The organism is Pseudomonas sp. C9-3, from assembly GCF_032392015.1.
Taxonomy (GTDB): Bacteria; Pseudomonadota; Gammaproteobacteria; order Pseudomonadales; family Pseudomonadaceae; genus Pseudomonas; species Pseudomonas nitroreducens.
The window spans coordinates 688757-916784 of the sequence record NZ_CP135919.1 but is presented as its reverse complement, the minus strand read 5'-3'; the positions used below and the strand labels follow the sequence as shown (position 1 = coordinate 916784).

Here is a 228028-nt window from a genome sequence, read left to right as displayed (position 1 = left end):
GATTGGTCGCGCCGGATCGAGAATCACCGCCGCGGTAACCACGGGACCGCACAGCGGACCACGGCCTACCTCATCGATACCGGCAACCAGCTCTTCGACAAGGGTGAAGTCCAGGCCCATCTGCATCAGCGTTTCTCCATCAGGGCGAGCACCGCCTCGGCGGCCTGCGCTGACGCATCCTGGCGCAGGGCGCGATGGATGGCGTCGAAGGGTTCGGTCTGCACGCTGCCGTCATCGAGCAGCGGCATCAAGGTTGCGGCCAGAGCCTCGGGCGTCGCCGCATCCTGGATCAGTTCCGGCACCAACAGTCGGCCGGCCAGCAGGTTCGGCAGCGAGATGTACGGGCTCTTCACCAGGCGCTTGAGAATGCGGTAGGTCATGGGCGCCACCTTGTAGGCAACGACCATCGGCCGCTTGTACAGCAGCGCTTCCAGCGTGGCAGTACCAGAGGCGATCAACACAGCATCGCAGGCGGCGAGGGCCTCGTGGGAAGCGCCGTCGAGCAACTGCACCGGCAAGTCGCGGCCGACGAGCATCTCTTCGATCTGCAGGCGACGCTCGGGACTGGCACAGGGCAGCACGAAACGCAGGCCAGGGCGATCCTGGAGCAGGCGCTGGGCAGTATCGAGGAACAGCGCACCGAGCTTGCCGACCTCCCCTCCGCGGCTGCCAGGCAGGAGTGCCACGACGCTGGCGTCCTGCGGCAGGCCAAGGCGCCCGCGCGCACCGGCACGATCAGCCTCCAGCGGGATGGTATTGGCCAGCGGATGGCCGACAAAGCGCACCGGCACCGCATGCTCTTCGTAGAAACGCGCCTCGAAGGGGAAGAGTGCCAGCATCAGGTCGCAGGCTTGCTTGATCTTCAGCACGCGCTTCTGCCGCCAGGCCCAGACCGACGGGCTGACGTAGTGCACCGTGCGGATGCCCGCCTGGCGCAGCTTCAATTCGATGTTCAGGTTGAAGTCCGGCGCATCGATGCCGATGAACACATCCGGCTTCGCCGCGATCAGCATCTGCACCAGGTCCTTGCGCCGGCGCAGCAGTTCGCGCAGGCGTCCGAGTACCTCGAACAGACCCATGACAGAGAGGCGTTCCATGGGGAAGTGCGACTCCAGCCCTTCGGCCTCCATGCGCGGGCCACCGACACCGATGAACTCGATGTCGGGGTGGCGCTGTCTGAGCGCCTGCATGAGACCGGAGCCGAGGATATCGCCGGACGCCTCGCCCGCGACCAGGGCGACGCGCAGCTTGCGTGCGGTGCTTTGCATGGTCAGCGAGTGATGCCGCGGGTGGAGCTCTGGATGGAATCGCGGAACACCGCGACTTCCGGGAACTGCGCGGAGGCTTCAGCCAGCTCGGCCAGCGCCTCGTCTACCGTCAGGCCCTGGCGGTAGACCACCTTGTAGGCCCGGCGCAGCGCCTGGATCGACTCGGCGCTGAAACCACGACGGCGCAGGCCCTCGAAGTTCATGCTGCGGGCCTCGGCGGGGTTGCCGAAGACCGTGACATAGGCCGGGACGTCCTTACCGATGGTGGTTCCCATGCCCGAGAAGGCGTGGGCGCCGATACGGCAGAACTGATGCACCAGGGTATAACCGGAGAGGATTGCCCAGTCATCCACGTGAACATGACCCGCCAGCGCGGTGTTGTTCACCAGGATGCAATGGTTGCCGATCACACTGTCATGGCCGACATGGACGTAGGCCATGAACAGGTTGTGGTCGCCAATGGTGGTTTCGGAGCGGTCCTGGATAGTGCCGCGATGGATGGTGACACCCTCGCGGATCACGTTATGGTCGCCGATCACCAGGCGAGTCGGTTCGCCCTTGTACTTCAGGTCGGGGGTATCTTCACCCACGCTGGAGAACTGGAAAATCCGATTGTGCTTACCGATCTTCGTGGGGCCTTTGACCACCACGTGAGGACCGATCACCGTACCTTCGCCGATCTCCACATCCGGCCCGACCATGGACCAGGGGCCCACTTCTACGTCGTCAGCCAGCTTTGCGCGCGGGTCGATGATGGCGCGAGGATCGATCAAACTCATAGTTTGCGTTCCGCACAGATGATTTCAGCCGAGCATACCGGCTTGCCGTCCACGGTGGCATTGCAGTCGAACTTCCAGATGCCGCGCTTGACGCTGAGGAACTGGGCATTGAGCTGCAATTGATCGCCCGGCAGCACTGGCTGGCGGAAGCGCAGCTTGTCGGAGCCGACGAAGTAGTACAGGGTGCCATCGGCCGGCTTCACGTCGAGCATCTTGAAGCCGAGGATGCCGGCGGCCTGGGCCATGGCCTCGATGATCAGCACGCCCGGCATGATCGGATGCTGCGGGAAGTGGCCATTGAAGAACGGCTCGTTGATGCTGACATTCTTGTAGGCGCGAATGCGCTTGCCTTCGATGTCCAGCTCGACCACCCGATCCACCAGCAGGAAGGGGTAGCGATGAGGCAGGTATTCGCGAATCTCGTTGATGTCCATCATGTTCAGGGGAGCCTGTTCAGAAAAGGGAAACGCCAAAAAATGCGTGGATCACGCATCTGATGGAGCGTCTCCGCTTGGGGTCACGGCGGCCAGGCGCTTTTCCAGCTGCTGCAGACGACGGGCCATGTCATCCAGCTGACGAATGCGCGCGGCACTCTTCTTCCATTCAGCCGCAGGCTGCATGGCGGTACCGGAGGAGTAGGAGCCCGGCTCGGTGATCGAGCGGGTCACCATGGTCATCCCGGTGACGAAGACGTTGTCGCAGATCTCGATATGGCCAACGAGGCCGACACCGCCGGCGAGCATGCAGTGCTTGCCGATCTTGGCGCTGCCGGAAATCCCGCAGCAGCCGGCCATGGCAGTGTGATCGCCGATCTGCACGTTGTGGGCGATCATGATCTGGTTGTCCAGCTTCACGCCGTTGCCCACGATGGTGTCGGATAGAGCACCACGATCGATGGTGGTATTGGCGCCGATCTCGACGTCATCACCCAGGGTGACGCCGCCGATCTGCGCGATCTTCTGCCAGACGCCCTGGTGGTTGGCAAAGCCGAAGCCCTCACCACCCAACACCGCACCCGACTGGATAACCACACGCTTGCCGATGCGCACGTCGTGGTAGAGGGTTACGCGGGGCGCCAGCCAACCGCCCTCGCCGATCACGCTGCGCGCGCCGACGAAGCAATGGGCACCGATGGTCACGTTGGCGCCGATCTGCGCGCCTGCCTCGACCACGGCATACGGACCGACACTGGCGGAGGCGTCGACCTGCGCACCCTCATCGACCACGGCAGTGGGATGAATGCCAACCGCCGCCTTGGGCTTGCGGTCGAACTGGTGGGACAGACCGGCATACGCCAGGTAGGGGTTGGCAACGACCAGTGCATTACCGGTGAAGCCTTCGGCATCGGCCGCCGTCAGCAGGACGGCTCCGGCCTGGCTATCAGGAAGGAACTTGCGGTACTGCGGATTGGCCAGGAAGCTGAGTTGGTCAGCCCCTGCCTCTTGCAAGGTAGCCAACCCGCGAACAACCAAGGCGGGATCGCCGCGCAACTCGGCATCGAGCTGCGCGGCCAGTTCGGCGAGGGTAAAGGACAGCTCGGTCATCATCAGCGCAGTTGGTTCATGCGCTCGATGACTTGGCGGGTGATGTCGTACTGCGGCTTCACGTCGACCACGGCACCACGCTCGACCACGAGGTCAAAACCACCCTTCTTGATGGTTTCCTCAACGGCCTGGTCCAGCTTCGGCTTGAGCTTCTTCAGCATGTCGCGGTCGGCGACAGCCTTGGCTTCGTTCAGCTCCTTGGATTGGAACTGGAAGTCACGGGCCTTCTGCTTGAAGTCGTTCTCGGCCTTGTCACGCTCGGAGGCGGACATTTTGCTGCCACCGTTGACCAGTTTGTCCTGCAGGGACTTGGCATCGGTTTCCAAGGCCTTGAGCTTGGTCAGCTGGGGGCCGAACTTCTTCTCGGCGTCGACGGCGTACTGCTTGGCCGAATCGGACTCGAGGAGTGCCATCTGATAGTTGAGCACCGCGATCTTCATGTCGGCGAACGCGGGGCTCGCTGCCAGGGCGGCGGTGATCAGGACGAACTGGGTCAACTTACGCACAATGCACTCCTGCACAAAGCATGGTTGTCATTACAACGATACGGCCAATTAGAAGGTCTGTCCCAGGGAGAACTGGAAGATCTGGGTTTCGGCGTTGTCCGGCTTCTTGATCGGAGTCGCCAGGCTGAAGCTCAGCGGCCCCAGAGCAGTGATCCAGGTCAGGCCCACACCGGCAGACATCGCCATGTCCTGGAACTTGACGCCGTCGCAGCCTTGAGTGGTCGAAATAGGACAATCGGTGTCGAATACGTTACCTATGTCGTAGAACAGCACGGTACGCAGTTGGCGCTGATCCTTCACGAAGGGCAACGGGAACAGCAGTTCGGCGCCACCGGTGATCAGGATGTTACCACCGAAGGCTTCCGGATCCTGATCCGGGTCGGTGTAGCGGCCTTGGTCATCCGGTCCATCACCGTTGTTACGAGCTTTACTGGGCGTACTACGCGGACCAAGGGAGCTGTCCTTGAAGCCACGTACCGAGTTGAAGCCACCGGCGTAGTAGTTCTCGTAGAACGGCAGGCGATCGGTATCGCCGTAGGCGCCGCCATAACCGAGCTCGGTGTGGAAGCGCATGGTGTAGTTTTCAGTCAGCGGCGCGAAGATCTGGCCACGGTAGTCGAGCTTGTAGAACGACAGGTCGCTGCCCGGAATGGTGGTTTCCAGCACCAGGCTCTGCGAGTGACCGCGGTTCGCCAGCACACCCTTGTTCAGGGTCGATTCGGACCAGCCGATGGACGCCTTGAAGTTGGTGAAGCTGTCGCCTTCCTTCTCGATGAAGTCGAAGATCTCGTCGACGGTATAGGCGCCGGTATCGATGTCGTCGCGCTGAACGGTCAGGCCGTAGGTCAGGCGCGAAGTCTCGCTGATCGGGTAGCCGATGCTAACGCCGGCACCCAGGCTGTTCACCGAGTAGCTGGAAACGTCTACGTCGAGCTGATCGTAATCGGTCTTGCGGTAGAAGGCGTTGTAGCCAAGGCTCACGCCGTCGACGGTCCAGTAGGGGTCGACGAAGCCGAAGTTGTAGCGGGTCTGGTAGTCGGATTTGGTCAAGCCGATGCTGACCTTGTTACCGGTACCCAGGAAGTTGTTCTGGCTGATCGAGCCGCCAAGGATCAGGCCGGCGCTCTGGGCGAAGCCCACGCTGGCGGTAATCGAGCCGGACGGCTGCTCTTCCACGCTGTAGTTGACATCGACCTGGTCGTCGGTGCCCGGTACCGCCGGGGTCTCGACGTTGACTTCCTTGAAGTAGCCCAGGCGCTCCAGGCGCTGCTTGGACTGATCAATCAGGTAGGTCGAGGCCCAGCCGCCTTCCATCTGGCGCATTTCGCGACGGAGAACTTCGTCCTCGGTCTTGGTGTTGCCACGGAAGTTGATGCGGTTGACATAGGCGCGCTTGCCCGGGTCGACCACGTAGGTGATCGACACGGTCTTGTTCTCGTCGTTCGGCTCGGGTACGCCGTTAACGTTGGCGAAGGTGTAGCCCTCGTTACCCAGGCGACGGGTGATGAGGTCGGAAGTGGTGGTCATCACCTTGCGGGAGAACACCTGGCCCTTCTTCACCAGCAGCAGCTTCTTCACTTCCTCTTCCGGTACCTTCAGGTCGCCGGAGAGCTTCACGTCGCTGACGGTGTACTTCTCGCCTTCATTGACGTTGACGGTGATGTAGACGTGCTTCTTGTCCGGGGTGATGGACACCTGGGTAGAGGCGATATCCATGTGGATGTAGCCGCGGTCCAGGTAGTAGGAACGCAGGCGCTCCAGGTCACCGGAGAGCTTCTCGCGGGAGTACTTGTCGTCATTCTTGAAGAAGGACAGCCAGTTGGTGGTCTTCAGCTCGAACAGGTCGGTCAGGTCCTCTTCGGAGAAGACGGTGTTGCCCACCACGTTGACATGGGCGATGGCCGCCACGGTGCCTTCGTTGATGTTGATCTTCAGCGCGACACGGTTGCGCGGCTGCGGCACCACTTCGGTCTCGATCTCGGCGGAGTAGCGGCCCTGGGCTACGTACTGGCGTTGCAGTTCGTTACGCACGCCTTCGAGGGTGGCGCGCTGGAAGATTTCGCCTTCGGAGAGGCCGGATTGCTTCAGGCCCTTCATCAGGTCTTCGGTGGTGATCGCCTTGTTGCCCTCGATCTCGATGCTGGAGATGGACGGGCGCTCGACCACGTTGACGATCAGCACATTGCCATCACGGCTGAGCTGGATGTCCTGGAAGAAACCGGTCTTGAACAGCGAGCGGGTCGCTTCGACCAGGCGGCGATCATCGATCTGCTCGCCGACGTTCAGCGGCAATGCGGCGAACACGCTGCCGGCAGACACGCGCTGGAGGCCGTTGACCCGGATATCGGAAACAGTGAAGGACTCGGCGTGAACCTGGGCGATCATCAGCGCGGAAAGGGCCGCGGGAAGCAGAAAGCGTTTCATGGAGTCCTTTTATTCCAACTGACAAATAGAGAATCTGCCGCAAAAGGCGGCAGATCCGAAAATCCAATGGCGGTTACAGTCGACTCAGATCGTTGACCAGGGCCAACAACATGACCCCGACTACCAGGCTGATGCCAATCTGCATCCCCCAAGCCTGGACCCGCTCCGACAATGGGCGACCTCGCACCCACTCGACCATGTAGAACAGCAGATGCCCGCCATCGAGGACAGGAATCGGCAACAGGTTGAGAACCCCCAAGCTGATGCTCAGATAGGCGAGGAAATGCAGAAAATCCCCTACGCCGGACTGGGCTGAAGCGCCCGCCACTTTAGCAATGGTTATCGGCCCGCTCAAGTTTTTTACCGAGAGCTGCCCGAGCACCATTTTCTTTAGAGAATCCAGAGTTAGCAGGCTCATGGACCAGGTTCGGGAGAGCGCCTGCCCCACCGCGGCCACCGGCCCGTAACTCACTTCGCGGAGCATTTCCGGCGGCCACTGACCACCGGCGACACCCGCGCCCAGGTAGCCGGTGCGGGCCTTGCCCTCGCCTTTGGCCGCCAGGGTCAGGGCAAGCTCCTGGTTCCGGCCGGCGCGCTCGACCTCCAGGGTCACCTTGCCCTCCGGCATGGCGCGTACACGCGAGACCACTTCTTGCCAATCCGTGACCTGCTGGCCATCAAGAGTGACGATCCGGTCACCGATCTGCAGGCCGGCTGCCTTGGCAGGGCCCTTTTCGTCCAGCTCGGCAATCAGCGGCGCGACAGAGGGTCGCCAGGGCTGGATCCCGAGCCCACCGATGGGATCGGGACTGTCTTCGTTCTTCAGCCAGGAACTGATGCGCACCTGGTGCACCGCGGGAACACTCGAGCCCTTCTCCAGCACCGTGACGCTCAGCTCGCCCGTTTCACCGAGGCGACGCACCAGCTGCAGGTTGACGCTGCTCCAGCCATCGACGGCCTCGCCGTCCACGGCAACGACTTCCTGGCCGGACGCCAGGCCAGCGACGGCCGCCGGGCTATCCGCCACTACAGAGCCGATGACCGGCTTGATCTGCTGGCTGCCGAGCATGGCCAACACCCAGAAGAACAGGATGGCGAGTAGGAAGTTGGCCACCGGGCCCGCCGCCACGATGGCGATGCGCTGGAACACGGTCTTGCGGTTGAAGGCATGGTCGAGCAGCTCGACGGGAACATCACCCTCGCGCTCGTCCAGCATCTTCACGTACCCGCCCAGGGGAATGGCGGCAACAACAAACTCGGTGCCGTGCCGATCATGCCAGCGCACCAGCGGCGTGCCAAAGCCCACGGAGAAGCGCAGGACCTTGACCCCGCAGCGGCGGGCGACCCAGAAGTGTCCGAATTCGTGGAAGGTGACCAACACGCCCAGGGCGACAATCAGTCCCACCACCATATAAAGGGCGCTCATCGCTACCTCCTCGGGCTCAATGCCCGCGCTCCTGCAACCACGCCTGCGCCGCACCGCGTGCGCGTCGGTCAGCCACCAGCACCGCATCGAGCGATTCGACCGGTGTGTGCGCCTCGCGGTTCAGCACTTCATCGATGATAACCGGGATATCCGTGAAGCGGATGCGCCGCTCGAGGAACGCCGCAACGGCCACTTCGTTTGCCGCATTGAGCATCGCCGGCACACTGCCGCCAGCCTCGGCGGCCTGGCGCGCCAGGCGCAGGCAGGGAAAGCGCTGTTCATCGGGCGCACTGAAGTCCAGGCGAGCGATGGAGAACAGATCCAGCGGCGAAACCCCGGAATCGATCCGCTGCGGCCAGGCCAGCGCATGGGCGATGGGGGTGCGCATGTCCGGGTTGCCCAGCTGGGCCAGCACCGAGCCGTCAACGTAGTCCACTAGCGAATGAATCACGCTCTGCGGATGGATCACCACCTCGACCTTCGACGGCGCTGCGTCGAACAGCCAGCAGGCCTCGATCAGCTCCAGGCCCTTGTTCATCATGCTGGCCGAGTCGACGGAAATCTTCCGCCCCATCGACCAGTTCGGATGGGCGCAGGCCTGCTCCGGGGAAACATCGAGCAATTGCTCCAGCGGCGTCTCCCGGAACGGACCGCCCGAGGCGGTCAGCAGGATACGGCGAACGCCGACCTGCCCCAGTCCGCGAGCGTAATCCGCCGGCATGCACTGGAAGATCGCATTGTGTTCGCTGTCGATGGGCAGGAGCACCGCACCACTGGCACGCACGGCGTCCATGAACAGGGCGCCGGACATCACCAACGCCTCCTTGTTGGCCAGCAATACCCGCTTGCCCGCCTCGACGGCGGCCAGAGTGGGCTTGAGGCCGGCAGCACCGACGATAGCGGCCATCACCGCATCCACTTCAGGATGCGCGGAAACCTCGCAAAGCCCAGCCTCTCCCACCAGCACGCGAGCCTGCAGGCCGGCGGAATTCAGGCGATCCTGAAGGGCCTGCGCCTGCTCCTTCTCCGGCACCACGACAAAGCGCGGCCGATGGCGCACACACAGGGCTTCGAGCTCTGCCAGACGGGAAAAGCCGCTGAGAGCGAATACGCGATAAAGATCAGGATGACGCCCGATGACGTCGAGGGTACTGAGACCGATCGAGCCCGTCGCCCCCAGCACGGTAATCCACTGCGGATGACTCACGGAGCCCCCCAGCCCACGGCCCACAACAGCGCGGTGAACACCGGAATCGCGGCGGTCAGGCTGTCGATACGGTCCAACACGCCGCCATGGCCCGGCAGCAGGTTGCTACTGTCCTTGAGGCCTGACTGGCGCTTGAACATGCTCTCGGTGAGGTCGCCGATGACCGACAGGGCTACCACGATGGCCGCACACGGCAGCGCCAGCAGCAGCTCACGGACAGTCCAATCCCGGTAGATGGCGACGACGACGGTGATCGCCAGGCAAAGCGCCATGCCACCGAAGAAGCCTTCCCAGCTCTTGCCCGGACTGACGCGCGGAGCGAGCTTGCGCTTGCCGAAGGCCTTGCCGGAGAAGTAGGCACCGATGTCGGCGGCCCAGACCAGCACCATCACCGCAACGATCAGCCAGTTGGACAGCGGCCACTGCTTGAGCAGCACTAGGCCCTGCCAGGCCGGCAGCAGGATCAGCAGGCCAATCAGCAGGCGACGCCAGCGGCCGCCCCAGCTTGATGCGCTGTCCGGGTAAGTCAGCACCATCACGATCGCCAGCACCCACCAGAGCAGCGCCAGGACCAGCACGGCGCCTGCCAGTTGCGGCAGCCAGGCCAGCACCAGCATCAACCCGGCAACCACCGCGGCGTAGCCGACGCGGGCGGACTGCTCGTTGTAACCCGCCAGGCGCGCCCATTCCCAGGCTCCCAGACTGACTACCAGGCCAATGAACAGCGAGAACGCCGCACCGTCGAGCAGGAAGAAACCACCCAGCGCGATCGGCAACAGGATCAGCGCCGTGATGATTCGTTGTTTCAACATGAGGGAGGTGCCTCGGCCTCGACCTGCTCACTGGTCTTGCCGAAGCGGCGCTGACGAGAGGCGAAGTCCTGCAACGCAGCCTGCATGGCTTCGTGCTTGAAGTCGGGCCAGTAGAGATCGGAGAAATACAGCTCGGCGTAAGCCAGCTGCCAGAGAAGGAAGTTGCTGATGCGGTGCTCGCCGCCCGTACGGATGCACAGGTCGGGCAACGGCTGGTCGCCGGTGGTCAGGCAACCCTGGATCAATTCCGGGGAAATATCGTCCGGTACCAGATGACCCGCCTGCACTTCGCGAGCGAGGCGCTGGGCGGCCTGGGTGATGTCCCACTGGCCACCATAGTTGGCCGCCACTTGCAGCAACATGCTGGCGCCATTGGCCGTCAGCGCCTCGGCCTCGCGCATCGCCGCCTGCAACTCAGGGGCGAAGCGACTGCGATCGCCGATGATGCGCAGGCGGATGCCATTGGCGCTGAGCTTGCGAACCTCGCGGCGCAGGGCCATGAGGAACAGCTCCATCAGCGCGCCGACCTCTTCGGCCGGGCGCTGCCAGTTCTCGCTGGAGAAGGCGAACAACGTCAACACTTCGACGCCAGCCTCGGCGCAGGTCTTGATCACCGCACGGACGGCATCCACGCCGGCCTTGTGCCCGGCCACGCCAGGCATCAGGCGCTTCTTCGCCCAGCGATTGTTGCCGTCCATGATGATCGCCACGTGCCGAGGCACGGGCGTCACCTGCTTGGTCTTTTCCATGACGAGAGCCCGGCCGTCAGACGGCCATCAGATCCGCTTCCTTGGCCTCGAGGGCCTTTTCGATCTCGGCGACGAACTTGTCGGTGATCTTCTGCACGTCGTCACCGGCGCGGCGCTCTTCGTCCTCGCTGATTTCCTTCTCTTTCTGCAGGTCTTTCAGTTGGGCCAGCGCATCGCGACGAATGTTGCGCACGGAGACGCGAGCCTGCTCGGCCTCGGCACGGGCCTGCTTGGTGAAGCCCTTGCGGGTTTCCTCGGTCAGGGCCGGCATCGGGACGCGAATGGTGGTGCCGGCAGTGGCCGGGTTCAGGCCCAGGTCGGAGGTCATGATGGCCTTCTCGACAGCCTGGATCATGCTCTTGTCGAAGACGCTGAGAGCCAGGGTGCGGGAGTCTTCCACGGTGACGTTGGCCACCTGGCGCAGCGGCGTGTCGGAACCGTAGTAGGACACCATCACGCTATCCAGGATACTCGGGTGCGCACGGCCGGTACGAATCTTGGCGAAGGCATGACCCAGGGCTTCCAGGGTTTTGCCCATACGATCCTGTGCTTCCTTCTTGATCTCGTTGATCATCTCAATCCTCCTCGATCAGGGTGCCTTCAGCACCACCTACAACAATATTCAGCAGCGCGCCGGGCTTGTTCATGTTGAACACGCGCAGCGGCATTTTCTGGTCCCGGCACAGGCAGATGGCGGTGAGGTCCATCACACCCAGCTTGCGATCGAGCACTTCATCGTACGTCAGACGTTCGAACTTCTCGGCATTCGGGTCCTTGAACGGGTCGGCAGTGTACACGCCGTCCACCTTGGTCGCCTTGAGTACTACGTCAGCATCTATTTCGATGGCGCGCAGGCAGGCGGCAGAGTCGGTGGTGAAGAACGGGTTGCCGGTACCGGCGGAGAAGATCACCACTTCGCCACTCTTGAGGTGGCGCATGGCCTTGCGACGATCGTAGTGATCGGTCACGCCGACCATGGAAATAGCGGACATGACGATGGCGGTGATATTGGAACGCTCCAGGGCGTCACGCATGGCCAGGCCGTTCATCACGGTGGCGAGCATGCCCATGTGGTCGCCGGTGACGCGGTCCATGCCCGCCGCGGACAGAGCCGCGCCGCGGAAGAGGTTGCCGCCACCGATCACCAGACCGACCTGCACGCCGATACCGACGAGCTGGCCGATCTCCAGCGCCATGCGGTCCAGCACCTTGGGATCGATGCCGAACTCCTCGGAGCCCATCAGGGCTTCGCCGCTCAATTTTAGAAGAATGCGTTTATAGCGAGGTTGACGAGCGCTCAGCTGCTGAGCCATGACCTTTTTCTCCTGCGGCGATTGAATGCTGTGCGCCTTGTGGGCGCCTTGCGGAAAGCTTGGACCAGCCAGCCTTACGGCGCCTTTAAACCCGCCTGGCGGGCCTGCGCCGTGGAAGCCAGCCCTTTTGGCTTCCCCAGTTTGGCAAAGAGGCCGCGCGCGTTAGCGGGCAGCCTCTTGCGGGGCGACAGTCGTGAGACTGTCTATTACTGCTTGGAAGCGGCTACTTGAGCAGCAACCTCGGCAGCAAAGTCGGCTTCGACTTTCTCGATGCCTTCGCCTACTTCGAAGCGAACGAAGGAAACGATTTCAGCACCGGCTTTCTTGGCCAGGTCACCGACCTTGACTTCCGGATCCTTGACGAACGCCTGCTCGACCAGGCTGGCTTCGGCCAGGAACTTCGAGATACGGCCCTTGACCATGTTCTCGACGATGTTTTCCGGCTTGCCGGCGATCTTGTCGGCGTTCAGAGCGAGGAAGATTTCCTTCTCTTTGGCAACAGCTTCTTCGGAAACCTGCGACGGATCGAGGAACTGCGGGTTGCTGGCAGCGACGTGCATGGCGATATCGCGAGCCAGTTCAGCGTTGCCACCCTTCAGAGTGACCAGAACGCCGATGCGGTGGCCGTGCAGGTAAGCACCCACCACGTCACCTTCTACGCGAGCCAGACGACGGATGTTGACGTTCTCGCCGCACTTGGCAACCAGGGCTTCACGGGCCGGCTCTTGCTCGGCGATCAGCGGGGCAGCGTCGGTCAGTTTCTGAGCAACGGCCTTTTCCAGGCTGGCAGCCACGAAGTTCTTGAAGTCGTCCTGCAGGGCCAGGAAGTCGGTCTGCGAGTTGACTTCGATGATGGTGGCGGACTTGGCATCGTCAGCCACTTTGGCGGCGATGGCACCTTCGGCGGCGATGTTGCCAGCCTTTTTGGCAGCCTTGATGGCGCCGGAAGCGCGCATATCGTCGATGGCTTTTTCGATGTCGCCTTCAGCGGCTACCAGTGCCTTTTTGCACTCCATCATGCCCTGGCCGGTACGCTCACGCAGTTCCTTGACCAGTGCTGCAGTAATTTCTGCCATTTCGAAATCCTCTTGAGTTGCTCTCAAAACCAGATCGCCCGGATACCCGGGCGGAATGTTCGGGGTGGCAAAAAGGGGGCCTAGCCCCCTTCCTGCTCACCGTAGGACGTCTGGACGTCCTGGAATCAGCCTTCGGCGGATTCGGCCGGTGCTTCTTCGACGAACTCGTCAGCAGTCACGCCACCGGCGTTCTTGCCACGCAGTACGGCTTCGGCCATGGAGCCCAGGTACAGCTGTACGGCGCGGATGGCGTCGTCGTTACCCGGGATAACATAGTCAACGCCTTCCGGGCTGCTGTTGGTATCGACGACGCCAATGACCGGGATACCCAGCTTGTTGGCTTCGGTGATAGCAATGCGCTCGTGGTCAACGTCGATAACGAACAGAGCGTCCGGCAGGCCGCCCATGTCCTTGATGCCGCCCAGGCTGCGATCCAGTTTTTCCAGATCACGGCTGCGCATCAGGGCTTCTTTCTTGGTCAGCTTGGCGAAAGTACCGTCCTGGGACTGAACTTCCAGCTCGCGCAGACGCTTGATCGACTGACGGATGGTCTTGTAGTTGGTGAGCATGCCGCCCAGCCAACGGTGGTCGACGTACGGCATGCCGCAACGGGCAGCTTCTTCACGAACGATCTTGCCAGCGGAACGCTTGGTGCCGACGAACAGGATCTTGTTCTTGCCCTGGGCCAGGCGCTCAACGAAGGTCAGGGCCTCGTTGAACATCGGCAGGGTTTTTTCGAGGTTGATGATGTGGATCTTGTTGCGCGCGCCGAAAATGAACTTGCCCATTTTCGGGTTCCAGTAACGGGTCTGGTGGCCGAAGTGCACACCGGCCTTCAGCATATCGCGCATATTGACTTGGGACATGATAGTTCCTCGATAAGTCGGGTTAGGCCTCCATGCATCCCAACGGCCAACCCTTCGACTGTGTCGCAGGGCACCCAGGCCATCGTGTCGATGCATGTGTGGGTTAATGCCCCGGAATGGCCGTAGCCTCCGGAGCGGGGCGCTTTATACCACAACCTCGCCCAGAACAAAACCCGGGAGGACGCCCGGCACCTCCCCCACCGCCTCGTTCGAGCAGCTCCGTCGGCCGCCCGCGCTTAATAGAAGAGCACCAAATCTGATAGACTTGCGTATTCCTCTTATTTACCCGCGCGTACGCAGCGCCTGATAGAGAAGTCGCATGACCGTCACCATCAAGACGCCCGAAGACATCGAGAAAATGCGCGTCGCCGGCCGCCTGGCCGCCGAAGTGCTGGAAATGATCGGCGAACACGTCAAGCCCGGCGTCACCACCGATGAGCTGGACCGTCTCTGCCACGACTACATCGTCAACGTGCAGAAGGCCATTCCCGCGCCGCTGAACTACAAGGGCTTCCCCAAGTCGATCTGCACCTCGATCAACCACGTGGTGTGCCACGGCATTCCCAACGAGAAGCCGCTCAAGGAAGGCGACATCGTCAACATCGATGTCACCGTCATCAAGGACGGCTACCACGGCGACACCAGCAAGATGTTCTCGGTGGGCAAGACCCCGGAATGGGCTGACCGCCTCTGCCAGATCACCCAGGAATGCCTGTACAAGGGCATTGCGCTGGTCAAACCGGGTGCACGCCTGGGCGACATCGGCGAAGTGATCCAGAAATATGCCGAGAAGAACGGCTTCTCCGTGGTGCGCGAGTATTGCGGCCACGGCATCGGCAAGGTGTTCCATGAGGAGCCGCAGGTGCTGCACTACGGCCGCGCCGGCACCGGCCTGGAACTCAAGGAAGGCATGATCTTCACCATCGAACCGATGATCAACCAGGGCCGCCCGGAAACCCGCCTGCTGGGCGACGGCTGGACCGCCATCACCAAGGACCGCAAGCTGTCCGCGCAGTGGGAGCACACCGTGCTGGTCACCGCCGACGGCTACGAGATCCTGACCCTGCGCAACGACGAAAGCTTCCCGCGCACGCCGGCCTGACCGGAAGCGGTTTGCAATCTCGCCGACGGCTGGGTAGAACATAGAAATCCCGGCCCGGCACAGCTGCCGGGCCTGGCGCCAAGCGCCCAGGCCCGACCGCCCTCTTGCCCCTGCCCTCCCCTAAGCCATTGATCAGGAAGGCCGCCATGCCGCAGGTGGATCCCGAGTTGTTCGACCGTGGGCAGTTCCAGGCGGAACTGGCCCTCAAATCCAGCCCCATCGCCGCCTTCAAGAAGGCCATTCGTCAGGCCAACGACGTGCTGGATAGCCGCTTCAACGGCGGCCGCGATATTCGCCGGCTGATCGAGGACCGCGCCTGGTTCGTCGACCAGATCCTGCAGCAGGCCTGGAATCGCTTCGACTGGGGCGACGACGCCGACATCGCGCTGGTCGCCGTGGGCGGCTATGGCCGCGGCGAGTTGCACCCGCACTCGGACATCGACCTGCTGATCCTGCTGGACAGCGAAGACCAAGAAATCTTCCGCGAGCCCATCGAAGGCTTCCTCACCCTGCTCTGGGACATCGGCCTGGAAGTCGGCCAGAGCGTGCGCTCGGTGGCCGAGTGCGCCGAGGAAGCGCGCGCCGACCTCACCGTGGTCACCAACCTGATGGAGTGCCGGACCATTTCCGGCCCGGACAGCCTGCGCCAGCGCATGCTCGAAGCCACCAGCGCGAAGCAGATGTGGCCCAGCGGCCAGTTCTACCTGGCCAAGCGCAAGGAACAGATTCACCGCCACACCAAATACAACGACACCGAATACAACCTCGAACCCAACGTGAAGGGCTCGCCCGGCGGCCTGCGCGACATCCAGACGCTGCTCTGGGTCGCCCGCCGGCATTTCGGCAGCCTCAACCTGCACGCCCTGGTGCGCGAGGGGTTCCTGGTCGAGAGCGAATGCGCGGTGCTGGCCTCCAGCCAGGAATTCCTCTGGAAGGTCCGCTACGCCCTGCACATGCTCGCCGGCCGCGCCGAGGACCGGCTGCTGTTCGACCATCAGCGGCGCATTGCCGGGATGCTCGGCTATGAAGGCAACGACGCCAAGCTGGCCGTCGAGCGCTTCATGCAGAAGTACTACCGCGTGGTGATGGCGGTGTCCGAGCTGAACGACCTGATCATGCAGCACTTCGAGGAAGTGATACTGCGGGCCGGCGAGAACGGCCAGATCCTGCCGCTCAACAGCCGCTTCCAGCTGCGCGACGGCTACCTGGAAGTCACCCACGCCAACGTCTTCAAGCGCACCCCGTTCGCCCTGCTGGAAATCTTCGTGCTGCTCGCCCAGCACCCCGAGATCAAGGGCGTGCGCGCCGATACGATCCGCCTGCTGCGCGACAGCCGCCACCTGATCGACGACGACTTCCGCCACGACATCCGCAACACCAGCCTGTTCATCGAGCTGTTCAAGTGCAAGGAAGGCATCCATCGCAACCTGCGGCGGATGAACCGCTACGGCATCCTCGGCCGCTACCTGCCGGAGTTCGGCCTGATCGTCGGGCAGATGCAGCACGACCTGTTCCACATCTATACGGTGGATGCGCACACCCTCAACCTGATCAAGCACCTGCGCAAGCTGCGTCGCCCGGACATGGCGGAGAAGTACCCGCTGGCCAGCAAGATCATGGAGCGCCTGCCCAAGCCCGAGCTGATCTACATCGCCGGCCTCTACCATGACATCGCCAAGGGCCGTGGCGGCGACCACTCGGAACTGGGCGCGGTCGACGCTGAGCACTTCTGCCAGCGCCACCAGTTGCCGCCGTGGGACACCAACCTGGTGTCCTGGCTGGTGCAGAACCACCTGATCATGTCGACCACGGCCCAGCGCAAGGACCTGTCCGACCCGCAGGTGATCTACGATTTCGCCCAGCTGATGGGCAACCAGACCTACCTGGACTACCTCTACGTGCTCACCGTGGCCGACATCAACGCCACCAACCCGACCCTGTGGAACTCCTGGCGCGCCAGCCTGCTGCGCCAGCTCTACACCGAGACCAAGCGCGCCCTGCGCCGCGGCCTGGAGAACCCGGTCGACCGCGAGGAACAGATTCGCCAGACGCAGAGCGCGGCCATCGACATCCTGGTGCGCGGCGGTATCGACCAGGACGACGCCGAGCAGCTCTGGAGCCAGCTGGGCGACGACTACTTCCTGCGCCATACCGCGGCCGACGTCGCCTGGCATACCGAGGCGATCCTCCAGCACCCGGACGACGGCACGCCGCTGGTGCTGATCAAGGAGACCGCCCAGCGCGAATTCGAGGGTGGCACGCAGATCTTCATCTATGCCGGCGACCAGCATGACTTCTTCGCCGTGACCGTGGCCGCGATGGACCAGCTCAACCTGAACATTCAGGACGCGAGGATCATCACCTCGACCAGCCTGTTCACCCTCGACACCTACATAGTGCTCGACGCAGATGGCGGCTCGATCGGCAACAATCCCTCCCGAGTCGAAGAAATTCGCGAGGGGTTGGTCAATGCATTGAAGGATCCGGACGAGTACCCGACCATCATCCAGCGCCGCGTCCCACGCCAGCTCAAGCACTTCGCCTTCAACCCGCAGGTGACCATTTCCACCGACGCGGCGCGTCAGGTCAGCGTGCTCGAAGTGATAGCGCCGGACCGCCCCGGCCTGCTCGCGCGAATCGGCGGGCTGTTCCTGGACTTCGACCTGTCGGTGCAGAACGCCAAGATCGCCACCCTGGGCGAACGCGTGGAAGACGTGTTCTTCGTCACCGATGCGCACAACCAGCCACTCTCCGACCCCGAGCTGTGCAAGCGCATCCAGACCGCCCTGGTCGATATCCTTTCCGACGGCGGCCAGCAGAGCATGCCGGTACGCATCAGCATTTAGTCAGACTTTAGAAAGAAAGAGCCTTGCCCATGAATCCTGCCCTCGACTCGCTCCAGCCCTACCCCTTCGAGAAGCTCCGCGCCCTGCTGGCCGGCGCCCAGCCGCCGGCGGAGCTGAAGCCGATCGCGCTGTCCATCGGCGAACCCAAGCACCGCTCGCCGGAGTTCGTCGCCAAGGCCCTGGCCGATAGCCTCGACCAGTTGGCCGTCTATCCGACCACCCTGGGCATCCCCGCCCTGCGCGAAGCCATTGCCGCCTGGTGCGAGCGCCGCTTCAAGGTACCGGCCGGCTGGCTGGACGCTGCGCGCCACGTGCTGCCGGTGAACGGCACCCGCGAAGCGCTGTTCGCCTTCACCCAGACCGTGGTCGACCGCAACGCCAAGGGCCTGGTGATCAGCCCGAACCCGTTCTACCAGATCTACGAAGGCGCGGCCCTGCTGGCCGGCGCCGAGCCGCACTACCTGCCGTGCCTGGAAGACAACGGCTTCAATCCGGACTTCGACGCCGTGCCGGCCGATATCTGGGCGCGCTGCCAGATCCTCTTCCTCTGCTCGCCGGGCAACCCCACCGGTGCGCTGGTGCCGCTGGAAACCCTGAAGAAGCTGATCGCCCTGGCCGACGAGCACGACTTCGTGATCGCCGCCGACGAGTGCTACAGCGAGCTGTACTTTGACGAGCAGAACCCACCGGCCGGCCTGCTGACCGCCTGCGCCGAACTGGGTCGCAACGACTTCAAGCGCTGCGTGGTGTTCCACAGCCTGTCCAAGCGCTCCAATCTGCCGGGCCTGCGCTCGGGCTTCGTCGCCGGCGATGCCGAGGTGCTGAAGAAATTCCTCCTGTACCGCACCTACCACGGCTGCGCCATGCCGGTTCAGACCCAACTGGCCAGCGTCGCAGCCTGGAAGGACGAGGACCACGTGCGCGCCAACCGCGACCTGTACCGCGAGAAGTTTGACGCCGTGCTGGACATCCTCGGCGGCGTGCTCGACGTGCAGCGCCCGGACGGCAGCTTCTACCTGTGGGCGAAAACGCCGGTAGCCGACACCGAGTTCTGCCGCGGCCTGTTCGACCAACAGCACGTCACCGTGGTGCCGGGTTCGTATCTGTCGCGCGAAGTGAACGGCGAGAATCCTGGCGCCAACCGCGTGCGCATGGCGCTGGTGGCTCCGCTGGCCGAGTGCGTGGAAGCAGCCGAGCGGATCAAGCAGTACGTACAGAGCCTCTGAGGCTGTACACCCTGTAGGACCGAGAGGACGCCTAGTCCTCTCGGTCCTACAAGAACACCACTACACCCAGCGCCCCGCCTTGCTGGTCACCCAGGCTTCCTGGCTGTCCAGCTCGCCCAGCACCTCGCGCATGGTCTCGTCATCGATTTCATGCTCACGCCGCATGCGGTAAAGCTCCAGGCGCTGCGCGCGCAGCGCCTTGATGCGCAGCGCCTGATCGGCCAGTTCCAGGCTGCGAGCGCGCTCGCGGGCCTCCTGGGAGTCCGGCGCCGGGTCCAGTTCGTGGCGATACTCGGCCATCAGTCGCGCCTTCACCTCAGTCAGGCGCGCCGCTTCGTCGGCATCCGCGCCGTCGCGAGTGGGCATTTCCTCGCCTTCCAGCATGTGGATGGCCGCCGCCGCGGTCTTGCGCCACACCGACTGTACTTCGCGCTCGCGCTGGTCATTGCTGGCTGCCGGCAATCCGCGCAGAAGGATCGGCAGGCCAATAGTGGCGGCGATCAGCGACACCAGGATCACCCCGGTGGCAATGAAGATGATCAGGTCGCGCTGCGGGAAGGCCGAACCATCGAGCAACAGCAGCGGTACCGAGAGCACACCGGCCAGCGTCACCGCCCCACGCACGCCGCCCAGCGCCGAGATTGCCGACAACCGCAGCACCGGCTCGCCCGAACGACCGCCCAGCTCTATCCCCCACCACTGCTCGAAGCGCACCGACACCTTCCAGTAGCACCAGACCCAGCCGAAACGCAGCAGGATCAGCACGGTGAACACCGCCAGCACGTAGAACAGCAGCAGCGACGAGCGCCACATCACGTCATCGGCATGGTGGGAGACCGATTTCAGGATGTCCGGCAACTGCAAGCCCAACAGCAGGAACACCACGCCGTTGAAGGCGAACTCGAGCATCGACCAGACGCTGCGGTTGAGCAGGCGCGTGTTGGTCTGCCGCGGCAGCAGGTCGGCCCAGCTCTGCATCATGCCGGCCGCCACCGCCGCCAGGATGCCGGAAACCCCCAGCTCCTCGGCGATCATGTAGCAGGCGAAGGGCAACAGCAGCATCAGTACCACGTGGGTCGCCGGATCATCCCAGCCGCGACGGATCATCCAGGCGCGAATGCGCCCCAGCAGCCAGCTGATGAACACCCCGCAGGCCAGCCCGCCAACCGCCACCAGCAGGAAGCTCAGGCTGGCATCCATCAGCGAGAAGGTACCGGTCATGGCAGCAGCGATGGCGAACTTGAAGGCGACCAGGCCGGAGGCGTCGTTCATCAACGCCTCGCCCTGCAACACGTGCATCAGGCGCCTGGGAAGGCGGTCCTGGGCGATGGCCGAGACCGCCAGCGCATCGGTCGGCGACAGCACCGCCGCCAGGGCGAAGGCGGCAGCCCAGGGTATCTCGGGAATCAGCAGGTGGATGAAGACGCCACCGCCGAGCACGGTGAACAGCACCAGGGCGAAGGCCAGGGTGAGGATCGGCCAGCGCATCTTCCAGAATTCGCCCTTGGGCATGCGCCAGCCATCGGCGAACAGCAGCGGCGGGATGAACAGGAACATGAACAGCTCGGGATCGAGCGCCACGTGCAGCCCCAGGCTCGGCCAGGCGAGCATGGCGCCGGCAACGATCTGGATCAGCGGCAGGGGCAGCGGGATCAGTTGAGCGGCGAGCCGGGTTCCCCCCACGACCAGCAGCAGGATCAACACGGTGTAAACGGTTTGCATCGTCGAACTCCAACACAGCCATCCATTGAAACACCCATCGCGGCGCAGATCAGCCACGCTTCGGGCAAAAAACTGTTGCAACACGCCGGCCTCCCGGCGGCGTCCCGCAAGGCGCTGGGAAATGGCATAATCCCGCGCCTGAAAAAGCATCGAAAAGGAGTAGCGCCCCGTGAGCGAGCGGACGCTGTATGGAATCAAAGCCTGCGACACCATGAAGAAGGCCCGTACCTGGCTGGAAGAACATGGCGTCGACTACGCCTTCCACGACTACAAGACTAGCGGAATAGACCGCGCGCACCTGGAGCAATGGTGCAACGAGCATGGCTGGGAGACTGTCCTGAACCGTGCCGGCACCACGTTCCGCAAGCTCGACGGCGCGCAGAAGGCCGATATCGACCAGGCCAAGGCCATCGAACTGATGGTGGCGCAGCCGTCGATGATCAAGCGCCCGGTGCTGGACCTGGGTGATCGCACCCTGGTCGGCTTCAAGCCCGATCTCTACGCCGCCGCCCTGGCCTGAGTCGCAGGACGATGAGCATCGCCTGGGCCCTGTTCCTCCCCGCCTGCTTCGCCCTGAACCTGGCGCCGGGACCGAACAACCTGCTGTCGCTGAACAATGCCGCGCGCTTCGGCCTGCTGCGCGCCACCCTAGCCGGTGGCGGACGGCTGGTCGCCTTCGCCGGCATGCTGGCCCTGGCCGCCTCCGGCCTGGCGCTGGTACTGCAGGCCTCGGCCTGGCTGTTCCTGGCGATCAAGCTGGTGGGCGCCGGTTACCTGCTGTGGCTGGCCGTGCAACTCTGGCGCGCGCCGACAGCGAGCCTGTCCGTCGATGGCGCCCCGGCTACCGCCACCAGCCTGTGGCGCCTGGCCCGCCAGGAGTTCTGGGTGGCCGCCGGCAACCCCAAGGCGATCCTCATCTTCACCGCTTTCCTGCCGCAGTTCGTCGATCCGCGTCAGGCCGTGGGCGCCCAGTTCGCCCAACTCGGCGCTGCCTTCCTGCTGCTGGAATGGCTGGCCATCGCCCTTTACGGGCTCGCCGGGGTCCGCCTCGGCAAGCTGCTCGCCGGCGCACGCGCACGGCGCCTGTTCAACCGTGGTTGTGCCGCGCTGCTGGGCAGCGCCGGGCTGGGCCTGCTGCTCAGCCGCCGTCCGGCCTGACCGAATTCATTCTTCGAGAATCTCTTTCAAGGAATCCCCCTCATGTCGAAATCCCTGTTCAGCATCGCTTTCGGTGTCGGCACCCAGAACCGCCAGGGCAACTGGCTGGAAGTCTTCTACGCGCAGCCGCTGCTCAACCCCAGCGCCGAACTGGTCGCAGCCATCAGCCCGCTGCTGAACTATGAAGGCGGCAACCAGGCGATTGCCTTCACCGCCCACCAGGCCTACCAGCTGGCCGACGCCGTCGAGACCGTTGACGCCGCCCAGGCCGCGCTGCTCAACCGCCTGGCCGAAAGCCAGAAGCCGCTGGTTGCCACCCTGCTGGCCGAAGACGCCGCCCCCAGCTCCACCCCGGAGGCGTACCTGAAGCTGCACCTGCTGTCCCATCGCCTGGTCAAGCCGCACGGCCTGAATCTGACCGGCATCTTCCCGCTGCTGCCGAACGTGGCCTGGACCAACCAGGGCGCCGTCGACCTGGCCGAACTGGCCGAGCTGCAACTGGAAGCGCGCCTGAAGGGCAAACTGCTGGAAGTCTTCTCCGTCGACAAGTTCCCGAAGATGACCGACTACGTGGTCCCGGCCGGCGTACGCATCGCCGACACCGCCCGCGTTCGCCTGGGCGCCTACATCGGTGAAGGCACCACCGTGATGCACGAAGGCTTCGTCAACTTCAACGCCGGCACCCAGGGCCCGGGCATGATCGAAGGCCGCGTCTCCGCTGGCGTGTTCGTCGGCAAGGGCTCGGACCTGGGCGGCGGCTGCTCCACCATGGGCACCCTGTCCGGCGGCGGCAACATCGTCATCAGCGTCGGCGAAGGCTGCCTGATCGGCGCCAACGCCGGCATCGGCATCCCGCTGGGCGACCGCAACATCGTCGAAGCCGGCCTGTACGTCACCGCTGGCACCAAGATCGCCGTACTGGACGACCAGAACGCCCTGGTGAAAGTGGTCAAGGGCCGCGACCTGGCCGGCCAGGCCGACCTGTTGTTCCGCCGCAACTCCCAGACCGGCGCTGTCGAGTGCAAGACCAACAAGACCGCGATCGAGCTGAACGAAGCGCTGCACGCGCACAACTAAGCTGGGCGCCCCGCTGATGCGGGGTAAGCACTAAGCTTGGAGAAGCGGGGGCTGCGGCCCCCGTTTTACTTTTTCCGCAACCGGCCGCACGCCCATGTCCATTCCCTCGCCCTGGCGCTCCGACTTCCCGGCCCTCGCCGCCTTCGAGGCCGAAGGCCAGACCTACCTCGACAGCGCCGCCACCGCGCAGAAGCCGTGCGCCATGATCGATGCACTCGCCGGCTACTACGCCAGTGGCGCCGCCAACGTACACCGCGCCCAGCACCTGCCCGGCGAGCGCGCCACCCGCGCCTTCGAAGCGACCCGCGGCCTGGCCGCCAACTGGCTCAATGGCGGCAGCCCGGCGCAGATCATCTTCACCCGTGGCGCCACCGAAGCCCTGAACCTGCTGGCCTACGGACTGGAGGCGGACTTCCACAGTGGTGACGAGATCGTCGTCAGCGCCCTGGAGCACCACGCCAACCTGCTGCCCTGGCAGCAACTGGCCAAGCGTCGCGGCTTGAAACTGGTGATCCTGCCGCTGGACAGTGACGGCCGCATCGACCTGAACCGCGCCGCCAGCCTGATCGGCCCGCGCACGCGCCTGCTTGCCGTCAGCCAGCTGTCCAACGTGCTTGGCACCTGGCAACCGCTGCCGGAGCTGTTGCAGATGGCTCGGCAGCACGGCGCGTTGGCCGTGGTGGACGGCGCCCAGGGCGTTGTCCACGGCCGGCACAACCTGTCGGCACTCGGCTGTGATTTCTATGTCTGCTCCAGCCACAAACTTTACGGCCCGGAAGGCCTCGGCCTGCTCTGGGGCCGCCCGGAGTCGCTGGAGCGACTGGCGCACTGGCAATTCGGCGGCGAGATGGTGCGCGTCGCGGACTACTTCGATGCACAGTTCCACAGCGCCCCGATGGGCTTCGAGGCCGGCACCCCGCCCATAGGCCCGGTGATCGCCCTTGGCGCCACGCTGCAGTGGCTGGCCGCCCAGGACAGCGCCGAAGTCAGCGCCCACGAGGATTTCCTCCACGCCCGCCTGCTCGCCGGCCTGCGCGCCCGTGATGGCGTGCGCGTGCTGGGGGAACCGGAAGTGGCGCTGGCCAGTTTCGTGGTCGAGGGCGTGCATGTGGCCGACCTCGGCCATCTACTCACCGAACAGGGCATTGCCGTGCGCGCCGGGCACCACTGCGCCATGCCGCTGATGAAGACCCTCGACGTGGCCGGTGCCCTGCGGGTCTCCCTTGGCCTCTACAACGACAGTGCCGACCTGGAGCGTTTCTTCACCGCGCTGGACAGCGCCCTGGAGTTGCTGCGATGAGCCTGCCCGCCGCGGCCGCCGAGGCACTGCAGGCCTTCACCGCCTTGCAGGGCTGGGAGCAACGGGCACGCCTGCTGATGCAATGGGGCGAACGCCTGGAGCCGTTGAGCGAAACCGAGCGCAGTGACGAGCACCGCGTGCAGGGCTGCGAGAGCAATGTCTGGCTGCTGGCTGACTCGCGGGATGGCCGCTGGCATTTCCGCGCCTACAGCGATGCGCGCCTGCTGCGCGGGTTGCTGGCGTTGCTGCTGGTACGGGTGGAAGGCTTGCCGGTGGACGAGCTGTCTGCCATCGACCTGCCCGACTGGTTCAATCAGCTGGGCCTGGGCCGGCAACTCTCGCCGTCGCGCAGTAACGGACTCAACGCAGTCCTGAAGCGCATGCAGGAGCTGGTCAGCGACTGAGCACCTGTTTTTCGTAGGAGCGAGCTTGCTCGCGACCCTACCCGACACCGAGGCATCCAGCCGAAGCGTTCGCGAGCAAGGGCTAGGCGCCCCTCGGTCCTACAAAAGCGCCTAGCCTGCGGAACGCTCCGAAGGCCGCCGCGCCCCGGCGACGATCTTGTCCACCGCCCGCGCCGCCGCGACCATGCCGAAGGTCGCCGTGACCATCATCACCGCGCCGAAACCGCCGGCGCAGTCCAGCTTCACGCCCTCGCCGACAAAACTCTTCGACTGGCACACCGTGCCGTCCGGCTTTGGATAGCGCAGCTGCTCGGTGGAAAACACGCACTGCACGCTGTAGTGCCGGCCCGGCGTGCGCGAGAAGTTGTAGTCGCGGCGCAGCATGGAACGGACCTTGGCGGCCAGCGGGTCGTTGAACGTCTTGTTCAGGTCGGCGACCTGGATCTGCGTCGGATCGACCTGCCCGCCCGCGCCACCGGTGGTGATGATCTGCAGCTTGCGGCGCTTGCACCAGGCGATCAGCGCTGCCTTGGCGGCGACGCTGTCGATGCAGTCGATCACGCAATCCAGCTCCGGGGTGATGTAGTCCGCCATGGTTTCACGGGTAACGAAATCGGCTACAGCGTGTACGACGATGCCGGGATTGATTGCCTTCAGGCGCTCGGCCATGACCTCGACCTTGGGCTTGCCCACGGCGCCGTCCAGCGCATGCACCTGGCGATTGGTGTTGGTGACGCAGACGTCATCGAGATCGAACAGGGAAATCTCACCCACGCCGCTGCGCGCCAGGGCCTCGGCCGCCCAGGAGCCCACGCCGCCGATCCCGACCACCGCCACATGGCTGGCCGCCAGACGCTCCAGGCCCTCACGGCCGTAAAGCCGCGCGATTCCGCCGAAACGCTGTTCATCCAGTTGCATCGCCCACACCTCATCTCGAAACGGCCGGCATTCTATAACGACCGGTCACCTATAACGACCGGCCTTGGCAGGCTTGCAACAAAGCCGGATTGCCGCAGTCTCAGCCACGCGCCTGCCACACATTCTAAACTGTCGGAAAATGCCCACGCTCGCCGTCTCGGCGGACGGTGCCGGCAACCTGTACAGCCCCCGGAGTGCGGGGTAGGATGCGCCCCGACCGAAGAGTCTCCCGCGGAGACTGTCCCGGCCCCTCCCCGTTCCACCCTTTGGAACCCGATCGCACCATGTCTTCACGCAAGTTCGGCCTCAACCTGGTGGTTTTCGTCGCCCTCGCGGCACTCTTCACCGGCTTCTGGGCTCTCTACAACCGCCCGGTCAGCGTTCCCGACTGGCCGGAAAGCATTTCCGGATTCTCCTTCTCGCCCTTCCGCCTGAACCAGAATCCGCAGAAGGACCAGTTCCCCAGCGACGATGAGATCCGCTCGGACCTGGAACTGGTCTCCAAGAACACCGACAACATCCGCACCTACTCGGTGAAGGGCTCACTGGCCGACATCCCGCGCCTGGCGGAAGAGCTCGGCATGCGTGTCAGCCTCGGTATCTGGATCGGCCCGGACGAGGCCGAGAACGAGGCCGAAATCGAGCGCGGCATCGAGATCGCCAACAACTCGCGCAGTGTCGTGCGGGTCATCGTCGGCAACGAGGCGCTGTTCCGCCGCGAGGTCACCGTCGAGCAACTCACCGCCTACCTGGACCGAGTTCGCAAGGCGGTGAAGGTACCGGTGACGACTGCCGAGCAATGGCACATCTACGAGAAATACCCGGAGATGGCCAAGCACGTCGACCTGATCGCCGCCCACGTGCTGCCGTACTGGGAATACACGCCGATGGACAACGCCGTGCCGTTCGTCCTCGAGCGCGCCAAGGAGCTGCGCGCCAAGTTCCCGCGCAAGCCGCTGCTGCTGGCCGAAGTCGGCTGGCCGAGCAACGGCCGCATGCGCGGCGGCGCCGACGCCACCCAGGCGGACCAGGCCATCTACCTGCGCACGCTGACCAATGCGCTGAACAAGCGGGGCTACAACTACTTCGTCGTCGAGGCCTTCGACCAGCCCTGGAAAGTCGGCGACGAAGGCTCGGTGGGTGCCTACTGGGGCGTGTATAACGCCCAGCGCCAGCCCAAGTTCAACTTCACCGGGCCGGTGGTGAACATCCCGCAATGGCGTGCTCTGGCGGTCGCCTCGGTGGTGATGGCGCTGCTTGCCCTGACCCTGCTGATGATCGACGGCAGCGCCCTGCGCCAGCGCGGGCGGACCTTCCTCACTGTGGTCGCCTTTGCTGGCGGCTCGGTGCTAGTGTGGATCGCCTACGACTACAGCCAGCAATACAGCACCTGGTTCAGCCTGACCGTCGGCGGCCTGCTGGGCATCGGCGCGCTGGGCGTGTTCATCGTCCTGCTCACCGAGGCCCACGAACTGGCCGAGACTGTGTGGGTGCGCAAGCGCCGCCGGCCGTTCGACCCGGTGCTGACCGATACCGGCTATCGCCCCAAGGTCTCGGTGCACGTGCCCTGCTACAACGAACCGCCGGAGATGATGAAGAAGACCCTGGATGCGCTTTCCAGGCTCGACTATCCGGACTTCGAAGTCCTGATCATCGACAACAACACCAAGGACCCGGCGGTCTGGGAACCGGTGCGCGACTACTGCGAAGTCCTCGGCCCGCGCTTCCGCTTCTTCCACGTCGCGCCCCTGGCCGGCTTCAAGGGCGGCGCGCTGAACTACATCCTGCCGCACACCGCACCGGACGTCGAAGTGGTGGCGGTGATCGACGCCGACTACTGCGTCGAGCCGAACTGGCTCAAGCAGATGGTGCCGCATTTCAGTGATCCGAAGATCGCCGTGGTGCAGTCCCCGCAGGACTACCACGACGGCGAGGAAAACGTCTTCAAGAAGCTCTGCTACGCCGAGTACAAGGGCTTCTTCCACATCGGCATGGTCACTCGCAACGATCGCGATGCGATCATCCAGCACGGCACCATGACCATGATCCGCCGGACCGTGATGGACGAACTCAAGTGGGCCGACTGGACCATCTGCGAGGACGCCGAACTGGGCCTGCGGGTGTTCGAGAAAGGCTATTCGGCCGCCTACTCGCACCAGAGCTTCGGCAAGGGCGTGATGCCCGACACCTTCATCGACTACAAGAAGCAGCGCTTCCGCTGGGCCTATGGCGCGATCCAGATCATGAAGGGCCACGCCCGCGCCCTGTTCCAGGGCAAGGACAGCAAGCTGACCCTCGGCCAGCGCTACCACTTCATCGCCGGCTGGCTGCCGTGGATCGCCGACGGCATGAACATCTTCTTCACTGTCGGCGCGCTGCTCTGGTCCTCGGCGATGATCATCGTGCCCAAGCGGGTCGATCCGCCGCTGCTGATCTTCGCCATCCCGCCGCTGGCGCTGTTCTTCTTCAAGTTCGGCAAGATCATGTTCCTCTACCGCCGCGCCGTGGGCGTGGACCTGCTGCGCTCGTTCCAGGCGGCGGTGGCGGGCCTCGCGCTGTCGCACACCATCGCCAAGGCGGTGCTCTACGGGGCGTTCACCAAGACCATCCCGTTCTTCCGCACACCGAAGATGGCCTCCAACCACGGCCTGCTGGTGGCATTGGCAGAGGCGCGCGAGGAGGTCTTCATCATGCTGCTGCTGTGGGGCGCCGCACTGGGCATCGTGCTGGTGCAGGGCGTACCGAGCCGCGACATGATGTTCTGGGTGGCCATGCTGCTGGTGCAGTCGCTGCCCTACCTCGCCGCACTGGTAATGGCGCTGCTGTCCGCCGCGCCCAAGGCCCAGGAGGCGCCCGCAGCGGACGTCGCGCCGGCCAGCTGATGCAAGGCCCGTAGGAGCGAGCTTGCTCGCGAACAAGCCTGGCGCCTCGGCAGCAGGCAAAAGCGTTCGCGAGCAAGCTCGCTCCTACAAGATGAGCCGTACCGCTGATCCACTCCCGAGAACGCCGGCCAAACGCCGGCGTTTTTGCTTTAAGATGGGCGCCTTTTTCCGTTCCACCCCCAGGATGCCCTCAATGTCCCTCTCGCCGACACTGGCCCTCGCCTGCGAGCTGATTCGCCGTCCCTCCGTCACACCGGTCGATGCCGACTGCCAGCAGCTGATGATGCAACGCCTGGACGCCTGCGGTTTCGCCCTGGAGCCCATGCGCATCGAGGATGTGGATAACTTCTGGGCCCTGCGCCAGGGCCGCGACGGCGCCAATGGCCCGGTGCTGTGCTTCGCCGGCCACACCGACGTAGTGCCCACCGGCCCCGAGCAGGCCTGGCAGCACCAGCCGTTCGACGCCCTGATCGACGCCGACGGCATGCTCTGCGGCCGCGGCGCGGCGGACATGAAAGGCAGCCTGGCGTCGATGATCATCGCCACCGAGCGCTTCGTCGCCGACCACCCCGACCACCGCGGCAGCATCGCCTACCTGATCACCAGCGACGAGGAAGGCCCCGCCCATCACGGCACCAAGGCCGTGGTCGAGCGCCTCAAGGCCCGCAACGAGCGCCTGGACTGGTGCATCGTCGGCGAGCCGTCGAGCACCACCCTGGTGGGCGACATCGTCAAGAACGGTCGCCGCGGCTCCCTCGGCGCCACCCTGAGCGTGCGCGGCAAGCAGGGCCACGTGGCCTACCCGCACCTGGCAAAGAACCCGATCCACCTCGCCGCCCCGGCCCTCGCCGAACTCGCCGCCGAGCACTGGGACAACGGCAACGACTACTTCCCGCCGACCAGTTTCCAGATCTCCAACATCAACGGCGGCACCGGCGCGACCAACGTGATCCCGGGCGACCTGAAGGTGATCTTCAACTTCCGCTTCTCCACCGAATCCACCGTGGAAGGCCTGCAGCAGCGCGTCGCGGCGATCCTCGACAAGCACGGCCTGGAGTGGCACATCGACTGGGCGCTGTCCGGCCTGCCCTTCCTCACCCAGCCGGGTGAGCTGCTCGATGGCGTGGCGGCGGCGATCCGCGCGGTCACCGGCCGCGAGACCACGCCGTCGACCTCCGGCGGCACCTCTGATGGCCGCTTCATCGCCACCATGGGCACCCAGGTGGTCGAACTCGGCCCTGTCAACGCCACCATTCACCAGGTGGACGAACGTGTACTGGCCAGCGACCTCGATGTGCTGACCGAAATCTATTACCAGACCCTGGTGCGACTGCTGGCATGACTGGACCGAACAAAGGCTTTTGCCTGGGCGCCATCCAGCCCGACACCCCGCCGCCCGCGCCAGCTGCCGAGCGCCGCTATTCCTTGCGCGTGTACCAGATTGCCCAGCGCCGCCGCTCGCTGCCTACCGTGCTGCGCAACGACCTGCCCCAGCCGCTGGGACCGGGGAAGAAGTGATGCTGATCTGTCCGCTGTGCCGCGAGGCACTCACCGAAGTCGACAACGGCGTGGCCTGCCCCGCCGGGCACCGCTTCGACCGCGCACGCCAGGGCTACCTGAACCTGCTGCCGGTACAGCACAAGAAGAGCCTCGATCCAGGCGATAACGCCGCCATGGTCGAGGCGCGCCGCTATTTCCTCGGCGCCGGGCACTATGCGCCGCTGGCCAGGCGCCTGGCCGAACTGGCTGCCGAGCGTGCTCCAGGGCGCTGGCTGGATATCGGTTGCGGCGAGGGTTACTACACCGCACAGCTGGGCGAAGCCCTGCCGCAGGCCGACGGCTATGCGCTGGATATCTCCCGCGAGGCCGTCAAACGCGCCTGCAAGCGCGCCCTGCAACTGACCTGGATGGTCGCCAGCATGGCCCGCGTGCCGCTGGCCGATGCTTCCTGCCAGTTGCTGGCCAGCGTGTTCAGCCCAATCGACTGGAGGGAAGCCACACGCCTGCTGACTTCCGGAGGCGGCGTGCTGCGCCTGGGCCCGGCACGCGACCACCTGCTGGAACTGCGCGAACGCCTGTACGACGAAGTGCGCGAATACGTCGAAGACAAGCACCTCGCCGATCTACCTGAAGAACTGAAGCTGGCGCACACCGAACAACTGAGCTTCAAGCTGCCGCTGGAAACCCGCGAAGCCCGCGAGCACCTGCTGGCGATGACGCCCCACGGCTGGCGGGTCAACGCCGAGCGGCGGGAACGCATCCTCGCCGAGCCCTTCGAGGTGACGGTCGCGGTACGCTACGATTGGCTGCAACGCCAAGAACCCTGACGAGGACGCCATGCGCCAACCGGATATCGAGATCTACATCAAGGATGCCGACCAGGCCGCCGTCAGCGCCTGGCTGGAAAAAGCACTTGGCCCTTGCAGCGAATGGCGCAAACAGGGCGAAACCCTCAAGTGCACCGCCGGTGGCATCCCTGCGACCTGGCTGCCGAAAGCCGTCGGCAAGTGGAACAGCCTGTTCCTGGACAGTGACCGTACGCCATGGGACGACGACGCCGCCTGCGCCCGCGATGCCTGCGCCGCGCTGGACGTGGAAGTGCGCTGCGCACCGGGCAGCTGGAGCGAGGATCAGGGCGAGGAAGACGCGGACCGCTGGCTGAAAGTGACCGCCGCGGGCGTCGAGGAAATCACCTGGCGCACGGGCTGAACCCTGGCTTGCACAAGGCGTTAAAAACAAAGGCCCGTCCAATGGACGGGCCTTTGCTTTTTCGGGGGCTCAGACCTTGGCGACGTCTTCCGCCTGGAGGCCTTTCTGACCCTGGATCACCGAGAACTCCACTTTCTGGCCTTCGACCAGGGAGCGGTGACCATCGCCACGAATGGCACGGTAGTGAACGAAAACGTCCGGACCGCTATCGCGTTGAATGAATCCATAACCTTTGGCGTCATTGAACCACTTGACGGTTCCGACCTCACGATCAGCCATTACCACACTCTCCAACTTGCCTATTATTTTTGGATGGCCCCCGGGAATGAGGACTTCGGCAGTCGCCGGCTGAACGCTTTCCTTATCATCCAACCCGCACCGAATGGCACGTAGGAAGGTAATTCGAATAACGCCGACGGGCGACAGCGCTCCCGAGTATATAAATCAAAAGTTACAGCTGAAAAGCACTTTTTCATCCCCTCCGCGCCCCTATGACCAAACAGGACAAAGTGCCATTTTTCGGGGCCTGCAGAGCCATTTTGGTGCTCGTTACCACGCGTAACGAAAGTGTTTCGAACGTGGACCTTTTCGCACTTTCACGCATTTGCGGCGGGTAGTTTCGTTCCCGCTCGTCCGCTTGAGCGAGCTTCCGAAAAATCTTTCAGACAACGAATCAGGCGGCTTTCCAGTTGCCTCTGCGACGATATGCCCGACTATTCCGCTGCTGAATAGGCGTTCCGTTCTTCATCCAGGTCGATGGGAGATATCCCGGATAATTCCGCTTCCCACAGCAAACTGCGGACAGGCTGTGCACCATCGCGGTTCTTTTATCTCGACAACCCACCGCCGCAATTCAGGGACTGACCTGATAACCCCGGCCCTGCATACAACCGCCATAGGCGCTGGCACTAGCCGAACTCTGGGTGCGCCGATCCTGCCGACGCTCCTGGCGCTGCCGCATGCCACCGACAGCCGCACCGGCAGCCGCCACTTCGCCGGCACGGTTCTGCCGGTACTGCTGTTTGGCATCATCGCTGGCGCGGTCGTAGAGTTCGTCGTGCTGCTGCCCGCGCACTTCTGCGCCGACGGCTCCGGCCGCCGCGCCCTTCGCCGCGCCGCGAACCCGTCCGCCGACATGCGGATCGGAACTGGAACTGCTGGCCGCCGCCGCGTTGCAATCGGCCATATCCTGCTGCATCTGCTGGCTGCTCTGCCCTTTGAGCGGAACCACTGTCTGGGCCTGGGCAGGCAGCGCGGCGCAAAACGCCAGCAGGCATCCCAAGGTAAGCGCACGCATCGCGGAACCTCCCTAGAAGTACATCCCTCAAAAGGCAGGATAGCCGCTACCCACGGGGCATCCGTGCAACTCCGACCAAGCGCTCGCGGCTTTGCTGGCGGGGGCCTAATCCGGCAAACTAGCCGGTCTGAGCAATCGCTCGTTTTATCTCTGCCAGCCATAGGGCCTGTATGCCTCGTTACCCGTTCCGCCGCTTCGGTTTCGGTGCCCTGCGCCGCCTGCTTTACCTCTGGGTGCGCTCGGAAACCATCAACCAGTCGTCCTTCAGCCTGAAGATCGACCGCAGCAAACCGGTCCTCTACGTCCTGCAACAGCCTTCGGTGAGCGACCTCGCCGTGGTGGATACCGAATGCCGCAAGGCCGGCCTGCCGCGCCCGGTCATGCCGGTGGCAGTGGGTGAATCCATCGAACCCGCCGCCTTCTTCTACCTGACCCCCGAGCCCGACTGGCTGGGTCGCCAGGACAAACGCGGCGCCCCGCCAGCGCTGGTGCGCATGCTCGGCGCCATCGGCCAGAACGGCATCGACGATGCACAGATCGTCCCGGTCAGCGTGTTCTGGGGCCAATCGCCGGACAGCGAAAAGAGCGCCTGGAAGCTGCTGTTCGCCGACAACTGGGCCGTCACCGGTCGACTGCGCAAGCTGGCGCGCATCCTCATCCTCGGCCGCAAGACCCGCGTGCAGTTCTCCGCCCCCATCCATCTGCGCGAGCTGGTGGAGCAGAACAAGGGCCACGAACGCACCCTGCGCATGGTCCAGCGCATCCTGCGCGTGCACTTCCGCAACCAGAAGACCGCAGTGATCGGCCCGGACCTCTCCCACCGCCGTACCCTGGTCAAGGGCCTGTTGCGCGCGCCGCTGGTGCGCCAGGCGATCCAGGAGGAATGCGAAACCCAGAAGATTTCCCAGGAGAAGGCCGAAGCCTCTGCCCTGCGCTACGCCAACGAGATCGCCGCCGACGTCTCCTACCCGGTAATCCGCTTCCTCGAAGTGACCCTGACCTGGTTCTGGAATAAGCTCTACGAGGGTGTGAAGGTCAACCACATCGAGCGCGTCCAGGAAGTCGCCCAGGGCCACGAGATCGTCTACGTGCCCTGCCACCGCAGCCACATCGACTACCTGCTGCTGTCCTACCTGCTGTTCCGCAACGGCCTGACCCCGCCGCACATTGCCGCCGGCATCAACCTCAACATGCCGGTGGTGGGCTCGATCCTGCGTCGCGGCGGTGCGTTCTTCATGCGCCGCAGCTTCAAGGGCAACCAGCTCTATACCGCGGTCTTCAACGAGTACCTGCACACCCTGTTTAGCCGTGGGTTCTCCACCGAGTACTTCGTCGAAGGCGGCCGCTCCCGCACCGGGCGCATGCTGCATCCGCGCACAGGGATGCTGGCGATCACCCTGCGCAGCTTCCTGCGCGACTCGCGCCGGCCCATCGTCTTCGTCCCCGTGTACATCGGCTACGAGCGCGTGCTCGAAGGCCGCACCTACTTGGGTGAACTGCGTGGCGCGGCGAAGAAGAAGGAGTCGATCTTCGACATCTTCAAGGTGATCGGCGCGCTCAAGCAGCGCTTCGGCCAGGTGTGGGTGAACTTCGGCGAACCGATCCACCTCGACGACTTCCTCGACCAGCAGCAACCCGATTGGCGCGAGCAGGAACTGGGCCCGGAATACCGCCCGGCCTGGCTCTCGGAAACCACCAACCACCTGGCCCGCGACGTCGCCCGCCATCTCAACGATGCTGCCGCGATCAACCCGGTAAACCTGGTGGCGCTGGCGCTCCTCTCCACTACCCGCCTAGCCCTGGACGAAACCGCCCTGGCGCGAGTGATCGACCTCTACCTCGACCTGCTGCGCAAGGTGCCTTACTCGCCTAGCGCCACACTGCCCGAGGGCGACGGCCAGCAGTTGATCGAGTACGTGAAGAGCATGAACCTGCTCAGCGAGCAGAAGGACGCCCTGGGTCGCATCTGCTATCTCGACGAGCAGAACGCGGTACTGATGACCTACTACCGCAACAACGTCCTGCACATCTTTGCCCTGCCGGCGCTGATCGCCAGCTTCTTCCAGAACAGCGGCCGAATCAGCCGGGAACAGCTCCTGCGCTACACCCGCGCGCTGTACCCGTACCTGCAGGCCGAGCTGTTCATCCGTTGGAGCCTGGATGAGCTGGACGCGGTGGTCGACCAGTGGCTGCAGGCCATGGTCGCCAGCGAGCTGCTCAAACAGGAGAATGACACCTTCATCCGCCCGGCCCCCAGCTCGCGCCAGTATGTGCTGCTGACCCTGCTGGCCCGCGCCATCGCCCAGACCCTGCAGCGCTTCTACATGTCCATTTCGCTGGTGCTGAACGCCGGGCAGAAGCAGCTCACCGCCGAGGAACTGGAAAACCTCTGCACAGTGATGGCCCAGCGCCTGTCGGTCCTCCACGGCCTCAATGCCCCGGAGTTCTTCGACAAGAGCCTGTTCCGCCACTTCATCCAGACCCTGCTGGACGAAGGCGTGCTGCGCAAGGACGAGAACGGCAAGCTGAGCTACCACGAACTGCTCGGCGAACTGGCCGAAGGCGCCGCCAAGCGTGTGCTGCCGGCGGAGATTCGCCTGTCCATCCGCCAGGTCGCCCTGGAGCGCCCGCCCCAGGAAGAAACCGCGCCCACCGAGCAGCCGCCCGCCAGCCAGAGCTGAGCCCTGCAGCCCCTCTGACGGCGGCTTGACGCCCCTGCACCACGACCGATAGATTTCTGACGATTATCGGTCGCGGTCAGGGACGCTCCACGTGTTCAACAGGATTCTGATCGTCTGCATCGGCAACATCTGCCGAAGCCCCATCGCCGAACACCTGCTGCGCGAATCCCTGCAGGGCACCGACATCGCCGTGGCCTCCGCCGGGCTCAGCGCGCTGGTCGGCCACCCCATCGACAACACCGCCCTCGCCATCCTCCGCCGCCACGGCCACCACCCCCAACCTCACCGTGCCCGCCAACTCGACGCCGAGATGATCCATGAGGCCAATCTCATCCTGGTCATGGAGCAATCGCAGATCGACAGCGTGATTCGCCTGGCGCCTGAGGCCCGCGGCAAAACCTTTCTATTGGGCAAATGGCAGACCGATCAGGAGATCCCGGACCCTTACCGCAAAGGCCCTGAAGCCTTCGAACGTGCGTATTCGCTGATCGAGTTGGCGGTCACCCCGTGGATCGGCCGCGTGCTATTTCGCCGGTAATTTGGCGCTCTATTCGACTTCCGATAAAAGCGTCAGAAATCCTTACATTGCACTGTTGAAAAAGGCTACGCTCTAGCCCAGCAAGACCATATTCAGCTGTTTGGTCTCCCAGTTACGACGAGTAATTTTCCAGGGGCCTACATCGCTTTATGAAGATCCTGCACATCACCGAGTCCTTCGGCGGCGGCGTCACCTCGGCCATCAACTCCTACATCCTCAACTCCCAGCAGCATGAGCACTACCTGCTGGCCTCGGTGCGCAAGGGCGATACCACCGGTGAAGAAAGTCAGGGCCTGTTCAAGCACATGGAACTGGTGCCGCGCCGACTTGCCAGCCTGGCGCGGGTGAAGCCCTACATCGATCGCATACAGCCGGACGTCATCCACCTGCACAGCACCTACGCCGGCGCGCTGATCCGCGCATTGCCGTTCATCCCGGCGCAGAAGATCGTCTACACCCCGCACGGTTTCGCCTTCCTGCGTGGCGATCATCCCATGATGCTGAAGGCCTACCGCGCCATCGAGTCGCTGCTGGCAAGGCGCACCGCAGTGATAGCCGGCTGCGGCATGGATGAGCAACGCATTGCCGGGGAACTGATCGAACCGGGGCATACCCTGGGGCTGGTCAATGTCTGCGACGAACTGCCGGAGGTACCGACAGTTCGCAGCCTCACCAGCAAGCCGGTGGTCGGCATGGTCGGGCGTATCAGCCGGCAGAAGGGCCATGACTACTTCCGCGCCGTGGCCGAAAGTTGCCGGGACGTCGCCCACTTCAAATGGATTGGCGGAGGCGACGCCCAGGTCATGGCGGAGATGGTTCAGGCCGGCATCGAAGTGACCGGGTGGCGTCAGCGCGACGAAGTCATCGCCCATATGAAGGGGCTCGACCTCTACTTCCACACCGCCGCCTGGGATGGCTTTCCCATCTCGGTACTGGAGGCGGCGAAGCTCGATCTCCCTATCGCGTTGCGACGCATCGGTCCGTTCGTTGCCGAAGGTTTGGCCACCGCACATGATCTAACAGAGGCAAAACGGCAAGTCATGGGCTTCACCCAACGCGACCCGGCCGTTCTGGCACAGCTATCGCGCAACAGCCAATGCATCCAGCGCCAGCACTCTGGCGAGCAACTGCAATCATCGCTGGAAAACCTGTACTCCCGCTTCAACCCAGCGCACGCCGTCGACCGTCTTGCTACTGGCTGAGTCCCGGCCCTGCAACTGCCCGGGCAAGCGTAAGTTTGCCCGGGCAGCCCCCCCGCGAAACGCCCCTCAATAACGCCCCGTAGAACCCTCGCCTGACGCCCGCAACCGTCCACCGTCTGGCCGGATAGTATTATTTCGCCACACTCAAAGCTTGTGGGATTTCATCCCGGAGACGGCACAGCATCCATCTCCACCACAGCCGGAATATTCCGAAACCCACCAATCGGCCGGAAAGCGCATTGAATCACCCTGCCACGCGGCTTAATTTCGCCAGCCTTAGGCATCCACCACCAAGGCGGAATTCAGCGTGTTCAATCAGGTGCTCATCGTTTGCGTCGGCAACATCTGCCGCAGCCCCACTGCAGAGCACCTGCTGCGCCAAGCTCTTCCTGGTCGCAACATACAGGTTGGTTCGGCCGGCCTAGCAGCGCTGGTCAACCAGCCGATCGAGCAACACGCCCTCGCAACACTCTCGCAGCATGGCCAACAACCCGCGTTGCATCGCGCCCGCCAACTGACCCCGAAGATTCTTAAGGACGCCGATCTGGTTCTGGTCATGGAGCGCAACCACCTGCGCGACATCAACCAGCTATCTCCGCAGTCCCGAGGCAAGACCTTCCTGCTCGGCAAATGGCAGCGCGACCGGGAAATTCCAGATCCGTACAGACAAGGTGAAGCTGCCTTCGAGCATGCCTATGCCTTGATCGATGAGGCAGTCGCCACATGGTCCCGATATCTCCGCACCACTCGATAAGCGTTCATCGCGAAGTACCCTTCATGCAGCAAGCGCAATCCTTTACGCCACAAGCGTCCGCCGACGACGACGAAATCGACCTGCTCCGGCTGTTCGGCGTCCTGATTGATCACAAATGGATGATCACGGGCATCACTGCCGGATTTTTGCTGGCAGGCATTGCCTATGCCGTGCTCGCTACCCCTGTCTACCGCGCCTCGGCGACCATTCAGGTGGAGCAGAAATCGCCAGGAATTCCTGGATTGACCGAGATGAGCGATCTCCTCGGCGGCTCGCAATCCCAGGCTGTGACCGAGATCCAGCTACTGACCTCGCGTAGCGTGATCGGCAAGGCCGTGGACAATCTGCACCTGGACATTGATGCCAGCCCGTCGTTGTTTCCGCTGATCGGCAGCTTTTTCCAGCGCCGCTACCAGCCTGACAATCCCGGCGACATTGCCCCGGCCCCGTTGGGAATGAGCCGCTTTGCCTGGGGTGGCGAGTTGCTGGAAGTCTTCCAGTTGGACGTCCCCGATAGCCTGCTCGAAAAGAATCTGACGCTGGTTACCGAAGAGGCTGGAGGTTTCCAGCTGCTTGATGACGACGGCAACGTGCTAATCGAAGGTTCCGTCGGCCAGGCCTATGACGAACGAGGCATCAAGCTACAGATCAAAACCCTGCACGCCAATGCCGGGACTCGCTTCCACGTCACCAAACACCGTCGGCTGAGCACCATTCTCGACTACCAGGACGCGCTCAAGGTGGCCGAGACCGGCAAGGATTCCGGCATCATCGATCTGACGCTGGACGACAATGACGCGTCCAGGGCACTCGCCGTACTGAACGAGATCAGCCAGCAGTACGTTCGACAAAACGTCCAGCGCGCATCCGCCGAGGCGGCTTCCAGTCTGGAGTTCCTGCGCGGGCAACTGCCCGAGGTCCGTCACGATCTGGAAACTGCCGAGAACGCATTGAGCAGCTACCAGACCAAGGCCAAGTCGGCCGACATCAGCCTTGAAACCAAGGCGCTTCTAGACCAGAGCGTCGCCCTGGACACCAGCATTTCCGAGCTGAAGCTGCAGCAGGCCGAGATGGACCGCAAGTTCACCCGCCAGCATCCTGCCTATCAGGCGCTGGCCAGGCAGATCGGTGAGCTCACTGCCAAGCAGAACGGCCTTGCCAAGCGCGTCGAGGGCCTACCGGAAACACAGCAAGACCTGTTGCGCCTGACCCGGGACGTCGAGGTCAGCACTACCATCTATACGCAGCTGCTGAACAAGAGCCAGGAGCTGGATGTTGTGCGTGCGGGCTCCGTCGGCAATGTGCGTGTCATCGACACTGCTGATGTCGACGTCACCAAACCAGTGAAACCCAAAAAGCCGCTGATCGTCGCCATCGCCACCCTGCTCGGCCTGTTCTTCGCCATCGCTCTGGTACTGCTGCGCAAAGCGCTGAATCGGGGCATTGAAACCGCAGACGCCATCGAGCAACTGGGACTGCCGGTCTACGCCTCAGTCCCCTTTAGTGCTCTGCACAAAGCCGATGAAGATCAACTAGGGGAAGGTAAGAAAGACGGCCGTGCGGTTGCTCCGTTGCTTGCAACGAGCCATCCCACGGACCTCGCCATTGAGTCGCTGCGCAGCCTGCGCACCAGCCTCCACTTCGCCATGCTGGAGTCGGGTGACAATCGGCTGATGATCTCTGGCCCGAGCCCCGATGTCGGAAAATCCTTTGTCAGTTCAAACCTTGCCGCCGTAATCGCCCAGACCGGCCAACGCGTACTCCTGATAGACGTGGATATGCGCAAGGGCTACCTGCACAAGACGCTCGGCGTTAACGACAAGGTCGGCCTGTCGGATCTGCTCATCCAGCGCTGCAGCTTCCAGCAGGCGGTGCAACGGACCAAGGTGGAAAACCTCCACTTCATCTCCCGTGGGGAGATTCCACCGAACCCTTCCGAATTGCTGATGCATCCGAACTTCACCAGCTTGCTGGAGACAGCCAGCAGCGAGTTCGACCTGGTCATCCTGGATACCCCTCCCCTACTGGCCGTTACCGATGCCGCCATCGTCGGGCACCAGGCAGGCACCAGCCTGATCGTCACCCGCTTCGGCCGCAATGCCCCGCGTGAGATCGAACTGACCATCCGCCGATTTGCGCAAAACGGCATCCAGCTCAAGGGCGCCATCTTCAACGGCGTCGAACGCCGTGCGGCTGATTACTACGGTAATGGGGCCTACAGCAATTATCAGTATGAGTACCTCTCGGATAAGTCCTGAAGCTTTCCCGAAAGCGATACCCCTGATCAGGGGAGTGAAATATGCAAGTTACAAATGAAAAACGCTGGTACCTGGTGCAGTGCAAACCCAAGCAGGACTTTCGTGCACTCAAGCATTTGCAACGCCAAGGTTACGAGTGCCTGCTACCGAAACGCCAGATTGAACGACTACGCAACGGCCAGTGGAATCACCAGGAAGAGCCCCTGTTCCCCGGCTACCTATTCATTGAACTGGATACATTGCAAGACAATTGGATGCCAATTCGCTCAACAAGAGGCGTTAGTCAGATCGTCCGATTCGGATCCAACCCTCTGCCAGTTCCCAGTCACGTCATTGATAGCCTGCGACTTCAGAAAAATCCAGAAGAGCATGAATTCAAGCCAGGAGAAAGAGTCATGGTTGACTGGTCAGGAACCCAGGGTATGGAAGCGATCTTCCTGGCAAAAGATGGTACTGAGAGAGTATTGCTTCTACTCAAATTGCTGCAGCGGGAAGTTCAAGTCAGCGTTTCAACCCACAGCTTGGTCAAGGCTGGCTAGTGGCAGAACCCTTGACTAATACGTGATATCGACGCTTCACCTGTTCCCGCACAGATAGACAATCAAAATATCCCTGCGTCTCAGGAGTTAAACGAAAAATCCTGGGGCGGTAGCGTGCCTGGATAATCCAAATGCCGAAAATCGCTCTTTCCAGGTTAAGCAATATCGTCCTTCGCGGTATGACCTTAGCAAGCAAATTCCTCCTGATTTTCTTTCTCGCCCGTTATCTACCTGCCAGTGAACTTGGCTTATACGGACTCCTAACAGCCACGATTGCTTATGCGTTGTACCTTGTCGGCCTGGATTTTTATATCTATACGACCCGAGAAATTACAAAAATTGGCGGATGGCACTTCGGCGGCTTGCTGAAGAACCAGATAACCATGACGGGCGCCCTATACGCAGTATCTCTTCCACTGCTATTCCTAATATTTATCACAAAGCTGCTCCCATGGGAAGTATCTATCTGGTTCTTTGTACTCCTTGTTCTGGAGCATATAAATCAGGAGATTGGCAGGCTATTAATAGCCCTCTCGCAACAACATGCGGCCAGTCTCAATCTCTTTCTTCGTAGCGGATCCTGGCCGTTGGCAGCCATCCTGCTTATGAGCTTATATCCAGGTTTAAAAAGCCTCGAATATGTACTGCTACTCTGGGTAATTGGAGATCTTCTGGCAATAACGCTCAGCATCCTCAAACTGCGGAAACTTGAAATAATCGGATGGCATGAGAAGGTCGATTGGAAATGGATCCTCACAGGGATAAAGATCGCCATCCCATTTCTGGCTGCCACTCTAGCTATTCGAGGGATTTTTACGTTCGATCGTTACTGGATCAAAGAGCTTTCAAACATTGAAATTGTCGGCGCCTACGTTTTATTCATGGGCCTAAGCAACGCGGTAATTTCTTTTCTCGACGCCGGAGTTTTCTCCTTCATATATCCGACCCTCATAAAATCCCACAACGAAAGAAACTCTATTCTATTCCGCAGCCAAGCTCGGAGCCTTTTCATTCAAACCGCTTTATTTCTATGCATCCTGACAATCGGGGCAGTTACACTCATCACCCCAGCACTTAGCTTTATTGGAAAACCAATTTACTCTGAAAATAGTAACTTGTTCTACTGGTCATTATTCAGTGTGACTTTATATTCACTTGGCATGATCCCTCATTACTGCCTTTACGCCCAAGGGAAGGACCGAGCGATAATTCTAAGTCACTTTCTTGGCTTGGCAGTGTTCCTTTTTAGCACCTGGATGCTTTCCTCAGCTATCTCCTACATGGCGATCCCAATCAGCCTTTGCATAGCCTTCCTGGTGATTCTGGCCACGAAAGCGCTGGCATTTTTCTTACTCACGCCTCCCGACTGCAACCCATTTATTTCTCCTCAAAACTAGGTGATACCAATGCTTACTAACAAGACCATCCTAATTACTGGCGGTACTGGTTCATTCGGAAACACCTTCGTCCCGATGACGCTGGCTAAATACTCACCAAAAAAAATAATCATCTTCTCGCGCGATGAAATGAAACAGTGGGAGATGGCAAAAAAATTCCAAGGAGACAATCGCGTCCGCTTCTTCATCGGCGATGTTCGTGACAAAGAACGCCTCTACCGCGCGCTCGATGGAGTGGATTATGTCGTCCATGCAGCAGCGACAAAGATCGTCCCCACTGCTGAATACAACCCGTTCGAGTGCATCAAGACCAACGTAATGGGCGCCATGAACCTTATCGATGTCTGCATCGACAAGGGCGTAAAACGCGTTGTCGCGCTCTCGACAGACAAGGCCAGCAGCCCCATCAACCTCTACGGTGCCACCAAGCTTGCCTCGGACAAACTTTTCGTCGCCGGTAATTCGTACTCCGGTGGGCATGACACTCGCTTCTCCGTCGTTCGTTACGGCAACGTCATGGGTTCCCGAGGTTCGGTGATCCCCTTTTTCATGAGCATCAAGGACAAGGGAGTCCTTCCGATCACCGATGAACGCATGACTCGCTTCATGATTTCCCTCGAGGAAGGCGTTGAGCTTGTCTGGCATGCGTTCGATGACATGGAAGGCGGCGAAATCTATGTGAAAAAGATCCCTTCTATGAAAGTGACCGATCTGGCTCGCGTGGTCTCGCCGCAATCGCGTCAGGAAACTGTGGGAATTCGCCCGGGTGAGAAATTGCACGAGCAAATGATCAGCGCCGAAGACGCTCTTTACACCTACGAGTATCCCGAGCACTTCAAGATCCTGCCGACCATCAACAATTGGGCAACCTGCGCAAAGCGCATCAAGGATGGCGTCAAGGTTCCCGAAGGTTTCGTTTACGCCAGCGATAACAATGCCGAGTGGATGAGTGATGACGCGCTCAGTACCTGGATCGATCGTAACTTCGACAAGATCGGGAGCATCTGATGATCCCTTATGGCCGCCAGGAGATTCTCCAGACTGATATCGACGCCGTGCTGGAGGTCCTGGGTTCAGACTTCCTTACGCAAGGTCCGATGGTTCCTCGCTTCGAGCAACACGTCGCTGGGCATGTTGGTGCGCGCCATGCTCTTGCGGTCAATAGCGCCACCTCGGCCTTGCACATTGCTTGCCTTGCGTTAGGCCTGGGAGCAGGAGACACGCTCTGGACTACGCCGGTCACCTTCGTTGCTTCCGCAAACTGCGCCCTCTACTGCGGAGCAGAAGTCGATTTCGTCGATATCGACCCCAAGACGTACAACCTCTGCCCCCAAGCACTGGCGAGCAAGCTGGAGCGAGCCGAGGCCAGCGGCAAGCTGCCCAAAGTGCTGGTCGCGGTACACCTGTGCGGCCAACCCTGCGACATGGCGGCTATCCATGGGTTGGCGCAACGCTATGGATTCAAAGTCATCGAAGATGCCTCCCACGCCATTGGCGGTAAATATCGCGGTGAATTCATCGGCAACGGCCGCTACAGCGACATTACGGTCTTCAGCTTCCACCCCGTGAAGATCATCACCACAGCGGAAGGTGGTATGGCTTTGACCAATGACGCCCACCTCGCGCAACGAATGTCGCTGCTACGCAGCCACGGTATAACCCGCGAGCCCTCGCAAATGACCCATGAGCCGGATGGCCCCTGGTACTACCAGCAAATAGAACTGGGCTTCAACTACCGCATGACAGAGCTGCAGGCAGCGCTGGGAATAAGCCAGATGCAGCGGCTGGATGCCTATGTAGCTCGCCGTCATCTGCTTGCGCTGCGCTACGACAAGTTGCTCGCTTCAATTCCGGTCACAACACCCTGGCAGCACCCGGAGAGCTACTCAGGTTTGCACCTGTACGTTATCCGCCTTCAACTGGATAAAAGTGCACGCAGCCATCTCGAGGTATTCCAGCAGCTGCGCGCGGCCGGTATCGGTGTGAACCTGCACTACATTCCCGTTCATACACAACCGTACTACCAAAGCCTCGGATTCAAGAAAGGTGACTATCCGCACGCCGAGCAGTATTACCAGGAAGCGATCAGCCTGCCCATGTACCAATCGCTCAGCGACGAACATCAGGATCAGGTCGTCACAGCACTGGGCCAGGCTATCAGCGCATGAAGCTGGCAGTCATTCCTGCACGAGGGGGCAGCAAAAGAATTCCGCGCAAGAACATCAAGCTGTTCTGCGGAAAGCCGATGATCGCCTGGACCATCGAGGCAGCGCTGCAAAGCCGCTGCTTCGATGAAATAGTCGTATCTACAGACGATCCAGAGATCGCGGAGGTTGCCCGGCAAGCGGGGGCAGAAGTGCCTTTTCAGCGCCCTCAATCGCTATCGGATGATCACACCGGAACCATCCCTGTCATTCAGCACGCCATCGATTGGTACCTGGAACGCGATCAGGCAATCAGCCAAGTCTGCTGCATCTATGCAACAGCCCCTTTTATACAGCCAGGCGATCTGCGTGCCGGCCAGGCAAAGCTGGCGACCCAGCAAGCCGGCTATGTCTTCGCCGCAACAAGTTTTCCATTCCCCATTCAGCGAGCATTCAGCCTGAATGAGAACGGCCAAATCACCATGTTCCATCCGGAGCACTTCAATACACGCTCCCAGGATCTGGAGGATGCCTACCACGACGCTGGCCAGTTCTATTGGGGTACCCCGGAAGCCTGGCTCACTGGGAATCCGATTTTCGGCAGCGCCTCAAGTACGGTGATCCTTCCAAGGCATAGGGTTCAGGACATAGACACGCTGGAAGACTGGCAGCGGGCCGAATGGATGTTAAAGGCAATGCAGGCGGAAGCAGGCCCGGCCGAATGAATATCGTCTTCCGTGTTGACGCCTCCTTGAGGATCGGCACCGGCCATGTCATGCGCTGCCTCACACTTGCCGATGCGCTAAAAGCGAATGGAGCGCAGTGCCACTTCATATCCCGAGAGCATCCAGGGAACCTGAACGCGCTGATACAGCAGCGGGAGCACACACTAGGCACTCTTCCTTATTCTCCAACTGAATACAGCGAAGAGGAAAACGCCCCGCCCCACGCAAGCTGGCTTGAAACTTCCTGGGAGGAAGACGCAATCCAAACGGCAGAACAGTTAGTCGGAGCGCGGGCAGACTGGTTGATACTGGACCATTACGCGCTGGATTACCGGTGGGAAAAAATGCTCGCCGAGACGACGCGCCACATAATGGTTATCGACGACCTTGCCGATCGATTGCATACCTGTGACCTGCTCCTCGACCAAAATCTTGGAAGAAGCGCCGATGATTACGCACGCAGAGTTCCTGCTGACTGTCGATTACTGCTGGGACCACAGTTTGCCTTGCTGCGCCCTGAGTTTGCCCAACTCAGGGACAGAAGCCTCCAACGCCGCCAAAAAGCCCGAGCTCGCAGTCTGCTGATCAGTATGGGAGGCGGGGATACACCGAACGCCACAACGAGAATCATGCACAGTTTGCGCGGCGTGCTGGATAGCCAATGGACCTTGCAAGTCGTAATGGGGGCCAATGCTCTCAGAACAGCAGAAGTAGATGCCGTGGCTCGGAGCATGCCCTGCCCGACTAGCGTACTGGTGAACACTCCCCATATGGCAAAGCTGATGGTCGAGGCCGACATCGCAATCGGAGCAGCTGGCTCAACCTCCTGGGAACGGTGCTGTCTCGGCCTCCCCTCCATCATGCTGGTAATGGCAGACAATCAAGAGCGTATCGCCACGCAGCTTCAGCAGGTTGGCGCAGCAACTCTCATCCAGTCGATAGACAGTATCGAAACGCAACTTCCCCTCGCCCTGCAAAGCCTCTGCGCCCCGTCGCAATTGCACCTAATGGCATTGGCTGCCGCAGACGTCACCGATGGCATGGGAACAGAGCGAGTAATTGAGCTTCTGACCCAGCATCCAGGAGTGTCCCTTTGAGCAGGCTTAGAAAGCTAACGGAAGCTGATCTGCCTTTACTGCTCAGTTGGCGTAATGACCCAACGATCAGCAGGTACATGTTCAACAAGAAGCCCATTTCGCTGGAAGAACACCGCCAGTGGTACCTCCGCGTAGCTCATAACGAGGCTTACACCCTGTTGATCTTTGAGCAAGACGGCGTGGCGCTGGGACATATGAACTTCACGCAAAATACCGACACCGCTATCGCGGAATGGGGCTTCTATATCTCCCCCAATGCAGCCAAAGGAGTCGGTTCTACGATGGGTGCTTGCGCGATCGAGCTCGCATTTGAAGAACTGCATTTTCACAAAATCAGTGCACAAGTACTGAACTACAACGATCGATCCCTGCACATGCACCATAAGCTCGGCTTCAAGCAGGAAGGCGTGCTGCGCTCCCATCACTTTGATGGCGAGAACTACCACGACATCCATTGCTTCGGCCTACTCGCTGATGAGTGGCACAACTGAATCTGGAACTTAGCCATGACGACATTACCTAGTATATCTATTGCAGGGCGGCGTATTGCCGAAGACTGCCCTCCTTACATTATTGCCGAGCTCTCCGCTAATCATAACGGTCGTCTGGAGACGGCACTTCGGATAATAGAAGAAGCACACAAGGCTGGTGCAGACGCCATCAAACTTCAGACCTATACAGCAGACACCATCACGCTGAACTGCGACTCGGAAGAGTTCCAGATTCATGGCGGCCTATGGGATGGGAAAACACTCTATCAACTCTACCAAGAAGCACAGATGCCCTGGGAATGGCACAAGCCACTCTTCGAGCACGCCCACAAGGTAGGTATAACCATATTCAGCTCTCCCTTTGACAACACCGCCGTCGACCTTCTCGAAAGTCTTAATGCCCCTGCTTACAAGATCGCCTCTTTTGAAGCAGTGGACTTGCCTCTCATCAAATACGTAGCCAGCACAGGTAAGCCCATGATCATCTCGACGGGGATGGCTGATGTCGATGAGATTGGGGAGGCGATTGAAGCGGCGCGGGAAGGGGGCTGCAGGGAACTCGCTATCTTGCGTTGCGTGAGTGGTTATCCAGCGTCCGCAGAAGAATATAACCTACATACTATTACCGATATGAAAAGATCATTCGGAGTAGTCACGGGATTATCAGACCATACATTGGAAAGCATTACAGCCATTACTAGCGTTGCCTTGGGAGCATCAATTATCGAAAAGCATTTCACTTTGAATAGAAAAGGCGGCGGGGCAGACGATAGTTTTTCCATTGAGCCTAGCGAACTAGAAGCACTTTGCCAAAATACAAAGTTAGCATGGTCGACTTTAGGGAAAGTTGATTACGGAAAGAAATCCAGCGAACTTGGAAACTCAAAATTCAGAAGATCACTATATTTCACAAAAGAAATATCCAAAAATGAAATCATAGGAAGCGATGCTGTAAAGAGCATTAGACCAGGGTTTGGGGTATCGCCAAAGCATTTATCTAAAGTTATCGGAAACCGCGCCACTGTAGACATACAGCCAAACACACCAGTAAAGAGCGAATATCTTAAAAGCCCAATCCATTAACAATGATATATATAATCTGCACATCCGGCTTCCATAAAGAGATAGCAAAAACAATCAAAAACTCCCACACAAGTGCGGAGATACTATATTTACCAAAGGAGGCAAGCGCAATCAGAAAACTCTCAAGATCAATAACTACAATTTCAAAAGTCATAAGATGCGCCTTAACTAGAGAATCTCACGCAATCGTCCCGCACCCATTAAATTTATGGTTCTCACTATTCATACTAGCTGCAAGAAAAAGATCATTCTATGACGATGGAATTGCTTATTACTACAAATCAAAACTACCCAACACCCTGCAAACAAAGCTATACAAATCTATAACAAACATCAGAGACGTTAGAATAGGAAACGAAACAAACAAAACCTATCCAGACATTTTGAAAAACAGCAAATACGAAAATTTTTATTGCCTATTCCCAGAGCTAATAGAGAAAGCAAAAAATAAAAAAAGAATTATAATCAATGAAAACAAAACAAACAAACAGAATAAAACATCCGGCATAATCATATACATCGACTCAACCAAGGAAACAATAAATAAACTAGACGAAAAATTCATACTAAAACACTTAGAAAAAATATCTCAATCAGCCCATGGAGATTTTATTTTTTTCAAACCTCACCCAAGTCAGACATCAGAGATTTCAGAGACACTAAGAACAAAATCCTGGGCCAAAGAAATAAATAGCAACTTAGAGAAATTTATTCAAGACCAGAATGTATCATCAATATACTCGGCATACTCATCTGCAACCATCACAACAAAACTAACCTCACCACATACAAACTTATATTGCTACACCAGCCTAGAACTGGACATGCATCTCAAAGAAATAAAATCACTATTTCAAACCATAAATGTCAACTTTATTAATACCAAATAAACTTAAGCCAGCGATAGCAGCAATATTATCCTCATGGCTCACGCTTACCATATGCATAGCATCTCCATTAATAGATAAAAACCCAAAATACATAAGTATTGAGTTTTTATGCTTTGCAACTACGTCATTCTTAATATTCTACTGCTCTTTTTTTACTGGCGCGATGTTCGGACCTTGGAAAAAAATCACTATTTCGTATAAATCAGCACTTTTCATATCTATTTCTGCAGCAGCAACATCTATAGCATTTAGATATATTGATCGGTTCTATTTTCGCCCCGTATCAAATTACTTCGACATATCCAGCGTAAGAGATTCGAGAGTTGACGGATCAAACTTATTTTCGATCACATCAGTCATTCTTCTGCCAATTTCAATCGCGATTTTCTTAAAACTTAGAGACTCCCCAAAAGGGATAAGTAAATTCTATAGAGCGGTCTTTATATTAATCTTCTTCATGGCAACAATGGACGTCATATCCACTGGATCTAGAGGAATACTCCTATGCCTATTAATATTCTTGTTCTACAAAAGAATAACACTAAAAACCTTAGCCATAACAATACCACTATTAATCATATCATCAGGACTATTCTTTTTAATTAGATACAGCGCAATTTCGGCAACTGACGACATCCAATCAACTTTAGACTTTGTCAGCAAAAATGGTTATGCTGAATTTGTTCCAATATCTGAAGGTTTTTCAAGCGACATACTCTCCTCCCAAGGAGGACAGTTTTTTTTTCCAATAATTCAAGTCAACCAGTATTTTGCACACGGCCTATTTGAGTTTGCCTACCAATATAATTTTGGACCGGAATACCAGCTTGACCCATCACGTATAGTTCCTCAACTATCCAAGATAGCATCCTTCACATCAGTACTTATAAGGCCGAATCTCTACTACACCACTCCAGGAACTTTTTACATAGCTTTTGGAAAATTCTCATTAATCGCCTTAATCATTTCAGGATTAATATTAGGAACTATCTACAGGCGAGCACTTAAAGAATCCACTGGAGCAAAAGGAGTTGTTCTATTTAGTCTTTTCCTAACCCCATTCGTAAACAACATTGCAGGTTTTGATTTGCAGTTCTACCTTGCAGCCATATACATAGCCTCTAGTATAAAGGTAAAAAACTCATATCACTCTATGACCCACACCATATAAAAACATCAACAAACCGCCAACGCACTACCCTCTCTGCCAAATTAAAGAAAAATCAAAATCCCTATGCCAATAGTAAAAATAGCCCACATTATAGAGTCAACTGCAACTGGGACTCTCTCCATGGCTTCGCTACTAGCTAACGAACAGTCAAATAGTGGGAATACTGTAGATGTAATTTACTCTATCCGCCCTGAAACTCCGCCAAATCTAAGAGATTTCTTTAAAAAAAAAAATCTCTTTAAAAAACATTCAAATGTCCGGCAAAAAAAGCATTTCCAGCATACTTGAAGTCCGAAAACACTTAATCAAGAACAAGCCAAACAAAATATTCCTCCACTCCTCATTTGCCGGATTCATAGGCCGGATAGCAACTATCCTTCTACCTTTCAAGTGCAAAATATTCTATATACCGCACTGCATATCGTTCATGAGGAGAGATATAGGAATAGTTAAACGTTCCATCTTTATAGCCCTTGAAATAATTGGAAGCATCAAGAACTGTGAATACATAGCATGCTCTGAAAGTGAAAAAAAATATATCACCAGAATTATTCCTTTTCGCAAATGTCACATCATTGAAAACGCAATCAATACAACAGAAATAAAACCTATAACAAGGAATGACGAAACGTCTATAATCAAAGAAGTCATTACTGTGGGACAAATTCGAACACAAAAATCTCCGGAATTATTCAGCCGCATCGCAAAAATAGTCAATTCCAAATCCAAAGACATTAAATTCAGATGGATTGGAGATGGCGACCCCACACTCAAGAAAAATCTCGAGGATGCTGGAGTAAGTGTTTCTGGATGGCAGCCAAAAGAAATTGTCATCCAAGACCTAAAGAGCTCCGGAATTTATTTATCTACTGCTCTATGGGAAGGGATGCCTGTATCCCTCATTGAGGCAATGGCTACTGGCTTGCCAATAGTAGCATCAACTTGCCCTGGAAATATCGACATAATAACTCACAAGAAAAACGGCTGGCTTTATAATTCAGCATCAGAAGCTGCCGATCAAATACTTGAAATAATTAACTCCCCTCAAAACTCCATCCAAATTTCGAAACGAGCTCAAATCGAATCTCGTTCTAGATTCAGCGTAGATCGCTACCTAAGAGAAATTGAAGCGATAACCAAATAGGGATAATAAATTATGTTTGCTGTAATTTTCGGAGGATCCGGCTTCATTGGTGTTTTTTTCGCCAAGCACCTGCTCTCCACAGGAAGTTTTGAAAAGGTCTATTTGTTCGACAGGGAACAGGTTTCCGAAAAATCATTTTCTCACCGAAAGGAAATAGTTCGAGAAGACAGCCGGATCATCGAGATTCGTGGTGATGTCCGCCAATCCATCGATTGGACTCCGCCGGAAACTATTTCTCTCATCGCGAATTTTGCCGCCATACATCGCGAACCTGGACATGAAGACTTCGAGTACTACGAGACTAATCTGCTTGGAGCCCAGCACGTGTGCTCCTGGGCCGAGCGGGTAGGCTGCAACGAAATCATCTTTACCAGCTCAATTTCACCCTATGGCCCCAGTGAGGAACAAAAGGACGAGCGCTCCCTGCCAGTGCCGGTGACAGCCTATGGCGGATCAAAGTTGGTAGCCGAGAAAATGCATCAGACTTGGCTGGCAACAGACAAGAATAACAGACATCTGGTGATTGTCCGCCCTGGCGTAGTGTTCGGCCCGGGCGAAGGTGGAAATGTCTCGCGCCTAATCAAAGCCGTGATGCACCGCTATTTCTTCTACATGGGTAATCGCGATACACGGAAGGCCGGAATCTATGTGAAAGAGTTATGCGCAGCCATTTGGTGGATGTTGGAGCGGCAAAAGGCGCATGGCGAGCACTTCTCCCTTTTCAATATGTCGATGAATCCCGGCCCGTCGATCCAGGAATATGTCGATACAGTCTGCCAGGTGGCGGGGGTTACACGCCGTGTGCCGGGTATTCCCTTCACTCTTTTGCTGTGCATGGCCCATGGCATTGATCTGATTGCGCGACCAATGGGCCTGCGCCATCCCTTCAGCCCGGTGCGTATTCGCAAACTGGTGCGATCCAACAACATCCATCCTGGCTGCTTGGTCGAAATGGAATATCCCTACCAGTACGACCTGAAATCTGCATTTTCGGACTGGAAAGCCGTAGCTCCAGACGAATGGCATTGATTAAAAAGGTCACTCCAGCTCCAGAGAGAACTTATAGATGAATCGCATGGATCGCGGAATTCTCCGCCCCCATCAAGCCACTATCTCCGTGCTGCAAAAATTGCTTGACCTGGGTGTAATCTGCCTCGGCATGGGTGTGGTTATCGCCGCTGATAGAGTGCATTGGGATTACTCGGCAGTCATCGCGACACTGTTTGCCTTGGTGATCTTCTACCTGCTCGGTGACTTTGGACAGCTCTATATCTCATGGCGTGGTGAACGAACTCGCGAAGAGTTGCGTAAGGTCGGTAGTATCTGGGCGATTAGTTTTACTGGGGTCGCCGTTACCGACTACCTTAGCCCAGAAATAACCGTACTCAGTGGTACAGGGCAGATTCAGTGGTTCTCCCTGGTACTTGCTGGATTGTGCGGTTATCGCGTACTTTTGCGATCGGGTTTGCATGCCCTGCGCGGAAGAGGCTTTAATGCGCGCTCCGTTGCCATTGCCGGCGCAGGAGTGTTGGGGCAGCGCCTTGCAACTAACATTGCTAGCGCCCCTTGGATGGGGCTGGAACTGACTGGATTCTTCGATGACACGTTTCATGCCCCGATTAGCTTGGGCAATGGCGATATAAAACTGCCTATTTCTGGCACGTTGGATTACCTAGTCGAACAGGCTCGCGCGGGCAAATTGGATCGCGTCTACATCACGCTCCCCATGCGCAGCGAAACGCGAATCCGATGGCTGGTGGAGCAACTGAGCGATACCACCGTATCCGTCTATATCGTTCCCGATGTTTTCGTTTTCGACTTGCTTCATGCTCGTTCGCAGAATATCGACGGCATCCCCACCATCAGTATCTTCGACAGTCCCATGGTAGGCGCGAGTGCTCTAGTCAAGCGCCTCGAAGATATCGTCCTCTCGTCGCTGATCCTCTGTCTGATTGCCATCCCCATGCTATTCATATCGGCGGCCATAAAGTTCACCTCCTCCGGCCCGGTATTTTTTCGCCAGAAGCGCTACGGCATTGACGGCCGCTCCATTGAAGTGTGGAAGTTTCGCAGCATGCGGGTAATGGAGGACGGCGAGAAAGTCACCCAGGCAACCCGCAACGATAGCCGCATAACCCCGTTAGGAGCCTTCCTGCGGCGGACCTCTCTGGATGAGCTGCCACAATTTATCAACGTGTTCTTGGGCGATATGTCCATCGTCGGGCCTCGCCCGCATGCCATCGCGCATAACGAGGAATATCGTGGGCAAATCAGTAGCTACATGCTGCGCCACAAAGTAAAGCCGGGCATCACCGGCTGGGCCCAGGTAAATGGCTGGAGAGGCGAAACGGATACGCTGGAAAAGATGCAGAAGCGTGTCGAGTTCGATCTGGCTTACATCAACAACTGGTCGCTCTGGTGGGATCTGAAGATCGTCTTCCTGACGCTGTTCAAGGGCTTCGTCCACAAGAACGCCTACTGATTGTCGCCTTTTTCACTTCAAGAATTTACTGCCTCTCCCCACCAGCCAATTCCTACATCCACTATCCATCCCCGTTGCTAACCTGCGCAGCCTTTCGGCCAGCACCTTGCGCTTTGGAATACCTGCGCAGAAACAGTCCGCGCCCTCCCGTTCACCTCCTTTGTGTAGCCACCCCATGATTCGTCCCTTGTCCCTTGCTGTCCTGTCTGCCCTCGCGCTTCAGGGATGCATGTTCTCCCCCGGCCAGAATCTGGATACCGCAAGACTGATGCAGGAGGACTCGGCTGAGTCCAGCCGCGTCCAGTTGGTGCAGATCACGCCCAAACTGCTCACGGTTGCAACCGCCACCCAGCAAGAGGACGCCGTTCCCGAGAAGCTCGCCAGCTTCCGGCCGGAAAGTTACCGGATCGGTGCCGGTGACCTTCTGTACATCACGGTATGGGACCATCCCGAACTGACTTCGCCCGCCGGGCAGCAGCAGCAAACCGATGCCAACGGTCGCCTGGTACGGCCAGACGGCACGCTCTTCTATCCCTACGTAGGCACCCTGCGAGTTTCGGGCAGGACGATCGAGGACGTGCGCAAGACCATTACCAACGCCTTGGCTGCCTATGTCGAAGCACCGCAGGTGGACATTGCCGTTCTGCGCTTTGCCAGCCAGCGAGTGATACTCAATGGCGCGTTCATCAAAGCAGGCCCGCAGGCGATCACCACCACTCCGCTGGCGCTGATGGAAGCCATTGGCGCCGCCGAACTGGATACCGCCAATGCCGACCTTTCCGGTCTGACGCTGCAGCGCGACAACCAGGTCTTCCATCTGAACCTGGATGCGCTGAACACTGCTAAAGGCGCGGACCTGTACAACCTGTACCTGAAGGACGGCGACCGCATCTACCTGCCCTATAACGACCGCAAGAAGGTCTATCTGATGGGTGAAGTCAACGCGCCGCGCGCACTGACCTTCAAGACCCGCGAGATGAACCTGGCCGATGCACTGGGCAGCGTTGGCGGCCTGAACCAGACCACAGCCAATGGCAAGGCCGTGTATGTCATTCGCGGTGTCGAGGATCTGGAGACGCAACGCGCCACGGTCTTCCAACTCGACGCGAACTCGCCTACCGCCTTCATCCTCGCCCAACAATTCCAGTTGCAACCGCAGGATGTCGTCTATGTCGGCCCGGCCGGTGTGACTCGCTGGAACCGCCTGATCAGCCAATTGCTGCCGTCCGCCGGCATTCTCGGCACCGGCTCGACCATTCAACGCAACCTCAACAACAACTGAGCACTCCATGAATGCCTATCGCTTGCTCGCGTTGGTGGTGCTCGCCTGCGCCTTGTCCGCCTGCAATCCACTGATGCAGGCCTCGCTGAGCACTCTGAGCGCCAGCTTCAGCAGCCCCGCTCCGCTTGAGCTGACACGCGCTCAAGTCAATTCTCTCCCCTACTACCAGATCGAGATCACCACCCAGTACGGCTCGGCGGTGATGGCGCTGGTACGCACACAAGGCGACCTGCAGTATTGGCAGGCTTCGTCGCGCCAGTTGCTGCTCCTGCAGGATGGCGTGGTGGTGCGCACACTGGGTTTCCCGGACGACTTGCTGGGAACGCGCCTCGCGCCGGGCTCACCCTTCGTCAAAGGGCTACAACATCTCGCCGAAGGCCAGGCAAGCCAGCGCTGGATCGATCTCGGGCCCGGTTACCTGCTGGATGTTCCACTCACGGGCAGGCTGCGTCGCGTCGGCCTCGAAACCGTACACATCCTCGATCAGGACCACCGGCTACTGCGAATTGATGAGCGCCTGAGCGCGCCGATCAAGGGCATGGCAGCCACCAACAGCTATTGGGTCGACCCGAACGACGGCTTCATCCTGCAAAGCCGCCAGCAGGTCACTCCCAGCCTCAACGTCACCATTACCCAGTTGCGCCCGCTCCGGAGCCAGCCATGAAGATCATTCGGCTTGCCCTGCTCGCGGCCAGCTTCGCTGCCTGCACAACCGCCCATGCGGCAACACGGATCGAGGTACTTGGCGAGTTGCCCTCCCCGGGAGTCCGGGAAATCGATGAAGGCCTTCGTCTAGGTGTGCTGCTGCAACAACTTCAGGTCAATCCCCAGAGCTATTGGCTAGGCGCGTCCTGGCAACGTCAAAGCCTGATGCAGGAGCAACGCCGGCTGAAGGCTGGCGTCCTGTTCGACCTGAGCCAGGTGCAACACCTTGCACGGCTGCAGGACAAGCCCGGTCTGGCGAACACCGCCCGGCGGCTCAGCGAGCAGGTGATAGCCCTGCCCGTCACCGGTCGACGGACCTACCACCTCGATCCGCTGCAAGTAGAGCTCAACGCCGAACACTCGCCAAAGCTCCAGGGCGGCGATCGCCTGATCCTCCCGCCACGGCCGGCCACCGTGCGGATCATCGGCGCAGTCTCGAACGACTGCGAACTGCCCTTCGTACCGCTGCAACCTGCCTATCGCTATGTGCCGCAGTGCTCCGTACTCGATGACGCGGACCCGGATTACCTCTATCAGATCCAGCCTGACGGCCAGGTTACCCGGCTTGGGATTGCCCTATGGAACCGCGAGGAGCAAGCGGCACCTCCTGCGCCCGGTGCCGTGCTACTGGTGCCGCTGGATGCCCAGGAGGTCAAGGACAGCGCACCAGATTTGAACCGCGAACTGGCCGACTTCCTGGCCACCCAACCCCTGCCGGCGGAAACACCATGAAGCCTCGCCACAGTCTCTGTCTGCTGCTGGCCAGTGCCAGCCTAGCGGCCGCCGACCCACGCTACACCCAGAACGATTTTGGCGGCGTCGGCCTGCTGCAGACCCCAACCGCGCGCATGGCGCCTGCGGGGGAAATCAGCATCAACGCCAATCGCACCGATCCCTACTCGCGCTATAGCTTCTCGCTGCAGCCCTTCGACTGGTTGGAGGGTACCTTCCGCTATACCTCGATCAGCAACCGCAAGTATGGGCCTGATGATCTGAGCGGCAACCAGAGCTACAAGGACAAGGCCTTTGACGTCAAATTCCGCCTGTTGCAGGAATCGCGCTGGGTACCCGAAATTGCGCTGGGCGGTCGCGATATCGGCGGTACCGGGCTGTTCTCAAGCGAGTATTTTGTTGGCAACAAGCGCGTGGGCGACCTCGATTTCAGCCTTGGTCTGGCCTGGGGCTACATCGGCAATCGGGGCGAGCTGGACAACCCGCTCGGCTGGGTCGACGACAGGTTCAATACACGCCCCCAAACGGAAGGCACCGGCGAGCTAAGCTCCAACAGCTACTTCCGTGGCCACCCGTCTCCCTTCGGCGGTATCAACTGGCAAACACCGTGGGAGCCGTTGTCGATCAAGCTCGAGTATGACGGCAACGATTATCAGCATGAGCCGCAGAACAACAACCAGAAGCAGAACTCGCCGTTCAACATCGGCATTGTGTTCAAGGCCAGCGACTCCATCGACCTGCATGCAGCCTTCGAGCGCGGCAATACCGCCATGTTCGGCATCACCCTGCACACCAACTTCGCCAGCCGCACGGCGCCCGCAAAGGTCAACGACCCGGCTCCGGAACCACTGCAGCAGAAAGCGACCGAGCGCCAGCCCGATGCTGTGGACTGGGCAGAGGTTTCCCGGCGCGTAGAAGAGAACGCCGGGTACAAGGTAAACCGCGTCACCCACAAGGACAGCGAAGTCGTGCTCTACGGCGAACAGACCCGCTATCTGTACCCGCCCGAAGCCGTCGGGCGCACTGCGCGCATTCTCGACAACAGCACCGGTGACGATGTCCAGTGGTTCACTATTGTCGATACACGCTACGGCCAGCCTGTAGTAGAAACCAGCGTGCCGCGCCGGGTATTCCGCGACGTCGCAAACCAGGAACGGCCACTGGAAGACCTCCGCCGCACAACTGAGCAGAGCGCGCCGTTACCGCAACAGGAAGAACTGGTTTATCAGCAGAAGCCCGCCCCGTTCAGCTACAACCTAGGCCTGGGCTACAACCAGAGCATCGGTGGCCCCGATAATTTCCTGCTGTACCAGTTCACCGCCGATCTCGACAGCGAGTATCGATTCACTCCGAGCCTGTGGTGGAACGGACTGCTCAGCGCCAATCTGATCAACAACTACGACGACTTCACCTACGACGCGCCGAGCAACCTGCCACGGGTACGCACCGACATCCGTCAGTACATGACTACCTCCAGTGTCATGTTGCCCACCTTCCAGCTGAACAAGACCGCACGACTGGACCAGGACCTCTACGGCATGGTTTATGGCGGTTACCTGGAAAGCATGTACGCCGGCATTGGTGGCGAACTGCTCTATCGCCCGATGAACGAAGCCTGGGCCGTAGGTGCCAATCTGGACCTGGTCCGCCAACGCGATTTTGATCAGCACTTCGGCCTGCGCGATTACCAGACTGCGACGGGCTTCGTCACGCTCTACTGGCAAACCGGCTTCGAAGACATCCTCGCCCAGGTCAGCGCTGGTCGTTACCTGGCTCGCGACTGGGGCAGCACGCTCGATCTCTCTCGGCAGTTCCGCAACGGCGTGCGTTTTGGCGCCTGGGTTACCCTCACCACGGCCAGCAAGGATGCCTACGGCGAAGGCAGTTTCGACAAGGGTCTCTACGTCTCGATCCCCTTCGACGAGCTGATGAGCAGCTCGACCATGCGCCGAGCCAATCTTTCCTGGGACCCGCTGACCCGCGACGGTGGCGCTCGCCTCAACCATTATTACTCGCTCTACGACCTCACCGAAGGGCGTGACCCAGTGATGTTCCAGAACTTGTTCGGACGCATCGTGAAATAACTCGAAGCTCTCCCGGATCATGGCGCGGAAACCAAAGTCACCCACAATGGTCTGACGCGCCCTGGATCCAAGGAGAGTTCCCTTATGAAAACCCTACCTCTGCTACTGATGACCGGCCTGCTCGCCGCGTGCAGCTCCACTCCTTCCGGAGACAAGGCGTCGCTGGACGGCGAAGTCTTCTACCTGCAGCGCATTGCTCTACCGCCGACAGCCCAGGTGACTGTCAGCCTGCAGGACGTTTCCCTGGCCGACGCGCCCGCCACCGAACTGGCCCGGCAGCAACTGGAATCCGGTCGCCAGATGCCACTGCCGTTCCACCTCGACTACGACCGTAGTCAGGTCAAGCCGGGCCACAGTTACGCCGTCAGTGCTCGCATCGAGGACAACGGCCGTCTGCTCTTCATTACGACCGAGCGCCACAGCGTCAAACTCGACGGTAACGACCCGCAACCACTGAGAGTCCGCGTCGACCCCGTGCGCTGATTCACCGCGCCGCCGGGTTTTCCCCGGCGGCCTTCCTCCGTTAATCTCCCCCCTCCATTCTCCACCACGGGGCCGCCCCGGCCGCCGTGTTTCGCTCAAGGAAGTATCGATGCTGCGATTCCCCGTTCTGCTGGCCGGCGCCCTGCTGTCCGTCAATGCCTTCGCCCTGTCCCTTTCCGACCTCAGCCAGAGCGACGCCACCGGCGGCCTGAAGGATGCGCTGACTCAGGGTGCGCAGGTGGCCGTGAAGCAACTCAGCCAGCCCGGCGGCTTCAGCAACGACCCGGCCGTGCGCATCGAGCTGCCCGGCAAACTGGGCAAGGCCGCCAAGACCATGAAGCAGTTCGGCATGGGCGCCCAGGTCGACCAGCTCGAAGCGAGCATGAACAAGGCCGCCGAAGCCGCCATGCCGCAGGCCCAGGCGCTGCTGGTGGATGCAGTGAAGAAGATGAGCGTGACCGATGCCAAGGGCATTCTGCAGGGTGGCGAGCACTCGGCGACGGACTACCTGAACCGCAGCAGCCGCGAGCAACTGCGCGCGAAGTTCCTGCCGATCATCAAGCAGGCCACCGACCAGGTGGGCGTAGCCAAGCAGTACAACGCTTTCGCCAGCCAGGCCGCCGCCTTCGGCGTGGTCGATGCGAAGAGTGCGAACATCGAGAACTACGTGACCGAGGAAGCACTGGACGGCCTGTTCAAGCTCATCGCCGAGCAGGAGAAGACCATTCGCCAGAACCCGACGGCCGCCGCTACTGGCCTGGCGAAGAAAGTATTTGGAGTGCTCTGAGCAGACGTGTGCCGCGGGCGCCAAGAGCGTTCGCGAGCAAGGACTGGGCGTCCCCCTCGCTCCTACAGGTAAGTGAAAGCCCGGCCAATGCCGGGCTTTTTCATGCCTACAGATTGGTGTCACGCGAGCCACCCTGCAGGAGCGCACCCTGGGCGCAAACTGCGGGCATAGACCACTCCTGCAGGTGCTGCGAGCGATGGGTATCGCTGCGCTCCACGCCATCCTACGAGAAGCTGCCGCGCTCCAGTAAGCGGCCAGCGTCGCCGAGGCGTAGCCATACGCTGCCTTGCCACTCAAGTACGGTCAGCGGGTAGCCCTGTACCTCGCGCACAGCCTGACGAGGACCATAGCCCGTTGGCAGTTGGGCATCGCGCAGGGTCGGCACGACTTCGTTGCTCAGCCACTGGCGCAGGTTGCGGTTTTCCGGGTGGTAGAAGTAGACCAGCAGCAGTGTGTAGAGGCCGCTTTCGCTGACCAACAGTTCGTCCTCGCTGCCACCGAGCAGGTGCTCCCAGCGGTACTGGTCGGGATCGAGCTTGCGGGTGGTTCGGCCGCTTACGTCGGAGTTGGTCAGGCGGGCCAGGTCGCGGGTGGAGAACCAGGCCTGGCGGTCGATCATCAGGCCACGCAGGGTGCGGTCGAAGCGCTGAAAGGTTTGGAAGCTCAGGCCTTTGTCAGCTGGGAACAGCTTGGAAGGGTTCATGCGGTCTCTCCTCATACAGCGAAAGAGCCGCCCCCGGGAAAAGGGAGGCGGACCGTGCAAGGGTGGAAAACCGGGTGCTACAGCTATAGACCGGTCGGGCCGAAGCCCGCCTCACACGGTCCGCCATAGACAGCCAGAGTTGGCCCGGCCTACGAAAGGCCGGGCCATCCCTGCTATGGCGATAGCTGGAGCACTACAGGTTTCCACACCTGACCACGGCTGTTCCGTGGCGGAGAGAACGCTAAGCAGCAGGCTTGTAGGACCGCAACGCCATTGATGAGTCAGGCGGTTCCTGAACGATGACCAAGCACCTTACGGAACGATCCGTGTCTGGGAATCGGCTTCAGGAAAAGGTCATGAGGGTGACAGGTAGAAAGGTTCGCGTATGTCGGACGATTCGTTTCGAGCAGCCAGACGGCGGATAACGCTGCGCGTTATTCGCCCTACGCCGAGGTTCGATGAGTGGAGTCTGTCTGTAGGAACGAGGGGGGACGCCCAGTCCTTGCTCGCGAACCCGTTCAACGCCGGAGTCGCTGGGAAGCCAGTTCGCGAGCAAGCTCGCTCCTACAGAAAGCCGAAGCACCGTAGGGCGGACAACGCTGGCGCGTTATCCGCCCTGCACGCAGTTACTCACACTGCCCCATGCCTTCGTCAGGCTTCCTTCTTCACCCTGAACCACGCCGCATACAGCGCCGGCAGGAACAGCAGCGTCAGCGCCGTGGCGACGATCAGGCCACCCATGATCGCCACCGCCATCGGGCCGAAGAACACACTGCGCGACAGCGGGATCATTGCCAGCACCGCCGCCAGGGCGGTCAGCACGATGGGGCGGAAACGCCGCACCGTGGCTTCGATGATGGCGTGCCAGGTATCCATGCCATGGGCGCGATCCTGCTCGATCTGGTCCACGAGGATCACCGAGTTGCGCATGATCATCCCCGCCAGGGCGATGGTGCCGAGCATGGCGACGAAGCCGAAGGGCTTCTGGAACACCAGCAGGAACAGGGTTACGCCGATCAGGCCCAGCGGCGCGGTGAGGAACACCATGATCATCCGCGAGAAGCTGCGCAGCTGGATCATCAGCAGGCTGAGAACCACCACGATGAACAGCGGTACGCCGGCGTTCACCGAATCCTGGCCCTTGGCCGAGTCTTCCACGGTGCCCCCGACCTGCAGCAAATAGCCGTCCGGCAATTCGGCACGGATCGGGTCAAGCGTCGGTGAGATCTGCTTCACCAGCGTCGCCGGCAACGAGTCGTCGTAGATGTCGGCGCGCACGGTCACAGTCGGCAGGCGGTTGCGCCGCCAGATGATGCCTTCTTCGAAGCCGTATTCCAGCGTCGCCACTTGCGACAGTGCCACGCTGCGGCCGCTGCTGGTCTGCATCGACAGGCTGGGCAGCTGCGAGAGGTCATGCCGGCCGCGCTCGTCGCCGCGCAGGAGGATCTCGATCAGCTCGTTGTCCTCGCGGTAGTAGCTGACGGTGGAACCGGTCAGCGAGCTCTGCAGGAACTGCGAGATATCCGAGGTGCTCACGCCCAGGGCGCGGGCGCGCTCCTGGTCGATGTCGAGGAAGATCGCCTTGCTTGGCTCCTCCCAGTCCAGGTGCACGTTCACCACATGAGGGTTCTCGCGCATCTTGTCGGCGACCTTGCGCGCCAGCTCGCGGACTTCCGGGATGTGCTCGCCGGAGACGCGGAACTGCACCGGGTAGCCCACCGGAGGACCGTTCTCCAGGCGGCTGATGCGCGTGCGCAGAGTCGGGAAGTCCTCGTTCATGTGCTTGATCAGCCACTGGCGGATTTCCTCGCGCGACTCCAGGCTCTTCGCCAGGACCACGAACTGCGCAAAGCTCGCCGCCGGCAGTTGCTGGTCCAGCGGCAGGTAGAAGCGCGGCGAACCGGTGCCGACATAGGCCACGTAGTTGTCGATGCCCGAATGCTCGGCGAGCATTTTCTCCAGGCGATTGACCTGCTCGGTGGTGGCGGTGAGCGAATCGCCCTCGGCCAGTTTCAGGTCCACCAGCAATTCCAGGCGTGCCGACGGCGGGAAGAACTGCTGCGGCACCAGGCGGAACAGCATGATCGAGCCGATGAAGGCGGCCACGGTCAGCAGGATCACCGTCTTGCGGTAGCGCACGCACCATTCCACCACGCGGCGGAAGCGCTGGTAGAAGGGTGTCGAATACGGGTCGTGACCCTTGTCACTGCCACCGTGTTTTTCCGCGTGGCGCTTGGCGAGATCGGGCAGCAACTTCTCGCCCAGGTAGGGCACGAAGACCACGGCGGCGATCCACGACACCAGCAGCGCGATGGTCACCACCTGGAACAGCGAGCGGGTGTACTCGCCGGTGCCCGATTGCGCGGTGGCGATCGGCAGGAAACCGGCAGCGGTCACCAGCGTGCCGGTGAGCATCGGGAAGGCCGTACTGGTCCAGGCGTAACTCGCCGCCTTGAGCCGGTCGTAGCCCTGCTCCATCTTCACCGCCATCATCTCCACGGCGATGATCGCGTCGTCCACCAGCAGGCCCAGCGCCAGCACCAGCGCGCCGAGGGAAATCTTGTGCAGGCCGATGCCGAAGTAGTACATGCAGGCGAAGGTCATCGCCAGCACCAGCGGGATCGATAGCGCCACCACCAGGCCGGTGCGCAGGCCGAGGGAGAAGAAGCTTACCAGCAGCACGATGATCAGCGCCTCAGCCAGCACGCGGACGAACTCGCCGACGCCTTCGCGCACCGCTGCCGGCTGGTCGGACACCTTGCGCAGCTCCATGCCTGCCGGCAGCGTCTGCTGCAGGCGTTCGAATTCCGAGTCGAGCTTCTTGCCCAGCACCAGGATGTCGCCGCCGTCCTTCATGGCCACGGCGATGCCAATGGCATCCTCGCCCATGAAGCGCATACGCGGCGCGGGCGGGTCGTTGAAACCGCGGTGCACCTCGGCCACATCGCCGATGCGGAAGGTGCGGTCGCCGACGCGGATCGGGAAGGAGCGGATGTCCTCCACCGAATCGAAGCGCCCGGACACGCGCAGTTGCACCCGGTCAGTGGCCGTCTCGAAGAAGCCGGTGGCAGTCACCGCGTTCTGTTCTTCCAGCGCCTTCTGCACCGCCGCCAGCGGCAGGCCGAGGGTGGCGAGCTTGGTGTTGGACAGGTCGATCCAGATCTTCTCGTCCTGCAGGCCGACCAGTTCGACCTTGCCGACGTCCTTGATGCGCTGCAGTTGCAGCTGCAGGCGGTCGGCATAGTCCTTGAGCACCGCGTAGTCGAAGCCCTTGCCCGACAGCGCGTAGATATTGCCGAAGGTGGTGCCGAACTCATCGTTGAAGAACGGCCCCTGGATGCCCTGCGGCAGGGTGTAGCGGATGTCGCTGACCTTCTTGCGGATCTGGTACCAGAGCTCGGGAATGTCGCGGGAGTGGAAATCCTCGCGGGCGACGAAGGTCACCTGGGATTCACCGGGCCGCGAGAAGGAGATGATGCGGTCGAAGTCGCCGGTCTCCATCAGCTTCTTCTCGATGCGCTCGGTGACCTGGCGCGAGACTTCCTCGGCGGTCGCGCCAGGCCAGTTGGTCTTCACCACCATGGCCTTGAAGGTGAATGGCGGGTCTTCGCTCTGCCCGAGCTTGGTGTAGGACAGCGCACCGACTATGCCCAGCAGCAGCATGAGGTACAGGACGATGGAGCGGTTCTGCAGCGCCCAGGCGGAAAGGTTGAATTGCATCGGGCGTTACTCCTTCGCCACCAGCTTGATCGACCGGTTCTCCCGGTCGACAGGCCGTACCTCCTGCCCTTCACGCAGCACCTGGACACCGGCTGCCACCACCCAGTCGCCATCCTTCAAACCTTCGAGCACCGGCACACGGTCTTCGGCGTAGGGACCGACGCGCACCGGGCGACGGTGCAGGGTGGAAGTCTTCGGATCGACCACCCAGACAAATGGCTGGCCTGCCTCCGAGGTCAGCGCGGCCAGTGGCACCGCCAGCGGCACGGCGCCCTCGGCATGGACGTAGACGCGGGCGCTCTGGCCCAGTTCGGCGGGCACTTTCGGATCGTCGAAGGCAACGCGCGCTGCAAAGGTGCGCGATTGCGGATCGGCCGCCGGCGACAGTTCGCGAATCTTGCCGCTGAAGCGCTTGTCACGCTGCGACCAGAGCTCGACGCTCACTGCTTCACCAACGCGGAAGCGCTCGAAGGCATGTTCGGGGAAGCTGATCAGTACTTCGCGGTCGCCATCGGCGGCCAGGGTGAAGACAGTCTGCCCGGCGGCGACCACCTGCCCCACCTCCACACGGCGCGTGGCGATCACGCCGTCCTGGGGCGAGCGCAATACCGCGTAGCCAGCCTGGTTGCTGGCCACGTCGTATTCGGCGCGAATCTGCTTCACGCGCGCTTCGCCGGCGCGGTAGGTGTTCTCGATGTTGTCGAACTGCGACTGGCTGACCAGCTGACGCTCCAGCAGGGTCTTGTAGCGCGTGTATTCGGAGCGGACGGTCTGCAGGTTGGCTTCGGCTGCCGCCACCTGCGCACGGGTGGCTTCGAGCTGCAGACGAACGTCTTCAGGATCGAGTTCCGCCAGCGGCTGGTCCTTCTTTACCCGCTCGCCGGTTTCCACCAGGCGCTTGCTGACCTTGCCACCAATGCGGAACGCCAACTCCGGCTCGTGGCGGGCATGGACTTCGCCGGGATAGGCTTCGGTGATGTCACGCGCCGGCAGCGGCTGTACCACAATGGCCGGACGCACAGCGGGCTTGGGAGGCTCGCCATTACCGCAGGCAGAAAGGGAAAGGATGAAGGCAGCAGGCAGCGCGACAGACAGAGCATGGCGGAACATGATGTGTGACCTTTCGCAAAACGCGGTTGGAATTCTTATACTCCCCGGTATAGTAAAAATACAGAACCCATCAGTCCAGTATTAGAAATGTAAAATCATGTCGCCATCGAACTCATCGAACGGCCCGGGTCGCCCCAAGGACCCCGCCAAGCGCCAAGCCATTCTCGAGGCCGCCAAGGAGCTGTTCGTCCGCCATGGCTACGACGGCAGCAGCATGGAGGCCATCGCCGCCGAGGCCGGGGTGTCCAAGCTCACCGTGTACAGCCACTTCACGGACAAGGAGACGCTATTCGTCGAAGCCGTGCAGGCCAAGTGTGCGGAGAACCTGCCAGAGCTGTTTGCAGAGCCATCGGCCGATGCGCCGCTGGAAAGCCTGCTGCTGAACCTGGCGCGCGGCTTCAATCAGTTGATCAACAGCCCCGAGGCCATTGCGCTGAGCCGGCTGATGATTGCCCAGGGCGGGCAGAACCCGCATCTGTCACAGCTGTTCTTCGACGCCGGCCCGCAACGCGTGCTGGACCAGATGGAGCGCCTGCTGGAGCAGGCTCGCCAGCAGGGAAAACTGGCGATGGAGAGCCCGCGCCGGGCCGCCGAGCACTTCCTGATGCTGGTGCAGGGCTGCGTGCACTTCCGCCTGATGATCGGTTGCGTGGAGCCGCCGACCGAGGAGGAGTCCGAGGCTCACGCGCAGGAAGTGGTGGCGCTGTTCCTCAAGGCTTTCAGGCCCTGACTCACGCCGGAGTGCCTAGGGAAGAAGCGAGCTTGCTCGCGAACAGGACTTCCCGGCGAGTTCGGCGTTAGGCGGGGTCGCGAGCAAGCTCGCTCCTACAAGAGCATCAGCCCCCGCAGACTGGCCCGCACCGCCGGTGTAACGGACTTCCCTCACCCCAGCCCCCCGCTCCTGAGGGAGAGGGAGCAGGCCGTACCGGCTGACGCCACCGTTTCATCCTGCATCGATCGGTCCCCTCTCCCTCAGGAGCAGGGCGCGTAGCCAGGGTTAGGGTGAGGGCTGGATCGCACGAGGCATTATCAGCCACGAGCAGACCCGCAAATTGGCCGTCAGCCCTTGAGGCTCTTCAGCGGATAGATGTCATAGCGGCTGGACTTGCCTTCCAGGCTGTAGCTGGGCTTCTGCCCCTCGATGATCGGCGCTTTACGCGGGCGCTTGACCACCACCCGGTGGCTGGCCAGCTTCAGCGCCGCATCCAGCAGCGCCGGCGCGTCCAGGTCATCGCCCACCAGCGGGCGGAACAGGCGCATTTCCTTCTTCACCAGCGCGCTCTTGTCGCGGTGCGGGAACATCGGGTCGAGGTAGATCACCTGCGGCGCCTCGCCTTCCCAGGCGGCCATGCGCTCGATCGCATTGCCCTGCAGCAGGCGCATGCGCGCGACGATGGCGCCCACCTCGAAATCCCCCGCCGCACGGGCCAGGCCGTCTTCCAGTAGTGCGGCGATGATCGGTTGGCGCTCGGTCAGGTGCATCTCGCAGCCCAGGGTCGCCAGCACGAAGGCGTCCTTGCCCAGGCCGGCGGTGGCATCCAGCACATGGGGACGCACGCCCTGCTGGATACCCACGGCCTTGGCGATCATCTGCCCGGCGCCGCCGCCGAACTGGCGGCGGTGAGCAGTGGCGCCTTCGAGGAAGTCCACCCGCACCGGGCCGGGCGAGTCCGGCCCCAGTTGCAGCAATTGCAGGCCGTCATCGCCCAGTTGCAGAGCGAAGTCCGCATCCCCCTCGCCCATCGGCAGCCCGAGCCGCTGCGCCCACTGCTCGGCGGACGCCTGCCAGGCAGGCGCCAGGGCCTGGACGACGATGCGCGGCGGAGTGAGGACGTCGGTCATGGCGGGGCGATCCTGGAAAAAACCGCGATTCTACCGCAGCGCGCAGCCGGCGGGCTCAACGGCAGATCTGCCAGCCGCCCAGGTCGAGGTGGAAATGGTCATGGTGGGCGCGGTTGTAGTCCGGTCCCAGCACGGCGTCGAAGTTGCTGCAGGCGCCGTCGCGCACGGCACGCAGGAAGCGAGCGGCATCGCCCTCCCCCGACCAGTCCCTGGCCACGACGATGCGCCGGCCGTCGGCGAGGCGGAAGGCGGCAATGTCCAGCGCGTTGGCACTCGCGTGCTGGCTGCGGCGGGCATCGGCGCGCCCGTAGATGTTGCGGCAGGCAAAGCTGCCCAGGTGCTCCACGCCAACCACCGGCTGGCCGTAGACGGCCCTTGCAGCCGGTTGCAGCGAGTGCCGCTCGAACAGCGCGAAGCTCACCGCCAGCGGGCAACTGGCGAGGAAGCTGCTGCTCAGCTTTACCTCGGCGGCCTGCACGCGCCAGACGTTCTGCAACGGGCAACCGGCGACCGGCTCGCTGTCGGCCATCGGCTGCGCCTTGAGATCAGAACTCTGCAACGCCAGGCGGCACAGGTCGAGTTCGTCACGCAGTCGCCAGAGCTTGTAGCGGGTCAGCAGGTTGGGCTCATCGCGCACATCCAGCGGTGCCCAAGGATTCCAGCGAGCTGGCACGCTCAGCCACTGCTGCTGCACCGATAACGCGAACCCCGCGCAGGCGAGGACGAAAGCGAGCAGCCACCAGCGCAAGCGTCAGCCCCGGAAGAGTCCGTTGATGCGGTCGAAGGGCATGGCGTTGTGCATCGGCTTGAGGTCGCCCTTGGCCAGCGCTTCGGCGCTACTGAAGAAGGCGCCGTAAGCCGCGCGTGCCAGGGTCGAACCGACGCTGACGCGCTTCACCCCCAACGCTGCCAGCTCCTCCAGGCCAAGTTGCACGGCGGGCGAGCCCACCAGCACGTTGACCGGTCGCGGTGCCACGGCGCTTACCACGGCAGCGATTTCCTCGCGAGTCTTCAGGCCCGGCGCGTAGAGCACGTCGGCACCGGCTTCGGCGAAGGCCACCAAGCGGCGGATGGTGTCGTCCAGGTCGGCACGGCCATGCAGGAAGTTCTCCGCCCGCGCCGCCAGGGTGAACGTGAAAGGCAGGGCCCGGGCCGCCTGCACGGCGGCGGTGATGCGCTCGACCGCCAACTCCAGCGGATAGATGGGTGTGTCCGGGCGGCCGGTGGCGTCTTCGATGGAGCCGCCGACCAGCCCGCAGGCGGCAGCCAGGCGGATAGTCTCGGCGCAATCGTCAGGCGTATCGCCGTAGCCATTCTCCAGATCGGCGGCAACCGGCAATGGCGTCGCCTCGATGATCTGCCGCGCATTGGCCAGGGCTTCGTCGCGACTGACGGCGCCTTCGGCGTCGCGGCGTCCCAGCGCGAAAGCCAGCCCGGCGCTGGTGGTCGCGAGGGCTTCGAACCCCAGATGGGCAAGCATCTTCGCCGAGCCGGCATCCCAGGGGTTGGGCAGGACGAACAGGCCCTCGCGCTGGTGCAGCGCACGGAAGGCTTCGCCGCGTTGTTGTTGATGGGTCATGGCTGTCTCCTTGCCGAACGGGAAGGAGCAGGTTAGCCCCCTCGCCCGCTCGCCGCCATGCACAGTTGGGGTGTCAGAGCAGGCCGAGCTGCTCCACTTCCGGCTTCGGCTCGAACAGCGCCGGCAAACCTGGAAGGCGCTCGCGCAGCAAGGCATGGAAGCGCTGCGCCTGTTCGGCGGCGCGGTGGTTGTCCGGCGTGTGGAGGAAAACGTAGGGCGTCAGGCCCTGCTCGATCCACTCGGCCACCTTGCCGACCCAGGGCGCCAGGTGAACGAGATTGGCGTCCAGGTCCGGCCCACCGATGAAGCGCACCTGCGGGCTGTCGCTGAAGGCCGCCGGGCGCACCGGTACCTTGGGCTTCTTCGACTGTGCGTGCAGCACGTCAGGGTCGTCAGACCGGCAGGCAAACAGCGCCCGCGAGTCCAGGCAGATACGTTCTACACCACGATCCAGCAGCAGCCGGTTGAGCGCCCGCTCCTCCTCGCCCTTGGCAAAGAACGCCGGGTGTCGCACCTCGACGGCAAGGCGACGCTCGGCGAAGGCGTCGAGCCAGGCCGCCAGCTCGCCCAGCCGATCCGGTCCGAAACTGGCCGACACCTGCAGCCACAGCGGCGCGACGCGCTTACCCAACGGCTTCAGCAGATCGAGGAAATCCCGCGTGTTCTCCAACTGGCCGCGCAGGTCGCCCTCGTGGCTGATATCGCGGGGCAGCTTGGCGCAGAAGCGGAACGTCTCCGGCATGGTCTGCGCCCAACGCGCGAGGGTATCGGCGTTGGGGCGGGCGTAGAAAGTGGTGTTGCCTTCCACGGCGTTGAACACCTGGGAGTAGAAGCCCAGGGTATCGGCGGGACGCAGGTCAGCGGGATAGAAGGTGCCGCGCCAGGCAGGCTCGTTCCAGGATGGACATCCGAGGAAATACGGCAGCGACATCGAATCAGGCGTAGAGGTCGAGACCGAGGACTTCCTGGCCTTCGTACTGGCCGGCCATGCTGGCGGTGCTGGTGTAGCTGGCCAGCGCCTGGGCAGCACGGGAGCTCAGCGGGCGCTGGTACTCGATGTCTCGCAGGGTCGCCGGCACGCCGTAGCTGCTGGCGCTGGAGGATTCGACGCGGCGGGTCTGCGGCTGCGAGTCCAGCCCCTGGCTCGCCGAGGTCGGCGCGGGTTGGTCGCGGCGGGCTTCGACGTCACTCTGCACATCCCGATACGGCGTGACCGCAGTGCCCGTCCGGGAACCGCGCTCAGGCGTCTGGGATATGGAAGTGAAACCGTCGATACGCATGTCAGAAACTCGGTGGGAATGCGCTCACTCTAGCGAGCGCTCCAGGCTGCGGTCAATTGGCACAGGTCAGGCTTTCTTGGGTGTCGCCACGTTGTCCCGCAGGTAGACGGGCTGCGCGTGCTCTGCGTCAACCGACTCGCCCCGCGCCCAGGCGAATTCGGCCAGGGTCAGCAGGTCTTCGGCGTGCGGCAACAGGCTGGCATCGCAGGCGGCAACCTTCACCGCCAGGCGCTCCTCGAAGCCCCAGCCGGTGCCGGAGCCGAACCACTCGCCCTGGGCATCGCGCGGCAGCTCGACGCGCTCGGGCGGCAGCACCGCCTCGGCGCCGGCCAGACGCATCTCGCCCTGCTCCACGCGGTAGCAACCCCAGTACACCTCATCCATGCGCGCATCGATGGCAGCGGCAACCTGGGCGGCGCCGTGCTCGCGGTGCGCACGCTGGGCCAATACCGCCAGGTCGGAGATCGGCAGCACCGGCTTCTGCAGGGCGAACGCCAGGCCCTGGACTACGCCGATGGCGATACGCACACCGGTGAAGGCGCCGGGGCCGCGGCCGAAGGCGATGGCGTCGACGGCGGACAGCGCGATGCCGGCCTCGCCGAGGATGTCCTGCACCATGGGCAACAGGCGCTGGGCGTGCAGGCGCGGGATCACCTCATGGCGCACGAACCGGCGGCCGTCATGCAGCAGGGCGACGGAACAGGCTTCGGTCGAGGTATCCAGGGCCAGCAGCGAGGGCATGGTGCTTTCCATTAGTCGATAAAAAACGGGCGGGCATTATAAACGCCAAAGGCCCGCATGTGCGGGCCTTTGGCAGACGCGGGAGCGATCAGCTCAGAGCGGCGAGCACCTTGGTGGTGATCTGCTCTACCGAGCCGACACCCTCGACGCGGGTGTACTTCGGGGTGCCTTGGGCGGCGGCCAGCTTCTGGTAGAAATCGACCAGCGGCTTGGTCTGCGAGTGATAGACCGACAGGCGGTGACGCACGGTGGCTTCCTTGTCGTCTTCGCGCTGGATCAGCTCTTCACCGGTCTCATCGTCCTTGCCGGCAACCTTCGGCGGGTTGTGCTCGACGTGGTAGACGCGGCCGGAAGCGGCATGCACACGGCGGCCGGCGATGCGGCTGACGATTTCTTCGTCTTCAACGGCGATCTCGACGACGTTGTCGATGGTGACGCCCGCTTCCTTCATGGCCTCGGCCTGGGGAATGGTGCGCGGGAAGCCATCGAACAGGAAGCCGTTGGCGCAGTCGGGCTGGGCGATACGTTCCTTGACCAGGTTGATGATCAGGTCATCGGAGACCAGACCACCGGCGTCCATCACGCTCTTGGCCTGCAGGCCCAGTTCGGTGCCGGCCTTGACCGCCGCACGCAGCATGTCGCCGGTGGAGATCTGCGGAATGCCGAACTTCTCAGTGATGAAGCGAGCCTGGGTACCTTTGCCGGCACCGGGCGCCCCGAGCAGAATCACACGCATCGATATGCTCCTTAATACTTGTTAAGCGAAATCACGGATCCGCCTCTTGGGGCCAATCTCATCGTGCTGGAATGGCGCAGACATGCGCCGAAAGGTTGCTCACGATACACAGCGGTCCCCTGCCAGACAAGCCGGCCATGGGGACTGCGCGAGCCGGTCCCGGGCGCTTGATGGCACCTGGAACAGCCATCAAATTAATCTCATTTGCCGGCTCGGCAATCCACCTTTGGTGGGGGGTGATGTGCCCTCAACCGGTATTGCGCAGCCCCGCGGCGATCCCGGCGACCGTCACCAGCATGGCCTGCTCCAGACCGCCGCAGGCATCGCCGGTGCAGCGTCGCGAGCGGGCCAGCAGCTCGGCCTGGAGCAGGTGCAGCGGGTCCAGGTAGGTATTGCGCACACCAATGGATTCGCGCGTCTCGGCGGCGTGAGCGAGCAGCTGGGACTGCCCGGTCAGGCCCAGCACCACGCGCACCGACTGCGACAATAGGTCGCGTAAATGCGCACCTAATGGTCGCAGTTCCGATTGCACCAGGCGCTCGTCGTAGAGTTGGGCAATTTCCCGGTCAGCCTTGGCCAGCACCATCTCCAGCATGTCGATGCGGGTGGTGAAGAACGGCCACTCCTTGCGCATACGGGACAATAGCGCGCCCTCGCCACGCTCGATGGCCTTGAACAACGCGTCTTCCCAACCCAGCCAGGCCGGCAGCATCAGGCGCGTCTGGGTCCAGGCGAAGATCCAGGGGATCGCCCGCAGGCTTTCCACCCCGCCCTCGCGTCGTTTGGCCGGGCGGCTGCCCAGCGGCAGGCGGCCCAGCTCCTGCTCCGGCGTGGCCTCGCGGAAGTAGTCGACGAACTGCGGGTTCTCCCGCACCACCGCACGGTAAGCGAGCACGCCATCGGCGGCCAGGCGATCCATCTCCTCGCGCCAGGCCGGCTCTGGCACCGGCGGCGGCTGCAGGGTGGCTTCCAGCACCGCGGCGAGATAAAGGTTGAGGTTCTGCTCGGCGATATCCGGCAGGCCGAACTTGAAGCGAATCATCTCGCCCTGCTCGGTGGTGCGGAAGCGCCCGGCCACCGAGCCCGGCGGCTGCGAGAGGATCGCCGCGTGGGCCGGGCCGCCGCCACGGCCGACGGTGCCGCCACGGCCATGGAACAGCAGCAGCTCGATACCATGGTTGCGGCAGATGTCCACCAGCGCCTCCTGCGCGCGGTACTGCGCCCAGGCCGCCGCCAGGGTACCGGCATCCTTGGCCGAGTCGGAGTAGCCGATCATCACTTCCTGCGGCCCGGCCAGGCGGGTGCGGTAGCTGTCGAGGCTGAGCAGGCGGTCGATGCAGGGGCCGGCGTTGTCGAGATCATCCAGCGTCTCGAACAGCGGCACGACGCGCATCGGCCGCTCTAGGCCGCATTCCTTGAGCAGCAATTGCACGGCGAGCACGTCGGACGGCTGGCCGGCCATGGAGATGACGTAGGAGCCCAGCGACGCTGCCGGCGCCTGCGCCACCACGCGGCAGGTGGCGAGTACTTCGGCGGTCTCGAGGGAAGGTTCGTAGTTCGCCGGCAGCAGCGGGCGACGGCTGGCGAGCTCTTCCAGGAGGAATTCCTGGCGCACGCTTTCGTCCCACTCGGCGTAGTTGCCCAGCCCGAGGTAGTCGGTGATCTCGCTCATCGCCCTGGCGTGGCGCGTGGAATCCTGGCGCACGTCCAGCCGGGCCAGGAACAGGCCGAAGGTGGCGGCGCGGCGCAGGGTATCGAGCAAGGCGCCATCGGCGATCACGCCCATGCCGCAATCGTGCAGCGAGCGGTGGCAGAGTTGCAGTGGTTCAAGCAGCTCTCGATTGTCTTGCAGCACCTCGCTGCCGGGATCTTCGCCGGTATGGATGGCCCGCTCGGCCCACGCACGGGTGGCACGCAGACGTTCGCGCAGTTGCTTGAGCAACGCGCGGTAGGGCTCGGCAAGCTCACCCACTTCGGCGCGCAGTTCTTCGCTGGCCTGCTGCATGGATAGATCAGCAGCCAGGCTGTCCACGTCGCGCAGGTAGAGATCGGCGGCCATCCAGCGCGCCAGCAGCAGGACCTCGCGGGTGATGGCGGCGGTGACATTGGGGTTGCCGTCGCGGTCGCCGCCCATCCAGGAGGCGAAGCGGATCGGCGCTGACTCCAGCGGCAGGCGTTCGCCGAGGGTTTCCTGCAGGGTGCGATCGACATGCCGGAGGAAGTCCGGCAGCGCGTGCCAGAGGGAGTGTTCGATCACCGCGAAGCCCCATTTCGCCTCGTCCACCGGGGTCGGCCGGGTGCGGCGGATTTCGTCAGTGTGCCAGGCCTCGGCGATCAGGCGCTGGAGTTTCTCCTGCACCGCCTGGCGCTCTTCGGGCAACAGGTCGCTGTGGTCACCAGCGGCCAGTTGGCCGGCGATGGCGTCGTACTTCTGGATCAGCGTGCGGCGCGCCACTTCGGTGGGGTGCGCGGTGAGCACCAGTTCGATCTCCAGCTCCGCCACCTGCCGCGCCAGGCCTTCGGCACCCAGGCCGGACTTGCGCAGGCGCCCCAGCAATTCTGTCAGCACGCGGTTCTCGAAGGGCTCCGGCTCCTTCGGCGTGCGGCGACGAATGCGGTGGTACTGCTCGGCGATGTTGGCCAGGTTGAGGAACTGGTTGAAGGCGCGCGCCACCGGCAGCAGTTCGTCCTCGCCCAGGCCGTCGAGGGCCGCGGTGAGCTGCTTGGCGCCTTCGGCCGAGCCTCGCCGCGCGGCCTTGGCACCAGTGCGGATCAGCTCGATCTTGTCGAGGAAGCCCTGCCCGTACTGGGCGCGGATGGTCTGCCCGAGCAGTTCGCCAAGCAGGTGAACGTCCTCGCGCAGGCGCGCATCGATATCCGGCATCGCGGTCTCCTTGGAGTGAGAGCGCCCATTGGGAAGGGCCACGCTGAGAGTTTCACAGTGCCGCCAGGTGTGGCGGCTGACAAGCGCTCGACGAACGCCCGCAGTCATGCTCGGACAACGTCTAGGCTGAAAGTTATCCCCATCGTCGGGAAAACCTGCGGCGGCCTCACGAGGGCCGACCGCCACGTAACGACCCTAGAGGTGAATATGAAGATCCGCGAGCTGGTACGCCATTGGGAACAGAACGCCAGGGGGCGCATGACCAACCACCAGTACAGCATTCCGCTGGACGTCGAGACCGCCGCGCGTCTGGCCGCGCTGCACGACATGTACCCCAAGCGCAGCGTCGAGGAACTGCTGGGGGAACTGGTCAGCGCGGCGCTGGAGGAGCTGGAGGCGAGCTTCCCCTACGTGCAGGGAAACAAGGTGGTGGCCCAGGACGAACAGGGCGACCCGATCTACGAGGACACCGGCCCAACGCCGCGCTTCCTGGCGCTGTCACGCAAGTACCTGCATGAGCTGACGGAGGCGGAGCACTCCTGAAACCCAGCGCCCTGGAGTTTTCCGGGGTGCTGGATTCTATTTGTTGGAGCGAGCTTGCTCGGGAACAGGCCTGCCGGCAGCTCCAGCGCTGGGCGGGTTCGCGAGGAAGAACTAGGCGTCCCCCTCGCTCCTACATAAAAGCGGTGCCAACTGTCCGTTCCTACGCATGGCCTCGGATCAACAAATTGGCCCAGTAGGGCGCATGCCCCGGGACAGGTTATGCGCCAGCCGGCGCTCAATGGCGGATAACGCTGACGCGTTATCCGCCCTACGAATTCTCGAGCCCGACAATACGATCAATGCCGGCCATGCACGCCTGGCACATGCAAATGCCCCGCCTCGGCGCACGCATCGGGAATCACCGAAGGCTCCGCCGGCTGTTCCAGCTCGCGCAAGATGCCGCAATCCACGCTGCTGCCCTCGCCCTGGCACTGCGCGCGCAGGTCGCGCAATTGCTGGCTGAGCGACTGCAGTTCGGCGATGCGCACCTCGACGTGGTGCAGGTGCTCGTCGATCAGCCGATTGGCGGTACCGCAGTCAGACTCGGGGCGGTCGCGCAGGCCAAGGAGGATGCGGATTTCCTCCTGGGTCATGTCCAGCGAACGGCAATGGCGGATGAACGACAGCCGCTCGACGTGGCTGGCGTCGTACTGGCGGTAGTTGCCCTCGCTGCGCGACGGCGCGGGCAGCAGGCCTTCGCGCTCGTAATAGCGGATGGTTTCCACTGGGCAGCCGGTCAGTTTCGCCAGTTCACCGATCTTCATTTTCGACTCCTCGCCAGCAGGTGCTTGACTCTGTAGTTGCTACAGGGTGTGCAATCAGCAGCAACTCGTCAAACAGGAACGGATGACATGACTGCCAATCGCCAGGGCCCGATCATCCACGGTCCCGCTCCAATCCAGGATCAGCACCGCGAACAGGAAGCCGCCGGCTGCTGCGGCTGCGACAAAGGCGCGCTGCTGCGCGCTCCGGCCGCCGAACCTGCCCCGCACGCTCACGACCATGCCCACGATCACGATCACGATCACGATCACGATCACGATCACGATCACGATCACGATCATCAGCATGAGCGTATCGATCCCGCGCAAGCGGCAAGCGCCGTGGCAGGAGCTGCGGCTGGCGAGCTGCGCTGGACCAGCCTGCGCATCGAGGCCATGGACTGCCCCACCGAGGAACGCCTGCTGCGCGACGCACTGGGCCGCGTGCCGGCGGTGGAGGACCTCGACTTCAACCTGATGCAGCGCCTGCTGCGCGTGCAGCACCGTTTCGACAGCATCGAGCCGCTGCAGAAGCTGGTGGCCTCACTCGGCATGCAGGCCGAGCCCGTGGACGAAAACGCTCCTGCGCCCGCACAACCCGCCCAGCAGAAACCCTGGTGGCCGCTGGCGCTGGCCGGTGTCGCGGCGGCGGGTGCGGAGTTCTTCGAGTGGTTCGCCATCGGCCCGCACTGGCTGGTGGCGGTGCTGGCCATCGCGGCGATCCTTGGCGCCGGCCTGCCGACCTACCGCAAGGGCTGGATCGCCCTGAAGAACCGCAACCTCAACATCAATGCCCTGATGAGCATCGCCGTGACCGGCGCCATGCTGATCGGCCAGTGGCCGGAAGCGGCCATGGTCGCCGTGCTGTTCGCCATCGCCGAGCTGATCGAGGCCAAATCGCTGGACCGCGCACGCAACGCCATTCGCGGCCTCCTGCAACTCGCCCCGGAGCAGGCCACGGTGCTGGTCGACGGCCAGTGGCAGGAGCTGCCGGCCAAGACAGTGACGCTCGATGCCCGCGTGCGGGTGCGCCCGGGCGAGCGCATCGCCCTGGACGGCGAGGTGCTCGACGGCCGCTCCAGCGTCAACCAGGCGCCCATCACCGGTGAAAGCCTGCCGGTGGAAAAACAGGCCGGCGACACCCTGTTCGCCGGCACCATCAACGGTGAAAGCGCGCTCGAATACCGCGTCACCCGTGTCGCCGACGACAGCACCCTGGCACGCATCATCCATGCGGTGGAAGAAGCCCAGGGCTCGCGCGCGCCGACCCAGCGCTTCGTCGACCAGTTTTCGCGCATCTACACCCCGGCGGTATTCCTCATCGCCATCGCCACTGCGCTGCTGCCGCCGCTGTTCTTCGGCGGCGCCTGGCTCGACTGGGTCTACCGCGCATTGGTGCTGCTGGTGATCGCCTGCCCGTGCGCCCTGGTCATCTCTACTCCGGTGACCATCGTCAGTGGCCTGTCGGCGGCGGCTCGCCTGGGTATCCTGATCAAGGGCGGGGTGTTCCTGGAAATGGGTCGTTCGTTGAGCTGGATCGCCCTCGACAAGACCGGCACGCTCACCGAAGGTCGCCCGCGCCAGACCGATTTCACCGCCCTGCGGGAAACCACCGCTGGCGACGTTCGCGCGCTGGCCGCCAGCCTTGCGGCGCGTTCGGACCACCCGGTCTCGCACGCCGTGGCACAGGCTGCCGAGGCGGACGACATTGCGCTGTACAGCGTCGGCGAGCTGACTGCCCTGCCCGGCCGCGGCGTGAAAGGCGAGATAGACGGGCGAACCTACCACCTGGGCAACCACCGCCTGGTGGAGGAGCTGGAGCTGTGCTCGCAGGAACTGGAGGCGCGCCTCGACGCCCTGGAACAACAGGGCAAGACGGTCATCGTGCTGCTCGATAGCGAGGGCCCGCTGGCACTGTTCGCCGTGGCCGACGGCGTCAAGGAGACCAGCCGCGAAGCCATCGCCCAGTTGCACGCGCTGGGCGTGAAGACGCTGATGCTGACCGGCGACAACCCGCACACCGCCAACGCCATCGGCGCCCAGGTGGGCATCGATGAAGCACTGGGCAACCTGCTGCCCGAGGACAAGCTGCGCGAGGTAAAGCAGCGCCAGGAAGGTGGCCAGCGCGTCGGCATGGTCGGCGACGGCATCAACGACGCTCCCGCCCTGGCCCGCGCCGACATCGGTTTTGCCATGGGCGCGGCGGGCACCGATACCGCCATCGAAACAGCCGGCGTCGCGCTGATGGACGATGACCTGCGCAAGCTGCCGTCCTTCATACGCCTGTCGCGCCAGACCCATCGCGTGCTGATACAGAACATCACCCTCGCGCTGGGCATCAAGGCGGTGTTCCTCGCCCTCACCCTGGCCGGCGAAGGAACCCTGTGGATGGCGGTCTTCGCCGACATGGGTGCCAGCCTGCTGGTGGTGTTCAACGGTCTGAGATTGCTGCGTCATCGCGGCTGATCCCAGTGGATCGTCACCAATGCCCGCCAATACGGCGGGCATTTTTTTTGAACCCCCTGACAAAACCCTTAGTCCCCTAATCAGATGCCCACGAAGCCGCAGACCAGCGTGGCAGGCATCCACCGGCACTCGAATCGCCGAGGGAACCCCTTACCAAACGTCAGAGGATTCACCCAATGGAACTGAAATCTCAGAGCGCTCGAACCGTCCCGACCGCCTCCACCTGCGCCTCCCTGCGCCTCAGCCTGCTCGCCCTTGGCAGCGCCGTGCTGCTGGCTGGCTGCGCCGGCAACCCGCCCAGCGAACAGATGGCCGTCACTGAATCGGCGGTGAACGCCGCCGTCAGCTCCGGTGGACCGGAATTCGCCCCGGTCGAAACCAAGAATGCCCAGGACAAACTCGCCCAGGCGCGCATCGCCCTGAACGACAAGGAATACGACCAGGCCAAGCGCCTGGCACAGCAGGCCGAATGGGACGCTCGCGTGGCAGAGCGCAAGTCGCAGGCCGTGAAGGCGCAGAACAACGTCAAGGACGCCCAGCAGGGCGTGATGGAGCTGCGTCAGGAAGGCCTGCAGCAGGCCCAGTGATCCCGCCCCTACGTCCGGTCATATAAGGAATTCCGACATGAACAAGCTCATCGTACTGCCCGCCATCTCGACCCTCGCCCTGGCCCTGGCCGCGTGCTCGACGCCGCCCAACGCCAACCTGGAGAAAGCCCGCAGCGACTTCCAGGCGCTGCAGGCTGAACCCCAGGCCACCCAGCAGGCCGCGCTGGAAACCAAGGACGCCGGTGACTGGCTGGCCAAGACCGACAAGGCCTACCGCGACGGCGCCGACCAGAAGGACGTCGACCAGATGGCCTACCTGACCCAGCAGCGCATTGAGCTGGCCAACCAGACGGTGGCCCTGCGCAACGCCGAGGACCAGATGAAGAACACCTCGGCCCAGCGCGCCCAGGCCCGCCTGGATGCCCGTACCGCACAGCTGAACAAGCTCAAGGGCGAGCTGAACGCCAAGCAGACCTCACGCGGAACCATGGTGTCTTTCGGTGACGTGCTGTTCGATCTCGACCGCGCCGAGCTGAAGTCCGGCGCCATGAGCAATGTGCAGAACCTCGCCGGCTACCTGCAGCAGAACCCGGAACGCAAGGTCATCGTCGAGGGCTACACCGACAGCAGCGGCTCGTCCTCCTACAACCAGGGGCTTTCCGAGCGCCGCGCCGACGCTATTCGCCTGGCCCTGCTGAGCCAGGGAGTCACGCCCGATCGCGTCGTATCCCGCGGTTACGGCAAGGAGTATCCGGTGTCGAGCAACGCGACCCCGGCCGGCCGCGCCATGAACCGTCGCGTCGAGGTCACCATTTCCAATGACGCCAACCCGGTGCAACCGCGCTCGGCGGTGAGCGGCACTTATTGATCCTTCGGGATACAGCGCTCTTGTAGGATGGCGTGGAGCGAAGCGATACCCATCGATCACTGCACCTGCAGCATGGGTATCGCTCCGCTCCACCCATCCTACGACCTGCGTTTCCTGTTGGAGCGGGCCACGCCCGCGCCCATGGGCGTTTATTCAGGCCAGCGCTCAGCCCAACAGGCGCCGGTACAGCTCGGCCATCTCGGCCGAGAAAGGCACCAGCACCAATTCCTTCAGCGAACTTCCTTCACCGCGCAGACGACGCAGTTCGTCCACGGCAACCTGCGCCGCGGCTTCGGCGGGATAACCGTAGATACCTGTACTGATGGCGGGAAAGGCGATGCTGGCGAGGCCGTTGTCTTCGGCCAGTTGCAGGCTGTTGCGGTAGCACTGGGCGAGCAGCTCGGGCTCGCCGTGCTCACCACCGCGCCAGACGGGCCCGACAGTGTGGATGACGAAGCGCGCCGGCAGGCGGAAGCCAGGAGTGATCTTCGCCTGGCCAGTCTTGCAGCCACCCAGCGGGCGGCACGCGTGGACCAGCTCCGGGCCGGCCGCACGGTGAATGGCGCCGTCGACACCTCCACCGCCCAGCAGCGAACTGTTGGCGGCATTGACGATGGCGTCGACGTCGAGTCGAGTGATGTCGCCCTGCCAGACGCGGATTTCGGGGTGGCTCATGATGCTTGCTCCCTGCCTCTGCGACGGCGGGCCCGTCGTCATTTGACCTCTTGCGGGGTCTCTTCACCCATGCAGCGCACGGCGCGCTTGCGGCCATCGACCAGCACACCGGTCAGGCCCTTCTGGGTCATGTCGAACATCACCAGCACGCCATCGATGCACTGCGCCTGCTGGTCGGCCGGGTCCAGGGAGAGCTTGGTGCTGTCCTGGCCGGGAATGCTCTTGAGCATGGTGAACTGGGTCAGTTCCAGCGCGTCCTCGGGCTTGGCGAAGTGCAGGTAGCCGTAATACCAGAGCGTGCCAACCGAGACGAAGATGGTGGCGATGACAGTGAGGATGTAGGAGATCGGATTGCGGTCGTTCATGGGGTGCCTTGTTGTTTCGGGTCCGCCTGCGATTCCTGTGGCTTCGCCGGAGAGGGAGAGTTCGGGACTTCGGCCAACCGGCGCAGGCCGGTGAAGTGCTGCGGATCGTCAAGGAAGCGCAGCATCACTTCGCGCCACACCGGCTCCCCGAAGGTTTCCACGTGATTGCCGCGTGTCAGCTGGAAGACCTTGGGCGGCGGCGCGGCCTTGTAGAGGGTCAGGCCGTTGTCCAGGGGCACAATGGTATCGTCGATGCTGTGGAAGAACAGCACGGGTGCGCCAGAAAGTCGCGGCATGGAGCGGATCGCGCTGTCACCGTCGGGCACCAGCCAGGACAGCGGCACCTGCAGCGGCCAGGTCAGCCAACTGGTGCTCAGGGTGTATTGCGCCACATCGCGGTAACTGGCCGGCACGCCATCGAGCACCACGGCATTCAACTTCTTCTGCCGCTCAGGGTGCATGCTCAGGTAATGCACCGCCATGGCGCCGCCCAGGCTCTGGCCCAGCAGGATCACCGGTTTGCCCTGCACCTCCGGTGCCTTGTCCAGCCAGGCGAAGGCGGCGTCGATGTCCTGGTAGATTGCCGGCAGGCTAGGCTCGCCCTCGGACTTGCCGTAACCGCGGTAATCCAGCATCAGCACCTGGTAGCCCTGCTCCGGCAGCCAGTACGCGCCGCCCAGGTGCCACGCCATGTTGCCGCCATTGCCGTGCAGGTGCAGCACGGTTCCCTTGACCGGCACGCCCGCTTTCGCCGGCAGCCACCAGCCGGCGAGCTTCACGCCATCGGCAGTGGTGAACGTGACGTCGCGGAACTCCAGTTTGGCCCGCGCGGGCGTGATGGCGACGTCATCGCTGGGGTAGAACAGCAGGGAGCTGCAACCGCTGAGGGCTACCAGCACTGCCAGCGCGGCGGCCTTGAAGCATCGGATCATCGGCAAGTCATCCTTGGGAGCTTCCTTCAAATGGATCAGCAATGGCGCGCTAGCAAAGCCCCTCTCTCCCGCCCTCTCCCTTCGGAGCGGGGTGCGTAGCCAGGGTTAGGGAGAGGGCGTGTCCAGCCGCACGCCATGCCGTCCAATCGTTAGAGGATATTGGCGTAGTCCGCCTCGATGCGGTCGAGGCTTAGGTGGTTGAGGAAGTTCGAGAAGCACATCCACGCCGACAGTGCGTTGAGGTCGCGGAACTGCGGCGGCAGGTACTTGGGCGGCACCACCAGGCCCTCGTCCACCAGTTGGCGCAGGGTGCGCATGTCTTCCAGGGTGGCCTTGCCGCAGAACAGCAGCGGGATCTGCTCCAGCTTGCCCTTGCGCACGGCGAGCTGGATGTAGTTGTAGATCAGGATGAAACCCTTGAGGTACGACAGGTCCTTGGTGAACGGCAGGCCCGAAGGCGTCGAACCGCGGAACACCCGACTGGCGTTCTGGTAACTGCTTTCCGCGCTGTAGTTCTGCTCGCGGTAGAAGTTGAACACTTCCAGGAAGTCCGCGCCCTCCTCCGCCATGTGGATAGCACGGGTGCGGTTGGTGAGCTTGCGCAGGCGCGTCGGGTAGGAGGCGAAGGCGATCACTTCCATCAGGATCGCCAGGCCTTCCTGGGTCACGGTGGACGACGGCGGGCCCTTGGCGAGGAAGGTGCAGATCGGCTGGTTGAGGCCGTTGAGCGTGGTGCCGACGTGCACCAGGCCTTCGTGGACTTCCAGCGCGCGCACGTCGCGCTCGTTGAACATCGCGTCGGCGCGCACCTTGATGTAATCGGCGCCAGCCGCCGCATCAGCGACGATGCCATCGGACTCGAAGACCCGAATGGTGTCTTCCTTGCCGTCGAACACCTTGTTCAGGCGCTCCTGCAGCATCCTCACCGCGTCGCTGGCGGTCAGCGTCTTCGGCTCGTCCTTGAGGTCGCCGCGGTCGGCGATGTTGTTCAGGTAGTCCGAGAGCATCAGGCCCAGATCCGCCAGGGTCGGATCACCGGCATGGAAGGCGTCAGACGCCGAGCCGTAGAGTTCCTGGGAGATCAGACCGAAGTCCTGCGTGCCGCGTGCTTCGAGCATGCGGATGACCATGCGGTATTCCTTGCACATGCGCCGCATGATCTGGCCGACCGGGTTGAACTGTCCCAGGTGGCGGGTGATGTCACGCTCGATGTTCTGGAATTCCTGCTTCTTCGCGCTGCTGTCGAAGGACAGCGGTCGACCGTCGTAGTAGGCGCGGTCGACCTTGGGCGCATGCTTGCCGCGGCCCTTGAGGAAGTCGTCGCGGATGCCGTCGTCCCACTTGATGGCGTCGAGCACGCGGATCGGCGTCTGCGCCTCGACGATGCGGTCGGACAGACCGCGGATGATCTGCTGGTATTCGTTGGGCGTGGACTTCTTGCGCCGTGGGGTCATTGCTGTTCTCCCGGGGTCACGCGCGAAAAGCGCAGCGCTTCGACGAACACGTCGGAATTGGCCGGATCGTTCAGGTAGGCGATGACGTCGGCCAGCGGGCTGCTCACCAGCGCACCGGCACCCTGCTCGGTGTCGACCTTCTCGCCCTTGAGCGCGCCTTCCTTCATGTCCTGCAGGATATGGTCGACATCCAGGTTATAGATCACCAGTTCGTCCTTGTCGGTGATCTCGAAGCCGGCCAGGGCGAAGTTGCCGCCCATGCTCTTCGGCAACCCGGCCGAGAGGTACCAGCGACTGCCGTGATGGGCGACGGTGAAGCCGAAGTCCTCGACACTGTCGGTGTTGTCCTTGCTGTCGACGTAGCTGAGCGCACGGTAGAGGTTGGAGCCGGAGCGGGTGACCTCGAGGAACTGCTCCTCGCCGTACTCGTCCACACGCGACCACTGGCCCAGCAGGTGAGCCGGCGCGGGCTCGTTGGCCGGAATCGGGTCCTTGAACGTCACCAGACAGCCACTGAGCAGGCAGATGCTCAACAGCAGCAGTGCACGCCAGACTTTCATCACGCCCTCCTTAGGTCCGGATGCCCTTTCATGCGATACGCGCAGGCGTCCGGAGTTCCGACACGAAAACCCCGCCGGCCGGCGGGGTTGGAATGCAGCAGTTGGCGCTACAGGCCCATCACCAGGTCGAGGTAGCGGCTAAGGATGGCACGCATTTCCTCGATCTGCAGGTGGTCGGCGCCGTCCAGCAGGCCCTGATACTCCATCTGCAGGATGATGGCCGTCAACACCCGGGCATCCTGCTCGGGCTGCTTTGAACCGAGCACTTCGAAGAAATGCACCACGCCCAGGGACAGAATTCGCCGGTGGCGCTGCGCCAGATCGCTGAGGCTGGGGTTGAGCAGCGCCTCCTGGCGGAAGGCCTGTTCGGCCAGCAGATGCTCGCGGCGCTCGTTGAGCTGGACCATCACGTACTGGATCGCCAGCTCGACGATATTCGCGGTCAGTTCGCGGCGCGCCTGCGGGTCGTCCTGGGCGAGACCGGCGGCCATGGCCTGGAGGTCACCCTCGACGCTGCCCCAGAAGGTCGACAGGGCTTCGGCGCTGCGTTCGACGAAGAGCGCGAAGGTATCGGTGATGAGGTCCTGGATGTCCTTGAAGTAGTAGGTGGTGGCCGACAGCGGCACGCCGGCCTCGGCGGCCACGGCACGGTGGCGTACGGCGCGGACGCCATCGCGCACGATGATCCGCAGCGCGGCGTCGAGGATCGCCTGGCGGCGCTGCTCGCTGCCTTGGCGGCTGGCCTTGCGGCCCTGGTATTTGACACTTTCGGCGATGGCGCTGGCGACTTGCGCGGCACTGTCTCGCGGGGACACTGGGGTCACGGGCATTACCTCCGACGGCGCGGCCTGATGGCGCATTGTTCGAGCTTTTCTGTGGGAAAACAATCGCCGCCATGTGGCTGCGACACCGGCGCACGAAGCAGGCCGCGAGGCAGAGCAGGCGGCAGGGAGTCAGGCCTGGGTGTATGACGTGCCACATAGCGCACGAGCCACGGGAATGACCTGCATTTCGTCGGATGGTATACCGCCAGGATCCCAGGCATCTGCAGGAGCAAGCTGGCTCGCGAACGGGCTGCCCGGCAGCACCGACACGCAACGGTTCGCGAGCAGGCTCGCTCCTGCGAATAACAACGGAAACGAAAAAGGCCGCCCGAGGGCGGCCTTTCTTTCCAGTTCCTGCGCTTACGCCTGCGGGCGCATGTGCGGGAACAGGATGACGTCGCGGATCGACGGCGAGTTGGTCAGCAGCATCACCAGGCGGTCGATACCGATACCTTCGCCGGCGGTGGGCGGCATGCCGTATTCCAGCGCGTTGACGAAGTCGGCGTCGTAGTGCATCGCCTCGTCGTCACCAGCGTCCTTCTCCTTCACCTGCAGCATGAAGCGCTCGGCCTGGTCTTCGGCGTCGTTGAGCTCGGAGTAGGCGTTGGCGATCTCGCGGCCACCGATGAACAGTTCGAAGCGATCGGTGACGCTCGGGTCGTTGTCGTTGCGGCGCGCCAGCGGGGAGACTTCGAACGGATACTGGGTGATGAAGTGCGGCTGCTCCAGCTTGTGCTCGACCAGCTCTTCGAAAATCATCACCTGCAGCTTGCCCAGGCCTTCGTGGCCGAGGACCTTGGCGCCGGCCTTCTTGGCGATGGCGCGGGCCTTCTCGAGGTCGGTCAGGTCAGCCGCGGTCAGTTCCGGGTTGTACTTGAGGATGGCATCGAACACGGACAGGCGGGCGAACGGCTCGCCGAAGTGGAAGACCTTGTCGCCGTAGGGCACGTCGGTGCTGCCGAGCACGGCCTGGGCCAGCTCGCGGAACAGCTCTTCGGTCAGGTCCATGTTGTCTTCGTAGTCGGCGTAGGCCTGGTAGAACTCGAGCATGGTGAACTCGGGGTTGTGCCGGGTCGAAACGCCTTCGTTACGGAAGTTGCGGTTGATCTCGAAGACCTTCTCGAAGCCACCGACCACCAGGCGCTTGAGGTACAGCTCCGGGGCGATACGCAGGAACATGGCCATGTCCAGCGCGTTGTGGTGGGTTTCGAAGGGCTTGGCCGCCGCGCCGCCAGGGATGGTCTGCAGCATCGGGGTTTCCACTTCGAGGAAGCCGCGATCGGAGAGGAAGCGACGGATGTGGGCGATGACCTGCGAACGCACGCGGAAGGTGTAGCGGGTTTCCTCGTTGACGATCAGGTCGACGTAGCGCTGGCGGTAGCGCTGCTCGGTGTCGGTCAGGCCGTGGTGCTTGTCCGGCAGCGGGCGCAGGGACTTGGTCAGCAGGCGCACGCTGGTCATCTCGACGTAGAGGTCGCCCTTGCCGGAACGGGCCAGGGTGCCTTCGGCGCCGATGATGTCACCCAGGTCCCAGGTCTTGATCTCGGCCAGGGTTTCTTCCGGCAGGGTCTTGCGGTTCACGTAGGCCTGAAGGCGGCCACTGCTGTCCTGCAGGACGATGAACGAACCACGGTTGAGCATGATGCGACCGGCGACCTTGACCGGGATAGCGGCTGCTTCCAGCTCTTCCTTGGTCTTGTCGGCGTACTGTTTCTGCAGGTCCGCGAAGTAGTCGGCGCGGCGGAAGTCGTTGGGGAAGGCAATGGCCTTGGCCTCACGCACGGCGGCAAGCTTTTCCTTGCGCTGGGCGATCAGCTTGTTTTCTTCCTGTTGCAGTTCGGTCTGGTCGAGTTGTTGGTCGCTCATGGTCGTCTATCTGCCTGGCGTCGGTTCATTCAATTTGGGGAAATTATTGTAGGAGCGAGATTGCTCGCGAAGCTCTTCGGCGGGTTCGCGAGCAAGGGCTAGGCGCCCCCCTCGCTCCTACACAGTACGGATCAGAGGCCCTGTTTCAGGCTGGCCTCGAGATACTCGTTGAGGTCGCCGTCGAGCACCTTGTCGCAATCGCTGCGCTCCACGCCGGTACGCAGGTCCTTGATGCGCGACTGGTCGAGCACGTAGGAACGGATCTGGTGGCCCCAGCCGATATCGGACTTGGTGTCTTCCAGCGCCTGCGAGGCGGCGGTGCGCTTCTGCATCTCCTGCTCGTACAACCGGGCCCGCAGCATCTTCATGGCGGTGTCCTTGTTGGCGTGCTGGGAGCGTTCGTTCTGGCACGCTACCACGGTGTTGGTCGGTACGTGGGTGATACGCACCGCGGAGTCGGTGGTGTTCACGTGCTGACCGCCCGCGCCGGAGGAGCGGTAGGTGTCGATGCGCAGGTCGGCCGGGTTGATCTCGATCTCGATGTTGTCGTCGATTTCCGGCGAGACGAACACCGCGGTGAACGAGGTGTGGCGACGGTTGCCGGAGTCGAACGGGCTCTTGCGCACCAGGCGGTGCACGCCGATCTCGGTGCGCAGCCAGCCGAAGGCGTACTCGCCCTTGATATGCACGGTGGCGCCCTTGATGCCGGCGACTTCGCCCTCGGACAGCTCGACGATCTCGGCATCGAAGCCGTTCTTGTCAGCCCAGCGCAGGTACATGCGCAGCAGCATGTTGGCCCAGTCCTGGGCTTCGGTGCCGCCAGAGCCGGCCTGGATGTCCAGGTAGGCGTTGTTGGGGTCCATCTCGCCGCTGAACATGCGGCGGAACTCGAGCTTCTCGAGGATTTCGCGCAGGCGCTGAACTTCGGCTTCGACGTCGCCGACGGCGCCTTCGTCATTCTCCTCGACCGCCATGTCGAGCAGGTCGCGGGAGTCGGCCAGACCGCCGGTGAGCTCGTCGAGGGTCTCGACGATCTGCGCCAGCATGGCGCGCTCGCGGCCCAGGTTCTGGGCGTATTCGGGCTTGTTCCAGACCGCCGGGTCTTCCAGCTCGCGGTTTACTTCGATCAGACGATCATGTTTCAGATCGTAGTCAAAGATACCCCCGAATCGACTGGGTGCGGTCGGTGAGGTCCTTGATGCTGTTGAGGATCGGTTGGATTTCCATGGCGGGCATCTCTCACGGGTAAAGGGCGTAGAAAAGCCGGCAAGTATACGTGATTTTTCGCCACCTTTTCAGGCTTTGCGACAAAGCACGCCCACCGTTTTCGCGCCCTCCCCGCCCGTTCAGCCGGCGATGGCCACCTGGTTGCGGCCGCCGTGCTTGGCGTTGTAGAGCGCCTGGTCGGCCAGTTCGATGAGCTGGCGGCAGGCCTGCCCGGCTTGGGGGATCAGCGTCGCCACACCGATGCTGATGGTCAGCGACGAGCCCGGCGTGGGCAGTTCGTGGCGGATATTCAGGTCCTGCACCAGGCGCCGCAGCTTTTCCGCCAGCAGGCGTGCACCGCCGGGCGAGGTGTTGGGCAGGACCATGACGAACTCCTCGCCGCCGTAGCGCGCCGGCAGGTCCGAGGGGCGGCTGGCGCTGGCGCGGATCGCCCCGGCCACCTGGCGCAGCGCCTCGTCGCCCTGCACGTGGCCGAAGGTGTCGTTGTAGGCCTTGAAGTGGTCGACATCCATCAACAGGATCGACAGCTGGGTCTGCTCACGCAGGCCGCGGCGCCACTCCATTTCCAGGTATTCGTCGAAGTGCCGGCGGTTGGACAGCCCGGTGAGGCCGTCGGAGTTCATCAGCCGCTGCAGCACCAGGTTGGTTTCCAGCAACTGCTGCTGGCTCTCGCGCAGGGCCCGGTAGGCCTCGTCGCGCTGCAGCAGGGCGAGGTAAGAGCGCGAGTGGTAGCGCACCCGCGCGATCAGCTCGATGGCGTCGGGCAGCTTGACCAGGTAGTCGTTGGCGCCGGCGGTGAACGCCGCGCTCTTCACCGCCGGGTCTTCCTTGGTCGACAGGACGATGATCGGCAGGTCACGCGTAGCCGGATTGGCACGGTACTCGCGCACCAGCGAGAGGCCGTCGGCGCCGGGCATCACCAGGTCCTGGAGGATCACCGTGGGCTTGATCTGGATGGCCAGGGCAATGGCCTGGTGCGGATCGGAGCAGAAATGGAAGTCGATGCTGGGGTCGTCCGCCAGCGCGCGGCGCACGGCTTCGCCGATCATCGGCTGATCGTCCACCAGCAGCACCATCACAGCGGAATCGCCTGGGATGTTCACGGGGTAGTCACTCGTCAAAGGGTTCATCTGATGGGGCTCCGTAGCCTGCACTCAGGCGCAGACTTCAGCGAGTCTTCGGGCGATGTCGCCCAGCGCGCGAATCTCCACGGCGGCACCGATCGCCGCCGCGGCCTTGGGCATACCGTACACGGCGCTGCTGGCCTGGTCCTGGGCCAGCGTCAAGAAACCGCGTTCGCGCATGCGCTTCAATCCCTCGGCGCCGTCCCGGCCCATGCCGGTCAGCAGCACACCGACGGCATCGCCGGACCAGTACTCCACCACGCTGTCGAAAAACACATCGATGGATGGCCGGTAGATGTGGCCGCTGGGTTCGGCGGTGTAGGCCAGTTCGCCGCCCTTGACCAGCCGGATATGGTGATTGGTGCCGGCCAGCAGCACGCAGCCCGGCTGCGGCGGCTCGCCGTTGCGCGCCAGGCGCACGGGAATCGTCGACTGGGTGGAGAGCCACTCCGCCATGCCGGCGGCAAACACCTCGTCGACGTGCTGGACGACCACGATGGCCGCCGGGAAATCCGCCGGCAGCTTCGCGAACAGATCCGCCAGCGCCGCCGGGCCGCCCGCCGAAGAGCCGATGGCGACCAGCTTGCGAGCACCACCGCCCTTGCGCGCCGGCACCGTGCTGGTGGCAGGGCGGCTGTCGCGCGGTGCATTGAGCCAGGCCAGGTTCTGCAGCTTGCGCAGCAGCGGGCGAGCCGCCTCGGCGGGGTCGCCGGCGCCCATGCTCGGGGTATTCACCGCGTCCACCGCGCCATTGCCCATGGCGTCGAACACGCGGCTCATGTTCTGTTCCAGGTCGACCGTGACGACGATGATCGCGCAGGGGCTCTGGGCCATGATCCGGCGCGTGGCCTCGACGCCATCCATCACCGGCATCAGCAGGTCCATGAGGACCACGTCGGGCTTGTGCGCCGCGCACATCTCCAGCGCTTCGGCGCCGTTGGCGGCGACCCAGACGATGCGATGCGCCGGCTCGAAAGCGAGCGCGCGGCGCATCGCCTCCACTGCCAGTGGCATGTCGTTGACTATCCCTATCTTCACCCGTGGGCTCCTCCGATCAGGTCGACCACCGCGTCCAGCAGGGCCTCGTCATGGAAGCTGGCCTTGGCCAGATAATAGTCGGCGCCGGCATCCAGGCCGCGTCGACGGTCTTCTTCGCGGTCCTTGTAGGACACCACCATCACCGGCAGCGATTGCAGGCGGCTATCGCGGCGGATCAGGGTCACCAGCTCGATACCGTCCATGCGCGGCATGTCGATGTCGGTGATGACCAGGTCGAAATGCTCCGAGCGCAGGGCGTTCCAGCCGTCCATGCCGTCCACCGCCACAGCGACATCGTAGCCACGGCCCAGCAGCAGCTTGCGTTCCAGCTCGCGCACGGTGAGCGAGTCGTCCACCACCAGCACGCGCTTGCGCGCCGGGCCGGCGAGGCGCCCGGCAGGATCGATGCGTTCGAGCCGGCCGGTAGCCAGGAGCTTCTCCACCGAGCGCAGCATGTCCTCGACGTCGAGGATCAACACTGGCGTGCCGTCATCCAGCAGCGCACCGGCGGAAACGTCCTGCACCTTGCCCAACCGGGCATCCAGCGGCACCACCACCAGGGTGCGCTCGCCGATGAACTTTTCCACCGCCACGCCGTAGGCGCTTTCCCGATCGCGGATCACCACCACCGGAATCTCGTCCGGCGAGCCTTCGCCATCGGGGCGCTGCAACAGCTGGCTGGCGGAGACCAGGCCGACATGTCGTCCTTCATGCCAGAACTGCTGGCGGCCTTCGAGCTGGACGATCTCGTCCGCCGCCAACCGGCGCATGCGCTCGATATGTGCCAGCGGGAAGGCGTACGCCTCGCCGCCGATGGTGACGACCAAGCTGCGCACCACGGACAGCGTCAGCGGCACTTCCAGGTGGAAACGCGCGCCCTGCCCGCGCACCTGCTCCATGCGGATACCGCCGCGCAGCTGGCGCACCATGTGCTGCACGGCATCCAGGCCGACGCCGCGACCGGACACCTCGGTGACCTGCTCGCGCATGCTGAAGCCAGGCAGGAACAGGAAGCTCAGCAGCTCGTCCTCGGTGAGACGCGCCACGGTTTCCTCGGTGGAGAGCTGGCGGCGGACGATGGCAGTGCGCAGGCGGTCGAGGTCGACGCCGCCGCCGTCATCCTGCAGCTCCAGTACCAGCATGCCGGCGTGGTGGCGGGCCAGCAGCTGGATGCTGCCCTGTTCCGGCTTGCCGACGCGGGCGCGTACCTCGGCGGATTCGATGCCGTGGTCGACGGCGTTGCGCAGCAGGTGAGTCAGCGGCGCTTCGAGCTTTTCCAGCACATCGCGGTCGACCTGGGTAGTCGCGCCCTGCACGTCCAGGCGCACGGCCTTGCCCAGTGAGCGACCGAGGTCACGGACCATCCGCGCCTGCCCGGACAGCACATCGGAGAAGGGACGCATGCGGCAGGACAGTGCGGTGTCGTAGAGCGACTGCGCGCGCTGGCCGGCCTTGAAGCTGAATTCGTCCAGCTCGGCGATCTGCTCGCTGAGCAGTTGCTGGCACTCACCGACCAGGCGGCGCGCGTCGGCCAGATAGGCCTGCGCCTCGGCGTCGAGATTGGCCGTGCTGGCGGCATCGCGGGCGCCATCCAGTACGCGGCTGGCACTGGCCTGGATGCGCTTGAGGCGCTGCAGAGAATCGAGCAGCGGCTTGAGGCGCTGGGACTCCACCAGCGACTTGCTGGAATAGTCGAGCAGTTGGTTCAGGCGTTCGGCGGTGACTCGCAGCACGCGTTCGCCGGCTTCATCGCTGTCGCTGGAGCGGCGACGGGGTGCCGGTTCGGCGGGCGCGGCAGGCAGCGTGGGCGATTCAGTAGCCGCCTCAATGGCGACGGGGGCCGGCTCGACCGGCATGGCAACGGGAGGCGCAGGCGGTGCCGGGGTCTTTCCGGAAAGCAGCGCCTGCAGGCGCTCGACCATGGCCGGTACGCTCTGCTGGGCCTGCTCCGCACGCTCGGGCTGGGCGTCGGCGATGTGCAGGAGGATATCGGTGCCGGCTAGCAGCGCGTCGATATGCCCGGAGGTCAGCAGCAGGCGGCCCTCCTGGGCGCCGACCAGGCAGTCTTCCATCACATGGGCGACCTGCACGCCGGCATCCAGCCCGACGATCCGCGCCGCGCCCTTGAGCGAGTGCGCCGCGCGCATGCAGGCTTCGAGCTGGTCGGCCTGGGTCGGGTTGCGCTCCAGCGCCATCAGGCCCTGCACCAGCACCTGCGTCTGGGCCTCCGCCTCCAGGCGGAACAGCTCCAGCATCGATGCGTCCTTCATCTGGTCCGGGGTCATGCGAGGCTCCGGGTGGCGGCATCGAGCAGGGCTTCCTGGTCGAGCAGGCGGATGCTGCGGTTGCGCCACTGCATCACACCACGGGTGAAGCGGTCATTGGCGGCGTGGCCCTGAGACGCGGCTTCGACGATGGCCTTCTCCTCCAGCTCATGAATGCCTTCCACCTCGTCCACCGGCGAGATGATCGGCCCGCCAACGGCCGCCAGGATCAGCATGCGCGGCACGACGCGGGCATCGTCACGAGTGGCCGTACGGTTGTCGAGGCCGAGCAGTTCACCGAGGGAAATGCACGCCACCAGGGTGCCACGCACATTGGCCACGCCCAGCAGCGCGGGCGAGCGCTGGTGCGGCAGCGAGTGCACGACGCAGGACGGTGCCACCTCGGCCAGGGCGCGGGTGGGCAGACCCAGCCATTCCTCGCCAAGACGGAAGATCAGGTGCGGGCGGCCCTCTTCGATGGCTGCCTCAGTAGTTTCGACGGGCGCCAGCTGCGCTCCCTCGCTGCCCAGCGCGTAGCGGTCCAGCAGGCTGATGGCAGCGGCGGCATGCACCGGGCAGTTGCGGCAATGGATGTGCTCGGCCAGCTTCGGGCAGCTGCGGTCGCCGCGCACGCCGATGCGGTTCCAGCAGTCGTCCACCGTCGGCAGATCGCTGTCGAAGACCGAGCTGCCGATGGATGAAGAGTCGCGTTCAACCATTGCGCTTCACTCCTCGCGCGGCGCGCTCCTGCAGGCGGCGGGCGCCGGCCGTGTCACCCTGGGCCGCAAGCAGCGCGGCCAGGTGTTGCAGGCTTTCCTGGTGGTCGGGTTGCAGGTACAAGGCCTTGCGGTAGAAAGCCTGGGCCTCGCTGCCCTGGCCCTGGGCATCGGCCAGCAGGCCGAGCCAATAGAAAGCTTCGGCGTCCGGGCCCTTCTCGGCCAGCAGCGCCTCGCAGCGCTGGCGCGCTTCGGCGGCGTGGCCGGAGTTGGCCAGCCGGGCGATCTCCGCCAGCGCGTTTGCGGCGGGCACAGTGACCGGCTGCTCGGGTTTGGCGGCCAGGCGCGGGCGCACCGGCGCGGGCTTGGGCGGAGCCGGACGCGGGATCGGCGCCGGCGCGGTCCAGTTCAGCGGCGCCACGCGGGGAGCCGGTTCGGCGCTTTCCAGCGGGAAGGCGAAGGATTGCGGGACGCCCAGCGGGCGCAGGCCGATGCGCGACATCAGGCTGGCTTCGGCCGGGCCGATGAACAGCACGCCATCCGGCCGTGTCAGGCGACACAGCACTTCCACTACCTGCTCCTGGGTCGGCCGGTCGAAATAGATCAGCAGGTTGCGGCAGAACACGTAGTCATAGGGCGCCTCGCCGGCCAGCAGGCCCTGCGCCAGCAGGTTGCCGACACGGAAGCGGACCTTGCGGCGCACCGCCTCGGCGAGCTGGTAATCGTTGCCATCGGCGCTGAAGTGGCGGTCGCGGAACTCCAGGTTGGAGCCGCGGAAGGAGTTGCGTCCATAACGCCCCTCTTCCGCCCGCTCCAGTACCGCGCGGCTGACATCCAGCGCGTCGACCTGGAAGGCAGACGGCGCCAGTCCCGCATCCAGCAGCGCCATGACGATCGAGTACGGCTCCTCGCCAGTCGAACAGGGCAGGCTGAGCACGCGCAGCGGGCGGCTGCCGGCCAGCTCCAGCAAGCGCCGGGACGCGAGATCGGCGAGCGCGCCGAAGGATTCGGGGTAGCGGAAGAACCAGGTCTCCGGGACTATCACCGCTTCGATCAGCGCCTGCACTTCCTCGGCAGAACCCTGCAGGAGCATCCAATAGTGCTCGGCGTTGCCGTTGCTGGCCTTGTTGATGCGCTGGCGCACGGCGCGCTCGATCACGGCGTCGCCCACCGATTCGGCGTCCAGGCCGATACGTTCCTTGAGCAATCGGGCGAAGCGTGGATCGGTCATGCCGGCGCTCCTCCCGAGTCACGCAGCAGGCGCGTGCGGGCTTCGTCGCTGAGCAACTGGTCGACACCGACGCGCTGCAGCAAGCCCTGCTCATCCTCCAGCACGGGGCCGAGATAGCGGGCGCTGCCGTTGTCCAGTGGGTAATCGCGGAAAGCCTCGGGATCACGGCGCAGGGTGTGCGTGGCCTGTTCGAGGATCAGCCCGAGCCGCTGCTCCGGGCCATCGACCGCGGCGCGGTAACGCACCAGCACCAGGCGCGTGCTGGTGCGACGCGGCGCGCTGTAGCCGAAGGCCAACTGGCTCAGGTCGAGCACCGGCAAGAGTTCGCCGCGGTGCGGGAACAGCCCGGCGATCCAGTTTGGCGCTTCCGGCACGCGCTTGAGCGCAGGCACCGGCAGCACCTCGATGACGTCATGGACGTCCAGCGCATAGCGGTCCGCACCCAGGCGGAATTGCAGGTACAGCCTGCCCGCCGCGGCGGCGTCAGACCTTGAAGCGGGAGACGCCATTGCGCAGTCCGTTGGCCACGAGGTTCAGCTCGTCGATGGCGAAGCTCGCCTGGCGCAGGGATTCCACGGTCTGCCCGGTAGCCTCGCCGAGCTGCACCAGCGCCTGGTTGATCTGCTCGGCGCCGGTGGCCTGGGCCTGCATGCCTTCGTTGACCATCTGCACACGCGGCGCCAGCGCCTGCACCTGCTGGATGATCTGCGAGAGCTGCTCGCCGACCTGGCCGACTTCGGAAATGCCGCGACGCACCTCCTCGGAGAACTTGTCCATGCCCATCACACCGGCGGACACGGCGGACTGGATCTCGCGGACCATCTGCTCGATGTCGTAGGTGGCCACGGCGGTCTGGTCGGCCAGGCGGCGCACTTCGGTGGCGACCACGGCGAAGCCACGGCCGTACTCGCCGGCTTTCTCCGCCTCGATGGCGGCGTTGAGCGACAGCAGGTTGGTCTGGTCAGCCACCTTGACGATGGTGGTGACCACCTGGTTGATGTTGCCGGCGCGCTCGTTGAGGATCGCCAGCTTGGCGTTGACCAGTTCGGCGGCGCCCATCACGTGGTGCATGGTCTCTTCCATGCGCGCCAGGCCAAGCTGGCCGGAGCCGGCCAGGGTGGAAGTCTGCTCGGCAGCAGACGACACCTCGGTCATGGTGCGCACCAGGTCGCGGGAGGTGGCGGCAATTTCCCGCGAGGTGGCGCCGATCTCGGTGGTGGTGGCGGCCGTCTCGGTGGCGGTGGCCTGCTGCTGCTTGGAGGTGGCGGCGATCTCGGTCACCGAGGTGGTCACCTGGATGGCCGAGCGCTGCGCCTGGGATACCAGGCCCTTGAGCTCCTCGGCCATGCCGTTGAAGCCGGTTTCGATCACGGCGAATTCGTCGTTGCGCTCCATGGCCAGGCGCGTGGTGAAGTCGCCGCCGCCCATGACCTGCAGGCCTTTCACCACCTGGCGCACCGGCTCGGTGATGGCGCGCATCAGCAGCAGCCCGCACACCGCGGCGGCCAGAATCGCCAGCAGCAGGGAAATGAGCATGATCACCTTGGCGGTGGTCACCTCGGTAACGATGTTCTCCGCGGCGGCATCAGCAATCTCCTTGTTCAGCGAGATCAACTGGTTCAGCGTTTTGCGGCCGTCCTCCCACATCGGCTCCAGGCGATCCAGCAGCAGACGCCGGGCACCCTCGCGGTCCGTGGTGTAGAGCTGCAGCACCTGTCCGAGCAGGGCGTCGTACTCGTTTATCTGCTGCTTGAAGTGCGCGAGCATTTCCTTGTCGCGACTGTCGCTGACCGTCCGTTCATAGAGGGCAACGCGCTCGATCAGGGTGTCATGGTTGGCACGGAACTCCTGCCGGCGCGCCTCGTCGAGCGACTTGCCATCGCTCAGGCCAACCAGTACCTGGGTCAGCAGGATGCTGTCGGTCCAGGCCGAGCGCACCGTGGTCAGGGCATAGGTGCCGGGCATGGCATCTTCGCTGACCCGCTTCGTGCTGGCTTCCACGCGAAGCAGACGGGTGTAGGAAATCACCACCATCAGCAACATGATCGCGATGACGACGGCAAAGCTGGCCAGGATGCGTTGGCGTAGAGTCCAGTTCTTCACAGCGTTCCCCAGAAGATGTGTGGCGTGCCGACGGATGATGGATTCGGGCGAGCAGTCGCGCGAATGTAAATTCCTACTAAATCCTCAGCAAGATAGGACATATAGTATCCGGAGACGCTGGAACCTTATCTCTTTATTCCGAATTTTTAGTACGCCGGTTCTGCCATTCCGACGCCCCATTTCCCTCGGCCAATCCAAGACTCATGCTCAGCCTTGCCCTGGCCGCTCACCTTGGCCTTTTCCTCTCCGCCTTCGGCGCCGCCACCCTGCTGCCGCTGCAATCTGAAGCCGTGCTGGTCGGCCTGCTGCTGGGTGGGCAGTACCCACTGTGGTCGCTGCTGCTCGCCGCCAGCCTTGGCAACGTGCTCGGTTCGCTGGTGAACTGGCTGCTCGGCCGGGGCATCGAGCGCTGGCGCGGGCGGCGCTGGTTCCCGGTGAGCGAGCGGGCGCTGGAAAAGGCCCAGCACCACTACCAGCGCTTCGGCAGCTGGTCGCTGCTGCTGAGCTGGGCGCCGGTGATCGGCGACCCGCTGACGCTGATCGCCGGTGTCATGCGCGAGCCGTTGTGGCGCTTCCTGCTGCTGGTCACGCTGGCCAAGGCCGGGCGCTACGCAGCGCTGGCCTGGCTCACGCTCGTCTGAATGAACCCCTCTCCAAAAGCGGACAGGTTTTTCGTCTGCTAGTCCTGTTTTGCCACTGCTGCGAAAAAATGGCGCCCAGTAATATCACTGCGCCATCACCGCACATGGCAGGCCCACGGGCCCAACACAATGGATGAAGAAAAGGGAAATTCACGATGTTCAGAAGCATGAGTATTGGCCGCCGCGCGTCCCTGGGTTTCGCTGTCATGGGCCTGCTCCTGGTGTTTCTCGGGTTGTTCTCGCTGTACAAGCTGTCGACCCTGCGCGCCGCTTCCGAGGAAATCGACAGCAACTGGCTGCTGAGCATCAACCAGATGAACCAGCTGTCGGGCGACATCGCGCGCATTCGCCTGGAATCCATGCGTCTGCTGGTCAACCACGACAGCACCGCGCGCCAGCACAGCCTGGCGCTGATCGCCGAGGCGCGGCAGGACAAGGACAAGGTGCTCGCCGACTACCGCCAGCTGATTCTCAGCGCCGAAGAGCAGCAGCGCACCGATGAGCTGCGCCAGACGCTGGACGGCTATCTCGGTTTCGTCGACCAGTTGGTGGAAAAGATCCGCCAGAACGACGACGAGGGCGCGCTGCACATCCTCAACGGCAACATCACCCAGCAGGGCGCGGAGCTGAACAAGCGTCTCACCGCACTGATCGACCTCAACCGCAATGGCGCCGCCGCTGCCGCCGACCGTGCCGTAGAGCAGTTCCAGAGCGGCCGGTTGGTGGTTGGCGCAATCCTCCTGCTGAGCGTCGGCCTGACCCTGCTGCTGGCCTGGCAACTCACCCGCAGCATCGTCGTGCCGCTTGGCCAGGCGGTACGCGTAGCCCGGACCATCGCCAGTGGCGACCTCAGCCAACGCTTCACCGTCGAAGGCCGCGATGAGCCGGCGCAGTTGCTCAACGCCCTGGCGGACATGCAGAACAGCCTGCGCGAGACCATTCGCGGCATCGGCAACTCGGCGAGCCAACTGGCTTCGGCCGCCGAGGAAATGCACAGCGTCATGGACGACAGCAGCCGCGCGCTGCAGCAGCAGAGCGACCAGATCGAGATGGCCGCTACCGCTGTCAACCAGATGACCAGCGCCGTGGAGGAAGTGGCCAGCAACGCCGCCTCGACCTCCGCCGCCTCCCGCGAGGCCATCGACGCCGCACGCAGCGGCAGCGAGCGGGTGGACGAAACCTCCAGCGCTATCGGCATCCTGGCTGGTGAAGTGGGCCAGGCTTCGCAGCAGGCCGAAGCCCTGGCGAACCAGGCGCAGGATATCGGCAAGGTGCTGGAAGTGATCCGCAGCGTCGCCGAGCAGACCAACCTGCTGGCGCTCAACGCCGCCATCGAAGCCGCCCGCGCCGGCGAGGCCGGGCGTGGTTTCGCGGTGGTCGCCGACGAGGTCCGCTCGCTGGCCCAGCGCACACAGAGCTCGACCCGCGAGATCGAGGAGCTGGTGTCGGCCATCCAGAACGGCAGCGATCGCACCGTCACCGCCCTGCTCAGCAGTACCGCCCACGCCGAGCGCACCGTCAGCCGCACCGGCGAGGCAGGCGCCTCGTTGCAGGTGATCCTGGAACGCATGTCGCTGATCAACGAACGCAACCTGGTGATCGCCAGCGCCACCGAGGAACAGGCCCAGGTCGCCCGCGAGGTAGACCGCAACCTGCTGACCATCCGCGACCTGGCGACCCAGACCTCGGCCGGCGCCACCCAGACCAGCGCGGCGAGCCAGGAACTGTCGCGCCTGGCCGTGGACCTGAACGGCATGGTGGCGCGCTTCGTGGTCTGACGGCCTGTCACCCTACTCCCGTTTCGCCTTCGAACTAGCGAAACGGGACGGGGTGGCAGGGAATTTTTCCGGCAATTTCCTATCCAATGGCCATCATGGAACGCCACAGGGTGGATAGATGAAACTGTTGAAATTCTCGGCCGTGCTGGCCGCAGCCGCATTGTTGAGCGCCTGCGGGGGTAACGAAGCGAAGGTCTGCGGCTCGGACGACGTGAAGAACCAGCTGGTGAAGGTCTTCCTCTCCGGCGCGCTTTCCGCCCAGTCCGATGCGCTGAGCAAGGCCGAGCTGAAAGACGTGGCGATCATCGACAAGGACCCGGACAGCGGCGTACTGGAATGCGTCGGCACCCTGACCGTACCGGTAGTCGGCCAGGTCGCCTCGGGCACCCTGAAGTACCAGATCGCCCCGGCGGCCAAGTCCGAGCACGACTACCTGCTGCTACTCGCCGACGGTCCGCTGGCCAATGCCTTCGCCAAGCGCATCGAAGGAATGATCCCGCAGCAGTGAGGTTATCCACAGGCAATGAAAAACCGGCCCAGGTGGCCGGTTTTTTATTGGGCGGGCATTTTGTAGGAGCGAGCTTGCTCGCGAACAAACTCCGCTGTGAACGACGGGTTCGCGAGCAAGCTCGCTCCTACAGATATGCGCTGCCCCTGGGGTTACCGCTGGGAATGGATTCCGCCAGGAGAATTTCGCGGTGGCCTACTGCAGGGGACTTTCGGCTCAGAATCCTTCCAGATCGATCAGCTCACCCTCGAAACGCAGCCAGCCGCCCTCTTCATTCGCCTCGCCACCCTGGATCTCGCCGTAATAGGACAACCCGTTATCCAGCGTCACGCAGACGTGGGTCGGCTCTTCCGGGGCATCCAACTGGCCCTTGAAACGCACCTCGATCACGCCCTCTTCGGGAGCACTGAGGGTGATGGTGACGCGGGCGTTATCCACTGCTTCGGCTTCGCGGCCCCAGTGCTCGGCGCTGACGGTAACGGTGGCGATTTCTTGACTCATGCTCGAACTCCAATACGAATGGCCCGCTGCGCAGGCCAAGTCGGCATAGGGTAAGCGACACCGTGTCGCCGCGATACATCTCCGCCATGAACAAGGCCCGCATCGCGCGGGCCTTGTTCACTTCAAGCGCCGGTCAATCGGCGTGGATGTCGTTGTCCTTCGTCTCGCGCAGGAACAGCAGCGAGCACACCAGACTCATCGCCGTCACCAGCACCGGGTACCACAGCCCGTAGAAGATGTTGCCGGTATACACCACCAGGGCGAACGAGATGGTCGGCAGCAACCCGCCGAACCAGCCGTTGCCGATGTGGTACGGCAGCGACAGCGAGGTGTAGCGGATGCGTGTCGGGAACAGCTCGACCATCAGCGCCGCCAACGGGCCATAGCAGCAGGTGGCGATGAAGATCAGCGCGACGATGATGGCCACCACCATCGGCCGGTTCACCAGCGAGGAATCAGCCACGGTCGGGTAGCCGGCATCCTTCACCGCTGCGCCCAACGCGGCAGCGTCGAAGCCCTCGATGCGCTTCTCGCCCACGGTCACCACCAACTCGCTACCAGCCGGCGCGGCCACCGTGCTGTAGGGCACGCCGCCTTTCACCAGCAGGGTCTTGGCCTTGTCGCAGGCGCTGTCGAACTTGGCCTTGCCCACCGGATCGAACTGGAAGGTACAGGTGGCCGGGTCTGCCATCACGGTGACCGGCGCCTGGCGCGAGGCCGCGTCGATCTGCGGGTTGGCGTAGTGGGTCAGCGCCTTGAACAGCGGGAAGTACAGCACCGTGGCCAGCAGCAATCCGGTGATCAGCACCGGCTTGCGACCGACCTTGTCCGACAGCCAGCCCATGATCACGAACAGCGGCGCACCGATCACCAGCGCAACGATCAGCATCCCGTTGGATAGCGCCGGGTCGACCTTGAGCACCTGAGTGAGGAAGAACATCACGTAGAACTGTGCGGCGTAGAAGGTCACCGCCTGCCCGGCGTTGATGCTGAACAGCGCGATCAGCACGATCTTCAGGTTGCTCCAGCGGGTGAACGATTCCTTGAGCGGCGATTTGCTCACCTTGCCCTCGGCCTTCATCTTCAGGAACGCCGGCGACTCGTGCATGGACAGGCGAATCCAGGTGGAGATGCCCAGCAGCACGATGGAAATCAGGAACGGCAGGCGCCAGCCCCAGGTTTCGAACTCCGGCCCGGTGAGCTGGCGGCAACCCCAGATCACCACCAGCGACAGCAGCAGCCCGCCGGTGGCGGTGCACTGGATCCAGCTGGTATAGGCGCCGCGCTTGTGGTCCGGCGCGTGCTCGGCCACGTAGATCGCCGCGCCGCCGTACTCACCGCCCAACGCCAGGCCCTGCAACAGCCGCAACACGATGAGGATGACCGGTGCCGCCACGCCGATGGTGGCGTAGGCCGGCAGCAGGCCGACGGCGAAGGTCGACAGGCCCATCAGCAGGATGGTGACGAGGAAGGTGTACTTGCGCCCGATCATGTCGCCCAGGCGGCCGAACACCAGCGCGCCGAAGGGGCGGACGAGGAAGCCGGCGGCAAACGCCAGCAGGGCGAAGATGAAGGCGGTGGTGTCGTTGACCCCGGCGAAGAAGTGCTTGGCGATGATCGCCGCCAGCGATCCGTAGAGGAAGAAGTCGTACCACTCGAACACCGTGCCGAGCGACGAGGCGAAGATCACCTTGCGCTCGTCGCGACGCGTAGTCGCGGGACGCTCATAGGAGCTGGGCTGTGCTACATCGGTCATTACGGGCTCTCCTGCCCCTTCTGGGGGCTCTTGTTTTTGTCAGCCTCGACTGCCGCGGCTCTAACACCGCGCGATACCGGTTTTTTCAGCTCTTCGTAGGAGCGACTCTGTACAACAAATACGTAGGATGGCGTGGAGCGAAGCGATACCCATCGATTACTGCGCAGCTTCCGCATGGGTATCGCTCCGCTCCACCCAACCTACAAACCGTGCAGCTTTCGGCCGCACGCCGTCACGCCACCGGAGCTTCCTCCTGTGCGCGCCCACTGGAAGGGATGACCTCCGCGCCGCGCGCGGGTTCGTTCAAAATCATCTGCGCGGCCTTTTCCGCGATCACCAGCACCGGCGAACAGCTGTTGCCCGAGGTCAGGCTGGGCATGATCGAAGCGTCGGCGATGCGCAGGCCGGGGATGCCATGCACGCGCAACTGGCTGTCCACCACCGAGCCCTCGCCCTGCCCCATGCGGCAGGTGCCGGCCGGATGGAAGATGGTGGTGCCGATCTCGGCGGCGGCGCGGTGCAGGTCTTCTTCGGTCTGGTAATCCGAGCCGGGCTTGAACTCCACCGGGTTGAAACGCGCCAGCGCGGGTGCGGCGGCGATACGCCGGGTCAGGCGGATGGCATCGGCAGCTACGCGCAGGTCCTGTGGGTGGCTCAGGTAATTGGGCTGGATCACCGGCTTGTCGCGCGGATCGAGCGAGCGCAGCGTCACAGTCCCGCGGCTCAGCGGACGCAAATCGCAGACCGACGCGGTAAACGCCGGGAAGCTGTGCAGCGGCTCGCCGAAGCGTTCCAGCGACAGCGGCTGCACGTGGTATTCGAGGTTGGCCGAACGCTGGCCGGGGTCGGACTTGGCGAACGCGCCCAGTTGGCTCGGCGCCATGGACAACGGCCCGCTGCGCTTGAGCAGATACTCCAGGCCCATGCCCATCTTGCCCCACAGCGTCGAGGCGATCTGGTTCAGCGAAGGTGCGCCGTTCATGCGGTAGATCAGGCGCAGCTGCAGGTGATCCTGCAGGTTGCCGCCGACGCCGGAGAGCTCATGGCGCACGCCGATTCCGTGCCTCTCCAGCAGATCGCGCGGGCCGATGCCCGAGCGTTGCAGCAACACCGGCGTGTTGATCGCCCCGGCGCAGAGGATCACCTCGCGCCGAGCCCGCAGTTCACGCCGAGCCCCCTGCCAGTTCACTTCCAGGCCAACCGCGCGACCGTTTTCCAGCAGTACACGATGGGCTTCGACGTGGGTCAGCACGGTGAGATTGGCGCGGTTGGCGATGGGCCGCAGGAAAGCCTTCGACGCATTCCAGCGCACGCCGGAACGCTGGTTCACCTGGAAATAGCCGCAGCCTTCGTTGTCGCCGCCATTGAAGTCCTCCACCGAGCGCACGCCGGACTGCGCCGCCGCCTCGCGGAAGGCATCGAGGATCGCCCACGACAGGCGCTGCTTCTCCACCCGCCATTCGCCGCCGGAGCCGTGCAGTTCGCTCGATCCGCCGAAGTGGTCCTCCATCTTCATGAATAGCGGCAGCAGGTCGTTCCAGCCCCAGCCAGGGTTGCCCTCGGCAGCCCAGCCGTCATAGTCCAGCGCCTGCCCGCGCATGTAGATCATGCCGTTGATCGAGGAGCAGCCGCCCAACGTGCGCCCGCGCGGGTACTTGATGGCGCGGCCGCTCAGGCCCGGCACCTTTTCGGTGTCGAAACACCAGTCGGTGCGCGGGTTGCCGATGCAATAGAGGTAACCGACGGGGATGTGGATCCAGGGATAGTTGTCCGGGCCGCCGGCTTCGAGCAGCAGCACGCGGTTGGCGGGGTCGGCGGACAGGCGATTGGCCAGCAGGCAACCGGCGGGGCCCGCGCCGACGATCAGGTAGTCATAAGCATCCAGTGCCTGCGGCATGGAAAGTACCTCGTCGTTTCTTGTTCTTTTGGGTATGACGACTGAGCCTAGTCGTTCGTTCGTGATAAAAGAACAGTCGTTTCGAGTCACCTACTGTGCGTTTTCTAACAGTGCGCCTTCTGCCAACGAGAGCCGCCCATGTTCGACTGGAATGACCTGCGCTACTTCCTCGAGCTGCACCGCAGCGGCCGCCTGCTGACCACCGCCAAGCGCCTGGGCACTACCCACGCCACCGTGGCGCGGCATATCGAGAGCATCGAGCGCGACCTCGGCACCCAGCTGTTCGCCCAGCACACCGGCGGCTACCAGCTCACCCCGGCCGGCCAGGCGCTGCTCAAGCACGCCGAGGCCATGGAAAACACCGCCCTCCTCGCCCAGGAGGAAATGAGCCAGGCCATCTCGCCGCTGGGGCAGATCCGCATCGGCGTCACCGAAGGCCTGGGCACCATGTTCCTTGCCCCGCGCATGGGCGAACTGATGCAGAGGTATCCCGGGCTGGAGGTGGAACTGGTATCGGTGCCGCGCTTCGTCAGCATCACCAACCGCGAGGCGGACATCGCCATCACCCTGGAACGCCCCAGCGCCGACCTGCTCATCAGCCGCCTGCTCACCCGCTACCGCCTGAGCCTGTTCGCCAGCCCCGCCTACCTGGAAAACGCCCCACCCCTGCGCGACCGCGATGACCTGTGCAAGCACCCGTGGATCGGCTACGTCGACGACCTGCTGTTCAGCCAGGAACTGCTGTTCCACCACAGCTTCTGCCGCCACCCGCAGGTGGTCTTCCGCAGCACCAGCGTGGTTGCCCAGCAACAAGCCGCCCAGGCGGGCATCGGCATCGCCATCCTTCCGCAGTACATGGGCCTGCACGACCCGCGGCTGGTGCCGGTACTGCCGGAGGAGTTCATCGAACGTGAATACTGGATGTGCACCCGGCGGGAGTTGCACCGGTCGGTGCGGTTGAGGTTGGTGTGGGACTTTCTGGTAGAACTCTGCGGCCGCGAGCAGGGCATTCTGGTCGAGGGACAAACCGCAGCTATACCGGCTGCAGCGAGCCACTGAACGCGCCATACCAGCACGGCGCGGCCTTTCTTCAGGAGCAAGTGTGCTCCTGCAAACGCGGTTAGCCTGCCGATAGGGGCTGCTGCTTCACCACATCAATAGCGCCGAACTTGCCTACAGGTTCAGGGATTCCTGACACCCGCTTCCGAATTATTCAAGGCGACTTTTACCGAAGATATCCGGCACCCGATTCCGGAGATATTTCATGCGCCAGCGGCAACCCAGCCTGTCCCTGCAGCTCATCATCGACGCGATCAATAGCGGCGAACTTACTCGTGGCGAAGCGCTGGCTCGGCAGTTCCTGCGTGTACAACCACGCAACGCCGAAGCGCTAAATCTGTGTGGAGTGGCGTGCCTGAACCAGGGCAAGGCAACACAGGCACGGGAACTGATAAAACGTGCCCTGACCCTGCGCAAGGATGCGAGCTACCACTTGAACCTTGCCCTGGCCGAGCAGGCCCTGGGCAATGCCGAGCGGGCAGAAGAGGCATTTCGGGCATGCTTGCAGTTACAGCCGGGGAATGCGCAGGCAGCCAACAACCTCGCGAACATCTGTAACAAGCAGCGCCGCTACAAAGAAGCTGAGCAACTCTATCTCCAGGCCATTGCCAGCAACCCCGCCTATCTCCTGGCTTACAAGAACCTCGGTAACCACCTGTGCGAGCGTGGCCAAAGCGAAGCGGCCATTCCCATTCTCACTAGAGCTCTCAAATTAAGCCCGGATAGAAGCGACCTTCAGCTGGAGCTGGCCAAAGCACTGCAAAATAGAAAGCGCTACAAGGAGGCCTCTGAGTGGTTTGCCAAAGGCAAGAGCTGGAGCAACCTGCAACTGACTCTGCGCAGTCTCGGCAGTTGGCCAGATCTTGCAGCGATTGATGCCGCGCTGCTGCAAGATCTCGGCGGTTCCAAACGGGAAGCGATCACGCCCTGGGGCCTGATCAACCTGCCCGAACTTTCCCCGGAACTACACCGCGATGCCGCTCGCCACTTTGCCGAGTCGCGCTGGTCACGGGAGCTGCTCGCCTCACCCTTGAGCAGCGAGCCCACAGAGGGCGAATGCCTGCGCATCGGCTACCTGTCCAGCGACTTCTATGACCACGCGACGATGCACCTGATGATGGGCGTGCTGGAGGCGCACGACTGCGCCAGGGTGGATATCCACCTGTTCGACTACAGCCCGGAGCGAGACGACCCTTACACCCGCCGTATCGCCGAGACCGGCCTGCCGCGCCACAACCTGCGCGAACTGTCCGACGAGGCGGCGGCGAAGCTGATCGCCGAGCAGCGCCTGCACGTCCTGGTGGACCTGAAGGGCTACACCACTGGAGCGCGCCAGGGCATCACCGCATTGCGGCCGGCGCCGGTGATCATCAATTGGCTGGGCTATCCGGGCAGCCTGGGGCATCCACGCCTGGCGGATTACCTGATCGGTGATCCGACCGTGACGCCAGCCGAGCACGCTGCGCATTTCAGCGAGACGCTGGCGCTGATGCCCCATAGCTACCAACCCAATGACCGGGACCGCCCCTTGAACCCGCCGCCTGGTCGAACGGAGGTCGGGCTACCGGAAAAAGGCGTGGTGTTCGCCAGTTTCAACCAGTTGCTCAAGCTCAATCCGGGCGAATTCGACCAGTGGTGCCGATTGCTGCGGGAGGTGCCGGGGGCCGTCCTCTGGCTGCTGGAGCCCGAGGCCGAGGAGGCCCGCGACAATCTTCGGCGCGAGGCACAGCAGCGTGGAGTGGCCGCCGAACGCCTGATCTTCGCGCCACGCTTGAAACAGGATGAACACCTAACCCGTCTCTGCCTGGCCGACCTGGCCCTGGACAGCTTCCCCTGCACCTCGCATACCACCGCCAGTGATGCGCTCTGGGTGGGGGTACCGCTGATCACTCGACTGGGCGAGACCTTTACCAGCCGCGTGGCGGGAAGCCTGCTCAAGGCGCATGGTTTTGACGAACTGGTAGCGAAGGATGCAGAGGACTGCTTCGAGCGGCTGAAAGCCCTGGCCCTCGACGACAGCGCACGCACTGAGCTGCGCCAGCGGCTGTCGGCAGCGCGGATGGACTCGCCGTTGTTCGACACGGCGCGTTTCACCCGTGATCTGGAAGCCTTGTACCAGGCAATCTGGCAGCACCACTGCACCGAGCCGGAAGAGCGCTCCGAGGTTGTGCTGGCGGTTTAGTTGCAGGACCGAGGGGGACGCCCAGTCCTTGCTCGCGAACCCACCCAGCGCTGGAGCCGGGGGAAGCCTGTTCGCGAGCAAGCTCGCTCCTACAAAAGCAGGAGCGGAAGGGTCACTCCGCGCGGGCGTGCTCGACCTTGTCGGAGGCGGACCAGAGGCGGTAACGCACTTCGACGTCTTTCGGCGCGTAGATCACGATGGGCAGTTTGCTGTTGTAGCGCAGCACGAAGCCTTCACCGATTACCGGGACGAAGTCCTTCTTGCTCTTGCCCTCGGGGCAGGCCATCAGGGTGCTGGCCGGGCCGCTGACCTTGTCCAGGCGGTAGTAGGAGTAACCCCAGCCTTCCAGGGTCTTCTCTTCCAGGGTGCCGCCCAGGCGCTGGCGGTTGCAGTCGACGGTCAGCGTCTTGCCGGCGAGGATCTCGACCTTGAAGTTCTCTTCATGGGCTTGCTTGGGCAGATGGATGACCTGTCGGACGAAGCCGTCCTCGGCCTTGGGATAGGGCGCGACGTCTTCCAGTTTGGCGGCGTTGGCCAGGGTGGCGGTAACGCTGAGCAACAGCGCGGTGGGCAGGGTGAAACGAGCGAACGGCATGAAGCCTCCTTGCAGAATTGAGGAACGAACGCGCCGCGAGGGTGCGTTCGTCCGAGCCTCTCTGACCGTCAGATTGTACGAATGCTCCTACGGTCGTGCCCTGAGTTGTATCAAGCTACTTCACCACCGGCCTTCGCCTGCTGTTCCAGATGCGCCTGGAGTTCCGGGGCGAGGTTGAGGTTGTAGGCCAATTCGTCGAGGTAGGTGCGCTCGGCGTCCTGCTGGTCGTCCACCAGCATCACGCTGACCAGGTACATTTCCGCGGCAACGGCGGGATCGCCCTGGGCGGTTTGCGCGACGTCCGCGGCGTCCAGTGGTTTCTGCATTTCGGCGTCGATCCAGGCCTGCAATTGCGGCTCGCCGGCGTGGCGTTGCAGTTCTGCCTGGATCGCCGCCTGCTCGCGCTCATCGATACGGCCGTCCGCCTTGGCAGCCGCGAGCATGGCAGTGAGTATCGCGTGGCTATGGGCTTCGGCCTCGGGGCCATCGAGCTGGTCGACGGTGGTCAGCGATTGCTGCTGCGAGGGATTGGCATTCTGCTGGCGCTGCCAGTTCTGATAGGCCTGGTAGGCCATCATGCCCAGCGAGGCGAGCATGGCGTAGTTGACGCCGCCACCCGTGGAACGCCCCTGGGGAGCGCCGCCGGAACTGGCGCCGCCACCGAGCATGCTGCCCAGCACACCACCCAGGCCGCCCAGACCACCACCACCGGAACCGCCCGCGCTACCACCGCCGAGAATCGAACCCAGACCGCCGCCTCCGCCGCCGCCCAGCAACCCGCCGAGCAGGCCACCCAGGCCACCGAGCGGGTCCGCGCCACCGGCGCCGCCCTGTTGCTGTTGCGCCGCCGAGCCCTGTCCGGCCCGCAGCAGTTGTTCCAGTAGATCGGTTGTGTTCATGACCAGTCCCTCGCCATCGCGCGGTGTGCGTTGGGCAACGATAGTCCCGCCACACCGATGCGCCAGCGCCGTCCGCCAGCCGGCCCGGAATGGTCGGGACGCCCAGCGACGGAGACTGATGCCCGGCACCATCGGGTGCCAGGCGAAGCGGCGCAGCCGCGCCCTTTATCCAGCGGATGCGAGGAAGGTCACGCCACTCAGGCGGGCACCGCGTCCAGCGCCTTCTGCGCCTGGGCTTCCAGCTCGACCTTGAGGCCGGCGTCGAGACTCAGCTGGCGCGCCAGTTCGTCGAGGTAGGCACGTTCCATGAAGTTGGTCTCGTCGACCATCAGCAGGCTGGCCAGGTACATCTCGGCAGCCATTTCCTCGCTGGTGGCGGCGCGAGCAACCTCGGCCGGGTCCAGCGGCTTGGCCAGTTCGCGCTCGAGCCAGCCTTGCAGCTCGACGTCGCCGGTGAGCTTGGCAATCTCGCCATCGATCAGTTGGCGTTCGCGATCATCGATATGTCCGTCGGCTTTCGCGGCGGCGACGATGGCCCGCAGGATCGCGTGGCTATGCTGCTCGGCCTGTGCCGGCGGCAGGCGGTCAACGGTCTGCGGCTCGCCGCGCGGAGCGCTGGCCTGCTTCTGCTGCCAGTTGCCGTAGGCCTTGTAGGCGAGCACGCCCAGCGCCGCGAGGCCGCCATAGGCGACGACCTTGCCGCCCACCTTGCGCGCCTTCTTGCTGCCCATCAGCAAGCCCAGCGCACCGGCTGCCAGGGCGCCGCCACCGGCGCCGGACAGCAGGCTGCCCAGGTCCAGGCCACCCTTGCTGCCACCCTGTGCGGGTTGGCCGCCGCCCTGCTGGGTCAGGCCCTTGTTCTGCATCAGTTCCTGCCCGGACTTGAGCAGTTGGTCGAGCAGGCCACGTGTGTTCATGGCGATCTCCACTAGCTATCGAGATGAAAAGTCAGGCCTCCGACTCTAGCTCGCAGCCTTGTCAGAGCGGAGTTGCAGAGTGCTTCCGGATATTGCGGGCCTTTGCCGGCGGGTCCGCAAGGCAAATCGGCCGCTTTCATTCGATTAAAAAGAATGCTCCTATAGATTTTCGATAATCAACAATGAAATGCGCCGAGACCGGCTAGACAAGGCTCTAGATCGAGACTCCGCGCGCCAGCGGCCAATCGCCCATGATGACCCTCCGCCAGATCCGCCACTTCATCGCCGTCGCCGAGACCGGCTCGATCTCCGCCGCCGCCCAGGCGGTGTTCATTTCCCAGTCGACCCTGACGCTGGCCATCCAGCAGTTGGAGGAAGAGATCGGCGTGCGCCTGTTCGACCGCCACGCCAAGGGCATGACCCTGACCCACCAGGGCCACCAGTTCCTGCGCCAGGCGCACCTGATCCTGGCCACCGTGGAGAACGCTAAGCGCAGCCTGCAGCAGAGCACCGACCAGGTGGCCGGCAGCCTGACCATCGGGGTGACCAGCCTGGTGGCGGGTTACTACCTGGCCGACCTGATCAACCGCTTCCAGCGCGCCTTCCCCAACGTGAAGACCCGCGTGGTAGAGGACGAGCGCCCGTACATCGAGCACCTGCTGGTAAGCGGCGAGATCGACGTCGGCGTGCTGATCCTCTCCAACCTGGAAGACCGCCACGCCCTGCAGACCGAGGTGCTCACCCACTCGCCGCACCGCCTGTGGCTGCCGGCGCAGCACCCGCTGCTGGAACGCGACAGCATCGGCCTGGCCGATGTGGCCGGCGAGCCATTGATCCAGCTGAACGCTGACGAGATGGGCCTGCACACCCAGCGCATCTGGTCGCGCGCCGGGCTGGTGCCGCAGGTGACGCTGCGCACCGCCTCGGTGGAAGCCGTGCGAAGTCTGGTGGCGGCGGGCCTGGGTCTGTCGATCCAGCCGGACATGACCTACCGTCCCTGGTCGCTGGAAGGCGACATCATCGAGGCACGGCCGCTGGTGGACCTTTCCGAACCCCTGGACGTCGGCCTGGCGTGGCGCCGCGGCACCGCTCGACCGGCGCTGGTGGACCCGTTCCTCACCGTCGCCCGCGAGCAGCCAAACGCCAAGCGCCTGTCGATCTGAGGAGCGGATTACACAAACACGCCGAGCCAATGTAGGGCGAATAACCGCTCGCGGTTATCCGCCAAATGGACCGGGAGAAAATGGATGGCGGATAACGCTTGCAGCGTTATGCGCCCTACGAAAGCCGCTACGCAATGGCAAAACGCCTTGCGATCTAGAGGCTTACAGCGTTCGATTTAATCGAACGGCGCTTTCAGTAATTAGAATTTGTCGACCCCACGTCCGGACTCTAGTCTCTCGTCCCATACCAAAGGGCCAAGTTCCGGGCACCGCCCCTACGCCGGAGCACGCACATGGCCCCCGAAAACAAGACAGATAAAAGACGAGCTTCCAGGATGACCGGCGCAACCCTGCATACCGCCTTGCTGATCGACGGCCAATTGGTCGCCGGCGAAGGCATGGCCGAACCGATCATCAACCCGACCACGGGCGAGACCATCGTCAGCATCGCCGACGGCTCCATCGATCAGGTCGAGCAGGCCATCGCCGCTGCGCACCGCGCCTTCCCCGCCTGGGCCCGCACTACTCCCGCGCAACGTTCCGCCGCGCTGCTGGCCATCGCGGATGCCATCGACAAGCGCGCCAATGATCTCGCCCAGCTGGAATCGCTGAACTGCGGCAAGCCGCTGCATCTCGCGCGCCAGGACGATATCCCCGCGACCGCCGACGTGTTCCGCTTCTTCGCCGGCGCCGTGCGCTGCCAGCAGGGCCAGCTCGCCGGCGAATACGTACCTGGCCACACCAGCATGGTGCGCCGCGACCCGGTGGGCGTGGTCGCTTCGATTGCGCCGTGGAACTACCCGCTGATGATGGCCGCGTGGAAGATCGCCCCGGCGCTGGCCGCCGGCAACACGCTGGTGTTCAAGCCGTCCGAACACACGCCGCTGAGCATCCTGGCGCTGGCGCCGGCGCTGGCGGAAGTCCTCCCGGCCGGCGTGATCAACATCGTCTGCGGTGGCGGCGAAGGCGTCGGCAGCCATCTGGTCAGCCACCCGAAGGTGCGCATGGTCTCCCTCACCGGCGACATCGTCACCGGCCAGAAGATTCTCCAGGCCGCCTCGCGCACCCTCAAACGCACCCATCTGGAACTGGGCGGCAAGGCGCCGGTGATCGTCTGCAACGACGCCGATCTCGACGCCGTGGTCCAGGGCGTACGTACCCACGGTTACTACAACGCCGGCCAGGACTGCACTGCCGCCTGCCGCATCTACGCGCAGGCTGGCATCCATGACCGCCTCGTCGCCGAGTTGGGCGATGCCGTGGCAAGCATCCGCTTCGCCCGCAAGCGCGACGCCGACAACGAAATCAGCCCGCTGATCAGCGCGCGCCAGCGCGACCGCGTGGCCAGCTTCGTCGAGCGCGCCCTCGGCCAGCCGCACATCGAGCGCGTCACCGGCGCCGCCGTTCACTCGGGCCCCGGCTTCTACTACCAGCCGACCCTGCTGGCCGGCTGCAAGCAGCAGGACGAGATCGTCCAGCGCGAGGTGTTCGGCCCGGTCGTCACCGTGACCCGCTTCGACCAACTGGAGCAGGCGGTGGACTGGGCGAATGACTCCGAATACGGCCTGGCCTCCTCGGTGTGGACGCAGAACCTGGACAAGGCCTTCCAGATCGCCAACCGCCTGCAGTACGGCTGCACCTGGATCAACACCCACTTCATGCTCGCCAGCGAGATGCCCCACGGCGGGCTCAAGCGCTCGGGTTACGGCAAGGACCTGTCCAGCGACTCACTGCAGGACTACAGCGTGGTGCGCCACATCATGGCGCGCCACGGCCAGCAACTGGATTGAACCATCCGGCGGGGTCGCCCGCCGGCACATAAGAAACGCCCCGGCGGTACGCCGCGCGAGGGCTGTTGCTCGATTGAACTGCCCCACCAATAGAGACAACAACGAGAGGGAGACACCCGATGCGCAAGACCGCACTGCTCAGTGCCATCACCACCGCCCTGCTGGCCAGCGCCGGCGTCCAGGCCGCCGAGGCCCTGAAGGAAATCGGCAAAGGCGAAGGCCGCCTGGACATCATCGCCTGGCCCGGCTACATCGAGCGCGGCCAGTCCGACAAGAACTACGACTGGGTCACCCAGTTCGAGAAGGACACCGGCTGCCAGGTCAACGTGAAGACCGCCGCCACCTCCGACGAGATGGTCAGCCTGATGGCCAAGGGCGGCTATGACCTGGTCACCGCCTCGGGCGACGCCTCCCTGCGCCTGATCTACGGCAAGCGCGTGCAGCCGATCGATCCGTCGCTGATCCCCAACTGGAAGAACATCGACCCGCGCCTGAAGGACGCCGCCTGGTACGTGGTCAACGGCAAGACCTACGGCGCGCCGTACCAGTGGGGCCCGAACCTGCTGATGTACAACACCAAGGTCTTCCCCACCGCGCCGGACAGCTGGAAGGTCGTGTTCGACGCGCAGAACCTGCCCGACGGCAAGCCGAACAAGGGCCGCGTGCAGGCCTACGACGGCCCGATCTACGTCGCCGACGCCGCGCTGTACCTGAAGGCCACCCAGCCGGAACTGGGCATCACCGACCCGTACCAGCTCGACGAGAAGCAGTACGCCGCCGTGGTCGAACTGCTGCGCAAGCAGCATGACCTGATCCACCGCTACTGGCACGACACCACCGTGCAGATGAGCGACTTCAAGAACGAAGGCGTCGCCGCTTCCAGCGCCTGGCCGTACCAGGCCAACGCCCTGAAGGCCGAAGGCCAACCGATCGCCACCGTGTTCCCGAAAGAAGGCGTCACCGGCTGGGCCGACACCACCATGCTGCACGCCGAAGCCCAGCACCCGAGCTGCGCCTACAAGTGGCTGAACTGGTCGCTGGAGCCCAAGGTGCAAGGTGACGTAGCTGCCTGGTTCGGCTCCGTGCCGGCGGTGCCGGAAGGCTGCAAGGCCAGCACCCTGCTGGGCGGCGAAGGCTGCGCCACCAACGGCTACAACCAGTTCGACAAGATCGCGTTCTGGAAGACCCCGGTGGCCGAGGGCGGCAAGTTCGTCCCGTACAGCCGCTGGACCCAGGACTACATCGGGATCATGGGCGGCCGTTGATTTCGGCTCCCCTCTCCCTCTGGGAGAGGGGTTGGGGGTGAGGGCCCGGCCGTGTGCCGTGGCTTCCCTCACCCCGGCCCTCTCCCAGAGGGAGAGGGCGTTCCCGCCCCACCCAATTCGCATCGATTCACCCGTATCTCAGATTCACGGGCAGGACTCCCCTACGCCGGAATCCTGCCCCTTGGAGCGTGCACCATGACCACCCCCGCTGTTCAATTCACCCAGGTCTCCCGCCAGTTCGGCGAGGTGAAAGCCGTTGACCGGGTGTCCATCGACATCAAGGACGGCGAGTTCTTCTCCATGCTCGGCCCGTCGGGTTCGGGCAAGACCACCTGCCTGCGCCTGATCGCCGGCTTCGAGCAACCCAGCGCAGGCTCCATCCGCATCCATGGCGAGGAGGCCGCAGGCCTGCCGCCGTACCAGCGTGACGTCAACACGGTGTTTCAGGACTACGCACTGTTCCCGCACATGAGCGTGCTGGAGAACGTCGCCTACGGCCTGAAGGTGAAAGGCATCGGCAAAGCCGAGCGTCTCAAGCGCGCCGAAGAAGCCCTCGGCATGGTCGCCCTGGGCGGCTATGGCGTGCGCAAGCCGGTACAGCTCTCCGGTGGCCAGCGCCAGCGCGTAGCCCTGGCCCGCGCCCTGGTGAATCGCCCGCGCGTGCTGCTGCTGGACGAACCGCTCGGCGCCCTCGACCTCAAGCTGCGCGAGCAGATGCAGAGCGAGCTGAAGAAGCTGCAGCGCCAGCTGGGCATCACCTTCATCTTCGTCACCCACGACCAGAGCGAAGCGCTGTCCATGTCCGACCGCGTGGCCGTGTTCAACAAGGGCCGCATCGAGCAGGTCGACACCCCGCGTAACCTCTACATGAAGCCAGCGACTCCGTTCGTGGCCGAGTTCGTCGGCACCTCTAACGTGCTGCGCGGCGACATCGCCCAGAGCCTGACCGGCAACGCCCAGCCCTTCTCCATCCGCCCGGAGCACATCACCTTCGCCAACGGCGACCGCGCCACTTCGGACATCGAGATCAGCGGCCTGCTGCACGACATCCAGTACCAGGGCGCGGCGACCCGCTACGAGATCCGTCTCGACAACGGCCAGAACCTCTGCCTCAGCCAGGCCAACAGCCAGTGGGCCGACATCGACCTCGCCCACCAACCGGGCCAGCGCGTGACCGCCCGCTGGGCGCGCGAGGCGATGGTGGTGCTGAACGAGGGCGCGTGAGATGGAACTGACGATGAATGCAGCGCTGCCGGCGGCCAGCAACGGCCCGCTGCGGCGCCTGTCCAACCTGCTCTACCGCAAGCCGACGCTGTACCTCTCGCTGCTGCTGATCCCGCCGCTGCTGTGGTTCGGCGCGATCTACCTCGGCTCGTTGCTGACACTGCTGTGGCAGGGTTTCTACACCTTCGACGACTTCACCATGACGGTGACGCCGGACCTGACCTGGGCCAACTTCGGCTCGCTGTTCAGCGGCTCCAACTTCGACATCATCCAGCGCACCGTGTTGATGGCCGTCGCGGTGTCCATCGCCAGTGGCGCGGTGGCCTTCCCCATCGCCTACTACATGGCGCGCTACACCACCGGCAAGACCAAGGCGTTCTTCTACATCGCCGTGATGATGCCGATGTGGGCCAGCTACATCGTCAAGGCCTACGCCTGGACCCTGCTGCTGGCCAAGGGCGGCGTGGCGATGTGGTTCGTCCAGCACCTGGGCCTTGAGCCGCTGCTGAACCTGCTGCTGGGTATTCCGGGTATCGGTGGCAACACCCTCTCCACCTCCAGCTTCGGGCGCTTCCTGGTGTTCGTGTACATCTGGCTGCCGTTCATGATCCTGCCGATCCAGGCCTCCCTGGAGCGCCTGCCGCCGTCGCTGCTGCAGGCCTCGGCGGACCTCGGCGCGCACCCGCGGCAGACCTTCTTCCAGGTGATCCTGCCGCTGTCGATCCCCGGCATCGCCGCCGGCTCGATCTTCACTTTCAGCCTGACCCTGGGCGACTTCATCGTGCCGCAACTGGTGGGCCCGCCCGGCTACTTCATCGGCAGCATGGTCTACGCCCAGCAGGGCGCGATCGGCAACATGCCGATGGCCGCCGCCTTCACCCTGGTGCCGATCGTGCTGATCGCCGTCTATCTCTCCATCGTCAAACGCCTGGGGGCCTTCGATGCACTCTGAGAAAGCTTCCTGGGGGCTCAAAGCAGCTGCCTGGGGCGGGCTGGTGTTCCTGCACTTCCCGATCCTGATCATCTTCCTGTACGCCTTCAACACCGAGGACGCGGCCTTCAGCTTCCCGCCCAAGGGCTTCACCCTGCACTGGTTCAGCGTCGCCTTCGCGCGCCAGGACGTGCTCGAAGCCATCGAGCTGTCGGTGAAGATCGCCAGCGTCGCCACGCTGATCGCCATGCTCCTGGGCACCCTGGCCGCGGCTGCGCTGTACCGCCGCGACTTCTTCGGCAAGGAAGGCATCTCGCTGATGCTGATCCTGCCGATCGCCCTGCCCGGCATCATCACCGGCATCGCGCTGCTGTCGGCGTTCAAGACCCTCGGCATCGAGCCGGGCTTCCTGACCATCGTCATCGGCCACGCGACCTTCTGTGTAGTGATCGTCTACAACAACGTCATCGCGCGCTTCCGCCGCACCTCCCACAGCCTCATCGAAGCCTCGATGGACCTGGGCGCCGACGGCTGGCAGACCTTCCGCTACGTGATCCTGCCGAACCTCGGCTCGGCGCTGCTGGCCGGCGGCATGCTGGCGTTCGCGCTGTCCTTCGACGAGATCATCGTCACCACCTTCACCGCCGGCCACGAACGCACCCTGCCGATCTGGCTGCTCAACCAGCTGGGCCGCCCGCGCGACGTGCCGGTGACCAACGTGGTGGCGATGCTGGTGATGATCGTGACCATGCTGCCGATCCTCGGCGCCTACTACCTGACCAAGGGTGGCGAAGGCGTGGCGGGGAGCGGCAAGTAATTTGGGTGCCGTGCGCCCTCTCCCCCGCCCTCTCCCTGAAGGGAGAGGGAGCCCGTTCGGTGCGCCTGGAGAACATCGCGCTCGCCGACGGACACGGACAGCCGCACGGCACGGATATCCCCTCTCCCTTCAGGGAGAGGGCTAGGGAGAGGGAAAGCCCCCGCTCCGATCCAACAGAACCCCTCAGGCCCGCCACCCACTCCCCGGCAGGCCCCTAAAAAGAAACACCTAACCGAATTTGCACCACGTTCCTGACCAAGAGGACTCAACCATGCAAACCAACCTGCTGATCAACGGCCAACTGGTCGCTGGCGAAGGCGAGAAGCTCGCTGTTGTGAACCCGTCCCTGGGCACCACCCTGGTGGAAATCGCCGAGGCCACCCCGGCCCAGGTCGACGCCGCCGTGCTGGCCGCCGACGCCGCCTTCGACAGCTGGTCGCAGACCGCACCGAAAGACCGCGCGATGCTCCTGCTGCAACTGGCCGACGCCATCGACGCCAACGCCGAGGAACTGGCCCGTCTCGAATCCAACAACTGCGGCAAGCCCTACTCCGCCGCGCTGAACGACGAACTGCCGGCTGTAGCCGACGTGTTCCGCTTCTTCGCCGGCGCCTGCCGCGTGATGCAAGGCTCCGCCGCGGGCGAATACCTGCCGGGCCACACCTCGATGATCCGCCGTGATCCGGTGGGCGTGGTCGCCTCCATCGCGCCGTGGAACTACCCGCTGATGATGGTCGCGTGGAAACTCGGCCCGGCCCTGGCCGCCGGCAACACCGTGGTGCTCAAGCCCTCCGAGCAGACCCCGCTGACCGCCCTGCGCCTGGCGCAGCTGATGGCCGAGATCTTCCCCGCCGGCGTGGTCAACCTGGTGTTCGGCCGCGGCCCGAGCGTTGGCGAGCCGCTGACCACCCACCCGAAAGTGCGCATGGTCTCGCTGACCGGCTCGGTCGCCACCGGCAGCCGCATCATCGCCGGCACCGCCGACACCGTGAAGCGCATGCACATGGAACTGGGCGGCAAGGCCCCGGTGATCATCTTCGACGACGCCGACATCGACGCCGCCGTGGAAGGCATCCGCACCTTCGGCTTCTACAACGCTGGCCAGGACTGCACCGCCGCCTGCCGCATCTACGCGCAGAAAGGCATCTACGCCAAGTTCGTCGAGAAGCTCGGCGCAGCGGTTGCCAGCATCCAGTACGGCGAGCAGGACGACCCGAACACCGAGCTGGGCCCGGTCATCACCGAGCAGCACCTGGAGCGCGTCATCGGTTTCGTCGAGCGCGCCAGGCAGGTACCGCACATCGAAGTGGTCACCGGCGGCAAACGCGCCGACCGCGCGGGCTTCTTCTTCGAACCGACCGTGCTCGCCGGCGCCCGCCAGGACGACGAAGTGGTCCGCCGCGAAATCTTCGGCCCGGTGGTCTCGGTCACCGAGTTCGACGACGAAGCGCAGGCGCTGGCCTGGGCAAACGACTCCGACTACGGCCTGGCCTCCTCGGTGTGGACCAGTGACATCGGCCGCGCCCATCGCCTGTCCGCGCGCCTGCAGTACGGCTGCACCTGGGTCAATACACACTTCATGCTGACCACCGAGATGCCCCACGGCGGCATGAAGCTGTCGGGCTACGGCAAGGACATGTCCATGTACGGCCTGGAGGACTACACAGCGATCCGCCACGTCATGATCAAACACTGATTGGGAGTAAGGCCTGCTGCGCGTCGGCGGAGCTGCGTTGGAAGGTGGTTCGAGCCCAGTCATTTACTACTCGTAAACCCCTGGGCCCGAACCACCTTCCGCCTTGCTGCGCTCTAGCTCGCGAGGCCCAACAGCACAGTGTGAAAAGCAATCACCGGACCAAGGTCCGGTGATTCAAACGGCGCCCCGCTCGACCGGGACCGCCGCGCGGCCACGCATGCCGCAACCCCTTCCGGCATGGAAGGGTAAAACCATGACAGCCCTGCCCCGGGCCATCACCTTGCAAGGACTTCCCATGACCATCACCCGCCGCGACTTCCTCAACGGCGTTGCCCTCACCATCGGCGCGGGCCTCACCCCGCTGCAACTTCTCCAGGCCGCTCCGTCCGGCCGCTACTACCCGCCTGCCCTGACCGGCATGCGCGGCAGCCATCCCGGCGCGTTCGAGGTCGCGCACCAGATGGGCTGGGAGAAGAAGGTGTTCGACACCGATGGCCTGAAGATCGAGGAGCAGTACGACCTGGTGGTGGTCGGTGGCGGCATCAGCGGCCTGTCCGCGGCCTGGTTCTACCGGCAGAAGCACCCCAAGGCGCGCGTGCTGATCATCGAGAACCACGACGACTTCGGCGGCCACGCCAAGCGCAACGAATTCCAGGCCGGCGGCCGGATGATCCTCGGCTACGGCGGCAGCGAAGCCTTCCAGTCGCCCAAGCACCTGTACAGCGACACGGTCAACAACCTGCTCAAGCAGCTCAACGTCGACGTCGACCGCTTCGAAACCGCCTTCGACCGTGACTTCTACCCGAACCTGGGCCTGTCGCGCGGCGTGTTCTTCGACAAGGCCGGCTTCGGCGAGGCGAAGATGGTCAGCGGCGACCCGACGCCCATGGTGGCCGACGACATCGCCCCGGAAAAACTCAACGCCCGCAGCTGGCGCGCCTTCATCGGCGACTTCCCGCTGCCCGAGGCCGACCGCCAGGCGCTGATCGACCTGCACGAAGCACCAAAGGATTACCTCGCCGGCAAGACGCGCGAGGAGAAGGAAGCGCACCTGGCCAAGACCAGCTACCAGGACTTCCTGCGCAAGGACGTCGGCCTGAGCGAAGCCGCCACCCGCTACTTCCTCAGCCGCACCAACGACTTCTCCGCGCTGAGCATCGACGCCGTCTCTGCCGATTCGGCCTACTCCGTGGGCTTCCCCGGCTTCGGTGCGATGGACCTCTCGCCGATCAGCGAGGAAGCCAAGTCCGAGATGGAAGAGCCGTACATCTACCACTTCCCCGACGGCAACGCCTCGCTGGCGCGCCTGCTGGTGCGCGGCCTGATTCCAGGCGTGGCGCCGGGCAAGGACATGAACGACATCGTCCTGGCCACCTTCGACTACGCCAAGCTGGACCAACCGAGCAACGCCGTACGCCTGCGCCTGAACAGCACCGCCGTAAGCGTGAAGAACCGCGACGGCGGCGTGGACGTCGGCTACAGCCGCGCCGGCGCCCTGCACCGCGTGCGCGCCAGGCACTGCGTGCTGGCCTGCTACAACATGATCATCCCGTACATCCTGCGCGACCTCTCCGCCGAGCAGAGCCACGCGCTGGCGCAGAACGTGAAGTTCCCGCTGGTGTACACCAAGGTGGTGATCCGCAACTGGCAGAGCTTCATGAAGCTGGGCGTGCACGAGATCTACGCGCCGAGCCAGCCGTACAGCCGCGTGAAGCTGGACTACCCGGTGGACATTGGCGGCTACAGCCACCCGCGCGACCCGAACCAGCCCATCGGCCTGCACATGGTCTACGTGCCCACCAGCCCCAACACCGGCATGGACGCGCGCACCCAGGCCCGCGTGGGCCGCGGCAAGCTCTACGGCATGAGCTTCGAATACATGGAAGGCATGATCCGCGACCAGTTGCAGGCCATGCTCGGCCCGGTCGGCTTCGACCACCAGAAGGACATCCAGGCGATCACCATCAACCGTTGGTCGCACGGCTATTCGTACTTCTCCAACAGCCTCTTCGATGATGAGGAAGAGAGCGAAAAACTGATGAACCTGGCCCGCACCAAGGTCGGCAACGTCACCATCGCCAACTCCGATGCCGCCTGGGACGCCTATGCCCACGCGGCTATCGACGAGGCCTGGCGCGCGGTAGGCGAACTGTCCTGATAGACCCGGCGCCACGCCCTGCGTGGCGCCACACACAACGGCCATCCGGCCGAAACCCCGCGGGCACGCCCGCAACGGAGGCAAGCATGCGTCACCTCGTCAGAGCGTTCTACCTGCTGTCGCTGTTCACCTTTGCCGGTCTCGTACAGGCGGCCGGCTCTTCACAAGAGAATCCCAAACAGATCGTCGATGCCTACATGGCCGCGTGGAACGCCCACGACGCCGAGAAGGCCGCCGGCTACCTGGCCAAGGATGCGGAGTACTTCGACGTCACCGTCGGCACCCCGCAGAAAGGCCGGGAAGCCGCGCGTGACAATGTGATCAAGGTGTTCGTGGGGGCCGTTCCGGATCTTATGTGGAAGATGAACGGCAAGCCGATCGTCGACAAGGACGGCATCGCCTTCCAGTGGACCTTCAGCGGCACCAACACCGGCGCCTGGGACGCCCAGACCCCGGCGACCAACAAGCCGCTGTCGTTCGACGGCGTGAGCTACGTGAAGGTCAAGGGCGGCAAGATCGTCTACCAGGGCGACTATTACGACGCCCTGGGGCTGCACAAGCAGCTCGGCTGGTAAGGCTATTCGTGGGAGCGGGCTCCGTCCGCGCAAGGGCCGCCGCTGGGGGCCATCGCGGACGGAGCCCGCTCCTGCGTAAAGACGACCAGCGTCGCAGTACAGCCGCGACCGCGAATTCGCCGATGCGCTGCAGGTGCGACCTTGCCCGTGAACCTGGGCGTAAACCTACGCCCTGCCCGGCAACTCGGTGATATGGATTTCCGTCACCAGCGCCGGCTTCACCAATGGCGTGCGCGACAGCAACGGACAGAAGCGCGAGAGGGCGCCGATCAACTCCCACTGGGTATCCAGTGACGTCGACAGCACATCCACATCCGCGAGCACTCGCTGGCCCACACGCTGCAGGTGCGGATCGGGGCTATGGCCAAGCTCCACCGACAACTGGGTGATCAGGGTGCTGAGGTTCGACATGTTGCGGGTGGCGAGGGCAAGGATGTTCGCCAGCAGGGCGATTTCCGATTGCGGGATGGCGGCAGGCGTTGCAGAAGCGTCCATGCGTGCTCCAGTGATGCTCTGGTGGGTAGTGCGCAATCCTTGCGCGAGCGCCCAGAGAGTAGCATCAGATCGCCATCCTGCGACAGATATCACATTTCATTTCTTTTCCTGACCATTGAGTCACCGCTTTCCTTCAGCGCGCACTCCGCTTGCAAAGCGCGACCTGATGCTCATTTCCCCGTTCCAGGCCAAGAAACAGCCAGGTGCATTTGAGCCGCAAGCCCCCGCTTCCTATGATCCACGGCCATTTTCCAGCTTTGTATTTCTGCTCCTGCTGCATGGCGATCTGCTTGCGGTCTGACGGCAGCAAGCCTCACCTCGCGTCACCCTTGAAGATGTAGCCGATGGAACCGAACGCAAAAGCCCCCTGCCCGCCAGACACTCGGAACGACCCGAATGGCTCGCTTCCCGAAACGATCGCCGGCGAGGCAGCATTGAGGGCCTCGTATGCATTCGACGCAGCATTTCCGTCCAGGCCGGCGCGCCCCGCTCCCTCGGAGGCCTTGAGCTCCTGGGATGGCCCCGGTACCGCCTACACCCTGACGCCGCGCCCGGTGGCCACACCGCCTCCCCCAGCCCCCACAATCGTCCAGCCGGTGCCGCAGGAACCGCTCGAACCCGTACTGACGGCCGGGCCATACCGGCTGGCGCCCGCCCCCGGACCTTCTGCCAACTGGCCACTGATCGCCGGCGCCATCGCCGGAACGCTGGTCACCGTTCTGCTACTGGCGCTGTGGCAACCCTGGGCTGTCGACAACGAGCGCGATGTCCCGAGCGAATCCGCACCGAGCGAGCTGTCGCAGTCAAAGCCTGCCCAGCAGGGTGTGGTGGAGCGCTCGCCTGCCCCGGCAGATCACCTCGAGACTGCCACCCCGGACTCCCTGGACGACGGTTCCCTGGTCATTCCGCCATCCGAGCCGGTACCGGAGGAACAGTCCGCTCCGCAGGCCAGCGCAGCCGCACCTGCCATGCCGGCCACTCCCGTCGATCTGCTTCAGGCAGCAGCACCAGCTCCCCATGAAGCACCGGTTCCGGTGGTGAAGCGGCCCTCCCCCCCAGTGGCCGCAGCCGAGCAGAAACAGAAGCCTCATCCGCTGCGAACCCAGGCCATGACCGTTACCGGCAGCAAGCCCGCCAGCCCGACGCCATCTGACAGTGCGCCCGTCCCCGTCGCGACAGGCACCCTGAGCGTCGTCATCCAGCCCTGGGGCGAAGTCTGGATCGACGGCAGGAAGCGCGGCATCAGCCCGCCCCTGTTCAAGCTGCAACTGCCACCAGGCAATTACCGGATCGAACTGCGCAACCCCGACCTGCCGGGCTACAGCCAGAACGTACAGATATCCGCCGGACAGTCCGTGACGCTCCAGCACAGCTTCCAGTGAGCGTCGGCAGCCCCCCTTTGACGTGTATGGATCCACCCATGAAGACTCTGCGTACCCTCTCGACGCCGCTGCTGATCGCCTGCCTGGCAGCGGTCTCCGCTTGCAGCAGCCACCGCGAGGCACCGCCAGCACCACCTGCCGACGATGCCCAGGTACTCGCCGAGAACACCTTCGATGAAGGCCTGCGGGTATACCAGGCCGGGCATTACTACCTGGCCGAACAGCAGTTCCTCTCGCCAGCCATCTGGGGCGCCGATGCGCAGGTACGACTGAAGGCCCTCAAGTACCTGGCGTTCAGTTATTGCGTGACCGACCGACCGATCCAGTGCCGCTTCGCCTTCGACCGCGCCCTGCAGATCGATCCGACCTTCCACCTGGGCACCAGCGAGGCCAGTCATCCTCTCTGGGGACCGGTGTTCGTCCAGGCGGCGCGCCGTTGAACATCTCTACTGATCGCGAGGCTCCCATGCCGCTCACTTACCGGCTACGCCGCTGCATGCTGACGTTGGCGCTTCTGACAGTGCAGCCGCTCGCCCAAGCCGAAACGCATGAAAGCCTGAACTCGGCAGTCGAAAGCCTCTGGAGCGTCGAACAGGTTTCCACCTCCGTACTGAGCTCACATTTCACCGCGCAGGAGTCGAAAGCCGGCACCGAATACCGCACCGAAGTGAAGAACTCGCCGTCCTACCTGGAAATCGCCGGGGAGGCCGCCGCGGTAATGACCGGCAAGAGGCGCTTCGACGCCGCCGCCACGCCCTGGGGCAATTTCCCCCGGCTGGACATGCGCAGTACCCGCCTGCTGGACATCAAGCTGCCGAAACGCCACTACCAGGTGCTGGCTGGCCCCGGTACCGGCCTGTTCGGGGCTGGCGAGTGGCGACTCTATGGCTTTCTGCATGTCGTCGACGTCAGCACCGCCGCCCCTACCTACTACCCGTTGTATGCCGAGGCCTCGCTGGGGGAACACGTGCTGGGGCGCCTGCCCGGTTCTGCAGTGCTCAACTATGCGCGGCTGGTTCCCGCTGGCCGTGGCAAGGCCGGAGAAGCCGAGGCCTACGAAGTCACGCTGTATGCCCTGGAACACGACAGGCCCGAGCCCGTGCTCAGAAACGGCGTGCCACTGGCCTACTCGCTGAAACACGAAGGCGACACCTGGGTCATCGCCAGCGCAGACAGCACGCCGGTGACCACGGCACTCGACGAAGAGCACCGGTCCTTCACCACCCCGCTACGCCCTGCGCTGTTCCAGTTCAAGGAAGGCACCCGCCAATAAGCGGCAGCCACCGGTCTGGTGGCTGCCGCAGAACTTCCGGGGAATGGGACAGGCGCTAGCGCAACCTATGGCTCGCGTAAGCCAGCCCGGCCTCAGGCCTGCCCGAAGGCCTTGCGCTTGGGCGTACCGCGTTGTGCGGCGCGCAGGTATTGCGCCGGCCACGGCACCGGCTGCCCGCCCAGCTCATCGGCGGCGTGCAACGGCCAGTACGGATCGCGCAACAGCTCGCGGGCCAGCAGGATCAGGTCGGCCTGCCCGGTGCGCAGGATGTGCTCGGCCTGTACCGGCTCGGTGATCATGCCAACGGTGCCGCTGGCGACGCCGGCCTCCTTGCGCACCCGCTCGGCGAACTGCGTCTGGTAGCCCGGCCCCACGGGAATCTCGGCGTTGACCGCGGTGCCACCGGAAGACACATCGATCAGGTCCACCCCCAGGCCCTTCAGGCGCCGTGCCAACTCCACGGTTTCGTCGGGGTTCCAGCCGTCTTCCACCCAGTCGGTGGCGGACAGGCGGACGAACAGCGGCAATTCCTGTGGCCACACCGCGCGCACCGCCTCGGTGATTTCGAGGAGGAAGCGGATGCGGTTCTCGAAGCAGGTGCCGTACTGGTCGCGGCGCTGGTTGGAGAGCGGCGAGAGGAACTGGTGCAGCAGATAGCCATGGGCCGCATGCACCTCGGCGATCTTGAAACCGGCGGCCAAGGCGCGCTCGGCGCCGCGCACGAACTGGTGCTTGATGGTCGCCATCTGCTCTTCGCTCAGGGCGATGGGCGCGGTGTGCTGCGGGTCGAAGGCGATGGCCGAGGGCGCCACCGGTGTCCAGCCGCCTTCGCTGATCGGCACCGAACCGTGCTTGCCCAGCCACGGCGCCCAGGTGCTCGCCTTGCGCCCGGCGTGGGCCAACTGCACGCCGGCCACCGCACCCTGGGACTCGATGAAACGGGTGATGCGCCGCAGCGGCTCGACCTGCTCGTCATTCCAGATGCCCAGGTCCTCGGCGCTGATCCGCCCTTCCGGGGCAACGGCCGTGGCCTCGACTATCACCAGGCCGGCGCCGCCGACAGCGCGGCTGCCCAGGTGCACCAGGTGCCAGTCGTTGGCCAGGCCATCCTGGGCGGAGTACTGGCACATGGGGGATACGGCGATACGGTTGGTCAGGGTCAGCTGGCGCAGGGTCAGGGGCTCGAACAACTGGCTCATGGTGGCACTCCCTCGGGTCTTCAGAACTTGTCACTTCAACTGTAGACCGGGATCGCCTAAGGATAGGTCCCGACGATAGGTGGCCGCCGCCGACCACTGACGGTGCCTGGGGGGTTGAATGCGTACGGCCTGCTATTGCACTGGCTGATGTATGAACGAAGCTTTTGCGCGATATCTCGGCTCCGCCAGGACCGATGGCGACGCGCCGATCCGGCCTGCAGGCCGGATCGCGGAGATGACTCGCTCCTGCAGGGGAGCCACCGTCGTCAGTGCAACTCGCTCGACTTGCCCATGGCGGCTACCGCTCCGGGTGCCAGGCTGTAGCGCTTGTTCTCGTCCCGGTCGAGCAGGCCGGAGAGGTGCAGGCGGCGCAGCGTCTGGCTGACGCAGCTGAGGGAGATGGGCAGGCCGGGCTCCTCCAGGTAAGCGTGCAGCTCCACGGCAGTCGCCTTGCGGCAGGCCACCAGCGCATCGAGAATGTTCAACCGCGGCAGGCTGCTGCGCAGGCCGGCGTGCTCCAGCAGCTGCCGGGCGGGGCGCGGCAGACGCGGGCGGACCGGGGTGCTGGCTTTGATAGCGACTCTCATGGGCGCACCTCGAAGGACAGGGTGGAAACGTGGATCACGCTGTCGTAGCGCTTGCCGTCGACGCTGGCGCCGCCGTTGACCTGGGCCGAGACCTCCAGCACGTAGCGCGCCGGGAACGGCGTGGCCAGGGTCACGGTGCCGTCGGCTGCCGGCTTCAGGCTGCGGCTCCACTGCTCGGAGGTGTACACGTTGACCTGCGAGGCCGGCACCACGGTGCCCTTCCAGTGCAGGGCGAAGGTATTGCCGCCGGGCGTGGTGGGCACCAGCTCCAGATCATTCTGCGCCCGGGTCTCGGTGCGTCCCTCGCGGGCCTGATAAATGGTCAGGGTGCTGCCTTCGGCACGCTGGGCGGCGACGCGCAGGTCGCCCGGCGGCACGGCGCCGATATCGAAGGACTCGACGCCAGCCTTCATCGGCGCCGTCTTGCCCTCGCCCAGCACGACGTGGGCGTTCTGCAACTGGGTCACCGGCAGGTGCTCGCCGGGCTGCTGTTCGCTGAAATAGCTTTTCGCGCTCTGGCCTGCATTGCGTTCCAGCCACAGGTAGTCCGCGTTGGCCAATGGCGCACAGCTCAGCGCCACGGCCAGCAGCGTGAGCTGGCGAAGGTAGAAGGTCATGCGGTTCTCCTGTTGTCTGGCTGAAGTTCGCTTCCGTTGCGAATCGATCGCTTTCACATACAAGACGGATGAGCCGCAAAAAACACGCACAGAAAATGTGTAAAGAAATGGAAAAGACCGCGAAAACCACACCGAAACATTTATTTGCAACTGCAGATGGCCGGTTTTTCGATCTCATCCGTCCTTACTCCTAGAACACCGCTGCGACTGGGTGTCTTCGTGCCTCGCCGGCCTTGCCCGGCGGGGGCCTTTTCCATTGCCTTTCCCTTGCGTGGCCGTGATTCCCCATGTCCAAGAAATCCCGCTCCAGGCTCTGGTTCCTGGTCCACAGCTGGCTGGCCCTGCCCATCTGGTTCTTCGTGTTCCTGGTGTGCATCACCGGCACCCTGGCCACGGTGAGCCAGGAGATCATCTGGCTGGCCGATCCGTCCGTGCGCGCCAATCCGCCAGACGATGACGCCCAACGCCTGGGCTACGACCAGGTACTCGCCGCCATGGCCCAGCAGCAACCGCAGGCCGCCGTGCGCATGATCAGCGCGCCCAGCGAAACGCATTTTGCGCTGCGGGTCAGCGTCACCTATCCCGACAGCGCTACCGCCATGCTCTACGTGAACCCCTATACCGGGGTCATCCAGGGCAAGATGCCGCTGTTCGACTTCCGCCAGTTCACCCGCGCGCTGCACGGCTGGTGGCTGGTGCCCTTCAACCACGGTTTCAGCTGGGGCTGGTACCTGGTCTCGCTGCTCGGCTTGCCGATGCTCGCCTCGCTGGTCACCGGCCTGGTGGTGTACAAGCGCTTCTGGCGCGGCTTCCTCAAGCCTACCCTGCGCCTGCGCCAGGGCGCGCGCATCTTCTGGGGCGACATGCACCGGCTGATGGGTATCTGGTCGATCTGGTTCATCGCGGTGATTTCCATCACCGGCACCTGGTTCCTGATCCAGGCGGTGCTCTTCGACAACAGCATTTCCATCTCCAGCGAAGGCGTGCCGACGATCATCCAGCGCGACAGCATCCCACTGAGCGCGGACGGCAAGGCGCCACCGCGCATCGGCCTGGACGCCGCCGTGCTGTCCGCGCAGCAACGGATTCCCGGCTTCGAGCCGACCTTCTTCCGCCTGCCCTCCAGCGCCTACGACCCGGTGACCATCTTCGGCAAGGCCTGGTACCCGCTGATGTCCGAAAGCGCCCAGGTGAACCCCTATGACGGCAGCATCGCCTCGACTCGCCTGCTGGGCGACCGCTCGGGCCTGGAGTTCGTCACCGAGTCCATGCGCCCGCTGCACACCGGCGATTTCGGTGGCGTGTGGGTCAAGCTGATCTGGTTCGTGTTCGGCCTGATCCTCAGCATGATGGTGCTCAGCGGCCTGATGATCTGGAGCAAGCGCACCCTGATCGCCACCGCCAAGGAACTGAAGAAGCAGAAAGCCCGCGAGCGCATCGCTGTCGCGGCCACCGCGGAGGCCAGCCAATGAGCGGCAACAGCAAGCTGCGCCGCCTGTGGCTGCGCTGGCGTTTCCACCTCAGCGCCCTGTTGGTGCTGATTCCCCTGGGCTTCATGCCGCAGTACTTCCACGAGGCGAAACTGGACCGTGGCCTGCGCGGCCTGGGCGAGCGCGAGATCGGCAATCTGCAGGTCGGCCCCTGGACGGCGCGCATGGCCGAATGGGAAGTCGGCGAGCCGGAAGACGAAGGCCGCGCCGGCTTCGTCAAGGCCTTTACCCTGGCCCTCTGCGACAGTTGCTATGCACAGGTGAAAGCCGCCTACCTGCGCATTGGCGAACCGCGCAGCCTGCGGGCCGCCGGCGGGCTGTTCGCCGGCACGCCGCACCAGCAGTTCGCGGAAGTCACGATCCCGGCCCGGGTCACCCCGGCCGACAAGCTGTGGCTGACCGTGGAAGGCTGGGATGGCGCCGTGCACCAGGCGCAGATCCCTCTCGACCAGGCCTCGCCTTCGCTGGTGGCCTGGCTGGAAAAGACCCGGAGCAATCGATGAAAGCGATCCTCAAGTACAGCGCCCTGCTGCTCGGTCTGGCCGCCAGCGCCAGCGCCCTGGCCCACGCGCCCTTCTGCGAATGCACGGCGCTGGATGCCGAGACCATCCGCTGCGTCGGCGGCTTCACCGACGGCAGCGACGCCCCGGGCGTGACCCTGGACGTGATGAGCGCCGCCGACAACCGGGTGCTGATGCCCGGCAAGCTGGGCGCGGATTCCAGCCTGACCTTCAAGCGCCCCGGCGAGGACTTCTACATCCTCTTCGATGTCGGGCCGGGCTATCAGGTGGAAGTCGAGCCGAGCGAGATCCGCGGGCTCTGAGCGCAATCGGCAGCGCCCCGGTCCGGGAAGCAAGGGCGCGCCGTCCCTCAGGCAGCGGAGGAGTCGCCCTGCCCCGGCAGCACCAGCGCGGCCGGCACTGAGCGTTGACTCCTGGCGGCCAGCCAGTAGTAGGCCAAGGCCGGCAGCACCAGGCCGATCAGCCAGGAGATATCCACGCCCCCCAGCGTCTCCACCAGGGGCCCGGTGTAGAAACCGCTGTCGATGAAGGGCATCTGCACCAGCACGCCGAAGCAGTAGACGCCGATGCCGGTCCAGTTCCAGCGGCCATAGCGGCCGTCGGGATCGGACAGCGCGGGGATGTCGTAGCGCTCGCGGGTGATGCAGTAGTAATCCACCAGATTGATCGCGCTCCACGGCGTGAAGAACGCCAGCAGGAACAGCAGGAACGACTTGAAGGCGGCCAGGAAGGAATGCTGCCCGGCCAGCGCCAGGCCGGTGGACAGGCCGACGATCACCAGCACGAACAGCAGACGCTGCAGGTGCGTGACCTTCAACTGGCCACGGAAGCCGCTGATGATGGTGGCAATGCACATGAAGCTGCCGTAGGCATTCAAGGTGGCGATGGTCACCTTGCCGAAGGCCACGCTGAAGAACAGTGCGGACGCCATCATGCCACTCGCCCCCAGCCCGACCACGTAAGCCACCGGCTGGCCGGAGAACTCCTTGCCGGCCAGCGCGGCGGCGAACACGCCGAGGACCATGGACGTCTGCGAACCGAGCACCGAGCCCAGGCCCACCGCGAAGAAGGTCTTCGGCGACGAGGTTTCGCTCGGCAGGTAGCGCGAGTAGTCCGCCACGTAGGGCCCGAAGGCGATCTGCCAGGACGCCGCCAGGGAGACCGCGAGCAGGAAGGTATTCCAGGCGAAGTGGCGGTTCTCCAGCAGCACGCCGATGTCGTTGACCGACAACAGGCGCACGAACAGGTAGGCAAAGGCGACGATGCCCAGCACGCTGGCGGCCTTGCCCAGCCAGTGGATCACCCGGTAGCCACAGACTGTCACCGCGACGATGACCGCCGCGAACACCAGGATGCCAACGGTATCGCTGACATGGGCCAACTGGCCGATGGCCTGGCCCGCCAGCACCGTGCCGGTGGCGTTGAAACCGACGTACATCACGCAGACCAGCACCAGCGGGATCACCGCGCCGAACACACCGAACTGCACACGGCTGGAGATCATCTGCGGCAGGCCGAGCTTGGGCCCCTGGGCGCCGTGCAACGCCATCACCACGCCGCCGAATATCTGCCCGATGAGCAGGCCGATCAGCGACCAGAACACGTCGCCGCCCAGCACCACCGCCAGCGCGCCGGTGACGATGGCGGTGATCTGCAGGTTGCAGCCGAACCACAGGGTGAACTGGCTGAACAGGCGGCCGTGCCGTTCAGCCTGGGGAATGTAATCGATGGAGCGGGTTTCGATCAGGGACTTACCAGCCATGAAGCTTTCTCCTCGCCGCCGGACGTTCGCCCAGCTGCGCTGTTGTTGTTATGCACAGCGTTTCCTGATTCGCCGGGGCGGCAGCGGAGGCCGCCCCGTACCTGCCGTCAATGGCGGGCGGCATCCAGCACGGCGCGGGAGATGATGATCTTCTGCACCTCGGAGGTTCCCTCGAAGATCCGCAGGATCCGCGCATCGCGCACGAAGCGCTCCAGCGGCAGGTCGCGGATGTAGCCGTAGCCGCCGTGCAGCTGCAGCGCGGCGTCGGTGATGAAGCCGCAGGCCTCGGCGGCAAACAATTTGGCGGTCGCCGATTCGAGGCTGAAGCGTTCGCCGCTGTCACGCCGCGCGGCGGCCTGCTGGGTGAGCAGGCGCGCGGCCTGGAACTGCGCGTGCATATCGGCGATGCGCCACTGGGTGCCCTGGTAGGCCGACAGCGGCTTGGTACCGATCTGCCGCTCATCTACCCACGTCAAGGCGTACTCCATGGCCGCGCGAGCGATGCCCAGCGACATGGCGGCGACTTCCACGCGGCCGCGATCCAGCACTTCCATGGCGGTGCGGAAGCCCTGGTTTTCCTCGCCCAGCAACGCATCCGCCGGCAGCCAGCAGTCCAGCGCCAGCTCGTAGATGGTGCTGCCGCGCAGGCCCATGGTCTTTTCCGGGTTGGCGAAGGTGACGCCGGCGGTGCCCTTGGGAATCAGGAAGGCGCTGATGCCACGGGCGCCAGCCTCCGGGTCGGTCTTGGCGTAGAGCACGATGAAGTCGGCTTCGCGGGCATTGGTGATGTAGTGCTTGCTGCCGCGAATCCGCCAGCCGCCGGTCTCGCGCACGGCACGGGTGCGCATGTCTGCCGGGTTGGAGCCGGCCGCCGGCTCGGTCAGGCCGAAGGCGCCGAGCAGCTCGCCGCTGGCGCAGCGCGGCAGCCATTCCTGGCGTTGCTCCTCGGTGCCGCCGATGAGGATCGAATCGGTGGCGAGGAAGTGTGCGGTCAACGCTGACGCAGTGGAGGCGCAGGCCGCCGACACCGCCTCGACCACCCGGCTCATGGCCAGGCTGCCGATGCCGAAGCCGCCATAGGTTTCCGGCAGGTTGATGCCCATGAAGCCCAGCTCGCCGAGGGCCTGCAGGCTTTCGGCACAGAAGGTTTCCTCTTCGTCATAGCGCTGGGCGTTGGCGGCCAGCACGTCGCGGCAGACCCGCTCGGCGGAGTCGACGATGGCCAGTTCGGTGGCGTCGATATCGAAGCTCATTGCACGGCTCCTGCTTTATTCGTGAGGCCGAACGCGGCGTTGGCTTCGCCCAATCGGGGAGCGCGCGTCGCGGCATGGGGCTTGCGCCCGTTGAAGTAGACCGGTTGCGGCACCAGTGGCGGCTGGTCGTCGGCCGGCTGTACCAGCAGTTGGCGCACCTGCGCCTGTTCACTGCCGGTGGCCTCGGCGAGGTTCCACACCGGCGAGGCCGGCACGCCGGCATCCAGCAGCAGGTCGCAGGCCTGCTCGACACTGCGCTGGCCGGTCCAGGCCTCGATCTCGGCGCGCAAAGCCTGCTCGTTGCGGGTGCGCGAGGGGTCGTCGGCGAAACGCGGATCGTCGGCCAGTTCGCCGCGACCGATGCTTTCGCAGAAACGCCGGAACAGCTTGTCGCTGGCCACCGCGATCACCACCAGGCCGTCGGCGGCGCGGTAGGTGTCGAACGGCGTCGACACCGGGTGGCGGTTACCCACCAGACCCGGCGCCCTGCCGTGGGCGAACAGGTTGGACAGGCCGGTCATCTGCAGGCTGACCAGCACGTCGAACATCGCCACGTCGATGTATTGCGCGCTGCTGCCCTGGTGCTCGCGGGCGAACAGCGCGCTGCTGATCGCCCAGGCCGCATAGACGCCGGCGCACAGGTCGCCGAGTGCTTCGCCGCTGCGGGTCGGCCCGGTCTCGGGGAAACCGCTGACGCTCATCAGCCCCGACATCGCCTGGGCGACGATGTCGTAGGCCGGGCGGCGCGACAGTGGGCCGTTCTGGCCGAAACCGGAAATGCTCGCGTAGATCAGCTTCGGGTTGTGCTGCCTGAGGCTGTCGAAATCGATGCCCAGGCGCTGCGTGACGCCAGGGCGGAAGTTCTCCACCACCACATCGGCGTCCGTCACCAGGTCATAGAAACGTTGCAGGTCTTCCGGCGCCTTGAAGTCCAGTTCGACGCTGCGCTTGCCGCGGTTGATCAAGCCGAAATAGACACTTTCACCGTCCTTGAACGGGCCGAGGTGGCGGCTGTCGTCACCGTGCCCGGGCACCTCGAACTTGATCACCTCGGCACCGAGATCGGCGAGCATCGCGGTGCAGTGCGGGCCGGCCAGCACGCGGCTCAGGTCCAGTACGCGCACACCATTCAGCGGCTGCGGTGTGGGCAGTTCAGTCACATTGCTCATGCTCGATTCCTCAGCCGGTGATCATCGGCAGGTTCAGGCCCTGCTCCTTGGCGCAGTCGATGGCGATCTGGTAACCCGCATCGGCATGGCGCATCACGCCGGTGCCTGGGTCGTTGGTCAGTACGCGGGCGATTCGCTCGGCAGCTTCGTCGGTGCCGTCGCAGACGATCACCATCCCCGAGTGCTGGGAGAAACCCATGCCCACGCCGCCGCCGTGGTGCAGCGAGACCCAGGTGGCGCCGCTGGCGGTGTTCAGCAGGGCGTTGAGCAGCGGCCAGTCGGACACGGCGTCGGAGCCGTCGCGCATGGCTTCGGTCTCGCGGTTGGGGCTGGACACCGAGCCGGAGTCGAGGTGGTCGCGGCCGATCACGATCGGTGCTTTCAGCTCGCCGCTGCGGACCATTTCGTTGAATGCCAGACCGAGCTTGGCGCGCTGGCCCAGGCCGACCCAGCAGATGCGCGCCGGCAGGCCCTGGAAGCTGATGCGCTCGCGCGCCATGTCCAGCCAGTTGTGCAGGTGGGCGTCGTCGGCGATCAGTTCCTTGACCTTGGCGTCGGTCTTGTAGATGTCCTCGGCGTCACCGGACAGCGCGGCCCAGCGGAACGGGCCGACGCCGCGGCAGAACAGCGGGCGGATGTAGGCAGGGACGAAACCAGGGAAGTCGAAGGCGTTGGTGACGCCCTCTTCCTTGGCCATCTGGCGGATGTTGTTGCCGTAGTCGAAGGTCGGCACGCCCTGCTTCTGGAACTCCAGCATGGCTTTGACGTGCACGGCCATGGATTGCTTGGCGGCCTTGACCACGGCGGCCGGATCGGTCTGCGCGCGGTCGCGGTACTGCTCCCAGGTCCAGCCGGCCGGCAGGTAGCCGTTGAGCGGGTCGTGGGCGGAGGTCTGGTCGGTCACCATGTCCGGGCGCACGCCGCGCTTGATCAGCTCCGGGAGGATTTCCGCGGCGTTGCCCAGCAAGGCGATGGAGATGGCCTTGCCTTCGGCGGTGTATTGGGCGATGCGCGCCAGGGCGTCATCGAGGTCCTTGGCCTGCTCGTCGACGTAGCGGCTGGCGAGGCGGAAGTCGATGCGGCTCTGCTGGCATTCGATGTTCAGCGAGCAGGCGCCGGCCAGGGTCGCGGCCAGCGGCTGGGCACCGCCCATGCCGCCGAGGCCGGCGGTGAGCACCCACTTGCCTTTCAGGTTGCCGTCGTAATGCTGGCGGCCGGCTTCGACGAAGGTTTCGTAGGTGCCCTGGACGATGCCTTGGCTGCCGATGTAGATCCACGAGCCGGCGGTCATCTGGCCGTACATGGCCAGGCCCTTGGCGTCGAGTTCGTTGAAGTGCTCCCAGTTGGCCCAGTGCGGCACCAGGTTGGAGTTGGCGATCAGCACGCGCGGGGCGTTGGCGTGGGTCTTGAAGACGCCGACCGGCTTGCCGGATTGCACCAGCAGGGTCTCGTCTTCATTCAGCTCTTTCAGGGTGGCGACGATCTTGTCGTAGCACTCCCAGTTGCGCGCGGCGCGACCGATGCCGCCGTACACCACCAGCTCCTTGGGATTCTCGGCGACTTCCGGGTCGAGGTTGTTCATCAGCATGCGCAGCGGCGCTTCGGTCAGCCAGCTCTTGGCGTTCAGTTGGGTGCCGCGCGGGGCACGGATTTCGGTATCACGGTAACGGCCGGTGGAGCTCATCTGGACTTCCTCGATGCAGGGGTAGCGCCACGCTGGAGGGCAGTCCGGCGTAGCAGAAACGGGTGAATAGAGGGCAACGGGCATTGCCGTACTCATCTAGCGTCACCTGATATGTGTAAAACCTTATATCAACCTGTATATACAATCTAATGCAAAGCGAGGGCCAAATAGCCTGGCGATGCCCAGGGAGCTAAGTCACATGACGACAATGTCTTTTTATTTCAAATGGATAGAAATCTTATGCACAGACGGGCGGCGCCCCTCGCCACGGGCAGCAGCGAGAGAAGGCGGCGAGAAAGGAAGGAGAAAAAGTAACAGCGCGGTGCACAGTGGTAACAAAACGGTGCACCACAGGAGACAGCGGGGCAGATTTTCCGCCCCCTCGGGATGACAGCTGATTACTGCCCGAAACGACCTTCGAGGCGATAGCGCGACCCCGGATAGACCAGTCGCGCAGCACCCACCTGCCCTTTCGCCGACCAGGTGCGGCGGCGGATCAGCAGGCAGGCGTCGCCACGCTTGATGCGCAGCAGCTTGCAATCAGCCGCTTCGGCGTTGATCGCCTCGACCACATGCTCGCCCTCGGTCAGCGGCGCCAGCTGGATCAGGTAGGCGTAGGGGGTGATACGGGTGAAGTCCTGCTGCAGGTACTCCGGCGCCACCTCGGCGTTGACGAAGCGTTCCTCCAGCTGCACCGGTACTTCGTTCTCGTAGTGCACGACGATGGAGTGGAAGATGCGCTGGACGTTTTCCAGCTCGAACGGCATCGCCAGGGTCGCGCCCTCGGCCAGCGGCTCCAGCAGCACGACTTCGCAGCGGTGCTCATGCCCGCGTGCGGCGATCTCCTCGGCGATGTTGTGGATCTCGAAAAGCGCCGCGTGGCCCTTCTGCTCGGCAACGAAGGTCCCCACACCCTGCAGGCGCACCAGCACGCCTTCGATAGTCAGCTCACGCAACGCGCGGTTGATGGTCATCCGGCTCACGCCCAGCAGGGCGAACAGCTCGCTCTCCGAGGGCAGCTTGGAATTGGGCTTCCAGACGCCGTTGCGGATCTGCTGCAGGATGATTTCCTTGACCCGCGCATACAGGGGCGCCGGAGTTTCCAGCGCGAACGCGGCCAGGGAGGAATGATCTTGGGACACGGCAGCTCCTGAGTCAGCGGAAGGCGGGCTAGCCGCCAGTCTACCCGCCGCTGCGCCTGCCGCCTACGCGCCACAGCCGCGAAGCCGAACCACCGCCAACCGTTGAGCCGCTTTGGTAGGGCGCATAACGCGCCAGCGTTATCCGCCACGAGGAGGGGGCGGCGGATAACCTGTTCCAGGTTATTCGCCCTACGGTCTGTAAGAGCCGACAGACTCAACGGGGCGCGATATGCGCCACCATCAGTTGCACCGTCTCGTTGCCACGGAATTCGTTGACGTCGAGCTTGTAGGCCACTTCCGCCCAGCGCACGGTGGGATTGGGCCAGATTTCGCGGTCGATGTTGAAGGCGATGGCGTCCAGCTGCAGCGATCCGCACTCGGTCTTGAGCACCAGCTTCAGGTGTCGCTCGCCGACCACGCGCTGCTGGACGATCTGGAAGATGCCGTGGAACAGCGGCTCGGGGAAATGCTGGCCCCAGGGTCCGGCCTGGCGCAGCGCGCGGGCCAGCTCCAGGTGGAACTCCTCGGCGCCCAGCTGGCCGTCGGAGAGCAGGCGCCCGGTGAGGTCTTCTTCATCCAACTGACGGCGCACTTCGGCGTCGAAGGCAGCGGCGAAGGCGCCGAAGTTTTCCTGCGGCAGCGACAGGCCGGCGGCCATGGCGTGGCCACCGAACTTGCTGATCAAGCCCGAATGGCGCGCAGCCACGGCGTCCAGCGCATCGCGGATATGGAAGCCCGGCACCGAACGCGCCGAGCCCTTGAGCGTGCCGTCGCCAGCATCGGCGAAGGCGATGGTCGGACGGTGGTAACGCTCCTTCAGGCGCGAGGCGAGGATGCCGATCACACCCTGGTGCCATTCCGGGTCGAACAGGCACAGGCCGAAGGGCATCTCCTCCACCGGCAGTTCCTTGAGCTGGGCCAGCGCCTCGCGCTGCATGCCCTGCTCGATGGCCTTGCGGTCCTGGTTGAGCTGGTCGAGCTGCACCGCCATGTCGCGGGCGACGCCTTCGTCTTCGCAGAGCAGCAGCTCGATGCCGAGGGACATGTCGTCCAGGCGCCCGGCAGCGTTCAGCCGCGGGCCGAGGATGAAGCCGAGGTCCGTGGAGGTGATCCGCCGGCAATCGCGACCGGCCACTTCCAGCAGCGCACGCAGCCCCGGACGTGCACGGCCAGCACGGATACGCGCGAGGCCCTGATGAACCAGGATGCGATTGTTGGCGTCCAGCGGTACCACGTCGGCGACGCTGCCCAGGGACACCAGGTCGAGCAATTCAGCGAGGTTCGGCTCGGCGATGCCGCGCGCAGCGAACCAGCCGCGTTCACGCAGGCGGGCACGCAGGGCGAGCATCACGTAGAAGATCACACCGACACCGGCCATGGCCTTGCTGGGGAAGTCGCAGCCGGGCTGGTTCGGGTTGACGATGGCGTCGGCGGCGGGCAGCTCCGGCCCCGGCAGGTGGTGGTCGGTGACCAGCACGCGCAGACCGGCAGCCTTGGCGGCGGCGACGCCGTCGATGCTGGAAATGCCGTTGTCCACGGTCACCAGCAGTTCCGGGCGCTTCTCCAGCGCCACGGCGACGATTTCCGGGGTCAGGCCGTAGCCATATTCGAAGCGGTTGGGCACCAGGTAATCGACCCAGGCCGCGCCGAGCATGCGCAGCGCCAGCACACCGACGCTGCTGGCGGTGGCGCCATCGGCGTCGAAGTCGCCGACGTAGAGAATCCGCTGGCCCTTTTCCAACGCGTCGACCAGCAGTTCCACCGCCGCGTCCACACCCTTGAGCTGCTGGTACGGGATCAGCCGCGCCAGGCCCTTGTCCAGCTCCTCCGCACTCTGCACGCCACGGGCGGCGTAGAGGCGGGTCAGCAGTGGCGGCAGGTCGCCCAGGTTGGGCAGGTTTTGCGGGAGGGGACGGGATTCGATGCGCATGAAGTCCAACTATTCCTTTGTGCTTGGTCTTGCGCCTTGTGAGCTAGAGCACGGCAAGGCGCGAACAGGCGTGGGCCGCGGAGTTTGCTGCAGCAAATGAGCAGGCCCGCGCCTGTTCACAATGCAGCCGGGCCAACGCGCAGCTAGCGCAAATCAGCGCTCGCCCATCAGCCATTCGACTTGCAGCTCGTGCTGGCCGCTCTCGTCGGTGACGAAGATGGTCCCTTCGCTGATCATCACGGTCCAGTTGATCGAGCGCGGCAGGTCGCGGGAGATTTCTTCCAGCGCTTCCTGGGGCATGGCGACGACATTGAGGTTCTTCAGGTGGCGGACGCTGTCGAGCACCTTGGTGGTCCACACGCGCAGGTTGCCGTAGGCGACCAGGGTCAGCTTCTCGCAGCGGCGCGAGCACCAGGTCAGGCGATCGGCATCCGGCTGGCCGACTTCGATCCAGTGCAGCACGCGGTCGTCCAGGCTCTTTTCCCAGAGCGAGGGCTCTTCCACGTCCGACAGGCCACGGCCGAAGGCCAGCTGCTCGTTGTACCAGATGACGTAGGCCAGCAGGCGCACCGCCAGGCGCTCCTCGGTTTCCGAGGGGTGGCGAGCGACGGTGAAGCGCAGGGTCTCGTAGACCCCACGGTCGAGGTCGGTCAGGCTGATATCGGCTTTGTAGGGCGTGGCGGACAGGGCCATGGGTGTTCCCGGCGAATTTTCGAAGGCGGCAAGTCTACCGCGAAAGCACCGGCTCGGCGGATTAACTCCGTGGACGTCGGTCGGTTCCAGGCTCCGGCGCGGCCAGTTCGATACGGTTGCGGCCCTTGGCCTTGGCGGCGTAGAGCGCCTGGTCGGCCAGCGACAGCAGGCGCAACAGGTCGTGGCCGGCCTCGCGGCTGGTAGCGATGCCGATGCTCACGCTGAGCTGGCCCTCGGCCATGAACGGCAACTCGGCGAACTCACGGCGCACGCGCTCCGCCACCTGGCACGCGCCCTCGGTATCGGCGCCCACCAGCAGGCAGGCAAACTCTTCCCCGCCGATGCGGGCGAACTGGTCGTGCTTGCGCATCCGCGAGGCGGTGATGCGGCTGAACTCCACCAGCACACGGTCGCCGGCGGGATGGCCGAAGGAGTCGTTGAGGCGTTTGAAGTTGTCCAGGTCGCAGAGCAGCAACGAAGCCTGTTCGCCCCGCTCGGCGCACAGGCGCAGCAGGCGCTCGCCGGTCTCCATGAAGGCGCGACGATTGCCGACGCCGGTCAGCGGATCGCTCAGGGCAGCACTGCGGAACTGCAACTCGGCACGCTCCTTGACCATCGCCAGGGTGGCGAAGGCAATGCCGATGGCGAACAGCATGGTCTCGAAGACCAGGAAGGTGAAGAACGTGGAGCCCTGGCCGTTGTTGGCCACGCTCTCGAACGGCATGCCGCGGTCAACCACCAGGCGCACCGCATAAACGAGGGTATGAAACAGCAGTAGCGCCAACGTCGGGCGCAACTCCACTTCCAGTTTCCGGCGGCCCCGCCACAGTTCGCTGATGGCAGCCACGCAATAGATGACCGTGATGCCCGTGCTGACGGCGATGCGCACCGCGAGGGATTCGTAGAACGCCGGAACCAGGCAGAGCGCTGCCCAGAACGCCGCTCCAGCACCGATCAGCGGCCAGTGCGGCTTGCGGCCAGCGAAGACACGCATGGAGGTCCAGGTCATCGCCGAACACAGGTGCAGGACGACATTGCCCAGCAGGATCGCCACCCAGTCGAACCCCATCCCGCGCAGGGTCGCGAGGAAAGTCCCGAGGGCGCCCAGCAGCAGCGCAGCACTCATGTAGCCCAGGGTGGAGTCGCGGCGGCCACTGTGCCAGGCAAAGGCCATCAGCACGCCGACCAGGGTCAGCACGTAGAGGTCGACGACAACCAGCGTCGGCAGGTTCAAGGTCATGCAGCCCCCTCGCCACCCGGCTGCACGCATTCTCCAGAGAATGCCGCCAGACCCTCGGGCTGTGTGGAAGAAGACGCACGCATCTCGGTATACCTGCCCGAAACCGGGCGAGCTGGAGTAAGAAACTTCTGAATGTCGCTACTCTACGCGCGCTCAAGGCCGGCGCAAAGCGCTGATACCGGGCGCCTGCCCGGCGGCCTGTTCGAAGCCGCGAACACGGGTTAGAGTCCCGCCTCTCTCCTTGCTCGGACTCTCCGATGAACAGCACAGCCAAACCCCTCGCCGGCCTCAAGGTCATCGAACTCGGCACCCTGATCGCCGGCCCCTTCGCCTCGCGCCTGTGCGCGGAATTCGGCGCCGAGGTGATCAAGGTCGAGTCGCCCGATGGCGGCGACCCGTTGCGCAAATGGCGCAAGCTCTACGAGGGCACCTCGCTGTGGTGGTTCGTGCAGGCGCGCAACAAGCGTTCACTGACCCTGAACCTCAAGCACGAGGCCGGCCGCGAGGTGCTGAAGAAGCTGCTCGCCGAGGCCGACATCCTGATCGAGAACTTCCGCCCCGGCGTGCTGGAGAAGCTCGGCCTGGGCTGGGAGGTGATCCACGCGCTGAACCCGAAGCTGGTGATGGTGCGCCTGTCCGGCTTCGGCCAGAGCGGCCCCTACAAGGACCAACCGGGCTTCGGCGCGGTGGGCGAGTCCATGGGCGGGCTGCGCTACATCACCGGCTTCGAGGACCGCCCGCCGGTGCGCACCGGCATCTCCATCGGCGACTCCATCGCCGCGCTGTGGGGCGTCATCGGCGCGCTCATGGCGCTGCGCCACCGGGAAGTGAATGGCGGCGCCGGCCAGGTGGTGGACGTGGCCCTCTACGAAGCGGTGTTCGCCATGATGGAATCCATGGTCCCGGAGTTCGACGTGTTCGGCTTCATCCGCGAGCGCACCGGCAACATCATGCCCGGCATCACGCCCTCCTCCGTGCACACCACGGCCGACGGCAAGCACGTGCAGATCGCCGCCAACGGCGACGCCATCTTCCGCCGCTTCATGACCGCCATCGGCCGCCTGGATCTCGCCGAAGATCCGACGCTCGCCAGCAACGACGGCCGAGATGCCCGCCGCGATGAGCTCTACGGCATCATCGATCGCTGGGCGCGCTTCGAATCGCTGGATACCGTACTCAAGGTGCTGAACGAAGCGGAGGTGCCGGCCAGCCGCATCTTCTCCGCCGAAGACATGTTCAGCGACCCGCAATTCCTGGCGCGGGAGATGTTCCTCTCCGCCAAGCTGCCGGACGGCAAATCCTTCCGCATGCCCGGTATCGTCCCCAAGCTCTCCGACACCCCCGGCAGCGCAGAGTGGATCGGCCCGAAACTGGGCGAGCATACCGACGAAGTGCTTGCCGGACTGGGCTACGACGCAGCCGCCATCGCCGCGTTACGCAAGGACGGCGCGGTCTGACCACTTTGCTTTGGTAGGGCGCATAACGCGCCAGCGTTATCCGCCGTATTGAAGCCGGCGGATAACCTGCTCCAGGTTATTCGCCCTACGGATATTGGTGTAGCAGCGAGCTCCTGCAATAAAGCCAGTCAGCCCGCTTCCTGCTCCGGCGCTTCGGTCTGGGCGATGAACTCCAGCATCTTCTCGCTGCCGTCCAGCAGGTCAGCGTGGATCGCCTCGCGGGCGGCGGTGCCGTTGCGTTCGCGCAGGGCGCGCAGGACGTCCCAGTGGTGTTCGATGGCCATGCGCTCGTTGAAGTCGGCGTAGGCCTGGGCGATCAGCGGGCCGGTGCGCATCCACAGGCTGTCGAGGAAGGCGCGCAGCAGCGGCATGCCGGCGATGTCGGCGAGGGCGAAGTGGAAGGCCTGGTTGAGCTTGAGCGCCAGCACCAGGTCATCCGCGTGGATCGCGTCGAGATTCTCGCGGATGTTGGCTTCCAGCTCGTCCAGCTGCTCATCGCTGGCGCGCGCGGCGGCGGTCTCGGCGGCGAGACCTTCGAGCGCCACGCGGATGCTGCGGATCTCCAGGTACTGCTCGAGGGTGAGCAGCGGCACGCGGATGTCCCGCGGCGTCTTCAGCACCAGCGCCTGTTCCTTGGCCAGTTGCAGGATGGCGTCACGCACCGGGGTAACGCTGGTACCCAGCTGCTGGGCCAGGTCACGGATGCGCAGGCGATCGTCCGGCTTGAAGCGGCCAGTGATCAGCGCCTCGCGCAACAGCGCGTAGACGCCGCTGCCCAGGTAGGAATGATTGAGCCCTTCGATCGGGTAGTTCATCACCGTCTCATCACGTGGTGCGGAATTCGGGCGCGAATGATGGTCGCTGATCGCGCCGAATGCCAGCCGGTTTCACACATGCTGCCCGCCGTTGACGTGGATTTCCGCACCATTCACGTAGGACGCGCCGCTGGTGCAGAGAAAATGGATGAGCGAAGCAACTTCCTCCGGCTTACCCAGGCGATGCATCGGAATATCGCGCTCGACGATCAACTCGGTGCCCGAAGACAGGATCGCCGTGTCGATTTCCCCCGGCGCGATGGCGTTCACTCGCACGCCGTGCGGGCCGAAGTCATGGGCCATCTCGCGGGTCAGCGCGGCCAGCGCGGCTTTCGAGCAGGCATAGGCCGCACCAGCGAAGGGATGCACACGCGAACCGGCGATGGAGGTGACGTTGATCACCGAGCCCTTGGCTGCCTTCAGTTCGTCGAACAGGCCGCGCGCCAGCAGCGCAGTGGAGAACAGGTTGACGTTGAACACCTTCAGCCAGGTGGCGTAGTCGCTGCCCAGCACGCCCAGGCGCTCGCCCTCCGGGCCCTTGGGCGAGATGCCGGCGTTGTTCACCAGGGCGTGCAGCGAGCCGCCGAGCTTCTCGCGGATCATCGGCAGGCTGGCCTGCACGCTGTCGATGTCCTCCAGGTCCAGGTGGATGTGGTTGATCAGGCCTTCGGCCCAGGGGCACTCGGCACTCCAGTCCTGGCGCGAGGCGGTGAACACGCGCCAGCCGGCAGCGTTGAAGTGCTTCACCGTGGCATGGCCGATGCCTCGGCTGGCGCCGGTGAGAAGCAGGGTTCTGGTCTGGTTCATGGTGCAGGCATCCCCTTCATTTGAGTGCGCGCGAGTGGTGAACATCCTTGGAGCACTGGCGCCAATAAAAACATGATGCATCATGTTTTGGAAGATGTTTTAATCGGTCTCAGCTTGGTCCTACAACGAGCTATCCGAACAACAACAAGAAACGGAGCAACTTCCCATGATCGACCGCACCTGTTCCGCCCGTTCCTCTCCCTGATGTCCGAGGGCAACGCCAGCCGGCCTTCCAGCTTGGTCCGGCGCGTCGCCCCACTCTTGAAGCTGCCCTCTTATTCATGGGCCGGATTGGCCCGCTCAGGAGTCATCGCATGTTCAAGAAAGCCATAGCACTGATGATGTTGGCCGGCGGCGCCGCCCAGCTCCACGCCGAGACACTGACCGTGGTGTCGTTCGGTGGCGACAACAAGGTGGCCCAGGAAAAGGCCTTCTACAAACCCTTCGAGCAGCAGGCCAAGGTCACTGTGCAGGGCGCCGAGTACAACGGCGAGATGGCCAAGATCAAGGTCATGGCCGACACCGGCAAGACCAGCTGGGACGTGGTCGAGGTGGAATCCCCGGAACTGATGCGCGGTTGCAGCGAGGGGCTGTTCGAGCAGCTCGACTGGAGCAAGCTCGGCAAGCAGGCCGACTTCCTCGACGCCGCCGTGAGCGACTGCGGCGTGGGCATCTTCATCTGGTCCACGGTGCTCACCTATGACGCCAAGAAACTCGCCAGCGCCCCCACCGGCTGGGCCGACTTCTGGGACGTGAAGAAATACCCGGGCAAGCGCGGCCTGCGCCGTGGCGCCAAGTTCACCCTGGAATTCGCCCTGGAAGCCGACGGCGTGAAACAGGCCGACCTGTACAAGGTACTGGCCACCAAGGAAGGCGTGGACCGTGCGTTCAAGAAGCTCGACGAGATCAAGCCCTACATCCAGTGGTGGGAAGCCGGTGCGCAACCGCTGCAATGGCTGGCCGCCGGTGATGTGGTGATGACTTCGGCCTACAACGGCCGCGTTGCTACCGTGCAGAAGGAAGGCCGCGACTTCGCCATCCAGTGGAACGGCAGCATCTACGACCTGGACCACTGGGCCATCGTCAAGGGCAGCCCGAAGAAGGAGCTGGCCGAGCAGTTCATCGCCCTGGCCAACAAGCCTGAGCACCAGAAGGTCTTCGCCGAGAACATTCCCTATGGCCCGACCAACAAGAACACCATCCCGCTGATCGACGCCGCCATCGCGCCGAAACTCCCCACCGCGCCGCAGAACCTGGAGAACGCGCGCGCCATGGACACCGAGTTCTGGATCGACCACGGCGAGGAACTGGAAACCCGCTTCAACGCCTGGGCTAGCAAGTAAGTGGATGGCGTCCGCCCGGCCCCGCGCCGGGCGGGCGCGCCACCTCGCCCGGCCGCTGCAATACCGAACGACCGCTGAACCCTGCTGGAGATGTACCCGTGCCCCTCAATACCGCTCCCGTCCACGATCACCTGCTGGAAGCGGCCCCCGCCCAGGTGAGCGACGCCCAGGCCGCTGCCATCGCCGACGAATACTTCGGCCAGCGCGGCACGCTGCACCGCCTCGCCGGCGAACGCGACCTGAACTTCCACATCGCCCACGGCCATGGCGACGACCGCCTGCTGAAGCTCTCGCACCCGCTGGAGGACCCGCAGGTCGTGGACTTCCAGACTCGCGCCCTGCTGCGCGTGGAGGCCCTCGACCCGACCCTGGCAGTGCAGCGCGTCTATCCCTCGCTCAACGGCGACCACCAGATTTCCATCCGCGTCGACGGCCAGCCGATGATTGCCCGGCTGTTCTCCTTCGTCGACGGCGTGCCCCTGCACCGCGTCCCGCAACGCAGCCGCGCCCTGCGCGAGAACCTGGGCGACGACCTGGCGCGCCTGGGCCTGGCGCTGAAGGACTTCGAACACCCCGCCACCGCCGACCACGAACTGCTCTGGGACCTCAAGCACGCCTCACGCCTGCGTAACCTGCTGGTCTACATTCAGGATCGAGAACAGCGCGCCCTGGTGGAGCGCTTCCTCGACAACTTCGAGCGCCACGCCCTGCCCCGCCAGTCCACGCTGCGCGCCCAGGTCATCCACAACGACCTGAACCCGCACAACGTCATCGTCGATGCCGAGCATCCGGACCTGGTGCGCAACATTCTCGATTTCGGCGACATGGTCCACGCGCCGCTGATCAACGACCTCGGCGTCGCCGCCGCCTACCAGGTGGGCGAGCCGGACGCGCCGCTGGCCACCGCCTGCGAGATGATCGCCGCCTACCATCGCCGCTGCCCGCTGCTGGCCGAGGAGCAGGAAATCCTCGCCGACCTGATTGCCACGCGCCTGATCATGACCCTGAGCATCACCGCCTGGCGCGCCAGCCTGCACCCCGAGAACCGCGACTACATCCTGCGCAACACCCGCCACGCCTGGCAGGCCGTGCAAGGCCTGGCCCGCCTGAGCCGGGAACAGGCGCAGGAGCAGATCTTCGCCGCCTGCGCCACACAAGAGGAGCCCCGCCCATGACCATGCCCAACGGATTCAGCGCCGCCGATGCCGAGCGCCTGAGCGAACAGGAGCGCCGCCTGATCGAGCGCCGCGCGCGCCTGCTCGGGCCGGCCTACCGCCTGTTCTACGAGCGCCCGCTGCACACCGTACGCGGCGAGGGCGTGTGGCTCTACGACAACCAGGGCAACCGCTACCTCGACGCCTACAACAACGTCGCCTCCATCGGCCACTGCCATCCGCGCGTGGTGCAAGCCATCGCCAGCCAGGCGGCGGTGCTCAACACTCATACCCGCTACCTGCAGGAAGGCATCCTCGACTACGCGGAGGACCTGCTCGCCACCTTCCCCGAAGGCCTGGACCAGGTGATGTTCACCTGCACCGGCAGCGAGGCGAACGACCTCGCCCTGCGTATCGCTCGCCAGTACACCGGCGGCACCGGGGTGATCATCACCCGCTTCGCATACCACGGCGTCACCGGGACCATTTCCGAGCTCTCGCCGTCCCTCGGCGCCGGCATCACCCTGCCCGCCCACGCCCGCACCGTGCGCGCGCCCGATGCTTACCGACTGGGTGCAGAGAACGTCGGCAAACTCTTCGCCGACGATGTGCGCGCCGCCATCGCCGACCTGCGCGCCCATGGCATCAAGCCCGCCGCGCTACTGCTCGACGGCATCTTCGCCAGCGACGGCGTGCTGGCCGATCCGGCCGGATTCCTTGCCGAAGCCGTGAAAGTCGCCCAGGACGAAGGCCTGCTTTATATCGCCGACGAAGTGCAGAGCGGCTTCGCCCGCACCGGCGACGCCATGTGGGGCTTCCAACGCCACGGCGTGCAGCCGGACCTGGTCACCCTTGGCAAACCCATGGGCAACGGCCAGCCCATCGCCGGCGTCGTGGTGCGCCCGGAAATCCTCGAAAGCTTCGGCCGCGAGGTGCGCTACTTCAACACCTTCGGCGGCAACCCGGTGTCCTGCGCGGCGGCCCAGGCGGTACTCGACGTGATCCACGACGAACAGCTTCAGGAGCGTTCGCAGCGCATCGGCGCCCTCATGCTCCAGGGCATCCGCCAGCTCGCCGAGCGCCATGAACTGATCGGCGACGTGCGCGGCGCAGGGCTTTTCCTCGGCGTCGAACTGGTCACCGATCGCACCGCAAAAACTCCGGCCGCCAACCAGACCCGGCAGGTGGTCAATGCCATGCGCGAGCGCGGCGTGCTGATCAGTGCGGCCGGTCCCATGGAGAACATCCTGAAGATCCGTCCGCTGCTGGCCTTCGAGCAGGAACATGCGGAGCTGTTCATCGACTGCCTGGACAAGGCGCTGAAGGACGTCACTCTCTGACCTCCCCTGCAAACAAAAACGGCGCGGGCCACAGTGATTTCGCACTGCGGCCCGCGCCGTTTGGCTTCAGGAAAACTTAGAAGCGCACGCCCACATTGACCATCGCAGCCGACCCTCCCAGCACCACGAACTCGGCGCCCACCGGCCCCAGGTGCGCACCCACCGACGGGATGATCGCAGGCGCCACGCCATAGCGGTTCAGCGGAATCTTGTCGCGGTATTCGCCGCGATACCCCTGCAGCGCGCCGCCGGTGACCTTGGCGTAGAACGGCGTGCCTTCCCAGTCGAAGCGCTTGCCGGCGTAGACATAATTGGAACGCTGGCTGAAGGAGTTCTTGAAGGTCGCGCCGCCCCAGACCACACCGTCAGCGCGGTTGCGTTCCAGGCCGATCAGCTCCTGATGGTTGTTGTGCTCCGGGTCGTTGGTCCAGTGGGTCGTGTAGACGCTGGTCTGCAGGTACCAGAAGCCTCCATCCTCATCGGCCATGGCAGTGCCAGAGCCAACGATCAGCAGCAGAGCGATCAACAGGCGGCGCATGGTGGGGTCTCCAGGTCAGAGGGTCACTCGGCTGGCGCCGTTGACGGACATGATGCGAACGCGATCGCCAACGCGGAACTGTTGCGAATCGACCGCCTGTACATAGGCGCGGGTGCCGCCGTCATCCTCGCGGACCACGATTTCCACGCCCTGTGTGCGGGTGATGCCCTCTTCCACTGCCGAGCCCGCCGCGCCGCCGGCCACGCCGCCGAGGATGGTGGTGATGGCCTTGCCGCGGCCTCCACCGATGGAGTTGCCGGCGATACCGCCGACCGCCGCACCGGCGAGGGTGCCGATGGGCGTCTTGGTGCCTTCGATCTGCACCGGGCGCAAGGACTCGATGGTGCCCATGCGCACGTTCTGCACAGCGCGGGCGTCAGCGCGGGAGTAGGAAGAACCCGAGAGGTCGGAAGCGCAGCCGCTCAGCAGAGCGGCGCTGGCGAACAGAGCAGTCAGCAGCAGGGTGGAGCGGTTCATGGTGGTCACCTTGGAAGGGGCTGGAAGAATAGGGCAAAGCCTACGAGGCCATGCCTGAACTCCCCCTGAACCCTTTCTGAACCATCACTGAACAAAGCTGAACGAACGTGAATGAATTGCCTGTCAGCCCTCCAGGGCGACCAACTGCCGACGGCTATGCTCGAACCAGCGCAGCAGGTAGTCCGCCAGCAACTGCGTGCGGCGTGGCAGGCGCCCCTGATACGGATGGATGAGAAACACTGGCTGGGTGCGTGTCTGGTAATCACGGAGCAGCCAGACGAGCCTGCCTTCAGCCAACTCCTGTTGAATCATGTAGGACGGCAATCGGCTGATGCCGGCACCAGCCAGCGCGGCTTTCTTCAGCAGCGTGTAGTGGTTGCTCGCCAGCACACCGCTGACCGCAACGCGGAACAGTTCGTGGCGGCGTTGGTAGAGCCAGACATCGCTGTCCTGGTAGTGGGTGTTCTGCAGGCAGGAGTGGGCTGACAGGTCCGCCGGCGCCCGCGGCGCACCGTGCTCGGCAAGGTAGCCGGGCGTAGCGCAGGTCAGTTCCTGCAAGGCAAACAGGGGTTTGGCGACGAAGCGGTCATCCACCTCCAGGCTGCCGGAGCGGATCGCCAGGTCAAAGCCGTCTGCCACCAGGTCACGGCGCGCGTTGGACAAATCCAGCTCCAGGCGAATGTCCGGGTATTGGTGGGAAAACTCCATCAGCCAGGCATCGAAGAAGGTCTCGCCCAGGGATACCGGCACGCTCAACCGGACCTTGCCCTGCGCCTCCTCCTGCAACGCCAGCACCGCCTGCCGCGCCCGCGCCGCCTGGGCGTTGAGCGCCTGGGCCTCGGGCAGCAATGCGGCGCCGGCGGCAGTCAGCGACAGGCGTCTGGTGGTGCGGTGCACCAGGGTCGCGCCCAGCGCCTGTTCCAGCGCGGAAATACGCTTGGACAACTGCCCCTTGCTGCAACCGAGCTTCTCCGCGGCGCGGGTGAAACTGCCGCACTCCAACAGCACGGCGAAGGCGGAAAGGTCTTCCAGATCGCTGGCGATTGTTTCCATATGAAAACCAAAGGTTGTCGATTGACTGGATTATCAAAACAGATGGTCACTCTAGACTGAATTCACTTTCAGCCAAACCACTCAGTGGAGAGTCTTCATGAAAATCATCCTGATCGGCGCCAGCGGCACCCTCGGCCAGGCCGTCGCCAACGAACTGGCCCCGCGCCACGAGATCATCCGCGTCGGCCGCAACAGCGGTGACTTCCGCGTGGACATCACCGACAGCGCGTCGATCCGCGCGCTTTTCGAGCAGGTCGGCAACTTCGATGCGCTGATCAGCGCTGCCGGCAAGGTGCACTTCGGTGCGTTGTCGGAAATGGGCGAAGCCGAAATGGCAGTCGGCCTGAAGGACAAGCTGATGGGCCAGGTGAACCTGGTGCTGATCGGCAGCCAATACGCCAACGACGGCGCGTCCTTCACCCTGACCACCGGCATCCTCAGCGAACAGCCCATCGTGCTGGGCAGCTCGGCCAGCCTGGTCAACGGCGCGGTGGAAGGTTTCGTGCGCAGCGCCGCCCTGGAACTGCCGCGCGGCCAGCGGATCAACGCGGTGAGCCCGAACGTGCTGGTGGAATCGATGGAGGGCTACGCGCCGTTCTTCCGCGGCTTCAAGCCGGTACCTGCCGCCGATGCCGCCCTGGGCTTCGCCCGCAGCGTGGAAGGCAAGCAGAGCGGGCAGGTGTACAAGATCTGGTAACCGCCTTGCACGACTCGCGAGCAACTTCGTAGGGCGGATAACGCTGGCGCGTTATGCGCCCTACGCAGCTGGTGCTTCTGCGTCAGCCGTTTGCCCTGGTTCGCGAGCAAGGACTGGGCGTCCCCCTCGGTCCTACAGAGAAGCAGCCCGCCACGCGGGACATTTAGGAGCAAGCTTGCTCGCGAACCGCCTCTATTCGGTCTTCCCGGCATAGCAGACCGGGGAACTGCCCTCGCCCTGCTTCGCCAATTCGTCCTCGAGAAACTCCGCCAGCACACGGGCGTTGTTGTGCTCCTCGTCCTTGGCCGCATAGAGCAGCGTCAGCGTGCCCTTGCGCGCGAGGTCCAGCAGCCCCATCCAGTGCTCCGGGTGGGCGTTCAGTTCGTCGTGGTAGGCCTTGCGGAATTCTTCGAACAGGCTCGGGTCGTGGTGGAAGCGCTGGCGCAGTTCGTTGGACGGCGACGCCTCCTTGGCCCAGTACTCCATGTACAGGTCTTCCTTGCGAATTCCCCGTGGCCAGAGCCGGTCCACCAGCACCCTCAGGCCGTCGTCCTGGGTCGCCGGTTCGTAAGCGCGCTTGCAGCGGATCATCCGAAATTCTCCTCGCCGTTGGGCATTACCCTTGAGGTGGCCGGCTTCGCTGGGTAACGTGGGCGCACTTTCGAGGGAGCCCGTTCCATGCGATCCAGCCGTTTCATTCTGTTCAGCCTGCTACCCCTGTTCGCTGCCTGCCAGGTATGGACGCCGAACAAGACCGATCTTAACGCCTCCACCCGCCTGCAGGGCGAACTGAGCCGCCTGGACGGCAAGCTGGTGTTCCGCAGCTGCACCGAGCAGCGCCGTTTCAGCATCGAGGACACCGGCAACACCGGCCTGCCCCGCGACGCACTGGAGATGTTCAACGACGGCGCCACCTCGCTGTACGCCGACCTGCGCGGCAGCTTCAGCGGCAGCAGCGCCCAGGGCACCGACGGCAAGCTGGAAGTGGCCAAGGTCTATCGTTTGCAGAACGAGGGCTCGGGCTGCGACGACCCGAACTTCAAGCGCGCGGTGGTCCGTGCCCACGGCAACGAGCCGGGCTGGAGCGTACTGGTCAACAGCCAGGGCATGCTGATCGAGCAGCCGGGCAAGGAATCGCTGGCGCTGCCGTACATCGCCGAGGGCGTGCCCGACGGTAGCACCAGTTATTCCAGCGAAGCCAACGGCGAGAAGGTCGAGTTGTGGGTGGCTCCGGCACGCTGCCAGGACAGCATGAGCGGCGCCCTGAGCAACCTCTCCGCTGAGCTGCGCCTGGACAACAAGGTCATGCGCGGCTGCGCCTATCCGGGCGGCTCCAGCGGGGATTGATCGACCCGCACAAGTTTTTCAGACAACGTAGGAGCGGACTCCGTCCGCGATAGGTTCGAATCGCGCCTGAGCCCATCGCGGACGAAGTCCGCTCCTACGCACATGACTGCTTCAAACGAGCAGCCCGGCCGCCACCAACCTTGCCTTGAGCACAGCGAACTCCTCGGCGTACTCCCAATAAGCCAGCCGACCCTCGCTGGCGGTCACCAGCACGTACTTCTCGCTGATCGACTGGATGCGCTCGACGCGCACCAGCTTCTCGACGAAGTCCGGGTCCGACACGTGCTCGATCACCTCGCGGTTCTGCTCGTCGTAACCATGCATGATGAACGCCGCGCGTACTTTCAGGCTGATGAAGCTCATGCTGTTCGTCCTCGTCAAAGGGCGGCATCGGCCGCCTGCAGGGCATGGAGCGCAGTGGTGTCGAACAGCGGCACCGAGGCGTCCGCCGGGCCGACCAGCAGGGAAATCTCCGTGCAACCGAGGATCACCGCCTCGGCGCCCTGCTCCACCAGCGCAGCGATGATGCGCCGGTACGCTTCCCGCGACACGTCGCGAATCTGCCCCAGGCAAAGCTCCTCGTAGATGATCCGGTGCACGACCTGGCGATCAGCCTCGTCCGGTGTCAGTACCTTCAGTCCGAACCTGTCCACCAGGCGATCCTTGTAGAACGCCTGCTCCATGGTAAAGCGCGTGCCCAGCAGGCCGACCGTGGACACGCCGGCCGCACGGATCGCCTCGGCGGTCGGGTCGGCGATATGCAGCAGCGGGATATCCACTGCCGCCTCGATGGCCGGCGCTACCTTATGCATGGTGTTGGTACAGAGCACCAGGAAGTCCGCGCCAGCCGCCTTCAGCGAGCGCGCGGCGTCAGCCAGCAGGCGGCCGGCGGCCTCCCAGTCGCCGGCGTGCTGCAGGCGCTCGATTTCGTGGAAGTCCACGCTGTACAAGGCGATCTTCGCCGAGTGCAGGCCGCCGAGTTTTTCCTTGATGCGCTCGTTGATCTGCCGGTAGTAGGGAATGGTCGACTCCCAGCTCATGCCGCCGATCAGGCCAATGGTTTTCATGCATCCCTCCACAGGGTTCAGTCCAGCCCGATACAGGGCAGATCGCCGGGCAGCGCCGTGCCGTGCTCGGCGCACTGGCGCACCGCCTCGATCAGCGGATCGAGGTCGAAGCCCTGGGAAATCAGCCACAGCGGGTTGTAGTAAGTCGTTTCATAGCGCTCGCCGCTGTCGCAGAGGATCGCCACCACCGAGCCGCTCTCGCGCCGCGCCACCATCTGCCGCGCCACCAGCAGCGCGCCAACCAGGTTGGTGCCGCTGGAGCCGCCGACATGCCGCCCCAGGCGCTGCGCCAGATAGTGCATGGCGGCCAGCGAAAGGTCGTCCGGCACCTTGCAGCAGGCGTCGAGTACGTTGGGCAGGAAGGACGCTTCCACGCGCGGGCGGCCGATGCCTTCGATGCGCGAACCATAGCTCAGGGTCAGATCACGGTCGCCGGTGCGGTAGGAATCGAAGAACACCGAGCGTTCGGCGTCGGCGCAGAGCACACGGGTGTCATGCCGGCGGTAGCGGGCAAAGCGCCCCAGCGTGGCCAGGGTGCCGCCGGTGCCAGGGCTGGAGACCAGCCAGGCCGGCTCGGGGAAGCGCTCATGGCGCATCTGCTGGAAGATCGACTCGGCGATGTTGTTGTTCGCCCGCCAGTCGGTCGCGCGCTCGGCGTAGGTGAACTGGTCCATGAAGTGGCCGCCGGTTTCCTTCGCCAGTCGCTCGGATTCGGCGTAGATCTGCGTCGGGTCGTCCACCAGGTGCGCCTGGCCGCCATAGAAGGCGATCTGCGCGATCTTCTCCTTCGAGGTGCTGGCGGGAACCACGGCAATGAACGGTACGCCGAGCAGCCGGGCGAAATACGCTTCGGAGATCGCCGTCGAACCGCTGGATGCCTCGATCACCGGAGCGCCCGGCCGCAGCCAGCCATTGCACAACGCGTAGAGGAACAGCGAGCGCGCCAGGCGGTGCTTGAGGCTGCCGGTGGGGTGGCTGGACTCGTCCTTGAAATACAGGTCCACGCCCGGCAGGCCGGGCATGTCCAGTGGAATCAGGTGGGTATCGGCGCTGCGTTGGAAATCCGCTTCGATGATGCGGATCGCCTCGCGGGTCCAGTTGCGTTCCTGGGCGGCCATCGTGTCGTTCTCCTGGCAGGGCAAGCGATTCAGTGAGATCAGTCCAGCACACCGGCGGGCGACGTGGGCGGCGCGCTGCGCCACTGGCTGAGGGCGACACCGGCAAACACCAGGCCGGCGGCCAGCGCCTGCTGGCCGCTGAGCACCTCGCCCAGCAGCAGCGCGGCGAAGATCAGGGTGAACACCGGGATCAGGTTGATGAAGCCGGTCGCCTGGCTCGCCGGCAGGCGGCTGACGCCGAAGTTGTACAGGCCATAGGCGCCGACGGTGACCACGCTGCCCAGGTAGACCAACGCGAACCAGCCAGTCGGGCCGGGCGCCGCCGGCAGCCCGGAGGTTGCCAGCGCCAGCGGCAGGAAGAACACCGAGCCGATGAACGCCTGCATCGCGGTCAGGATGAAGGGCGAATAACGCGCCGACAGGTGCTTGAGCAGCAGGGTGTAGCCGGTGGCGCAAAGCATTGCCAGCAGCTCGTAGAAGTTGCCCAGCAGCGGATTGGGCGCATGGCTGTCCGGCTCGCTGGCCAGGGTCAGCCAGAGCGAGCCGAGCACCGCCAGGGCAAAACCCAGCCAGGTGTTGCGGGCGATCCGTTCATGCAGCAGGAAAAACGCGCCAACCGCCACCAGCAGAGGCAGCAGTGCGGTGATCATCCCGGCCTGCGCGGCGCTGGTCTGCTGCAGCGCCAGGGACTCGAATATGAAGTAAAGGCACGGCTCGCAGGCAGCCAGGGCGAGCAGCCACCTCCAGTCACCGGGTCGGTAGTCGATGCGCCCGCGCCAGCGCCAGGCGGCGAGGAAGATCAGGCTGCCCAGTGCCATCCGGGCGAAGATCACCCACATGGCGGGCATTTCCTGGAAGGCGAATTTCAGCGCGATGAAGGAACTGCCCCAGAGCGCCATGGCCAGCACCAGGCACGCGAGGGCGAACGGCCGGGATTGCTGCACGGGACGCTCCAGTCAAAAGGTCCCCGGAGTATAGGAGGCGCACGCTTGCGGCCGACAGGTACAGAATCGTGGGGAAACTGTATGGGCCGGATTCGAACTGTAGGAGCGAGCTTGCTCGCGAACAAACTCACCGGCGGCTCCAGCGCCAGGGCGGTTCGCGAGCAAGCTCGCTCCTACGAAGAGCAACACCGCTCTGGCTCTGAAAGGATTCCAGAAAAACACCCGCACGCTCCGACTGCCCCGTTCAACGAGGGTATTTTTCGCCTAAGCGAAAAACCGGATGTCCGGGGCAAGCCTTTTGGTTACTTTCCGGGGGGCGGCCATCCGTCGTTTGGAAAAGTAACTCGCCCGAGGGGGCGAAACGAGAAGCCCCAGCGCACGCCGAAGCGACGCAGAACACCCAATCCAGAAGCAGCACAAACAAGGCTCAAAATCAGTCCCAGGGCTTGCCCTTGGTCCCCCGCTCCACCGGCACCCGCTGCTGCATCGCCGCCTTCGCCAGCAGGTGCGCGCTCACCGGTGCGGTGATGAAGAGGAACACGGTGATCAGGATCTCATGCAGGCTCACGCCCTCGCCGCGCGTACTGAAGTACAGCAGCGAGGCCAGCACCACGCCGCCCACGCCCAGGGTCGAGGCCTTGGTCGGCGCGTGCAGGCGCGTGTAGAAGTCCGGCAGCCGGTACAGGCCAATGGCGCCGAGCAGGGCGAACAGGCTGCCGGCCAGCAGCAGGAAGCAGACCAGCGCCTCGATGATCACGTTCATTCGATGATGTCTCCGCGCAGGAGGAACTTGCACAGCGCCACGGTGCTGACGAAGCCCATCACCGCGATCAGCAACGCCGCTTCGAAGTACAGGCCGCTGCCCTTCCAGATGCCGAACAGCACGATCAGCGCGATGGCTTTGATCGACAGCGTGTCCAGCGCGAGGATGCGATCCGCCACCGATGGCCCGCGGATCAGCCGCGCCACGGTGAGCAGCACCGCCACGCCCAGCAACGCCAGGCAGATCGGGATCACGATGCCGAGCATGCGAACACCTCCTTCAGCGGCGCTTCGTAGCGCGCCTTGATATCCGCCACCAGCGCCTGCGGATCGGGCACGTCGATGCCGTGGACCAGCAACGTACGGCGGTCGGCGGACAGGTCGGCGGAACAGGTGCCGGGGGTCAGGGTGATGACGCTGGCAAGGATGCTGATGGCCAGGTCATCGGTCAGCTCCAGGGGTATCTCGACGAAACCCGGTTGCAGGTTGGCCTTCGGCCCCAGCACCAGTTTCGCCACCTGCAGGTTGGCCACCACGATGTCGTAGAGCACCAGGCCGATGAAGCGCAGCAGCAGACCCGGCCGCTGGATGCGTGGTGCAGCCAGCAGCAGGTTGCGGCACAGCAGCGGGATCGTGAGGCCGAGAAAGGCGCCGAGCAGCCAATGGCCAAGGGAGAAATCGTTGACCAGCAGCAGCCAGCTCAGCAGCAGCACACCTCTGAGCAGCGGATGCGGGAAGATGCGCCGGATCATGCGCCACCTCCCAGCAGGATCGCATGGCGATACAGCCCGGCATCCAGCAATTGCACGGCGGCGGCCTGGGTGTAGTCGATCAGCGGCCGCGCAGCGACCACCATCAGCGGTGCGCTGGCCAGCAGACCGAAGCATGCCAGCATCTTCACCGGTTCGCGATTGGCGCTACCCAGCACGCTCAGTCCGGTGTGCCAGAACAGCGTGCTGCCAGCGCGGCTCAAGGCAACGATGGTTACCAGCCCGCTGACCAGCACTACGCTCCAGAGCGCGATAGCCTCGCTGCCGCCGCTGACCGAGCGCAGCAGCATCAGCTTGCCGAGGAAACCCGACAGTGGCGGCAAACCGGCGACCGCGATAGCGCCGAAGAAGAACGCGCCGCCCAGCAGATGCGGCTGCAGCAACGCCGGGCCTTGCACCAGCCGGCCTGCTTTATCGCCACGCTGGCGGGCGATCAGGTCGGCCAGCAGGAACAGGCCACCGGCCACCCAGATGCTGTGCAGCAGGTAGTAAAGCGCGGCGGACAACGCTTCCGGCGTGCCCAGGGCGATGGCCGCCAGCAGGGTACCGGCCGATACCACGACCAGATACGACAGCATGCCTTGCAGCGTGGTCGCCGCGAGGGCACCCAGCGCACCGGCGACGATGCCGGCCAGTGCCAGCGGCCATAGCCAGGCCTGCGCGAGGTTCGCCAACTCGCCGGCCTGCTCGCCGAAGATCAGCGTATACACGCGCAGGATCGAGTAGATGCCCACCTTGGTCATGATCGAGAACAGCGCCGCCACCGGTGCGGTGGCTTCGGCGTAGGCCCTGGGCAGCCAGAAATACAGCGGCAGCAGCGCGGCCTTGAGGCCGAACACCACCAGCAGCAACAAAGCCGCCGCACGCACCAGTGGCGCCTGCTCGACGCTCAGCTGCGCCACGCGCTCGGCCATGTGCGCCATGTTCAGGGTGCCGGTGATGCCGTAAAGCGTGCCCACGGCGATGAGGAAGAACGCCGAGCCGACGAGGTTGAGCACCACATAGTGCACACCCGCGCGCACGCGCCCTGCCCCGCCGCCATGCAGCAACAGCGCGTAGGAAGCGATCAGCAGGATCTCGAAGAACACGAAGAGGTTGAACAGGTCACCGGTGAGGAACGCGCCGTTCAAACCCAGCAACTGGAACTGGAACAGCGGGTGGAAGCGCTTGCCGCGCTTGTCATCCCCGCGCAGCGCGTAGATCAGTGACAGGCTGGCGAGCAGCGCGGTGGCGGCAATCATCAGCGCGCTGAGGCGGTCCAGCACCAGGATGATGCCGAACGGCGGCTGCCAGTTGCCCAGCGCGTAGAACTGCACCACGCCGCTGTCGGCCTGCTGTAGCAGCACGGCGGCAAGCGGCAGCAGCGCCAGCGTGGCGAGCAGCGACAGGCCGCGTTGCAGGCGCTCGCCGACCAGCAGCAGCGCACAGCCGGCGAACAGCGGCAGCAGGACGGGCAGGATCAGCCAGTGGTTCATCGGCCGTCCTCCCCGTTGCCGCCATCGACATGATCGCCACCAGTCTCCGCCAGCCCACGCAGAGCCAGGACGATGACGAAGGCGGTCATGGCGAAACCGATGACGATAGCGGTCAGCACCAGCGCCTGGGGAATCGGGTCCCCAGCGTTGGCGACCTTGCCGATCACTGCCGGGTCACCGGCAAGGCGGCCCATGGCGAAAAGGAAGAGATTCACTGCATAGGACAGCAGGGTCAGCCCCAACACGACAGGGAAGGTGCGTGCGCGCAGCAGCAGATAGACGCCGCTGGCGGTCAGCAACCCGAGGGCGATGGCGAAAAGCGCTTCCATCAGTGCGCCTCCTTGGTCAGCGGCTCCGGCGGCGCGGTGACCGAACCCAGCCCGGAAAGAATCAGCAGCGTCGCGCCGACCACGGTGAAGTAAACCCCCAGGTCGAAGAGCATGGCGGTGGCCAGTTCGATCTCGCCCACCAGCGGAATGTGGAAGTGGCCGAACGCCGAGGTGAGGAACGGGAAGCCGAAGAACCAGGCGCCCAGGCCGGTCAGCCCGGCGATCAGCACACCGAGGCCGGCGAGGCGGCTGTAGTCCAGCGGCAGGCGCGTGTTCACCCAGCGGCTGCCACAGGCGATGTACTGGAGAATCAGCGCCACCGAGGTGATCAACCCGGCAATGAAGCCGCCGCCCGGCAGGTTGTGCCCGCGCAGGAAGATGAACACCGAGACCAGCAGCGCCAGTGGCAGCAGCAGACGCGACAGCGCGGCGAGGATGGGCGGGAAGCGATCCTTTGCCCAGGCGTGGCCTTCGTCGTCCTGCTCGCGGCGCAACAGGCGCAGGCCATCGAGCAGCGCGAAGATGCCGACGGCGGCGATGGCTAGCACGGTGATCTCGCCGAGGGTATCGAAGCCACGGAAGTCCACCAGGATCACGTTCACCACGTTGTGGCCGCCGCCACCGGTGACGCTGTTCTCCAGGTAGTAACCGGCGATGCTGTCGTACGGACGGGTCAGCACGGCATAGGTCAGCAGCGTCACCATCAGGCCGGCCCCGAGGGCGATGACGAAATCGCGCAGGCGACGCAGGCTGCTGGAGGTCTTCGGTGTGCGCATGGGCAGGTAGTACAGCGCCAGCATCAGCAGGACCATGGTCACCACCTCCACCGACAACTGGGTCAGCGCCAGGTCCGGCGCGGCGAAGCGCGCGAAGGCCAGCGCCACCAGCAGGCCGGCGATGCTGAGGATGACCAGCGCGGTGAGGCGTTGGCGGTGGAACCATACGGTCAACGGTCCGGCGATCGCCAGCAGCACCAGGCCCAGGGCGGTGATGCCGTCCAGGGCAGTCTGCTGGCGATCACCTTCAATACTCGGCAGCGGCGCGAGCGCGGCGAGCACCACAATGACCGCGGCCAGCACCAGCAACATCGAGTAGCGCTGCAGCGAGCCGTTCTCCAGATAGTCGGTGACCCGCGCAGCAAAACGCACCACGCGCTGCACCTGCTGCTCGAACACCAGCTTGGCATCCATCGCGGGCAACCCCGCGTACCAGTCGAACAGCGGCTTGCGCAGCACATAGAGCAGAACGCCGCCGGCCGTGGCGACGAAGCTCATGGCCAGCGGCACATTGAAGCCGTGCCAGATCGCCAGGCTGTACTCGGGCAGCGGGCCATTCAGGCTCGATGCGGCGGCGCCGGCCAGCAGCGGACCGACAATGATGCCCGGCATGATCCCCACCAGCAGGCAGATCAGCACCAGGATTTCCACCGGCACCTTCATGTAGCGCGGCGGCTCGTGGGGATGCGGATTGGGCAGGTTGATCGGCTCGCCGTTGAAGAATACGTCGTGGATGAAGCGCACCGAGTAGCTCACCGAGAACAGCGCGCCGACGGTGGCCAGCGCCGGTATCAGCCAGTTGAAGCTGCCCATCATGTTCTGCGCCAGGGTCTCGCCGAAGAACATCTCCTTGCTGAGGAAGCCGTTGAGCAGCGGCACGCCGGCCATGGACGCCGACGCCACCATCGCCAGCACAGCGGTATGCGGCATGTACTTCCACATGCCGTTGATGCGGCGCATGTCGCGGCTGCCGGTCTCGTGGTCGATGATGCCGGCGGCCATGAAGAGCGAGGCCTTGAAGGTCGCGTGGTTGATGATGTGGAAGATCGCCGCGACGTTGGCCATGGGCGAGTCCAGTCCGAACAACAGGGTGATCAGGCCCAGGTGGCTGATGGTCGAGTAAGCCAGCAGGCCCTTGAGGTCGTTCTGGAACAGCGCAATGAACGCCCCCATCAGCAGCGTCGCAAGGCCGGTGAGGCTGACCAGGTAGAACCACAGGTCATTGCCCGACAGCAGCGGGTACAGGCGCGCCAGCAGGAACACGCCGGCCTTCACCATGGTCGCCGAGTGCAGGTAGGCCGACACCGGGGTCGGCGCCGCCATGGCATGGGGCAGCCAGAAGTGGAACGGGAACTGCGCCGATTTGGTGAATACCCCCAGCAGCACCAGACACAACGCCAGCGGGAACAGCGGGCTGGCCTGCAGCACCTCGCGCGCGCCGAGCACGGTGCTCAACTCGAAGCTGCCGACCACGTGGCCGATCAGCAGGATGCCGGCTAGCAGCGCGAGGCCGCCACCACCGGTGACTGCCAGTGCCATCCGCGCGCCCTTGCGCGCATCCGAGCGATGGCCCCAGAAGCCGATCAGCAGGAACGACGACAGGCTGGTCAGCTCCCAGAACACCAGCATCAGCAGCAGGTTTTCGCTGAGCACCACGCCGAGCATGGCGCCCATGAACAGCAGCAGGAAGGCGAAGAAGCGCCCGGCGGGTTCTTTCTCGGACAGGTAATAGCGGGCGTAGAGGATGACCAGCAGGCCGATGCCGAGGATCAGCAGGGCGAACAGAAAGCCCAGGCCATCCAGGCGCAGGCTGAGGTTCAAGCCCAGTTCCGGCAACCACTCCGAGCGATACACCCGCGGATCAGCGCCCAGGACCGCGCGCTGGCTCAACAGCAGGGCCAACCCGGCGAGCGGCACCAGGCCGGTCGCGGCAGCACAGGCCGTTCGGCCGAAACGCTCGGCCAGCAGTGGCAGCAATACCCCGAAGAAAGGCAGCGCGATGATCAGCGCCAGAATCATGTCCTGCTCCTTCTCGCCAGCGGATGGCGTCCATACAAACGACCCCGCACCGCAGGGGCCGGCGTACGAAGGCCACGATTATCCATATCTATCGATTACGCGTCATGGATTGAATTATTACGAAAATTCAGCCCTGGTCGCGTGGGCGGCACCCCAGGTCGATTTTCCAATCCCCCAAAACGATAGCGCGCGACAGTCGGATCGACTGTCGCGCGCTGAGTTTCGATGGCCGCCACGGATAGGCGGCCGGCAACCGGTCAGTGGGCGACGCGGCTGGTACCGTTGACGGTCAGGATGCGCACGCGCTCGCCAACACGGAACACGGCACCTTCGTCGACCTGCTGAACGTAGGCGCGGGTGCTGCCGTCGTCTTCGCGAACGGTGATTTCCACGCCCTGGGTACGGGTCAGGCCTTCCTCGGTAGCCGCACCGAGCAGGCCGCCGGCCACGGCGCCAATGATGGCGGTGACATAGCTGCCCTTGCCGCCACCGATGGCGCTGCCACCGATGCCGCCGACCGCAGCGCCGGCAACCGAACCGATCGGGGTCTTGGTGCCTTCGATCTTCACGGGGCGCAGGGCCTGGATGGTACCCATGCGAACATTCTGCACGGTACGTGCTTCTTCACGGGTGTAGGTATCGCCGGTCAGGCTGGACTGGCAACCACCGAGGGTCATGGCCAGGGCAGCAAACGTCACGGCGATCAGGGCAGTTTTACGCATTAGGGAACCTCCGAGTAGGGCTACGACTATTAGACTCCGACGACAGCCCGCCTGTCACGCCAGGTCGTGAAACAGCTGATCTCGATTCAGCTTTCGTACAGTTTGTGCCATATCCACCGAAATCGCCTGCCGTGGCTCAGTTTTTCCTGCGGGAGGATCGGTTAGGCTGGTGCCCGCAGAAGAAGCACCCCACCTGGATTCTCGCATGGACTACTTCATCATCGTCGTCACCACCGCTGCCGGCCTGTATTTCCACTGGTGGATCTACTGGCGCATCCGCCGCTGGATGGACCGCGACCTGGCCCTGTCGCTGGCAGGCGATGATCCGCACAAGCGCCATTACCTGCTCGAACGCCTGGCGGATGCCAAGCGCCAGAAAGTGAAACGCCGCGACCTCCCCGACTGGCTGCAACGCGCCGCCGACGACTACCGCGCCGCCTGAGCCAGCGACCAGAAGCGTGCCAGCGCCTCGGCGCGGTTTTCCAGTTCCTGCGCCGCCCGTGCGCAGGCATCGGCCAGGGTGATGGGCCCCGGCGCCAGGCTGAACGCCGCTTCGATCCCCGCTTCACGCAATTCAGCCAGCCCTTCGCCAACGCTGCCCGCCAGTGCGATCACCGGCACGCCCGCGCGACGGGCGACATGGGCCACGCCGACCGGCGTCTTCCCATGCAGGCTCTGGCCGTCCAGCCGCCCCTCCCCGGTGATGACCAGCGACGCGCCGGCAAGCGCCGCTTCCAACTCCGACAGCTCGGCGATCAGCTCGATGCCCGGGCGGAACCGCGCCTTGAGGAAGGCCCGGCAGGCGAAGCCCAGACCACCCGCGGCACCGACGCCGGGGAACAGGCTGTGATCCTGCCCGAGAGCCTGCGCCGCCACTTCGGCGAAGCGTTTGAGCGCGGCGTCCAGTTGCTGCACCTGCGCCGGGTTCGCGCCCTTCTGCGGTCCGAAGACAGCGGAGGCGCCATGCGGGCCGCAAAGGGGATTGTTCACATCAGCAGCGACTTCGACCTCGACCGCGCCCAGCCGCGGGTCGAGGTTCGACAGGTCGATGCGCTGAAGTTGCGAGAGCTGCGCGCCGCCGGCGCCCAGCTCCTTGCCCTGGTCATCGAGGAAACTCGCGCCCAGCGCCTGCAGCAGACCCAGGCCGCCGTCATTGGTGGCACTGCCGCCCAGGCCGATAATGATCTTCTTCGCGCCGGCATCCAGCGCCGCGCGAATCAATTCGCCCGTGCCGCGGCTGGTGGTGCGGGTGGCATCGCGCAGGCTTTCGGGCACCCAGTGCAAGCCGCTGGCGGCAGCCATCTCGATCACCGCCGTGGCGTCTTCCAGGCAGCCCCAGTGGGCTTTCACCGGTTGCTCCAGCGGGCCGCAGACCTCCAGCTCGCGACGTTCGCCCGGCCGCGCGGCCAGCACCGCATCCACCGTGCCCTCGCCGCCGTCGGCCATGGGCCGCAGCACGGTTTCGTCGTCAGGCCGGGCGCGCAGCCAGCCACGGGAAATGGCTTCGGCGACCTCAGGGGCGGAAAGGCTTTCCTTGAAGGAGTCGGGAGCGATGACGACTTTCATGGGACAGGTCCGTTGTGCGAGAGGATGGAGGGCATCCTACACCGCAGCACGGTTTTCCTGACGCGCGCAGGAGCGGACTTCGTCCGCGATTGTTCCGATTCAGGCCTGAAAATTGAGTTGACCTGTAGGAGCGAGCTTGCTCGCGAACAACCCCAACGGTGAGGCGGTTCGCGAGCAAGCTCGCTCCTACGAAGAGCAGAAGCTCAGGGAGCGAGACGTTCGCGCACCCAGGCGCCGTTCTCGACGCGGAAGTTGAGGCGATCGTGCAGGCGGCTCGGACGGCCCTGCCAGAACTCGATGCGGCTCGGCAGCAGGCGGAAGCCACCCCAGAAGTCCGGGCAGCTCGGTGCGCTGTCGGCGAAGCGCTGCTCCGTCTCGGCCAGCAATTGCTCCAGTTCGCCGCGGCCGTCGATCACCCGGCTCTGCGGCGAGGCCCAGGCGCCCAGGCGGCTACCCAGCGGGCGCACGCGGTAATAGGCGGCGGACTCTTCGGCGGAGACTTTTTCCACCCGCCCTTCGATGCGCACCTGGCGTTCCAGCGCCGGCCAGAAGAAGGTCATCGCAGCGCGCGGATTCTCCAGCAGTTGCTGGCCCTTGGCGCTTTCGTAATTGCTGAAGAAGGTGAAACCACGCTCGTCCAGGCCCTTGAGCAGGAGCACGCGGCAGTGCGGCTGGCCGTCGGCGTCCGCGGTGGCGAGCATCATCGCGTTGGGTTCGACCGGCAGTTGCTCGGTCTTCACCGCGTCTTCGAACCACTGGTTGAACAGGCTGAACGGTTCGGCGGGCGCCTGGGCCTCGGTGAGTCCATCACGGGTGTATTCGCGGCGCATATCGGCCAGGGTCTGGGCCATCGGAAATCTCCTGCAGAAGAAGTCCTTAAGCTTATCCAGAGTTACGCCTTCTCGCTTGATCCACGACAAGCGTCATTCCAGGCGGAATGACGCTTTGCGTGCGGCGGATCAGTTGGCCTGGGCGAGCGCCAGCAGGCTGGTGCGCTGGGTTACCAGCACTTCGACGCGACGGTTCAGCGCGCGGCCTTCGGCGCTGGCGTTGTCAGCGCGCGGCAGGCTGGAGCCGACGCCTTTCAGGCGCAGACGGTCGGCGCCCAGGCCGCTGAGGCGGAAGATCGAGGAGACCGCCTGGGCGCGCTGCAGGCTGACCTTGTCATTGGTCGCCTTGTCGCCCGAGCTGTCGCTGTGGCCGAGTACCAGTACGCCGCTCTCCGGATCGTTCTGCAGCATCTTCGCCACGTTGCCCAGCGGCGCCAGGGTGATCGGCAGCAGCAATTCAGGGCGCTTGGGATTGAAGGAGCCTTCCACCGGCGCGATCAGTACCAGGGCGTTTTCGCGGCGCTCGACGGTGAACTTGCTGCCGGCTACCGCTTCACGCAGGGACTTCTCGTGCTGGTCCAGCCATTCCTTGCTGACCTTGGTGTCCTGCGGCTTGGCGGCTTTCTCGGCGCCAGGCTTGCTGTCGCTCACACCGAATGGCCACCACCAGTGGCCACCGGGCTGCTGGCTGCCGGCATCGGCGACCTTGGCTGCCTCGACCGGCTTCTTCTGCGGTGTGGGCGCGGCCGCGCTCGCTTCCTCGTCGCCACCGAAGGGCCACCACCAGTGAGCGGTGCCGGGCTTGGCAACGGCCACGGCGCTATCCGGCGCCTTGGCCTGGTCCTGGGACTGGAACTGGCTGCAGGCGGAAAGACCGACGCACAGCGCAAGAGTGGAGACTTTCAGCGAATTCGAGAACAGCAGGTTCATGGGAGCGATTCCACAAGTCGGAACATGAAGGGAGGCCAGGCGCCACCGGTAGGCGGTGGCACCCTGACTTCAGCAATCGGCTTAAGAGTTGTACATAACTTACTCAGTTGGAACGAGATTTTAATCGCGAACTGACGAGCGGCGCATGTTTGCACGCGGGGAACGCCGTCACGCACGCAAGCGCGACGGCAAAAGCGGACGACCTTAAGAAGGTGCGGCGGAAGGAAGGTTCCTCCCGCTCGTCGCTACAGGCAGTCGCCGGCGAGGCGCGCCAGGCGCTGGGCGCGTGGGTCCATCAGCACGTAGGGGCCAAGGGTGTTGACGACGAACCCGAAGGCCAGCTCACGCTCCGGGTCGGCGAAGCCGATGGAGCCACCGGCCCCAGGATGGCCGAAGGCCTGCGGGCCAAGGCCGTAGGTGGCGTTGGCGACATTCGGCTGGTCAAGCATGCAACCAAGACCGAAGCGCGTACAGGTCAACAAAGTTCGATCCTCGCCGACGGCATGTTCGCGGGTGAGCTCGGCCAGCAGCACTTCGTCCAGCAACTTGCCCTGCAGGAGGCCATCGTAGAAGCCCGCCAGCGAGCGCGCATTGCCATGGCCATTGGCCGCCGGCTGCGACATGCGCCGCCATTCCGGCTTGTTGGTGCTGGTGAGCACCGACGGCGGATTGGTGAAGGCGCGGGTGGAAAGTGCGGCGGCGTCGGTCATCATGGTCCGCAGCAGCCGTTGCGCCGCGGCGTCGCCCAGGTTGCCCTTGCCGCGGGCGATGTGCGCTACACGGTGGAATTCGGCGTCATCCAGGCCGATGTGGAAATCCAGCCCCAATGGCTTGGCCGTTCGCTCGACGATGGCGGCGCCCGGCTCGCGACCGTCGACACGGCGGATCACTTCGCCGATCAGCCAGCCGTAGGTGATGGGGGCATAGCCATGCTCGGCGCCGGGTGTCCACCAGGGCGTTTCGCCGGCCAGCGCGGCCGTCATGGTGCCCCAGTCGTACAGCGCCTCGGGCGCCAGCGGCTCGCGAATAGCCGGCAGGCCCGCGCGATGGCACAGGAGCTGGCGCACGGTGATGCCCTGCTTGCCGGCCTGCTCGAACTCCGGCCAATAGCGCGCCACCGGCGCATCAAGGTCGAGCCGCCCTTCTCCCACCAGTTGCAGCGCAGCGACGGCAGCGAAGGTCTTGGTGCAGGAGAACAGGTTGAGCAGCGTATCGGCCTGCCAGTCCTGGCCCGGTTCCTTGCCCGCGCTGCCAGCCCAGAGATCGACCACGGTTTCGCCGCCGACCTGGATGCACAACGCCGCACCACGCTCCTGCGGGTCCTCGAACAGCGCGCTGAAAGCATCGGCAACGGGAGTGAAGCGCGGATCGCAGTGGCCGTTCAGGGTCATCTCAAACTCCGGAAATGAGCAGGGGCGAAGGCGCCATTCTTTCAGCGCGCTCCGCCCCTGGGAACCCTGCCGAAGGCAGGGTGCGGCTTCACGAATGACGAATCATTGCTCCGACGCCTGCTCCTCGTCATCGCTGTCGTCGGCCGGCACCGGTTTCGGTGCGGGCTCCGGCGCCACCTTGGCGGCGGCGCGGGCCTGCTCGTCGATACCCTTGAGTGTCTGCTGGTTGGCTTTGCGCACGGCGTCGACGAAGCCGGTGAACGGCAGGTCGGTGATGCCGACCAGGCCGATATGGCCGTTCTCGCCATCGAGCAGGCGGCCGGTCACCGGCTGGTCGATGTACTGGAACCAGTGCGCGCCGACGATGTTCGGCTGCTTCGCCGCCTCGGCGAGGAAGCGCTGGTACGCCTCACCACGCTGCTGCTCGTTGTACACCTCGGCGACACCACCCCAGAACGGCCCGCGGTCGCGGGAGCCGAAGTGGAACTCGGTGATCAGTACCGGCTTGTCCAGGCTGCGCACGTAGTTGGCGTCGAAGCCCTGCTGCGGCAGCGGTACGTAGAGGTTGAAGCTGAGGATGTCGCAGTACTGCGCGCAGGAGGCCAGCGCCTCCGGCGTGCTGACGGCGAAGCGCGGGCCGAGCAGCAGGTGGTTCGGCGCATGCCATTGCAGCGAGTCCTTCAGGGTCTTGAAGTACTGGTCGGCATACAGGCGCAGGAAGGCGCTGTAGTCCTGGGCAATAGCCGGGTGCGCTTCGCTCGGAACCGGCGCCTGGTAGCCCGGCGCATCGAGGTCTTCCCAGGAGCCCAGCTGCACGCCCCAGGCCTCGGCGAGCTGTTCGTGATCCTCGTACTTGTCCTTGAGCTGCTTGATGAAGGCGCGCTTGGCCGGGCTGTCGGTGGACAGCTTGAGCGTGCCGAAGGCCAGGGCGAAGTGCGCCTGGTCGTCGTCGCCACGGCCGGCCCAGGCCAGTTCATTGTCGGCGTAGTAGCCCAGCAGCCATGCATCCTCGCGATGGTCGCGGGCGGCGATGGCGATGGCGCGCTCGGCGGCCATGGCAAAGCGCGGGTCGAAGGGGTCGGGCATGGCGCCCCACCAGTCGTAGCCGGTGCTCACCGTGGCGTAATCGCCGCTGATGGACAGTGGCACGCTGTAGGGCATGCGCGGATCGTCGGCGAAGGCCGGATCACTCCAGTCGCCCAGGGTATTGAAGCCCCAGGAGCCCAGGCGCTGTACGGTGCGCTCGCGCCAGGCAGCTGCCGCGGCGTCGCCGGTCAGTCCACCATCGGCGCGGAAGCGGTTGGCGGCATAGAAATCGAACCAGCGCCCGTTGCCGAACGCACGGCCCTGCTGGGCGCCGACGCCGCTGCGGTCGTCGCGCTGGCCGTAGAAGACGGCCAGCGGCTCGTCCTCCTTGGGCAGGCTGGCGAACATGTATTCGCGGCCTTCGACGTAGGTCTGGCTGCTGTCGGCATTCACCGCGTTGACGCCCATGGACCAGAACGAGTGCCCTTCGGGCGTCACCAGCCACCAGCGGCCATTGCGCTTTTCGGTGCGGAAGAAGCCGGTGCCTTCGAAGGCCGGGCCATCCAGCAGCCCACCAAAGGCATCGCGACCAGGCGCGGGCTTCCATTTGCTCAGCTGTTCGCCTTCGCCTTTCCAGGCGTTGGCCAGTTGCTCGGCACTCTTGACCTTTTCCGGCCAGTCGCTGCGGGTGGACTGGCCGAAGCCATCGACGATGCCGGTGTACGCCTTGTGGTATTCGTCATTGCCGGCGCGGGTGCCGAAGCGGCCGACGAGAATGTCCTGGGCTGCCTTGGGCGAAGTCAGGAACAGCTTCACCGCACCAACCTGGCTGCGGTTCAGCTCGCCGGTGACCTTGCTCGCCAGCAACAGGCGCTGGCCGTCCTGGGTCACGGGCATGGGCACGCCGGCGCGCATGCCGAAATCTTCCGGGGCGATGGCGTGCAGCGGGATCACCAGAGTCTGCGCCGGGCCCGGCGGCAAGGCGATGCTCGCGCGCAGGCCGGGGGCGCCGGCAACCCCTTCGATTTCCACTTCCAGGGTGATGGCCCAGTCCATGGCGTTCTGGATGCGCAGGCTCATGCTGTCCGACTGCGACCAGTCCCAACTGCCGCTGGACGGTGCCAGGCGCAGGGTCGGCTGCGGCGCCGGGTTGAAGTTCACCCGACGCAGGATCTCGCCCTCGGGCGTGGCTTCGGCGGTGGAACTGGGCAGGTCGGCGTTCTGTGTGGTGATCGAGACCACAGCCATCGGCTTGACGAAGTTGAACAGGGTTTCATTGCCGCCAGCCGACCAGGCCGGGGCACTGGCGATGGCCAGGCTGAGCAGCAACGGCAGATGCCAACGCATCGAAGTCATGGATTCGAATCCTTGCAACACGCCCGCCGGACGGCGGGCGATCGTTTGACAGCCAGCGCGGGAACTCGCTCCCGCACACTCAAGCGATTTCGCGGCGGAACGGCGGCAATGCATTAAGAATGGCCTTGCCATAGCGTTGCGTCACGACGCGACGGTCCAGCAGCGTAATGGTGCCGCGGTCCTGCTCGGTCCGCAGCAGTCGGCCACAGGCCTGCACCAGACGCAGCGAGGCGTCGGGCACGGCGATCTCCATGAAGGGATTGCCGCCGCGCGCCTCGATCCATTCCGACAGCGCCGCTTCCACCGGATCGTCCGGAACGGCGAAGGGAATCTTGGCGATCACCACATGCTCGCAATAGGCGCCGGGCAGGTCCACGCCCTCGGAGAAGCTGGCCAGGCCGAACAGCACGCTCGGCTCGCCATCGTCCACGCGGGAGCGGTGCTTGTTCAGGGTTTCCTGCTTGGACAGGTTGCCCTGGATCAGCACGCGCTTGCGCCAGTCGCGGTCCAGGCCGTCGAAGACTTCCTGCATCTGCTTGCGCGAGGAGAACAGGATCAGCGAGCCACGCGAACCTTCGACTATCTCCGGCAGCTCGCGAATGATCGCGCCGGTATGCGCGGCAGCATCGCGCGGGTCGGCCTTGAGGTCCGGTACGCGCAGCACGCCGGCATCTGCATGGTGGAACGGGCTCGGCACCACGGCGGTGACCGCCGCGCGCGGCAGGCCGGCGCGCATGCGGTAGCGGTCGAAGGTGCCCAGGGCAGTCAGGGTCGCGGAGGTCACCAGTACGCCGTAGGCCACGTTCCACAGGTTGCGGCGCAGGGTCTCGGCGGCGAGGATCGGGCTGGCGTTGGCCTCGATATCGTAGAAGGTGCCGCTCTCGGCGAGGGTCAGCCAGCGCGCCATGGGCGGGCTGTCTTCCGGGTCCTCGCTGGTGAAGGCGGTCCACAGTTCCCAGTTGCCCTGGGCGCGGGACAGCAGGCTGCCGAACAGCGGGTACCATTCTTCGGCCTGGTGGCTGGCGATGCCGACGCTGCCCTCCCCGTCCATGGCTTCCTTGAGCAGTTCGGTCAGACGGGTAAAGAGGTCGGTGAGCTTGGAGAAGCCCTTCTTCAGCTCGATGCCCATCTCGCGGATGTGCTCGGGGATCACCCCGCCTTCGAAGCGATGGCGCGGCCGCTCACGGCCTTCCATGTCCTCGCCGGCACGGAAGTCGCCGACCTCCTCGCAAGCAGTGAACATGAACTGCTGGTGCGTGCGCAGCTCGCGGGCCAACTCCGGCACCTGCTCGATCAGGCGGCCGAGGTCGCCCGGCAGCGGGTTCTGCGCCAGCAGCTTGGTCAGGTTCTTCTCCACCTGGCCCAGCCAGTCGGCGGTGGCGCGCAGGCGGGTGAAGTGGGCGAAGTGGCCGATGGCCTTGTCCGGCAGGTGGTGACCTTCGTCGAACACGTAGAGGGTATCGCGCGGGTCGGGCAGGATCGCCCCGCCGCCCAGTGCCAGGTCGGCCAGCACCAGGTCATGGTTGGTGACAATCACGTCGACCTTGGTCATGCCTTCGCGCGCCTTGTAGAAGGCGCACTGCTGGAAGTTCGGGCAATGGCGGTTGGTGCACTGGCTGTGGTCGGTGGTGACCTGCGCCCACTGCGCGTCCTCGATGGCTTCGGGCCAGGAGTCGCGGTCGCCGTCCCAGCGGTTGCCGGCCAGGCGCTCGATCATCTGGTTGAACAGCTTGGTGGAGGTCTCGTCCACGTCGATGCGGAAGCCTTCCTCCTCGAACAGCTGGGCGGTAGCGCTCTGCGCCTGGCCTTCCTGCAGCAGGTGGTCGAGCTTGGACAGGCACATGTAGCGCCCGCGCCCCTTGGCCAGGGCGAAGCTGAACGACAGGCCGGAGTTGCGCAGCAGGTCGGGCAGGTCCTTGTGGACGATCTGCTCCTGCAGGGCGACGGTGGCGGTAGCGACGACCAGGCGCTTGCCGGCGGCCTTGGCGCAGGCGATGGCGGCAAGGCTGTAGGCGACGGTCTTGCCGGTGCCGGTGCCGGCTTCCACGGCGACCACGGCGGCATCGCCCAGGCGATGGCCTTCCTCGTCGCTGGCAATGGTCCCCAGGACCTTGGCGACTTCGGCGATCATCAGGCGCTGGCCGTAGCGCGGCTTGAGTTCCTTGGCCTCGAGGAAGCGCGAGTAGGCGCCCTGGATCGTGGCCTTGAGTTCGTTGCTGAGCATGGACTTCCCGGGCCCCGGAGCGTGTCTTGCGGACACATCCGGATGCTGGATAAATTTTCAGTGGTTCGAATCGGCGGCTATGATAGCGCGCTTGTCTTCAATCGCCAGCGGAGATCGTCCGAATGACACCCTTTGCCTTCGTCTATGCCCTGCACCTGCTGGCCGCCCTGGTCTGGGTCGGCGGCATGTTCTTCGCCTGGATGGTGCTGCGCCCGGCCGCCGTCGCCGCACTGGAAGCGCCAGCCCGGCTGAAGCTGTGGCTGGAGGTATTCCCGCGCTTCTTCCGCTGGGTGTGGGCGGCAGTGATCCTGCTGCCGGTGACCGGCGTGGGCATGCTGCACCTGAGCTTCAACGGCATGGCCGGCGCACCGCGCTACGTGCAGGTGATGATGGGGTTGTATGTGGCGATGCTCGCGCTGTTCCTGCGCATCCAGGCGCTGCAGCTGCCGGAACTGCGCCGCGCGGTGGGCGCAGAGGACTGGCCGGCTGGCGGTGCCGCGCTGGGCAAGATCCGCAAGACCGTGGGCCTGAACCTGCTGATCGGCATGGCACTGGTGGCCTTCGTCGCAGCACGCCCGCACTGGTAAACAAAAGGCCCGCCTGGCTTGCCGGGCGGGCCTTGAGTTGGAACGAGCCTGGGATTCAGAAGCGTTTCACGTCCAGGCGGCCTTCGCTGCCCTTCGCCCCTTCTGCACCGCCCTTGCCTTGCGCGCCGGGTCTCTCACCCGCCACCGAATAGAACCAGCAGCCTTTCTCGCCGCTGCGCTGTCCGGCCTTGCCAGGCTTGCCGCCCGCACCGCCGGCACCGCCTTCCAGGCGTACCTTGACCTTCTCGACGTCGAACTGCTCCGGCACCTCCAGGCGTACCACGCCACCCGGTGCGCCCGTCTTGCCATCGGCGCCATCCTGCCCGTCACCGGCGGATTTGCCGCTGCCCCAGAGGCAGCCGGAAGTCTGTGCGCTGCCGCCGTCCAGGCCGTCATAGCCCGGTGCGCCGACACCGCCGCGGACGTCGATCAGCAGATTCTCCACCGCCACATCCTGCAGCCGCAGCAGCAGATTGCGGCCGCCGCTGGCGGGCTTCTCGAAGCTGCCGGAGCTACCTTGCGCGGCGATCACGCTGCCGTCGGCGAGGTTGCCGTGCTGCACTTCGATCTGCAACGCATCATTGCCCGGGAAAACGCCGATCCGCGCATTCTTCGCCAGGTCCAACTCGCCGATCTTCAGCTCCTTGACCCGCGACGGGATCAGCAGCGCGCCCTCCGGGCCGACACTGATACGGTCCAGGCTCAGGCTGTCGCCCTTCACCGGCAGACGCAGCACGGTGTTGGCTTCCACCGAGACGGTGCCGGCAGCCGAACAGGCCAACGGGGCGAACAGCGCCAGGCCCAGCAGCGACTTACGCATGGGTATCTCCTTCTACTTTTGCGGGTGCCGGTTGTGCCACTGCCGGCTGCGGCAGGGTCGCGAAATGAAAGACGCCGAACAGCAGGATCTGCAGGCGATCCATGCCCGGATGCGGGCGCCCCTGCAGGCGCTTGCGCAGCGCCAGGACTTCGAGGATGTGGATCAGCAGGATCAGCGCGCCGGCCGCATTGAGCAGCAGGGCGAAGGGATGTGCGAAGGGTTGGATCAGGTTGGCCAGCACCGCCAGCCAGAACAACAGGGCAATCAGCTTGCCCAGCCCCAACAACGCTTTCATGAAATGCCCCCGGTTTTTTCTTTGCCGGGGAACATACGCCTCTGCTCCCGGCTATGCCAGTGGCAACCGGGAATGACAAAGGGGGCCACCAGGCCCCCTTTGCGGACTACATCACAGCGACTTACTGACGCGTGATCTTGATCTCTACGCGACGGTTCTCGGCGCGGCCTTCCTTGGTCTTGTTGTCTGCGACCGGCTGGCTCTCGCCATAACCGACCACCGACTTGATGCTGCTGGCAGGCACGCCGGCATCGACCAGGTAGTTGGACACGGCGTTGGCGCGGCGCTCGGACAGTTTCTGGTTGTAGGCGTCGGTACCGATGCTGTCGGTATGGCCGCCGATGTTCAGCTCGGTGCTCGCGGCCTCGCCTTTCAGGCGGGTAGCGATGGTGTCGAGCTTGTCCTTGTCCTGCGCATCGATCTTCGACGAGTCGAAGGCGAAGTGCAGGTCACGCACCACGATGGTCTCTTCCTTGGGCAGCGGAGCCGGAGCAGGCTCAGGAGCCGGCGCAGGCGGCGGGACCTCGGCCACCTGTTCGGCGGCGCCATGTACCCAGCAGTAGGACGCACCCAGCACGCCACCGATCAGGGCTCCCCAACCGGCCCAGGCGCTGCTTTCGATGGAACCCAGACCTGCGCCACCGACACCGCCAACCACGGCGCAAGTCGGCCAATCGGACTTCTGCAGCCCTGCGCAACCGGTGAGCAACGTGCTTACCAGCAGCAGGGGTAAAGCGGTCCTTGTGATGCTCATAAAGTTATGTCTCCTCTAATGATCGGGTCTTGACCGACAATTACCGAGTAAAGACGTGACTGACAGAATGCGCCAGCACTAGGCCATATGGGTGTCACACGCTAGTCTTCGTTCATTATTTTTTGCCTTTTGACGAGCCCGATGATTTCGACACGCACGCCGCAACAAGCCCTCGCCGCCCTGCTCGACCGCTACGCACCGCAGCGTTTGCTGCTGGTGGGCGCCAGCCAGATCCCGGCCGTGGATGCCTTCCTCGCGGCGCATCCGGATTGCGAGCTGTTCCACGCCGATGCCGGCGCATTGCCAGCGGAGCTGGCCGCTCAGCGCTACGACCTGGCGCTGCTGGCCGACTGCCTGGAGCACTTGCCGCGCCGAGAGGCACAGCAACTGGTGGGCGGCATCCGCAACCTCAACAGCAGCCGCGTGGCCGTACTGGTCGACCTCGACGCCGCCCAGGCGCAGGATGCGGACTTCTACGCCCTGGCCATGCAGGCCAGCGAGCGCTTCCAGCGCGACGCCCAGGTGATCACGCTGTTCACCTACGATCTGCACGAATACAAACAGGTCCCGGACTGGCTCAACGCGAAGTTCTGGGCCAACCCGGAAAATTTCGGCAAGTACTGGTGGTGACCATGATCGAACCGACCTGCCCCTGCGGCAGCGGCCGTCCATTACCGGACTGCTGCGGGCGCTTCCATGCCGGCGTCGCGGCCCCCACCGCAGAGGCGCTGATGCGCTCGCGCTACAGCGCCTACGCGCTGGGCCTGGTGGATTACCTGCGCAACACGACGCTGCCGGCCCAGCAGCAAGGGCTGGACCTGGAGGCCATCCGTACCTGGAGCCTGGGCAGCACCTGGCTGGGTTTGGAAGTGGTCAGCCATGAAGTGCTCGGCGGCCAGCCGGAGCACGCGCGGGTGACCTTCATCGCGCGCTGGCACGACGCCGGCGGCGAGCACAGCCACCGCGAATGCTCGGGATTCGTCCAGCGCGACGGCCGCTGGTACTTCCTCGACCCCACCGTGCCGATGAAGCTGGGGCGCAATGACCCCTGCCCCTGCGGTGCCGGAGGCAAGCTGAAGAAATGCTGCGGCCCGTGGATCGAGTGAAGTGCCCGCTCGCCCCCCTTGGGGGCGTTCGGTGTCTGGGCTAGAATCCGCGCTTTTTTCCGGGGCGGCGGTGATTCGCCGCACCGGCTACTCCTGCCGGACCTCGCCATGCTGCTGACCGTTCTCTACATCATCGCCATCACCGCCGAAGCCATGACCGGCGCTCTGTCCGCCGGCCGGCGCAGCATGGACCTGTTCGGCGTGGTACTGGTGGCCTGCGTCACCGCCCTGGGCGGCGGCTCGGTGCGCGACATGCTGCTGGGCCATTACCCGCTGACCTGGGTGCGCCACCCGGAGTACCTGGCGCTCACCGCTGGCGCCGCGTTGGTCACCGTGTTCATCGCCCCGCTGATGCGCCACCTGCGCTCGATGTTCCTCGCGCTCGACGCCGTGGGCCTGGTGGCCTTCACCCTGATCGGTTGCCAGGTCAGCCTGGAGATGGGCCACAGCCTGCTGATCGCTGCCGTCAGCGGTGTGATCACCGGGGTCTTCGGCGGCATCCTGCGGGATATCTTCTGCAACGACGTGCCGCTGATCTTCCGCCGCGAGCTGTACGCCAGCGTGTCCTTCGCCAGCGCCTGGTGCTATCTGATCTGTCTGCAGATCGACCTGCCCAAGGAGCAGGCCATGCTGATCACCCTGTTCGCCGGCTTCCTGTTCCGCATGCTGGCAATCCGTTTCCGCTGGGAAATGCCCAAGTTCGTCTACAAGGACGACCCGCACCAGGGCGACTGATCAGTCCTGCAGCTTGAGGTGGCTGGTGTCCGGCGCAGGCCCTGCCGGCGCGGGCTTGGCCTGGCCCATGTCGCTGCCCACCGGGGCGACGCTGAACTGGCTGAGGTCCACGCGCGGCGCGGCGGCCTCGGGTTTTTCGTCCTGCAGGTCGGCGCCTACCGGGGCAAGGCCGAAATCCGGCGCCTCCACATCGGCGAAAGCGGCCATGTACTCGTCGCGCGGCGCTACTTTCAGGCGTCCCTGCGCGCCGGAGGCAGGTGCTGCCGGCTGTACTGCGGTGCCGACCGGCTCGGTCGGCGGCGGTGGAGCCAGCTCGATCTCCTCGATCTGCGCGTCCATGTCGACCACTTCGACGACGGCGCCGGCGCGTTCGATCACGCTGCGGTACTTTTCCGCCGCCTCGGCGTCGAGGTTGTTCTTGATCACCATGCGGCGGCCGGAGAACAGCAATTCGATGCGCTGGGCGTCGGCCTGGAACAGCCTGGCCAGGTTGGCTTTCACCGTATCGAGCTGTGCACCCGGAATAGTCTGTCCCGAGAACGCGATTTCATAACGGCTCATCTTCACTCTCCTGTGTTAACCCGCCGGTTACATTCGGCCAGTATGGTGCAGCTTCTTTTAACGTAACAACAACTTGCGGCCGAGCAGGTGCTTGGTACACTGGGGCGTCTTGAGGGGTAGACATGAATTATCAGGCGCAAATGATAAGAATTCTCAGCCTGTGCTGGCTGTTCAGCCTTGTTTCGGGCTGCGGCTGGATGACAGGTAATTTCGAGCAACCCGACGTGAAGCTGCAGAAAGTCGACGTCGTGAAAGCTCGTTTGCTGGAGCAGGAATTCGTCCTGCATTTCCGCATCGACAACCCGAACGATTTCAGCCTTCCGGTCCGCGGCCTGGCCTACAAGGTCAAGCTGAACGATATCGACCTGGCCGAAGGCGAGTCGAATAACTGGTTCACAGTGCCAGCCAACGGCCACGAAACCTTCGAAGTACCGGTGACCACCAACCTGTGGCGGCACATGAAGTACATCGTCAAGCTGCTGGAAGACCCGGACAAGCCCATCCGCTACCGCCTCGACGGCGAAGTGAAGACCGGCCTGCTGTTCGGACAGAGCGTGCACATCGCGCGCAATGGCGAGATAATTCCCGGCGATTTCATCCCCGAGTGAGCGTCACCATGAGCCAGGAACCCCACGTACACGGTCCGAACTGCAACCACGACCACGATCATGACCACCACCATGACCATGGCCACGTGCACGGCCCGCACTGCAACCACAGCCACGAGCCTGCGCGTAACCCGCTCAAGGACGTGGGCCGCAACGATCCATGCCCCTGCGGCAGCGGCAGCAAGTACAAGAAGTGCCACGGCGCCTGACCCAGGTTTCCAGCACTGCCCCGAAGGCCCGCCGAGCGCGGGCCTTCTGCTGTCTGGCCCAACTATTCGTCGGCTGCTGAAAATCCCGCCCCGCGCGGCTTGCACAGCTATCCTCGGCTCACTAACGTAGCGCCTTTTCCGCGACCCTCTTTGTGCAGGAGCACATCCCCATGGCCCCGCGTGCCTTCCGCCGGCTTCCCAGCTTCGGCCTTGCCGCCACCGTCACTGCCGCTGTCAGCCTTACCGGCTGCCAGGGCTGGCTGAATGACCGCTATTCCGACAGCCTACCGCCGAGCTACGGCGTGCAGCCGATCAAGGGCCTGGCCGACAACGTGTCGATCCGCCGCAACAGCCTGGGCATGCCGCTGATCGAGACCAGCACCTTCCACGACGCGCTGTTCACCCTGGGTTATGTGCACGCCAGCGACCGCATCAGCCAGATGGTCGGCCTGCGCCTGATGGCCCAGGGTCGCCTGTCGGAAATGGTCGGCCCCGGCGCCCTGGAAACCGACCGCTTCATGCGCACGGTGAACCTGAAGAAGGCCGCGGACGCCCTCTACGCCGGCGCCTCGCCACGCCTCAAGCGCTTCTTCGAGACCTACGCACGTGGCGTCAACGCCTACCTGTACCGCTACCGCGACAAGCTGCCGATGGACCTCGCCGAGTCCGGCTACCGCCCCGAGTACTGGAAGCCGGAAGACTCTGCGCTGGTCTTCAGCCTGCTGAACTTCGGCCTGGCGGTGAACCTGCAGGAGGAAATCGCCTCCCTGGTGCTCGCGCAGAAAGTCGGTGCCGACAAGCTGCCCTGGCTGACGCCGATCTACCCGGACGAAGCGCTACCGTTCGAAGAAGCAGACAAACTCAAGGGGCTGCGCCTGGACGGCAGGATCGCCGGCCTCGACGCCCTGGATCGTGCGGCAGGCCAGGTCGCCGCCCTGCAGATGATGGGCGTCGCCGCCTCCAACAACTGGGCCATCGCCCCGCAGCGCACGCGCAGCGGCAAGAGCATCCTGGCCAACGACACCCACCTGCCGCTGTCCATGCCCTCGGTGTGGAACTACGTGCAGATCCGCTCGCCGAAATACAGCGCCGCGGGCGTCTCCATCGCAGGCGTACCGGGCGTGGTCGCCGGCTTCAACGGCAAGCTGGCGTGGGGCATGACCATGGTCATGGGCGACAATCAGGACCTCTTCCTGGAACAAGTGAAGCGCCAGGGCAGCAAGCTCTACTACCTCGCCGATGGCCAGTGGAAACCGGCCATCGAGCGCAATGAAACCTTCTTCATCAAGGGCCAGAGCCCGGTCCGCGAAGTCATCTACGAGACCCGCCACGGCCCGCTGCTCAACAGCGCGCTGGGCGAACGCAAGCACGACCTGCAACCGCTGCCGCTGTCCAGCGGCTACGGCATCGCCTACCAGAGCATCCAGGGCGAGACCGACCGCACCCTCGACGCCTTCTTCGACCTGTCCCGCGCGAAGAACGTCGAGCAGGCCTTCGACGCCACCCGCGACGTGCGCGCCATGGCGCTGAACATCGTGTTCGCCGACGAGAAGCACATCGGCTGGCAGGTCACCGGGCGCTTCCCCAACCGCAAGGAAGGCCGCGGCCTGCTGCCTTCGCCCGGCTGGGACGGCCGCTATGACTGGGACGGCTACGCCGATCCGATCCTCCACCCGTCCGACCAGGACCCGCAGCAGGGCTGGCTGGGCACCGCCAACCACCGCAGCGTGCAACCAGGCTATGGCGCGCAGCTGTCCAGTTCCTGGTACTACCCGGAGCGCTACGAGCGCATCGCCCAGCTCGCTGGCGGCAGCAAGAGCCACGACTACCGCAGCATGATCGCCATGCAGTACGACCAGACCACACCCTTTGCCGGCAAGCTGCAGGCCATGTTCGATGCACCGGGCATGGCTCAGCCGCTGAAGAAGGCCATCGACGCCCTGCCCGCCGACCAGCGCGCCCGCGCCCGCGAAGCGCTGGACCGGATCATGGCGTTCGACGGCAAGCTCTCGGCCACCTCCGGCGACGCCGCCCTGTACGAAGCCTTCCTGCAGGAGAGCAGCAAACAGATCTTCCTCGATGAACTGGGCCCGGAGGACAGCCCGTCCTGGAAAGCCTTCGTCGAGACTGCCAACCTCTCCTACTCGGCCCAGGCCGACCACCTGCTGGGCCGTGACGACAGCCCGTTCTGGGATGACACCCGCACCCCGCAGAAGGAAGACAAACCGACCATCCTCGCCCGCAGCCTCGCTGCCGCCACCGCCTTCTGCGAACAGAAGCTGGGCAGCGACCGCCGCGCCTGGCAGTGGGGCAAGCTGCACACCTACGAGTGGGTCAGCGACAGCACCAAGATGGCGCCCAACCTCAGTGCCGGCGAGCGCGCCAGCCTCGGCGCGATCAAGGGCTACCTGGACCGCGGCCCCTACCCGGCCGGCGGCGACCACAGCACGCTGAACGTCTCGGCCTACCACTGGGGCCAGGACTTCAACACCTGGCTGATCCCGGCCATGCGCATCGTCGTCGATTTCGGCCAGAGCGAGCCGATGATCGGCCTCAACAGCAGCGGCCAATCCGGCAACCCGGCCAGCCCGCACTACGCAGACGGTATCGACGCCTGGCTGAAGGGCAACTACATGAGCTTCCCCTTCCAGTCGCAGAACCTTGAAAAGGTCTACGGCGTGAAGCGCCTGACGCTGGTGCCGGAGAAGTGATGATCTGAAAAATTTTTCCGGGGGCCGGGAACTTCGCTTCCGCCCCGGAATCAGATTTGTCGACTTACTCCATGATCATATTCAGGCACCCCTTGGGTGCCTTTCTTTTTTCCCGCCTCCTCTCCGCTGCATTTCTTACCTGCAAGACCTTCCCCGGCTGGTACTCCCCTGCATCCTTTCCCAGGAGTCATCGCCATGCCCGAATCCCTCATCGTCATCACCGGCGGCCCCGGCGCCGGCAAGAGCACACTGCTCGATCACCTGCACCGCCATCACGGCCTGAACATCGTCGAGGAAGGCGGCCGCGCCATCATCCGCGAGCAACTGGCCAGTGGCGGCCATGCGCTGCCGTGGGCAAACCGGGAAGCCTTCTGCCAGGAAATGTTCGAGCACGCGCTGGCGACGCGTGCGCAGGCGCTCGATAGCGGTGGGTTGTGGCTGTTCGATCGCGGCCTGCCGGACGTGCTGGGGTACGCGCGGCTGTGCGGCTTGCCGATCCCCGAAGCGCTGGTAACCGCTGCACAGGAGCTGCGCTACGGGCGGACCGTGTTCCTGGCGCCTGCATGGGAAGCCATCTACCACAATGACGCGGAACGCCGGCAGGGCTTCGCCGAAGCGCAGCGAACGGCGGCGATGATGGCCGAGGCATACGAAGAGCTGGGCTATCGAGTACTGGAACTGCCCCTGTGCAGCCTGCGGAGCCGTGCGGAGTTCGTCCTGGCCCACTGTCCCTTGTAGGAGCGCGCTTGCTCGCGAACCCTTCCTCCGGTGGAAATCGAGCCGGGCGCTCGCGAGCAAGCCCATTCCTACAGATTCTTCGTTCCAACAAAAAACCGGGCCAAGGCCCGGTTCTTCGTGCAGCACAGGGCCATCAGGCCTTGGGCAGGGTAACGCCGGTCTGGCCCTGGTACTTGCCACCGCGATCACGGTAGGAGACTTCGCAGGCCTCGTCCGACTGCAGGAACAGCATCTGCGCCACGCCTTCGTGGGCGTAGATCTTCGCCGGCAGGTTGGTGGTGTTGGAGAACTCCAGGGTCACGTGGCCTTCCCACTCCGGTTCCAGCGGGGTCACGTTGACGATGATGCCGCAGCGCGCGTAGGTGCTCTTGCCCAGGCAGATGGTCAGCACATCGCGCGGGATACGGAAGTACTCGACGGTGCGGGCCAGGGCGAAGGAGTTCGGCGGAATGATGCAGACGTCGCTGTTGATGTCCACGAAGCTCTTCTCGTCGAAGTTCTTCGGGTCGACCACCGCCGAGTGGATGTTGGTGAACACCTTGAATTCGGCGGCGCAGCGCACGTCGTAGCCATAGCTGGAAACGCCGTAGGAAATCACCCGGCTGTCATCGGCACCACGAATCTGGCGCTCGACGAACGGCTCGATCATGCCGTGCTCCTGAGCCATGCGGCGAATCCACTTGTCCGATTTGATGCTCATGGCGGGTGTCCTGTGCGGCGGTTGAAAAAGAAGGCGAATCTTACCGGCAGGCGCGCCAGCCGGCAAAGGGGCGCGCCCGGTGGCATTGTCGCGCCTTCAATCGTCGCTGATGGAAATATTCGGCATGGCCGGCGCGGCCTTCTCGCTCAGGGCGATGCGGGCGCCGACGCAGCGCGCGGTTTCCTGGTAGATCATCGCCAGCTGGCTTTCCGGGTCGGCAACCACGGTGGGCTTGCCGCCGTCGGCCTGCATGCGGATGGCCATGGACAACGGCAGCGAGGCCAGCAGGTCGACGCCGAACTGCGCCGCCAGCTTCTCGCCGCCGCCTTCGCCGAACAGGTGCTCGGCATGGCCGCAGTTGGAGCAGATGTGCACAGCCATGTTCTCCACCACGCCCAGCACCGGGATGTTGACCTTGCGGAACATCTCCACGCCCTTCTTGGCGTCCAGCAGGGCCAGGTCCTGCGGGGTGGTGACGATGACCGCACCGGCCACCGGGACCTTCTGCGCGAGGGTCAGCTGGATGTCGCCGGTGCCCGGCGGCATGTCGATGACCAGGTAATCCAGGTCGTTCCAGGCGGTCTGGGTGATCAACTGGATCAGCGCACCGGAAACCATCGGGCCACGCCAGACCACCGGGGTGTTGTCGTCGGTGAGGAAGGCCATGGACATGACTTCCACGCCGTGGGCTTCCAGCGGGATGAACCACTTCTGGTCGCGGATCTTCGGCCGGGTGCCCTCGGGGATGCCGAACATGATGCCCTGGCTCGGGCCATAGATGTCGGCGTCGAGGATGCCGACCTTGGCACCTTCGCGGGCCAGCGCCAGCGCGAGGTTCGCGGCGGTGGTGGACTTGCCCACGCCGCCCTTGCCGGAGGCGACGGCGATGATGTTCTTCACGTTGCTCATGCCCGGCACCTGGGCCTGGGCCTTGTGCGCGGCGATGTGAGTTTCCACCTTGACCTGGGCCGAGTCGACGCCGTCCAGCGCCTCCAGGGCCATCTGCACGGTCTGCGCCAGGCCGTTCCTGAACAGGCCGGCGGCGTAACCCAGTTCCAGGGTCAGCGCGACGCGTCCGCCCTGGATGTCCAGCTCGTGCAGGTAGCCGGCGTCCAGCAGGTTCTGGCCGGTGTGGGGGTCGTTGATCTGGCGGAGGACGGCCTCCACAGTGGCACGGGTAACGGCGCTCATGGGTACTCCCGATGAAAGACTGAGCAGAATAGGCGGGCATCTTACGCCTCTCGTCCGCCCCTTGCTCGGGATCATCGGGGGTAGGCCAGGTTCGCGAGCAAGCTCGCCCCTACATTCCGGGCCTGCGCAATCATGCTCTTCGTAGGAGCGAGCTTGCTCGCGAACGGCTCAAGCACCAATCCGTCGCAGTCGCCCCTCCCCTACAGCCAGGCGGCCTACGGATGAAAATTTCGCCCCAGCCCTATATAGTTGCCGATTCTCTCGTTTTAACCGGAACGGCCGATCATCATGTCCGAAGCCCGCAAGATCCTCGTCACCAGCGCCCTGCCCTACGCCAATGGTTCGATCCACCTCGGTCACATGCTGGAGTACATCCAGACCGACATCTGGGTTCGCTTCCAGAAGATGCGTGGCAACCAGGCGGTGTACGTGTGCGCGGACGATGCCCACGGTTCGGCCATCATGCTGCGCGCCGAGCGCGAAGGCATTACCTCCGAGCAACTGATCGACGGTGTGCGCGCCGAGCACATGGGCGATTTCGCCGACTTCCTGGTGGAGTTCGACAACTACCACTCGACCCATTCGGAAGAGAACCGCGAGCTGTCCTCGGCCATCTACCTGAAGCTGCGCGACGCCGGCCACATCGCCACCCGCCCGGTGACCCAGTACTTCGACCCGGAAAAGCAGATGTTCCTGGCCGACCGCTTCATCAAGGGCACCTGCCCGAAGTGCGGCACCGCCGACCAGTACGGCGACAACTGCGAAGCCTGCGGCGCGACCTATGCGCCCACCGAGCTGAAGGACCCGAAATCGGCCATCTCCGGCGCCACCCCGGTGCTCAAGGAGTCGCTGCACTACTTCTTCAAGCTGCCTGACTTCCAGGCCATGCTGCAGCAGTGGACCCGTAGCGGCGCCCTGCAGGAATCGGTGGCCAACAAGCTCGCCGAATGGCTGGACTCCGGCCTGCAGGAGTGGGACATCTCCCGCGACGCACCGTACTTCGGCTTCGAGATCCCCGATGCGCCGGGCAAGTATTTCTACGTCTGGCTGGACGCGCCGATCGGCTACATGGCCAGCTTCAAGAACCTCTGCGCACGCCGCCCGGAACTGGACTTCGACGCCTACTGGAAGCAGGGCTCGGACGCCGAGCTGTACCACTTCATCGGCAAGGACATCGTCAACTTCCACGCGCTGTTCTGGCCGGCCATGCTCGAAGGCGCCGGCTACCGCAAGCCGACCGCGCTGAACGTGCACGGCTACCTGACCGTCAACGGCCAGAAGATGTCCAAATCGCGCGGCACCTTCGTCAAGGCGCGCACCTACCTGGATCACCTGGACCCGGAATACCTGCGCTACTACTACGCCTCCAAGCTGGGCCGCGGCGTGGACGACCTCGACCTGAACCTCGAGGACTTCGTGCAGAAGGTCAACTCCGACCTGGTCGGCAAGGTGGTCAACATCGCCAGCCGTTGCGCCGGCTTCATCCACAAGGGCAACAACGGCCTGCTGGTGGACGCCAACCCCGCGCCGGAACTGGCCCAGGCCTTCAAGGACGCGGCGCCGAGCATCGCCGCCGCCTACGAAGCCCGTGATTTCGGCCGCGCCATGCGCGAAATCATGGCCCTGGCCGACCAGGCCAACGCCTGGATCGCCGACAAGGCGCCCTGGTCGCTGAACAAGCAGGAAGGCAAGCAGGACGAGGTCCAGGCCATCTGCGCCCTGGGCGTGAACCTGTTCCGCCAGCTGGTGATCTTCCTCAAGCCCGTACTGCCGAAGCTGGCCGTTGCCGCCGAAGCCTTCCTCAACGTCGCCCCGCTGAAATGGGCCGACCACGAGCAACTGCTGGCCAATCACCAACTGAACCCGTTCAACCCGCTGATGACCCGTATCGAGCCCGCGAAAATCGAAGCCATGATCGAAGCCTCCAAGGAAGACCTCCTCGCCAGCGCCCCGAAACCTGCGGGCAACGGTGAACTGACCAAGGACCCGCTCGCCGCGGAAATCAACTTCGACGCCTTCGCCGCCGTCGACCTGCGCATCGCGCTGATCGAGAAGTGCGAGTTCGTCGAGGGCGCCGACAAGCTGCTGCGCCTGTCCCTGGACATCGGCGACGAGAAGCGCAACGTGTTCTCCGGCATCAAGAGCGCCTACCCGGACCCGAGCAAGCTCGAAGGCCGCCTGACCCTGTATGTGGCCAACCTGGCCCCGCGCAAGATGAAGTTCGGCGTCTCCGAAGGCATGGTCCTGGCCGCCGGCCCCGGCGGTGAAGAGATCTACCTGCTCAGCCCGGACAGCGGCGCCAAGCCCGGCCAGCGCGTCAAGTAAGCATCGGACGGCAAGGAGGCCATCGATGAAACTGCACCACTGGGCAGCGCTCGCCCTGAGCGCCGCCCTTACCGGCTGCGGCGCTCCCTCGGAGCACGCCGCCGGTTCCGGCGCCGCTTTCCAAGGGGAAGCGGCAAAAGCCGGTTCCTTCCTCGCCTATGAACACCAGGTCAGCATCCGCCTGGCCAGCGAGCGCATCGACGCGCAACTGGCCGCCTCCCGCGATGCCTGTACCCAGGACCGCTTCGGCCCCTGCGAGCTGATCGCCATCGAGCAGAGCGGCGACAGCCAGATGCGCAACGCGCATCTCGTGGTTCGCATCGTCCCCGACGGCGTGGAAAAGCTCGTCGCCCTAGCGGCCGAAGGCGGCCAACTGCAAAGCCGCCGCACCCAGGCCGAAGACCTCGCCCAGGCGGTGAGCGACAACCAGCAGCTGCGCGAGCGCCTGGAGCGTGAGTACCAGACCCTGCAGGGCTTCCAGGGCCGCAAGGACATGAGCGTCAGCGACCTGCTGGCCCTGGCCAAGGCCACCGCCGAAGTCGAGCAGCAGTTGCAGGCCGCCCGCCAGGACTCCGCCCAACAACAGCGACGCATTGCCGCCAACCTGCTGACCCTGGACTTCTCCAGCGAATACCAGCCGACCGGTCGCTGGTCACGCATCGGCAGGGCCTTCGGCAACTCGCTGGACGAACTCACCGACGGCACCGTCAATGCCATCCAGGTCGCCGCCTTCGGCCTGCCACTGCTGGTCGTGCTGCTGGTCGCCGGCCTGATCCTGCGCTGGTTGTGGCGAAAACTCGGTTCCAGGCGCGCCGCGAACAAAGCATGAAGAAATCCAACATCGTCTTCACCACCCTGCTCACCGGCGGGGTGCTCTACAGCGTGCTGCACCACAACCCGGTGTACCGCGACCTCTACGCCAACCGCGAGGACTGCCTGAAGGACTGGGGCAACACGCCTAACGCCTGCGAGCCGGAATCTGCCAGCAGCAGCGGCGGAAGTTACGTCGGCAGCAGCTCCGGGCGCTATCGCGGGCCGAGCTACGAGGACGGCTCACGACCGAAGACCGCGCAGACCTACCAGGTACAGTCGCGTCAGTTGGTCACCCGCGGTGGCTTCGGCCACTCCGGCGCCCGCTTCTCCGGGGGCGGCTGATGCGTCGTCTGGCGATGACGCCGCGCCCCGACTGGCGCGAGCGCTGCGAGGCGGTCGGCTTCACCTTCCACAGCATCGACGGCCTGTACTGGGACGAATCGGTGGCCTATGAATTCGGCCTCGAACAGATCGAGACGCTGGAGGCCGCCAGCGAAGACCTGCACCAGCGCTACCTGGAGTGCGTGGAATGGGTGATCCGCACCGGCCACTTCGAGCCCTTCCAGCTACCGCCGGGTGCCCGCGAGGAAATCATCCGCTCCTGGCAGCGCCAGGACCCGAGTCTCTATGGCCGCTTCGACTTCGCCTGGAACGGCGAAGGCCAGCCGAAAATGCTCGAGTACAACGCCGACACGCCGACCGGCCTGCTGGAGGCCAGCGTGGTGCAGTGGCAATGGCTCAATGACGTGAACCCGGACGCCGACCAGTTCAACTCGCTGCACGAGAAGCTGATCGCGCGTTGGAAGGCCATCGCCCCCGACGGCACGCTGCACTTCACTGCCATCGATGGCCACGAGGAAGACACTGGCAATGTCCTCTACCTGCTCGACACCGCGCACCAGGCCGGCTTGCCGACACGCTACCTGCCGCTGGAATTCATCGGCCACCACGCCGGGCGCGGCACCTTCATCGACCAGTACGAGCAGGACATCCGTCACTGCTTCAAGCTCTATCCCTGGGAGTGGCTGCTGCAGGACAGCTTTGCCGAACACCTGGAACGCAGCGATGTACGCTTCCTGGAGCCCGCCTGGAAGCTGCTGATGTCGAGCAAGGCCATGCTGCCAATCCTCTGGAAGCTCAACCCCGGCCATCCGAACCTGCTACCGGCCAGCTACCGCCAGGACGTTCCTGGCGCCTACGTGCGCAAGCCGCTGTATTCGCGTGAGGGCGAGAACATCCGCATCGTCGCCGGCGATCTGCAGCTGGAAAGCGACGGCCCCCACGCCGACGCGCCCTGCATCTACCAGGGCTACGCACCGCTGGCCAGGGACGGCGACAACTACGCCGTACTCGGCTGCTGGGTGATCGACGGCCAGGCCGCCGGCCTAGGCATCCGCGAGGACGCCAGTGCCATCACCCGCGACAGCAGCCGCTTCGTCCCCCACTATTTCGTCTGAAGGATTTGCCATGAACCTGCTGCAGACCCTGCCCAACTTTCTCGCGTATTTTGCCGCGGCCATTGGCCTGTTCGGCCTGTTCACCAGCCTCTACATCCGCCTGACGCCCTACGCGGAAATCCAGCTGATCCGCCAGGGCAACATCAGTGCCGCCGTGGCGCTGGTCGGCACCTTGCTCGGCTTCGCCCTGCCGCTGGCAAGCGCCATCGCCCACAGCGTCAGCATCATCGACATGCTGATCTGGGGCGCGATCGCCATGCTGGTGCAGGTGCTGGTATTCCTCGGGCTGTCGCGCGTGGTGCCGGAGCTCAAGGGCGGCATTGCCGACAACACCCTGGCCCACGGCGTGTTCCTCGGCGGCGCCTCGCTGTGCGTGGGGCTGCTCAACGCCGCCTGCATGACCTACTGAGCGTCCTCGCAGTCCACATCGCCGCCGCCCAGGTGCTCGAAGCCTTCCAGGTAGAGGCAGGAGGCGTCTTCGGCGCAGTCCTGCAGCGAGGCGTTGCTCAGGTTTTCCCGTGATGTCGGCTCTTCCAGGTTCACGTCCGGGAAGATGTCCGCGACTTCCTCCGCGGTCATGATCTTGTCGAAGGTGACGTTCACCGACTGCAGGCGGCCGTACTCCCAGTCCAGGTCCACCGCCGTGACATGCGGGTTCAGTTGCCGCGCCAAGGCTTCGGGCAACTGCGGGCCGGCGTAGCTGAGGTCGGTGTCATGGCAGGCGTCGCCCCAGTTGCTCAGCTTCTTGCTGGCGGCGCAGCTGAACTGCGCGTCGGCGTGACCGGTGCGCTGTTCCAGCAGGCAGGCGAAATCGGCGACATTCATCCGCGGCCAACTGACCAGGTCAGACGTGGTCAAGGGGGCAGCCGAAGCCAGGCCACTGGAGAACAGCAGGCAGAGTGCGGTGAGGCGTCCGGACAGAGTTTTGCGCATCGCGACTTCCGTGAGGGGAACCGATCAGGTTCGGCAGCCGCTGATGTTCCTCCCGCCGCCCCTGGCACCGCAACTGATTTCGGGGAGGTACAATTACCTACTTCGCACCTTGTATTCGACCTATGCACTCTCGTCGCCATCAACCCGCCGACCACCGGTCTCCGAGCATGATCCGCCTCCCCTCGCGCCTGGCTGCGAGTGCCCGGCCATGACCGAACTCGCCCTGATCCTGGTCAGCGCCATCCTGGTCAACAACTTCGTGCTGGTGCAGTTCCTCGGCATCTGCCCGTTCATGGGCGTGTCGCGCAAGATTGAGGCGGCGTTTGCGCTGGCCCTGGCGACCACCTTCGTCCTCACCCTCGCCTCGGCCGTCAGCTACATCCTGCAGCGCTACGTGCTGCAACCGCTGGACCTGGAGTTCCTGCGTACCATCGGCTTCATCCTGGTGATCGCCCTGGTGGTGCAGTTCACCGAGCTGCTGGTGAAGAAGACCAGCCCGCTGCTGGCCCGCGGGCTGGGCATCTTCCTGCCGCTGATCACCACCAATTGCATCGTGCTGGGCGTGGCCCTGCTGAATGCCCGCAAGCCCGAATTCGGCTTTGTGCAGTCCATCGTCCAGGGATTCGGCGCCGGGCTGGGCTTCACCCTGGTGCTGGTGCTGTTCGCCGCCCTGCGCGAGCGCATCGCCATCGCCGACGTGCCCAAACCGTTCAAGGGCGCGGCCATCGGCATGATCACCGCGGGCCTGATGTCCCTGGCGTTCATGGGCTTCAGCGGGCTGCTCAAGCCATGATCTCGGCGCTGCTGATCATCCTGCTCTGCCTCGCCGGCGCCGTGGCGCTGCGCCTGGCGTCGGCGCGGGTGAAGGTCGCTGACGAATCGATCGCCGTGCAGATCAACGACCTGCTGCCGCAAACCCAGTGCGGCCAGTGCGGTTATGCCGGCTGCAAGCCCTACGCCCAGGCCATCGCCGACGGCGATGCGATCAACAAGTGCCCGCCCGGTGGCGCCGCGACCATCGCCGCGCTCGCCGACCTGCTGGACGTCGAACCGCTGCCGCTGGACGCCGCCGAGGAAACCCCGCTGCGCGTGGCTTATATCCGCGAAGCGGAGTGCATCGGTTGCACCAAGTGCATCCGTGCCTGCCCGGTGGACGCCATCGTCGGCGCCGCCAAGCTGATGCACACGGTGATCGTCGACGAGTGCACCGGCTGCGACCTGTGCCTGGAACCCTGCCCGGTGGACTGCATCGAAATGCGCGACCTGCCGGCAGGCGTCGCCGACTGGAAGTGGCCGCTGCCGCAGGGCCGACTGATCCACAGCGACCGGGAGCAGGCGGCATGAACATGCAGGTCTGGAATTTCCCGGGCGGCCTCACATTGCCGGCCAACAAGCAGCAATCCACCGCCACGCCGATCCAGCATCCGCCACTGCCACGCCGGCTTGTACTACCCCTGCAACAGCATATCGGTGAGCCCGCGCGCGCCTGTGTCGAAGCCGGCCAGCGCGTGCTCAAGGGTCAGCTGATTGCGGAAGCCAGCAGCGCCATCAGCGCCGCGCTGCATGCGCCGACTTCCGGTGTCGTGGTCGCGGTGGGCGAGCAGCCTTACCCACACCCATCCGGCCTGACAGCGCCCGCCATCGTCATTGAAAGCGACGGCGCAGAGGAATGGGCCACGCGTGTGCCCCTGTCCGACTACACCTCGCACTCCGGCGTCGAAGTGCTGGAGCGCATCCGCCAGTCGGGCATCGCCGGCCTCGGCGGCGCCGGCTTCCCCACCGCCGCCAAGCTGGCCTCCCGCACGCAGGACGACCTGCATACCCTGATCATCAACGGCGCTGAGTGCGAGCCGTACATCAGCGCCGACGATCTGCTGATGCGCGAACGCGCCGTCGAACTGGTGGAAGGCATCGAGGTGCTGATGCACGTCCTCCAGCCGCAACAGGTGCTGGTCGGCATCGAGGACGACAAGCCCCAGGCCATCGCCGCCGTGCAGGCCGCCATCGGTGAGCGGAACATCCGGCTGCAGGCGATCCCGACCCGTTACCCTTCGGGCGGCGAGCGCCAGCTGATCCAGGTTCTCACCGGCCGCGAAGTCCCTTCCGGCGGCCTGCCGGCAGACATCGGCATGCTCTGCGTGAACGTCGCCACCGCCGTTGCAGTGGCCGACGCCGTGCTGCGCGGGCAACCGCTGATCTCGCGCATCACCACCCTGGCCGGCGCCGCGCTGGCGCGCCCGTGCAACGTCGAAGCGCTGATCGGCACGCCGATGGGCGAGTTGCTGGATTTCGCCGGCCTCGATCTCGACAAGCTTGACCGGCTGATCCTCGGCGGCCCGCTGATGGGCGACAGCCTGCCATCGCTCGACGCGCCGCTGCTCAAGACCGCCAACTGCCTGCTGGCCGCCACCCGCGAAGAGCTGCCATTGCCGGCGCCAGCCATGCCGTGCATCCGCTGTGGCGATTGCGCGCAGGTCTGCCCGGCCAACCTGTTGCCGCAGCAGCTGTACTTTTTCGCGGAGGATCACGAGCGACTCGTGGCGCACAACCTGTTCGACTGCATCGAGTGCGGCGCCTGTGCCTACGTCTGCCCGTCGAGCATTCCGCTTGTGCAGTACTATCGCGCGTCCAAGGCCGAGATCCGCGAACTGGAACAGCGGCAGTTGAAGGCCGAGCAATCGCGCCTGCGCTTCGAACAACGCCAGGAGCGCCTGCGCAACGAAGAAGATCGGCGCGCCGCCGACCGCCTGGCCCGCCAGGAACGCGCCGCGCGTGTGCAGGAAGAACAGCCCGAGATCGCATCGCCGAGCGCGCCGGCCGCGCAATCGGTCATCGAACGGGTGAAGGCCGAGAAGGCCGTGGGCAATGCGCCGGACCAACTCAAGCGCCTGAAGATCGAAGCGAGCATGGCCCAGGTGGCGCTGAAGAAAGCCGAGAAGCAACTGGCCACCCACGACACCGACCAACTGCGCGCCCAGGTGGCCGAATTGCGCGTCGCCGCCGAGGAGGCCAAGGCCGCACTGGCGGCTGCCGAATCGGAGGGCACCAGCGCCGCGCCGACGCCATTCGCTGCGCCGGCCACCAATGAAGCCGCGCTGAAGAAAGCGAAGATCGACGCCGCCATGGCCCGTGCCCAACTGAAGAAATCCGAAAAGGCCTTCGGCGAATCCCCCACGGACGAGCAGCGCGCCACCCTCGCCTCCTTGCGTGCGGACGTGGAGCGCATCGAACGCCAACTCAACGAATTGCAAGGGGCCGCTGTGCCGACCGATCCGCAAGCCGCCCAGCCCGTCGACGGCGTACTCGCCCTGCGCCAGGCCAAGCTGGCCTACATCACCCAGCGCGATGCCTTGCGCGCCGCTGAACGCGAAGGTGCCACCGCCGAGGAACTGGACGCGATCCGCCTGACCCTCGCTGCCGCGGAAGCCGCCCTGCACGCCGCCGAAGACGCCAGCGGCAAGGCGCCGCCGGACCTCGTGCGTACCGACAAGCGCCCGGTGACAGCCGCCCTGCGCGCCGCCAAGACCGAACTGGCCTACGCCCGTGCCGACTTGAAGAAGCTTGAGCGCGAAGGCGCCGGCGACCACGCCCTGGCCTCCGCCCGCGAACGCCTGCAAGCGGCCGAACGTGCCGTCGCCGATGCCAATGGCGAGGCGCCTGCATGAAGCTTCCTCGCATCAGCTCTCCTCACGCCACCGGCAGCAACCGTACACAGAGGGTCATGCTGACGCTGCTGGCCTCCTGCGCGCCTGGCGCGCTGGTGCTGATCGGCCTGTACGGCGTGGGCACCCTCTTCAACCTGCTCTGGTGCAGCCTGCTCGCACTCGCCACCGAGGCCGTGATGCTCAAGCTGCGCGATCGGCCGCTGGCATTCTTCCTCAAGGACGGCAGCGCGCTGGTCACCGCCGTGCTGCTCGCCCTGGCCTTGCCGCCCTACTCGCCATGGTGGCTGAGCGCGGTCGCCACGGTGTTCGCGCTGGTCTTCGGCAAACACCTCTACGGCGGCCTCGGGCAGAACCCGTTCAACCCGGCGATGGTCGGCTACGCGGTGGTGCTGGTGTCCTTTCCGCAACTGATGAGCCAGTGGCCAGCGCCGGACAGCGCGCTTGGCTTCGGCGAAGGGTTGCGGCAGATCTTCGGCTTCGCCAGCCAGGCGCCGGACGCCTGGGTTGGCGCCACCGCGCTGGACGTGGTGCGCAACAACCACAGCCTGACCATGGAGGAACTGCTGGCGCAGTCGCCGGCTTTTGGCAGTGTCGGCGGGCGCGGCGTGGAGCTGGTGAACCTGGCCTTCCTCGCCGGCGGCCTGTTCCTGCTCTGGCGCAAGCTGTTCACCTGGCACGCGCCGGTGGGCATGCTCGGCGGGCTGTTCGTCATGAGCCTGCTGTTCTGGAACGGCTCCGGCTCGGACTCCCACGGCTCGCCGCTGCTGCACCTGTTCAGCGGCGCGAGCATGCTCGGCGCTTTCTTCATCGTCACCGACCCGGTGTCCGGCGCCACCAGCAACCGTGGCCGGCTGGTATTCGGCATCGGCGTCGGCGTGCTCACCTACGTGATCCGCGCCTGGGGCGGCTACCCCGACGGCCTGGCCTTCGCCGTGCTGCTGATGAACCTCGCCGCGCCAACCATCGACGCCTTCACCCGCCCGCGAACCTACGGGCACAAGAAGCCCGAGCAGGGTTTCAAGGCAGGTGAACGATGAACCGCGAACTGCTCAAGAGCGCCCTGGCACTGGGACTGGTCGCACTGATCGCCACGGGCGTGGTGGCGACCGTTCACCAGCTCACCGCCCAGCGCATCGATACCGCCCAGCGCGAAGCGCGTGGCCGCACGCTGCTGGAGCTGCTGCCCAGGGGCAGCTATGACAACCATCCGCTGGAAACCGAAGTCAGCGCTTTCGATCCCAAGCTGCTGGGCCGCGACGAGCCGGCACCCGCTTACATCGCCCGGCTCCGGGGCCAGACCACGGCGGTCGTACTCCAGCCCGTGGCGCGGGATGGCTATGGCGGCTCGATCCAGTTGCTGGTCGGCGTGACTGCGCAGGGCCGCCTGCTCGGCGTGCGGGTCGTGGCCCATCATGAAACGCCGGGCCAGGGCGATCGTATCGAACTGGGCAAGAGCGACTGGCTGCACGGCTTCGACGGACGGTCGCTGACTGATCCGGGCGACAATGGCTGGAAGGTGAAGAAGGACGGCGGCCAGTTCGACCAGTTCGCCGGCGCCACCGTCACCCCGCGCGCGGTGGTCAAGGCCACGCACCTGGCGCTGCAGTACTTCGACGCGCACAAAGCAGAGCTGCTCGCCCCCGCCTCGGGAGAGAACCATGAATGACCCCGGCTACCGCGAAATCGCCCTGCAGGGGCTGTGGAAGAACAACCCCGGCCTGGTGCAACTGCTCGGCCTGTGCCCGTTGCTGGGCACCAGCAGCTCCATGGTCAACGCCCTCGGCCTGGGGCTGGCGACACTCTTCGTGCTGGTCTGCTCCAGCGTCAGCGTCTCGCTGATCCGCAGCACGCTGAGCGAGGCCGCGCGCCTGCCGGCGTTCCTGCTGGTCATCGCTACCCTGACCACCTGCATCGAACTGCTGATGCAGGCCTGGCGCTTCGAGCTGTACCAGGTGCTGGGCATCTTCGTGCCGCTGATCACCACCAACTGCGTGATCCTCGGCCGCGCGCAAACCTTCGCCTCGCAGAACAACGTGGCGCGCTCGGCCTTCGACGGTTTGATGATGGGCCTGGGCTTCGCCCTGGTCCTGCTGATCATCGGCACCCTGCGCGAACTGCTCGGCCATGGCACCCTGCTGGCCGGCATGGAGCTGCTGTTCGGCCCGGCCGCCGCCGACTGGAAAGTACAGGTCCCTGGCTACCAGGGCCTGCTGCTGGCGGTGCTGCCGCCCGGCGCCTTCCTGGTGCTGGGCCTGCTGATCGCCCTCAAGAACCGTATTGATGAAAGCCTGGCGGACCGCGCCAAGGCGCAGGCGGGCGACGTACCCGCCACCGAGCGCCAGCGCGTCCGCGTGACCGGAGTGATCGAATGAATGCCGCCAAGCGCGCGGAGATTTTCCGCCGACTCAAGGAAGACAACCCCAACCCCGAAACCGAACTGGCCTACAGCTCGCCCTTCGAGCTGCTGATCGCGGTGCTGCTCTCCGCCCAGGCCACCGACGTGGGGGTGAACAAGGCCACCGCCAAGCTCTACCCGGTGGCCAATACCCCGGAAGCGATCTACGCCCTGGGCGTGGAGGGCCTGTCGGAGTACATCAAGACCATCGGTCTGTACAACAGCAAGGCGAAGAACACCATCGAGACCTGCCGCATCCTCATCGAGAAGCACGGCGGCCAGGTGCCGGAGAACCGTGAAGACCTGGAAGCCTTGCCCGGCGTGGGTCGCAAGACCGCGAACGTGGTCCTCAACACGGCTTTCCGACAGCCGGCAATGGCGGTGGACACGCATATCTTCCGCGTTTCCAACCGCACCAACATTGCGCCAGGGCGCAATGTGCTGGAGGTGGAGCGCAAGCTGCTCAAGTTCGTGCCCAAGGAATACCTGCTGGATGCGCACCACTGGCTGATCCTGCATGGGCGCTACGTCTGCAAGGCGCGCAAGCCGCAGTGTGGCAGCTGCCGGATCGAGGACCTGTGCGAGTACAAGCACAAGACTTCGGACGATTGAGCGTTATGGGAAAATTCCTTCAGGCTGATTGAAAAAATCTTTTTTACCGTCCACTCCTTTGTCGATATAAGGGGCGCCAACACACCCCGTGTTGTGGAGTGCACCGAATGGCAAACGACAAAGAAGACCTCGAACTCGAGGACGATGTCAGCACAGACGACAGCGATGACGGCGCAGAAGCCACGGCAGAGGTCGCCAAGACCAACCTGACCAAGCGCCGCATCATCGACAACTACCTGGAAGAGCGTCGCCTGCAGCGCCAACTGTCCGACTACGATTTCGATCTGTAAGCCTTCTCCTGATCCTGAACGTAACGCCCGTATGAAAAAGCCCCGCATCCTGGCGGGGCTTTTTGCTTTGCGCTCTTCGTAGGAGCGAGCTTGCTCGCGAACACTTCCCGGCAACTCCGATGCTGTGCGGTTCGCGAGCAAGCTCGCTCCTACAAAGTCATACTGCCGCCACTCCGGAGCGCTGCACGACCCGGTAGCAAGGCTCATACGCCGCACCGCCCGGCAGTTTCATCCGGTGCTGCTCGACGAAGGCCTGCAGCAGCGCATCCAGTGGCTCCATGATGGCCGCATCACCGTGGATCTCGTACGGGCCGAACTCCTCGATCATGCGGATGCCACGGTCCTTCACGTTACCCGCGACGATGCCGGAGAACGCCCGGCGCAGGTTTGCCGCCAGTTCGTGGGGCGGCACATCGCGGCCCAGGTCGAGGGCGGCCATGTTCTCGTGGGTCGGCTCGAACGGGCGCTGGAAGCCCTCGTCGATCTTCAGCAGCCAGTTGAAGTGGTAGGCGTCGTTGCGCTCGCGGCGGAACTGCTTGACCCGCTTGAGCCCCTCGCTCATTTCCCGCGCCACTTCTGCCGGGTCGTCGATGATGATGCGGTAGCGCTGCTGCGCCGCCTCGCCCAGGGTCGCGCCGACGAAGGCGTGCAGTTGCTCGATGTAGGCCGCTGCACTGCGCGGGCCGGTGAGCACCAGGGGGAACGGCATGTCCTGGTTCTCCGGGTGCATCAGGATGCCCAGCAGGTAGAGGAACTCCTCCGCCGTACCGACGCCGCCGGGGAACACGATGATGCCGTGGCCGACGCGAACGAAGGCCTCCAGGCGCTTTTCGATGTCCGGCAGGATCACCAGTTCGTTGACGATGGGGTTCGGCGCCTCGGCGGCGATGATCCCCGGCTCGGTCAGGCCCAGGTAGCGGCCGTCAGTGATGCGCTGCTTGGCGTGGCCGATGGTGGCGCCCTTCATCGGGCCCTTCATCACGCCCGGGCCACAGCCGGTGCAGACGTCGAGGCTGCGCAGGCCCAGTTCGTGGCCGACTTTCTTGGTGTACTTGTATTCGTTGGTGCTGATGGAGTGGCCGCCCCAGCAAACCACGATCTTCGGCTCCACGCCGGCGCGCAGGGCGCGGGCGTTGCGCAGCAGGTGGAAGACGTAGTCGGTGATGCCGGCCGAGCTGTCCAGGCCGAAGCGCCGGCTGTTCAGCGCATTCTGGGTGTAGACGATGTCCCGCAGGGCGCTGAAGAGCATCTCGCGGGTACTGGCGATCATCTCGCCGTCGACGAAGGCATCGGCCGGCGCGTTGAACAGTTCCAGGCGCACGCCGCGGTCCTGCTGGTGGATTTCCAGCTCGAAGTCGCGGTAGGCGTCGAGGATGTGCTTGGCGTTGTCGATCTGCGTGCCGGTGTTGAGGATGGCCAGGGCACACTGGCGGAAAAGCTTGTAGGTACTGCCCGAGCCCGCTTCGCTGAGCTGGTGCACTTCACGTTGGGAAAGGGTTTCGAGGCTGCCCTTGGGGCTGACCGAGGCGTTGTTAACCGGTCTTGGGGACATGCTGTATTCCTTGACGAAGGAAGCCGGGCGCCGGGGCGCGGGCCTTCCGAAATATCGATGCGGCCGTCCATTCGGCCGTCATTGCCGGGGGCGTCGCGGCGGGGATTCTCCGGCCCGCAGCGCGCTCCTTCTGGCTATGACAAGCGAATGGCGGAAACTGCTTCCGCAATCGACGCGTCCGGCGTCGATGCCCCTTGAGTATGAACGCTGCGGTGACTTTCTGATGACAGCGGAAAAGAAAAACCCCGCCAGGGTGGCGGGGTTTCCAAGCCATCGTGGATGGCCATCGGGTGTCGCTGCTGGCTCAGCGCTCGCGCAAGGCCTCGCGGGCCTTGTTCAGCGGTTTGAGCAGGTAGTCGAGGATGGTCTTGTTGCCGGTGTGGATATCCACCGTGGCGATCATCCCCGGAACGATATCGAAACGCTTGCCGTCCTTGTTGGTCAGGTGATCGACGTCGGTGCGGATGAACACCCGGTAGTAGAAGACCTCGCGCTTCACCTCGTCCTGGATGGTATCCGGGGAGATGGTCGTGACCTTGCCATGCAGGCCGCCGTAGATCGAGTAGTCGTAGGCGGTGATCTTCACCGTGGCGTCCAGTCCGGGACGGATGAAGGCGACATCGCGCGGTGAGATATGGGCCTCGACCAGCAATTTCTCATCCACTGGGACGATCTCCATCAGCTTGCCGTCCTGCGGCACGACGCCGCCGACCGTGGTGACCGCGATGTCCTTGACGATGCCACGTAGCGGCGAGGTGAAGGTGGTGCGGTGCAAAGCGTCCGAGCGGCCACGGGTGACCGAACTCTGTGCCTCGATCTCGGCATTGGCCCTGGCCAGGTCTTCGCGGGCCTTGACCACGTACTGGGTCTGCAGCTCGGTGGCCTTGCGCTCCAGTTCGTTGGCCTGGCGCCGCAACCGCAGCACTTCCACGTCGCTGGCAGCGCCACGCGCCACCAGCGGCTGGGTCATCGCCAGCTCACGGCGCACCAGCCCCAGGGCGTCATTGATGCCCGCCAGGTTCTTCGCCAGGCTGTCCTTGCGCGAGTGGTAGAGCGCCGTCTCGCTGCTCACCAGGTCGGGGAAGGTCTGCACATCCTCGGGGAAGTTCAGCGGCGTACCGTTGACCTCGGCATACAGCCGCGCGGCCTCGGCCTTGGCGGCGCGCATGCGCGAAGCGCTCTCCTCCACCGCTGATTCGCTGCGGGTGCGGTCGAGCTGGGCAAGGACCTGGCCGGCTTCGACCAGATCGCCCTCGTGAACGTTGAGCGAAACCAGGATGCCGCCCTCCAGGGACTGGATGACCTGTTCGCGGGAGGACGGCACCACCTTGCCGCTACCGGTGGAGACTTCATCCAGGGAGAACAGGCTGGCCCATACGGCAAATGCCCCGAGCATGGCTGCGATCAGCCACACCACCAGGCTGGAGCGCGGCAGCGGCGGCTCCGCCGGGGCGCCACGCTGGTGCGCACGTGGCGTGGAGACCGTGGTCTGCGGGAGAGCCGGCGGGACGTCCGTCTTGGCTACCGGGAGCTTGAGGTCGGTCATTGGGTCAGCTCCTTGAGGACTTTGTCTTTGGGACCGTCCAGCACTACCCGCCCGTTGTCGATGAGGATGATCCGGTCGACCCATTTCAGGACCGGCATGCGGTGGGTCGCGACCACCAGCGTGCGCGGCGCCATCCACGGGCCCATGGCGTCGATCACCTGGCGTTCGGTCATCTCGTCGAAGTTGGCGGTCGGTTCGTCGAGCAGCACGATGGACGGATTGCGGATCAGCGTGCGGGCCAGCAACAGGGTCTGGCGCTGGCCGCCGGAGAGGCCCTGGCCGCCTTCGAGGATCACCTCGTCGAGGCCATCGGGCAGCGCCTGCACGAAGGACAGCGCCCCGGACAGGGACAGTGCCTGGGTGACCATGGCATCGCTGGCCATCGGCGCGCCGAGCAGGATGTTCTCGCGGATGGTGCCGTAGAACAGCCGCGAGCTCTGCGGCAGCATGGCCATGTCGCGGCGCACGTCGGCGGTGTCGATCATTGCCAGGTCCAGGCCGTCCAGCGAGACGCGACCTTCCTGCGGGCTGTGCATGCCCGACAGCAGGTTGAGCAGGGTCGACTTGCCGGAGCCGATGCGGCCGAGGATGGCGATCTTCTCGCCAGCGCGGATCTGCAGCTGCGGCACCATCAGCGCCGGGCGCTTGTCGTTGTCGCCGTAGCGGAAGCTCACGCCATCGAGCTGGTAATTGCCATTGAGGGCCGCGCGGTGAACACGGCGGGCGCGTTCGGGCTGGTCCACCGGCCGGCTCATCAGCTCGTCGAGGCCCTTGCGCGCGACCTTGGCGGTCTGCCAGCGGGAGAACACCGAGGCCATCTGTGCCAGCGGCGAGATCATCCGCGAGGCGAGGATCGACGAGGCCACCAGGGCACCAGTGGTCATGTCGCCCTGCATCACCAGGTAACTGCCCAGGGCCAACACCAGGGCATAGACGATACCCTGGACTTCCTGAGTCCAGCTCATCAGCAGGCTGGTGAGAAAGCGCTGGCGCATGCTGATGCCGGCGGACACATCGTTGACGTTGTTCCACTGGTTCTGGAAACGCGCCTCGGCACGCAGCAGCTTGATGTCCTCGATGCCCTGCACCGCCTCCACCAGCATCGCGTTGCGCAACGCCGACTCGCGCATGCCTTCGTTGGACAGACGTTCCAGCGGCTTCTGGATCAGCATGCCGGGGATCACCAGCAGCGGCACGGCACCCAGGGCAACAAACACCAGCGGGCCGCCGACCATCCACAGCACCACCAGGAACAGCAGGAAGAACGGCAGGTCGGCCAATGCCCCGACGGTGGTCGAGGTGAACAGGTCGCGCACCTGGTCGATCTCGCGCAGCTGGGAGATGAAGGTGCCGGTGGAGCGCGAGCGTGCAGAGTTGCGCAGGCGCAGCGCGCGGCCGAAGACCACGTCGGAGATGCGCAGGTCGGCGCGCTTGCCGACCGTGTCGGAGATATGGGTGCGCGAAACGCGCAGGCAGAACTCGAAGACGATCGCCAGCATCACCCCGCCGAACAGCACCCACAGGGTCGCTTCGGAGTTGGCCGGGACTACCCGGTCGTAGACCTGCATGGAGAAGATCACCCCGGCCAGGGCCAGGACATTGGCCACCAGCGAGGCGAGCATGACATCGCCGTAGCGCTTCCAGTCGCGCAGGGCGATGCTCCAGAACCAGTTGCGCCGGTATGGCCGGATGTACTGGTCGACGCGCGCGTCGGGGACCGCCACCTGCGGCCGGAGGATTGCCACGCGACGCACCCGCTGACGGAACTCTTCGACGCCGATGCGGGTTTCCAGGCCTTTGTCGCCACTGAACAGCACGCCGAGGTTGCCCTCGCCGTCGATGGTCTGCACGACGCAGACGCTGCCGTCGTCGAACTCCGCCACCAGCGGCAGGCGCCAGGCATCGAGCAACTCGACCGAGAGTTTGCCGAAGCGCAGGGCGAGCCCCAGGCTCTTGGCCATGTGCAGCAGCATCAGGTCGGCGGAGGCGCCCTGCTCCCAGGCCAGGGCGACACGTGCGCCCTCCTCGGAGACACCGATGCCGTAGTGGCGGGCGACGGCGAGCATCGCGTCCAGCCAGCGTGCGGATTGCGGAGCCAGACTCATGGCAGCACCTCCATGCCCTGTACGGTGGTGTAGTTCAGGCCATAGAACTCACGGCCACGGCCCTGGGCATCGACCAGGCCGACCTGGCCCAGCCAGAGGTCATGGCGGACCATTTCCTCGTCGGAGAGTGCCTGGTAGTACTCCTGCTCGGTGTTGAGCAGGTCGAGGATCGAGCGGGTACCGAGTTTGTACTGCTCGCGGTACAGCTCGCGGGATTCGTCGAGGTTGCGCTTGCGGCTGCCGAGCACCCCCAGGCGCGCGCGGTTGCCGATGATCTGTTCGCGCATGTTGCGCATCTGGTCGCTGGCCGACAGGCGCGCGTCCTCGATGCGTTGCCGCGCGGCTTCCAGGGCGTTGGTAGCGGCGCGCACCTGGGCACGCAGGCCGCCCCCCTGGTAAAGGGTCGAGGTGAAGTTCAGGCTGATGCTGTTGTCGCTGCCATGGCGCTCATAGGTGCTGGGGTTGTCGCCACTCAGCGCCTTGGTGCTGGCAGCCTCAATGCTCACGGTTGGCATGCGGTCGGCCTTGGCGACCCGCAGCTGCGCCTCGGCGGTCTGGCGCTCGGCTTCGGCGGCCAGCACATCGGGCAGGATGCTGGTGTCCAGGCGCCGAGCCAGGTCGACGCGGGCGGCCTGGTCGTCGGAGAGCGCGGCGATCTCGCCGGAAACCGGGCCACCGACCAGGGTGCGCAGACGCTCCTGGGCCTGGTGGTACTGCGAGCGGATCTGCAGTTGGTTGGCGCGCGCGGCGTCGACCCGGGCCAGCGCCTGGATCGGGTCGGAACGGCTGGTAACGCCGGCCCCCGCACGGTCCTGGGTCATCGCATAGACACGTTCCATGGCGCTCACCTGCTCATCGGCGATACGCCCGAGGAGACGGTAGCGGTGCAGGTCGATCGTCGCTTCGGCGGTCTGCCGGGAGATCAAGTCGATCTGCTTGAGGACCAGCGCCTGTTGCCGCCGTGACTGCGCTTGGGCGCTGTCGACGCTGCCGGCGACCTTGCCGAAGTCATAGAGCAGTTGCGAGACCGACAGCGAGGCGGTCTGGCTGGTGCCGTTCTGGGTGGTGTCGCCCCGGCCCAGGCCCATTTTCACCTGGGGGTAGTAGCCGGAACGGGCCATGGCAATGCCGTCGCCCTGTTGCGCCAGGGTGGCGATGGCATCGGCAATGGAGGGGTGGCGGTTGACGGCCATCTGCACGGCCTGGTTGAGGTCCAGCAGACGGTGCGCGGCCGGCGCGTCGAGCTCTGGTGTCAGGCGCTGGCCGCCGGTCTGTTCGATCAGTTGGCTGGGGGCCAGGCTGCGCTGCTCAGGGCTGCTGGCGCCGAACCAGCCCTCATCGAGGACGCCGGCGAGCGTTGCGGTGGAGAAGCTGGACAGGCAGAGCCAGGCCAGAGGTCCGAATTTCCAGGCGTTCACCGAGGGCCTCCCGGAGTCAATGGAGGCGCGCCGGAACGGTCTTCCGTACTCGTATTCGGGGAACTCATCCTGGAGTGCCGGCGCGCGTTGGATACGCGACGTTCGTCTGCAGCGCCCTTGGTGGGCGTGGAGAGATGGGCCTGCCTGCGGCCGCCGGACGGCTGACCTGGGGATGCCCGCTGTAGAAGAAGGCCGCTCAGAACGGCCTGTTGCGAATCGTCCGGGCCATTATCTGAAGCCCGCTCGGACGCATGAATGAGACGTTTCCTAAACGACAAGCGCCCAACCCCCGGGACGCGACGCGCGCCCCTGGGGTCAGGCAGGAAAATCGCGGCCACAGACAAGGCCGAGAGGCGCCGGCCACGCAGCGCCCCTCGGCCCGGTCGTCAGACCACGTTGATGCCGTGCTGGATCAGCAGGTCCGCATTGGTGTTGCTCCCCATGCTCGCGTTGTGCCAGATGTCGTAGTCGACGCCGTTCACGGTCTTGCTGCCGCTGACTGCCCAGCCACCAGAGCCGACGGTCTCGGCCAGGTCCACGGTGGAGCTGCCGTCGCCCTTGATCATCAGGTTGGGTACCTCGGCACTGGTGGTGTCGACCTGCTTGAGCACGTCCGCGAGGCGCAGCGAGAGGGTGTTGTTGCCACTCCCCTCCTGGCTGCTGCCCAGGTCGAAGATCTCGAAGCCCTTGACCCGCGTGCCGTAGCTGGTGAGATCCAGTTGCAGGCCGGAAGCCTCGAACTTCAGGGTATCGATGCCCAGGCCGCCATCGACCCGCGTGAAGGTCGTCCCGACCAGGCCGATGGTGTCGTTGCCGGCACCGCCCATGGCTACGTCATGCTGCACGCTGGTATCGGTGGTGCCGGTGGTATCGGTACCGATGCCATGGATGATGTCGTTGCCCTGGCCACCGCTGATGATGTCCACCCCGTTGTTGATGGCAGACGCTCCCGGGCTGGTGGTGCCGGCCCAGATTTCATCGTCACCCACGGTGTAGCTGTGGGTCAGCAGCGCGATGGAGCCGCTGTAGATGTTGTAGCCCCCCGCGTTGGTCGCCCCCGTGTCGCTCTGCCAGACGCCGTAGCCATAATCGGCGATGCCGTCGCCATTCCAGTCGCCCATGGCCAGGCCGGTACCGGCATAGTCATTGGCGTTTACCCCGGTGTACTTCACCGCCAGCCCGGCCGCGACCAGCGCGTCCAGGTCGGTGTTGGCGTCGAAGCTGCCGTCGGCACGGCCGTAGACCAGGTACACCGCGCCACGGTTGGTGACGCCGTTGTCGTAGCCGGGCATGCCGATCAGGAAGTCGTCGATGCCGTCGCCGTTGACGTCGCCGCCGGAGCTGACGGCATAGCCGAGCATGCCGTCTGCAGTGGTCTTCGAGCCACCGATGGCGGTGCCATTGCTGCCGCTGGAGATGATGAAGCCATCGGTGCCGTTCAGGCTGCCCAGCTTGATGTCGCCCCAGGCCACCCCGCTCTCCTTGCCGTAGATCACATAGACGCGGCCCGGTGCGGTGGTGTCGGCAGTCGAGTCGCCCCAGCCCGGAGAACCGATGGCGAAGTCTTCGATACCGTCGCCATTGATATCGCCGATGTTCTGGATCGAGGAGAACTCGGCGTACCACTGACCCGCGCTCTGCGATGCGCCACCCTGGTCGTAGGTCGCTCCACCAAGCCACTCGCCGGCTTCCGAACCCACCAGGCGCACGCCCTGATCCGGAGTGAGGTTGGCCAGGTTGTAGCTGTTGCCCAGTCCATTGGCGCTCCCCCAGATCAGGTAGGCGGTGCCACTGTTGGCGATGGTGCTGCCATTCAACCCGTTACCACGCGGTGCGGTCACGATGTAGTCGGCGTAACCGTCGCCGTTGACGTCACCGATGACCTTGATCACCGAGCCGAGGTCGGAATCGGCGTCAGGCGCATAGGTGGTGCGCACGTTGGTCTGGTTCTCCACGCGCGAGCCGAGGGTGGACGAGGTCGCACCGGTGGCGTAGTACAGGCCACCCGGATCGGCGTCGCTGGCGTAGTTGCGCAGCAGCAGGTTGCTCCAGGCAGAGCTGCCCGCGCTGCCGGCGTGGCCATAGAGCACCACGTACATGCCGTTGCCACCGTTGCCATCGGCCGAGCCGATTATCAGGTCGGCATAGCCGTCACCATTGATGTCGCCACCGCTGATACTGTTGGCCGGCCAGCCACCCGTGTTGTTGTTCTTGATCACGAAGCCATTGGCGGTGGCGCCGTTCTCCAGACTCAGCAGGTCGAGGGTGCTGAGGGTGTTGCCTTCGCGGCCGAAGATCACGTAGGCGCGGTCGTTCAATGTGCCGGTGATGGCGAAGTCATCATAGCCGTCGCCGTTGATATCGCCGAGGTTGGTGACCAGTTGTCCCTGGATACCGACGTCAGCGCCGGTACCGGTGACACCGGTCTGCTTGATGCGGAAGCCCTGGTCCGGTGTCAGGTTGTCGATGTTCTTCAACGACGGCAGGCCATTGGCGCTGCCGTAGAGCACATAGATGTCCGACTGGTAGGCAGCGGTTGAACCATAGATGTCATGCGGCGCGGAGACCACGAAGTCCTCGTAGCCGTCGCCGTTGAAGTCGCCGATGGAGGACATCGACAGGCCGAGACCGTCGGCTGCCTGGTTGCTGGCGCCCACCGACGGCGTACCGGCCACGTCGATGACCAACCTGGCATCGGCACTGTTATCGAGCAGGCCGACCTGCGAATGGTTGCCCGCCTCGTCCACCAGCACCGCCTTCATGTTGTAGCTGCCATCGAACATCGACGGCAGCGTCACGGTGAAGGTGCCACCGGTGCCGTTCATCGTCAGCGTCAGGTCCTGGGCATAGATCACATCGCCCGGGCCGTAGACGCCGTCGCCATTCTTGTCGTCGAACAGCATCACGGTGATCTTGCCCGCCGCGGCCGCCGCAGCATCCGCCGCGGAGAGACCGGCGACGGTGCCAGTGAAGCTCGGCGTCATCACACTGGTCTTGTTGTCGGTGGTGCTGCTGCCGTTGTCGCTGGCGGTATCCAGGTCGAGTACGAAGCTGGTGAACGTCGGCGCCTGGGTGTCGATGCTCAGGTCATGCTGGGCGCTCTGGCCGATGTTACCGGCGTCGTCCACCACCCGTACGACCACGGTGTAGCTGCCGTCGGCGATCACCTTGCCGGTGTTGTCGAAGCGCCAGTCGGTGCCGGAAACGTCGGCGCGCTGCCAGGTGTGACCACCATCCAGGCTGATCTCCACGCCTTCGCCGGCGCCGAGCGCAACGCCCAGCTTGCCGGAGAACACCAGGGTGTTGTCGTTGGTAATGAAGTCATTGCCCTGGGCACCGTTGTCGTCGCTGATGGCGTCGAGGGTAATGGTCTTGTCGGCGCTTGGCCCGTCGGTATCGATCACCACGGTATGGCCGGCGCTGTTGCCGACGTTGCCGGCATCGTCGACCACCCGCACCTGCACGTCGTACTCCGCGTCACCCAGCACCTTGCCGGTGTTGTCGAAGGTCCAGTCGGTGCCGTTGACCTCGACGCGCTGCCAGGTATGGCCGCCGTCGAGGCTGATTTCCACGCCCTCGTCGGCCGCCAGGCTCTGGCTCAGGTGGCCACGGAACAGCAGGGTGTTGTCATTGGTGACGAAGTCGTTGCCGAGGTAGCCGTTGTCGTCGCTGATGCCATCGAAGGTGACGGTCAGGCTGGCAGACGGTCCCTGGGTATCGATCTGCACCGCCTGGCTGTCGGCCAGGCTGACGTTGCCTTCGCTGCCGACCACGCGGGCCATGAACACATAGTCGCCATCGCCCATGACCGTGCCGCTGTTATCGAAGACATAAGTGCCGTTGCCCTGGTCCACGGCGTCGTGCCAGGTCTGGCCGCCGTCGACGGAGATCTGCACCTTGTCACCGGCGTTGAGCTGGCCGTCCACGGTGGCGCTGACCACCAGGGTGTTGTCGTTGGTGATGAAGTCGCCGCTGTTCAGACCGTTGTCTTCGGAGATGCCGCTGACGGTCGCCAGCGCGTAGTGCGCGCTGCCGCTCTCGCTGCTGTTACTGGCGGCATCGGTGGCCACGGCGCTGACCTCGCCGCTGCTCTGGGCCCCGGCGCTGGTGACGCTGTAGGTGCCCGCGGCGCTGGCGGTGACGGTCTGCTGCGTGCCATCCGGGAAGGTCACGGTGACCTGGCTACCGGCTTCGGCGTTGCCGCTGACCACCAGGGTACCGTCGGCATTGGCGTTGACCAGCACGCTGGGTGCCAGCGGCGCGGTGCTGTCGGCGTAGTCCGCGGAGGCGGATGCGCCGGTGTTGCCGGCCGCGTCAGTGGCGGCGGCGCTGACTTCGCCCGTGCTCTGCGGGACGTGGGTGGTGACGCTGTAGCCGCCGTCGGAACCGGCGATGGCCGTACCGGTGGCGCCGCTGGGGAAGGTCACGGTGACGGTGCTGCCCGCCTCTGCCATCCCTGTCACCGTCAGGCCGCCATCGGCGTTGACGGTGATGTTCACGCTCGGTGCACCCGGTGCGGTGGTGTCGGTGAAGTCGGCCGTCGCTGCCGGTCCGGCGTTACCGGCCAGGTCGGTAGCGCTGGCACTGACTTCGCCGCTGGGCTGGCCAACCGGCGAGGTGACGCTGAAGCGGCCATCGGTCCCGGCGGTCACCGATCCAGTGGTGCCGTCCGGGTAGGTGACGGTGACGCTGCTGCCCGCCTCGGCGCTGCCGCTGACGGTAACGCTGCCATCCGCATTGTTCACCAGCGGGTCGAGCACCGGTGCCTGCGGCAAGCTGGTGTCGGTGTACGTGGCGGTAGTGGCCGAGCCGTCATTGCCGGCAGCGTCGGTTGCCAGTGCACTGACTTCGCCCGTGGTCTGCGGCACGTGGGTGGTGACGCTGTAGCTACCATCGGTGCCGGCGACTGCCGTGCCGCTGGTGCCATCCGGGAAGGTGACGGTGACGGTGCTGCCCGCCTCGGCCGTACCCGTCACGGTCAGGCCGCCGTCGGCGTTCGCCGTGACGTTGACGCTCGGAGCGTCCGGCGCAGTGGTGTCAGTGAAGGTGGCGCTGGCCGACGGGCCAGCGTTGCCGGCGGCATCGCTGGCGCTGGCACTGACCTCACCACTGGGCTGTCCGACCGGCGAGGTAACACTGAAGCGACCATCGGAGCCGACGGTGACCGATCCGCTGGTGCCATCCGGGTAGGTGACAGTGACGCTGCTGCCCGCTTCGGCGCTGCCGCTGACGGTGACGCTGCCATCGGCATTGTTCACCAGCGGATCGAGTACCGGCGCCAGCGGCGCAGTGTTGTCGGTGTAGTGTTCGACCGTCGACGCGCCAGCATTGCCCGCGGCATCGGTGGCGGACGCGCTGACCTCGCCGCTGGTCTGCGGCACCTGGGTGGTGACGCTGTAGCTGCCATCAGAACCGGCGGTGGCCGCGCCGGTGGTGCCATCGGGGAAGGTCACGGTCACGGTGCTGCCCGCTTCCGCCGTGCCCGTCACGGTCAGGCCGCCATCGGCATTGGCGACGACATTCACGCTCGGCGCCAGCGGCGCAGCGGTGTCGGTGTAGTCCGCCGTGGCCGGGTCGCCGGTATTGCCGGCTGCATCGGTGGCGGTCGCACTGACCTCACCACTGGTTTGCGGAACATGAGTCGTGACGCTGTAGCTGCCATCGGCGCCGGCAGTGGCGGTGCCGCTGCTGCCATCCGGGAAGGTCACGGTGACGGTGCTGCCCGCCTCCGCCGTACCCGCCACGGTCAGGCCGCCGTCGGTGTTGGCGCTGACGTTCACGCTCGGCGCCAACGGTGCGCCGGTGTCGGTGTAGTCCACCGTGGCGGCGTCGCCGATATTGCCGGCCACATCGGTGGCGGTCGCGCTGACTTCACCGCTGGTTTGCGGAACCGTCGTGGTGACGCTGTAGCTGCCGTCGGAACCCGCAGTCGCGGTGCCAGTGCTGCCATCCGGGAAGGTCACGGTGACGGTGCTGCCCGCCTCCGCCGTGCCTGTCACGGTCAGGCCGCCATCGGCATTGGCGCTGACATTCACGCTCGGCGACTGCGGCGCGCCGGTGTCGGCGTAGTTCACCGTGGTGGCGTCGCCGGTATTGCCGGCGCTGTCGGTCGCCGTGGCGCTGACTTCACCCGTGGTCTGCGGCACTGTCGTGGTGACGCTATAGGCACCGTCGCTGCCCGCGGTCGTGGTGGTGCTGCTGCCATCCGGGAAGGTCACGGTCACGGTGCTTCCCGCTTCCGCCGAGCCCGTCACGGTCAGGCCGCCATCGGCATTGGCGCTGACGTTCACGCTCGGCGCATCCGGTGCAGTGGTGTCGGCGAATTCGCCGGTGGCCGACGGGCCGGTATTGCCCGCTTCGTCAGTGGCCTTGGCGATGACATCGCCGTTGGGCTGCCCCGCCGGCGAGGTGATGCTGAAGGCGCCATCGCTGCCCGCGACCACGGAGCCGGTGGTGCCGTCCGGGAAGGTCACGGTCACGGTGCTGCCCGCTTCGGCGCTACCGGTGAGGGTGACGCTGCCATCGCCGTTGGTCACCAGCGGGTCCAGCTCCGGTGCCAGTGGCGCGGTGTTGTCGGTGTAGGACTCGACCGTCGATGCGCCGGCATTGCCAGCGGCATCGGTGGCGTTGGCGCTGACGTCACCGCTGGTTTGCGGGACGTGGGTGGTGACGCTGTAGCTGCCATCGGTGCCCGCGGTCGCCGTGCCGGTGCTGCCATCCGGGAAGGTCACGGTGACGGTGCTACCCGCCTCCGCCATGCCCGTCACAGTCAGGCCGCCGTCGGCATTGGCGCTGGCGTTCACGCTCGGTGCCAGCGGCGCGCCGCTGTCGGTGTAGTCCACGGTTGCCGCAGCGCCGGTGTTGCCTGCGGCATCGGTGGCGGTCGCGCTGACTTCACCGGTGGTTTGCGGAGTCGTGGTGGTGACGCTGTAGCTGCCGTCGTTGCCGGCCGTGGTCGTCGCGGTGCTGCCATCGGGGAAGGTCACGGTCACGCTGCTGCCCGGTTCGGCGCTGCCGGCAACCGTCAGGCCGCCATCGGCATTCGCCGTCACGTTCACGCTCGGTGCCTGCGGGCCCTGGGTGTCGGTGTAGTTCTCGACGGTGGGCGCGCCGGCATTGCCAGCGGCATCTGTGGCGCTGGCGCTGACCTCACCGCTGGTCTGCGGGATGTGGGTGGTGATTTCGTAGCTGCCGTCGCTACCGGCGGTCACCGAGGCGGTCGAGCCGTCCGGGAAGGTCACGGTCACGGTGCTACCCGCCTCCGCGCTGCCGCTGACGGTCAATCCGCCATCGTCGTTGGCACTGACCGTCACGCTCGGCGACTGCGGAGCGGCGGTGTCGGTGTAGCCCACGGTGGTGCTGTCGCCCACGTTGCCAGCCGCGTCACTGGCGCTGGCGGTCACGTCGCCGCTGGTCTGCGGCACGTTGGTGGTGATGCTGTAACTACCATCGCTACCCGCCGTGACAGTGTCGGTGGAGCCATCGGGGAAGGTCACGGTGACGGTGCTGCCCGCCTCCGCGCTGCCACTCACGGTCAGACCGCCGTCGGCATTGGCGACGACATTCACGCTCGGCGCATCCGGCGCGGTGGTGTCGGTGTAGCTCTCGGTCGCCGAGGCACCGGTATTACCGGCCTCGTCGGTGGCGTTGACGCTGATCTCGCCGCTGGGCTGGTTGTCCGGCGAGGTGACCGACCAGGAGCCGTCTTCACCCGCTACCACGGAACCGGTGGTGCCGTCCGGGTAGGTGATGGTGACGGTGCTGCCCGGCTCGGCGCTGCCGCCGACGGTGATGCTGCCATCGTCGTTGGTGACGACCGGATCGAGTACCGGCGCTTGCGGCGCGGTGCTGTCGGTGTAGGTCTGGGTGGTGGCATCGCCGGTGTTGCCGGCAGCGTCGGTGGCGGTCGCGCTGACCTCACCGCTGGTCTGCGGCACCTGGGTGGTGATGCTGTAGCTGCCATCGCCACCCGCCGTGGCGGTCGCGGTGCTGCCGTCCGGGAAGGTCACGGTCACCGTGCTACCCGCCTCGGCAGTACCGGCCACGGTCAGGCCGCCGTCGGCATTGGCCGTGACGGTGACGCTCGGCGCGTCGGGTGCGGTGGTATCGGCAAACTCGCCGGTGGCCGATGGGCCGGTATTGCCGGCTTCGTCGGTAGCCTTGGCGGTGACGTCGCCACTGGGCTGGCCGGCGGGGGACGTGAGGGTGAAGCTGCCATCCTCACCGGCCACCACGCTGCCGGTGGTTCCGTCCGGATAGGTCACGGTCACCGTGCTGCCCGGCTCGGCCGAGCCACCGATGGTGACGCTGCCATCCTCGTTGGTCACCAGCGGGTCGAGGACCGGCGCCAGCGGAGCGGTGCTGTCGGTGTAGCTCTGCGCAGTGGCGTCGCCCGTGTTGCCGGCGGCGTCGGTGGCGGTCGCGCTGACCTCACCGGTGGTTTGCGGAACCGTGGTGGTCACGCTGTAGCTGCCATCGGAGCCGGCAGTCGCCGTACCGATGCTGCCATCCGGGAAGGTCACGGTCACGGTGCTGCCCGCCTCAGCCGTGCCGGACACGGTCAGGCCACCGTCGGCATTCGCCGTGACGTTGACGCTTGGTGCATCCGGCGCGGTGGTGTCGGCGTAGTTCTCGGTCACCGAGGCACCGGTATTGCCGGCTTCGTCGGTGGCGTTGACGCTGATTTCACCGGTGGGCTGATTGTCCGGTGAAGTGAGGGTGAAGCTGCCGTCCTCGCCCGCCACGACACTGCCGGTGCTGCCGTCGGGGTAGGTCACGGTGACGGTGCTGCCCGGCTCGGCCGAACCGCCAATGGTGATGCTGCCGTCGTCGTTAGTGACGATCGGGTCGAGGATCGGCGCTTGCGGCGCGGTGCTGTCGGTGTAGGCCTGGGTGGTGGCGTCGCCGATATTGCCAGCCGCGTCGGTCGCGCTGGCGCTGACGTCGCCGGTAGTTTGCGGAACCATGGTGGTGACGCTGTAGCTGCCGTCACTGCCGGCGGTGGCAGTACCGGTGGATCCATCCGGGAAGATGACGGTCACGGTCGTGCCTGGCTCGGCGCTGCCAGCCACGGTCAGGCCGCCATCAGCATTGGCCGTGACGGTGACGCTCGGCGCGTCCGGGGCGGTGGTATCGGTGTAGTTCTCAGTCACCGAGGCACCGGTGTTGCCGGCTTCGTCGGTGGCGTTGACGCTAACCTCACCAGTGGGTTGGTTCTCCGGCGAGGTGACGCTGAAGCTGCCATCTTCGCCCACCACTACGGAGCCAGTGCTGCCATCCGGGTAAGTGACAGTGACGGTGCTGCCCGGTTCTGCCGAGCCGCCGATAGTGATGCTGCCGTCTTCGTTGGTGACAATCGGGTCAAGGATCGGCGCTTGCGGCGCGGTGCTATCGGTGTAGGCCTGGGTGGCGGCGTCGCCGATATTGCCAGCCGCGTCGGTCGCGCTGGCGCTGACGTCGCCGGTGGTTTGCGGAACGGTGGTGGTGACGCTGTAGCTGCCATCGCTGCCGGCGGTGGCAGTACCGGTAGAGCCATCCGGGAAGGTAACGGTAACGGTGCTACCCGCCTCTGCCGTGCCAGTGACGGTCAGGCCGCCGTCAGCATTGGCAGTGACGGTGACGCTCGGCGCATCCGGCGCGGTGGTATCGGTATAGCTCTCGGTCACCGAAGCACCGGTGTTACCGGCTTCGTCGGTGGCGTTGACGCTGACTTCGCCGGTGGGTTGATCTTCCGGCGAGGTGATCGACCAGGAACCGTCTTCACCGACGACTACGCTGCCGGTGGAGCCATCCGGATAGGTCACGGTGACGGTGCTGCCCGGCTCGGCGCTGCCGCCGACGGTGATGCTGCCGTCCTCGTTGGTGACGATGGGATCGAGTACCGGTGCTTGCGGCGCGGTGCTATCGGTGTAGCCCTGGGTGGTGGCATCGCCGGTATTGCCGGCGGCGTCGGTCGCGCTGGCGCTCACGTCACCCGTGGTTTGCGGAACCGTGGTGGTCACGCTGTAGCTGCCATCGGAACCTGCAGTCGCGGCGCCAGTGCTGCCATCCGGGAAGGTCACGGTAACGGTGCTGCCCGCCTCAGCCGTGCCGGACACGGTCAGGCCACCGTCGGCATTCGCCGTGACGTTGACGCTTGGTGCATCCGGCGCGGTGGTATCGGCGTAGTTCTCGGTCACCGAGGCACCGGTATTACCGGCTTCGTCAGTGGCATTGACGCTGACTTCACCGGTGGGCTGGTTCTCCGGAGAGGTGAGGGTGAAGCTACCGTCCTCACCCGCCACGACACTGCCGGTGCTGCCGTCGGGATAGGTCACGGTGACGGTGCTGCCCGGCTCGGCCGTACCACCGATGGTGATGCTGCCGTCCTCGTTGGTGACGATCGGGTCGAGCACCGGCGCTTGCGGCGCGGTGCTGTCGGTGTAGCCCTGGGTAGTGGCATCGCCGGTATTGCCGGCGGCGTCGGTCGCGCTGGCGCTCACGTCGCCCGTGGTTTGCGGGACCGTGGTGGTGATGCTGTAGCTGCCATCGCCACCCGCCGTGGCGGAGCCGGTGGTGCCATCCGGGAAGGTGACGGTCACGGTGCTACCGGCTTCCGCCGTGCCAGTCACGGTCAGGCCGCCATCGGCATTGGCGGTAACGTTGACGCTCGGCGCACCCGGCGCGGTAGTGTCGGCAAACTCGCCAGTAGCAGACGGGCCAGTATTGCCGGCCTCGTCAGTAGCCTTGGCGCTCACGTCACCGCTGGGCTGGTTGCCCGGCGAAGTGATGCTGAAGCTGCCGTCCTCGCCCGCTACCACAGAGCCAGTGCTGCCATCCGGATAAGTGACGGTGACAGTGCTGCCCGGCTCGGCGCTGCCGCCGACGGTGACGCTGCCATCGTCGTTGGTAACGATCGGGTCGAGGGCCGGTGCTTGCGGCGCGGTGCTGTCGGTATAGGTGACCGTGCTCGAGTCGCCGGTATTGCCGGCAGCATCGCTCGCACTGGCACTGACCTCGCCACTGGTTTGCGGGACGTGAGTGGTGATTTCGTAACTGCCGTCGCCGCCGGCTGTTGCGGTGGCGGTGCTGCCGTCAGGGAAGGTGACAGTGACAGTCGTGCCCGGCTCGGCGCTGCCAGCCACGGTCAGGCCGCCATCGGGATTGGCGGTGACGGTGACGCTTGGCGCATCCGGCGCGGTGGTGTCGGCGTAGTTCTCGGTCACCGAGGCGCCAGTATTGCCGGCTTCGTCGGTGGCGTTGACGCTGATCTCACCAGTGGGCTGGTTTTCCGGCGAGGTGAGGCTGAAGCTGCCGTCTTCGCCAACCACCACGGAGCCAGTGCTGCCATCCGGGTAAGTGACGGTGACGGTGCTGCCCGGCTCCGCGCTGCCGCCGACGGTGATACTGCCGTCTTCGTTGGTGACGACCGGATCGAGGACAGGCGCCTCAGGAGCGGTCGTATCGGAATAGGACTGGGTGGTGGCATCGCCCGTGTTGCCGGCCGCGTCGGTCGCCGTCGCGCTGACGTCGCCGCTGGTCTGCGGCACGTTCGTGGTGACGCTGTAGCTGCCGTCGGAACCGGCGGTTGCGGTGCCGGTGCTGCCATCCGGGTAGGTCACGGTGACGGTGCTGCCCGCCTCTGCCGTGCCGCTGACGGTCAGGCCGCCGTCCGCATTGGCCGTGACGGTAACGCTCGGTGCCTCCGGCGCGGTGGTGTCGGTGTAGTTCTCGGTCACCGAGGCACCGGTATTGCCCGCTTCGTCGGTGGCGTTGACGCTGATTTCACCGGTGGGTTGGTTCTCCGGCGAGGTGACGCTGAAGCTGCCGTCTTCGCCCACGACCACGTTGCCGGTGCTGCCATCCGGGTAGGTGACTGTCACGGTGCTGCCCGGCTCAGCCGAACCGCCAATGGTGATGCTGCCGTCGTCATTGGTAATGATCGGGTCAAGCACGGGCGCTTGCGGCGCAGTGCTGTCGGTGTAGCTGAAGGTGGTCGAATCGCCGGTGTTGCCCGCCGCGTCCGTCGCGCTCGCGCTGACGTCGCCGCTGGTCTGCGGCACGTTCGTGGTGACGCTGTAGCTGCCATCGGAGCCAGCAGTCGCCGTGCCGGTGCTGCCATCCGGGTAGGTCACGGTCACGCTGGTGCCCGGCTCGGCATTACCGGTCACAGTCAGGCCACCATCGGCATTGGCCGTGACGCTCACGCTCGGCGCCTCCGGCGCGGTAGTGTCGGTGTAGCTTTCGCTGGCCGACGGACCGGTGTTGCCGGCTTCGTCGGTGGCGTTGACGCTGATCTCGCCGGTGGGCTGATTCTCCGGCGAGGTCATGCTGAAGCTGCCGTCGTCACCGACGACCACGCTGCCAGTACTGCCATCCGGGTAGGTGACCGTCACGGTGCTGCCCGGCTCTGCCGAGCCGCCGACGGTGACACTGCCATCATCGTTGGTGACGATGGGGTCGAGTACCGGCGCTTGCGGGGCGGTGCTGTCGGCATAGCTGAAGGTGGTCGAATCGCCGGTATTGCCAGCGGCGTCGGTCGCGCTCGCGCTGACGTCACCGCTGGTCTGCGGAACATTCGAGGTGATGCTGTAGCTACCATCGCCAGCCGCGGTCGCTGTGCCGGTGCTGCCATCGGGGAAGGTCACGGTGACTGTACTGCCCGCCTCCGCCGAGCCGGTCACGGTCAGGCCGCCGTCGGCATTGGCCGTGACGTTCACGCTCGGTGCATCCGGCGCGGTGGTGTCGGCGTAGTTCTCGGTCACCGAGGCGCCGGTATTACCGGCTTCGTCGGTGGCGTTGACGCTGACTTCGCCGGTGGGCTGATCTTCCGGCGAGGTAATCGACCAGGAGCCATCCTCCCCCACCACCACGGAACCGGTGCTGCCATCCGGATAGGTGACCGTCACGGTGCTGCCCGGCTCGGCACTACCGCCAACGGTGATGCTGCCATCGTCGTTGGTGACGATCGGGTCGAGTACCGGCGCCTCCGGCGCCGTGCTGTCGGTGTAGTGCTGGGTGGTCGCGTCACCGGTATTGCCGGCGGCGTCGGTCGCGCTGGCGCTGACGTCACCGCTGGTCTGCGGCACATGGGTCGTGACGCTGTATTCGCCGTTATCGCCGGCGGTGACGGTCGCAGTGGTGCCATCCGGGAAAGTCACGGTGACGGTGCTGCCCGCTTCCGCGCTGCCGCTGACGGTGAGACCGCCGTCGGCATTCGCGCTGACAGTGACACCCGGCGCGTCGGGCGCGGTGGTATCGGCGAACTCGCCGGTGGCTGCCGGGCCGGTGTTACCGGCTTCGTCGGTAGCCTTGGCGCTTACGTCGCCACTCGGCTGGTTGGCGGGCGAGGTGATGCTGAAGCTGCCGTCCTCACCTGCCACCACGCTGCCGGTGGTGCCATCCGGGTAGGTCACGGTGACGGTGCTACCCGGCTCAGCCGAGCCGCCGACAGTGACACTGCCATCACCGTTGGTGACGATGGGATCGAGGGCCGGCGCTTGCGGCGCGGTGCTGTCGATGTAGCCCTGGGTGGTGCTGTCGCCAGTATTACCGGCGGCATCGGTCGCGCTCGCGCTGACCTCGCCACTGGTTTGCGGGACGTGGGTGGTGATCTCGTAACTGCCGTCGCTGCCCACCGTGGCGCTGCCGGTGGAGCCGTCCGGGAAGGTGACGGTGACGGTGGTGCCCGGCTCGGCGCTGCCGGTCACGGTCAGGCCACCGTCGGCATTGGCCGTGACGTTGACACTCGGTGCCTCCGGTGCGGTGGTGTCCACGTAGTTCTCGGTCACCGAAGCGCCGGTATTGCCCGCTTCGTCGGTGGCATTGACGCTGATTTCGCCGGTGGGTTGGTTCTCCGGCGAGGTGATGCTGAAGTTGCCATCCTCACCCACGACCACAGAGTCGGTGCTGCCATCGGGATAGGTGACCGTCACGGTGCTGCCCGGCTCTGCCGAACCGCCAATGGTGATGCTGCCGTCGTCATTGGTGACGATCGGACCGAGGACCGGCGCTTCCGGTGCGGTGCTGTCGGTGTAGCCCTGAGTCGTGGCGTCGCCGGTATTGCCAGCAGCGTCGGTCGCACTCGCGCTGACCTCGCCATTGGTTTGCGGGACGTGAGTGGTGACGCTGTAGCTGCCATCGGAGCCGGCAGTCGCCGTACCGGTGCTGCCATCCGGGTAGGTCACGGTGACGGTACTGCCCGCCTCTGCCATGCCGCTCACGGTCAGGCCGCCATCGGCGTTGGCCGTGACGTTCACGCTCGGTGCTTCCGGCGCAGTGGTATCGGTGAAGCTTTCACTGGCCGACGGGCCGGTATTGCCGGCTTCGTCGGTGGCGTTGACGCTGATCTCTCCGGTGGGTTGGTTCTCCGGCGAGGTGACGCTGAAGCTGCCGTCTTCACCGACGACCACGGAGCCGGTGCTGCCGTCCGGATAGGTGACGGTCACGGTGCTGCCCGGCTCAGCCGAACCACCAATGGTGACGCTGCCGTCGTCGTTGGTGACGATCGGGCCAAGTACCGGCGCTTCCGGTGCGGTGCTATCGGTGTAGCTCTGGGTGGTGGAGTCACCGGTGTTGCCAGCGGCGTCCGTTGCCGTTGCAGTCACGTCGCCGCTGGTCTGCGGAGCATGGGTCGTGATGTCGTAGCTGCCGTCGCCGCCCGCCGTGGCGCTGCCGGTGGAACCGTCCGGGAAGGTGACGGTGACAATCGTGCCGGGCTCGGCGCTACCGGTCACAGTCAGGCCACCATCGGCATTGGCCGTGACGGTGACGCTCGGTGCATCCGGTGCGGTGGTGTCGCTGTAGCTCTCGGTCACCGAAGCGCCAGTATTGCCCGCTTCGTCAGTGGCGTTGACGCTGATTTCGCCAGTGGGCTGATTCTCCGGCGAGGTGATGCTGAAGTTGCCATCCTCACCGACGACCACCGAGCCGGTGCTGCCATCCGGGTAGGTGACGGTCACGGTGCTGCCTGGTTCGGCCGAACCGCCAATGGTGATGCTGCCGTCGTCGTTGGTGACGATGGGGTCGAGGACTGGCGCCTCCGGCGCGGTGCTGTCGGTGTAGACCTGAGTAGTGCTGTCGCCGGTATTGCCAGCGGTGTCGGTCGCGCTCGCACTGACGTTGCCGCTGGTCTGTGGCACGTTCGTGGTGACGCTGTAGCTGCCATCGGAGCCGGCAGTCGCCGTGCCGATGGTGCCATCCGGGTAAGTCACGGTCACGGTCGTACCCGGCTCAGCGCTACCGGTCACGGTCAGGCCACCGTCGGCATTGGCCGTGACGGTGACGCTCGGTGCCTGCGGAGCGGTGGTGTCGGTGTAGTTTTCGGTCACCGAGGCGCCGGTATTGCCCGCTTCGTCGGTGGCGTTGACGCCGATTTCGCCAGTGGGTTGGTTCTCCGGCGAAGTCATGCTGAAGCTGCCGTCTTCACCGACGACCACCGAGCCGGTGCTGCCATCGGGATAGGTGACCGTCACGGTGCTACCCGGCTCGGCACTACCGCCTACGGTGATGCTGCCATCGTCGTTGGTGACGATCGGGTCGAGTACCGGCGCCTCCGGCGCGGTGCTGTCCGTGTAGCTGAAGCTGGTCTCCCCCCCGGTATTGCCAGCCGCGTCGGTCGCACTCGCGCTGACCTCCCCGCTGGTCTGCGGAACATGGGTGGTGATGCCATAGCTGCCATCGCTGCCAGCGGTGGCAGTGCCGGTGGAGCCGTCCGGGAAGGTGACGGTGATGGTCGAGCCCGGTTCGGCGCTGCCGGTCACGGTCAGGCCGCCGTCGGCATTCGCCGTAACATTCACGCTCGGTGCACCCGGCGCGGTGGTGTCGGTGAAGTTTTCGCTGGTCGATGGACCGGTGTTGCCGGCTTCGTCAGTGGCGTTGACGCTGATCTCACCGCTGGGCTGATTCTCCGGCGAGGTGAGGCTGAAGCTGCCGTCTTCGCCCACCACCACGGAGCCGGTGGAGCCATCCGGATAGGTCACTGTGACGGTGCTGCCCGCCTCGGCGGTGCCGCCGACGGTAACGCTACCATCTTCGTTGGTAATGATCGGGCCCAGCACGGGAGCATCGGGCGCGGTGCTGTCGGCGAAATTATCAGTGGCGGCCGGGCCGGTGTTGCCGTCCAGGTCGGTAGCCGTTGCGCTGACTTCACCATTGGGCTGCGGACCAGCGGAGGTCACCGAGAAGGCGCCGTTCGCATCGGCGACCGTGGTGCCAGTGGATCCGTCCGGGAAAGTCACGGTGACGGTGCAGCCCGGTTCGGCGCTACCGCAGACGGTGACCGAGCCACCAAAGAGGGTAACCAGCGGATCGAGCAGCGGCGCATCCGGCGGGGTGCTATCGACGTAGGCCAGGTTGCCGGGCTCGCCGGTGTTGCCAAACACATCAGTGGCGGTGGCGCTGATGTCGCCACTGGCCTGGGGCACATGGGTGGTGATGCTGTACTGGCCGTTGCCATCCGCCATGACGTTACCCACCGAGCCATCCGGGAAGGTAACGGTGACGATGCTGCCGGCTTCGGCGCAGCCACTGATGGTGAGGCCGCCATCGGCGTTTTCAGTGACGCTGATGCTCGGCGCTGCCGGCGGCGTGGTATCGACGTAGGGCAGTTGGGTCCCAGGGCTGGTGTTGCCGGCATTGTCGGTGGCGCTTGCCGTCAGGTCGCCCGAAGGCTGGTCGGGCGGCGACGTCATGCTATAGCCGCCGTCCTCGCCGACGACGACGCTGCCGGTACTGCCATCGGGATAGGTGACGGTGACGGTGCTACCCGGTTCCGCACTACCACTGACGGTCACGCTGCCGTCGGCGTTGGTGGTCACCTCGATGCTGGGTGCATTCGGTGCAGTGGTATCGGTGTAGTCGACATGGGCGTTGCTGCTGTTGCCCTTGCCATCCTCGACGTGAACATCCACGCCACCGCTGCTCTGCGGCGTGGACGTGGACGCCTGGTAGTGACCGTTGGCATCCGCCACCACGGTCGTGCTGGAGCCATCCGGGAAGGTCACGGTCACGCTGGCGCCAGGGCTGGTTGTGCCGCTGACGATCAGCCCGCCCGCTTCACCAGCCTGCAGATCGGCGGTGGGAGCCTTGAGCCCGCTGCCACCATGATGCCCGCCGCCACCGCCGCCGCTGTTGGAAGCGGCAACGCCACCGGCAACCAGCGCCAGGCCACCCAGTACCCAGGGCAGCGCGCCCTGATCGTCGCTCTCCGCCACCAGCAGCGACTCGACCGAGTCGACATCGCTGTAACCGGCAAAGACGGAACCTGAATCGTTGACGTCGGCAACCCAGTAATGGCCGTCGCCGCTGTCGAGTACCAGATCGCTGTTCGGGGCGCCGGGCGCCCCGAAGAACCCGTGGATGACAATGGTCTCGCCGTCCAGGGTCTTGATCACCAGCGCATTGCCTTCGCGGGTCATGCTGACGACCTGCTCCTTGCTCAAAGCCAGCTTCACGACCGAGGGCGCGCGAAGGGTCAGGTCAGCCTGGTTGATCTGGGTGGTCGCGTGGGTCGCCTTGTCGATTACAACGATTGTTTTAGCCATGATGGGCCTCGGAACTCGGCAGTCATGGGAACAGTGGCGGCAGGGCCGTCGTCATCCCCTATCGGAAAGGTCGGCCGCAAGCCAGAGGGCCTGCGGAACTACTTCAACCACGGGGTTCGAGGACTCGCCTCTGCGACAGGCAGGCGGAAACCGGCTGATCGGGGGAGGCAGTGGAATTATTGGAATTGAGTATCGAAAGGCCGATGGAGCTGTCCGCTGAGCCGTGCTCATGAGCAGGCACGTGACGAAGGCTCCCCGTGGATAATGTCGGCAGTATCCGTAGGGCCATTTCCCACTGACATCAGATGATTCCTAATCCCGCGCCCACAGAGGGTGTCCGCCGACAAAGCACTCTGCTGTGTCTGGCTCGCCCCTTACCGGCGACGGGCGGGGCTGGCAGGGAGAGGGCAGGGTTGGAGCGGAGCCTTTCAGGGTCGCGAAGCTGGCATCGTGCCTCTCCGCGATCGGGAGCGCATGGCCGATCACCAACGGGCGCCTCCAGGCCTATAAAAAGAAAAACCCCGCAGCCAGGCGGGGTTTCTTCAGAGCGGCAAGTCAGTCCTTGCGCTGGGGGCTCAGCAGCTCGATCTTGTAGCCGTCCGGGTCTTCGACGAAGGCCAGGATGCTGGTGCCGTGCTTCATCGGGCCCGGCTCGCGGGTGATCTTGCCACCGCGGGAGCGGATGTCTTCGCAGGCCTTGTAGACGTCGGCCACTTCCAGGGCAATATGGCCGTAGCCGGTGCCCAGTTCGTACTTGTCCACACCCCAGTTGTAGGTCAGCTCGATGACGCTGTTGTCATCTTCGTTGCCGTAGCCGACAAAGGCCAAGGTGAACTGGCCGTCCGGGTAATCCTTGCGGCGCAGCAGGGTCATGCCCAGGACTTCGGTGTAGAAGGCGATGGATTTGTCCATGTCGCCGACGCGCAGCATGGTGTGCAGCAGTCTCATCGGTTCTTTCCTCATCAGGTGCCCGGATAGCGGGCTTATAAACACAAACCCCGGCTCGTGGCCGGGGTTTGCTTGTCACGGGAGACGCAAGCTTATCAGAACAGCTTGCGGCCCTTGTTCGCGGCGATACGCATGCGCAGCGCGTTGAGCTTGATGAAGCCAGCAGCATCGGCCTGGTTGTAGGCGCCGCCGTCTTCCTCGAAGGTCGCGATGTTGGCATCGAACAGCGAGTCGTCGGACTTGCGGCCAACCACGATGACGTTGCCCTTGTACAGCTTCAGGCGCACGACGCCGTTCACGTGTTCCTGGGAGGCATCGATCATCTGCTGGAGCATCTCGCGCTCCGGGCTCCACCAGTAGCCGGTGTAGATCAGCTTGGCGTAGCGCGGCATCAGCTCGTCCTTCAGGTGAGCGACTTCGCGGTCCAGGGTGATCGACTCGATGGCACGGTGCGCCTTGAGCATGATGGTGCCGCCGGGGGTCTCGTAGCAGCCGCGGGACTTCATGCCGACGTAGCGGTTCTCGACGATGTCCAGACGGCCGATGCCGTTGGCGCCGCCGATGCGGTTCAGCTCGGTGAGTACCTGCGCCGGGCTCATGTCCTTGCCGTCGATGGCAACGATGTCGCCCTTGCGGTAGGTCAGCTCGATGTAGGTGGCGGTGTCGGGGGCCTTCTCCGGGGAGACGGTCCACTTCCACATGTCCTCTTCGTGCTCGGTCCAGGTGTCTTCCAGCACGCCGCCTTCATAGGAGATGTGCAGCAGGTTGGCATCCATGGAGTACGGCGATTTCTTCTTGCCGTGGCGCTCGATCGGGATGTTGTGGGTTTCGGCGTAGTCCATCAGCTTCTCGCGGGACAGCAGGTCCCACTCGCGCCAGGGAGCGATGACCTTGACGCCCGGCTTCAGCGCGTAGGCGCCCAGCTCGAAGCGAACCTGGTCGTTGCCCTTGCCGGTGGCGCCATGGGAGATGGCGTCAGCGCCGGTGGCGTTGGCGATCTCGATCAGGCGCTTGGCGATCAGCGGACGAGCGATGGAAGTACCCAGCAGGTACTCGCCTTCGTAGACGGTATTGGCACGGAACATCGGGAAGACGAAGTCGCGGACGAACTCTTCTCGCAGGTCCTCGATGAAGATCTCTTTCACGCCCATCTGCTTGGCCTTGGCGCGGGCCGGCTCGACCTCCTCGCCCTGACCCAGGTCAGCGGTAAAGGTCACTACTTCGCAGTTATAGGTATCCTGCAGCCACTTCAGAATCACGGAGGTGTCCAGGCCACCGGAATACGCCAGGACTACCTTCTTCACGTCCGCCATGCCACTCAACTCCACGGGGGTTGTCACGAAAGGGACCGATTCTACTGCCCGCCCAGGATAATTTACAGAGGGGCGACAGCTTTTGACGACAAAGCGACAAATACTATCGTCGGTGCGACCCGCCGCCGCAGGTTCAACCCTTGGGTGCAGCGGGTGGCGTGGCGGCGTTCGCGGCCGGCGTCGTGGGCGCGCCTTGGGACGGGGCGCTGGTGGCCGATGCAGGCGCGGCGGGAGCGGATGCAGCAGGCGCCACGGGTGCTTCAGCGGGCGCGGGCGGAGCTTCTTCGGTCACTGCTTCGCGGGACAGATTGACCGTCACCCGGCGGTTCTTCGCCCGGTTGGCGGCGGAGTTGTTCTTCACCAGCGGGTAGCGCTCGCCATAGAAGCGCACGGTGATCTGCGATTCGGCTACGCCGTTGGCCTTGAGGTACTCCATCACCGCGATGGCGCGGCGGCGCGAGGCTTCGCGGTTCGCCAGGCGGTTGCCACTGTTGTCGGAGTGACCATCCAGCTCGATGCGATTCACCGTCGGGTCGGCCTTCATGTACTGCAGGATGATGTCGAGCTTGGCGCGCCCCAGCGGGTCGACCTCGGTGCCGCCGTCAGGGAAGCCGACCTGGCTCTGGCGCACCTGGTCGAAGTTGACCGGGAGCATCTTCGTCGAACAGTCCTGGAACTTCGCGTATCCATCGGCGAAACGCGTGGGCATCAGCCGCACCTGCAGGTTCTCGCCGGTGCGCGTGCGGTGGCGCACTTCCGGCGCGCGGCCCTCCAGCAGGCCGCCGAGCAAGCGCCCGGCCTGCTGCTGGGTGCTGTTGAACGGAACGTCGCCCGAACCCACCTGTACCGACCCCAGATTCAGATCACCCTGCCCCGGCCGCCACGGCGGCGCGGCGGCCAGCAGGGTCGCCGAGCCAGTGCCCAGCCACCCCGTCAGCGGCTTGAGACGGAATGTCGGCTGCTCACCAGCGCGCCAGACGAACTCGCCCAGGCCGAAACCGGCCACACTCTGCGACAACCGGCACTCGAACTGGTCACCCTCCACCGTCCATTGCGCACTTTCCAGGCGAGTCTGGAAGGTCAGACCCCAGGCCGGAAGGCTCGCGCAAAGAGTGAGGAGAAGTAGAGATGGCTGGCGCACGGTGGCATCCACACAGATAAAAAGGCGTCCCACAATCTATCGGTCGGCCCCGGTAAAACTTGATAGCGAGTGCCGGCGGCGGCCTTTTCCGGTAGCATTTCACCCTCTTCCCGCTGCAACCGCACCCCTGGAATCCGCATGTCCGACCGCCTGACACTCCTGCGCCCCGACGACTGGCACATCCACCTGCGCGACGGCGCCGCACTCGCGCAAACCGTCGGCGACGCCGCCCGCACCTTCGGCCGCGCCATCATCATGCCGAACCTGGTCCCGCCGGTACGCAACGCCGCCGAAGCCGATGCCTATCGCCAGCGCATCCTGGCCGCCCGGCCGGCCGGTAGCCGCTTCGAGCCGCTGATGGTGCTCTACCTCACCGACCGCACCAGCGCCGAGGAAGTCCGCGCCGCCAAGGCCTCGGGCTTCGTGCACGCCGCCAAGCTCTATCCGGCCGGCGCCACCACCAACTCCGATTCCGGTGTGACCAGCGTCGACAACATCTTCCACGTCCTCGAAGCCATGGCCGAAGTCGGCCTGCCGCTGCTGGTACACGGTGAAGTGACCCGCGCGGAAGTCGACGTATTCGACCGCGAGAAGCGCTTCATCGACGAACACCTGACCCGCGTGGTCGAGCGCTTCCCGACTCTCAAGGTGGTCTTCGAGCACATCACCACCGGCGATGCCGCCGCTTTCGTCAAGGCCGCCCCGGCCAACGTTGGCGCCACCATCACCGCGCACCACCTGCTGTACAACCGCAACCACATGCTGGTTGGCGGCATCCGCCCGCACTTCTATTGCCTGCCGATCCTCAAGCGCAACACCCACCAGGAAGCCCTGCTGGATGCGGCCACCAGTGGCAGCCCGAAGTTCTTCCTCGGCACCGACTCGGCACCGCACGCGCGCCACGCCAAGGAAGCCGCCTGCGGTTGCGCCGGCTGCTACACCGCCTACGCCGCCATCGAGCTGTACGCGGAAGCCTTCGAGCAACGCAATGCGCTGGACAAGCTGGAGGGCTTCGCCAGCCTGCACGGCCCGGACTTCTACGGCCTGCCGCGCAACAGCGACCGCATCACCCTGGTGCGTGAAGAATGGGAAGCGCCGGCGGCCCTGCCGTTCGGCGACTTCGATGTAGTCCCGCTGCGTGCCGGCGAGAAACTGCGCTGGCGCCTGCTGGAGACCGTGGCATGAGTGACGAGAACGAAATCTTCGAAGAAGAACTCGACGGTTCTTTCCCGCCAGGCCCGCGCCACCCGATGGCACGTCGCTTCCGCGGCTACCTGCCGGTCGTGGTGGACGTCGAGACCGGCGGCTTCAACGCCGGCACCGACGCCCTGCTGGAAATCGCCGCCGTCACCATCGGCATGGACGAAAGCGGCTACCTGTTCCCCGAGCACACCTACTTCTTCCGTGTGGAGCCCTTCGAAGGCGCCAACATCGAGCAGGCCGCGCTGGAGTTCACCGGCATCAAGCTGGACCACCCACTGCGCATGGCCGTGCCGGAAGAACAGGCACTCACCGAGATCTTCCGTGGCATCCGCAAGTCGCTGAAGTCCAACGGCTGCAAGCGCGCGATCCTGGTCGGCCACAACAGCAGCTTCGACCTGGGCTTCCTCAACGCGGCGGTCAACCGCAGCGGCGTGAAGCGCAACCCGTTCCACCCCTTCTCCAGCTTCGACACCGCGACCCTCGCCGGCCTCGCCTACGGCCAGACTGTCCTGGCCAAGGCCTGCCAGACCGCCGGTATCGAGTTCGACAACCGTGAAGCGCACTCGGCCCGTTACGACACCGAGAAGACCGCCGAGCTGTTCTGCGGCATCGTCAACCGCTGGAAGGAGTTCGGCGGCTGGATGGAAGACGATCACTGATCGGCTTCAACGCTCCATGAAAAAGCCCCGCACTTGCGGGGCTTTTTCATGGAGCCGGCATCAACACCCTGCCTTACCTGCAGGAGCGAGCTTGCTCTCGCGAACCCCAGCGTCTTCGGATGCCTGACAGGTGGGATTGGCGCCATAGCCGCCCCAGTTCGCGAGCAAGCTCGCTCCTGCAAAAAACATATCGCTCCCGATGCCTAAGCGCGCAGCCCGCAATCCACGCGGGTTAGACGCTAAGTCATTGAACCCAATGACCATTTGTCAGACAGCCTGGATGCGTACTCGGGAACTTTTGACAATCATTCTCATTATTATTAGTATCGCTTCCAACAACCCCACAGCGACTGTAGTGCAACCATGTACGTCTGCCTCTGCAACGGTGTTACCGATACCCAGATCCGCGATGCGATCTACGACGGCGCCTGCAATTACCGCGAAGTGCGCGAGTGCACCGGCGTCGGTACCCAGTGCGGTAAGTGCGCTTGCCTCGCCAAGCAGGTGGTTCGCGATACGCTCGGCGACCTGCAAAGCGCCCAGAGCATGAACTACAACCTGGCCTACGCGGCGAGTTGAAAAAATACCGCTGATCAGTTCAGCAGAAATTGCGAAGAAACCGGGCACTGGCCCGGTTTTTTTATGCCTGAAATTCAGGGATTTAGCGCCGGGATGCGGAATGAAAACATTCGCATTCATATTCCTTTTTATAACAAATTCAAGTACTTATGTTTGACATATGGTTATAAGGGGGCGAGAATTTCAATCTCTCCCACTCCACACGGCAGGACCCCGGCATGAAAGGCGACAAGAAAGTCATCCAGCATCTGAACAAGATCCTCGGCAACGAGCTGATCGCCATCAACCAGTACTTCCTGCACTCGCGCATGTGGAACGACTGGGGCCTGAAGCGCCTCGGCGCGCACGAGTACCACGAGTCCATCGATGAGATGAAGCACGCCGACAAGCTCATCGAACGCATCCTGTTCCTCGAAGGCCTGCCCAACCTGCAGGACCTGGGCAAGCTGCTGATCGGCGAGAACACCCAGGAAATGCTGCAGTGCGACCTGAACCTGGAACTCAAGGCCACCAAGGACCTGCGCGACGCCATCGTGCATTGCGAAAGCGTGCATGACTACGTCAGCCGCGACCTGCTCAAGGACATCCTCGAGTCCGAGGAAGAGCACATCGACTACCTGGAAACCCAGCTCGGCCTGATCCAGAAAGTCGGTCTGGAAAACTACCTGCAGTCGCACATGCACGAAGACGACTGATCAGGAACAAGGCACCGGCGCGGTTGTGGACGCCGGTGCCCTTCCCTTCTAGCCGTTCGTCTTCGGCGGACGCCGCACCAGTCCGGCCTTGAACACCAGGCCAGCGCACAGCCCGATCACCACCAGCAGCGACAGGCGCAGCCCCACATGCTCGGCGAGGAAGCCGATCAGCGGCGGGCCCAGCAACAAGCCGCCATAGCCGAACGACGCCACTGCGGCCACGCCGCGCGAAGGCTCGACGCCCGGTCGGTTGCCTGCCGCGCCGATCAGGATCGGCACCACCACCGACAACCCGGCGCCCACCAGGGCGAAACCGGCAATCGCGCCGGAAATCCACGGGCTGAACAGCGCCAGCAGCATGCCCGCGATGGCCAGCAGCGCCAGGTTGCGCACCAGCGCCTCGTCGGCGAAGCGCACGCGCAGGCGGTCACCGAACAGACGCCCCAGCACCATGGTCGCGGAGAACGCCGCAAAGCCCAGTGCCGCCACTCGCTCCGACGCTCCCATGACCTGGTGCAGCAATAGGGCGCCCCAGTCGGCGACCGCGCCTTCGGAAACGAACGCGCAAAGCGTCAGCACCCCAAGACCTATCAGCGCCGGTGGCGGCAGGCGCCAGCCACGTTGGGCTGGCGCCTCCTCCTCCGTGGGCTCCGGGCGCCCTTCGAACAGATGACGGGCGAAGAACGGCAGGATCGCCACCGCGATGACTGCCAGCAGGGTGAAGTGCCAGACAGGCGCCATGCCGGCAAAAATCGCCGCGCCGATGGCGCCGGTGAGTCCGCCCAGGCTGTACATGCCATGCAGGCTGGAGATGCACGGCCGGCCGAGGCGCCGCTCCACTTCCACCGCCTGGGTGTTCATGGCCACGTCCATGGTCGCGAAGGTCAGGCCAACCAGTAGCAGCCCCGCCGCCAGGTACCAGACGTTAGGCGCCAGCCCGAGCAATGGGAAGCAAGCCATCAGCGCCAACCCGGAAACCACCGTGATCGCCCGGCTGCCATGGCGCCGCACCAATGCCCCGGCGAAAACGAATGCCAGCAGCGCGCCCACTCCGGCGCCCAGCAACGCCTGGCCCAGTTGCTGCTCGTCCACGCCGGTCATGTTCTTCAGCGCCGGCACCCGGCCCATCAGGCTGCCATGCACCATGCCGCCCATGGCGAAGCAATAGCCACACGCCCAGCGTGCGGCGTTGGCCCGTGATTGTTCACTCATCCTTTATTTCTTCCCAAAAACAAAGCCCCGCCAAGGCGGGGCTTTGTGCGACAGCACGAAAGACTCAGGCGTTGGCCTTGCCTACGGCGTCCTTGATCAGCGGTTGCAGCTCACCCTTTTCGAACATCTCGGCCAGGATGTCGCTGCCGCCGACCAGCTCGCCACCAACCCACAGTTGCGGGAAGGTCGGCCAGTTGGCGTACTTGGGCAGGTTGGCGCGAATTTCCGGATTCTGCAGGATGTCGACGTAGGCGAACTTCTCGCCACAAGCCATCAGGACCTGGGCGGCGCGGGACGAGAAACCGCACTGCGGAGCATTCGGCGAACCCTTCATGTACAGCAGGACAGGGTTGTTGGCGATCTGCTCTTTGATGGTATCGATGATATCCATGAACTTCCTCGGCTGAACTATCAGATACTGATCCGGCAGCCGCCTCCTCGGATGGCGCTGGCCGGCACGGTACCGCGCATTGTACTGCAAAGCCGAGCGCTACGCTCGGCTTTGCAGATGCCTTGCGACAGCCTGTCAGGCGGCTTCGACCTCCACTGGCACACCGTTCAGCGCGGTGTTTCCGGAGAGCGCATCCAGATGTCGCTCGTCGGTGAGATCGTTGGCACTGGCGCCGCCCTGCTCGCGAGCAATCGACAGCTGCACGCCCGGCCGTGCGTGCCCCCAGCCGTGGGGCAGGCTGACGACCCCGGCCATGACTTCGTCGCTGGCCGCAACCTCGATCTCGATGCTGCCGACCCGCGAGCGCACACGTACCTTCTGCCCGTCCACCAGCCCGCGCGAGGCGAGGTCCTGCGGGTGCATCAGCAGTTGGTGGCGCGGCTTGCCCTTCACCAGGCGGTGATAGTTGTGCATCCAGGAGTTGTTGCTGCGCACATGGCGGCGGCCGATCAGCAGCAGTTGGTCGATGGCCGGCGACTGGGTATCGGCGAAGCGGCGCAGATCATTGAGGAAGATTTCCGGCGCTGCCTCGATGCTGCGGCTGGCGGTTTTCAACCGAGGTGCAAGGTTCGGCTGTAGTGGGCCCAGGTCCATACCGTGGGGATGCTCGCGCAACCGCGCCAAGTTCAGCTTGTGCTCGCTGGCGTCGCCGTAGGGCCCAAAACGCAGGCCCATCTCGATCATCTGCTCCGGCAACAGGGTCGGTTTCAGCTCGGTACCGCTGCGCGCCGCATAGGCCTTGGCCAGACCAACGAAGATTTCCCAGTCGTGCAGTGCGCCCTCGGGTTTCGGCAGGATCGCCTCGTTGAAGCGGGTGACGTTGCGTACGGCAAAGACGTTGAAAGTGGTGTCGTAGTGATCGTGCTCCAGTGGCGCGGTGGACGGCAGGATCAGGTCGGCGTAGCGCGTGGTTTCGTTGATATAGAGGTCCACGCTGAGCATGAACTCCAGGCCGTCCAACGCCTGTTCCAGGCGGCGGCCATTGGGCGTGGACAGCACCGGATTACCCGCCACTGTCACCAGCGCACGCACCTGCCCTTCGCCTTCGGTAAGCATCTCTTCGGCCAGCGCTGCCACCGGCAGTTCGCCGCCATACTCCGGCAAGCCTGACACACGGCTCTGCCAGCGGTTGAACGCGCCACCCGCCGTGGTCGCCACCAGGTCAACCGCCGGCGTAGTGCACAGGGTGCCGCCGACACGGTCGAGGTTGCCGGTGACCAGGTTGATCAATTGCACCAACCACTGACAGAGGCTTCCGAAAACCTGGGTGGAAACGCCCATGCGCCCGTAGCAGACGGCCTTGTCGGCGGCGGCGAATTCCCGCGCCAACTGGCGGATATTGTCGGCCGGCACGCCGCAGCGCGTGGCCATGGCTTCGACCTTGAATGGCGCCAGCGCCTCGCGCACCGCGTCCAGGCCGTTGACCGGCAACGAAGCGTCGCGGGTCAACCCTTCGCTGAGCAGCGTGTCGAGGATGCCCAGCAGCAGCGCGGCGTCCTCGCCGGGGCGGACGAACAGGTGCTGGTCCGCAATCGCCGCGGTCTCGGTGCGACGCGGGTCGACTACCACCAGTTTGCCGCCGCGCGCCTTCACGGCCTTCAGACGTTTCTCCACGTCCGGCACGGTCATGATGCTGCCGTTGGACGCCAGCGGGTTGCCGCCCAGGATCAGCATGAAGTCGGTGTGGTCGATGTCCGGAATCGGGATCAGCAGGCCATGGCCGAACATCTGCTGGCTGACCAGATGATGCGGCAACTGGTCCACCGAGGTCGCGGAGTAGCGGTTGCGGGTCTTCAACTGGCCGAGGAAGTAGTTGCTATGGGTCATCAACCCGTAGTTGTGCACGCTGGGATTACCCTGGTAAACCGCCACCGCATCGTTGCCGTGACGCTCGCGGATGTCCGCCAGGCGCGTGGCCACCAGTTCGAAGGCCTCGTCCCAGCCGATCGGCTGCCACTCGTTGCCGACACGGCGCACCGGCTGGCGCAGGCGGTCCGGGTCGTTCTGGATATCCTGCAGCGCCACCGCCTTGGGGCAGATATGGCCACGGCTGAAGCTGTCCTGGGCGTCGCCCTTGATGGACAGGATGCGCTCGTCCTCGGTCTCGATGGTCAGGCCGCAGATGGCCTCGCACAGATGGCACGCACGGTGGTGGAGGGTCTTGCTCATGGCTCGCCTCGGTATTGTCGTTGCCAGCCATTCGACGGGCCGGTCATAGGGTCGCAAGCACTATGAATCCAGGCCTTGCGAAGCACCACCAGCTTCCGTCGGGTGAATTGCGCGGCATCAGGAACGACCATGGTGAAGCCCCGCCCGACGGGCCCTCCGGGCGAAACTTGCGTAGATCCGTCATTTCCTTATAGGATCGCGCCTTCCCCCATTTTCCGCTCCATGCGGTCCCGCCGCAGGTTCAGCCCGTTTTTTCTCACGAAAGCCGGTCGGTACCTCGGCCTGATTCTGAGAATAAGTAGTAGGTACGAACCATGAGCGCACGTCACTTCCTCTCGATGCTGGATTACACGACCGAAGAACTGCTCGGTCTGATCCGCCGTGCCACCGAGCTGAAGGACCTGCGCGACCGAGGTGTGCTCTACGAACCGCTGAAGAACCGCGTGCTGGGCATGATCTTCGAGAAGGCCTCGACCCGGACGCGGATCTCCTTCGAAGCCGGCATGATCCAGCTCGGCGGCCAGGCCATCTTCCTCTCCCCGCGCGATACCCAGTTGGGCCGTGGCGAGCCGATCGCCGACGCCGCGCGGGTGATGTCGCGGATGGTCGATGCGGTGATGATCCGCACCTTCGCCCACAGCAACCTGATCGAGTTCGCCGAGAACTCCCGCGTGCCGGTGATCAACGGCCTGTCGGACGACCTGCATCCGTGCCAGCTGCTGGCCGACATGCAGACCTTCCATGAGCATCGCGGCAGCATCGCCGGCAAGACCGTGGCCTGGATCGGCGACGGCAACAACATGTGCAACAGCTACATCGAGGCGGCGATCCGCTTCGACTTCCAGCTGAACGTGGCCTGCCCGGAAGGCTACGAGCCGAACTCCGCTCTGATGGAGCAAGCCGGCGAGCGCGTGAAGATCTTCCGTGACCCGCGCGAAGCGGTCGCCGGCGCACACCTGGTGAGCACCGACGTCTGGGCATCCATGGGCCAGGAAGACGAAGCAGCCGCGCGCCTGCGCCTGTTCCAGCCATATCAGGTAACACGTGCGCTGCTCGATGGCGCGGCGGCGGATGTACTATTCATGCACTGCCTGCCGGCCCACCGTGGCGAAGAGATCAGCGAAGACCTGCTGGACGACGCGCGCTCCGTGGCCTGGGACCAGGCGGAAAACCGTCTCCACGCCCAGAAAGCCCTGCTCGAACTGCTGGTCGAGCACGCGCATTACGCCTGAGCCCTCCTGTTTCGAGCCCGATGACCAAACCGCTGCTGCTCACCCTCGACGACCTTTCCTGTGGCTATGAACAGCAGCGTGTGGTGCAAGGCGTCAGCCTGCACCTGAACGCCGGCGACATCGGCTGCCTGCTCGGCCCCTCGGGCTGCGGCAAGACCACCACCCTGCGCGCCATTGCCGGTTTCGAGCCGGTGCAGGGCGGGCGTATCGAACTGG

202 protein-coding genes (2 of these 202 cut by a window edge) are annotated in these 228028 nt (G+C 64.5%); 96 read left to right on the top strand and 106 right to left on the bottom strand.

All coding sequences use genetic code 11. From position 1 onward, the window contains the following. The 15 genes from rnhB to rpsB form a co-directional block, all read right to left on the bottom strand. Positions 1-126 carry the beginning of a ribonuclease HII gene (gene rnhB, locus RS899_RS04105; RefSeq protein WP_315809162.1) on the bottom strand. It extends 486 nt beyond the left edge of the window, so 126 of the gene's 612 nt are visible here — the first part of the coding sequence; it begins with the start codon at positions 124-126; its stop codon lies off the left edge, out of view. After that, a complete protein-coding gene (lpxB, locus tag RS899_RS04100; protein WP_315809161.1) occupies positions 126-1268 on the bottom strand; it encodes a lipid-A-disaccharide synthase in 1143 nt (380 codons plus the stop codon). The genes rnhB and lpxB overlap by 1 nt, the downstream gene beginning before the upstream one ends. A gap of 2 nt (positions 1269-1270) precedes the next feature. Further along, positions 1271-2047: an acyl-ACP--UDP-N-acetylglucosamine O-acyltransferase gene (gene lpxA / locus RS899_RS04095; protein ID WP_024766075.1), complete on the bottom strand. Its 777-nt coding sequence runs from the start codon at positions 2045-2047 to the stop codon at positions 1271-1273. Next, on the bottom strand, positions 2044-2484 hold the full coding sequence (gene fabZ, locus RS899_RS04090) for a 3-hydroxyacyl-ACP dehydratase FabZ (RefSeq protein WP_024766076.1): 441 nt from the start codon (positions 2482-2484) through the stop codon (positions 2044-2046). The genes lpxA and fabZ overlap by 4 nt, the downstream gene beginning before the upstream one ends. A 48-nt stretch (positions 2485-2532) precedes the next feature. Further along, a complete protein-coding gene (gene lpxD / locus RS899_RS04085; protein WP_054908334.1) occupies positions 2533-3594 on the bottom strand; it encodes a UDP-3-O-(3-hydroxymyristoyl)glucosamine N-acyltransferase in 1062 nt (353 codons plus the stop codon). Then, complete coding sequence (locus tag RS899_RS04080; protein WP_054908333.1) at positions 3594-4097, bottom strand: OmpH family outer membrane protein; 504 nt, start codon at positions 4095-4097, stop codon at positions 3594-3596. Before RS899_RS04080 ends, lpxD begins: the two co-directional genes overlap by 1 nt. Positions 4098-4145: 48 nt before the next feature. Beyond that, positions 4146-6521: an outer membrane protein assembly factor BamA gene (gene bamA / locus RS899_RS04075; RefSeq protein WP_233298119.1), complete on the bottom strand. Its 2376-nt coding sequence runs from the start codon at positions 6519-6521 to the stop codon at positions 4146-4148. A 73-nt stretch (positions 6522-6594) separates the two neighbouring features. Next, positions 6595-7947 carry a sigma E protease regulator RseP gene (gene rseP, locus RS899_RS04070; protein WP_233298120.1) on the bottom strand — a complete coding sequence of 451 codons (1353 nt, stop codon included), beginning with the start codon at positions 7945-7947 and terminating at the stop codon, positions 6595-6597. Positions 7948-7963: 16 nt separating this feature from the next. Then, complete coding sequence (ispC, locus tag RS899_RS04065; protein ID WP_054908330.1) at positions 7964-9154, bottom strand: 1-deoxy-D-xylulose-5-phosphate reductoisomerase; 1191 nt, start codon at positions 9152-9154, stop codon at positions 7964-7966. Beyond that, positions 9151-9966 (bottom strand): phosphatidate cytidylyltransferase, encoded by an 816-nt coding sequence (locus RS899_RS04060; RefSeq protein WP_315809160.1) that lies wholly within the window; start codon positions 9964-9966, stop codon positions 9151-9153. The genes ispC and RS899_RS04060 overlap by 4 nt, the downstream gene beginning before the upstream one ends. Further along, a complete protein-coding gene (gene uppS, locus RS899_RS04055) occupies positions 9960-10715 on the bottom strand; it encodes a polyprenyl diphosphate synthase (protein WP_315809159.1) in 756 nt (251 codons plus the stop codon). The genes RS899_RS04060 and uppS overlap by 7 nt, the downstream gene beginning before the upstream one ends. Before the next feature lie 16 nt (positions 10716-10731). Beyond that, positions 10732-11289, bottom strand: coding sequence for a ribosome recycling factor (gene frr / locus RS899_RS04050; protein ID WP_045210004.1), 558 nt, complete (start codon positions 11287-11289; stop codon positions 10732-10734). A 1-nt stretch (position 11290) separates the two neighbouring features. Then, positions 11291-12028 carry a UMP kinase gene (gene pyrH / locus RS899_RS04045; protein WP_017521181.1) on the bottom strand — a complete coding sequence of 246 codons (738 nt, stop codon included), beginning with the start codon at positions 12026-12028 and terminating at the stop codon, positions 11291-11293. A gap of 206 nt (positions 12029-12234) precedes the next feature. Beyond that, the gene (gene tsf, locus RS899_RS04040; RefSeq protein WP_054908327.1) at positions 12235-13104 is read right to left on the bottom strand and encodes a translation elongation factor Ts; all 870 of its coding nucleotides are present in this window, start codon (positions 13102-13104) and stop codon (positions 12235-12237) included. Between the two features lie 125 nt (positions 13105-13229). Further along, entirely contained in the window at positions 13230-13970 is a 741-nt protein-coding gene (gene rpsB, locus RS899_RS04035) for a 30S ribosomal protein S2 (RefSeq protein WP_054908326.1), read from the bottom strand. A 319-nt stretch (positions 13971-14289) separates the two neighbouring features. Between rpsB and map the strand changes: the two genes are divergently transcribed. From map to dapC, 3 genes are all read left to right on the top strand, one after another. Beyond that, positions 14290-15072 (top strand): type I methionyl aminopeptidase, encoded by a 783-nt coding sequence (gene map / locus RS899_RS04030; protein ID WP_054908325.1) that lies wholly within the window; start codon positions 14290-14292, stop codon positions 15070-15072. A 146-nt stretch (positions 15073-15218) separates the two neighbouring features. Beyond that, positions 15219-17918 carry a [protein-PII] uridylyltransferase gene (locus tag RS899_RS04025; protein WP_054908324.1) on the top strand — a complete coding sequence of 900 codons (2700 nt, stop codon included), beginning with the start codon at positions 15219-15221 and terminating at the stop codon, positions 17916-17918. Positions 17919-17947: 29 nt separating this feature from the next. Beyond that, entirely contained in the window at positions 17948-19144 is a 1197-nt protein-coding gene (gene dapC / locus RS899_RS04020; RefSeq protein ID WP_315809158.1) for a succinyldiaminopimelate transaminase, read from the top strand. 60 nt (positions 19145-19204) lie between these two features. Here dapC and RS899_RS04015 read toward each other — a convergent pair whose 3' ends face one another. Next, the gene (locus RS899_RS04015) at positions 19205-20866 is read right to left on the bottom strand and encodes a Na+/H+ antiporter (RefSeq protein ID WP_315809157.1); all 1662 of its coding nucleotides are present in this window, start codon (positions 20864-20866) and stop codon (positions 19205-19207) included. A gap of 211 nt (positions 20867-21077) precedes the next feature. Between RS899_RS04015 and RS899_RS04010 the strand changes: the two genes are divergently transcribed. The 5 genes from RS899_RS04010 (at position 21078) to RS899_RS03990 (ending at position 24805) form a co-directional block, all read left to right on the top strand. Further along, positions 21078-21386: an arsenate reductase gene (locus tag RS899_RS04010; protein WP_315810398.1), complete on the top strand. Its 309-nt coding sequence runs from the start codon at positions 21078-21080 to the stop codon at positions 21384-21386. Positions 21387-21397: 11 nt separating this feature from the next. Continuing rightward, positions 21398-22024 carry a LysE family translocator gene (locus tag RS899_RS04005; RefSeq protein ID WP_315809156.1) on the top strand — a complete coding sequence of 209 codons (627 nt, stop codon included), beginning with the start codon at positions 21398-21400 and terminating at the stop codon, positions 22022-22024. Between the two features lie 42 nt (positions 22025-22066). After that, on the top strand, positions 22067-23101 hold the full coding sequence (gene dapD / locus RS899_RS04000; protein WP_045209996.1) for a 2,3,4,5-tetrahydropyridine-2,6-dicarboxylate N-succinyltransferase: 1035 nt from the start codon (positions 22067-22069) through the stop codon (positions 23099-23101). Positions 23102-23195: 94 nt separating this feature from the next. After that, complete coding sequence (locus RS899_RS03995) at positions 23196-24401, top strand: cysteine desulfurase (RefSeq protein WP_315809155.1); 1206 nt, start codon at positions 23196-23198, stop codon at positions 24399-24401. After that, entirely contained in the window at positions 24398-24805 is a 408-nt protein-coding gene (locus RS899_RS03990) for a SufE family protein (RefSeq protein ID WP_233298169.1), read from the top strand. Before RS899_RS03995 ends, RS899_RS03990 begins: the two co-directional genes overlap by 4 nt. Before the next feature lie 111 nt (positions 24806-24916). On the opposite strand, the gene tcdA is transcribed toward RS899_RS03990, so the two are convergent. Beyond that, on the bottom strand, positions 24917-25723 hold the full coding sequence (gene tcdA, locus RS899_RS03985; RefSeq protein WP_315809154.1) for a tRNA cyclic N6-threonylcarbamoyladenosine(37) synthase TcdA: 807 nt from the start codon (positions 25721-25723) through the stop codon (positions 24917-24919). A 284-nt stretch (positions 25724-26007) separates the two neighbouring features. On the opposite strand from tcdA, the gene RS899_RS03980 reads away from it, so the two are divergent. The 5 genes from RS899_RS03980 (at position 26008) to RS899_RS03960 (ending at position 31314) form a co-directional block, all read left to right on the top strand. Further along, positions 26008-28605 carry a glycosyltransferase gene (locus tag RS899_RS03980; protein ID WP_315809153.1) on the top strand — a complete coding sequence of 866 codons (2598 nt, stop codon included), beginning with the start codon at positions 26008-26010 and terminating at the stop codon, positions 28603-28605. A 184-nt stretch (positions 28606-28789) separates the two neighbouring features. Further along, entirely contained in the window at positions 28790-29947 is a 1158-nt protein-coding gene (gene dapE / locus RS899_RS03975; RefSeq protein WP_315809152.1) for a succinyl-diaminopimelate desuccinylase, read from the top strand. Beyond that, positions 29944-30123 carry a hypothetical protein gene (locus RS899_RS03970; RefSeq protein WP_024766714.1) on the top strand — a complete coding sequence of 60 codons (180 nt, stop codon included), beginning with the start codon at positions 29944-29946 and terminating at the stop codon, positions 30121-30123. Before dapE ends, RS899_RS03970 begins: the two co-directional genes overlap by 4 nt. After that, positions 30123-30932 carry a putative RNA methyltransferase gene (locus tag RS899_RS03965; RefSeq protein WP_315809151.1) on the top strand — a complete coding sequence of 270 codons (810 nt, stop codon included), beginning with the start codon at positions 30123-30125 and terminating at the stop codon, positions 30930-30932. The genes RS899_RS03970 and RS899_RS03965 overlap by 1 nt, the downstream gene beginning before the upstream one ends. Positions 30933-30942: 10 nt before the next feature. Then, the gene (locus RS899_RS03960) at positions 30943-31314 is read left to right on the top strand and encodes a hypothetical protein (protein WP_243778954.1); all 372 of its coding nucleotides are present in this window, start codon (positions 30943-30945) and stop codon (positions 31312-31314) included. A 69-nt stretch (positions 31315-31383) separates the two neighbouring features. Here the strand turns inward: RS899_RS03960 and RS899_RS03955 are convergent, their stop codons facing one another. Both RS899_RS03955 and RS899_RS03950 read right to left on the bottom strand, forming a co-directional pair. Continuing rightward, positions 31384-31593 carry a cold-shock protein gene (locus RS899_RS03955; protein ID WP_015476243.1) on the bottom strand — a complete coding sequence of 70 codons (210 nt, stop codon included), beginning with the start codon at positions 31591-31593 and terminating at the stop codon, positions 31384-31386. Positions 31594-32167: 574 nt separating this feature from the next. Next, positions 32168-32611, bottom strand: coding sequence for a YMGG-like glycine zipper-containing protein (locus tag RS899_RS03950; protein ID WP_024766717.1), 444 nt, complete (start codon positions 32609-32611; stop codon positions 32168-32170). 170 nt (positions 32612-32781) lie between these two features. Here RS899_RS03950 and plsB point away from each other — a divergent pair, with 170 nt between their 5' ends. From plsB to RS899_RS03830, 24 genes are all read left to right on the top strand, one after another. Further along, entirely contained in the window at positions 32782-35292 is a 2511-nt protein-coding gene (gene plsB / locus RS899_RS03945; RefSeq protein ID WP_315809150.1) for a glycerol-3-phosphate 1-O-acyltransferase PlsB, read from the top strand. A gap of 91 nt (positions 35293-35383) precedes the next feature. Next, a complete protein-coding gene (locus RS899_RS03940; RefSeq protein WP_233298174.1) occupies positions 35384-35830 on the top strand; it encodes a low molecular weight protein-tyrosine-phosphatase in 447 nt (148 codons plus the stop codon). A gap of 149 nt (positions 35831-35979) precedes the next feature. Next, positions 35980-37032, top strand: a complete 1053-nt coding sequence (locus tag RS899_RS03935; protein ID WP_315809149.1) for a glycosyltransferase family 4 protein — start codon at positions 35980-35982, stop codon at positions 37030-37032. A 307-nt stretch (positions 37033-37339) separates the two neighbouring features. Further along, on the top strand, positions 37340-37786 hold the full coding sequence (locus RS899_RS03930; RefSeq protein ID WP_054908310.1) for a low molecular weight protein-tyrosine-phosphatase: 447 nt from the start codon (positions 37340-37342) through the stop codon (positions 37784-37786). A gap of 23 nt (positions 37787-37809) precedes the next feature. Next, on the top strand, positions 37810-40044 hold the full coding sequence (locus RS899_RS03925; protein ID WP_315809148.1) for a polysaccharide biosynthesis tyrosine autokinase: 2235 nt from the start codon (positions 37810-37812) through the stop codon (positions 40042-40044). A 41-nt stretch (positions 40045-40085) separates the two neighbouring features. After that, complete coding sequence (gene rfaH / locus RS899_RS03920) at positions 40086-40583, top strand: transcription/translation regulatory transformer protein RfaH (RefSeq protein WP_064979586.1); 498 nt, start codon at positions 40086-40088, stop codon at positions 40581-40583. Between the two features lie 131 nt (positions 40584-40714). Continuing rightward, the gene (locus RS899_RS03915; protein ID WP_315809147.1) at positions 40715-41980 is read left to right on the top strand and encodes a lipopolysaccharide biosynthesis protein; all 1266 of its coding nucleotides are present in this window, start codon (positions 40715-40717) and stop codon (positions 41978-41980) included. A 9-nt stretch (positions 41981-41989) separates the two neighbouring features. Further along, a complete protein-coding gene (pseB, locus tag RS899_RS03910) occupies positions 41990-42988 on the top strand; it encodes a UDP-N-acetylglucosamine 4,6-dehydratase (inverting) (protein WP_054908307.1) in 999 nt (332 codons plus the stop codon). Continuing rightward, the gene (pseC, locus tag RS899_RS03905; RefSeq protein ID WP_315809146.1) at positions 42988-44148 is read left to right on the top strand and encodes a UDP-4-amino-4,6-dideoxy-N-acetyl-beta-L-altrosamine transaminase; all 1161 of its coding nucleotides are present in this window, start codon (positions 42988-42990) and stop codon (positions 44146-44148) included. The genes pseB and pseC overlap by 1 nt, the downstream gene beginning before the upstream one ends. Next, positions 44145-44849, top strand: coding sequence for a pseudaminic acid cytidylyltransferase (pseF, locus tag RS899_RS03900; protein ID WP_315809145.1), 705 nt, complete (start codon positions 44145-44147; stop codon positions 44847-44849). The genes pseC and pseF overlap by 4 nt, the downstream gene beginning before the upstream one ends. Beyond that, the gene (gene pseG, locus RS899_RS03895; protein ID WP_315809144.1) at positions 44846-45946 is read left to right on the top strand and encodes a UDP-2,4-diacetamido-2,4,6-trideoxy-beta-L-altropyranose hydrolase; all 1101 of its coding nucleotides are present in this window, start codon (positions 44846-44848) and stop codon (positions 45944-45946) included. The genes pseF and pseG overlap by 4 nt, the downstream gene beginning before the upstream one ends. Continuing rightward, positions 45943-46437, top strand: coding sequence for a UDP-4-amino-4,6-dideoxy-N-acetyl-beta-L-altrosamine N-acetyltransferase (gene pseH, locus RS899_RS03890; protein ID WP_315809143.1), 495 nt, complete (start codon positions 45943-45945; stop codon positions 46435-46437). The genes pseG and pseH overlap by 4 nt, the downstream gene beginning before the upstream one ends. A 15-nt stretch (positions 46438-46452) precedes the next feature. Continuing rightward, complete coding sequence (pseI, locus tag RS899_RS03885; protein ID WP_315809142.1) at positions 46453-47520, top strand: pseudaminic acid synthase; 1068 nt, start codon at positions 46453-46455, stop codon at positions 47518-47520. 2 nt (positions 47521-47522) lie between these two features. Further along, positions 47523-48410, top strand: coding sequence for a polysialyltransferase family glycosyltransferase (locus tag RS899_RS03880; RefSeq protein ID WP_315809141.1), 888 nt, complete (start codon positions 47523-47525; stop codon positions 48408-48410). Beyond that, positions 48385-49581 carry a hypothetical protein gene (locus RS899_RS03875; protein ID WP_315809140.1) on the top strand — a complete coding sequence of 399 codons (1197 nt, stop codon included), beginning with the start codon at positions 48385-48387 and terminating at the stop codon, positions 49579-49581. The genes RS899_RS03880 and RS899_RS03875 overlap by 26 nt, the downstream gene beginning before the upstream one ends. Positions 49582-49834: 253 nt before the next feature. Then, positions 49835-50725, top strand: coding sequence for a glycosyltransferase (locus tag RS899_RS03870; protein WP_315809139.1), 891 nt, complete (start codon positions 49835-49837; stop codon positions 50723-50725). A 12-nt stretch (positions 50726-50737) separates the two neighbouring features. Beyond that, a complete protein-coding gene (locus RS899_RS03865) occupies positions 50738-51754 on the top strand; it encodes an NAD(P)-dependent oxidoreductase (RefSeq protein ID WP_315809138.1) in 1017 nt (338 codons plus the stop codon). A gap of 37 nt (positions 51755-51791) precedes the next feature. Continuing rightward, positions 51792-53207 (top strand): undecaprenyl-phosphate glucose phosphotransferase, encoded by a 1416-nt coding sequence (locus tag RS899_RS03860; protein WP_315809137.1) that lies wholly within the window; start codon positions 51792-51794, stop codon positions 53205-53207. A 175-nt stretch (positions 53208-53382) separates the two neighbouring features. After that, positions 53383-54489: a polysaccharide biosynthesis/export family protein gene (locus tag RS899_RS03855; RefSeq protein WP_233298184.1), complete on the top strand. Its 1107-nt coding sequence runs from the start codon at positions 53383-53385 to the stop codon at positions 54487-54489. 7 nt (positions 54490-54496) lie between these two features. Further along, a complete protein-coding gene (locus tag RS899_RS03850) occupies positions 54497-55153 on the top strand; it encodes a YjbF family lipoprotein (protein WP_315809136.1) in 657 nt (218 codons plus the stop codon). Beyond that, positions 55150-55926 (top strand): capsule biosynthesis GfcC family protein, encoded by a 777-nt coding sequence (locus RS899_RS03845; RefSeq protein ID WP_315809135.1) that lies wholly within the window; start codon positions 55150-55152, stop codon positions 55924-55926. Before RS899_RS03850 ends, RS899_RS03845 begins: the two co-directional genes overlap by 4 nt. Further along, positions 55923-58010 carry a YjbH domain-containing protein gene (locus tag RS899_RS03840; protein WP_315809134.1) on the top strand — a complete coding sequence of 696 codons (2088 nt, stop codon included), beginning with the start codon at positions 55923-55925 and terminating at the stop codon, positions 58008-58010. Before RS899_RS03845 ends, RS899_RS03840 begins: the two co-directional genes overlap by 4 nt. Before the next feature lie 84 nt (positions 58011-58094). Beyond that, the gene (locus tag RS899_RS03835) at positions 58095-58493 is read left to right on the top strand and encodes a YbaY family lipoprotein (RefSeq protein ID WP_315809133.1); all 399 of its coding nucleotides are present in this window, start codon (positions 58095-58097) and stop codon (positions 58491-58493) included. Positions 58494-58602: 109 nt separating this feature from the next. After that, positions 58603-59280 carry a DUF4197 domain-containing protein gene (locus RS899_RS03830; protein WP_315809132.1) on the top strand — a complete coding sequence of 226 codons (678 nt, stop codon included), beginning with the start codon at positions 58603-58605 and terminating at the stop codon, positions 59278-59280. 223 nt (positions 59281-59503) lie between these two features. On the opposite strand, the gene RS899_RS03825 is transcribed toward RS899_RS03830, so the two are convergent. The 3 genes from RS899_RS03825 to RS899_RS03815 form a co-directional block, all read right to left on the bottom strand. Beyond that, positions 59504-59983, bottom strand: coding sequence for a Bro-N domain-containing protein (locus RS899_RS03825; protein ID WP_315809131.1), 480 nt, complete (start codon positions 59981-59983; stop codon positions 59504-59506). Positions 59984-60634: 651 nt separating this feature from the next. Beyond that, positions 60635-63703: an efflux RND transporter permease subunit gene (locus tag RS899_RS03820; protein ID WP_169940996.1), complete on the bottom strand. Its 3069-nt coding sequence runs from the start codon at positions 63701-63703 to the stop codon at positions 60635-60637. Positions 63704-63709: 6 nt separating this feature from the next. Continuing rightward, on the bottom strand, positions 63710-64813 hold the full coding sequence (locus tag RS899_RS03815) for an efflux RND transporter periplasmic adaptor subunit (protein ID WP_054908289.1): 1104 nt from the start codon (positions 64811-64813) through the stop codon (positions 63710-63712). Between the two features lie 97 nt (positions 64814-64910). Here RS899_RS03815 and RS899_RS03810 point away from each other — a divergent pair, with 97 nt between their 5' ends. After that, positions 64911-65543: a TetR/AcrR family transcriptional regulator gene (locus RS899_RS03810; RefSeq protein ID WP_315809130.1), complete on the top strand. Its 633-nt coding sequence runs from the start codon at positions 64911-64913 to the stop codon at positions 65541-65543. Between the two features lie 329 nt (positions 65544-65872). Here RS899_RS03810 and RS899_RS03805 read toward each other — a convergent pair whose 3' ends face one another. The 8 genes from RS899_RS03805 to ppc all read right to left on the bottom strand — a co-directional run bounded on the left by RS899_RS03805 (position 65873) and on the right by ppc (position 73875). After that, entirely contained in the window at positions 65873-66655 is a 783-nt protein-coding gene (locus RS899_RS03805; protein ID WP_315809129.1) for a class I SAM-dependent methyltransferase, read from the bottom strand. A 55-nt stretch (positions 66656-66710) separates the two neighbouring features. After that, positions 66711-67403: an extensin family protein gene (locus tag RS899_RS03800; RefSeq protein ID WP_240964836.1), complete on the bottom strand. Its 693-nt coding sequence runs from the start codon at positions 67401-67403 to the stop codon at positions 66711-66713. Positions 67404-67406: 3 nt separating this feature from the next. Beyond that, a complete protein-coding gene (locus tag RS899_RS03795) occupies positions 67407-68234 on the bottom strand; it encodes an isocitrate lyase/PEP mutase family protein (protein ID WP_233298194.1) in 828 nt (275 codons plus the stop codon). Between the two features lie 73 nt (positions 68235-68307). Next, positions 68308-69165, bottom strand: coding sequence for a DUF72 domain-containing protein (locus tag RS899_RS03790; protein WP_315809128.1), 858 nt, complete (start codon positions 69163-69165; stop codon positions 68308-68310). Between the two features lie 4 nt (positions 69166-69169). Beyond that, positions 69170-69514, bottom strand: coding sequence for a hypothetical protein (locus RS899_RS03785; RefSeq protein WP_024765660.1), 345 nt, complete (start codon positions 69512-69514; stop codon positions 69170-69172). Between the two features lie 66 nt (positions 69515-69580). Continuing rightward, positions 69581-70255 carry a tRNA (adenosine(37)-N6)-threonylcarbamoyltransferase complex dimerization subunit type 1 TsaB gene (tsaB, locus tag RS899_RS03780; RefSeq protein WP_315809127.1) on the bottom strand — a complete coding sequence of 225 codons (675 nt, stop codon included), beginning with the start codon at positions 70253-70255 and terminating at the stop codon, positions 69581-69583. 88 nt (positions 70256-70343) lie between these two features. Further along, on the bottom strand, positions 70344-70991 hold the full coding sequence (gene adk / locus RS899_RS03775; protein WP_024765662.1) for an adenylate kinase: 648 nt from the start codon (positions 70989-70991) through the stop codon (positions 70344-70346). A 247-nt stretch (positions 70992-71238) separates the two neighbouring features. Then, positions 71239-73875 carry a phosphoenolpyruvate carboxylase gene (ppc, locus tag RS899_RS03770; RefSeq protein WP_315809126.1) on the bottom strand — a complete coding sequence of 879 codons (2637 nt, stop codon included), beginning with the start codon at positions 73873-73875 and terminating at the stop codon, positions 71239-71241. A gap of 207 nt (positions 73876-74082) precedes the next feature. Here ppc and RS899_RS03765 point away from each other — a divergent pair, with 207 nt between their 5' ends. Next, complete coding sequence (locus RS899_RS03765) at positions 74083-74418, top strand: pilin assembly protein (protein WP_169942789.1); 336 nt, start codon at positions 74083-74085, stop codon at positions 74416-74418. Between the two features lie 296 nt (positions 74419-74714). Here RS899_RS03765 and cadR read toward each other — a convergent pair whose 3' ends face one another. Both cadR and RS899_RS03755 read right to left on the bottom strand, forming a co-directional pair. After that, complete coding sequence (cadR, locus tag RS899_RS03760; RefSeq protein WP_024765664.1) at positions 74715-75182, bottom strand: Cd(II)/Pb(II)-responsive transcriptional regulator; 468 nt, start codon at positions 75180-75182, stop codon at positions 74715-74717. Positions 75183-75236: 54 nt separating this feature from the next. Then, on the bottom strand, positions 75237-75488 hold the full coding sequence (locus tag RS899_RS03755) for a hypothetical protein (protein ID WP_315809125.1): 252 nt from the start codon (positions 75486-75488) through the stop codon (positions 75237-75239). An 87-nt stretch (positions 75489-75575) separates the two neighbouring features. Between RS899_RS03755 and RS899_RS03750 the strand changes: the two genes are divergently transcribed. The 3 genes from RS899_RS03750 (at position 75576) to RS899_RS03740 (ending at position 79061) form a co-directional block, all read left to right on the top strand. Beyond that, positions 75576-77645: a heavy metal translocating P-type ATPase gene (locus RS899_RS03750; RefSeq protein ID WP_139092918.1), complete on the top strand. Its 2070-nt coding sequence runs from the start codon at positions 75576-75578 to the stop codon at positions 77643-77645. A 176-nt stretch (positions 77646-77821) separates the two neighbouring features. Then, entirely contained in the window at positions 77822-78232 is a 411-nt protein-coding gene (locus RS899_RS03745) for a DUF4398 domain-containing protein (protein ID WP_054908281.1), read from the top strand. Between the two features lie 37 nt (positions 78233-78269). Then, a complete protein-coding gene (locus tag RS899_RS03740) occupies positions 78270-79061 on the top strand; it encodes an OmpA family protein (protein WP_054908280.1) in 792 nt (263 codons plus the stop codon). A gap of 165 nt (positions 79062-79226) precedes the next feature. Here RS899_RS03740 and RS899_RS03735 read toward each other — a convergent pair whose 3' ends face one another. The 15 genes from RS899_RS03735 to RS899_RS03665 all read right to left on the bottom strand — a co-directional run bounded on the left by RS899_RS03735 (position 79227) and on the right by RS899_RS03665 (position 95440). Then, positions 79227-79736: an O-acetyl-ADP-ribose deacetylase gene (locus tag RS899_RS03735; protein ID WP_169941011.1), complete on the bottom strand. Its 510-nt coding sequence runs from the start codon at positions 79734-79736 to the stop codon at positions 79227-79229. A gap of 38 nt (positions 79737-79774) precedes the next feature. Continuing rightward, entirely contained in the window at positions 79775-80101 is a 327-nt protein-coding gene (locus tag RS899_RS03730; protein WP_054908278.1) for a hypothetical protein, read from the bottom strand. Further along, the gene (locus RS899_RS03725) at positions 80098-81033 is read right to left on the bottom strand and encodes an alpha/beta hydrolase (RefSeq protein ID WP_315809124.1); all 936 of its coding nucleotides are present in this window, start codon (positions 81031-81033) and stop codon (positions 80098-80100) included. The genes RS899_RS03730 and RS899_RS03725 overlap by 4 nt, the downstream gene beginning before the upstream one ends. Before the next feature lie 149 nt (positions 81034-81182). Continuing rightward, on the bottom strand, positions 81183-82487 hold the full coding sequence (locus tag RS899_RS03720; RefSeq protein WP_315809123.1) for a flavohemoglobin expression-modulating QEGLA motif protein: 1305 nt from the start codon (positions 82485-82487) through the stop codon (positions 81183-81185). After that, the gene (locus RS899_RS03715) at positions 82484-83047 is read right to left on the bottom strand and encodes a hypothetical protein (protein WP_315809122.1); all 564 of its coding nucleotides are present in this window, start codon (positions 83045-83047) and stop codon (positions 82484-82486) included. Before RS899_RS03715 ends, RS899_RS03720 begins: the two co-directional genes overlap by 4 nt. Before the next feature lie 107 nt (positions 83048-83154). Further along, a complete protein-coding gene (locus tag RS899_RS03710; RefSeq protein WP_139092909.1) occupies positions 83155-83871 on the bottom strand; it encodes a TetR/AcrR family transcriptional regulator in 717 nt (238 codons plus the stop codon). Positions 83872-84231: 360 nt separating this feature from the next. Then, positions 84232-85737, bottom strand: a complete 1506-nt coding sequence (lysS, locus tag RS899_RS03705; protein WP_315809121.1) for a lysine--tRNA ligase — start codon at positions 85735-85737, stop codon at positions 84232-84234. Positions 85738-85868: 131 nt separating this feature from the next. Next, positions 85869-86964, bottom strand: a protein-coding gene (prfB, locus tag RS899_RS03700; protein WP_139092908.1) for a peptide chain release factor 2 whose coding sequence is annotated in 2 segments (ribosomal slippage) — positions 85869-86891 and positions 86893-86964 — 1095 coding nt in all. Because the reading frame shifts where the segments join, the coding sequence is not laid out codon by codon here. A gap of 119 nt (positions 86965-87083) precedes the next feature. Further along, a complete protein-coding gene (locus RS899_RS03695; RefSeq protein WP_054908272.1) occupies positions 87084-88094 on the bottom strand; it encodes a response regulator in 1011 nt (336 codons plus the stop codon). A gap of 24 nt (positions 88095-88118) precedes the next feature. Next, complete coding sequence (locus RS899_RS03690; RefSeq protein ID WP_054908271.1) at positions 88119-89126, bottom strand: chemotaxis response regulator protein-glutamate methylesterase; 1008 nt, start codon at positions 89124-89126, stop codon at positions 88119-88121. Beyond that, positions 89123-91411, bottom strand: coding sequence for a hybrid sensor histidine kinase/response regulator (locus RS899_RS03685; RefSeq protein ID WP_315809120.1), 2289 nt, complete (start codon positions 91409-91411; stop codon positions 89123-89125). The genes RS899_RS03690 and RS899_RS03685 overlap by 4 nt, the downstream gene beginning before the upstream one ends. Then, complete coding sequence (locus RS899_RS03680) at positions 91408-92109, bottom strand: chemotaxis protein CheW (protein ID WP_054908269.1); 702 nt, start codon at positions 92107-92109, stop codon at positions 91408-91410. The genes RS899_RS03685 and RS899_RS03680 overlap by 4 nt, the downstream gene beginning before the upstream one ends. Further along, positions 92102-93337 (bottom strand): CheR family methyltransferase, encoded by a 1236-nt coding sequence (locus RS899_RS03675; RefSeq protein ID WP_315809119.1) that lies wholly within the window; start codon positions 93335-93337, stop codon positions 92102-92104. The genes RS899_RS03680 and RS899_RS03675 overlap by 8 nt, the downstream gene beginning before the upstream one ends. Continuing rightward, positions 93334-93846 carry a chemotaxis protein CheW gene (locus RS899_RS03670; protein ID WP_315809118.1) on the bottom strand — a complete coding sequence of 171 codons (513 nt, stop codon included), beginning with the start codon at positions 93844-93846 and terminating at the stop codon, positions 93334-93336. The genes RS899_RS03675 and RS899_RS03670 overlap by 4 nt, the downstream gene beginning before the upstream one ends. Next, on the bottom strand, positions 93821-95440 hold the full coding sequence (locus RS899_RS03665; protein WP_054908266.1) for a methyl-accepting chemotaxis protein: 1620 nt from the start codon (positions 95438-95440) through the stop codon (positions 93821-93823). Before RS899_RS03665 ends, RS899_RS03670 begins: the two co-directional genes overlap by 26 nt. A gap of 203 nt (positions 95441-95643) precedes the next feature. Between RS899_RS03665 and RS899_RS03660 the strand changes: the two genes are divergently transcribed. The 3 genes from RS899_RS03660 (at position 95644) to RS899_RS03650 (ending at position 98367) form a co-directional block, all read left to right on the top strand. Then, positions 95644-96081: a YqaA family protein gene (locus RS899_RS03660; protein WP_315809117.1), complete on the top strand. Its 438-nt coding sequence runs from the start codon at positions 95644-95646 to the stop codon at positions 96079-96081. Between the two features lie 155 nt (positions 96082-96236). After that, entirely contained in the window at positions 96237-97859 is a 1623-nt protein-coding gene (locus RS899_RS03655; protein ID WP_315809116.1) for a methyl-accepting chemotaxis protein, read from the top strand. A 118-nt stretch (positions 97860-97977) separates the two neighbouring features. After that, positions 97978-98367 (top strand): hypothetical protein, encoded by a 390-nt coding sequence (locus RS899_RS03650; protein WP_024765682.1) that lies wholly within the window; start codon positions 97978-97980, stop codon positions 98365-98367. Between the two features lie 216 nt (positions 98368-98583). On the opposite strand, the gene RS899_RS03645 is transcribed toward RS899_RS03650, so the two are convergent. The 3 genes from RS899_RS03645 to RS899_RS03635 all read right to left on the bottom strand — a co-directional run bounded on the left by RS899_RS03645 (position 98584) and on the right by RS899_RS03635 (position 102521). Next, positions 98584-98868, bottom strand: coding sequence for a hypothetical protein (locus RS899_RS03645; protein WP_024765683.1), 285 nt, complete (start codon positions 98866-98868; stop codon positions 98584-98586). A 133-nt stretch (positions 98869-99001) separates the two neighbouring features. After that, positions 99002-100624: an MFS transporter gene (locus tag RS899_RS03640; RefSeq protein ID WP_038803391.1), complete on the bottom strand. Its 1623-nt coding sequence runs from the start codon at positions 100622-100624 to the stop codon at positions 99002-99004. Between the two features lie 232 nt (positions 100625-100856). Continuing rightward, complete coding sequence (locus tag RS899_RS03635; RefSeq protein WP_315809115.1) at positions 100857-102521, bottom strand: GMC family oxidoreductase; 1665 nt, start codon at positions 102519-102521, stop codon at positions 100857-100859. Between the two features lie 138 nt (positions 102522-102659). Between RS899_RS03635 and RS899_RS03630 the strand changes: the two genes are divergently transcribed. Further along, positions 102660-103580 (top strand): LysR family transcriptional regulator, encoded by a 921-nt coding sequence (locus tag RS899_RS03630; RefSeq protein WP_315809114.1) that lies wholly within the window; start codon positions 102660-102662, stop codon positions 103578-103580. 205 nt (positions 103581-103785) lie between these two features. Further along, a complete protein-coding gene (locus tag RS899_RS03625; protein ID WP_315809113.1) occupies positions 103786-105762 on the top strand; it encodes a tetratricopeptide repeat protein in 1977 nt (658 codons plus the stop codon). 112 nt (positions 105763-105874) lie between these two features. On the opposite strand, the gene eco is transcribed toward RS899_RS03625, so the two are convergent. The 3 genes from eco to RS899_RS03610 all read right to left on the bottom strand — a co-directional run bounded on the left by eco (position 105875) and on the right by RS899_RS03610 (position 108173). Then, entirely contained in the window at positions 105875-106357 is a 483-nt protein-coding gene (eco, locus tag RS899_RS03620) for a serine protease inhibitor ecotin (protein WP_054908259.1), read from the bottom strand. 110 nt (positions 106358-106467) lie between these two features. Beyond that, entirely contained in the window at positions 106468-107256 is a 789-nt protein-coding gene (locus RS899_RS03615; protein WP_024765693.1) for a tellurite resistance TerB family protein, read from the bottom strand. A gap of 197 nt (positions 107257-107453) precedes the next feature. Beyond that, the gene (locus tag RS899_RS03610) at positions 107454-108173 is read right to left on the bottom strand and encodes a tellurite resistance TerB family protein (RefSeq protein WP_054908257.1); all 720 of its coding nucleotides are present in this window, start codon (positions 108171-108173) and stop codon (positions 107454-107456) included. A gap of 251 nt (positions 108174-108424) precedes the next feature. Between RS899_RS03610 and RS899_RS03605 the strand changes: the two genes are divergently transcribed. The 9 genes from RS899_RS03605 (at position 108425) to RS899_RS03565 (ending at position 119792) form a co-directional block, all read left to right on the top strand. Beyond that, positions 108425-109336: a LysR family transcriptional regulator gene (locus RS899_RS03605; RefSeq protein WP_045209919.1), complete on the top strand. Its 912-nt coding sequence runs from the start codon at positions 108425-108427 to the stop codon at positions 109334-109336. 335 nt (positions 109337-109671) lie between these two features. Next, positions 109672-111126: a gamma-aminobutyraldehyde dehydrogenase gene (locus RS899_RS03600; protein ID WP_064979582.1), complete on the top strand. Its 1455-nt coding sequence runs from the start codon at positions 109672-109674 to the stop codon at positions 111124-111126. Between the two features lie 119 nt (positions 111127-111245). Beyond that, positions 111246-112391 (top strand): putative ABC transporter substrate-binding protein YdcS, encoded by a 1146-nt coding sequence (gene ydcS / locus RS899_RS03595; RefSeq protein WP_315809112.1) that lies wholly within the window; start codon positions 111246-111248, stop codon positions 112389-112391. A 195-nt stretch (positions 112392-112586) separates the two neighbouring features. Beyond that, positions 112587-113615, top strand: a complete 1029-nt coding sequence (locus RS899_RS03590; RefSeq protein ID WP_315809111.1) for an ABC transporter ATP-binding protein — start codon at positions 112587-112589, stop codon at positions 113613-113615. Between the two features lies 1 nt (position 113616). Beyond that, complete coding sequence (locus RS899_RS03585; RefSeq protein ID WP_054908254.1) at positions 113617-114567, top strand: ABC transporter permease; 951 nt, start codon at positions 113617-113619, stop codon at positions 114565-114567. After that, positions 114557-115363: an ABC transporter permease gene (locus RS899_RS03580; RefSeq protein WP_024766933.1), complete on the top strand. Its 807-nt coding sequence runs from the start codon at positions 114557-114559 to the stop codon at positions 115361-115363. Before RS899_RS03585 ends, RS899_RS03580 begins: the two co-directional genes overlap by 11 nt. Before the next feature lie 271 nt (positions 115364-115634). Beyond that, the gene (locus RS899_RS03575; RefSeq protein ID WP_315809110.1) at positions 115635-117059 is read left to right on the top strand and encodes a gamma-aminobutyraldehyde dehydrogenase; all 1425 of its coding nucleotides are present in this window, start codon (positions 115635-115637) and stop codon (positions 117057-117059) included. A 295-nt stretch (positions 117060-117354) separates the two neighbouring features. After that, positions 117355-119217, top strand: a complete 1863-nt coding sequence (locus RS899_RS03570) for an NAD(P)-binding protein (RefSeq protein WP_054908251.1) — start codon at positions 117355-117357, stop codon at positions 119215-119217. Positions 119218-119303: 86 nt separating this feature from the next. Beyond that, positions 119304-119792, top strand: a complete 489-nt coding sequence (locus RS899_RS03565) for an ester cyclase (protein WP_315809109.1) — start codon at positions 119304-119306, stop codon at positions 119790-119792. Positions 119793-119957: 165 nt separating this feature from the next. Here RS899_RS03565 and RS899_RS03560 read toward each other — a convergent pair whose 3' ends face one another. Beyond that, the gene (locus tag RS899_RS03560; RefSeq protein ID WP_054908249.1) at positions 119958-120287 is read right to left on the bottom strand and encodes a hypothetical protein; all 330 of its coding nucleotides are present in this window, start codon (positions 120285-120287) and stop codon (positions 119958-119960) included. A 503-nt stretch (positions 120288-120790) separates the two neighbouring features. On the opposite strand from RS899_RS03560, the gene RS899_RS03555 reads away from it, so the two are divergent. The 3 genes from RS899_RS03555 to RS899_RS03545 are packed head-to-tail and all read left to right on the top strand — an operon-like array spanning position 120791 to position 122942. Then, positions 120791-121669: a hypothetical protein gene (locus RS899_RS03555; protein ID WP_315809108.1), complete on the top strand. Its 879-nt coding sequence runs from the start codon at positions 120791-120793 to the stop codon at positions 121667-121669. Between the two features lie 38 nt (positions 121670-121707). After that, positions 121708-122109 carry a TssQ family T6SS-associated lipoprotein gene (locus RS899_RS03550; RefSeq protein ID WP_315809107.1) on the top strand — a complete coding sequence of 134 codons (402 nt, stop codon included), beginning with the start codon at positions 121708-121710 and terminating at the stop codon, positions 122107-122109. A 26-nt stretch (positions 122110-122135) separates the two neighbouring features. After that, entirely contained in the window at positions 122136-122942 is an 807-nt protein-coding gene (locus tag RS899_RS03545) for a hypothetical protein (RefSeq protein WP_315809106.1), read from the top strand. Positions 122943-123034: 92 nt separating this feature from the next. On the opposite strand, the gene RS899_RS03540 is transcribed toward RS899_RS03545, so the two are convergent. The 3 genes from RS899_RS03540 to RS899_RS03530 all read right to left on the bottom strand — a co-directional run bounded on the left by RS899_RS03540 (position 123035) and on the right by RS899_RS03530 (position 125345). Beyond that, positions 123035-124141: an NADH:flavin oxidoreductase/NADH oxidase gene (locus tag RS899_RS03540; protein ID WP_315809105.1), complete on the bottom strand. Its 1107-nt coding sequence runs from the start codon at positions 124139-124141 to the stop codon at positions 123035-123037. A 266-nt stretch (positions 124142-124407) separates the two neighbouring features. After that, positions 124408-124728, bottom strand: a complete 321-nt coding sequence (locus RS899_RS03535) for a transcriptional repressor (protein WP_233298217.1) — start codon at positions 124726-124728, stop codon at positions 124408-124410. Beyond that, positions 124725-125345, bottom strand: a complete 621-nt coding sequence (locus RS899_RS03530; protein WP_024766943.1) for a hypothetical protein — start codon at positions 125343-125345, stop codon at positions 124725-124727. The genes RS899_RS03535 and RS899_RS03530 overlap by 4 nt, the downstream gene beginning before the upstream one ends. Before the next feature lie 287 nt (positions 125346-125632). Here RS899_RS03530 and RS899_RS03525 point away from each other — a divergent pair, with 287 nt between their 5' ends. From RS899_RS03525 to RS899_RS03515, 3 genes are read left to right on the top strand one after another with little or no spacing between them, the layout of a single operon-like run. Beyond that, positions 125633-126817, top strand: coding sequence for a PepSY-associated TM helix domain-containing protein (locus RS899_RS03525; RefSeq protein WP_054908243.1), 1185 nt, complete (start codon positions 125633-125635; stop codon positions 126815-126817). Next, positions 126814-127338: a thiamine pyrophosphate-binding protein gene (locus tag RS899_RS03520; protein WP_315809104.1), complete on the top strand. Its 525-nt coding sequence runs from the start codon at positions 126814-126816 to the stop codon at positions 127336-127338. The genes RS899_RS03525 and RS899_RS03520 overlap by 4 nt, the downstream gene beginning before the upstream one ends. After that, positions 127335-127658, top strand: coding sequence for a hypothetical protein (locus RS899_RS03515; RefSeq protein ID WP_169941089.1), 324 nt, complete (start codon positions 127335-127337; stop codon positions 127656-127658). Before RS899_RS03520 ends, RS899_RS03515 begins: the two co-directional genes overlap by 4 nt. Before the next feature lie 47 nt (positions 127659-127705). Here RS899_RS03515 and RS899_RS03510 read toward each other — a convergent pair whose 3' ends face one another. The 8 genes from RS899_RS03510 to RS899_RS03475 form a co-directional block, all read right to left on the bottom strand. Further along, entirely contained in the window at positions 127706-129118 is a 1413-nt protein-coding gene (locus tag RS899_RS03510) for a cytosine permease (RefSeq protein WP_315809103.1), read from the bottom strand. A 107-nt stretch (positions 129119-129225) separates the two neighbouring features. Further along, on the bottom strand, positions 129226-130371 hold the full coding sequence (locus tag RS899_RS03505; protein WP_315809102.1) for an acyl-CoA dehydrogenase family protein: 1146 nt from the start codon (positions 130369-130371) through the stop codon (positions 129226-129228). Next, positions 130368-131540 (bottom strand): CaiB/BaiF CoA-transferase family protein, encoded by a 1173-nt coding sequence (locus RS899_RS03500; protein WP_315809101.1) that lies wholly within the window; start codon positions 131538-131540, stop codon positions 130368-130370. The genes RS899_RS03505 and RS899_RS03500 overlap by 4 nt, the downstream gene beginning before the upstream one ends. A 10-nt stretch (positions 131541-131550) precedes the next feature. Beyond that, entirely contained in the window at positions 131551-133224 is a 1674-nt protein-coding gene (hutU, locus tag RS899_RS03495; RefSeq protein ID WP_315809100.1) for a urocanate hydratase, read from the bottom strand. A 398-nt stretch (positions 133225-133622) separates the two neighbouring features. After that, on the bottom strand, positions 133623-134366 hold the full coding sequence (gene hutC / locus RS899_RS03490) for a histidine utilization repressor (RefSeq protein ID WP_205339552.1): 744 nt from the start codon (positions 134364-134366) through the stop codon (positions 133623-133625). Between the two features lie 214 nt (positions 134367-134580). Beyond that, entirely contained in the window at positions 134581-136296 is a 1716-nt protein-coding gene (gene recJ / locus RS899_RS03485; RefSeq protein ID WP_315809099.1) for a single-stranded-DNA-specific exonuclease RecJ, read from the bottom strand. A gap of 153 nt (positions 136297-136449) precedes the next feature. After that, positions 136450-136989, bottom strand: coding sequence for a YaeQ family protein (locus tag RS899_RS03480; protein WP_315809098.1), 540 nt, complete (start codon positions 136987-136989; stop codon positions 136450-136452). 61 nt (positions 136990-137050) lie between these two features. Further along, complete coding sequence (locus RS899_RS03475; RefSeq protein WP_315809097.1) at positions 137051-138229, bottom strand: GGDEF domain-containing protein; 1179 nt, start codon at positions 138227-138229, stop codon at positions 137051-137053. A gap of 257 nt (positions 138230-138486) precedes the next feature. On the opposite strand from RS899_RS03475, the gene RS899_RS03470 reads away from it, so the two are divergent. Continuing rightward, the gene (locus RS899_RS03470; protein ID WP_315809096.1) at positions 138487-139686 is read left to right on the top strand and encodes a CaiB/BaiF CoA-transferase family protein; all 1200 of its coding nucleotides are present in this window, start codon (positions 138487-138489) and stop codon (positions 139684-139686) included. 128 nt (positions 139687-139814) lie between these two features. On the opposite strand, the gene RS899_RS03465 is transcribed toward RS899_RS03470, so the two are convergent. Then, positions 139815-140501 (bottom strand): GntR family transcriptional regulator, encoded by a 687-nt coding sequence (locus RS899_RS03465; protein ID WP_054908807.1) that lies wholly within the window; start codon positions 140499-140501, stop codon positions 139815-139817. Positions 140502-140573: 72 nt separating this feature from the next. Next, on the bottom strand, positions 140574-141308 hold the full coding sequence (locus RS899_RS03460; RefSeq protein ID WP_024765199.1) for an SDR family NAD(P)-dependent oxidoreductase: 735 nt from the start codon (positions 141306-141308) through the stop codon (positions 140574-140576). 314 nt (positions 141309-141622) lie between these two features. On the opposite strand from RS899_RS03460, the gene RS899_RS03455 reads away from it, so the two are divergent. The 3 genes from RS899_RS03455 (at position 141623) to RS899_RS03445 (ending at position 145145) form a co-directional block, all read left to right on the top strand. After that, positions 141623-142651: an ABC transporter substrate-binding protein gene (locus tag RS899_RS03455; protein WP_315809095.1), complete on the top strand. Its 1029-nt coding sequence runs from the start codon at positions 141623-141625 to the stop codon at positions 142649-142651. A 98-nt stretch (positions 142652-142749) separates the two neighbouring features. Beyond that, entirely contained in the window at positions 142750-143826 is a 1077-nt protein-coding gene (locus tag RS899_RS03450; protein WP_315809094.1) for a phosphotransferase, read from the top strand. Further along, on the top strand, positions 143823-145145 hold the full coding sequence (locus RS899_RS03445) for an aspartate aminotransferase family protein (RefSeq protein WP_315809093.1): 1323 nt from the start codon (positions 143823-143825) through the stop codon (positions 145143-145145). Before RS899_RS03450 ends, RS899_RS03445 begins: the two co-directional genes overlap by 4 nt. Before the next feature lie 76 nt (positions 145146-145221). On the opposite strand, the gene RS899_RS03440 is transcribed toward RS899_RS03445, so the two are convergent. The 3 genes from RS899_RS03440 to RS899_RS03430 all read right to left on the bottom strand — a co-directional run bounded on the left by RS899_RS03440 (position 145222) and on the right by RS899_RS03430 (position 147213). Beyond that, on the bottom strand, positions 145222-145683 hold the full coding sequence (locus RS899_RS03440; RefSeq protein ID WP_315809092.1) for a sn-glycerol-3-phosphate transporter: 462 nt from the start codon (positions 145681-145683) through the stop codon (positions 145222-145224). Positions 145684-145698: 15 nt separating this feature from the next. Then, positions 145699-146160, bottom strand: a complete 462-nt coding sequence (locus RS899_RS03435) for a glycine zipper 2TM domain-containing protein (protein WP_315809091.1) — start codon at positions 146158-146160, stop codon at positions 145699-145701. Between the two features lie 123 nt (positions 146161-146283). Next, positions 146284-147213 carry a LysR family transcriptional regulator gene (locus RS899_RS03430; RefSeq protein ID WP_054908812.1) on the bottom strand — a complete coding sequence of 310 codons (930 nt, stop codon included), beginning with the start codon at positions 147211-147213 and terminating at the stop codon, positions 146284-146286. Positions 147214-147310: 97 nt separating this feature from the next. Here RS899_RS03430 and RS899_RS03425 point away from each other — a divergent pair, with 97 nt between their 5' ends. Next, positions 147311-147910 (top strand): short chain dehydrogenase, encoded by a 600-nt coding sequence (locus RS899_RS03425; RefSeq protein WP_054908813.1) that lies wholly within the window; start codon positions 147311-147313, stop codon positions 147908-147910. Between the two features lie 192 nt (positions 147911-148102). Here the strand turns inward: RS899_RS03425 and RS899_RS03420 are convergent, their stop codons facing one another. Next, positions 148103-148501 carry a DUF488 domain-containing protein gene (locus RS899_RS03420; protein ID WP_233298229.1) on the bottom strand — a complete coding sequence of 133 codons (399 nt, stop codon included), beginning with the start codon at positions 148499-148501 and terminating at the stop codon, positions 148103-148105. An 87-nt stretch (positions 148502-148588) separates the two neighbouring features. On the opposite strand from RS899_RS03420, the gene RS899_RS03415 reads away from it, so the two are divergent. Further along, positions 148589-149257, top strand: a complete 669-nt coding sequence (locus RS899_RS03415) for a COG3650 family protein (RefSeq protein WP_054908815.1) — start codon at positions 148589-148591, stop codon at positions 149255-149257. Between the two features lie 111 nt (positions 149258-149368). Here RS899_RS03415 and RS899_RS03410 read toward each other — a convergent pair whose 3' ends face one another. The 11 genes from RS899_RS03410 to RS899_RS03360 form a co-directional block, all read right to left on the bottom strand. Beyond that, complete coding sequence (locus RS899_RS03410; RefSeq protein WP_054908816.1) at positions 149369-149620, bottom strand: hypothetical protein; 252 nt, start codon at positions 149618-149620, stop codon at positions 149369-149371. Positions 149621-149634: 14 nt separating this feature from the next. Beyond that, on the bottom strand, positions 149635-150324 hold the full coding sequence (locus RS899_RS03405; RefSeq protein ID WP_315809090.1) for an aspartate/glutamate racemase family protein: 690 nt from the start codon (positions 150322-150324) through the stop codon (positions 149635-149637). Positions 150325-150341: 17 nt separating this feature from the next. Continuing rightward, the gene (locus RS899_RS03400) at positions 150342-151442 is read right to left on the bottom strand and encodes a PLP-dependent cysteine synthase family protein (protein ID WP_233298232.1); all 1101 of its coding nucleotides are present in this window, start codon (positions 151440-151442) and stop codon (positions 150342-150344) included. 38 nt (positions 151443-151480) lie between these two features. After that, positions 151481-152341, bottom strand: a complete 861-nt coding sequence (locus tag RS899_RS03395) for a DMT family transporter (RefSeq protein WP_409978069.1) — start codon at positions 152339-152341, stop codon at positions 151481-151483. A 478-nt stretch (positions 152342-152819) separates the two neighbouring features. Continuing rightward, the gene (locus RS899_RS03390) at positions 152820-153149 is read right to left on the bottom strand and encodes a Na+/H+ antiporter subunit G (protein WP_054908820.1); all 330 of its coding nucleotides are present in this window, start codon (positions 153147-153149) and stop codon (positions 152820-152822) included. Continuing rightward, positions 153146-153415 (bottom strand): K+/H+ antiporter subunit F, encoded by a 270-nt coding sequence (locus tag RS899_RS03385; RefSeq protein ID WP_017521062.1) that lies wholly within the window; start codon positions 153413-153415, stop codon positions 153146-153148. Before RS899_RS03385 ends, RS899_RS03390 begins: the two co-directional genes overlap by 4 nt. Then, positions 153400-153900, bottom strand: coding sequence for a Na+/H+ antiporter subunit E (locus RS899_RS03380; protein ID WP_315809089.1), 501 nt, complete (start codon positions 153898-153900; stop codon positions 153400-153402). Before RS899_RS03380 ends, RS899_RS03385 begins: the two co-directional genes overlap by 16 nt. Next, entirely contained in the window at positions 153897-155393 is a 1497-nt protein-coding gene (locus RS899_RS03375) for a monovalent cation/H+ antiporter subunit D (protein ID WP_233298236.1), read from the bottom strand. Before RS899_RS03375 ends, RS899_RS03380 begins: the two co-directional genes overlap by 4 nt. Further along, positions 155390-155722, bottom strand: a complete 333-nt coding sequence (locus tag RS899_RS03370) for a Na+/H+ antiporter subunit C (protein WP_054908823.1) — start codon at positions 155720-155722, stop codon at positions 155390-155392. The genes RS899_RS03375 and RS899_RS03370 overlap by 4 nt, the downstream gene beginning before the upstream one ends. Continuing rightward, a complete protein-coding gene (locus tag RS899_RS03365; protein WP_054908824.1) occupies positions 155722-158517 on the bottom strand; it encodes a monovalent cation/H+ antiporter subunit A in 2796 nt (931 codons plus the stop codon). The genes RS899_RS03370 and RS899_RS03365 overlap by 1 nt, the downstream gene beginning before the upstream one ends. Before the next feature lie 257 nt (positions 158518-158774). Beyond that, the gene (locus tag RS899_RS03360) at positions 158775-159239 is read right to left on the bottom strand and encodes a glycine zipper 2TM domain-containing protein (RefSeq protein ID WP_045209875.1); all 465 of its coding nucleotides are present in this window, start codon (positions 159237-159239) and stop codon (positions 158775-158777) included. Between the two features lie 205 nt (positions 159240-159444). Here RS899_RS03360 and RS899_RS03355 point away from each other — a divergent pair, with 205 nt between their 5' ends. Next, positions 159445-159681 carry a hypothetical protein gene (locus RS899_RS03355; protein WP_054908825.1) on the top strand — a complete coding sequence of 79 codons (237 nt, stop codon included), beginning with the start codon at positions 159445-159447 and terminating at the stop codon, positions 159679-159681. Here the strand turns inward: RS899_RS03355 and RS899_RS03350 are convergent. The 6 genes from RS899_RS03350 to dinG all read right to left on the bottom strand — a co-directional run bounded on the left by RS899_RS03350 (position 159666) and on the right by dinG (position 168562). Further along, positions 159666-160805: a glycerate kinase gene (locus tag RS899_RS03350; RefSeq protein ID WP_315809088.1), complete on the bottom strand. Its 1140-nt coding sequence runs from the start codon at positions 160803-160805 to the stop codon at positions 159666-159668. The genes RS899_RS03355 and RS899_RS03350 overlap by 16 nt on opposite strands. Positions 160806-161008: 203 nt before the next feature. Next, positions 161009-161656, bottom strand: coding sequence for a pyridoxamine 5'-phosphate oxidase (gene pdxH / locus RS899_RS03345; RefSeq protein ID WP_024765220.1), 648 nt, complete (start codon positions 161654-161656; stop codon positions 161009-161011). A gap of 108 nt (positions 161657-161764) precedes the next feature. Beyond that, positions 161765-162565, bottom strand: coding sequence for an OmpA family protein (locus tag RS899_RS03340; protein ID WP_315809087.1), 801 nt, complete (start codon positions 162563-162565; stop codon positions 161765-161767). Positions 162566-162810: 245 nt separating this feature from the next. Next, on the bottom strand, positions 162811-163956 hold the full coding sequence (locus RS899_RS03335; protein ID WP_315809086.1) for a serine hydrolase domain-containing protein: 1146 nt from the start codon (positions 163954-163956) through the stop codon (positions 162811-162813). A 102-nt stretch (positions 163957-164058) separates the two neighbouring features. Beyond that, the gene (locus RS899_RS03330) at positions 164059-166338 is read right to left on the bottom strand and encodes a beta-galactosidase (protein WP_315809085.1); all 2280 of its coding nucleotides are present in this window, start codon (positions 166336-166338) and stop codon (positions 164059-164061) included. Between the two features lie 79 nt (positions 166339-166417). Then, complete coding sequence (gene dinG, locus RS899_RS03325) at positions 166418-168562, bottom strand: ATP-dependent DNA helicase DinG (protein ID WP_054908830.1); 2145 nt, start codon at positions 168560-168562, stop codon at positions 166418-166420. 122 nt (positions 168563-168684) lie between these two features. Between dinG and RS899_RS03320 the strand changes: the two genes are divergently transcribed. Continuing rightward, complete coding sequence (locus tag RS899_RS03320; protein ID WP_024765224.1) at positions 168685-169149, top strand: CopD family protein; 465 nt, start codon at positions 168685-168687, stop codon at positions 169147-169149. A 55-nt stretch (positions 169150-169204) separates the two neighbouring features. Here RS899_RS03320 and RS899_RS03315 read toward each other — a convergent pair whose 3' ends face one another. From RS899_RS03315 to RS899_RS03305, 3 genes are all read right to left on the bottom strand, one after another. After that, positions 169205-169969 (bottom strand): hypothetical protein, encoded by a 765-nt coding sequence (locus RS899_RS03315; protein WP_054908831.1) that lies wholly within the window; start codon positions 169967-169969, stop codon positions 169205-169207. After that, positions 169962-170264, bottom strand: coding sequence for a DUF1145 domain-containing protein (locus RS899_RS03310; protein ID WP_054908832.1), 303 nt, complete (start codon positions 170262-170264; stop codon positions 169962-169964). Before RS899_RS03310 ends, RS899_RS03315 begins: the two co-directional genes overlap by 8 nt. Before the next feature lie 121 nt (positions 170265-170385). Next, positions 170386-171018 carry an OmpA family protein gene (locus tag RS899_RS03305; protein ID WP_024765226.1) on the bottom strand — a complete coding sequence of 211 codons (633 nt, stop codon included), beginning with the start codon at positions 171016-171018 and terminating at the stop codon, positions 170386-170388. Positions 171019-171159: 141 nt separating this feature from the next. Between RS899_RS03305 and RS899_RS03300 the strand changes: the two genes are divergently transcribed. From RS899_RS03300 to RS899_RS03290, 3 genes are all read left to right on the top strand, one after another. Further along, entirely contained in the window at positions 171160-171648 is a 489-nt protein-coding gene (locus RS899_RS03300) for a DUF6231 family protein (protein ID WP_037007296.1), read from the top strand. Between the two features lie 2 nt (positions 171649-171650). Then, positions 171651-172124 (top strand): YchJ family protein, encoded by a 474-nt coding sequence (locus RS899_RS03295; RefSeq protein ID WP_054908833.1) that lies wholly within the window; start codon positions 171651-171653, stop codon positions 172122-172124. 108 nt (positions 172125-172232) lie between these two features. Next, complete coding sequence (locus RS899_RS03290; protein WP_024765229.1) at positions 172233-172859, top strand: trimeric intracellular cation channel family protein; 627 nt, start codon at positions 172233-172235, stop codon at positions 172857-172859. Here RS899_RS03290 and RS899_RS03285 read toward each other — a convergent pair whose 3' ends face one another. Next, positions 172860-173420, bottom strand: a complete 561-nt coding sequence (locus RS899_RS03285) for a hypothetical protein (RefSeq protein WP_315809084.1) — start codon at positions 173418-173420, stop codon at positions 172860-172862. A gap of 122 nt (positions 173421-173542) precedes the next feature. On the opposite strand from RS899_RS03285, the gene RS899_RS03280 reads away from it, so the two are divergent. The 4 genes from RS899_RS03280 to RS899_RS03265 all read left to right on the top strand — a co-directional run bounded on the left by RS899_RS03280 (position 173543) and on the right by RS899_RS03265 (position 177686). After that, positions 173543-174028, top strand: a complete 486-nt coding sequence (locus RS899_RS03280) for an LEA type 2 family protein (RefSeq protein WP_024765231.1) — start codon at positions 173543-173545, stop codon at positions 174026-174028. An 8-nt stretch (positions 174029-174036) separates the two neighbouring features. Further along, positions 174037-174237, top strand: a complete 201-nt coding sequence (locus RS899_RS03275) for an SEC-C metal-binding domain-containing protein (protein WP_024765232.1) — start codon at positions 174037-174039, stop codon at positions 174235-174237. Positions 174238-174407: 170 nt separating this feature from the next. Next, complete coding sequence (locus RS899_RS03270; protein ID WP_054908835.1) at positions 174408-176948, top strand: penicillin acylase family protein; 2541 nt, start codon at positions 174408-174410, stop codon at positions 176946-176948. A gap of 195 nt (positions 176949-177143) precedes the next feature. Beyond that, complete coding sequence (locus RS899_RS03265) at positions 177144-177686, top strand: AAA family ATPase (RefSeq protein WP_315809083.1); 543 nt, start codon at positions 177144-177146, stop codon at positions 177684-177686. A gap of 133 nt (positions 177687-177819) precedes the next feature. On the opposite strand, the gene dcd is transcribed toward RS899_RS03265, so the two are convergent. Beyond that, positions 177820-178386 (bottom strand): dCTP deaminase, encoded by a 567-nt coding sequence (gene dcd, locus RS899_RS03260; RefSeq protein ID WP_017521037.1) that lies wholly within the window; start codon positions 178384-178386, stop codon positions 177820-177822. A gap of 96 nt (positions 178387-178482) precedes the next feature. Then, positions 178483-179577, bottom strand: coding sequence for an iron-sulfur cluster carrier protein ApbC (gene apbC, locus RS899_RS03255; protein ID WP_315809082.1), 1095 nt, complete (start codon positions 179575-179577; stop codon positions 178483-178485). Between the two features lie 288 nt (positions 179578-179865). Between apbC and metG the strand changes: the two genes are divergently transcribed. The 5 genes from metG to RS899_RS03230 are packed head-to-tail and all read left to right on the top strand — an operon-like array spanning position 179866 to position 184581. Continuing rightward, on the top strand, positions 179866-181902 hold the full coding sequence (gene metG, locus RS899_RS03250; RefSeq protein WP_233298246.1) for a methionine--tRNA ligase: 2037 nt from the start codon (positions 179866-179868) through the stop codon (positions 181900-181902). Between the two features lie 31 nt (positions 181903-181933). Next, positions 181934-182731, top strand: a complete 798-nt coding sequence (locus RS899_RS03245) for a DUF4349 domain-containing protein (RefSeq protein WP_409978068.1) — start codon at positions 181934-181936, stop codon at positions 182729-182731. Beyond that, entirely contained in the window at positions 182728-183057 is a 330-nt protein-coding gene (locus RS899_RS03240) for a hypothetical protein (protein ID WP_054908840.1), read from the top strand. The genes RS899_RS03245 and RS899_RS03240 overlap by 4 nt, the downstream gene beginning before the upstream one ends. Then, complete coding sequence (locus RS899_RS03235) at positions 183057-184172, top strand: glutathionylspermidine synthase family protein (RefSeq protein ID WP_315809080.1); 1116 nt, start codon at positions 183057-183059, stop codon at positions 184170-184172. The genes RS899_RS03240 and RS899_RS03235 overlap by 1 nt, the downstream gene beginning before the upstream one ends. 10 nt (positions 184173-184182) lie before the next feature. Beyond that, the gene (locus RS899_RS03230) at positions 184183-184581 is read left to right on the top strand and encodes a DUF350 domain-containing protein (protein ID WP_315809079.1); all 399 of its coding nucleotides are present in this window, start codon (positions 184183-184185) and stop codon (positions 184579-184581) included. Here RS899_RS03230 and RS899_RS03225 read toward each other — a convergent pair. Next, complete coding sequence (locus RS899_RS03225; protein ID WP_315809078.1) at positions 184575-185105, bottom strand: hypothetical protein; 531 nt, start codon at positions 185103-185105, stop codon at positions 184575-184577. The genes RS899_RS03230 and RS899_RS03225 overlap by 7 nt on opposite strands. 208 nt (positions 185106-185313) lie before the next feature. On the opposite strand from RS899_RS03225, the gene rsxA reads away from it, so the two are divergent. The 8 genes from rsxA to RS899_RS03185 all read left to right on the top strand — a co-directional run bounded on the left by rsxA (position 185314) and on the right by RS899_RS03185 (position 192067). Then, entirely contained in the window at positions 185314-185898 is a 585-nt protein-coding gene (rsxA, locus tag RS899_RS03220; RefSeq protein WP_315809077.1) for an electron transport complex subunit RsxA, read from the top strand. Next, entirely contained in the window at positions 185895-186449 is a 555-nt protein-coding gene (gene rsxB / locus RS899_RS03215) for an electron transport complex subunit RsxB (protein WP_315809076.1), read from the top strand. The genes rsxA and rsxB overlap by 4 nt, the downstream gene beginning before the upstream one ends. Further along, positions 186446-188770, top strand: a complete 2325-nt coding sequence (rsxC, locus tag RS899_RS03210; protein WP_315809075.1) for an electron transport complex subunit RsxC — start codon at positions 186446-186448, stop codon at positions 188768-188770. Before rsxB ends, rsxC begins: the two co-directional genes overlap by 4 nt. After that, positions 188767-189807, top strand: coding sequence for an RnfABCDGE type electron transport complex subunit D (locus tag RS899_RS03205; protein ID WP_315809074.1), 1041 nt, complete (start codon positions 188767-188769; stop codon positions 189805-189807). The genes rsxC and RS899_RS03205 overlap by 4 nt, the downstream gene beginning before the upstream one ends. Beyond that, complete coding sequence (rsxG, locus tag RS899_RS03200; RefSeq protein ID WP_315809073.1) at positions 189804-190436, top strand: electron transport complex subunit RsxG; 633 nt, start codon at positions 189804-189806, stop codon at positions 190434-190436. The genes RS899_RS03205 and rsxG overlap by 4 nt, the downstream gene beginning before the upstream one ends. Then, positions 190429-191142 (top strand): electron transport complex subunit E, encoded by a 714-nt coding sequence (locus RS899_RS03195; protein ID WP_315809072.1) that lies wholly within the window; start codon positions 190429-190431, stop codon positions 191140-191142. Before rsxG ends, RS899_RS03195 begins: the two co-directional genes overlap by 8 nt. After that, positions 191139-191777: an endonuclease III gene (gene nth, locus RS899_RS03190; RefSeq protein WP_037016056.1), complete on the top strand. Its 639-nt coding sequence runs from the start codon at positions 191139-191141 to the stop codon at positions 191775-191777. Before RS899_RS03195 ends, nth begins: the two co-directional genes overlap by 4 nt. 107 nt (positions 191778-191884) lie before the next feature. Next, positions 191885-192067: a PA3496 family putative envelope integrity protein gene (locus tag RS899_RS03185; RefSeq protein ID WP_017521020.1), complete on the top strand. Its 183-nt coding sequence runs from the start codon at positions 191885-191887 to the stop codon at positions 192065-192067. A gap of 157 nt (positions 192068-192224) precedes the next feature. Here the strand turns inward: RS899_RS03185 and ppnN are convergent, their stop codons facing one another. From ppnN to RS899_RS03145, 8 genes are all read right to left on the bottom strand, one after another. Beyond that, positions 192225-193619, bottom strand: a complete 1395-nt coding sequence (gene ppnN / locus RS899_RS03180; protein WP_054908851.1) for a nucleotide 5'-monophosphate nucleosidase PpnN — start codon at positions 193617-193619, stop codon at positions 192225-192227. Between the two features lie 304 nt (positions 193620-193923). Further along, on the bottom strand, positions 193924-195165 hold the full coding sequence (locus RS899_RS03175; RefSeq protein WP_315809071.1) for an HlyD family type I secretion periplasmic adaptor subunit: 1242 nt from the start codon (positions 195163-195165) through the stop codon (positions 193924-193926). Beyond that, complete coding sequence (locus RS899_RS03170; RefSeq protein ID WP_054908852.1) at positions 195162-197270, bottom strand: type I secretion system permease/ATPase; 2109 nt, start codon at positions 197268-197270, stop codon at positions 195162-195164. Before RS899_RS03170 ends, RS899_RS03175 begins: the two co-directional genes overlap by 4 nt. Beyond that, positions 197267-198688, bottom strand: coding sequence for a TolC family outer membrane protein (locus RS899_RS03165; RefSeq protein WP_054908853.1), 1422 nt, complete (start codon positions 198686-198688; stop codon positions 197267-197269). Before RS899_RS03165 ends, RS899_RS03170 begins: the two co-directional genes overlap by 4 nt. A 386-nt stretch (positions 198689-199074) precedes the next feature. Next, positions 199075-216210, bottom strand: coding sequence for an Ig-like domain-containing protein (locus tag RS899_RS03160; protein ID WP_315809070.1), 17136 nt, complete (start codon positions 216208-216210; stop codon positions 199075-199077). 555 nt (positions 216211-216765) lie between these two features. After that, entirely contained in the window at positions 216766-217158 is a 393-nt protein-coding gene (gloA, locus tag RS899_RS03155) for a lactoylglutathione lyase (protein WP_017521018.1), read from the bottom strand. Positions 217159-217253: 95 nt separating this feature from the next. Continuing rightward, positions 217254-218471, bottom strand: coding sequence for an argininosuccinate synthase (locus RS899_RS03150; protein WP_054908855.1), 1218 nt, complete (start codon positions 218469-218471; stop codon positions 217254-217256). Positions 218472-218604: 133 nt separating this feature from the next. After that, positions 218605-219612: a flagellar protein MotY gene (locus RS899_RS03145; RefSeq protein WP_315809069.1), complete on the bottom strand. Its 1008-nt coding sequence runs from the start codon at positions 219610-219612 to the stop codon at positions 218605-218607. A gap of 138 nt (positions 219613-219750) precedes the next feature. On the opposite strand from RS899_RS03145, the gene pyrC reads away from it, so the two are divergent. From pyrC to bfrB, 4 genes are all read left to right on the top strand, one after another. Beyond that, entirely contained in the window at positions 219751-220797 is a 1047-nt protein-coding gene (gene pyrC, locus RS899_RS03140) for a dihydroorotase (RefSeq protein WP_054908856.1), read from the top strand. Beyond that, positions 220794-221474 (top strand): ribonuclease T, encoded by a 681-nt coding sequence (gene rnt / locus RS899_RS03135; RefSeq protein ID WP_037011317.1) that lies wholly within the window; start codon positions 220794-220796, stop codon positions 221472-221474. Before pyrC ends, rnt begins: the two co-directional genes overlap by 4 nt. 363 nt (positions 221475-221837) lie before the next feature. Next, complete coding sequence (locus RS899_RS03130; RefSeq protein ID WP_054908857.1) at positions 221838-222053, top strand: bacterioferritin-associated ferredoxin; 216 nt, start codon at positions 221838-221840, stop codon at positions 222051-222053. A gap of 218 nt (positions 222054-222271) precedes the next feature. Then, entirely contained in the window at positions 222272-222748 is a 477-nt protein-coding gene (bfrB, locus tag RS899_RS03125) for a bacterioferritin BfrB (protein WP_024765400.1), read from the top strand. Between the two features lie 48 nt (positions 222749-222796). Here the strand turns inward: bfrB and RS899_RS03120 are convergent, their stop codons facing one another. From RS899_RS03120 to RS899_RS03110, 3 genes are all read right to left on the bottom strand, one after another. Beyond that, positions 222797-223960, bottom strand: coding sequence for an MFS transporter (locus tag RS899_RS03120; RefSeq protein WP_054908859.1), 1164 nt, complete (start codon positions 223958-223960; stop codon positions 222797-222799). 64 nt (positions 223961-224024) lie between these two features. Then, positions 224025-224351, bottom strand: coding sequence for a Grx4 family monothiol glutaredoxin (grxD, locus tag RS899_RS03115; RefSeq protein ID WP_024765398.1), 327 nt, complete (start codon positions 224349-224351; stop codon positions 224025-224027). 135 nt (positions 224352-224486) lie between these two features. After that, on the bottom strand, positions 224487-226580 hold the full coding sequence (locus RS899_RS03110) for a molybdopterin oxidoreductase family protein (protein ID WP_315809068.1): 2094 nt from the start codon (positions 226578-226580) through the stop codon (positions 224487-224489). 314 nt (positions 226581-226894) lie between these two features. Between RS899_RS03110 and argF the strand changes: the two genes are divergently transcribed. Together argF and RS899_RS03100 are read left to right on the top strand one after the other, a co-directional pair. Beyond that, on the top strand, positions 226895-227812 hold the full coding sequence (argF, locus tag RS899_RS03105) for an ornithine carbamoyltransferase (protein ID WP_054908861.1): 918 nt from the start codon (positions 226895-226897) through the stop codon (positions 227810-227812). A 20-nt stretch (positions 227813-227832) separates the two neighbouring features. Continuing rightward, a protein-coding gene (locus RS899_RS03100; protein ID WP_315809067.1) for an ABC transporter ATP-binding protein crosses the window boundary here: on the top strand, positions 227833-228028 show its 5' end (the start). It continues 866 nt past the right edge of the window; only the first 196 of its 1062 coding nucleotides appear in the window; it begins with the start codon at positions 227833-227835; its stop codon lies beyond the right edge, outside the window.

What these genes read in the sequence shown, in the direction of transcription:
- lpxB (WP_315809161.1), bottom strand. Translation starts at nt 1,268, where the DNA reads ATGCAAAGCACCGCACGCAAGCTGCGCGTCGCCCTGGTCGCGGGCGAG.
- lpxA (WP_024766075.1), bottom strand. Translation starts at nt 2,047, where the DNA reads ATGAGTTTGATCGATCCTCGCGCCATCATCGACCCGCGCGCAAAGCTG.
- fabZ (WP_024766076.1), bottom strand. Translation starts at nt 2,484, where the DNA reads ATGATGGACATCAACGAGATTCGCGAATACCTGCCTCATCGCTACCCC.
- lpxD (WP_054908334.1), bottom strand. Translation starts at nt 3,594, where the DNA reads ATGATGACCGAGCTGTCCTTTACCCTCGCCGAACTGGCCGCGCAGCTC.
- bamA (WP_233298119.1), bottom strand. Translation starts at nt 6,521, where the DNA reads ATGAAACGCTTTCTGCTTCCCGCGGCCCTTTCCGCGCTGATGATCGCC.
- rseP (WP_233298120.1), bottom strand. Translation starts at nt 7,947, where the DNA reads ATGAGCGCCCTTTATATGGTGGTGGGACTGATTGTCGCCCTGGGCGTG.
- RS899_RS04060 (WP_315809160.1), bottom strand. Translation starts at nt 9,966, where the DNA reads ATGTTGAAACAACGAATCATCACGGCGCTGATCCTGTTGCCGATCGCG.
- uppS (WP_315809159.1), bottom strand. Translation starts at nt 10,715, where the DNA reads ATGGAAAAGACCAAGCAGGTGACGCCCGTGCCTCGGCACGTGGCGATC.
- frr (WP_045210004.1), bottom strand. Translation starts at nt 11,289, where the DNA reads ATGATCAACGAGATCAAGAAGGAAGCACAGGATCGTATGGGCAAAACC.
- pyrH (WP_017521181.1), bottom strand. Translation starts at nt 12,028, where the DNA reads ATGGCTCAGCAGCTGAGCGCTCGTCAACCTCGCTATAAACGCATTCTT.
- tsf (WP_054908327.1), bottom strand. Translation starts at nt 13,104, where the DNA reads ATGGCAGAAATTACTGCAGCACTGGTCAAGGAACTGCGTGAGCGTACC.
- rpsB (WP_054908326.1), bottom strand. Translation starts at nt 13,970, where the DNA reads ATGTCCCAAGTCAATATGCGCGATATGCTGAAGGCCGGTGTGCACTTC.
- map (WP_054908325.1), top strand. Translation starts at nt 14,290, where the DNA reads ATGACCGTCACCATCAAGACGCCCGAAGACATCGAGAAAATGCGCGTC.
- RS899_RS04025 (WP_054908324.1), top strand. Translation starts at nt 15,219, where the DNA reads ATGCCGCAGGTGGATCCCGAGTTGTTCGACCGTGGGCAGTTCCAGGCG.
- dapC (WP_315809158.1), top strand. Translation starts at nt 17,948, where the DNA reads ATGAATCCTGCCCTCGACTCGCTCCAGCCCTACCCCTTCGAGAAGCTC.
- RS899_RS04015 (WP_315809157.1), bottom strand. Translation starts at nt 20,866, where the DNA reads ATGCAAACCGTTTACACCGTGTTGATCCTGCTGCTGGTCGTGGGGGGA.
- RS899_RS04010 (WP_315810398.1), top strand. Translation starts at nt 21,078, where the DNA reads ATGAAGAAGGCCCGTACCTGGCTGGAAGAACATGGCGTCGACTACGCC.
- RS899_RS04005 (WP_315809156.1), top strand. Translation starts at nt 21,398, where the DNA reads ATGAGCATCGCCTGGGCCCTGTTCCTCCCCGCCTGCTTCGCCCTGAAC.
- dapD (WP_045209996.1), top strand. Translation starts at nt 22,067, where the DNA reads ATGTCGAAATCCCTGTTCAGCATCGCTTTCGGTGTCGGCACCCAGAAC.
- RS899_RS03995 (WP_315809155.1), top strand. Translation starts at nt 23,196, where the DNA reads ATGTCCATTCCCTCGCCCTGGCGCTCCGACTTCCCGGCCCTCGCCGCC.
- RS899_RS03990 (WP_233298169.1), top strand. Translation starts at nt 24,398, where the DNA reads ATGAGCCTGCCCGCCGCGGCCGCCGAGGCACTGCAGGCCTTCACCGCC.
- tcdA (WP_315809154.1), bottom strand. Translation starts at nt 25,723, where the DNA reads ATGCAACTGGATGAACAGCGTTTCGGCGGAATCGCGCGGCTTTACGGC.
- RS899_RS03980 (WP_315809153.1), top strand. Translation starts at nt 26,008, where the DNA reads ATGTCTTCACGCAAGTTCGGCCTCAACCTGGTGGTTTTCGTCGCCCTC.
- dapE (WP_315809152.1), top strand. Translation starts at nt 28,790, where the DNA reads ATGCCCTCAATGTCCCTCTCGCCGACACTGGCCCTCGCCTGCGAGCTG.
- RS899_RS03970 (WP_024766714.1), top strand. Translation starts at nt 29,944, where the DNA reads ATGACTGGACCGAACAAAGGCTTTTGCCTGGGCGCCATCCAGCCCGAC.
- RS899_RS03965 (WP_315809151.1), top strand. Translation starts at nt 30,123, where the DNA reads ATGCTGATCTGTCCGCTGTGCCGCGAGGCACTCACCGAAGTCGACAAC.
- RS899_RS03960 (WP_243778954.1), top strand. Translation starts at nt 30,943, where the DNA reads ATGCGCCAACCGGATATCGAGATCTACATCAAGGATGCCGACCAGGCC.
- RS899_RS03955 (WP_015476243.1), bottom strand. Translation starts at nt 31,593, where the DNA reads ATGGCTGATCGTGAGGTCGGAACCGTCAAGTGGTTCAATGACGCCAAA.
- RS899_RS03950 (WP_024766717.1), bottom strand. Translation starts at nt 32,611, where the DNA reads ATGCGTGCGCTTACCTTGGGATGCCTGCTGGCGTTTTGCGCCGCGCTG.
- plsB (WP_315809150.1), top strand. Translation starts at nt 32,782, where the DNA reads ATGCCTCGTTACCCGTTCCGCCGCTTCGGTTTCGGTGCCCTGCGCCGC.
- RS899_RS03935 (WP_315809149.1), top strand. Translation starts at nt 35,980, where the DNA reads ATGAAGATCCTGCACATCACCGAGTCCTTCGGCGGCGGCGTCACCTCG.
- RS899_RS03925 (WP_315809148.1), top strand. Translation starts at nt 37,810, where the DNA reads ATGCAGCAAGCGCAATCCTTTACGCCACAAGCGTCCGCCGACGACGAC.
- rfaH (WP_064979586.1), top strand. Translation starts at nt 40,086, where the DNA reads ATGCAAGTTACAAATGAAAAACGCTGGTACCTGGTGCAGTGCAAACCC.
- RS899_RS03915 (WP_315809147.1), top strand. Translation starts at nt 40,715, where the DNA reads ATGCCGAAAATCGCTCTTTCCAGGTTAAGCAATATCGTCCTTCGCGGT.
- pseB (WP_054908307.1), top strand. Translation starts at nt 41,990, where the DNA reads ATGCTTACTAACAAGACCATCCTAATTACTGGCGGTACTGGTTCATTC.
- pseC (WP_315809146.1), top strand. Translation starts at nt 42,988, where the DNA reads ATGATCCCTTATGGCCGCCAGGAGATTCTCCAGACTGATATCGACGCC.
- pseF (WP_315809145.1), top strand. Translation starts at nt 44,145, where the DNA reads ATGAAGCTGGCAGTCATTCCTGCACGAGGGGGCAGCAAAAGAATTCCG.
- pseG (WP_315809144.1), top strand. Translation starts at nt 44,846, where the DNA reads ATGAATATCGTCTTCCGTGTTGACGCCTCCTTGAGGATCGGCACCGGC.
- pseI (WP_315809142.1), top strand. Translation starts at nt 46,453, where the DNA reads ATGACGACATTACCTAGTATATCTATTGCAGGGCGGCGTATTGCCGAA.
- RS899_RS03880 (WP_315809141.1), top strand. Translation starts at nt 47,523, where the DNA reads ATGATATATATAATCTGCACATCCGGCTTCCATAAAGAGATAGCAAAA.
- RS899_RS03875 (WP_315809140.1), top strand. Translation starts at nt 48,385, where the DNA reads ATGTCAACTTTATTAATACCAAATAAACTTAAGCCAGCGATAGCAGCA.
- RS899_RS03870 (WP_315809139.1), top strand. Translation starts at nt 49,835, where the DNA reads ATGTCCGGCAAAAAAAGCATTTCCAGCATACTTGAAGTCCGAAAACAC.
- RS899_RS03865 (WP_315809138.1), top strand. Translation starts at nt 50,738, where the DNA reads ATGTTTGCTGTAATTTTCGGAGGATCCGGCTTCATTGGTGTTTTTTTC.
- RS899_RS03860 (WP_315809137.1), top strand. Translation starts at nt 51,792, where the DNA reads ATGAATCGCATGGATCGCGGAATTCTCCGCCCCCATCAAGCCACTATC.
- RS899_RS03855 (WP_233298184.1), top strand. Translation starts at nt 53,383, where the DNA reads ATGATTCGTCCCTTGTCCCTTGCTGTCCTGTCTGCCCTCGCGCTTCAG.
- RS899_RS03850 (WP_315809136.1), top strand. Translation starts at nt 54,497, where the DNA reads ATGAATGCCTATCGCTTGCTCGCGTTGGTGGTGCTCGCCTGCGCCTTG.
- RS899_RS03845 (WP_315809135.1), top strand. Translation starts at nt 55,150, where the DNA reads ATGAAGATCATTCGGCTTGCCCTGCTCGCGGCCAGCTTCGCTGCCTGC.
- RS899_RS03840 (WP_315809134.1), top strand. Translation starts at nt 55,923, where the DNA reads ATGAAGCCTCGCCACAGTCTCTGTCTGCTGCTGGCCAGTGCCAGCCTA.
- RS899_RS03835 (WP_315809133.1), top strand. Translation starts at nt 58,095, where the DNA reads ATGAAAACCCTACCTCTGCTACTGATGACCGGCCTGCTCGCCGCGTGC.
- RS899_RS03830 (WP_315809132.1), top strand. Translation starts at nt 58,603, where the DNA reads ATGCTGCGATTCCCCGTTCTGCTGGCCGGCGCCCTGCTGTCCGTCAAT.
- RS899_RS03825 (WP_315809131.1), bottom strand. Translation starts at nt 59,983, where the DNA reads ATGAACCCTTCCAAGCTGTTCCCAGCTGACAAAGGCCTGAGCTTCCAA.
- RS899_RS03820 (WP_169940996.1), bottom strand. Translation starts at nt 63,703, where the DNA reads ATGCAATTCAACCTTTCCGCCTGGGCGCTGCAGAACCGCTCCATCGTC.
- RS899_RS03815 (WP_054908289.1), bottom strand. Translation starts at nt 64,813, where the DNA reads ATGTTCCGCCATGCTCTGTCTGTCGCGCTGCCTGCTGCCTTCATCCTT.
- RS899_RS03810 (WP_315809130.1), top strand. Translation starts at nt 64,911, where the DNA reads ATGTCGCCATCGAACTCATCGAACGGCCCGGGTCGCCCCAAGGACCCC.
- RS899_RS03805 (WP_315809129.1), bottom strand. Translation starts at nt 66,655, where the DNA reads ATGACCGACGTCCTCACTCCGCCGCGCATCGTCGTCCAGGCCCTGGCG.
- RS899_RS03795 (WP_233298194.1), bottom strand. Translation starts at nt 68,234, where the DNA reads ATGACCCATCAACAACAACGCGGCGAAGCCTTCCGTGCGCTGCACCAG.
- RS899_RS03790 (WP_315809128.1), bottom strand. Translation starts at nt 69,165, where the DNA reads ATGTCGCTGCCGTATTTCCTCGGATGTCCATCCTGGAACGAGCCTGCC.
- RS899_RS03785 (WP_024765660.1), bottom strand. Translation starts at nt 69,514, where the DNA reads ATGCGTATCGACGGTTTCACTTCCATATCCCAGACGCCTGAGCGCGGT.
- tsaB (WP_315809127.1), bottom strand. Translation starts at nt 70,255, where the DNA reads ATGCCCTCGCTGCTGGCCCTGGATACCTCGACCGAAGCCTGTTCCGTC.
- adk (WP_024765662.1), bottom strand. Translation starts at nt 70,991, where the DNA reads ATGCGTGTGATTCTGCTCGGGGCGCCCGGTGCCGGCAAAGGTACCCAG.
- ppc (WP_315809126.1), bottom strand. Translation starts at nt 73,875, where the DNA reads ATGCCGGATATCGATGCGCGCCTGCGCGAGGACGTTCACCTGCTTGGC.
- RS899_RS03765 (WP_169942789.1), top strand. Translation starts at nt 74,083, where the DNA reads ATGAAGATCCGCGAGCTGGTACGCCATTGGGAACAGAACGCCAGGGGG.
- cadR (WP_024765664.1), bottom strand. Translation starts at nt 75,182, where the DNA reads ATGAAGATCGGTGAACTGGCGAAACTGACCGGCTGCCCAGTGGAAACC.
- RS899_RS03755 (WP_315809125.1), bottom strand. Translation starts at nt 75,488, where the DNA reads ATGCTGATGATCGTGATCGTGATCGTGATCGTGATCGTGATCGTGATC.
- RS899_RS03750 (WP_139092918.1), top strand. Translation starts at nt 75,576, where the DNA reads ATGGACTGCCCCACCGAGGAACGCCTGCTGCGCGACGCACTGGGCCGC.
- RS899_RS03745 (WP_054908281.1), top strand. Translation starts at nt 77,822, where the DNA reads ATGGAACTGAAATCTCAGAGCGCTCGAACCGTCCCGACCGCCTCCACC.
- RS899_RS03740 (WP_054908280.1), top strand. Translation starts at nt 78,270, where the DNA reads ATGAACAAGCTCATCGTACTGCCCGCCATCTCGACCCTCGCCCTGGCC.
- RS899_RS03735 (WP_169941011.1), bottom strand. Translation starts at nt 79,736, where the DNA reads ATGAGCCACCCCGAAATCCGCGTCTGGCAGGGCGACATCACTCGACTC.
- RS899_RS03730 (WP_054908278.1), bottom strand. Translation starts at nt 80,101, where the DNA reads ATGAACGACCGCAATCCGATCTCCTACATCCTCACTGTCATCGCCACC.
- RS899_RS03725 (WP_315809124.1), bottom strand. Translation starts at nt 81,033, where the DNA reads ATGATCCGATGCTTCAAGGCCGCCGCGCTGGCAGTGCTGGTAGCCCTC.
- RS899_RS03720 (WP_315809123.1), bottom strand. Translation starts at nt 82,487, where the DNA reads ATGACCCCACGGCGCAAGAAGTCCACGCCCAACGAATACCAGCAGATC.
- RS899_RS03715 (WP_315809122.1), bottom strand. Translation starts at nt 83,047, where the DNA reads ATGAAAGTCTGGCGTGCACTGCTGCTGTTGAGCATCTGCCTGCTCAGT.
- lysS (WP_315809121.1), bottom strand. Translation starts at nt 85,737, where the DNA reads ATGAGCGACCAACAACTCGACCAGACCGAACTGCAACAGGAAGAAAAC.
- RS899_RS03695 (WP_054908272.1), bottom strand. Translation starts at nt 88,094, where the DNA reads ATGAACCCTTTGACGAGTGACTACCCCGTGAACATCCCAGGCGATTCC.
- RS899_RS03685 (WP_315809120.1), bottom strand. Translation starts at nt 91,411, where the DNA reads ATGACCCCGGACCAGATGAAGGACGCATCGATGCTGGAGCTGTTCCGC.
- RS899_RS03680 (WP_054908269.1), bottom strand. Translation starts at nt 92,109, where the DNA reads ATGGTTGAACGCGACTCTTCATCCATCGGCAGCTCGGTCTTCGACAGC.
- RS899_RS03675 (WP_315809119.1), bottom strand. Translation starts at nt 93,337, where the DNA reads ATGACCGATCCACGCTTCGCCCGATTGCTCAAGGAACGTATCGGCCTG.
- RS899_RS03670 (WP_315809118.1), bottom strand. Translation starts at nt 93,846, where the DNA reads ATGGCGTCTCCCGCTTCAAGGTCTGACGCCGCCGCGGCGGGCAGGCTG.
- RS899_RS03660 (WP_315809117.1), top strand. Translation starts at nt 95,644, where the DNA reads ATGCTCAGCCTTGCCCTGGCCGCTCACCTTGGCCTTTTCCTCTCCGCC.
- RS899_RS03655 (WP_315809116.1), top strand. Translation starts at nt 96,237, where the DNA reads ATGTTCAGAAGCATGAGTATTGGCCGCCGCGCGTCCCTGGGTTTCGCT.
- RS899_RS03650 (WP_024765682.1), top strand. Translation starts at nt 97,978, where the DNA reads ATGAAACTGTTGAAATTCTCGGCCGTGCTGGCCGCAGCCGCATTGTTG.
- RS899_RS03645 (WP_024765683.1), bottom strand. Translation starts at nt 98,868, where the DNA reads ATGAGTCAAGAAATCGCCACCGTTACCGTCAGCGCCGAGCACTGGGGC.
- RS899_RS03640 (WP_038803391.1), bottom strand. Translation starts at nt 100,624, where the DNA reads ATGACCGATGTAGCACAGCCCAGCTCCTATGAGCGTCCCGCGACTACG.
- RS899_RS03635 (WP_315809115.1), bottom strand. Translation starts at nt 102,521, where the DNA reads ATGCCGCAGGCACTGGATGCTTATGACTACCTGATCGTCGGCGCGGGC.
- RS899_RS03630 (WP_315809114.1), top strand. Translation starts at nt 102,660, where the DNA reads ATGTTCGACTGGAATGACCTGCGCTACTTCCTCGAGCTGCACCGCAGC.
- RS899_RS03625 (WP_315809113.1), top strand. Translation starts at nt 103,786, where the DNA reads ATGCGCCAGCGGCAACCCAGCCTGTCCCTGCAGCTCATCATCGACGCG.
- eco (WP_054908259.1), bottom strand. Translation starts at nt 106,357, where the DNA reads ATGCCGTTCGCTCGTTTCACCCTGCCCACCGCGCTGTTGCTCAGCGTT.
- RS899_RS03615 (WP_024765693.1), bottom strand. Translation starts at nt 107,256, where the DNA reads ATGAACACAACCGATCTACTGGAACAACTGCTGCGGGCCGGACAGGGC.
- RS899_RS03610 (WP_054908257.1), bottom strand. Translation starts at nt 108,173, where the DNA reads ATGAACACACGTGGCCTGCTCGACCAACTGCTCAAGTCCGGGCAGGAA.
- RS899_RS03605 (WP_045209919.1), top strand. Translation starts at nt 108,425, where the DNA reads ATGATGACCCTCCGCCAGATCCGCCACTTCATCGCCGTCGCCGAGACC.
- RS899_RS03600 (WP_064979582.1), top strand. Translation starts at nt 109,672, where the DNA reads ATGACCGGCGCAACCCTGCATACCGCCTTGCTGATCGACGGCCAATTG.
- ydcS (WP_315809112.1), top strand. Translation starts at nt 111,246, where the DNA reads ATGCGCAAGACCGCACTGCTCAGTGCCATCACCACCGCCCTGCTGGCC.
- RS899_RS03590 (WP_315809111.1), top strand. Translation starts at nt 112,587, where the DNA reads ATGACCACCCCCGCTGTTCAATTCACCCAGGTCTCCCGCCAGTTCGGC.
- RS899_RS03585 (WP_054908254.1), top strand. Translation starts at nt 113,617, where the DNA reads ATGGAACTGACGATGAATGCAGCGCTGCCGGCGGCCAGCAACGGCCCG.
- RS899_RS03580 (WP_024766933.1), top strand. Translation starts at nt 114,557, where the DNA reads ATGCACTCTGAGAAAGCTTCCTGGGGGCTCAAAGCAGCTGCCTGGGGC.
- RS899_RS03575 (WP_315809110.1), top strand. Translation starts at nt 115,635, where the DNA reads ATGCAAACCAACCTGCTGATCAACGGCCAACTGGTCGCTGGCGAAGGC.
- RS899_RS03570 (WP_054908251.1), top strand. Translation starts at nt 117,355, where the DNA reads ATGACCATCACCCGCCGCGACTTCCTCAACGGCGTTGCCCTCACCATC.
- RS899_RS03565 (WP_315809109.1), top strand. Translation starts at nt 119,304, where the DNA reads ATGCGTCACCTCGTCAGAGCGTTCTACCTGCTGTCGCTGTTCACCTTT.
- RS899_RS03560 (WP_054908249.1), bottom strand. Translation starts at nt 120,287, where the DNA reads ATGGACGCTTCTGCAACGCCTGCCGCCATCCCGCAATCGGAAATCGCC.
- RS899_RS03550 (WP_315809107.1), top strand. Translation starts at nt 121,708, where the DNA reads ATGAAGACTCTGCGTACCCTCTCGACGCCGCTGCTGATCGCCTGCCTG.
- RS899_RS03545 (WP_315809106.1), top strand. Translation starts at nt 122,136, where the DNA reads ATGCCGCTCACTTACCGGCTACGCCGCTGCATGCTGACGTTGGCGCTT.
- RS899_RS03540 (WP_315809105.1), bottom strand. Translation starts at nt 124,141, where the DNA reads ATGAGCCAGTTGTTCGAGCCCCTGACCCTGCGCCAGCTGACCCTGACC.
- RS899_RS03535 (WP_233298217.1), bottom strand. Translation starts at nt 124,728, where the DNA reads ATGAGAGTCGCTATCAAAGCCAGCACCCCGGTCCGCCCGCGTCTGCCG.
- RS899_RS03530 (WP_024766943.1), bottom strand. Translation starts at nt 125,345, where the DNA reads ATGACCTTCTACCTTCGCCAGCTCACGCTGCTGGCCGTGGCGCTGAGC.
- RS899_RS03525 (WP_054908243.1), top strand. Translation starts at nt 125,633, where the DNA reads ATGTCCAAGAAATCCCGCTCCAGGCTCTGGTTCCTGGTCCACAGCTGG.
- RS899_RS03520 (WP_315809104.1), top strand. Translation starts at nt 126,814, where the DNA reads ATGAGCGGCAACAGCAAGCTGCGCCGCCTGTGGCTGCGCTGGCGTTTC.
- RS899_RS03515 (WP_169941089.1), top strand. Translation starts at nt 127,335, where the DNA reads ATGAAAGCGATCCTCAAGTACAGCGCCCTGCTGCTCGGTCTGGCCGCC.
- RS899_RS03510 (WP_315809103.1), bottom strand. Translation starts at nt 129,118, where the DNA reads ATGGCTGGTAAGTCCCTGATCGAAACCCGCTCCATCGATTACATTCCC.
- RS899_RS03505 (WP_315809102.1), bottom strand. Translation starts at nt 130,371, where the DNA reads ATGAGCTTCGATATCGACGCCACCGAACTGGCCATCGTCGACTCCGCC.
- RS899_RS03500 (WP_315809101.1), bottom strand. Translation starts at nt 131,540, where the DNA reads ATGAGCAATGTGACTGAACTGCCCACACCGCAGCCGCTGAATGGTGTG.
- hutU (WP_315809100.1), bottom strand. Translation starts at nt 133,224, where the DNA reads ATGAGCTCCACCGGCCGTTACCGTGATACCGAAATCCGTGCCCCGCGC.
- recJ (WP_315809099.1), bottom strand. Translation starts at nt 136,296, where the DNA reads ATGCGCATCGAATCCCGTCCCCTCCCGCAAAACCTGCCCAACCTGGGC.
- RS899_RS03480 (WP_315809098.1), bottom strand. Translation starts at nt 136,989, where the DNA reads ATGGCCCTGTCCGCCACGCCCTACAAAGCCGATATCAGCCTGACCGAC.
- RS899_RS03475 (WP_315809097.1), bottom strand. Translation starts at nt 138,229, where the DNA reads ATGACCTTGAACCTGCCGACGCTGGTTGTCGTCGACCTCTACGTGCTG.
- RS899_RS03470 (WP_315809096.1), top strand. Translation starts at nt 138,487, where the DNA reads ATGAACAGCACAGCCAAACCCCTCGCCGGCCTCAAGGTCATCGAACTC.
- RS899_RS03465 (WP_054908807.1), bottom strand. Translation starts at nt 140,501, where the DNA reads ATGAACTACCCGATCGAAGGGCTCAATCATTCCTACCTGGGCAGCGGC.
- RS899_RS03460 (WP_024765199.1), bottom strand. Translation starts at nt 141,308, where the DNA reads ATGAACCAGACCAGAACCCTGCTTCTCACCGGCGCCAGCCGAGGCATC.
- RS899_RS03455 (WP_315809095.1), top strand. Translation starts at nt 141,623, where the DNA reads ATGTTCAAGAAAGCCATAGCACTGATGATGTTGGCCGGCGGCGCCGCC.
- RS899_RS03445 (WP_315809093.1), top strand. Translation starts at nt 143,823, where the DNA reads ATGACCATGCCCAACGGATTCAGCGCCGCCGATGCCGAGCGCCTGAGC.
- RS899_RS03440 (WP_315809092.1), bottom strand. Translation starts at nt 145,683, where the DNA reads ATGCGCCGCCTGTTGATCGCTCTGCTGCTGATCGTTGGCTCTGGCACT.
- RS899_RS03435 (WP_315809091.1), bottom strand. Translation starts at nt 146,160, where the DNA reads ATGAACCGCTCCACCCTGCTGCTGACTGCTCTGTTCGCCAGCGCCGCT.
- RS899_RS03430 (WP_054908812.1), bottom strand. Translation starts at nt 147,213, where the DNA reads ATGGAAACAATCGCCAGCGATCTGGAAGACCTTTCCGCCTTCGCCGTG.
- RS899_RS03425 (WP_054908813.1), top strand. Translation starts at nt 147,311, where the DNA reads ATGAAAATCATCCTGATCGGCGCCAGCGGCACCCTCGGCCAGGCCGTC.
- RS899_RS03420 (WP_233298229.1), bottom strand. Translation starts at nt 148,501, where the DNA reads ATGATCCGCTGCAAGCGCGCTTACGAACCGGCGACCCAGGACGACGGC.
- RS899_RS03415 (WP_054908815.1), top strand. Translation starts at nt 148,589, where the DNA reads ATGCGATCCAGCCGTTTCATTCTGTTCAGCCTGCTACCCCTGTTCGCT.
- RS899_RS03410 (WP_054908816.1), bottom strand. Translation starts at nt 149,620, where the DNA reads ATGAGCTTCATCAGCCTGAAAGTACGCGCGGCGTTCATCATGCATGGT.
- RS899_RS03405 (WP_315809090.1), bottom strand. Translation starts at nt 150,324, where the DNA reads ATGAAAACCATTGGCCTGATCGGCGGCATGAGCTGGGAGTCGACCATT.
- RS899_RS03400 (WP_233298232.1), bottom strand. Translation starts at nt 151,442, where the DNA reads ATGGCCGCCCAGGAACGCAACTGGACCCGCGAGGCGATCCGCATCATC.
- RS899_RS03395 (WP_409978069.1), bottom strand. Translation starts at nt 152,341, where the DNA reads ATGGCGCTCTGGGGCAGTTCCTTCATCGCGCTGAAATTCGCCTTCCAG.
- RS899_RS03390 (WP_054908820.1), bottom strand. Translation starts at nt 153,149, where the DNA reads ATGAACGTGATCATCGAGGCGCTGGTCTGCTTCCTGCTGCTGGCCGGC.
- RS899_RS03385 (WP_017521062.1), bottom strand. Translation starts at nt 153,415, where the DNA reads ATGCTCGGCATCGTGATCCCGATCTGCCTGGCGTTGCTGGGCGTGGCG.
- RS899_RS03380 (WP_315809089.1), bottom strand. Translation starts at nt 153,900, where the DNA reads ATGATCCGGCGCATCTTCCCGCATCCGCTGCTCAGAGGTGTGCTGCTG.
- RS899_RS03375 (WP_233298236.1), bottom strand. Translation starts at nt 155,393, where the DNA reads ATGAACCACTGGCTGATCCTGCCCGTCCTGCTGCCGCTGTTCGCCGGC.
- RS899_RS03370 (WP_054908823.1), bottom strand. Translation starts at nt 155,722, where the DNA reads ATGGAAGCGCTTTTCGCCATCGCCCTCGGGTTGCTGACCGCCAGCGGC.
- RS899_RS03365 (WP_054908824.1), bottom strand. Translation starts at nt 158,517, where the DNA reads ATGATTCTGGCGCTGATCATCGCGCTGCCTTTCTTCGGGGTATTGCTG.
- RS899_RS03360 (WP_045209875.1), bottom strand. Translation starts at nt 159,239, where the DNA reads ATGCGTAAAACTGCCCTGATCGCCGTGACGTTTGCTGCCCTGGCCATG.
- RS899_RS03355 (WP_054908825.1), top strand. Translation starts at nt 159,445, where the DNA reads ATGGACTACTTCATCATCGTCGTCACCACCGCTGCCGGCCTGTATTTC.
- RS899_RS03350 (WP_315809088.1), bottom strand. Translation starts at nt 160,805, where the DNA reads ATGAAAGTCGTCATCGCTCCCGACTCCTTCAAGGAAAGCCTTTCCGCC.
- pdxH (WP_024765220.1), bottom strand. Translation starts at nt 161,656, where the DNA reads ATGGCCCAGACCCTGGCCGATATGCGCCGCGAATACACCCGTGATGGA.
- RS899_RS03340 (WP_315809087.1), bottom strand. Translation starts at nt 162,565, where the DNA reads ATGAACCTGCTGTTCTCGAATTCGCTGAAAGTCTCCACTCTTGCGCTG.
- RS899_RS03335 (WP_315809086.1), bottom strand. Translation starts at nt 163,956, where the DNA reads ATGACCCTGAACGGCCACTGCGATCCGCGCTTCACTCCCGTTGCCGAT.
- RS899_RS03330 (WP_315809085.1), bottom strand. Translation starts at nt 166,338, where the DNA reads ATGACTTCGATGCGTTGGCATCTGCCGTTGCTGCTCAGCCTGGCCATC.
- dinG (WP_054908830.1), bottom strand. Translation starts at nt 168,562, where the DNA reads ATGCTCAGCAACGAACTCAAGGCCACGATCCAGGGCGCCTACTCGCGC.
- RS899_RS03320 (WP_024765224.1), top strand. Translation starts at nt 168,685, where the DNA reads ATGACACCCTTTGCCTTCGTCTATGCCCTGCACCTGCTGGCCGCCCTG.
- RS899_RS03315 (WP_054908831.1), bottom strand. Translation starts at nt 169,969, where the DNA reads ATGCGTAAGTCGCTGCTGGGCCTGGCGCTGTTCGCCCCGTTGGCCTGT.
- RS899_RS03310 (WP_054908832.1), bottom strand. Translation starts at nt 170,264, where the DNA reads ATGAAAGCGTTGTTGGGGCTGGGCAAGCTGATTGCCCTGTTGTTCTGG.
- RS899_RS03305 (WP_024765226.1), bottom strand. Translation starts at nt 171,018, where the DNA reads ATGAGCATCACAAGGACCGCTTTACCCCTGCTGCTGGTAAGCACGTTG.
- RS899_RS03300 (WP_037007296.1), top strand. Translation starts at nt 171,160, where the DNA reads ATGATTTCGACACGCACGCCGCAACAAGCCCTCGCCGCCCTGCTCGAC.
- RS899_RS03295 (WP_054908833.1), top strand. Translation starts at nt 171,651, where the DNA reads ATGATCGAACCGACCTGCCCCTGCGGCAGCGGCCGTCCATTACCGGAC.
- RS899_RS03290 (WP_024765229.1), top strand. Translation starts at nt 172,233, where the DNA reads ATGCTGCTGACCGTTCTCTACATCATCGCCATCACCGCCGAAGCCATG.
- RS899_RS03285 (WP_315809084.1), bottom strand. Translation starts at nt 173,420, where the DNA reads ATGAGCCGTTATGAAATCGCGTTCTCGGGACAGACTATTCCGGGTGCA.
- RS899_RS03280 (WP_024765231.1), top strand. Translation starts at nt 173,543, where the DNA reads ATGAATTATCAGGCGCAAATGATAAGAATTCTCAGCCTGTGCTGGCTG.
- RS899_RS03275 (WP_024765232.1), top strand. Translation starts at nt 174,037, where the DNA reads ATGAGCCAGGAACCCCACGTACACGGTCCGAACTGCAACCACGACCAC.
- RS899_RS03270 (WP_054908835.1), top strand. Translation starts at nt 174,408, where the DNA reads ATGGCCCCGCGTGCCTTCCGCCGGCTTCCCAGCTTCGGCCTTGCCGCC.
- RS899_RS03265 (WP_315809083.1), top strand. Translation starts at nt 177,144, where the DNA reads ATGCCCGAATCCCTCATCGTCATCACCGGCGGCCCCGGCGCCGGCAAG.
- dcd (WP_017521037.1), bottom strand. Translation starts at nt 178,386, where the DNA reads ATGAGCATCAAATCGGACAAGTGGATTCGCCGCATGGCTCAGGAGCAC.
- apbC (WP_315809082.1), bottom strand. Translation starts at nt 179,577, where the DNA reads ATGAGCGCCGTTACCCGTGCCACTGTGGAGGCCGTCCTCCGCCAGATC.
- metG (WP_233298246.1), top strand. Translation starts at nt 179,866, where the DNA reads ATGTCCGAAGCCCGCAAGATCCTCGTCACCAGCGCCCTGCCCTACGCC.
- RS899_RS03240 (WP_054908840.1), top strand. Translation starts at nt 182,728, where the DNA reads ATGAAGAAATCCAACATCGTCTTCACCACCCTGCTCACCGGCGGGGTG.
- RS899_RS03235 (WP_315809080.1), top strand. Translation starts at nt 183,057, where the DNA reads ATGCGTCGTCTGGCGATGACGCCGCGCCCCGACTGGCGCGAGCGCTGC.
- RS899_RS03230 (WP_315809079.1), top strand. Translation starts at nt 184,183, where the DNA reads ATGAACCTGCTGCAGACCCTGCCCAACTTTCTCGCGTATTTTGCCGCG.
- RS899_RS03225 (WP_315809078.1), bottom strand. Translation starts at nt 185,105, where the DNA reads ATGCGCAAAACTCTGTCCGGACGCCTCACCGCACTCTGCCTGCTGTTC.
- rsxA (WP_315809077.1), top strand. Translation starts at nt 185,314, where the DNA reads ATGACCGAACTCGCCCTGATCCTGGTCAGCGCCATCCTGGTCAACAAC.
- rsxB (WP_315809076.1), top strand. Translation starts at nt 185,895, where the DNA reads ATGATCTCGGCGCTGCTGATCATCCTGCTCTGCCTCGCCGGCGCCGTG.
- rsxC (WP_315809075.1), top strand. Translation starts at nt 186,446, where the DNA reads ATGAACATGCAGGTCTGGAATTTCCCGGGCGGCCTCACATTGCCGGCC.
- RS899_RS03205 (WP_315809074.1), top strand. Translation starts at nt 188,767, where the DNA reads ATGAAGCTTCCTCGCATCAGCTCTCCTCACGCCACCGGCAGCAACCGT.
- rsxG (WP_315809073.1), top strand. Translation starts at nt 189,804, where the DNA reads ATGAACCGCGAACTGCTCAAGAGCGCCCTGGCACTGGGACTGGTCGCA.
- RS899_RS03195 (WP_315809072.1), top strand. Translation starts at nt 190,429, where the DNA reads ATGAATGACCCCGGCTACCGCGAAATCGCCCTGCAGGGGCTGTGGAAG.
- nth (WP_037016056.1), top strand. Translation starts at nt 191,139, where the DNA reads ATGAATGCCGCCAAGCGCGCGGAGATTTTCCGCCGACTCAAGGAAGAC.
- RS899_RS03185 (WP_017521020.1), top strand. Translation starts at nt 191,885, where the DNA reads ATGGCAAACGACAAAGAAGACCTCGAACTCGAGGACGATGTCAGCACA.
- ppnN (WP_054908851.1), bottom strand. Translation starts at nt 193,619, where the DNA reads ATGTCCCCAAGACCGGTTAACAACGCCTCGGTCAGCCCCAAGGGCAGC.
- RS899_RS03175 (WP_315809071.1), bottom strand. Translation starts at nt 195,165, where the DNA reads ATGACCGACCTCAAGCTCCCGGTAGCCAAGACGGACGTCCCGCCGGCT.
- RS899_RS03170 (WP_054908852.1), bottom strand. Translation starts at nt 197,270, where the DNA reads ATGAGTCTGGCTCCGCAATCCGCACGCTGGCTGGACGCGATGCTCGCC.
- RS899_RS03160 (WP_315809070.1), bottom strand. Translation starts at nt 216,210, where the DNA reads ATGGCTAAAACAATCGTTGTAATCGACAAGGCGACCCACGCGACCACC.
- gloA (WP_017521018.1), bottom strand. Translation starts at nt 217,158, where the DNA reads ATGAGACTGCTGCACACCATGCTGCGCGTCGGCGACATGGACAAATCC.
- RS899_RS03150 (WP_054908855.1), bottom strand. Translation starts at nt 218,471, where the DNA reads ATGGCGGACGTGAAGAAGGTAGTCCTGGCGTATTCCGGTGGCCTGGAC.
- pyrC (WP_054908856.1), top strand. Translation starts at nt 219,751, where the DNA reads ATGTCCGACCGCCTGACACTCCTGCGCCCCGACGACTGGCACATCCAC.
- rnt (WP_037011317.1), top strand. Translation starts at nt 220,794, where the DNA reads ATGAGTGACGAGAACGAAATCTTCGAAGAAGAACTCGACGGTTCTTTC.
- RS899_RS03130 (WP_054908857.1), top strand. Translation starts at nt 221,838, where the DNA reads ATGTACGTCTGCCTCTGCAACGGTGTTACCGATACCCAGATCCGCGAT.
- bfrB (WP_024765400.1), top strand. Translation starts at nt 222,272, where the DNA reads ATGAAAGGCGACAAGAAAGTCATCCAGCATCTGAACAAGATCCTCGGC.
- RS899_RS03120 (WP_054908859.1), bottom strand. Translation starts at nt 223,960, where the DNA reads ATGAGTGAACAATCACGGGCCAACGCCGCACGCTGGGCGTGTGGCTAT.
- grxD (WP_024765398.1), bottom strand. Translation starts at nt 224,351, where the DNA reads ATGGATATCATCGATACCATCAAAGAGCAGATCGCCAACAACCCTGTC.
- RS899_RS03110 (WP_315809068.1), bottom strand. Translation starts at nt 226,580, where the DNA reads ATGAGCAAGACCCTCCACCACCGTGCGTGCCATCTGTGCGAGGCCATC.
- argF (WP_054908861.1), top strand. Translation starts at nt 226,895, where the DNA reads ATGAGCGCACGTCACTTCCTCTCGATGCTGGATTACACGACCGAAGAA.